The organism is Streptomyces sp. NPDC093600, from assembly GCF_044764755.1.
Classification (GTDB): Bacteria; Actinomycetota; Actinomycetes; order Streptomycetales; family Streptomycetaceae; genus Streptomyces.
The window spans coordinates 1-230686 of the sequence record NZ_JBIWIU010000007.1; the positions used below are offsets into that span (position 1 = coordinate 1).

Sequence of the window (230686 nt, forward strand, 5' to 3'; positions counted from 1 at the left end):
TTTGGCACGCTGTTGAGTTCTCAAGGAACGGACGCTTCCTTCGTACTCACCCTCTCGGGCTTTCCTCCGGGCTTTTCCCTTCGGTCTTTCGTGTTTCCAGCTTAGCAGATCCGTTTTCCGTTTCCGCCACCCGCTGGAGCGGGCTGCCGGTCCGTTCTTCGCTTTCGCGTTTCCCTTTCCGGCGGTTCCGACTCTATCAGATCCTTTCGGGCCTGATTCCCAGTCAGCGGGGTTTGTCTTCCCGGCTGTTGGGCCGTTCCGACGCTCAAACTCTAGCGGATTCCCCTTGCGACTCATAATCGAGTCTTTCGAAATGAATTCCGGCATGCCGAAATTCGTCCCGGTCGGGAGATCGTGCTGAGTTGAGGAGCCGCATGAGCGGCGGGAGTGGCTGTCGCAGAACCGTTCCGGCCCCGTGACAACTCGGAGAACACTACGGATACGGCCGGGGCGTGTCAACCCCGCCCCAGGCGTGCCACGGACGGCCTCCTCAGTCGAGGTCGGTCAGCCTGCCGCCCGCGTCCGGCTGGGTGTGCTCGACCCGCCTGAGCAGGCGGATCAGCATCTCGCCGAGGAGGCCGCGCTCCTCGCTCGACAGGTCCTGGAGCAGCTCCTCCTCGAAGTCCGTCGCCATCCGCATCGCCTCGAGCCACTTCGAACGGCCCTCGTCCGTGAGCTCCACGATCACCCGGACGCGGTTGTTCTCGTCGCGGTCGCGCGTGACCAGGCCCTCGCCCGCCATGCGGTCGATGCGGTGGGTCATCGCGGCCGGCGTGAGACCGAGGCGCTTGGCCAGCTCTCCGGGGCCCAGGCGGTAGGGGGCGCCGGAGAGGACGAGGGTCTTGAGGACCTCCCACTCGGCGTTGCTGATGCCGAGGTCGGCGACCTGGCGGCCGTACGCGACGTTCATCCGGCGGTTCAGCCGGCCCAGGGCGGAGACGACCTTCTCGACCTGGGGGTCGAGGTCGCGGTACTCGCGCTGGTAGGCGGCGATCTGCTCGTCGAGGCTCGGCTCCTGCAGGGGCTGCGGGCCGGACTGCTCGGGGGTGTCGGACATGCGGGGAGTATCCCACGGTCGACGTTGGCGTTGAAGTCCTTCGATGTGTACAGTTAAGTATCGAACTTTAGTATTGAAGTCTTCAGGGTTCAGGCGTACAGAGCTGAACTCGCGACCGAAGTGGGTGAGTGTGACCAAGGCGATGGGTGCAGCGATGCGCCGAATCCAGGCAGGCAGCGCGCTGAGCGCGTTCGGGCTCGGCTTCACCGTTCCGTACCTCTATGTGTACGTCGCTCAGGTGCGGGATCTGGGCGCGACCACGGCGGGCATCGTGCTCGCCGTCTTCGCCATGGCCGCACTTGTCGTCCTTCCCTTCAGCGGGCGCGCCATCGACCGGCGCGGTCCCGTCCCCGTCCTGCTGGTCGCCGCCGTGCTGGCCTCTCTCGGCTCCCTCGGCATGGGGCTGTCGGGGAGCGTGGCCGCGGTCGTGGGGTCGGCGGCGCTGCTGGGTGCCGGTACGGCCGTGATGCAGCCGGCGCTGGCGACGATGATCGTCTGGTGCTCGGAGCCGGCCGGCCGGACCCGGTCCTTCGCCACGCAGTTCTTTCTGCAGAACCTCGGACTCGGCGTCGGTGGTCTGATAGGCGGGCAGCTCGTCGACGAGAGCCGGCCCGGCAGCTTCCTTCTTCTCTTCTCGATCGAGGCGGTGATGTTCCTCGTCCTCGCGGGAATCGTGCTGACCGTGCGGATGCCGGGCTCCCCCGCCCTCCAGACCGACCGGCCGGCCCCCTCCAAGGGCGGGGGTGTGCGGGCGCTGCTGGGGCACAAGGCCATGGTGCGGCTGTGCGTCCTGGGCTTCGTGCTGTTCTTCGCCTGCTACGGGCAGTTCGAGTCGGGCCTCGCGGCGTACGGGACCGAGGCGGCCGGCATCGAGCCGTCGACGCTCGGGATGGCGCTCGCCGCCAACACGGCGGTCATCGTCCTCGCCCAGTTCGTGGTGCTGAGGTTCGTCGAGCACCGCAGGCGGACCCGGGTGATCGCGGCCGTCGGTCTGATCTGGGCCGTGGCGTGGCTCATCGCCGGGTACGCCGGCCTCGGGCACGGCAGCCGGACCATGGCGACCGCGGCGTTCATCTCCACGTACGCCCTCTTCGGGCTCGGGGAGGCGATGCTGTCGCCGACCGTGGCGCCCCTGGTGGCCGACCTGGCGCCGGAGTCGATGGTCGGGCAGTACAACTCGGCGTTCGCTCTGGTCAAGCAGCTGGCGCTGGCGGTCGGTCCGGCCGTGGGCGGGCCCATGGGGGCCGCGCTGCACGGGCCGTACATCGTGACCTTCGTGCTCTTCTCGCTCGGGATCACGTTCCTGGCGGTGCGCCTCGGCAAGCAGCTCACTCCGGTGCAGAACCAGCCGTCGCTCGCGGCCACGACCTCACGGATCGTCGCGCGGCACCAGCCGGAGAAGCAGACCGCCACCGCCTGAGCCCCGACCCGCCGGGCAGGGCCGTATCCGCCCTGCCGGGCCGGCTCAGTCCGGCAGGGCGAACTCGCACCAGACCGCCTTGCCGCCCCCTGGCGTACGGCGGCTTCCCCAGGACGAGGCGATCGTGGCGATGATCGAGATCCCGCGGCCCGCCTCGTCCTCCGACTCCGCCCTGCGGCGGCGCGGCAGATGGTCGTCGCCGTCGGTGACCTCGATGATGAGCCGGCGGTCGGTGCGGCGGAGCCTGAGGCGCATGGGCGGGGTGCCGTGCTTGAGGGAGTTCGCGACCAGCTCGCTGGTGGCGAGCACACCGAGATCGCGCAGTTCGACCGGGAAGCGCCAGCTGGCGAGAACCCCCGACGCGAAGGCACGCGCGCGTGGCGCGGCCTCCACACCGCCCAGGAGCTCCAGGGCGGCGTTGTGGAAGAGCTCGGCGTCGGCTCCCTTGCGGGCGGGATGCTGGACGACCAGCACCGCCACGTCGTCGTCGTGGTCGGCGGTGACGCCGAGCGAGCGCAGCAGCCGGTCGCAGACCACCTGCGGGGTGCCGGTGGCGCCGGACAGGGCGCGCTCCAGGGCGGCGACGCCCTCGTCGATGTCCTCGCGGCGGCGTTCGACCAGCCCATCGGTGTAGAGGACGGCCGTGGAGCCGGGGGGCAGGGCGATCGTGCCCGAGGTGTGCAGCCAGCCGCCGGTGCCGAGCGGGGGCCCGGTGGGGTCCTCGGCGCGGCGCACCGAGCCGTCCTCGTCCCTGACGAGAATCGGGAGGTGACCGGCGGAGGCGTAGACGAGCCGGCCCTCGTTGGGGTCGTGGACGGCGTAGACGCAGGTGGCGATCTGGCTGGCGTCGATCTCGGCGGCGAGGCCGTCGAGGAGCTGGAGCACTTCGTGCGGGGGCAGGTCGAGGCGGGCGTAGGCGCGTACGGCCGTGCGGAGCTGGCCCATGACGGCGGCGGCGCGCACCCCGCGTCCCATCACGTCGCCGATGACGAGGGCGGTCCTGCCGGCGCCGAGGGTGATGACGTCGTACCAGTCGCCGCCGACGGCCGCGTCGGTGCCGCCGGGCTGGTACGTGGCCGCGATCCGCAGGTCGTCGGGCTGCTCCAGCTCCTGCGGGAGCAGCGAGCGCTGGAGGGTGACGGCGGTTTCGCGGTGCCGGCGCTCGCTGGCGCGCAGCCGCTCGGCGGCCTCGGCGTGGTCGGTGACGTCGGCCGCGTGCACGAGGACGCCGCCGCCTTCGAGGCGCGAGGACCCTACGGGCAGGCAGGTGACCGTGTACGAGCCACCGTCCTTGGTCTTGCGGGACTTGACCGTACGGGGCTTGCCGCTGCGCAGGACCTGGTCCATCAGCGGCAGCAGCCCGAGTTCGTGCGCCTCGGGGCAGGCGTCGGCGACCGTGGCCCCGGCGGGACGGGGGCCGAAGGCGGCGGCGTAGGCGTCGTTGACGTACGCGATGCGGTGCTCGGGGCCGTGCGCGAGCGCGACCAGGCCGGGGAGCCGGCCGATCACCTCCCGTACGGAGAAGTCCTCCAGGGCGGGGACGCCGTCGGACTCGTCGGGGAGGTGCTCCAGCTGCGGCCCGTACTCACCGCGGGCCGCGGGCACGGAGCCCTCGGTCCCCCGCGCGGCCATGCGGCGCTGCGTGCCGGGGAGCCGGGCGCTCCAACGGGTGAAGTTCACGGATCTGTATGCCTCGTGGTGTCGTCGGCCGTGCTGAGTCACTCTGTGCAGGTGTGAGCCCACCTATGGTCACACGTCCAGTGTGACCGAGCGCACTGACATCGGTGTCAGCCCGGTTCGGGGCCTTCCTTGGGGGGCGGGGGTGCGGCGGCGAGTTCGAACTCGGCGCGGGGGTGTTCCAGCGAGCCGAGCGAGACGATCTCGCGTTTGAACAGGCCGGACAGGGTCCACTCGGCCAGGACGCGGGCCTTGCGGTTGAAGGTGGGGACGCGGCTGAGGTGGTACGCCCGGTGCATGAACCAGGCGGGATAGCCCTTGAGTTTACGGCCGTAGACGTGCGCGACGCCCTTGTGGAGGCCGAGGGAGGCGACGGAGCCCGCGTACTTGTGGGCGTACTCCTTGAGCGGCTGTCCGCGCAGGGAGGCGGTGATGTTCTCGGCGAGGACCTTGGTCTGGCGCACGGCGTGCTGGGCGTTGGGGGCGCATTCCCGGCCGGGCTCGTCCGCGGTGATGTCGGGCACGGCGGCGGCGTCACCGGCCGCCCAGGCGTGCTCGACGCCGTCGACGGTCAGCCTCGCCGTGCACTTGAGCCGGCCGCGTCCGTTGAGGGGCAGGTCGGTGGCGGCGAGGACCGGCGCCGGTTTGACACCGGCCGTCCACACGACGGTACGGGTGGGGATGCGGCTGCCGTCGCTGAGGACGGCCACGCGGTCCTCGCAGGACTCGAGCCGGGTGTCGAGCCGTACGTCGATGTTGCGGGCGCGCAGCTCGCGGACCGCGTACTTCCCCATCTCCTCGCCGACTTCGGGCAGGATCCGGTGGGTCGCCTCGACGAGGACCCATTTCAGGTCCTCGGGCTTGATGTTGTGGTAGTACCGCGCGGTGTAGCGGGCCATGTCCTCCAGCTCGGCGAGGGCCTCCACGCCCGCGTAGCCGCCCCCGACGAAGACGAAGGTGAGTGCGGCGTCGCGCAGGCCGGGGTCGCGGGTGGAGGAGGCGATGTCCATCTGCTCGATGACGTGGTTGCGCAGCCCGATGGCCTCCTCGACGGTCTTGAAGCCGATGGCGTACTCGGCGAGGCCGGGGACGGGCAGGGTGCGGGAGATCGAGCCGGGCGCGATGACGAGTTCGTCGTACGTGAGCTGGATGTTGCCGGTGCCCTCCTCCTCGGTGGCGAGGGTGGAGAGCGTCGCCGTCCGCTTGGCGTGGTCGACGGCGTGGACCTCGCCGATGAGGATCCGGCACCTGTCGAGGACGCGGCGCAGCGGGACGACCACGTGGCGCGGGGAGATCGAGCCGGCCGCCGCCTCGGGCAGGAACGGCTGGTACGTCATGTACGGATCGGGTGTGACCACGACGATCTCGACGGCACCGCTTCTGAGCTCGGCCTTGAGCTGCCGCTGCAGGCGCAGCGCGGTGTACATCCCGACGTAGCCACCGCCGACAACGAGAATGCGCACAGGTTCGGTCACTGTCCCATGACGCAACGCCGTCCGGGGTTTGTCCACAGGCCCGGCAAATTGTGTGACCGCGGAAGTGCGGGGGCGCGGGGTGGCGCGCGGGGTGGGTACAACGGAAAGCACCCAGGTCAGGGCGGGCGCGGGGGGTCGGGTCCGGGGTCGGAATCGGGAGAGTTCCGGTCCTTGCTCCGATCGGGGGGCGCACCGTGCGGAACTCCCCCTTCTGAATTGACCCGGACTCAACTATGTTCGTATGTCGTCGGGCATCGGACCGCCGCGCGTAGACCGAGTGCGGAGGCGTCCGATTCCCGTGTCAGGGCGGGGAGTCTCCGGGGGGAGACATCATGAGCGGGGGAACGCTTATGCACATGCAGGATTCGTACGGCCACGCCGTTGCCACGGCGGCGGCGGACGGCCGGAGCGACGGGCGTACGAGCGCGTCGACGGGATCGTCGGTGATCGGCCGGGCCGCTCCGCTGCGCGTGGACGCGCAGCGCAATCTGGAACACGTCCTGCGCGCCGCGCGCGAGGTGTTCGGGGAGCTCGGCTACGGAGCGCCGATGGAGGACGTGGCGCGTCGCGCCCGGGTCGGGGTGGGTACGGTCTACCGCCGCTTCCCGAGCAAGGACGTGCTGGTGCGCCGCATAGCCGAGGAGGAGACCGCCCGGCTGACCGAGCAGGCGCGGACGGCCCTGGGGCAGGAGGACGAGCCGTGGTCGGCGCTCTCCCGGTTCCTGCGGACCTCGGTGGCCTCGGGAGCGGGGCGGCTGTTGCCTCCGCAGGTGCTGCGGGTGGGCGTGGACGAGGGAGCGGCCGTCGACGCGCTGCCGTCGGCGCCGACGTCGGTGGACCGGTCGTCGGACGACGAGGCGCGGGTACCGCACCAGCGGGGCTTCGCGGAGCGGACGGCGGCCCGGGTGGTCGCGCGCGTAGTGCCGATGGACGAGCAGGACAACCCCGGTGCGGCGGAACTCCTTGAGGTCGTCGGGCGCCTGGTGGACCGGGCACGGGAAGCCGGTGAGCTGCGGGCGGACGTCACCGTGGCGGACGTCCTGCTCGTCATAGCCACGGCGGCGCCCGCTCTGCCGGACGCGGCGCAGCAGGCGGCGGCCTCGACCCGGCTCCTGGACATCCTGCTGGAGGGCCTGCGGTCGCGGTAGGGAGGGTGGCGGCGGGTCAGGGCCGGGCAGGCCCTGGGCCGCCCGGGGCGCCCCTGGGGTGACGGCCGCTCACGCCCGCCTGTTCGACGGTTCCGGAACCGTCGAGCATGGCACGAACGAGTGAGCGGTTACGCCCGGATACAGGAAGTCTCCCCGGACGAGTGGTAAGTGGACGCGTCGGTTCAGGGCGCCTCCGCGCTGTGGCACGCTTGCCCGGTGTTCGGGTCTGGGCGTGCGTACGGGGGCTTCCGCGATGAGCGGTGACGGACGGGGTGACGGACGGGACGAGCCGCTGGGTGAAGGCGGCGCCACGGAGACCGGCGACGCTCCGGGAGCCGTCGGCTCCGGATACGGCGGCCAGGGAAACAGCGGCCCGGAATACGGCGGCCCGGGGTACGGCAGCCCACCCTCCTGGCAGGTGCCGAGCCAGGGCGGACCGGGTGGCTCGTCGCTCACGTCTCCCGGTCCGGCCGGTCAGACGCCTGTGGGCGCCGAGCCGGGTGTGCCGCAACAGCGCGAGCGCGGGGCTGGCGGGGCCGAAGCGGACCGTGCGGACGAGGACGGCGCGGACGACGGCGTACTGCCGCCGCCGGTCGAACTCCCGCCGTCCGACGGCGACCTGATCCAGTGGATGCGGGACGGCGATGACAGCGCGTACGAAGAGCTGTTCCGCCGGCACTCCGAAGCCGTGCGGCGCTACGCCAGGACGTGCTGCCGGGACGCGCACACCGCCGACGACCTGACGGCGGAGGTGTTCGCCCGCACGCTCCAGGCGGTACGCCGCGGGGCCGGGCCGCAGCAGGCCGTACGCGCCTATCTGCTGACCACGGTCCGACGGGTGGCCGCGAACTGGACGAGGACGCAGAGGCGCGAGCACCTGGTCGAGGACTTCGCCGTGTTCGCGTCGCAGGCCGCACGCGGCGCCGAGGTCTCCGACCAGGACACGCTCGATCTCGGCGCCGACGTCCGGGCCATGCACGAGGCCGAGCAGTCCCTGGCCATGCAGGCGTTCCGTTCGCTGCCCGAACGCTGGCAGGCCGTGCTCTGGCACACCACCGTCGAGGAGGAGTCCCCGAGCGAGGTCGCGCCGCTCTTCGGGCTGACCGCCAACGCCACCGCCGTCCTGGCCAGCCGTGCCCGCGAGGGCCTGAAGCAGGCCTACCTCCAGGCCCATGTCAGCCAGTCCCTCACCTCCGGCGGGGACTGCGCCCGCTACGCCGACCGGCTCGGCGCCTATGCGCGCGGCGGGCTGCGGATGCGGGCCGAGCGGGGGCTGCGCAAGCACCTGGACGAGTGCGCCAAGTGCCGGCTCGCGGCCGGTGAGCTGGCGCACGTCAACGCCGGTATCCCCGCGCTGCTTCCGATCGCCGTCATCGGCTGGTTCGCCGCCGGGTACTCGCTCAAGGCCGCGGGCGTGGTGGCCGGCGGAGCGGCCGGGGCCGCCGGAGCCGGAGCGGCCGCCGCCGCCACGGGAGCCGGTTCGACGGGCACTGCAGGGGCGTCGTCCGCCGCCGTCGCCGAGGGACTCGGCGCACCCGCGAAGGCCGGGCTCGCGGCCGCGGTGGCCGTCGCCGCGGCCGCCGGCCTGGTGTGGGCGCTGTCCGGCGACCCCCAGCCGGTCGCGAAACCCGAACCGTCCCCGCCCGCCGTCGCCCCCGTCGTACCGCCGGAACCGACCCCTCCGCCGAAGCCGAGGCCCACGCCGCCTCCCGTCCCCACGGCCGAGCCCGCCCCGCCCCCGCGTCCGACGCCGAGCCGGACGGTGAAGCCCCGGCCCGAGCCGGCTCCGAAGGCGACGACGCCCTCGCCGAAGCCCAGCCCGTCGAGGACCGCGCCCAAGCCGACGCCCGCGCCTCCGGCCGTCTACCGGGTCAGCCGGCTCGACTACGGCATCGCCGGCGACGGCACCAAGCCCGAGGTGCGGCTGGAGGAGAGCAGCCCGATGTGGCAGCGCGACGGAATGTCGATGGGCGGCAAGCGGTACGGACACGGCGTGACGGTGCAGGCGCCGTCCTCCCTCACCATCGACCTCAACCGGCGGTGCACCAGCTACGACGCGCTCGTGGGCATCGACGACATGAGCGCGCCCCTCGGTGTCGGCGGCGTCCGCTTCTCCGTCTACGGGGACGGCGGACGGCTGTGGCGGTCCCCCGTGATCGAACCGGGCGATCCACCGGTACCGGTGCACGTCGGGATCGCCGGACACGAGACGCTCCGCCTTGTGGTCGAACCGCACACGCCGTTCGGCCGGGTCGCGGTCGCGGACTGGGCCCAGTCCCAGATCACCTGCACGTGAGGCCCGCCCCCGGATCGCCTGCGTGTGAGGCTCGCGCGCTGGGCCGGAGCCGCCAGCACACCGGTCACGTAGGTGTACGGGAAGGAGCCGAGCCCGCCACGTACGCCTCCACCTGCGTCAGGACGGCCTCGACGTCGAGCGCGGCGCCGGAGGCGTACGCCTCGGCGTAACCGTCCTCGCCCAGGGCCTCCCGCGCGCGAGCCGTGAGCGCCTCGGCCTCCCGAGCCTCCGGGACGGAGCGGACCAGCGCGCCCCGCCAGGTGTCGGCCGCCGCCAGGGCCCGGACGGCGAGGGCCGGTGCGCCGCAGCGGGAGAGCGTGATCGCCACGCACTCCGCCAGGGCGGCGATGACGAAGTCGGCGCACTGCGCCTCCCGTGCCGTGCGCAGCGCCGCCACCGCGTCCGCGACGGCCTCGGTGCCGCCGCCCTCGTCCGCCCGGATCCGGGCGTCGAGCCCGCTCAGTACCACCGCGAAATGGGGCGGCGGGGCGCCCGTCGTCACCGCCCGGCGCGCCTCGTCCAACCGGGCGCGAGCGCCCGGGACATCACCTCGGTGCAGGGCGATCAAGGCGCGCATGGTCCCGATGTACGTCCGGGCGTCGTTGACGTGGGAGCGCTCGGCCTCATGGCACGCCTCGTCCAGGCCCTTCTCGGCGGCCTCCATGTCGCCCGCGCGGAACGCGATCTCGGCGAGGCGCGCGATCAGGAAGGGCGCCTCGGCGTGGGCGCCGACCTCACGGGCGAGCTGCAGCGCCTCCTCGTACGCCTCGCCGGCCTCCGCGTGCCGGCCGCGCAGCATGTTCGCCTCCGCCGCGGCGCTCGCGACCTGTGCCCGCATCCAGCGGTCGCCGACCCGGCGGGAGAGGGCGCGCAGCTCGGCCAGGTCCTCGTCGATGCCGGTCATGCCGCCGGGCATGTCGACCGCCATGTGCGTACGGAACATCAGGCTGACACCGATCTCCCACTCGCCGCCGTGGCGGCGGCAGTGCGCGACGGAGGCGTCCAGCATCGCGCGGACGACGTCCGGCTTCTCGGTGAGATAGGCCGTGAACGGCCAGAGCAGACCGGGGAACCGGGCCGACTCGGGGCCGGGATGGTCGGCGAAGGCGGCGCGCACCCGCCGGACGAGGGCGGCGAGTTCGGGGTCGTCGCTGAATTCGCCGACCGTATGGCTCTCCACGGCGAGGAAGAAGCGCAGCATGTGCAGCCGCATGCGGGGCCAGTGGCGCGGGTCGGCGGGATCGTCCGGGTCGGTGCCGAGCCGGAGCGCGCGCTCGGCCCAGGCCAGGCCCTCGGGGCGGTAGTTGCGCAGCCACCAGAACCAGCCCATGGCGAGGACCAGGCGGTGGGCGGACGGCTCGTCGGCGGCGGTGAGGACCGTGCGGTGGAGGGCGGCGCGGATGTTGTCGAGGTCGGTCTCGATCCGCCGGATCCAGGGGAGCTGCTCGCCGGAGCGCAGCCGGGGTTCGGCCTCCTCGACGAGCGCGGTGTAGTGGGCGGTGTGAGCGGCCTCGGCGGCGGCGAGCAGGCCCGGGGTCTCGGCGGCGCGCTCGCTCGCGTACTCGTGGATGGTCTCCAGGAGGCGGTAGCGCATCTCGCCGTCGTCGGTGGGGGCGGCGACGACCAGGGACTTGTCGACCAGCGCGCCGAGGGCGTCGGCCGCGTGGGCGGCTCCGAGGGCCTCGGCGGCGGGGAGGTCCCAGCCGCCGGCGAAGACGGACACCTGGCGGAGCAGCGTGCGCTCGTCGGGTTCGAGGAGGTCCCAGGACCAGTCGACGACGGCGCGGAGGGTCTGCTGGCGGGGCAGGACGGTCCGGCTGCCGGAGGTGAGGAGAGCGAATCGGTCGTCGAGCCGGTCGGCGATCTGGCGCGGGGTGAGCAGCCGCAGGCGGGCGGCGGCCAGTTCGATGGCGAGAGGGAGGCCGTCCAGGCGGCGGCAGATCTCGTCGACGGCGTCCAGGTCGGCGTCGGGCCGGAAGTCCGGGCGTACGGCGCGGGCGCGTTCGGCGAAGAGGAGGTGGGCCGGGTGCGGTGGCAGGGGTTCGACGGGCCGGACGGTCTCGCCGGGGACTCCGAGGGGTTCGCGGCTGGTGGCGAGGATGCGCAGCCGGGGGCAGTGGGTGAGCAGGGTTTCGGCGAGTGCGGCGGCCGCGTCGATGACGTGCTCGCAGTTGTCGAGGACGAGGAGGAGGGGGCGGTGGGCGAGGTGCTCGACGAGACGGGCGGTGGGGTCGTCCTGGAGGGGCTGGCCGTCGCGGGTGATCAGGTTGGTCTCGCGGAGGCCGAGGGCGGAGAGGACCGCGCCGGGTACGGCGTCGGGGTCGTCGAGCGGGGCGAGCTCCGCGAGCCATGCGCCGGAGGCGGGGGTTCCGCCGGTACTGCCGAAGCCGCCGGTATCGCCGGTGCGGGTGGCGGCGGTGCGGGCGGTGCGGGCGATGTCGCTGGTGCCGCCGGTGCGGGTGGCGGCGGGGGCGGCCTCCGCCGCGAACCACGCGCCCGAGCCGCCGGTGCCGGATCCGCCGTTGCCACCGGTCCGCGTGGCCGCGAGGGCGGCCTCCTCCGCCAGGCGGGTCTTGCCGGAGCCGCCGGGGCCGGTGAGGGTGACGAGGCGCGAGCGGGTGAGGTCGGCGCGGATGGCGGCCAGTTCGGGTTCGCGGCCGACGAAGGAAGTGAGCCGGGGCCGGATGTTGCCCGGGTCCCGGGGTTCCGGGGGCGCCTGGAGCAGTTCCCGGTGGAGGGCGAGCAGTTCGGGACCCGGGTCGGCGCCGAGGCCGTCGGCGAGGGCGCGGCGGGCGTCCTCGAAGGCGGCGAGGGCGTCGGCCTGCCGGCCCTCGTCGCGCAGGGCGCGGACGAGTTGGGCGCGGAAGCCTTCGTCGTACGGGTGGGCTGTGGTGAGCGCGGACAGCTCCGGTACGAGTCCGTCCAGGGCGCCGCGCCTGAGGTCGGCCTCGACGCGCCGGCGCAGGGCGGCGAGCCGCTGTGCTTCGGGGCGCACGCGCGCGTGCTCGGGCAGATCGGCGAGCGCGGGGCCGCGGAAGAGGGCGAGGGCGCCGCGCAGGAGTTCGGCCGCGGCGTCGGGATCACCGGCGTCGAGGCGGGCGGCGGCCTCTCGGTCCCGCCGTTCGAAGACGTACAGGTCGATGTCGTCGGGGCGGGCGACGAGCCGGTAGCCGACGCCGGGCGCCGACGCGACGGCGTCCCGCCCGATCGCGCGACGGAGGCGTCCGACGAGGGCCTGGAGGGCGGCGGGGGCATCGTGCGGAGGTTCGTCCCCGTAGATGTCATCGACGAGTTCGGTGACGGAGGCGGGCCGTCCGGCGCGCAGAGCGAGCGCGGCGAGAAGCGCGCGCAGCCGCACTCCGCCGAGGGGGAGGGGGGTGCCGTGGGGGTCGAGGGCCTGGGTGGAGCCGAGGATGAGGTACCGCACCGGGTCATTGTCCCTGGCGGGTGCGGTCGGCGCCTGGGGGTTTACCCGCTCAGAATTCGGAGGTGTCGAGCTCGAAGTCGAGGGGATACGGGAGTCGAACCCTCGTCCCCAGCTTGTGGATGGCGGTGTGCGCGTATTCGTCGCCCTGGACCTCCGAGTGGACGACGGCCTCGCCGCTCGCGCGGTCGATCAGGAGGTAGAGGGGGATTCCGGCGCGGGCGTAGCCGCGGATCTTCTGGACCCGGTCACGGTCGGCGGTGGAGGCGGACGTGACCTCGGCCACGAGGAGGACGGGAGCGGGGGAGTGCCACTCCTGCTGGTCGTCGAAGCTGCCCTTGGGTGCGATGACCAGGTCGGGAATGGTGTAGCCCGTGTCCGAGGCGCCCGGCAGGTACAGGCCGATACCGGTGTAGCGGCCGGTGGCCTTGTCATGGTCCCGGAACTGTCCACTGAGTTCCGACACGATCTCCTCATGCTGCCCATTGGCCGGTGGCACCACGTAGATCTCCCCTTCGATCAGCTCCACGCGCCAGCCCTCGGGAGCCACCGCACTGAACAGCTGGAAGGTCTGCTCGACGCTCGCGCCCTCATGGTCGGGCTCGACGTCGTCGGGAGACTCATCTCCCGGGACCGGCAGCGGCATCGCCATGACGGACCTCCTTCGCTCGGTGCGACGCTCCCAGCCTAGGTCCGCCGCCTCAGAGGGATTCGGAAGACGTTCACTCGAACGAGCGTGCTGTCACGTTTCGCCGCCCCGGCCGGCCCTCACGCCGGCAGTGACCGGCGGGACGCCGGGATCAGGGGCCCCGGAACCGCCCGCTGCCGTGGTGCCGCCGTGCCCGTCCAGCAGGTGCCGCGGCGGGACAGGAGGCGGCGGAGCCAGAGTTCGGTGGAGACGAGGTCGGCGAGGCCGTCCAGCGGGACCGGTTCGCCGTCGGCGGCCGCGCGCAGGGCCTTGCGGACCACGCGGGCCTCGATCAGGCCCGCGTCCGCCAGGAGGGGGGCGTCGAAGAGGGCCAGCAGGTCCGGGAGCGCCGCGCGCAGGCCGGTGCGCGCGGCGGCGGCCGGGACCGCCGGGTTCGGGGCGCCCCAGCCGGGCGGCAGGTCGTGGATGCCCGCGCCGGCCAGGACGGTGCGCAGGACGGTGGCCCGGGCGCCCGGCTGGACCCGCAGCGACTCGGGGAGGTCGCGGCAGGCCCGTACCACCTGGTTGTCGAGGAAGGGGGCGTGGAGCCGCTGACCGCGGATCTCGGCCGCCTGTTCCAGGACCCGGTGGTCGGCCGCGGCCCGCGCGAGCGCCGCACGCGCGCGTGCCTCCCCCGGTCGCTGCACCGACGTCGGCAGCGTCGCCGCCCGGTTCAGGCGAACCGATACTTCAGCGAGGGCCTCGCCCGTCAGCCAGCGCGCCGCAGGGCCGGGGCGCGACCAGGCCAGGGCGGAGAGGGACGCCTCCAGCGGGCCGAACGCACCCGCCGCCGTGCGGTTCGCCTCCAGGAGCCCCGTCGCCGCCGCCTCGAGGCCGGTGCGGTAGGGGGTACGGGCCAGCCGGCGCGCCGCCCGGTACACCGTCAGCGGTACGAGGAGCGAGCCCGCCGACGTGCCCGTCGCCTTCGCGAGCGCCGCCACCGGACGCACAAGGGAGCGGCGCCGCCGGTCCATCAACAGGTCGGCCAGCCGGGCCGGATGGGCGTCCAGGACCTGCCGGGCGCCCAGGCCCGTGAAGTGGTCCGCGCTGCCGCCCGTGAGGCGTCGGCGGTGCCTGCCGGCGACGACGAGGGAGGGGCCGGGCTCGTCGGTCAGCGGACCCTCCAGCTCCGCGTACGGCAGCGCCTCCTCGCCCGCCGCGACGACCACATGGTGCAGCCGCGGATTCGCCGCGATCACCCGGGCCCGCTCCAGCTCCTCCTCGCGGTGGGCACCGGCCCGGGTCGCCAGATCGTTGAAGGTGACGGCGAGCAGCCGCTCCCCCGCGCCCGTGCCGTGGCCCAGGATCGTCCCCGGCACGCCCGGGAGCCCGGCGGCCAGCAGGGCGAGCGTCCCGGAAGCACTGCCTCCGGACAGATCCGCTCCGATGCCGGGCGCCGGTCCGCCGCCCCGGGCGGCCCGCCGCTCCGCGGGCCCCATGCCGGGGACGGGCCCGGGGTCCGGCAGCGGCGTCTCCGGCGCGTGGCGGGGCGCGGTGAGCCGGGCCCGTACGGCGTCGACCAGCGCGTCCCGTACCCCCTCCACCGCCCGCCCCGGCTCGACCTGCGGCGCCGCGACGGCGAGCGAGGCCACCGGTTCGTAGCCGGTGATCTCGCGCGACCCCTCGCGCAGGATCAGCGCGTGGCCGGGCGGCACCCGCTTCACGCCCTCGTACGGTGTGGAGTCGCGCAGCGCCTCCGGTGTCTCGGGGCAGGCCAGCAGCGCGGCGAGATGGCCGATGTCGAGCTGGGCCTCGATGAGGTCGGCCAGCGGCAGCGCGGCGGTCGCGTACGCGGTGCCGTTGGCCCATGGGGTGTGGAACACGGGCCGCGCGCCCGCCAGATCGCCGGTGACGGTGACACGGCGGCCGACCTGGACGACGACGGTGTAGCTGCCCGCCCACGCCGTGAGGTGGCGCAGGGCGCCACCGCGCGCGGCGAAGAGGCCGCTCCTCAGCTCCTCGTCGCTCGCGGCGCAACACCCCAGGACGGCGAGGCGGCTGTGCGTGTCAACGCCGACGACGCGGATCTCGTCGGGGCGCCAGTCACCGACCGCCCACAGCGGATCGGGGTCGCCCCACAGGAGTTGTGCGCCCACGGGATGCACCGTGCGCCCCTCGGACGCGCTGGCCCCCACCGCTCCCGCCGTACCGAAGCTCGCGGCGACACTGCTCCAGCCCACCAGCCATCGCATCGGCGCCTCCACGTCGGTTCAGTGGAGGAACATGCTGCCACGACAAGGGCGCACAGGACGGGCTCGGGAGCAAGGCACGCGAAAGGCGAATGGGCCGCTGGCATTGGCCAGTTGCGCACCGTCGTCATTCGGCCATTCTGTACGGGGCTTCGGGGCCTCGGGGGCGCCGGCAGTCCGGGAGGCGCCCTACGCCTCCCGGAGCCGTCCGCCGCCCGCGGGGAGGGGGCGACGGTATCCCCCAGCCCACCGGTCCACAGCCGGATGGGCCGACCCACGCAGCACTCATGGAAGCGCTCCCCCTCCGGCCGGGCGAGAGCGCACGGGCGGGCGCACGGCCACACCACCGGAGCACGCTCCCCGGCGCCGCCCCCGGCCCCGCCGTCCCCGACCGTTCCCGGCGGACCGCCCCTCCCCCGTCGATTCACACAACAATCCCGCCATAGGGAACACCGCCCCTTAACGGTAGGGATGCGGCGAACTACGCTGTGTTTACGAATGCCGCACGCCTATGCCCGGCGTCGTGGCGGCCGTCTGGGTGGTCGAGGGGTGGCGTCATGTCCAGGGAGCAACGCGGGCCGAACGAAAAGCTCGGCACGGTTCTCGCCCTCGCGGGAATCAGCAACGCCGGCCTCGCCCGGCGCGTCAACGACCTCGGGGCGCAGCGGGGGCTGACGCTCCGTTACGACAAGACGTCGGTGGCGCGGTGGGTGTCGAAGGGCATGGTGCCGCAGGGCGCCGCGCCGCATCTGATCGCGGCGGCGATCGGCCAGAAGCTCGGCCGGCCGGTGCCGCTGCACGAGATAGGCCTCGCCGACGCCGACCCGGCGCCCGAGGTGGGGCTCGCCTTCCCCCGTGACGTGGGCGAGGCGGTCCGCTCGGCCACCGAGCTGTACCGGCTGGATCTCGCCGGTCGACGGGCCGGAGGTGGCGGGATCTGGCAGTCGCTGGCCGGATCCTTCGCGGTCAGCGCCTACGCGACCCCCGCCTCCCGGTGGCTGATCACACCCGCCGACTCCTCCGTGGAGCGGCTGCCGCACCGTCCCGCCGCCGGGCCCGAGGGGCCGGCCGACGGGCCGGAGACCGGCCTCCACGCGCGCGTGGGCCACAGCGACGTCGCCAAGCTCCGCGAGGCCGCGGAGGACGCGCGCCGCTGGGACTCGAAGTACGGGGGCGGCGACTGGCGTTCCTCCATGGTCCCGGAGTGCTTACGCGTCGACGCCGCACCGCTGCTGCTCGGCTCGTACTCCGACGAGGTCGGACGGGCCCTGTTCGGCGCCACGGCGGAGCTGACCCGGCTGGCCGGCTGGATGGCCTTCGACACCGGTCAGCAGGAGGCCGCCCAGCGCTACTACATCCAGGCGCTGCGCCTCGCGCGCGCCGCCGCCGACGTGCCGCTCGGCGGCTATGTCCTCGCCTCGATGTCGCTGCAGGCCACCTACCGGGGCTTCGCCGACGAGGGCGTGGACCTCGCCCAGGCCGCCCTGGAGCGCAACCGCGGGCTCGCCACGGCCCGCACCATGTCCTTCTTCCGGCTCGTCGAGGCGCGGGCGCACGCCAAGGCGAACGACGGCGCGGCGGCCGCGGCCGCGCTCAAGGCGGCCGAGGGCTGGCTTGAGCGCTCGCGGGAGGGCGACGCCGACCCGTCCTGGCTCGGCTTCTACTCGTACGACCGGTTCTGCGCCGACGCCGCCGAGTGCTACCGCGACCTGAAGGCGCCGCGCCAGGTGCGCCGCTTCACCGAGCAGGCGCTCTCCCGGCCGACGGAGGAGTACGTCCGTTCGCACGGGCTGCGGCTCGTGGTGTCGGCGGTGGCCGAGCTGGAGTCGGGCAATCTGGACGCGGCCTGCGCGGCGGGCACGCGCGCGGTGGAGGTGGCGGGCCGGATCTCGTCCGCCCGGACCACCGAGTACGTACGCGATCTGCTGCACCGGCTCGAACCGTACGGGGACGAGCCCCGGGTCATGGAGCTGCGGGAGCGGGCCCGGCCGCTCCTGATGGCTCCGGCGTGAGCCTGGCGGAGTCCGGCGTGGGTCCGGCGTGAATCCGGCCTGAGCCCGGCCTGGGCCCGGCGTGACGCGTGTCCCACCGGGTTTAGCGGCTTTGTCAGTGGGCCAGTGCACTATCGGGGTGGGAGGTGGTGCGGGTGTCCGTGCGGGACGTGGACTGCGACGTGCTCGTCGTCGGCGGCGGAATCGTCGGCCTGGCGACGGCGTACGCCCTGACGCGCGCCGCGCCCGGCACCCGGGTCACCGTCCTGGAGAAGGAGCACGGCCCGGCCCGCCACCAGACGGGGCGCAACAGCGGTGTGATCCACAGCGGGATCTACTACCGCCCGGGGTCCCTGAAGGCACGGTTCGCGGTCGCGGGCGCAGCCGAGATGGTCAAGTTCTGCGCGGAGTACGACCTTCCGTACGAGGTCACGGGCAAGCTCATCGTCGCCACCGACCGCGAGGAGCTGCCGCGGCTGCACGCGCTCGTGCAGCGCGGCCGGGAGAACGGCATTCCGGTGCGGGAGCTCGGGCCGGCGCAGATCACCGAGTACGAGCCCCGAGTGCGGGGCCTCGCGGCGATCCACGTCGGCACCACGGGGATCTGTGACTACGGCGCGGTGGCGGCGCGGCTCGCCGAGGCGTCCGGGGCCCGGATCCTGTACGGCGCGGAGGTCACGGCGGTCGACCGGCGGCCGTGGGGTGTGGCCGTCCGCACGGCGGCCGGCGCCGTGCTGCGGGGCCGGGTCCTGGTGAACTGCGCGGGGCTCCACTGCGACCGGGTGGCCCGGCTCGCCGGCGACGACCCGGGCATGCGGATCGTCCCCTTCCGCGGTGAGTACTACGAACTGGCGGACGCGTCGCTCGTCCGCGGCCTGGTGTATCCGGTTCCCGACCCGGCGTTCCCCTTCCTCGGGGTGCACCTGACGCGGGGCATCGACGGTGGCGTGCATGTCGGGCCGAACGCGGTGCCCGCCCTGGCCCGGGAGGGATACGGCTGGTCGGTCGTCCGGCCGGGGGACCTCGCGGGGACGCTGGCGTGGCCGGGGTCATGGGCGATCGCCCGGGAGCACTGGCGGTACGGAGCCGGTGAGCTGCGGCGTTCCCTGTCGAAGCGGGCCTTCACGGAGGCGGTGCGCAGACTGTTGCCGATCGTGGAGGAGCGCGACCTGCGGCGTGCCGCGGCGGGCGTGCGCGCACAGGCGGTACTGCGGGACGGCACCCTGGTCGACGACTTCCTGATCAAGGAGGCCTCGCGGACGGTGCACGTCCTGAACGCGCCTTCGCCGGCCGCGACGGCGTCCCTCCCGATCGGCCGAGAGGTGGCGGCAAGGGCACTGTCGATGTTGTAGCCGCCCCCGGTCATGGGGGCATGCCTCTTCGCCGGACAGGGCCTCAGCCCCCGGCCCCGTAGAATTGCCGCATTGTGTCTGAGTCCCGTGAAAACGTTCCGCAGTCCCTCGCCGAGCCCGTCGTCGCGCGGCGGGGCAGCCGGATGTTCGCCGCCGGTGAGGGGCCCCTGCCCGATCCCGCCGGATCGCACCACGAGCGGCGTATCCGCAGCTTCCAGCCCCGGCGCAGCCGCGTCACCGCGGGGCAGGCCGAGGCGATGCTCAAGCGCTGGCCCGACTGGGGCCTGGACATCGACGGCAAGCGGGTCCTCGACCTGAAGGAGATGTTCGGCGGGCTTCCCGTCGTCCTGGAGATCGGCTTCGGAATGGGCGAGGCCACCGCGCAGATGGCCGCCGCCGACCCCGGCACCGGCATCCTCGCCGTGGACGTCCACACCCCCGGGCAGGGCAACCTCCTCGGTCTCGCCGACCGCAACGGGCTCGAGAACGTCCGGGTCGCCAACGGTGACGCGATCATCCTGCTGCGCGAGATGCTCGCCCCCGACGCCCTCGACGGGTGCCGCGTCTACTTCCCGGACCCCTGGCCCAAGAAGCGCCACCACAAGCGGCGCCTCATCCAGCCGGAGTTCCTCACGCTCCTCGCGACCCGGATGAAGCCCGGGGCCGTCCTGCACTGCGCCACGGACTGGGAGGAGTACGCCGAGCAGATGCTGGAGGTGCTCTCCGCGCATCCCGACTTCGCGAACACCCAGCCCGACGGCGGCTACGCCCCCCGCCCCGCGTTCCGCCCCCTCACCCGCTTCGAAGGACAGGGCTTGGACAAGGGCCACGTCGTGCACGACCTGCTTTTCCGCAGGAAGTAGGGCCGCTTTTCCACAGGCCTGGTTCTCCACAGGGAGCAGGACTGCTTCTCCGCAGGGCTGCTTTTCCACAGGGGCTGCTTTTCCACAGGAAGTAGAACTCCCGCGCAGGCTGTCGGTGGGTCTGGTTAGGGTCGCTTACGTGTCGAACCCCGCCCCCGCCCCCGTTCCCGCCCGGGAAACCGAGGAGCCGGCCTTCCCCGGCGTCCCCGGTCGTGCCCAGTGGCGCTACCGGCCCCGGCGCGCCTTCTGGCGCGGCAAGGCGGTCCGGGCCGTCGCCGTGATCACGGTGCTCGCGCTCTGCGCCCTGGTGATCCTGGCGCTGGTGCGGGACCAGACAGGCACCGAGGGGTTCCTGGTCGGACTCGGCCTGGCCGTGCTGCCCGTGCCGCTCCTCATGGCCGCGTTCCGCTGGCTCGACCGCGTGGAGCCCGGCCCCTGGAAGATCCTGCTCTTCTCCTTCGCCTGGGGCGCCTTCGCCGCCGCGCTCGTCGCGATCCTCGCCAACTCCTTCGCGGTCCGCTGGATCGCCACCGCGACCGCCGACCCGGCGTCCGCGGACACCCTCGGCGCCACCGCCGTCGCGCCCGTGGTCGAGGAGAGCGCGAAGGCCGCCGCCATCCTGCTGGTCTTCCTCTTCCGCAGACGGGACTTCACCGGCCTCCTCGACGGAGTCGTCGTCGCCGGCTTCACCGCCACCGGCTTCGCCTTCACCGAGAACATCCTCTATCTCGGCAACGCCTTCGGCGAGGACCAGGAGTTCGGCGGCTCGGGCCTCGGCTCCGTGACCGCCGGAACGTTCTTCGTACGGATCGTGATGTCGCCGTTCGCGCATCCGCTCTTCACCGTGCTCACCGGACTCGGCTTCGGCCTCGCCGCCCTCGCCGCCCGCCGCCGGCGCGTCCGCCGGATCCTGCTGCCGCTGACCGGCCTGGTCCTCGCCATGGGCACGCACGCCCTGTGGAACGGCTCGGCCGTCTTCGGACCGTGGGGCTTCTTCCTGGTGTACGGCATGTTCATGGTGCCGGTCTTCGGGCTGCTGACCTGGCTGGCGATATGGAGCCGGCAGAAGGAGCTGCGCACCATATCCGGGCAGCTCCCGGCGTACGCGGCGGCCGGCTGGCTGTCCCCCGCCGAACCGCTCGCGCTCTCCTCCATGCGGGCCCGCTCGGTGGCCCGCGACTTCGCCGCCCGTACGTACGGCAAGCCGGCGGCGCAGGCGGTCGGGGAGTACGAGGCGTTCGCGACCAGCCTCGCCTTTCTGCGCGCCCGGGCCGAGCGGGGGACGGCGGAGGAGGACTTCACCGCCCGCGAGCAGGAGCTGCTGCACCACCTCTGGCAGCGCAAGGCGGTCGCCTCTCCCGCGCTGACGTACGCGGCGCGGGCCACCGGCCGGGTGTGGGCGCCGCCGCAGTACCTCGACTACGGCGGCTACAACCCGTACCGGAGCTGACCGGCACCGGTCAGAGGTTCAGGCCCTTGCCGCGCAGCCAGGCCGACGGGTCCACGCCGGAGCCGCCCGCGGTGTGGACCTCCAGGTGGAGGTGGGGGCCGGTGACGTTGCCGGTCGCGCCCACGCGGCCGATGGTCTCGCCGGTGCCCACGGACTGCCCCGCGCCGACCGTCATGGACGACAGGTGGCAGTACCAGACCTCCGTACCGTCCGCCAGTTCCAGGACGATCCGGTAGCCGTACGAGCCCGACCAGCCGGCGGACTTGATGGTGCCGCCGTGGACGGCCTTGACCGGAGTGCCGGTGGGGGCCGCGAGGTCGAGGCCGGTGTGGTAGCCGGAGGACCACATCGAGCCGGACTCACCGAAGGTGGAGGTGATGGTGTACGAGGAGGTCGGCAGGGCGTAACTGGCGGCGAGCTTGGCCAGGCGCTCGGCCTCGGCCTTCGCCGCGGCCTCCTCCTCGGCCTTCTTCTTCGCCTCGGCGGCCGCCTTCTCGGCGGCGCTCGCCTTGGCGGCGGCCTCTTCGGCGGCCTTCTCGGCTGCCGCCTTCTCCGCCGCGGCCTTCTCGGCGGCGTCGGCGGACACCTGCTGCTGCTCGGCCTGCTGGAGGATGCGGGCGCGCAGCGCCTCGCCGGCGTCGGCGGTGGACGCGGTGGCCGAGGCGTCCGTGCCCCCGCTGCCCTCGGCGTCCAGGGCGAGGGTGGCGGTGAGCGGCAGGGGGTTGTTCGTACCGGAGCCCGAGCCGTCCCCACCGTCGGTCCCGCCGTTCGCGCCGTCCCCGTCGTTCGCGTCGGCGATCAGCTGGCCGACGCCGGGCAGCGCGGAGGCGTCCGGGAGGCCGAGGTCGGGAAGGGATATGGAGACGGCGGGCTTCTCCTGCGCGGTGGCCAGGCCGCCCGCGCCGACGGCGGCGATGACACCGACGCCCAGGACGGTGGAGGAACGGGCGAAGTTGGAGCGCTGCTTGACGACGCGATGACGGCCGCCGGCGCCGGATCGCGCCTGCTGACGGAGCGAGTCCTCGGTGGGATTCCACTCCTCCCACGCGCCTGTCCCGGGGTCCGCCCCGGGGGCACCCGAGGCACCGAACGCGTCGAAGGGGGCTTCGGGGGCAGGGGTGTTGGACGCCACGAAGGCGCGCTCCTTTCCTTCCTTCTCGCCTACCGGGTTAGCTGACGGGTTCGGAGCAGGAAGGTCTCCTACGGGCATCTCGCACGGATGCGAGGCTGCCCGATTCACCCCAATTGGTGGTTCCCCGGTTCCTTTTCAGGATTCGGCGCGTGCGCACGGTGCCGTCTCTTGCGACGGCTGGGACGACCGCGCTGCGTTATCGAACGTTAATAGACAGAGGGTCCTGATTCCAAGCCGTTCCGGTTGATCATTAGCGAGATTGCGGGAGAATGGCCCGACTTGACCCTGCTTCAGTAAACGCCCGGCGAACGACGCGAACCTGACGGTGTGTCAATTGTTATCGGAGTGGCACCTTGTGACTACGGATGGTCACGGCACCACGGGCATCGTCCGCCGCCGCTCCGGCTGCCCCCGCGTCGGGCGGCTCACGGCCAGCAGCGCCATGTCGTCCGTCGTCCCGCCCCCGGTGTAGCGCCGCACATCGTCGACGAGCGCGTCCAGGAGCGCCTCCGGCCCCGGGAAGATCCGCCCGGCGAGCCGCTCGGCGGGATCGTAGAAGGCTCCTGTGGCGTCACGCGCCTCGGAGAGCCCGTCGGTGTACAGCAGCAGCGTGGCGCCCGGCGGGTACGGCGCCTCGTCGGCCCGGTCCGGCCACGCGGCCAGCTCGCCCAGACCGAGCGGCAGCGCCGGCTCGCTCGGCGCCAGCAGGGTCAGCTTCCCGTCCGCGTGGAGCAGCAGCGGCTCGGGGTGCCCGCGGTTCACCACCCGTACGAGACCGCTGCCGCGCGGGATCTCGGCCAGTACGGCGGTGGTGAACCCCTCGGCGGCGTCCAGACCGGTCCGCCGGGTGCCCTCGCGGGCCAGCGCCCGCTCCAGCCGCTGGGCGACGCCCTCCAGCGTCGACTCCTGCTCGGCCGCCTCGCGGAAGGCGCCGATGACGACGGCGACGGCCTCGACCGCGTCGAGCCCCTTGCCCCGTACGTCGCCGACCACGAGCCGTACCCCGTAGGGCGTGTCCTGGACCGCGAACAGATCACCGCCGATGAACGCGTCCGCCTGCGCGGCCTCGTAGCGAGCGGCGACCTGCAGCCCGCCGATCCGCTCGGCGGGCGTCGGCAGCACCGCCTTCTGCGCCGTCTCCGCGATCACCCGGGCCGACGCCAGCCGCTCACCGCTGCGCCGCACGACGCGGTTGATCAGCAGGGCGAGGGCGGAGACCGTGATGACGGTCAGGGTCTCGGTGAGCGCCGGGACGTCGGTGAGGGTGTCGTTGTAGACGTGCAGCCCGACGCTGACGAGGACGGCGGCGATCCCGGTGAGCAGGGTCGTCAGCATCGAGAAGAACGGGGCCGCGATGAGCGGGGCGGCCGAGAACATCGGGGCGGCGGTGAAGGCGGGCGGGGTGGACAGGTCGAAGACGGCCCCTCCCGCGATGATCAGCGGGGGCAGGGCGCGGATGAACCGGCGCGCGCGCTCCCCGCGCGGGCGCGGCCGGGGGGAGGACCCGCTCCCCACCGCTTGCTGCCCCACCTGTGCTCTCCTGCCCGGTCCGTACACGGCGACGGACGGTACCGCGCCCTTCCCAGCGTGGCGGGAGCCGCGCCGGGCGGCGACCCCCGCTCCGCCGACCGGGGTACGGGCCCGTGCCTCCCTGCCCGTGCCCGCGGGCACGGAAGCACGAGCCCGCGGGGCCCGGGCGCGGCCCCCCGTAGTCAGGCCGTCGCCGCGAGCCGTCCTCCCTGGGCCAGCGCCCCCACCGCCACCGCGCAGACGAGACCGACCCCGCACAACACCAGCCAGGGCGTGGCCGACCGGCCCGTCAGGTCGAGCAGCGCCCCGGTCCCCAGGTTCCCGAGCGTGATGCCGACCCCGCAGACGGTGTTGTAGAGGCCGTAGTGCGTCGCCACCCACCGCCCGCCCGACAGGGCGACGACCGTGTCCATCTCGTACGGGTAGAGGATCGCGTTCGCGAGCGCCAGGACCGCCGCGCACAGCAGTAGCCCCACCACCCCGCGCGCCGCCACCGGCAGCAGGAAGGCCGCGCCCATCAGTCCGAGCCCGAGGACCAGGCACCGCTCGCGCGTCAGCCGGCGCTTGCACCAGGCGGTGATCCGCAACTGGCCCGCCAGGGCGACGAGCGCCGAGACGACGAACAGCGCGGTCGTGACCCCCGTACTGTCCGCGGCCAGCGGCAGCGCGAGATAGACCTGGAAGGACAGGACGTACGAGCCCGTCATCGCGAGCGAGAAGAGCCAGAAGGTCCGGTTGGCGAGCACCGTACGGAACTGGCCGCCCTCCCCGGCGACCGGCTCGGCCGCCGCCTCCCGTACGCGTACCGGCAGATGGCGCAGCTGCACCACCGTCAGCGCGGCGAACAGCACCGCCGCCACCACGCACGTCAGCCGGAAGGAGACGCCGGTCAGCGCCACCCCCACCAGCGGCCCGAGCAGGATCCCGGCCTGGTAGTACGTGTTGAACAGGGCGAACGCCTCCACGCGCCGCTCCCCCGCCTCGGCCGCCAGATAGGCCCGTACGGCCGGGTTGAACAACGCTCCCGCCAGGCCCGTCGCCACCGAGGCGGCGATCAGCACGGGCAGCGACTGGGCGAAGGCGAGCGCGCCGAAGCCGGCCGTCCGCAGGGCGCAGCCGGCGACGATCAGCGGCTTGAAACCGAGCCGGTCGGCGAGGGCGCCGCCGATCAGGAACATGCCCTGCTGGGAGAGGTTGCGGACGCCGAGGACGAGACCGACCGACCAGGCCGCCATGCCGAGCCCGTCCGCGAGATGCGCGGCGAGGTACGGCATCAGCATGTAGAAGCCGAGGTTGATGGTGAGCTGGTTGAGGAAGAGGAGGCGCGCGGCGGGCTCGAAGGTACGGCTCTGCTTCCAGATCCCGCCCTCGGCGGCGGCGGTCGTAATGGGTGTCGTACTCATCGGACCCGCCCCGAGGGCGTCGGCCGCTCCAGCACCCGGCGGGTCCAGCCGGTGACGGGCACGCCGCTCTCGTACGCCGCCGGCTCCTCCCGTACGGGGGCGTCGAACAGCCCGTGGGCCGCGCAGAACTCGTCGCTGAACACCGAGTCGAAGTACCGCTGCGGTCCGTCCGGGAAGACGGCCGCGATCCGGGTGCCGCGCGGCCGGGTCCGGGCCAGCCACCCCGCCACGAGCGCCACGGCGCCCACGCTCCAGCCGCCGGTGGCGAACTGACGGGCCGCGAGCCGGCGGGCCGCACGCACCGCGTCCTCGGGGCCCACCCAGTGGATCTCGTCGAAGGCGCCGTGGTCGACGTTGCCCGGGTGGATGGAGGACCCGAGCCCGCGCATCAGCCGCTCGCCCGCCGGAAGGCCGAAGACGGTGGAGTGGACGGAGTCCACGCCGACCAGTTCGAGGGCGGGGCTGCTGGTGGCGCGCAGCGCGCGCGAGATACCGGCCGAGTGGCCGCCCGTACCCACCGCGCAGACGAGGACGTCGATCCGGTCGAGCTGCTGGGAGAGTTCGGCGGCGAGTCCGGCGTACGCCTCGGGATTGTCGGGATTGCCGTACTGGTCGGGCCACCAGGCTCCGTCGAGCGTGGTGAGGAGCTCGGCGACGCGGTCCATCCGGGCCTGCTGCCAGCCGCCGTGCGCACGCGGCTCGGGGACGACATGGACCTGGGCGCCGTGCGCGACGAGCATCCGCTCGACGATCGGTTCCAGACCGGGGTCGGTGACGACGTGGACGGGGTGGCCGTGCAGCACACCCGCGAGGGCGAGGCCGAGGCCGAGGGTGCCCGAGGTGGACTCGACGATCGGCGCACCGGGCCGCAACGCGCCCCGGCGGCGGGCCTGCTCGACCATGTGGAGGGCGGCACGGTCCTTGATGCCGCCGAAGTTGAAGCCTTCGAGCTTGGCCCAGTAGCCGTCGTCCATCCACAGCACGGGGGTGTGGCCGACGGTCTGATCGGCTACGGAAGGTGCGACGCGGGCGATGGAGGCGCTGGGGAGGGAGGCGCTGGGCAGGGAGGCGCCGGGCAGCAGTTTGCTCATGATGGGTACGTCCTTGAGGTGGTACGCGGAGGGAACCTGGTCACGCGAGGGCGAGACCCGGCTCAGTTCCGGTCCACTCCGAGGGCGAGCAGCAGACTTCCCGGCTCGGGGCCGGGCCCCGCCCTGCCCCGGACACAGCGCGCGTGCGGGTCGGCGGGGACCGCGTCCCGTGAGAGGCGTACGGCTCCCCCGGCGTCCGGCACCGCGAGCTGCGAGGCGGCTGCGGTCTGCGCCGGCAGATGGACGTCGAAGGACCACGCCTCGCCGTTCCGCTCGCAGCCGTGCGGCAGGGCGGGCGCGGGGGCGGAAGCGACGGTTCCGGTGCCGGCGGCGGTGGCGGTTCGGTCGGCGAGGGGCAACACGTGACCGTGCGTCCCGTGACAGACACCGGCGATCAGCGCGACGAGGGCGAGGAGCAGCAGGACGGCGGGCACCCGCCGTCCCACCGCCGCTCGTACGTCCGTCACATCGCGATCACGCATGGTGCGCGCGACACTACGGCGGGTACTCGCGCCTGGGCAAAGGGACAGGCGCGGTTTTGGCCACCGTTTACTCCCGGAGCTTCCGTTACAGGTTGCGCTCCGCGTAGACCTCCATCGCGTCCCGGACGAGGATCGCCGTGCCCTCGCCGTGCTTGTCGTAGTTGGCGGTGAAGCGCGGGTCGTCGACGTACAGCCGGCCGAGGCCGATCACGTACTCCTTCGACGGTGTCGTGGTCGTCGACAGCCACTCGATGTGGCGGCGCGTGATCGCCTGGACCTCGTCGCTGTCGGCGGCCAGGCCGTCCCGCGCCGCCCGGGCGAAGTCACGGGCGATGCCGGCCTGCCGGTCCATGAACGCCCGCTTCTCCTCGGCGCCGAGCGAGCGCCACCAGCGGTCGCCCTTCTCGTACGCCTCCCGGCCCCAGCGCTCGGTGACCTCCGCCTCGTACCGCGCGTGGTCGAACCCGTCGAACACTTCCTCGGCCATCAGCTCTTCTCCCTTCTCGGTCTTGTGGAGAGTGGTCCGCACCGACTCGATCTGCCGGCCGATGCGCTCCCGCTCCTGCTCCAGCAGGGCGAGATGGGTCCGCAGGGCGGCGGACGTGTCGCGCTGGCCTTCGAGGACCTCGGCGATGGCGGACAGCGAGAGCCCGAGCTCGCGCAGCAGCAGGATGCGCTGCAGCCGCACGAGTGCCGCCTGGTCGTAGTACCGGTAACCGTTGGCGCCGATCCGGCTGGGCTCCAGCAGTCCGCGCTCGCCGTAGTGCCTGAGCGTGCGGCTGGTGGTGCCGGCCTTCCTGGCGATCTCCTGGATCGACCACTCCATGCCGAGAACGCTAAATCTTGACGTCGCGTAAAGGTCAAGCGGCGGAAAAGGGCCGCGCCGGAAACGCGCCGGAGGCACCCCGGGACACGACGAAAGCCCGGATCCATTCACTGGATCCGGGCCTTCGTTGCTACTGAGTAGCGGGGACAGGATTTGAACCTGCGACCTCTGGGTTATGAGCCCAGCGAGCTACCGAGCTGCTCCACCCCGCGTCGGTGAATATGACCTTACGGCATGGGCAGCGGATTCGGAAATCCGTTTCCTCAGCAGCCGCAGTCCTCGGCGTCGACGGGGGCCGTCAGCGGGTCCGCGTCCTTCTTCCCGGCGCCTTCCCACGTCTCGTACGCGAAGCCCTCGCGCACCCAGTACTCGAAGCCGCCGAGCATCTCCTTGACCTGGTAGCCGAGCTGGGCGAGGGCGAGCGCGGCGCGCGCGCCGCCGTTGCAGCCGGGGCCCCAGCAGTACGTGACCACGGGCACGGACTTGTCGAGCAGCCGCTCGGCCTGCTCGGGTATGAGGGCGGTCGGCAGATGGATCGCGCCGGGGATGTGGCCCTGGTCCCAGGAGGCCGTGGAGCGCGAGTCGAGAACGACGAAGCCGGGGTCCCCGCCGTCGGCGAGAGCGGCGGCGACGTCGGACACGTCGGCGTGGAAGGCGAGCCCCGCGGCGAAATAGGCGGCCGCCGCGGCGGGCGAGGCGGGCGGGGTGCGAAGTACCGAATTGACCTGCGTCGTTGTCGTCATGCCTGAAAATCTACGGTCGGAGATCGACGCGTTGAAGTGGCAATTCCCGGTGACCGCGCGGATCGGCAGGGGAAAACGGCGAGTTCACCGGGGCGCGGCGTGGATCTCACTCATCGGCCGACTCCGCGCCCCGGTCCGCCATGGAACGGTCGCGTGAGGCAGGTGGACTAGCCGTGCTTCTCCAAAAAGGCGAGCACCCGCTGGACGAGCAGCCCGGCCGCCGTCTCGTCGTACGACGGCAGGCCGCTGTCGGCGAACAGATGCCGATCGCCCGCGTAGAGGAAAAGCTCCGCGTCCTCCGCATCCGCCACAAGGGCGCGGGCGGCGTCGAGGTCGCCCTCACCGGCGAAGAACTCGTCCGCGTCCATTCCATGGATCTGTACGGGGACGTCGGCCGGCCATGCCGTACCGAACTCACCGACGGGCACACACGCGCTGACCAACACGGCTCCGGCCGCGCCGGGCCGCGTCTGGGCCAACTTCTGGGCGGGCAGCACCCCGAGCGAGAACCCCACGTACACCAGCCCCTTGGGCAGCCCCTCGGCAGCCCGCACCCCGCGCTCGACGATCGCCCCGAAACCGACCTCTTGGGCGTACCCGGCGCCGTCTTCAAGACTGTCGAACGTCCGTCCCTCGTACAGATCGGGCACATGCACCACATGCCCACCCCGCCGCACCTCTTCGGCGAAGCCACGCACACCGTCCGTCAGCCCCTGCGCGTGATGGAACACCAACACCTCGGCCATGACCACCCTCTCCGGCCCGACCACGCCGGCACGGACCACTGCGATCCTCGCGCAGCCCACTGACAACGGCCGCCGCGGCGCAGGCACATGGGCCGGTCAACTCACGCTCATGCCCCGGTCCGGCCACCGGTCGCGTTCCTCGCGCAGCGCGTTGATCTTCCGGGAAGCCTTGACGAACGAGTAGTCCGCCCGGCCGTCGTCGGCGGACGACGTGCGGGATTCCTTGTCCATGGTCAGGTGCCGTGTAAATCTGTCCGGATCATCCCCGAACTCGTAGCGGACCAGCTCCCCGTCCTCGGAGATCTTCCGGAAGTAGACGAGCGCGGCCACTACCACTCACCCTCAAAGCCTTCCCGCTTGTTCAGCGGTACGAGGAGGACATGATCCGCTCACGCGTCGCTCACGCACGCGCCCCGGAATGACGGAGCGCCCCGACCAGCCGAAACCGGTAGGGGCGCTCCGTAGCAGGCCAGGAGGCTTCTCCTGGCCCGCCTTCGGTAGGCCGTGTGGGACTCGAACCCACAACCAACGGATTAAAAGTCCGCTGCTCTGCCAATTGAGCTAACGGCCCTCGGCACAAGGGCACCCCCGCAGCATAGCCGGATCAGGCCCCGCAGCCGATCGGGTATCGGCAGTGGCGGGTCCTGGCGCACCGGGTGTGCGCCAGGACCCGGGGGTCAGCCGGTGTAGAAGCCCGCGATGTCCGCGATCAGGTCGACGGAGCCGGCGTGGTTGTAGAAGGTCACCTTGCCGTCGACGACCGGTACGACCACCAGGTTCGGCACCGTCTGGCCGGCGACGAAGTTCAGGTTCGACGCGCTCGTCCGCGACGTGCCCGACGGGTACACCGACACGAAGCTGGTCGCCGTCGCGTTCGTCGCCGTCACGTTCAGGACCACCGCCGAGACGCCGGACGCCGGCACCCCGCCCGCGCCCGCGACCTGGAGTGTCGTGGTCCGGCGGGCGTCCAGGCGGGACCGCGGTACGCCGAGGCCGCTGCGGGTGTCCATCAGCCGGGTCGGCGTCATCGGCTTGTACTCGGCCCCGGCGCCGCCCGTCACGTAGTACCCGGCGACATCGGCCAGCAGATCGACGGAGCCGGCGTGGTTGTAGAAGCTCACCTTGCCGTCGACGACCGGCACGACCACCAGGTTCGGCACCGTCTGACCGGCGACGAAGTTCAGGTTCGACGCGCTCGTCCGCCGCGTACCCGACGGGTACACCGACACGAAGCTCGCCGCCGTCGGGCTCGTCGCCGTCACGTTCAGGACGACGGCGCTGATCCCCGGCCTGCCGACCGGCAGGGTCACCGTCGCGCCCGGACCGACCTTCGCCTTCGGGACACCGAGACCGCTGCGGGTGTCCATCAGCCGGGCCGGTGTCACCGGTTCGTACGTGGAGCCGTCGCCGCCACCGGTGTAGTACCCGGCGACATCGGCCAGCAGGTCCACCGAGCCGGCGTGGTTGTAGAAGCTCACCTTGCCGTCGACGACCGGCACGACCACCAGGTTCGGCACCGTCTGACCGGCGACGAAGTTCAGGTTCGACGCGCTCGTCCGCGACGTGCCCGACGGGTACACCGACACGAAGCTCGCCGCCGTCGCGTTCGTCGCCGTCACGTTCAGGACGACGGCGCTGATGCCCGGCTCGCGGACCGGCAGGGTCACCGTCCGGCCCGGACCGACCTTCGCCTTCGGCACGCCCACACCGCTCCGGGTGTCCATCAGCCGGACCGGTGTGACCGGCTTGAAGGTGCCGTACGCCGAGGAGAGACCCCCGCTCAGCAGCAGCGCACCGCGCTGCTCGACCACCGTGCCCACGCCGTCGGCGGGCCGCGCCGTCAGCGACCAGGTGTAGGCGCCGTTCGTGACCGGCTTTCCGCTGTCGTCCTTGCCGTCCCAGGCGGCGGTGAGCAGACCGCGCGCCTCTCCGCCGGACAGGGTGCGGGCGACGGCGCCCGTGGCCTTGTGCGTCAGCGTGAGGGTCCAGGACGCGGCGGGCTTGGACAGCCACCAGCGCCCCGACCAGGAGGCGGCCGCGGCGTCGAACGCGGCCGGGGTGTCCGCGTCGATCACGGCGAGGGCGGAGGCGGGTACGCCGGACGGGACGACGTGGACGGCGCCCTCGGCGTCGGCGTACGCGAGCGGTCCGCCGAAGCGGTCGACGGTCCAGCCCCTGCCGGGCCCGGCCAGGCCGGGCGTGCCGATCTGCCGGGTGGTCGCGGCCCCGCGCACGTCGGTGGTGTAGAGCTCGCCGCCCTTCTGCCAGACGACATGGCCGTCGCCCAGGAGGGCACCCTGATGGGCGGGGAGCGGCGTGGACGTCCGGGTCTCCGTGTCGTACACGCCGGAGGACTCGGGGCCGCACTCCCAGTACAGCGAGGTGCCGGTCGCCTGGAGCGCGCCGATCGAACAGTCGGCGACCTTGGCCGACCCGAGGGCCCGGCCGGTGCGCACGTCCACGGCGCTGACCGTGTCCACCGCTCCGCCCAGGGGGCCCGAAGCGGTCCACAGGGTGCTGCCCGCGAGCGCGAACGGAGCGTTCACTGCTCCGGTACGGACGTTCCCGCCGTTGTCCAGGTCGAAGACCCGGACCCGGCCGTCCTCGGTCCGCGCGGCGGCGTAGCGGCCGGACACGCGCAGGGTGTCCGGGCCCGTGCTGATCCGCTGCTCGGTGACCGTCCTGGCCGGCAGCGAACCGCCGGCGTCCACGACGGCGAGGCCGTTGCCGTCCTTCTTACGGAAGACGACCCGGCCGTCCCCGGTCGCGAAGGTCTCGGGGCATTCGGCCGCCGTGAGGCAGCCGCCGGGGAACTGCGCGGGGTCGGCGCCCCGGTCCGTACGCTCTGCGGCCTCCAGGGCCCCGGCGACCGTCAGGTCGGTGGAACGCAGCCGGGCCTCGGGACCGTCGAGGGTGGGCACGCGGTCGACCGTGGTCAACCGGCCCTGTCCCAGTGCGAGTCCGGTGACGGCCGTCCGTACGGGCGGTGCGTCCGCGACCTTCGTGATGTCCAGCCCACCGGCCGCCCCCGGCCGGAGCGCGTAGACGCCCGGCCCCGTCCCCTCACCCGTCTCGGCGCGGCCGATGAGCAGGGAACCGTCGGCCTTGAAGCGGGGCATGGCGGTGGCCCGCTCGAAGACCACACGCTCGGGGCCGCCGGTGAACGGCACGGCGAGGACGCGCCACTCCAGCTCGGCGTAGCGGGGCTTCTCGGAGAGCGGCCTGGCGATCAGGACCTGGTCGCCGACGGTGCCGAGCAGCTGCCCGTCCTCCGCGCCGGCGACGGTGAGTTCGCGGGCCGGCTGCCGGAGGTCATCCGTCTGCCAGACCGTCAGGCGGCCGCTGTCGTGCCACTGGGTGACGTGGCCACCACCGGCCACGGTCCGGTACGGCACGTCGTCGAGCCGCGTGCCCGTCCGCGATCCGTCCCGGGCGAGCCGGTCCACGAACGTGAGGTCGCCGTACTGGACGGCGAGGTACAGCCCGTTCCTGTCGGAGGCCAGGACGTTGACGTAGTCCGCGCCGGACAGCGGAACCGTCCGGTCGGCGAGCTGCCCGTCCTTCCAGGTGAGCACGTGGAGGGCGGTCGTCTTCCCTCCCGCGCTCTCCTTGGTCACCACGGCGTCCCCGAAGACGCTGAAAAGGGTCTGATCGGCGGGAATCGTGACGGTCCGCTCCGAGCCGTCCCGCATGTCGCGCTGGAGGACGCTCCTCCAGTCGCCGACGAAGGCGACGATGTCGGAGTCCGTGCCGTAGACGGTCTTGTAGCCGGCCGGCACGGGGACGGGCTTCGTGGTCCCGTCGGCGTACGAGGTCCAGTGGAAGCCGCTGTTCATCCAGCCGGACAGATAGCCCGTCTCGCCGGCCTGTTGCAGGACGGACGCGTTCGGGTCCCCCACCGTCGGGGCGGGGATGGTCAGGGCGTCCCGCGGCGCCTCGGCCGCGACCGCGGTGACGGTGGTGAGTGGTGCGAGTCCGGCGGTGATGCCGACGGCCACGGCCGCGGCGATCGCGTTCCGGACCGGCGTAAGACGTCTCAAGATCAGCTTCTCCCCGAAGGCCGCTCGTCGGGCACGGAGGAAGCCTGACCGTCCCCCCGGCTCGACGCCCGCGGCCAACGCGCCCCCCGCGCAAGTGTGTTCGACACTAACAGGGGCGAACCATCTCCGCGCGCCATTTTCTAACGCGTTCAAAACGACGAAGGCCCGCATCACACCGGCGAGGTGTGATGCGGGCCTTCGGCCTTGGCTCAATCAGCCGTTGCGCTTCCAGCGCGGCTTGTCGTCACGGCGCCCGAAGGAGCCGGTGTTCGTGCCGGTGTTGGAGCCGGTGCCGCGGTGCTCGCCGCCGCGGTGGTCGTCACGACGGCCGTACGGGCGGTCGCCGCCCGAGCGGAAGCCGCCGGCGGGGCGGTCGTCGCGACGGTCGCGGTTGAACGGACGGTCGCTGCCGCGGTGGCCGCCCGAGGGACGGTCGTCACGACGGTCGAAGGAACGGCCGCCACGGTCGTCGCGGTTGAAGCCACCGGACGGGCGGTCGTCGCGGCGGAAGCCACCCGACGGGCGGTCGTTGTCCCGACGGAAGCCACCGGACGGACGGTCGTCGCGGCGGAAACCACCCGACGGACGGTCGTTGTCCCGACGGAAACCACCGCGGTCGCCACCACGGTCACCGCGGTCGTCGCGGTTGAAGCCGCCCGAGGGACGGTCGTCGCGGCGGAAGCCACCGGACGGACGGTCGTTGTCCCGACGGAAGCCACCGGACGGACGGTCGTCGCGGCGGAAACCACCCGACGGACGGTCGTTGTCACGACGGTCGTCACGACGGAAACCACCGGACGGACGGTCGTTGTCACGACGGAAGCCACCACGGTCGCCACCGCGGTCGCCGCCACGGTCACGGCGCTCGTAGTTGCCCCGCTCGTCGCGGAACGCCGGGCGCTCCTCACGACGGTCCTCGCGGCGCTCCTCGGCCACCTGAGCGGCCGTCACCGCCGCGATCTCGGCCTCGGCGGCCTCGGTCACCTCGGCGACCGCGGCCTCCGGGTCCTCGCCCCGCTCGCGCGCGGAACGGGCGACCAGACGGTCGGCCTCCTCGCGGAGCTCGGCGGCCCGGCGCGTCAGGCGCTCCAGCTGCTTGGTGAGCTCGGCGACCTCACGCTCGGCCTGCTTGGCCGCGTTGTTCGCGGAGTCGGCCTGGACCTCGGTGAGCGAACGCGCACCAGTGATCTCGGCGACCTCCGGGTCGAACGCGCCGACGCCCTGCACGATGTGGCGCGTGGCGTCGACGCCCGCGTCCTCCATCAGCCGGAAGATCTGGCGGCGCTGGTGCGGCAGCGACAGGGAGACCACGACACCGGACTTGCCGGCCCGCGCGGTACGGCCCGAGCGGTGCAGGTAGTCCTTGTGGTCACCGGCCGGGTCCACGTTCAGGACCAGGTCGATGCCGTCGACGTGGATGCCGCGGGCGGCGACGTCGGTCGCGACGAGCGCGTTGACGTAACCCTTCTTGAAGTCCTCGAGGACCCGGGTGCGTGCGCCCTGCGTCATGCCGCCGTGCAGCGCGTCCGCCTTCACGCCGGACTCGATGAGCTGCTCGGCGATGCGGTCGGCACCCAGCTGGGTACGGACGAAGATGATCGTGCGGCCCTTGCGGGCGGCGATCGCGGCCGTGACCGGCGCCTTGTCCTTCGGCTTCACGACGAGAACGTGGTGCGTCATGGTCGAGACGTTGCCCTGGGCGCTGTCGACCTCGTGGCTGACCGGGTTCTTCAGGTAGCGCTTGACCAGCGTGCCGATCTCGTTCTCCATGGTGGCGGAGAAGAGCATGCGCTGGCCGCCCTCGGGGATCTGGTCGAACAGCTCGGTGACCTCGGGCAGGAAGCCCAGGTCCGACATCTGGTCGGCCTCGTCGAGGACCGCGACCTGGACGTTCTCCAGGGAGCAGGCGCCGCGGTTGATGATGTCGCGCAGTCGGCCCGGGGTGGCGACGAGGACGTCGACGCCGCGCTCCAGGGCGTAGATCTGGTTGCCCATCGACGTACCGCCGCAGACGACCTTGATCTTCAGGCCGAGCACGTCACCGTACGGCTGGAGGGCGTCCGCGACCTGCATCGCGAGCTCGCGGGTCGGGGTGAGGATGACCGCGCGGGGCTTCTTCTTCTCGGTGTGGCCGCCGGCCAGCTGCGCCAGCGTCGGCAGACCGAAGGAGAGGGTCTTGCCGGAGCCGGTACGGCCACGGCCGAGGATGTCCTTGCCGGCCAGGGCGTCCGGGATGGTCGCGGCCTGGATCGGGAAGGGGCTGGTCACACCGTTCTGCGCGAGCTTGCGCACAACGCCCTCGGGCAGGCCCAGGTCGGCGAAGGTGATCGTCGGCTCGGAGGACTCAGCCGCCTCGGCAGCCTCGGCGGCCACCTCGACGACAGCCTCTACGGCGTCGACGATCTCGTCGTTCTCGGGCAGGACGGCGTGGTCAGGACTGAAAATGGACATGCGAAATGCGAAACCTTCCGGAGTCTCGGCACGCGCCCGTCAACTCCGTGAATTCGCAAATCGACCGCCTCAATGCGGTCAGCCACGGCTAGGGAGAGTACGCGCCACACGGCGCTCTTCTGTTTCGGCGCCGGGCAATGGGATCAAACGATCTATAACCATACGCACCCTCCCCGCCTCATTGCAAACCGGCCTCCGTCACACCGGCGCGACCTGCGGCGATGCCTCTGGTTCCGAGTGTCCGCCGGGCGCGTCGGCCGCCCTCATGGCGCCCATGTGCGTGTCCGCGCCGGGCGTCGAGGTCGGCTGGTCGGACGGCTCCGCGGTCGGCTCCTGAGTGGGGTCCGGGGTCGCGGACGGCTCCTGCGTCGGAGCCGACGACGGCTCCGCCGGGGGCGTGGTCTCCTCGGCCGGCGCACTCGGCTCTCCGGCCCCACCGGACCCGCCCGCCCCACCGGGCTCGGCCGGCGGCTTCGGCGCGCCGCCCGGCCCCGGCGGCGCGCCCGCCGGAGGCTTCCCGGAGGCCGAGGGCGATCCGCTCGGGACCGGCGACTCCTCACCGGCGCCGTCCGCGTCCGGTCCGCCCTCTCCGGCCCCCTCGCGCCCCGCACCGCCGGGCCCGCCCGGACCCCCGACACCGCGCTCGACCTCGGCCGCCACGCCCTGCTTCCCCGCGGACTTGCCGGGTGCGGGCTTCGCACCCTCGTCACTCACACTCATACAGCCGCTCAGACCGGCACAGGCGGCGACCGCCAGCGCGGTGGCGGCCCATCTCACACGGGTGGGCAAATGGCGCACGGAGGGCACCTCCAGGAGACATCGGGCGGAAACGGGAACGCGAAGGGGACGCGTCTCGCTGCCCAACTCCCTTGGCACCACAAGGGACACGCCCGCGGCCGCCCCGGCCGCTCCGCCCCTCAAGGAGCGGAGGCGTCAGCCGTCGGCCGCACCAGCGCCCGTTCGGCTTCGTCAGCCGTAGCCCAGCGCGTGCAGTCGCTCGTCGTCGATGCCGAAGTGGTGGGCGATCTCGTGCACGACCGTGATCTCGGTCTCCGCCACCACGTCCTCGCGCGACTCGCACATCCGCAGCGTCGGCCCCCGGTAGATCGTGATCCGGTCCGGCAGCACCCCGGCGTACCACTCGCCGCGGTCCGTCAGCGGTGTCCCCTCGTAGAGCCCGAGCAGCTCGGGGTCGTCCGGAGAGGGTTCCTCCTCCACGAACACCGCGACGTTGTCCATCAGCCGCGTCAGCTCCGGCGGGATCCGGTCCAGGGCCTCGGCGACAAGCTCCTCGAACTCCTCGCGCGTCATCTCCAGCACCCGCCCATTGTCGCCCCACACGAAACCGTTTTGGCGATAGCCGCCGGCATCCCATATGCTTCTCACGTCCCCGACGCGCTGCGAAGCGCGCAGGTGAGCCTCTAGCCCTCATCGTCTAGTGGCCCAGGACGCCGCCCTTTCAAGGCGGTAGCACGGGTTCGAATCCCGTTGGGGGCACGCTACATCCTGTGCGAGACTAGATCTCGCACATCGCAAGGTCCTGTGGAGCAGTTGGTTAGCTCGCCACCCTGTCAAGGTGGAGGTCGCGGGTTCAAGTCCCGTCAGGATCGCTGAGGTCAGAAATGATCTCGTGGCTGGGTAGCTCAGTTGGTACGAGCGATCGCCTGAAAAGCGATAGGTCGCCGGTTCGACCCCGGCCCCAGCCACAAAGAGAAGGCCCCGTTCGAAAGAGCGGGGCCTTTTTCGTATGCGTAGACCCCTCCGCTCGTACCCGAGCACCACCCCTGCGCCCGTACCCGAGCACCACCCGTACGCGCCGGGGCGCCCCGCCCCGCGGAGCCGGGCGCCCCCGCCCCTCACCCCTCCTGGCGCCGCCTCACGCGCCGTCCACGGACGGCGAGCACCAGCGCCACGACCGCGACCAGCGCCACCATCAGCGCCCAGTCCGGCACCGCGCGGCCCACCGCCGCCACCCGCTCCTCCACCGCGAACGAGTCGTCCACCGACAGCAGCCCCGGCAGGGCGGTCGTGCCGTCGAAGACCAGGAAGAGCGTGCCGAGCAGCACGAAGAAGAGGCCCGAAAGCAGCGAGGTCGAGTGCAGCTCGAAGCGGCCGACCCGGAGCGGCCGGCCGCGCAGCCAGCGCCGCCGGCCCAGCTCGTACCGCTCCCAGAGCAGCGCCAGCAGGAACAGCGGCACCGCCATGCCCAGCGCGTACACCGCGAGCAGCAGCCCGCCGTACGCCGGGCTGCCGCTCAGCGCCGCCACCGTCAGCACACTGCCGAGGATGGGGCCCGCGCAGAACCCGGCCAGCCCGTAGACCAGGCCCAGGGCGTAGACGGAGACCGCCGTCGTGGGGCGGATCCGGCCGCTGACCTCGGCGATACGGCGGGAGGCGAAGCCCATGCCGAGGATCTGGAGCACCCCGAGAACGATGATCAGCCAGCCGCCGAGGGCCACCAGGAGATCCCGGTGGCCGTAGAACAGCCGTCCGGCGAAGGATCCGGCCGCGCCGAGCGGGACGAGGGTGGTGGCCAGGCCCGCGTAGAAAACACCGGTACGGGCCAGCAGCCGGCTCGTCGAGTCGATCGAGTACGCGAAGAACGCCGGGAGCAGCAGGGCGCTGCACGGGCTCAGCAGGGCGAGGAGGCCGCCGAGGAGGGCGGCCAGATAGCCGATGTCCGAGCTCACCGCGGGCCGCCCGAAGCCGACGGACCCGTCTTCTCCGAGGGACCCGTCTTCTCCGGCTGACCCGGCCGCGCGCTCTTCGTCGGCTTGGCCGTCTTCGCCGTCTTCGCCGCCGCGTCGATCGCCTGCGTGAACGCCTCCATCGGCTGCGCGCCCGCGATCGGCCGGCCGTTGATCAGGAACGACGGCGTCGAGGTGGCGCCCAGGGAGTACGCCTGCTCCTGGTCCTTGCTCACCGCCGCGCGCGCGGCCTCGCTGTCCGCGTCCCGGGTGAACCTCGCCAGGTCCCCGACGCCCGCCTCCTCCGCGAGGGCGGCGAGCCGGTCCTTGCCGAAGCCCTTCTCCTTGGCCCCCTCGGCGTACGCGGCCCGGTGGAACTCCCAGAACCTGCCCTGCTGCCCCGCCGCCCACGAGGCGCGGGCCGCCGCCTCCGACTCCTCACCGAAGATCGGGAAGTTCCGCCACTCGATGCGAAGGGTGCCGTTGTCGACGTACCTCTTCACCAGCTCGGGCTCGGTGTCGCGGGCGAACTTCCCGCAGTAGCCGCACTTGAAGTCGGCGTACTCGATCAGGACGACGGGCGCGTCGGCCCGCCCGAGGGCCAGCTTGTCGGAGGCGTCGCGGCGGGCGTACGCCTCCAGCTCCGGGTAGACGCCGGCGGACGGGTCGGCGGAGACCTCGGCGGCGGAGGACGACCCGGCCGAACCCCCGGACGAGGGCTTGGTCGCGGTGTACGAGACCAGACCGAGCAGCGCGGCGGCGACCGCCACACCGGCCACGATCACCACCGGCTTGGACGCGGACCGGGATGAGGACGCGGCCTTGGACTTGGGCCGAACCTTGGACTTGGGCATGGAGAAACGCTCCTGAACTGGGAGAAAGAGGACGGACGGCGACAGCGGCCGGCCCTCTACACGCGCAGGATCGACAACTCCATCGGTGACGGCGGTACGAGCTCCGGCGGCTCCGGACCCGGCAGCAGGTCCCGTATGTCCTGGTCTCCGCCGAAGGCTCCCTCGGCCGGACGCTCGGCCGCGAGTACGGGCAGCAGCTCGCCGAACCCGTTCGGGCGCGGCGGGGTCGCGGGCCGGGCGGCTCCGTCGGACGTGTGCCCCTGATCGCACCCCGGGGACGGGGCCCCGGCGTCCACGACCACCGCCGTGCTCGGCGCCCCAGCGCTCGCCACCACGCTGCTCGCCACCGCCGGGGTCGTGCCGCAGACCAGCAGCCCGAGCAGCACGCCCACGACCGCGGCGAACGCCGCCGGCGCGCGAAGGGTGCGGGACATCGGGAAGCCTCTCGGGTGGACTGCCCGAAATGGTACGGGCGCGGGCGGGAGCCCCGGTAAATCGGTTCGCCGGTTCTCGGCCGCAGGTGCGATCCTGGATTCCGTATGTCTACTTCCTTCGCCGCCCTCCAGTCCGTCCTGGCCGAGGTCTCGCTGCGGGACGCCCACCGGCTCGGCCGCCGTCTCGAGGGCGCCCGCCGCATCCGCAAGCCCGAGGCCCGTGAGGCCGTCCTGGACGAGATCGCCGCCGAGGCCGGCAAGGCCAAGGAGCGCGTCGACGGGCGTGCCGCCCGCGTGCCCGCGGTCACGTACCCCGAGCAGCTGCCCGTCTCGCAGAAGAAGGACACGATCCTGGAGGCGATACGTGACCACCAGGTCGTGATCGTCGCCGGTGAGACGGGTTCCGGAAAGACGACCCAGATCCCCAAGATCTGTCTGGAACTGGGCCGGGGCGTCCGGGGCATGATCGGCCACACCCAGCCGCGCAGGATCGCCGCGCGCACCGTGGCCGAGCGGGTCGCGGAGGAGCTGAAGACCCCTCTCGGGGAGGCGGTCGGCTGGAAGGTCCGCTTCACCGACCAGGTGAACCCCGACGCGACCTTCGTGAAGCTGATGACGGACGGCATCCTGCTCGCCGAGATCCAGACGGACCGCGAGCTGCGCGCCTACGACACGATCATCATCGACGAGGCCCACGAGCGGTCCCTCAACATCGACTTCCTGCTCGGCTATCTTGCCCAGCTGCTGCCCAAGCGCCCCGACCTCAAGGTCGTGATCACCTCCGCGACCATCGACCCCGAGCGCTTCTCCCGCCACTTCGGCGACGCGCCGATCGTCGAGGTCAGCGGCCGGACGTACCCGGTCGAGGTCCGCTACCGCCCCCTGCTCGAAGAAGGCCCCGAGGACGCAGCGGAGTCCGACCGCGACCAGATCACCGCGATCTGCGACGCCGTCGACGAGCTCCAGGCCGAGGGACCGGGCGACATCCTCGTCTTCCTCTCCGGCGAGCGCGAGATCCGCGACACGGCGGACGCGCTGATCAAGAAGCAGCTACGGAACACCGAGGTCCTCCCCCTCTACGCCCGCCTCTCGCACGCCGAGCAGCACCGCGTCTTCCAGGCGCACACCGGCCGCCGGATCGTCCTCGCCACCAACGTCGCCGAGACGTCCCTGACCGTCCCCGGCATCAAGTACGTGATCGATCCGGGCACCGCCCGCATCTCCCGCTACTCCCACCGCACCAAGGTCCAGCGGCTGCCGATCGAGCCGGTCTCGCAGGCCAGCGCCAACCAGCGCAAGGGCCGCTGCGGCCGTACGTCCGACGGCATCTGCATCCGGCTCTACTCCGAGGACGACTTCCTCTCCCGGCCCGAGTTCACGGACGCGGAGATCCTCCGTACGAACCTGGCCTCCGTCATCCTCCAGATGACCGCGGCCGGACTCGGCGAGATCGAGAAGTTCCCCTTCATCGATCCGCCGGACCACCGCAACATCCGCGACGGCGTCCAGCTCCTCCAGGAGCTCGGGGCGATCGACCCGGCCGAGAAGGACCCGAAGAAGCGGCTGACCCAGCAGGGCCGGAAGCTCTCCCAGCTGCCCGTCGACCCGCGCCTGGCCCGGATGGTCCTTGAGGCGGAGCGGAACGGCTGCGTACGCGAGGTCATGGTGATCGCGGCCGCGCTCTCCATCCAGGACCCGCGCGAGCGCCCGGCCGAGAAGCAGGCCCAGGCCGACCAGCAGCACGCCCGCTTCAAGGACGAGACGAGCGACTTCCTCGCCTACCTCAACCTCTGGCGCTACATCCGCGAGCAGCAGAAGGAGCGCGGCTCGTCCTCCTTCCGCCGGATGTGCAAGCAGGAGTACCTCAACTTCCTGCGCATCCGTGAGTGGCAGGACATCTACGCACAGCTGCGCACGGTCGCCAAGCAGATGGGCATCCACGTCAACGACGAGGACGCGCCCGAGCAGTCCGTCCACGTCTCGCTCCTCGCGGGGCTCCTGTCCCACATCGGGATGAAGGACGTGAAGGAAGGCGCCAAGAACGAGTACCTGGGCGCCCGAGGCGCCAAGTTCGCGGTCTTCCCCGGCTCGGCGCTCTTCAAGAAGCCCCCGCGGTTCATCATGTCCGCCGAGCTGGTGGAGACCTCGCGGCTGTGGGCCCGGGTCAACGCGAAGATCGAGCCGGAGTGGATCGAGCCGCTCGCCCAGCACCTGATCAAGAAGACGTACAGCGAACCGCACTGGGAGAAGGACCAGGCGGCGGTCATGGCGATCGAGAAGGTCACGCTCTACGGCGTGCCGATCGTCACCGACCGCAAGGTGAACTACGGCAGGATCGACCCCGAGACCTCCCGCGACCTGTTCATCCGCAACGCGCTGGTCGAGGGCGACTGGCGCACGCACCACAAGTTCTTCGCCGACAACCGCAGACTCCTCACCGAGGTCGAGGAGTTGGAGCACCGTGCCCGGCGCCGGGACATCCTCGTCGACGACGAGACGCTGTTCGACTTCTACGACCGGCGGGTGCCCGAACACGTCGTGTCCGGCGCGCACTTCGACTCCTGGTGGAAGCAGAAGCGCCGCGAGGAACCGGAGTTCCTCGACTTCGAGCGCGAGATGCTCATCAACGAGAAGGCCGCCGGGGTCACCAAGGACGACTATCCGGACTCCTGGCGGCAGGGGCCGCTGAAGTTCCGGGTGACGTACCAGTTCGAGCCGGGCGCGGACGCGGACGGCGTCACGGTGCACATCCCGCTCCACGTCCTCAACCAGGTCACGGACGAGGGCTTCGACTGGCAGATCCCGGGTCTGCGGGAAGAGGTCGTCACGGAGCTGATCCGGTCCCTCCCCAAACCGATCCGCCGCAACTACGTCCCCGCGCCCAACTTCGCGGCCCGCTTCCTGGACAGCGCCGTGCCCCTCCAGGAGCCGCTGCCCGTCACCCTCGCGCGCGAGCTGCAGCGGATGGTGGGCGTCCCGGTCACGGCGGAGGACTTCGACCTCGGCCGCGTCCCCGACCACCTGAAGATCACCTTCCGGATCGTCGACGAGCGGCGCCGCAAGCTGGCCGAGAGCAAGGACCTGGAGGCCCTCAAGCTCCAGCTGCGCCCGAAGGCCCGCCAGGCCCTCTCCAAGGCCGCCGCGGCGGCCACGGCCGGTCCCGACGGCTCGGGGCAGTCCCTGGAGCGCACAGGGCTCACGGAGTGGACGATCGGCACGCTCACCAAGGTCTTCGAGACCCGACGGGCCGGCCAGCCGGTCAAGGCGTACCCGGCGCTCGTGGACGCGGGCGAGACCGTCTCCGTACGCCTCTTCGACACGGAGGCGGAGCAGGAGCAGGCGATGTGGCGGGGGACGCGGAAGCTGATCCTGCTGAACATTCCGGTGAACCCGGCGAAGTTCGCCTCCGACAAGCTCACCAACCAGCAGAAGCTGGCGCTGTCCCGGAACCCGCACGGCTCGATCCAGGCGCTCTTCGACGACTGCGCGACCGCGGCTGCGGACAAGCTGATCGCCGACCACGGCGGTCCGGTCTGGGACGAGGAGTCCTTCCGGAAGCTGTACGACAAGGTCCGCGCGGACCTCGTCGACACGACGGTACGGACGGTGGACCAGGTCCAGCAGATCCTGGCGGCCTGGCAGGCGTGCGAGCGGCGGCTGAAGTCCACGAACAGCCTGGCGCTGATCAACAACCTGGCGGACGTGCGCGAGCAGCTGGCGTGGCTGGTGCCGGCGGGCTTCGTCACGAAGACGGGCCTGCGGCGGCTGCCGGACCTGATGCGCTATCTGGTGGCGGTGGACCGGCGGCTGCAGCAGATGCCGACAGGGGTCCAGCGGGACACCACGCGCATGGAGAAGGTCCAGGAGATGCTGGACGAGTACGCGTGGCTGCTCGAACAGCTCCCGAAGGGGCGTCCGGTGCCCAAGGAGGTCACCGACATCCGCTGGATGATCGAGGAGCTCCGGGTCAGCTACTTCGCACACGCGCTGGGCACGGCGTACCCCGTCTCGGACAAGCGGATCGTGAAGGCGATCGACGCCGCGGCGCCGTAGCGGGGCCCCCGCCGGGCGCTGGTTCGACCTGACCCTCTGACCTGCTGTACAGTCTCTCTCGCAGCCCAAGCAGTACGGAGCTGCGAGCAAGGTCCTGTGGAGCAGTTTGGAGTGCTCGCCACCCTGTCAAGGTGGAGGCCGCGGGTTCAAATCCCGTCAGGACCGCGTGAACGAAGGCCCGCACCGCAAGGTGCGGGCCTTCGTCGTGCGCCCGGAGCACCCCGGAGGCCGCGCCCTGCGGCGGAGCCGCACATCGGACACAGCAAATCCCGTCAGGACCGCGTGAACGAAGGCCCGCACCGCAAGGTGCGGGCCTTCGTCGTGCGCCCGCATGCGGACGGTGAAACCGTGTCCCGCGTCTTGACGGAGTCACGTGCCCGCGGGTACCCCGGACATCAGGGAATCGGGGGCCCACACCGGAGGTGGCGCGCATGGCCGCGGCGTCCGCAGCACGTGAGTCGAGACACGAGACACGCGCGCTGCTGCGCGCCCATCTGGCGGCCGCGTCCCGCTACGGACACGTCACGCGCCACTGCCCCGTCTGCCATCGCCTCCTGCGGCTCGCCATGGCCGCCCCGGACGACCACGACGGCCAGGAGCCCGCGCCGGACGCCGAGGACGAAAGTCCCACCGGCCCAGGAACGAGGGCGGGTTGAGTGCCCCTCAGGGAGTGGCAGGCTATTCCTTGGCAAGACCTCGAACGTGTGACGGGTGTCACCGAACGAGTTTCATAAACCCCTTCGCTTACACCCTCCCTACACCCACCCGATTTAATATGTGCAATTGCACCACCCCAGAAGCTCCAGTCCCGGGCATAAAAAAGATCGCGCTGGACCCGGCGGAGTCCAGCGCGATCAGTGACCAAGAGCCTGTTGGGGCAGGCGGCGGTCGGCAGAGCTAGGGGTGGGCGATCCAGGTTGGGGGACCCGGAAATGCCCGGTGAAGCGGGGTGTTGCGCGTACCTCAGGCCTCGCTGCGCTGCTGCGGAATACCCGCCAGCAGAGCGCGGACCTCAGCCTCGCGGTACCGGCGGTGTCCACCCAGCGTGCGGATGGACGTGAGCTTGCCGGCCTTCGCCCAACGGGTCACCGTCTTCGGGTCGACACGGAACATCGTGGCAACCTCGGCGGGGGTCAGCAGCGGCTCGGCATCAGGGGTGCGAGCGGTCATGAGCGGCCTCCTCGGGAGAACCGAACCTTCTCGGTTCTTTCCTCTAAATTCTGCACCTTGACCCGCGTTGCCCGAAATGGCAGACGCGGGCCGAGTCGGTTATAGGACGAACGGCTTGTCCTCGGCACTACAACTACACCATCCGTCCAGCCACGTCGGCCAAACCGATGGAATTGCCCTCGCAGGTGTTCATCAGCGGCGGAAGTCGATGGACCATGCCATAACGGACAGTCACGCCACTGTGACGATCAGTCACAGAGCGATCAGGAGTCCTCAGACCCCCCATAGAGTGCAATGCTGAGCGTTCCGCCCAAACTTGGACGGAAGGAACCCTCCCCGGACTCCTTGTCCTATTTTGGCACGAGGGTGGGTGATGGGCGCAAGGGCGCGGTAAGTGCTGTCCGTCACGCTTGAGCCAAAGGCCCGGATCGGGACCTACGTCCCGACAACCCACCGTGCTTAAAGATCATTTACATCAGGCGGACGTGTCTTGTCGATGATCAATTGGCGAACCGCAGGTTCCGGATCACCCGCCACCGCTCCGCCAGCCGCCCGTACGCCCCGCTCACGCCCTCGTCGTCGCCGTCCCGCAGCGCCGCGATCCCCTCGGCCACATCGGCCGCCGACCGGTCGTCCGCGAGCCGCTCCGTCGGCACCAGATGCACCAGACCGCCGTAGTCCAGCTCCACCAGCGAGCGCGGATGGAACTCCTCCAGCCACCGGCCCACGTCGACCAGGCCCTCGGTCAGCGGCCCCTCGTCGGCCGACTCGCGCAGCGTCCGCAGCGCCCGCGCCAGCCGGCGCCGCGCCTGCACCATCGGCGTCCGGTACCGAAGGACCGGCGGCTTGGCCGCCCCGCTCGCCGGCCCCGGCTCCCCCGGCACGTACTCCCGCTCCTCGTCCGCGAAGAGCGTGAACCAGCGCACCGGCACCTGCCAGACCGCCGTGCGGATCCACGGCCGCGCGTCCGGGTTCCGCTCCAGCCAGCGCTCGTGGTCCGCCGCCGCCTGCCCGCGCACCACCGGCGGCACCATCGCGTCCAGCACCACTCCGGGCACCTCAGGCCCCCGCGCCAGCTCCTGGAGCGCCAGCCAGCCCCTCAGCCGGGTCTGCCAGGGACAGACCACGACCACCCCGTCCACGTACGCCACGAAGGCGTCCCGGCTCTCGTGGACCGGCACCGGGACCGGCGGGGTCGGCGCCAGGTCCGCGAGCGAGCGGCGCAGTTCGTCCTGCGCCGTGGGCGTCTCCACCCGGCGCGCGTACCGCGCCCAGTTGCTCCGCTCCGGCTCGGGGAACGCCGCCAGCGGCTCGTACACCCGCAGATAGGACGCGTACGGAACGAGGACCGAGGAAGCGACCGACATGTCGCAAATCCTTCCACGGAGGTACTCCGCGAGGGGGTGATCCTCAGCACTGGGGCCGATCTACGCGCGCGTAGGACTTACTCTCTTGCCGAACCGGTCCTCCCCACCCGCAGGAGGGCCCACCCATCGCCGCTTCTTACTTGGGAGTCACCACCGTGACCGATGTGACCGGCGTTCCTGTCGTCCCCGCTGACGTGCTGCACACCCTGTTCCACTCGGAGCAGGGGGGCCACGAGCAAGTCGTGCTCTGCCAGGACCGCGCCTCCGGCCTCAAGGCCGTCATCGCCATCCACTCCACCGCCCTGGGCCCCGCCCTCGGCGGCACCCGGTTCTACCCGTACGCCACCGAGGCGGAGGCCGTCGCCGACGCGCTCAACCTCTCCCGCGGGATGTCGTACAAGAACGCCATGGCCGGTCTCGACCACGGCGGCGGCAAGGCCGTGATCATCGGTGACCCCGAGAGGATCAAGACGGAGGAGCTGCTGCTCGCCTACGGGCGCATGGCGGCCTCCCTCGGCGGCCGGTACGTCACCGCCTGCGACGTCGGCACCTACGTGGCCGACATGGACGTCGTGGCCCGCACCAACCGGTGGACCACCGGCCGCTCCCCCGAGAACGGCGGCGCCGGCGACTCCTCGGTCCTCACCGCCTTCGGCGTCTTCCAGGGCATGCGCGCCTCCGCGCAGAGCCTGTGGGGCGACCCGACCCTGCGCGGCCGCAAGGTCGGCGTCGCGGGCGTCGGCAAGGTCGGCCACTACCTCGTCGAGCACCTCCTCGAGGACGGCGCCGAGGTCGTGATCACGGACGTCCGCGAGGCGTCGATCCGCCGGATCACCGACAAGTTCCCGCAGGTCACCGTCGTCCCGGACACCGACGCGCTGATCCGCGTCGAGGGCCTGGACGTCTACGCCCCCTGCGCGCTCGGCGGCGCCCTGAACGACGACACCGTGCCCGTCCTCACCGCGAAGATCGTCTGCGGCGCGGCCAACAACCAGCTCGCGCACCCCGGTGTCGAGAAGGACCTCTCGGACCGCGGGATCCTCTACGCGCCCGACTACGTCGTCAATGCCGGTGGCGTGATCCAGGTCGCCGACGAGCTGAACGGCTTCGACTTCGACCGCTGCAAGGCGAAGGCGTCGAAGATCTTCGACACCACGCTGGCGATATTCGCACGTGCGAAGGAGGACGGCATTCCGCCGGCCGCCGCCGCCGACCGGATCGCCGAGCAGCGCATGGCGGAGGCGCGCCGCGGCTGATTCTTGACAGGGCCGGCCCGCCGGGCGCTCTTTGGACTTTCATCCAGAGCGAGACATGACTCACGCCGGTCGGCGGGTCGGCCCTCGAGAAGAGGTTAAAATCGCGATTGACCAGCGAGGACAGGGCACCTCTATGGTTCTGTACCGGGGCATGTGATGCGGACGGCGTACCGTATGGCCACGGAAGCAGGTACCGTTGAAGCCCTACGGACCGGTCTCTCCCTGGAGAGTCCGTTCCGAACCATGAACGCGTGTCAAGACTCTGGGGCCGTCGAGCCCCGTCACCGAGGGGGTCGAGCCATGGGGCGCGGCCGGGCAAAGGCCAAGCAGACGAAGGTCGCCCGCCAGCTGAAGTACAGCAGCGGCGGGACTGACCTGTCGCGTCTGGCCAGCGAGCTGGGCGCTTCGACTTCGAGCCAGCCGCCGAATGGCGAGCCGTTCGAGGACGACGACGACGAAGACGACCCGTACGCGCAGTACGCGGATCTCTACAACACGGACGACGAGGACGAGGACGACGAGTCCGGTCCCGACGCGTCGTCCCGGCGTCGCGCTTGACCTCTTAAACAAGAGCGCTGCTCATACGGAAACCCGGTCCAGGGAAACCAGGACCGGGTTTCTGTGCTGCCCGGCTCACCGCGATTCTGTGCTGCCCCGCTCGGGGAAACGGTACGGGCGGCCCGGAGTCGCCTCCGGGCCGCCCGTGTCCGTACCGCTTCCGTGCGGGACGGTCCTACTTCGCGTAGTCGCCGACCAGCTCCGCGCCCGTCGTGTGGTCACCGCGCTCGGTGATCTCGCCCGCGACCCACGCCTCGACCCCGCGGTCCTCCAGGGTGGCCAGGGCCACCTCCACGGACTCGGCCGGGACGACGGCCATCATGCCGACGCCCATGTTCAGGGTCTTCTCCAGCTCCAGGCGCTCCACCTGACCGGCCTTGCCGACCAGGTCGAAGATCGCTCCGGGGGCCCAGGTCGAGCGGTCGACCGTGGCGCGCAGCCCGTCCGGGATGACCCGGGCCAGATTCGCGGCGAGGCCACCCCCGGTGATGTGGCTGAAGGCGTGCACCTCGGCCGTCCGGGTGAGAGCCAGGCAGTCCAGGGAGTAGATCTTGGTCGGCTCCAGCAGCTCCTCGCCCAGGGTCCGGCCCAGCTCGTCGACCCGCTGGTCCAGGGTCATGCCGGCGCGGTCGAAGAGCACGTGGCGAACGAGCGAGTACCCGTTGGAGTGAAGGCCGGACGATGCCATCGCGATGACGGCGTCACCCGTACGGATGCGGTCCGGGCCGAGCAGCCGGTCCGCCTCGACCACGCCCGTACCGGCGCCGGCGACATCGAAGTCGTCCGGGCCCAGCAGGCCGGGGTGCTCGGCGGTCTCGCCGCCGACCAGGGCGCAGCCGGCCAGGACGCAGCCCTCGGCGATGCCCTTGACGATGGCGGCGACCCGCTCGGGGTGGACCTTGCCGACGCAGATGTAGTCGGTCATGAAGAGCGGCTCGGCTCCGCAGACGACGATGTCGTCCATGACCATCGCGACCAGGTCGTGGCCGATCGTGTCGTACACGCCGAGCCGGCGGGCGATGTCCACCTTCGTGCCGACACCGTCGGTGGCGGAGGCGAGCAGCGGACGCTCGTAGCGCTTGAGGGCGGAGGCGTCGAAGAGGCCGGCGAAACCGCCGAGACCGCCCAGGCCCGCGACCTCGGCGCGCTGCGTCTTCTTCACCCACTCCTTCATCAGCTCGACGGCGCGGTCGCCCGCTTCGATGTCGACGCCCGCGGCTGCGTAGCTGGCACCAGTGGTCTCAGTCATGTGGCTGAAGAACTTTCGTGTCGTACTGCGGGTGTGCAGCGGGGTCTTACGGGCGACGCAGCGCGTCGGCGGCCGCGGTGGCGGCGGGGCCGGCGGCCAGCTCGGTCTCCAGGAGCTGCTTGCCGAGCAGCTCGGGGTCCGGAAGCTCCATCGGGTACTCGCCGTCGAAGCAGGCCCGGCAGAGGTTCGGCTTCTGGATGGTGGTCGCCTCGATCATCCCGTCAAGGGAGATGTACGAGAGGGAGTCCGCGCCGAGCGACGTGCCGATCTCCTCGACCGACATGCCGTTGGCGATCAGCTCCGCGCGGGTCGCGAAGTCGATGCCGAAGAAGCACGGCCACTTCACCGGCGGGGAGGAGATCCGGATGTGGACCTCGGCGGCGCCCGCCTCGCGGAGCATCCGGACGAGGGCGCGCTGGGTGTTGCCGCGGACGATCGAGTCGTCGACGACGACGAGCTTCTTCCCCTTGATGACTTCCTTCAGGGGGTTCAGCTTCAGCCGGATGCCCAGCTGGCGGATGGTCTGGGAGGGCTGGATGAAGGTGCGGCCCACATAGGCGTTCTTCACCAGGCCCGCGCCGAAGGGGATACCGCTGGCCTCCGCGTAACCGATGGCGGCCGGAGTACCGGATTCCGGCGTCGCTATGACGAGATCCGCCTCGACCGGCGCCTCCTTGGCGAGGCGGCGGCCCATCTCCACGCGGGAGAGGTAGACGTTCCGTCCGGCGATGTCGGTGTCGGGACGGGCCAGGTACACGTACTCGAAGACACAGCCCTTGGGCTTCGCTTCCGCGAATCGAGAGGTGCGGATGCCGTTCTCGTCGATCGCGATCATCTCGCCCGGCTCGACCTCGCGGACGTAGGCGGCGCCGCAGATGTCGAGGGCGGCGGACTCGGAGGCGACGACCCAGCCGCGCTCGAGGCGGCCGAGGACCAGCGGGCGGATGCCCTGCGGGTCACGGGCGGCGTAGAGCGTGTGCTCGTCCATGAAGACGAGGGAGAAGGCGCCCCGGACCTCGGGCAGGACCTTGGCGGCCGCCTGCTCGACGGTGAGGGGTTTGCCGTCCTCGTCCGCCTGGCCCGCGAGGAGCGCGGTGACCAGGTCGGTGTCGTTGGTGGCGGCGACCTGAGTGGCGCGGCCCTCCCGCTTGGGGAGGTCGGCGACCATCTCGGCGAGCTGCGCCGTGTTCACCAGGTTGCCGTTGTGGCCGAGCGCGATGGAGCCGTGGGCGGTCGCCCGGAACGTCGGCTGCGCGTTCTCCCACACGGAGGCACCGGTGGTCGAGTAGCGGGCGTGACCGACCGCGATATGACCTTGGAGGGAACCGAGAGAGGTCTCGTCGAAGACCTGGGACACAAGGCCCATGTCCTTGAAGACGAGGATCTGGGAGCCGTTGCTGACCGCGATTCCCGCGGATTCCTGGCCCCGATGCTGGAGGGCGTAGAGCCCGAAGTACGTGAGCTTTGCGACCTCTTCACCCGGGGCCCAGACACCGAAGACGCCGCAAGCGTCCTGGGGGCCCTTCTCGCCGGGAAGCAGATCGTGATTGAGTCGACCGTCACCACGTGGCACGTCTCCGAGTGTAGGCGAGTCCGGCCGCTGGTCCGAAGTGGGGAAATTCGGGACCCCTCGGAGTGGTGTGATCCTACGAGCTGATCCGCGGGCCCGCTCCGAAGCGGCCGCGAGGCCCCGGAGCCCAAGGGGGAGACGGGTCGAGGGGCCCGGCGGCAGGGGTGAGCGGAGGTCGCTACTCACCGGTAGGGACGGGCTCGGGGGCCTGGGGGTGTGACGGACCTCGCACGCGAAGACGCTCCCTAGGGCTTCGCGGTCGCCCCGAGGCCCGCGCCGTCCGGGGCGGAGAGGGTGAGGGCGCGGTGGCGCAGCTCGTACGTCGCCGTGCCGCCGAAGACCTTGTACAGCTCCGTCTCCAGCTTCATCTGCGGGCCCGTGCACATCATGCGGGTGGTGGCGATCTCGCCGAAGTCGATCGTCCTGCCGGTGATCTTCGCGGTGGTGGAGAAGTTGTTGCACCCGAGGTTGCCGCTGACCTTGCCGTTCTTGTCGATGGTGAAGTGGGCCTTGCCCTCGCTGCCCTTGGGCGGGGAGGCGGCGGTGTCGCCGGAGAGCAGAGAGGTGACGTTCCAGGTGGTGCCGTTCAGCGGGGCGGCCGGCTCGGAGGTCAGGGCGAGGACGGTCCTGCCGTCGGGCGCGGTGAGGGTGAGCCGGTCCCCGTCCAGCTTCGCCTTGAGGGTGCCGGAGAACGCCTTGTGCAGGGTGGTCTCGAAGGACTGCAGCTCGGCGGGGCAGCCCATCTCGGTGGTCTCCCCTGTCGAGACGGTGAGGGTGTCGCCCTTGACGGCGACGGCGGCCCCGAAGTGGTTGCAGCCGCTGTTGCCCTTGGCGCGGCCGTTCTTCTCGATCTCGACATGGGCTCCGGCGGGTGCCTGTGTCTTCTTCCCGGCGACGGTCACGCTCTCGAAGGCCCAGTGGACGCCGGTGACGGGCACGTCCGGGGCGACCGTGTCGGCTCCCGGGTCCGTCCCGGCCTTCTCGGTGCCGCACGCGGCGAGGGCGAGGAGCGAGGCCAGGGCGGCGACGGTGGTGGCTGCGGTGGTGCGCGGCTTCTGCATGGAGATGGGACGGGCGGACGGGAGGTCCGGTTCCGTCAGCCCAGGACCGGCAGGAGGCCCGAGAGATCGGCCCGCTCTCCGCTCGCGCTGACCTGGGCCGCCGCCAGGGCCTCGGCCCAGTCGACGCGACCGGTGGCCAGACGGATCCAGGTGAGGGGGTCCGTCTCCACGACGTTGGGCGGGGTGCCACGGGTGTGCCGCGGTCCCTGGACGCACTGGACCACGGCGAAGGGCGGGACCCGCACCTCGACCGCGCCGCCCGGGGCCTTCACGGCGAGCGCGTCGGCGAGCAGACGCGTACAGGCGGCCAGGGCCTGCCGGTCGTACGGGACAGCGAGTCCGGTCGCCGCGTTCAGGTCGTCGGTGTGCACGACGAGTTCGACGGTGCGGGTCACCAGGAAGTCGGCCAGCCGCATCGCCCCGAACCGGGTCGGGACGAGCCGGTCGTCCGAGGCGCCCGCGATCCGCTCCTCGTAGAGCGCCGCCGCCCGGTCGTAAAGGCCCGGCAGGTCGCCGGTCTCGATCGCCCGGGTGTCCTCGTCGATCGTCGCGGCCTGCGTCGCGGTCACCGCGGGCCAGTCGAGCAGCGCCAGTTCCTGTCGCGCCGGTTCGGGCTCGCCGAGCTTCCGGGCGAGCGAGCCGACGGCCATGGTCATGTGCGCGGCCAACTCCCGTACGGTCCACTCCCCCAGCCGGGTCGGCCCGTCCAGCTGCTCGGGCGTGAGGCCGGCCACCGCCTCCCGTACGTTCCGGAACTGCGCGAGGACGGCGGCCCGGGTCTTGGCGGAGTCGTAGCTGCGGGTGCGCTTCTTGGCCGGTGGCATGCGGGCGAGGGTAGTCGGAGACTTGGGAGGAGGGAGGGCCGGGAGGACACCCACACGTACGAGAGGGGTCGAGCAGCCATGGCCGAGCACCCTGACAGCGCGCTGGTCCGCAAGGGCTTCGAGGCGTGGAACCGGGGAGACATGGAGACCGTCGCCTCCCTGATGACGGCGGACTGCACCCACCACGCGCCCGGTGAGAGCCAGGTCTCCGGTCACTTCAAGGGCCGGGACAACATCATCGGCATGTACGGTCAGATGTTCGAGCTCACCGGCGGGAAGATGCGGGTCGAGCTGGACGGGATCTACGTCGACGGCCGCGGCCACGCCGTCGCCGCGAACAAGTTCTTCGCCGAGCGCGGCGACCGGGGCATCGAGATGAAGGGCGCCCTCGTCTTCACCATCGTCGGCGGGAAGATCAGCGACATCGACGAGTGCGTCGAGGACATCGACCAGTCGGACGCCTTCTGGGGCAAGGCGGAGTAGAGACCGCGAGCCGCCGGACCCGTGAGCGCGGACAGCCCCCGTCCGAGGAGGACGGGGGCTGCCTCACGTACGACGGCACGTACGAGCCTACGAGCGGGTCAGGCCAGCAGAGCCGGGATCGTCGCCTCGTGCGCCGTACGCAGCTCGCTCAGCGCGATGCTGAACTCACCCTGTACGTCGATCTCGTCGCCGTCCACGACACCGATCCGGGTCGCGGGCAGGCCCCGCGCCCCGCACATGTCGGTGAAGCGGAGCTCCTCGCTGCGCGGGACGGCCACGACCGCGCGGCCCGCCGACTCGCTGAAGAGGAAGGTGAAGGCGTCCAGGCCGTCCGGGACGACCAGCCGCGCGCCCGTCCCGCCACGCAGGCAGGACTCGACGACCGCCTGGATCAGGCCGCCGTCGGACAGGTCGTGCGCCGCGTCGATCATGCCGTCGCGGGAGGCCGAGATCAGGATCTCGCCGAGCAGCTTCTCCCGGTCGAGGTCCACGGCCGGCGGCAGACCGCCGAGGTGCTGGTGGATCACCTCGGACCAGGCCGAGCCACCGAACTCCTCACGCGTGTCGCCGAGCAGGTAGAGGAGCTGGCCCTCTTCCGCGAAGGCGATCGGCGTACGGCGGTTGACGTCGTCGATCACACCGAGCACGGCCACGACCGGCGTCGGGTGGATGGCGGTCTCACCGGTCTGGTTGTACAGCGACACATTGCCGCCGGTGACCGGGGTGCCCAGCTGGAGGCAGCCGTCCGCGAGACCACGGGTGGCCTCGGCGAACTGCCACATCACGGCCGGGTCCTCGGGCGAACCGAAGTTCAGGCAGTCCGAGATGGCGAGCGGCTTGGCGCCGGAGGCGGCGACGTTGCGGTACGCCTCCGCCAGCGCGAGCTGCGCGCCCGTGTACGGGTCGAGCTTGGCGTACCGGCCGTTGCCGTCGGTCGCCATGGCCACGCCGAGGTTGGTCTCGGCGTCGATCCGGACCATGCCCGCGTCCTCGGGCTGCGCGAGGACGGTGTTGCCCTGCACGAAGCGGTCGTACTGGTCCGTGATCCAGGACTTCGACGCCTGGTTCGGCGAGGAGACCAGCTTCAGGACCTGGTCCTTCAGCTCCGCACCGCTCTCCGGCCGGGGCAGCTTGTTCGCGTCGTCGGCCTGGAGCGCGTCCTGCCACTCCGGACGGGCGTACGGCCGGTGGTAGACCGGGCCCTCGTGCGCGACCGTGCGCGGCGGTACGTCGACGATCTGCTCGCCGTGCCAGAAGATCTCCAGCCGCTCGCCCTCGGTCACCTCACCGATGACGACGGCGATGACGTCCCACTTCTCGCAGATCTCCAGGAAGCGGTCGACGTGCTCGGGCTCGACGATCGCGCACATGCGCTCCTGCGACTCGCTCATGAGGATCTCCTCGGGCGAGAGGGTCGCGTCGCGCAGGTGGACCCGGTCGAGCTCGACGCGCATGCCACCGGAACCGGCGCTCGCGAGCTCGCTCGTCGCGCAGGAGAGTCCGGCGCCACCCAGGTCCTGGATGCCGGCGACCAGCTTCTCCTTGAAGATCTCCAGGGTGCACTCGATGAGGAGCTTCTCCTGGAAGGGGTCGCCGACCTGGACGGCGGGGCGCTTGGTCGGCTTCGTGTCGTCGAAGGTCTCCGAGGCGAGGACCGAGACACCGCCGATGCCGTCGCCGCCGGTACGGGCGCCGTAGAGGATCACCTTGTTGCCGGGCCCTGAGGCCTTGGCCAGGTGGATGTCCTCGTGCTTCATCACGCCGATGCAGCCGGCGTTGACCAGCGGGTTGCCCTGGTAGCACGCGTCGAAGACGACCTCGCCGCCGATGTTCGGCAGGCCCAGGCAGTTGCCGTAGCCGCCGATGCCGGCCACGACGCCGGGCAGCACGCGCTTGGTGTCGGGGTGGTCGGCCGCGCCGAAGCGCAGCGGGTCGACGACCGCGACCGGGCGGGCGCCCATGGCGAGGATGTCGCGGACGATGCCGCCGACGCCGGTCGCCGCGCCCTGGTAGGGCTCGATGTACGAGGGGTGGTTGTGCGACTCGACCTTGAAGGTGACGGCGTACCCCTGGCCGACGTCGACGACGCCCGCGTTCTCGCCGATGCCGACGAGCATGGCGTCGTTGTCCGGGGTCTTCTCGCCGAACTGCTTCAGATGGACCTTGCTGCTCTTGTACGAGCAGTGCTCGGACCACATGACGGAGTACATGGCGAGCTCGGCGCCGGTGGGACGGCGGCCGAGGATCTCGCGGATGCGCGCGTACTCGTCCTCCTTGAGGCCGAGCTCCTTCCAGGGCTGCTCGACGTCAGGCGTCTCGGTCGCGTGCTTGACGGTGTCCAGAGTCATGCGTTGACCAGCTTCTTCAGGATCGAGGTGAAGAATCCGAGCCCGTCGGTACGGCCCGTGCCCACCAGCGGCTCGACGGCGTGCTCCGGGTGCGGCATGAGGCCGACCACGTTGCCCGCGGCGTTGGTGATGCCCGCGATGTCGCGGAGCGAGCCGTTGGGGTTCATGTCCAGGTAGCGGAAGGCGACCCGCCCCTCGGCCTCCAGCTCGTCCAGCACGCGCTCGTCGGCGACGTACCGGCCGTCCATGTTCTTGAGCGGAACCTGGATCTCCTGGCCGTGTTCGTAGTCCGCGGTCCAGGCGGTGTCCGCGTTCTCCACCCGCAGCTTCTGGTCGCGGCAGATGAAGTGCAGGTGGTTGTTGCGCAGCATCGCGCCCGGCAGCAGATGGGCCTCGGTGAGGATCTGGAAGCCGTTGCAGATACCGAGGACGGGCATGCCCGCCTTCGCCTGGTCGATGATCGTCCCCATGACCGGCGAGAAGCGGGAGATGGCTCCGGCCCGCAGATAGTCGCCGTAGGAGAAGCCGCCGGCCAGGACCACGGCGTCGACCTGCTTGAGGTCCTTGTCGCGGTGCCAGAGCGAGACGGGCTCGGCGCCCGCCAGGCGGACGGCGCGCAGTGCGTCCTGATCGTCGAGCGTTCCGGGGAACGTGACGACGCCGATGCGTGTGGTCACGACCGAACCTCGGCGGGAACCTCGGACTCGGCCGTCTCGACCTTGACGACGAAGTCCTCGATCACGGTGTTGGCAAGGAAGGTTTCGGCCATCTCATGGATGCGGGCGAGGGCGGCGTCGTCGACCGGTCCCTCCACCTCCAACTCGAAGCGCTTCCCCTGGCGGACGTCGGCGATCCCGGCGAAACCGAGGCGGGGCAGTGCACGCTGCACCGCCTGTCCCTGCGGGTCGAGGATCTCCGGCTTGAGCATGACGTCGACTACGACGCGTGCCACTGGCACTCCCGGTGGTGTGTTGCGTGGGCGGTTCCCTCAGCGTACCTGCCTCCAAATTCTACGCGGGTAGAAGACTGGAGGACCCTACAAACGCCACCACGGATCCGCACGAAAAATTCAAGTGAAATATCGCGTCGCCCATTGCGGCGGGACACGCGGATGCAATTGGCTGGGCTTCACAATGCGACACCTACCGCTGTACAAAGGAATACAGAGGAAAGCAGCATTACCCCGGGATAGCCGTAAAGACGGTATCGCCCCACGTCAGAGGCGTCACGCACGCCGACACGACACGGCGGACCGCACGAAAGGACCGATATCCGTGGCTCAGCGTGTAGTGGTCACCCTCTTCGACGACATCGACGGCGGAGAAGCGGCGGAAACGGTTGCGTTCGGCCTGGACGGGAAGATGTACGAGATCGACCTGAATCCCGCCAATGCAGAGAAACTGCGCAAGGCCCTGGCTCCGTACCTCGCCGCGGGCCGGAAGCAGACCGGCAGGCCCGCGGCCGGCCGCGGTGGCGGACCCGGCACGCCTACCGGCGGTTCGTACAAGCACACCACGCTCGCCCCCGACCCCGCGGCGGTCCGCGCCTGGGCGCAGTCCAACAAGATGGACGTGCCCGCCCGCGGCCGGATCCCGAAGCGGGTCTACGAGGCGTTCCGCGAGGCCAGTTGACCCCCACCCCTGACGGGGCACCAGCTACCGAGTTGCACGACACCCCTGGTGATCGGCTAGAGTCTGGAGCACGCCGAGGGGCGAGGCCGCAGGGCCGGACCTCACGCAGCGTGCGGGTGTAGTTCAGTAGTAGAACATCCCCCTTCCAGGGGGAAGGCGCAGTGTGCAATTCCTGTCACCCGCTCTGCATCGCATTACCGTCCACTCAGGTGGATCAGGTAGAGTGGTGCTCGCACCGCCCAGTGAGAGCTGAGCGGCAGCAATGCGGACGTGGCTCAGTTGGTAGAGCATCACCTTGCCAAGGTGAGGGTCGCGAGTTCGAATCTCGTCGTCCGCTCCATACGAAGAAGCCCCCGGTCGAACAGACCGGGGGCTTCTTCGTGCTTACAGGCTCCGTGTCACCGACCTCGTGTCACCGGCTCCGCAGAGCGCCCCTGACATTTGTCACGTCCAGCGATGACACCGCGCACTGCCGACCGCCTCCGCCCGGCGGAAAGCTGAAGCCATGACCAACGTGATCGAGGCCGAGGACCTCCGCCGGACCTACTCCGGCGGCTTCGCGGCCGTCAACGGGATCTCCCTCGCCGTCCCCCAGGGTGAGATCTTCGCCCTCCTCGGGACCAACGGGGCGGGCAAGACCTCCACCGTCGAGCTCCTGGAGGGCCTCGCCGCCCCCAGCGGCGGGACCGTCCGCGTCCTCGGCCACGACCCCTACCGGCAGCGGGCCGCCGTCCGCCCCCGGATCGGGGTGATGCTCCAGGAGGGCGGCTTCCCCTCCGACCTCACGGTGACCGAAACCGTACGGATGTGGGCCGGCTGCACCAGCGGCGCACGGCCCACCGCCGAAGCTCTGGACATGGTCGGCCTCGGCGCTCGCGGAGAGGTGCGGATCAAGCAGCTCTCCGGCGGCGAACGGCGGCGTCTCGACCTGGCGCTCGCCCTCCTCGGCCGCCCCGAGGTCCTCTTCCTCGACGAACCGACCACCGGCCTGGACGCCGAGGGCCGGCGTGACACCTGGCGACTGGTGCGGGCGCTGCGGGACGGCGGGACGACCGTGCTCCTGACCACGCACTACCTGGAGGAGGCCGAGTCCCTGGCCGACCGGCTCGCGATCATGCACCAGGGCCGGATCGTCCTCTCCGGCACCCCGGCGGAGGTCACCGCCGCCCGCCCCGCCCGCATCCGCTTCGTCCTCCCCGAGGGCATCCCGGCCGCCAGGATGCCGCTCGGCCTGAAGGCCGCGGCCGAGGGCCGGCGGGTGGAGATCCGTACGTACGAACTCCAGGACGCGCTCGGCGAACTGCTGGCCTGGGCGCGCGAGGCCGGCGTACGGCTGGAAGGGCTCGACGCCCGCTCGGCCTCGCTGGAGGAGGCGTTCCTGGAGATCGCCTCCCGCGCCGACGGGTCCCGTACCGCTGATTCCCGTACCGCCGAACCCGTCACGACCAGCCCGGAAGGTGCCCGATGAACGCCACCGTCACCCGGCTCACCGCTCTCGGGCGGGCCGAGCTCACCCTCCTCGGACGGAACAAGAACAACCTCTTCATCGCCCTCCTGATGCCCCTGCTGATGATCTTCGTGCTGCGCTCCTCGGTCTCGCAGATGGGCACCGACGAGCTGCCCAGGGGAGTCGCCGGAGCCACCCTCGTCGGCGGCACCGGCATGGTCCTGATCCTCGTGGTCTACATGGGCCTGGTCTCCGCCTACGTCGCCCGCCGCGAGGAGCTGGTCCTCAAGCGGCTGCGCACCGGCGAGGCGAGCGACCCGGAGATCCTCGCCGGCGCCGCGCTCCCCTCCGCCGCCATCGCGCTCGCCCAGTGCGCCGTACTGGCCGTCGGCGGTGTCACCGTCCTCGACCTGCCCGCCCCCGAGCGGCCGGAGCTGCTGGCGCTCGGCCTCCTCGCCGGCATACCGCTGCTCGCCGTTCTGGCCGCCGCGACCACCGTCATCACCCGCAACGTCGAGAGCGCGGGGCTGACCACCCTGCCGTTCTTCCTCGTCTCGGCCCTGGGCTCCGGGATGATGGTGCCCCGCGAGGTGCTGCCCGAGGTCGTCGCCGACGTCTGCGAACTGCTGCCGCTCAGCGGGGTGATGGAGTTCGTCCGGGCCGGCTGGTTCGGCGCCGAGAGCACCGGTGACCTGGTCACCGCCGCCGTCACCACACTGGCCTGGGGCATGATCACCGTGTTCGCTGTCCAGCGGTGGTTCCGCTGGGAACCGCGACGCTAGAAGCACGCTGGAAGGACGGGGGGCGGGCGGGTGTCCAGACTGACCGGATGGTGGGTCGGCCGCAGCAACGCGGCCAAGGTCGAGCTGTACACACGGTGGTCCTTCCACTTCTTCGCCCTGATCGAGATCACCTCCATCGGCGGCGTACCGCTCGCTCAGGCCGACCGCGCCCCCCTCGGCCTGCCGCTCGGGCTCGGCCTCGTCCTGCTGGTCTGCGCCCACGCCGTCCTGACCGCCGTGCTCTCCTCCCGCGCCCTCGACTGGGCCCTCGACCGCCGCGAGCGGCCGGTCCGGCTCGCGGCGGCCCTCGTGGCCCTGACCTCGGTCGGTGCCCTGACCCTCATCGCGCTGCGCGCCACAGGGGTCCTCGCCGACGGGGCGATCGCCGCGAGCGTCGTCACCGGCACGGTCACCTTCAGCCTCGGCAGCCTCGTCCTCTGCATGAACCGGGTCCGGCACATGCTGTACGTGGCACCGCTCGCCGCCTTCGCGACGGGCGGCGCCGTCGCGGCGATGGGTGTCGGACTGGGGGAGGCGATCGGTTACGCGGTGGGCATCCTGCTCGCCGGCGGCGGGCTCGTCGCCGCTTGCGGGTTCTCCGGCTGGCTGATGAGGACGGTGTGGGAGCTGGAACGGTCGAAGGAGCTGAAGGCACGCCTCGCCGTCGCCGAGGAGCGGCTGCGCTTCGGGCGCGACCTGCACGACGTCATGGGCCGCAACCTGTCGGTGATCGCGCTCAAGAGCGAGCTCGCCGTCCAGCTCGCCCGGCGCGGACGCCCGGAGGCCGTGGACCAGATGATCGAGGTGCAGCGGATCGCCCAGGAGTCGCAGCGGGAGGTACGGGACGTGGTGCGCGGCTACCGGGAGGCGGACCTGCGGGTCGAGCTGGAAGGAGCGCGCGGTGTCCTGACCGCCGCCGGGATCACCTGCGCCATGGACTCGACCGACCTGGAACTGCCCTCCGAGGTGCGGTCGGCGCTCGGCTGGGTGGTCCGTGAGGCCACGACGAACGTACTGCGGCACGGCGACCCGTCGCGCTGCGTGATCTCCCTGCGGGGGAAGGACGGTGCGGTGCTGCTGACCGTGGAGAACGACGGCGTACGGGAGGTGCCGGGGGCCCGGGCCGGCGGCTCGGGTCTTGCGGGGCTGCGCGAACGGCTCTCGGCGGTGGCCGGGACCCTGGAGGCGGGCCCGGCCGGCGGAGGCACGTTCCGGGTGACGGCGCGGGTGCCTCTGCCCGTACAGCGTCGCGTTCGCGGGCCTGTACGTGTGCCGGTCGAGGGGGAGGCGCTGTGACCGTACGCGTGCTGCTCGCCGACGACGAGCATCTGATCCGGGGCGCGCTCGCCGCCCTGCTCGGTCTTGAGGACGACCTCGTGGTCGTCGCCCAGGCCGCCACCGGCCCCGAGGCCCTCGCCATGGCCCGCGCCCACCGGCCCGATGTCGCGGTCCTCGATCTGGAGATGCCCGGTGCCGACGGTGTGAAGGTCGCCACATCCCTGCGCGAGGAGCTGCCGGAGTGCCGGACCATGATCGTGACCGGTCACGGGCGCCCCGGACACCTCAAGCGGGCGCTCGCCGCCGGGGTGCGGGGCTTCGTGCCCAAGACCGTCAGCGCCCAGCGGCTGGCCGAGATCATCCGCACCGTCCACGCCGGAAGCCGTTATGTGGACCCGGAGTTGGCGGCCGACGCGATCTCCGCCGGGGACTCGCCGCTGACCGCGCGGGAGGCCGAGGTCCTGGAGTTGGCGGCGGACGGGGCCCCGGTCGCGGAGATCGCCGAGCGCGCCTCCCTCTCCCCCGGGACGGTCCGGAACTACCTCTCCTCGGCCGCGACGAAGCTCGGTGCCGAGAACCGGCACACGGCGGTACGTCTCGCGCGGGAGAAAGGTTGGGTATAGTTGGCTCCGCGCTACGGCGCATGCGGACGTGGCTCAGTTGGTAGAGCATCACCTTGCCAAGGTGAGGGTCGCGAGTTCGAATCTCGTCGTCCGCTCCACAGGAAGAAGCCCCCGGTCGATCCGACCGGGGGCTTCTTCGTGCTCCGGCGCCTGTGGCCTCAGTGCCAGGTGTGGCCGGTCAGCAGCTCGTACGCCTCCACGTACTTGGCGCGCGTGGCGTCCACGATCTCCTGCGGGAGCGCGGGCGGCGGCTGCTCGCTCTTGCGGTCCCAGCCGGAGGCCGGGGAGGTCAGCCAGTCGCGGACGAACTGCTTGTCGTACGAGGGCTGGGCGTGGCCCGGCTCCCAGTCGGCGGCCGGCCAGAAGCGCGAGGAGTCCGGGGTCAGCACCTCGTCGGCGATGACCAGCCTGTCGCCGTCCGGGGTGGACGCGAAGCCGAACTCGAACTTGGTGTCGGCGAGGATGATCCCGCGCTCGCGGGCGATGTCCCGGGCCCTGCTGTACACGGCGAGGGTCGCCTGGCGCAGCATGGCGGCGGTCTCCGCACCGACCTGGCGGGCCACCTCCTCGTAGCTCACGTTCTCGTCGTGCTCGCCGACGGCGGCCTTGGTGGCGGGGGTGAAGATCGGGGCGGGCAGCTCGGAGCCGTCGCTCAGGCCCTCGGGGAGGGCGAGGCCGCAGACCGTACGGGACTCGTTGTACTCGACGAGGCCGGAGCCGGTCAGATAGCCGCGCGCCACGCACTCGACCGGGACCATCCGGAGGGACTGGCAGACGAGGGTGCGGCCCTCCCAGTCGGCGGGGGCGCCGGCGGGCAGGTCGGTGGAGAGGACGTGGTTGGGGACCAGGTCGGTCAGCTGATCGAACCACCAGAGCGAGAGCTGGGTGAGGACCCGGCCCTTGTCGGGGATCTCGGTGGGCAGGACCCAGTCGTACGCGGACATGCGGTCGCTGGCCACCATGACGAGGTCGCCGGCCTCGTTCTGGTAGAGGTCACGCACCTTGCCCGTGTGGAGGTGGGTCAGGCCCGGGACCTGAACAGGCTCGGGCTTTTCTACGAATCCGGACACGGTTCCTCCGCGTAGGTTGATCCAGGAGCGATTCGATTCTCTCGCACCGGGACGCGGGGAGGGCGGGCGGGCCGCCCCTGAGTGTCCGGCCCCGTGGTCAGTCCCGCTTGCAGATGCGGTCGAGGAGGTTCGCGGTGGCGCGCTGGACGCGCGGGTCGACATGGCCGGGCCGGTCCAGGGCCGGCGACCAGGCGAACGTGCCGGAGGCGAAGACCCAGGCACCGGACGGGGCCCGGTAGAGGGAGGTCTCCTGGTGGCGCAGGGCGCCCTCGCTGTCCTGGTAGGGCGAGTGCGCCAGGAGGATCCGGCCCTCGTGCTCGGGCAGCGCGGTGCGCGGGAAGTAGCGGTCGGCCTCTCCGGCGACCAGGCCCGGGATCTCGTCGCCGTCGCCGGCGCCGGTCGCCTCCCAGAGCCAGTGGTCCGCGTTCCGTACGACCAGGGGGTGCGGCTCGGGAACCCTTCCCGCGTACTGGATGCCGAGCAGCTGCTGCTCCGGGCGGTCGATCTCGCGCCACAGCGCGGGCCGGCCGGGGCCGCGGCGCTTGCGGCAGGTAAGGAGCCGGTCGGGGACGCCGGACGGCGAGGGGCCCAGCTCCACCTGCCAGTACATGGTGTTGGCGGAGAGGAAGACCAGCGACGTGCCCTGCTCGCGGGCGAGCTCCACCGTCCTGCGCATGGGGACGGACCAGTACTCGTCGTGGCCGGGGAAGACCAGGCCGCGGTAGCGCGTGGGGTCGACGCGGCCGGCGTGCAGATCGCGGGTCTCGGCGTACGCGAGGTCGTAGCCGTACCGCTCGGCCCAGCGGATGAAGTCGTAGGCGTGGCCGACGTGCAGGGGGAGTCCGGCACCGGCGTAGGGGCGGTCGAAGGAGACGGTGATCGCCGCGTCCTCCTCGCCGAGGAGCCGGCCCTGCTCGTCCCACGCGTGGTAGAGGCTGGCCCCGGTGCGCCCGTCCTCCGGGTACAGGTTGTACGCCTGCCAGGTCACGTCCGGGAGGACGAGGAGGAGGTCGGCGGGGTGGTTGTCCCGGACGGTGAAGGGGATGTGCGAGCGGTAGCCGTCGGCCGTGGTCAGCACGGCGACATACGCGCCGATCGCCCAGAGGGACGGGATCTGCAGCCGCCAGGACTGCCACCAGTGGTGACAGGAGACGGTCCGGTCGGCGGTGAGCGGGGCCGGCTGGACGATCCCGGAGAGACGCGGGCTGGTGGTGACCTTGGTGGCGCCCTCGCCGGCGTAATGACCGATTCGGTAGATGTCGACCGAGAACTGTTGCGGCGGGTCCACCGTGATGTGGAAATCGATCGCCTCGCCGGGAGCGACCGCGCCACTGGACGTGAAGCCCTTGATCTGGCTGCTCACGTCGTCGGCCGTGCGAGGGCCGCCGCTGCCGCCGCGCGCCAGGGTGTCGTCGGCGTACCAGGGGACGACCTGGCCCGTGTCGTCGAAATAGTTCTCCGACCCGCGCAGCCAGGGCAGGGGGCCCTGTCCGAACGGGTCCGTGACGGCGTGGGCGAGCGCGCCCGATTCCCACCGCCTGATCTGCTCCGCCCCCATATCGCGCCCCTCCCTCGACTCCCCCGCGTCACGTCTGTCATGTGCTGCTGTCAGTGCCGGTCCCCAGCACATCACATAACGCACGCACTCCGTCACCGTTCGTCGCGAATTGACGTGAACGGAAGGCGGTCTTCCGGTCGTCGGCCGGGGGAGCAGGGCTCAGACGAGGCGGACGGGCTTCTCCGGACGGACGCCGGTCTCGGTGAGCCAGGCGCGCAGGGGTTCGGGGTCGCCGTCCTCGACGAGGGCCATGACGCGCGCCGGCAGGTCGGTGCTGCGCGCGCCGCCGACGAGGAGCGCGGGCCCGTCGAGCCAATCCAGGCCGGGGGTGGCACCCGCCGTGTCGACGGCGGCGCAGCAGACCATCGCGGTCACGTGGTCCGCCAGCAGGTCGCGCCCGGTCCGGGGCGGCTGCAGCGGGAAGAGCGGCAGCTGGTCGGCTCCGGCCGTCCCCAGAGCCGCGGCGGCGTGCGGCCCGGGCGCGGTGGCGGGGACGGGCCTGGCGGCCTCCTCGCGGGCGACATGGGCGGTCAGCGCGGCGGCGAGGGAGTCCGCGGCGGGGGTGGGCTCGGCCACGGCATCGGCGGCGGGGGCGTCGGGATCGGGTTCGGCCGGCGCCTCGGGCTCGGCGTCACCGGGCCTGGCCTCGGCGTCGGCGAGGTGGGGGTCGCTCGGGGGCGGGGCAGGGGCGGCCTGGGCCGGTGCGGGGTCCGGGAGGCGGTCTGCGGGCGCGGCGTCCGCCGCCTCGGGGCGCGGGGGCCTCGCGAGGTGGGACATCACGCGGGTGAGGGTGGGGCCGTCGGCCGTCGTCGGGTGGCCGGCCGAGCCCGAGGGCAGGACGCCCAGTTCGTCGAGGACCTCGTGGAGGCGGGCCGCGTCCATGCGCCATTTACGGTCCACCACCTCCTCCGGGTACTGGTTCCAGTCCACCGGGGACCAGTCCGGGCCGGCCTCCGCCGGGCCGCCGTGGAAGAGCCGGGCGGCGAGCAGCGAGGCCGCCTCGTCGACCGCGCCGGGCTCCTCCAGCAGGTCGCAGGCCGGGCGCTCACCGAGCCGGGTGGCGAAGCCCTCGGCGAGCCGGTCGCGGCGGGAGAGCTCCGTGAGGGCGGCGACCACGCCCACGTCGAGGCTGGACGGCCAGCGGCCCATCCGCCAGGCCGGCAGCGCCACGCGCGTGAGGAGCCGGTCCCAGCCCGCGTAGGCGAGGCCGACCTGCTCCTGGGCGACGATCCGGATGCCGTAGTCCACCGCCTGGGCCCGTTCGGAGCCCGCCGCGGCGACCCCGCGCTCCATCTCGGCGGCATGCCCCCGGCAGCTGCGCAGCAGGACCCGGGCGACCCGCCCGACCCCGTGGGCGCCGAGTCGGCGGACCGGGTCGAGACCGGGGCTGCGGGGCGAGGCGACGGCGGCGTCCAGGCCCTGCACGAAGCGGCGGGCCGCGGCTATGTCGGGGTGCGCGGCCGGGGCCGTACCGGCGACGACGGGGGCGAGGACCGCCCGCAGTTCGCCGACGCGCATCCACCACAGGAAGGGCGAGCCGATGACCAGGACGGGCGCGTCGGAGGAGCGTCGCAGCCCGGGCGTACGGCCGTGCGCCGGGTGCGTACGGTCCTCCAGCCAGCTGTCGCAGTCCGGGGTCAGGGCTATCGCGGAGGGTGCGGGGACGTCGAGCCGGTCGGCCAGGTCCCGGACCATCCGGTAGAGATCGGGGGCGGCGGACTCCGCGAGCTCCACGGTCGGGGTGACGGCGGGCCTGGCCCGCGCGACGACGAGCGCGACGGCCGCGGCGGCGAGGATGACGACCAGGGCGAGGACGGTCACCACCCAGCGGGCCGCGTCCCAGCCGGCGCCCGTGAGATGGCCGGTGACGCCCCCCGCGTACAGGATCACGGCCGCGGCGGCGGGGAGCAGCGCGACGGCGAGTGCCCTGCCGCGGACGCGGAGCACGGCGAGGGCCCGGATGCGCGCGGCGCGCGCACCCATCTCCTCGCCGACAACGGAACCGGTACCGGACACGCCGTACATCACCCCCTCCTGCCCTCGACGGGACTGCCTGTGGCGGTGTTGCTCACTCCCCCACTGTGGCACCCGCCACTGACATCGCAATGCCGGTGGGCCAAGTGCCGGAACGCCTCCGCCGCACCCTAGTTGGGGGTTCGGCGGGCGTCATCCGGATGGCTCAGCCGTCACTCGATGGAATGGCTTTGGGCAAAGGTGGTGACGCGCAGGCGTGCTTAGGGGTTCACTCCCCGGCCGCCACGCGCGCGATGTCCGTACGGTGCTGGGAGCCGTCCAGACGGACGCGGCCGACCGCCGTGTACGCCCGTCGGCGGGCCTCCGCCAGGTCCTTGCCGGTCGCCGTGACCGAGAGGACTCGGCCACCGTCGCTCACGATCGCGTCGCCGTCCCGCTTCGTCCCGGCGTGCAGGACGTACGCGTGCGGAGCGTCCTGTGCCGCGACCTCGTCGAGGCCCTCGATCGCGTCGCCCGTACGGGGGGTTCCGGGGTAGTTGCGCGAGGCGATGACCACCGTGACGGCGGCTTCGTCGCGCCAGGTGAGCGGGGGCTCGTTCTCGAGGGTGCCGTTGGCGGCGTTCAGCAGGACGCCCGCCAGCGGGGTCTTCAGACGGGCGAGGACCACCTGCGTCTCCGGGTCGCCGAAGCGGGCGTTGAACTCGATGACCCGTACGCCCCGGCCGGTGATGGCCAGACCCGCGTACAGCAGGCCCTGGAACGGCGTGCCGCGGCGGCGCAGCTCGTCCACCGTGGGCTGCAGGACGGTGGCCATGACCTCGTCGACCAGCTTGGGGTCCGCCCAGGGCAGCGGGGAGTACGCGCCCATGCCGCCGGTGTTCGGGCCCTCGTCGCCGTCGAGCGCGCGCTTGAAGTCCTGCGCGGGGGTGAGGGGGAGGACGGTGACGCCGTCGGTGATCGCGAAGAGGGAGACCTCGGGGCCGTCGAGGTACTCCTCGATGACCACGCGGTCGCAGGAGAGCGCGTGCGCGCGGGCCTGCTCGACGTCCTCGGTGACGACGACGCCCTTGCCGGCGGCCAGGCCGTCGTCCTTGACGACGTACGGAGCGCCGAAGGCGTCCAGCGCCGTGTCGATCTCCTCCGGGGTGGTGCAGACGTAGCTGCGGGCGGTGGGGACGTTGGCACCCGCCATGACGTCCTTGGCGAACGCCTTGGAGCCCTCAAGCAGCGCCGCCTCCTGGGACGGGCCGAAGCAGGGGACGCCGGCCGCGCGGACGGCGTCGGCGACACCGGCGACGAGCGGCGCCTCCGGGCCGACGACCACGAGATCGGCGCCGAGGCCGGTCGCGAGGCGGGCGACGGCTTCGCCGTCCAGCTGGTCGACGGGGTGCAGCTCGGCGACCTCCGCGATTCCGGCGTTGCCGGGCGCGCAGTGCAGAGCGGTGACGTCGGGATCGAGGGAGAGAGAGCGGCACAGGGCATGTTCGCGGGCGCCGCCGCCGATGACGAGGACCTTCACGCCAGCCAGGGTAGCCCGCGGGGCGGGATGCCCTTTGTGCGGGCCACCGAGCGAGACGGCCCTACTCGTTCGTGTATTCCTCCACAACCGTGGCTCCGAGCTCGCGCACGATCAGCTCGTGGCCGGAGAGCGCGGAGTCGACGAGGTCCGGATCGTCCTCCTCCGGGATGTCGTCCTCGGGCGCGACGGACCGGGGCGCGGAAGTCGCCTGCGGTGCCTGTGATGCGTGGGGCGTCTGCGGTGCGTGTGCCGCCTGTGACCCCTGCCGGCCTTGCGGTGCTTGGGGCGCCTGTACGGGGGCGGGGCCGGCGGACGGGGACGCGGAGCGGGCCTGGGGCGCGGATCCGGGACCAGGGCCCGCGGGCTGCTGGCCGGAGGCGGGGGCCGGGGCGTACTGCTGCTGCGTCGACGGGGCGGGGGGCTGCGGGGGCCGTCCGCCGCCGAAGTTGGGCGCGGCGGGCGGGGGCGAGACGCCGCCCGACGGGTCGATGATCGCCTCGATCTTCCACTGGACGTTGAACTGCTCGGCCAGCGCCTGCTTGAGCACGTCCTCGCTGCCGCTGCTCGCGAAGTTGTCACGGGCGCCGGCGTTGAGGAAGCCGAGCTGGAGGGTGGTTCCGTCGAACCCGGCGACCTGGGCGTTCTGGCTGAGCAGGATCCAGGTGAACCGGCGCCGGTTCTTGACCGCTTCGAGGATCGACGGCCACATGTTCCGCACCTGGGCGGCGCCTTGCGCCATGTCCCCGGCGGGGGCGGCCGGGGCGGCCGCCTGCGGGGTGGGCGCGGGAGCCTGGGCTGCGGGGGCGGCGGCCGGGCTGGAGGCTCCCGGCCAGGCGCCGGGGGCGGCACCCCCGGGCTTGGCGGCCCCGGGCCAGGCACCGGGACGCGGCGCGTCGACGGCGGGCTGCTCGGGGGCGGGGGCCGGGGCAGGAGCGGCCGGGGCGGGAGCGGGCTGGGCAGGAGCGGGCTGAGTGGGCGCGGGGGCCTGCGGTGGGGCGGGCGCCGGTGTCATGGCGTGGGCCTCGGGAGCGGGGACGTACCCCATCGCCGGCGCCGGCGAGCTGGTCGTGAAGACGGGCGCGGGCATCGCCGCACCACGCTCGAGCCTGTCGAGCCTGGCCTGGACCGACCTCTCGTCGTCGAAGGCGGCGGGCAGCAGCACGCGCGCGCAGATCAGCTCCAGCTGCAGCCGCGGAGACGTGGCACCGCGCATCTCGGTGAGCCCGGTGTTGACCAGGTCGGCCGCCCTGCTGAGCTCGGCGGCGCCGAAGACGGACGCCTGGGCCTGCATCCGCTCGACCACGTCCACGGGGGCGTCGATGAGCCCCTTCTCGGCGGCGTCGGGGACGGCGGCGAGGATCACCAGATCCCGCAGCCGCTCCAGCAGATCGGCGACGAAGCGCCGGGGATCGTTGCCGCCCTCGACGACCCGGTCGACGACCTCGAACGCGGCGGCCCCGTCACCGGACGCGAAGGCGTCGACGACGGAGTCGAGCAGCGACCCGTCCGTATAGCCGAGAAGAGACGTCGCCATGGCGTATGTCACACCGTCGTCCGCGGCGGCGGCCAGCAGCTGGTCCATGACGGACATCGAGTCACGCACGGACCCGGCACCGGCCCGCACGACGAGGGGCAGGACCCCGTCCTCGACGGGGATGCCCTCACGGCCGCAGACCTCGCCCAGATAGTCCCGCAGGGTGCCGGGCGGCACGAGCCGGAAGGGGTAGTGGTGCGTCCGCGACCGGATGGTCCCGATGACCTTCTCGGGCTCGGTGGTCGCGAAGATGAACTTGAGGTGCTCCGGCGGCTCCTCGACCACCTTCAGCAGGGCGTTGAAGCCCGCCGAGGTGACCATGTGCGCCTCGTCGATGATGTAGATCTTGTACCGGCTCGACGCCGGCCCGAAGAACGCCTTTTCCCGCAGGTCACGGGCGTCGTCGACGCCACCGTGGGAAGCCGCGTCGATCTCGATGACATCGATCGATCCGGGCCCGTTGCGCGCCAGGTCCCGGCAGGACTGGCACTCGCCGCAGGGGGTGGGCGTCGGCCCCTGCTCGCAGTTCAGACAGCGCGCGAGGATGCGCGCACTGGTCGTCTTGCCGCAGCCACGGGGTCCGCTGAACAGGTACGCGTGATTGACCCGGTTGTTCCGCAGGGCCTGCTGCAACGGGTCGGTGACATGCTCCTGCCCGATGACCTCGGCGAAGGACTCGGGGCGGTAGCGGCGGTACAGCGCGAGAGACGACACGTATACGAGGTTATAGGCGCCCACCGACAACCCGTCCCGTGAAGCCCGCCCCCGGCCCTCCCACCTCCGGGAACGCAAGCGCCCCCCACGCACCCGCCAGAGCCGACCTACCCTTGCTGCCTTCCGGCCCTGGGGGAGTTCAGTCAGATAGCGCCACGTGAGGGGCTGCGCCCAGGGTACCCGATTCCGGAGGCCGCTCGATCCCCCGGGACCGGTCTCGGGGGACCGTTGTGGATCACGTTCGCGAGCACCCCTCAACGTCTTGTATTGTTTGCGGCGGAGGATTCGCCTAGTGGCCTAGGGCGCACGCTTGGAAAGCGTGTTGGGGGCAACCCCTCACGAGTTCGAATCTCGTATCCTCCGCCAGTGCCTCACCGGGCACGAGAAGGCCCCGACCGGGAAACCGGCCGGGGCCTTCTGCATGCCCCCGTCTGTGTGGGGCCGATGGCCGGTGCCTTTGGATCGGCTGCTTCGGCCTTGGGGTCTACGGGTCCAGGAGGCGGGCCGATGCCTCGACGGGGGCCGGGAGGCGGCGGCGGGCGCGGAGGGCTGCGGGGAGGCGTTCGAGCATCTGGAGGAGCGCGTCGCGTGCCTCCGTGTCTCTGGGGGCGGCGGTGGCGAGGCTGCGGGTGTGGCGCAGTGCCACCGGCACCGGGCGGCGGAGCCAGGCCGTCAGGGCGGCGTTGCGGCGCTGGACCGCCGGGCGGCCGGGGCGTACGCCGCCGGTCGGTGCGTGGACGGCCATCACCTCGGGAGCGTGGCACACGTCCCACCCGTGGGCCCTCAGGTCGTAGGCCAGCAGGGTTTCCTCGCCGCCCAGGAACAGCAGCGGGCTGTAGCCGCCCGCCTCCAGGTACGCCTCACGGCGGGCCACGGCCGCGCAGGCCAGGAAGCCCAGGACCCGCGGCCCAGGCAGATCGGCGCCGTCGCCGAGCGGGGACGCCGCCAGCATGGCGTTCAGCGGGTCCGGCGCGCCGCCGGGGCCCACCCGGATCCCGGCGGCCAGCAGCCCGAGCCGCTCGTGGCGGTCCAGCAGGTCCGCGGCGCGCGTCAGCGATCCGGGCTCCCACCAGGAGTCGTCGTCGCTGAACGCCACATACGGCGTACGGGCGTGCCGTACCCCGACCGTGCGCCCCGGGGCGCCCAGATTGAGGCCGGGGGCCAGGACCGTGACCGCCGGCCACAGCCGCTCGACGGCTTCCCCGGTGCCGTCGGTCGACGCGTTGTCCACGACGATCACCGGCGGACGCTCGGGCATGCCGTCCAGGCGGTCGAGGGTCCGCAGCAGCTGGTCACGGCGGTTGTGGGTGATGACGACCACGGTGGTCCTCGGGTCGGCGGTCACGGCAGGGCTCCCTCCGTCGCTGAACGGGCCGGGGCCGACCCGATTGAGCCGCCGGGGCCGGAGGGTCCCAGAGCACGCCATCCGGCCCGGATCCCCACGACAGCCGTGGGGCTCCCCCCTTCACTCCTCGGTCGTCCTCCTCCTGGTTGTCCGGCGCTCGTCATCCTCCTTGTCGGCCTCGACCCCGGTCAGGGGCTCACCGCTGCCGGTGCCCGCCCGCTGGTACCCCTCCCGGGCGCCGGCGGTGCCCGGTACGACGCGTTCCTGTGCCTGGCGCTCCGAACCCGAGCCGGCTCCCGGTTGCTCCTCGTCGCGCGCCCGCGCGAACCGGTCCTTGCCCGGGCCGGCGTCGGCGGCGTCCGGCGTGTGCTCGCTCATGTCGTGTCCTTCCGCCTCACGTGTGCGTCCGGAGCGCGGCTGCCCGAGGAGAGGAGTCCGGAAACGGCCGGGCGGACCGCCGGGCGCATGGGCCGCGTGCGGCAGGGAAGGCGCCCGGTGGAATGCGATGACCGGAGGTGACCATGCCAGGACGAGAGGAGCTTCCCTCGACGCTGGAGCGCTCGCCCGAGGAGGCGCAGCGCACCTGGATCAAGGCCCATGACTCGGCCGTGGAGCAGTACGGGGAGGGCGAACGGGCCCACCGGGTCGCCTTCAGCGCGCTCAAGCACACGTACGAGAAGGTCGGCGACCACTGGGAGCGCAAGGAGCACGGGCGCAAGGGCCCGTCCGACCCGCGTGCCGCGACGCCCCGGGAGCGGCCGGCCCGCAGTGGTGAGGGCGTCGACGAGAGCGCCACCAAGCAGCATCTGTACGACCTGGCCCAGCGTCTGGACATCAGCGGCCGTTCCCGGATGAGCAGGTCCGAGCTGCTGGAGGCGATCCGTAAGGAGAACCGGTCACGGACGCGCGAGGCCCGCTCCCGGTAGACGGTAGACCAGACCCGCAGACCCGCAGACCCGTAGACCCGTAGACCCGTAGACCCGTAGACCCGTAGAGCGGGAGAGAGCGGGAGAGAGCGGGAGAGCGGTGATCCGCCCCTCCCGCCCCGGCCTCACTCCCCCGCGTCGTCCGCGAGCACCACCAGCGTCTGGTCCGCCGCCACCAGGTCGTCGAGCGCGCACCTGACCTCGGCCACCACTCCCGTGAACGGGGCCAGGATGCGGTTCTCCATCTTCATCGCCTCGACGATCGCCAGAACCGCCCCCTCCTCGACCCTGTCCCCCACCGCACACGTCACGCCGACGACCGAGCCCGGCATGGTCGTCTTCACCTCGTTGCCGGCGCTCTCCGCGTCCGCGTGGGCGTACGTCGGAAGGGAGAGCACCGTGCGGTAGCCGTCGACGTTGATCTCGAAACCGTCGGCCGTCCGCGTGCCCGACCAGACGCTGTCGCCCACCCTGCCGCGGAAGAGACCGTTCTGGCCGGTGACGTCGACGGTGAACGGCTGCCCCTCCACCCGGCAGCGCACCCCGGACAGGCCCAGACCGAGGAGCGTGGCCCGCAGCTCGCGCCGGCCGTCGCGCACCACCACCACGCCCAGGGGCGCGGCCGGGTCCAGGGCGCCCCGGTCGAGCGCACCGGCGGAGCCGTGCCAGGGCGAGGCCGGGGCCAGGGTCGGCGACGGCACCTCCATCGCCGCGGCGCACGCGGCGGCCCGGCAGCTCCGGTCGACCCGGCCGCGCTCGGCCACCATGCCGTTGACCAGGTGGGTGTCCAGTCGCCCGGCGACGACCCGCGGTTCGCTCAGCAGGTCACCGAGGAAGCCGAGATTGGTCGTCAGCCCCATCACGGCCGTGGCGCGGACCGCGTCCGTGAGGGTGCGCAGCGCGGCCCCCCGGTCCGGCCCGTGGGCCACCAGCTTGGCGATCATCGGGTCGTAGAAGGAGGAGACCTCGCCGGCCCGGTCGAAGGCCGCCTCGACCCGTACGCCGTCGGGCCACTCCACCCGGTCCGCACGGCCCGGCGCCGGGCGGAAGGACTCGTCCGGGTCCTCGGCGTACACCCGGCACTCGATCGCGTGGCCGGTCGCGGTGATCTCGTGCTGCGCCAGCGGCAGCCGCTCGCCCGCTGCGACACGCAGCTGCCACTCCACCAGGTCGACGCCGGTGATCTCCTCCGTGACCGGATGTTCCACCTGGAGGCGCGTGTTGGCCTCCAGGAAGTAGAAGCTCTCGTCGGAGTCGAGGATGTACTCGAAGGTCCCGGCGTTGACGTAGCCGAGCGCCTTCGCGCCGCGCAGGGCGGATTCCAGCAACGCGGCCCGCACATCGGCCGGGAGCCCCACGGCCGGGGCCTCCTCGACGACCTTCTGGTGCCTGCGCTGGAGCGAGCACTCCCGCTCGAAGAGGTGCACGACCTGGCCGTGGGTGTCGCCGAAGACCTGGACCTCGATGTGGCGCGGCCGGGAGACATAGCGCTCGGCGAGCAGGCGCCCGTCGCCGAAGCTGCTGCGGCCGAGCCTGACGGCCGCGGCCACCGCCTCGGCCAGGTCGTCCGGGTGGTGGACGACCTGCATGCCCTTGCCGCCGCCTCCGGCGACCGGCTTGAGGATGACCGGGTAGCCGATGCGTTCCGCGTCGGCGGCGAGCTCGTCCAGTACCTCACTGGCATGCTCGGACCCGGGCAGGACCGGGACGCCGGCGGCGGCCATCAGGGTCCGCGCCGTCGCCTTGTCCCCCATGGCCGCGATGGTCTCCGCGTCCGGACCGATCAGGACGAGGCCCGCCTCCGCGACGGCGGCCGCGAACGCGGGGCTCTCGGAGAGGAATCCGTAACCGGGGTGCACGGCGTCGCATCCCGTGCGCAGCGCCGCGTCGATGAGACCGTCGATCCGGAGGTAGCTGTCGGTGGCGGGCCCGGGGCCCAGCCGGACCTGCTCGAACGCCCCCTCCAGGTGGGCGGCGGACCGGTCCGCGTCGGAGTGGACGGCCACGTACTCCACGTCGAGGCGACGGCACGTACGGGCGATCCTGCGCGCGATCTCGCCACGGTTGGCGATCAGGACTCGTTTCAGCATCTCCATCACATCCTGAACACGCCGAAGCGCGTCTCCTGCTGAGGGCCGTCGGCGGCCATGGCCAGGCAGAGGGTCAGCCACTCACGGGTGTCGGTCGGGTCCACCACGGCGTCCACCCACATGCGCGCCGCGTAGTACAGCGGGTGGGACTGGCGCTCGTAGGTGTCGATGATCGGCTGCTTGATGGCCGCCTCCTCCTCGGCGGAGAGGGTCAGGCCCTCCTTGGCGAGCTGGTCGCCGCGGATCAGTGCCATCACGGTCGCGGTCTGCTCCCCGCCCACGGCGGTCGACTTGGCGCTCGGCCACATCGCCATCATTCGCGGCCCCATCGACCGGCCGCACATGGCGAAGTTCCCGGCCCCGAAGCTGCCGCCGATCACCAGGCTGAACTTGGGCACCTTGGCGCAGGAGACGGCGTTGACCAGCTTGGCGCCGTGCTTGGCGATCCCGGCCGCCTCGTACTCGGCGCCGACCATGAACCCGTTGATGTTGTGCAGGAACAGCAGCGGGATGTCGCGCTGGACGCAGAGCTCGATGAAGTTGGCGGCCTTCTGGGCGCTCTCGGGGAACAGGACGCCGTCGTTGATCACCACGCCGACCGGGTAGCCGCCGATGTGCCCGGTGCCGCACACGATGGTCGGGCCGTACCGGCTGCGGTACTCCACGAACTCGCTGCCGTCCAGCAGCCGTGCCAGCACCTCGCGCGCCGGGATGTGCTCACGCAGGCTGGCGCTGATGATGCCGGGCAGCTCCGCCGGGTCGTACAGCGGCGGGCGCGGTTCGCGCGGCGGCGCCGACACCGCCGTCCTGCTGTTGCGGACGGCGATCTCGCGCACCAGCTCGATCGCGTGCTCGTCGTTCTCGGCGAGGTGGTCGGCGACACCGGTGGTACGGGTGTGCAGGTCCGCGCCGCCCAGCGTCTCCGCGTCCACGATCTCACCGGTCGCGGCACGCACCAGCTGCGGTCCGCCGAGGAAGATGGTGCCGTTGCCGCGGACGATCACCGCCTCGTCGCACATGGCCGGGATGTAGGCGCCACCGGCTGTGCAGGAGCCCATCACCGCGGCGATCTGCGGCAGGCCGAGGGCGGACATCTCGGCGATGTTCCGGAACATCCGCCCCAGGTGGTACTCGTCCGGGAAGAGGTCCTCCTGCAGGGGCAGGTAGATGCCGCCGGAGTCGACCAGGTAGACGCACGGGAGCCCGTTCTGCCTGGCCACCTTCTGGGCCCGCAGCTGCTTCTGCACGGTGAGCGGGAAGTACGTACCTCCCTTCACGGTCGCGTCGTTGGCGAAGACCATGGTCGGCCGCCCGCCGACCGTACCCACGCCGGTGACCAGCGCGGCGGAGGGAACGGGTTCGTCGTACACGTCGTGCGCGGCGAGCTGTCCGATCTCCAGGAACGGCGTCCCCGGGTCGAGCAGCCGCATCACCCGCTGGCGGGCGGTGAGTTTGCCGCGCTCCGCGTGTCTCCGGTGGGCCTTGTCGTTGCCGCCGGCGAGAGCGGCGGCACGCGCCTCCGCGATGATGGCGCGCTTGTCGTCGAACGCGTCGGCATTGCGGCGGAACGTTTCGGACGAGGTGTCGATGTGGGAGCGAAGGATCGTCATCGGCAGGTGCTGACTGCTCTCGGTTCAGGTGGAAGGTTTCAGCGGTCCGGCGGCGGAGGTCGCGCCGCGCCAGCGCGCGGCGGACGAGAGGTGGCGGAGGCCAGGCGGCGGACGGAGAGGTGCGGGAGGTCAGGCGGCGGAGGTCAGGCGGCTGACGGAGAGGTGGCGCGCCGGCTCACCAGGAGCAGGGCCAGCGCGCTGATGCCGGTCGCCACGGCCGCCCACACGAGGTCGACGTGCAGCCACACGGCCGCCACGGAGATGACACCGGCGATCGACTGGGCGACGAAGCCGCACAGCGCCACCGCGTAGGCGCCCTGTGCGGGGACGGCGGTCACCGCGACCGCCATGCTGCTGGGGAACAGGGCCGCCTGGCCGAAGGTCGTGGCGCAGTAGAGCGCGACGAACACGACGAGGGCGGCCGTCGTGGGCACGCCGGGCACCAGCCACAGCGCGAACATCAGCACCCCGGAGCACGTCATCACCACGGCGCCGAGCCGCATCAGCCAGGCCGAACCGACGGTGGAGACCAGCCGGTTCACCAGCATCGCTCCGGCGAAGTAGGCCAGGCCGAACAGCAGGCCCAGGTTGCCGTAGGCGGCCGCGCTGAGACCGAAGCGTTCCTGGGTCACGAACGGCGCCACCTCCTGCAGCAGGACGATGGTGGCGAACCCGAGCCCGCCCGCGACGGTCGGCAGCAGGAACTGCCGTACGCCCAGGATCCCGAGGTAGGTCCGCAGCATGCCGGTGGAGTCCCGCTTGTCCCGGCCGGGCTCCAGCGGCAGGGTCATCACTCCGATCACCGCGACGGCGCCCACCGCGGCCAGGACCGCGAAGCCGGCCCGCCAGTCCGCGTACCGGTCGATCAGACCGCCCAGGAACTGGCCGCCGCCGAGCGCCGACACGAACGCGATCGACAGCACCGACAGCCGGCGGGCGAGCGCGTCGCCGCCGCCGAGGTCCCGTACGAAGATCCGGGCGATGATGGCCGCGCCGCCGGCGCCGACGCCCTGGACGGCGCGGAGCGCCAGGAGCACGGTGACGGATTCGGTCACCACGAGCAGCACGCTGGAGCCGACGAAGAGGACCAGCGAGGCGAGCACCGCCGCACGCCGCCCGTACCGGTCGGCCGCCCGGCCCCAGAAGACCACGGGGGCGGCCGCGCCGATGACGAACAGCGACACCGACAGCGCGGCGAGACCGCGGGAGGCGTGCAGGTCGTGGGCGACGGCGGGAAGGGCGGGGAGGTAGATGGTGGTGGCCATCTGGGCCATGAACACCAGCAGGCAGCCCACGAGGAGGGTGCGGCGTTCGGGCTTGGGCGGGGCGGGGGTGCTGGTGGGGGTGGGCGTGGTGGTCGGGGGGCCCGCTTGGGGCGCCTGGGGCGCCTTGGGCTGCTCAGACATGGAGGTCCCTCAGCTCCTTGAGCTGACGGCAGAAGTCCTCGATCTCCGCCGTGGTCATGTTGGCGCGCAGCATCAGCCGCAGGCCCGCCTTGCCGCGGGCGATGACGGGGAAGAAGATCGGCGAGGCGTAGTAGCCGCGTTCCAGCAGGGACTGACCCAACCGCACCGTGACGTCCTCGGAACCGATGTCCACGAAACGGATGGGCAGCCCGTCGCCGCTCAGCGCGGTCGGCACAAGGCTGTCGAAGAGGTCGACGTTGCTCCGCAACCGCTTCTGCAGCAGGTCGAGTTCGTCGGAGCGGTGCAGCTCCGCCGAGGCCAGTACGGCTCCGAGGCCGGCGGTGTTGATCCGCTGGGACCACATCAGGGGCCCGCCGTTGCGCAGGGCCACGTCCCGGCGCTCCCGCGACCCGCGGGGCCCGAGGAAGATGGCGCCTCCGGAAGCGCCGAAGCCCTTGTTCAGTGACGTGATGATCAGCGTACGGTCGTTGATCGCGCCCATGGTCTCCAGCACCACGCCACGGCCCCGGGTGCCGACGGTGGAGATGCCGTGGGCCTCGTCGAAGAAGAGGAACAGGCCGTACTTCTCCTGCAGTCGAAGCAGTTCGGCGACGGGCGCCTGGCCGCCGGTGCTGTAGACGCCGTCCGCGACGTAGGCGACCTGCGGGTGCTTGCGGCAGAGGTCTTCGAGGGCGTCGACGTCGTTGTGGGGGATCGTGACGACTTCGGTCTCGTCGGCGACGTTCGCCTTCATGGCGTTGAGGCAGAAGTGGGCGTGCTTGTCGAACACCATCAGCGGGGGCGTCCCGCCGGTCAGCAGGCCGGAGGCGAGCAGGGGCAGGGCGGCCCAGGCGGCGGCGGCACAGGAGGCGACCGTGACGGCCTCCACGTCGAACAGCTCGGAGAGCGCGTCCTCGGCGTCCTTGAGCGCGGCGAAGCGGATGCGCATCCGGGAGGTCGAGGTGTTGAGCGCTCCCTCGGCGAGCACGGCGTCCGCGGCGGCGCGGACGATCTTCGGGTGGGTGTCGAGCCCGAGATACGAGTACGAGGACATGTTGACGAACTCGTGGCCGTCGGCGAGCGAACGGTGGCGCCCGTCCCCGAGACCGGCGGCGACGATGTCGAACATGCCGGCCTCGGTGGTGACTTCCCAGAAGTCGTGGCTGATCTTCGCCGACTTCTTGATGTTCATGAAGGTGTGCACAGCAAGGCTCCAGGGGGATGTGGCAGGGGGCGGGCGCGGGGGCGGGCGGACGCCCTGGGGGAGCGGGCCCTAGGGGAGCGGGCCCTAGGGGAGCGGGCCCTAGGCGAGCGGGCCCTAGGGGGGGCGGGCCCTAGGGGTACTCGTAGAAGCCGCGGCCCGTCTTGCGGCCGAGCAGTCCGGACTCGACCATGCGCGACAGCAGCGGTGGCGGCGCGTACAGCGGCTCGCGGAACTCGCCGTAGAGGGCCTCGGCGGCCGCGGCGACCACGTCGAGTCCGACCATGTCGCACAGGCGCAGCGGGCCCATGGGGTGGCCGCAGCCGAGTTGCATGCCCTGGTCGACGACCTCGGCGGAGGCGAAGCCGGACTCGACCATGCGCACCGCCGCGACGAGGTAGGGCACGAGCAGGGCGTTCACCACGAAGCCGCTGCGGTCACCGGACGGGATGGGCTGCTTCCCCAGCTGCTCGGCGAGGAAGACCTCGACGCGTTCGCGTACCGACTCGTCCGTGAGCAGCGTCGGCACCACCTCGACCAGCGGCATCGAGCTGACCGGATTGAAGAAGTGGATGCCGACGACGCGCCGCGGGTACGTGGCGGCGCGGGCGAGGCGCGTGATGCTGATCGCCGAGGTGGTGGAGGCCAGCACGGCGTCCTCGTCGACCACCTTGTCGAGGGTGGCGAAGAGCTCGGTCTTGAGCGCCTCGTCCTCGGGGATCGCCTCGACGACCAACTGCCTGTCGGCGAGCTCCCCGAGGTCGGTGGTGACGGAGATCCGGGCCACCGCCGCGTCCCGCTCGGCCGGGGCCAGCTTCCCCTTGGCGACACGCCGGTCCAGGGCTGCCGCGATCCGTCGCGGCGCGGAGGTCAGCGAGGCCTCCCGGGACACGGCGAGGCGAACGTCCAGACCGCTGACGGCGCAGAGTTCGGCGATCCCGGCGCCCATCGTGCCCGACCCGACGACGCCGACCCGCTCGACAGGACGAGCGGCGGCGTGGGGGGCCGGGCGGGTGGACGCCTCGGGGGCGACCTGGTCGGCGGCGGTCTCCGTGAGCGTCCCGTTCACGGCCGTACCCCCTGCGGCACGGCGGCGGCGCGGGAAGCCGGGCGGACGGTTCGGGGACCGTCGTCGAAGCGGTTTCTTTTCGTGGCCCTGCTGAATGCGCGCACCGTCGTACTCCAGAGATTCTGCGAATGAGCTCCGCCGGGCGACCCATAGCCGCCCCGGCGGATTTCGAAGAATTCCCAAGCGTTGTGCACGCTGTCAATCGGCAATTAACTGCCGGTTCCGCAATCCGGACGAAGTCACCCAGAGCGGCGGTCCGGGAAAATTTGCCGGTCCATTCCCATTGAATCCTGCGACGACCCCTGTGTATTCAGTTCATGAGCACGACCACGAAGCGCAGTTGCTGGTGCCCCGCCGGGATCAGCACCTGGGTCACCACGTCGATCACTTCAGGAGACACATGCGGGAGCCGTAGCCGGAAGGCGTGCCCGTCCCGGTTGGCGACGACGCAGTTCCGACCGCGCCAGAACGCGGCGCAGTCCGGGTCCTGGAGGAGGTCCCGGAGCAGGGCCACCAGATCGGGGTCGTCGGGGTGCTGCGCCATGGCGAACCGGACCATCGCCAGGTAGATCTGGGCATGCCGCTCCCAGTCGAGCAGCTGCTCGCGCGCCTCGTCGGACAGCAGCACCCACCGGATGAGGTTGGCGCCGGGGGCGAGGACCCATGGGAACCACTCCGCCATCGCCTGGTTGTGCCCGACGATGTTCCAGCAGCTGTCGACGAGGTAGGCGGGCCTGGGCAGCTGCCGGTCAAGCTGTGCTTGCAGGGGTGACAGATCCGGAGGGCGCCGGGAGACCGGCGGGGCGACGTACGGGGTGCCGCCGAGGGCGTAGAGATAGAGCGTGGCCCGCTCGTCGGCGTCGAGCAGCAGCACGTCCGCCAACCCGGCGAGCACCCGCCGGTCCAGCCGGGGCAGGGCGCCTCGCTCCAGGTCGCGGTACCAGCGCTCGCTCATCCCGACGCGTCCGGCGACCTCGATCTGCGGCAACGCTTTTCCGAGACCGAGCCGCTCACCGGCCCGCTGACGCCAATGGCGCAGCAATGCGCCGATTGCTGGGGGCTCTTCAAAGCGCTCGGCAGTATCCCCCGTGAGCACCATCGCCGTGTTCTCCGTTCTGTTTTGCTTTTTCGATTCGCTGACCGATGCCAAGGCGCCGCGTGTGAATTGAATCACCGCTGTGCGGCGCGCCCGTCCGACTTGGCTACTGGTCAGTAAAAGATGCTATCCCGGCCACCGTCTCGCCCCACCGATCCACCGATCCACCGATCCGTCGATGCCTACGGCCCGCCCGCCAGGCGCCCATGACGGCGGGGCCGCACCGCGGCTTTCACCGGTTCGAGCGACGCGCGGAGGAAGTGACGTTCCGCCCGCCCAGCCGCTCTGTGATCGTCGGAATACTCACCGCTACGCCCCTCTGGGCGCTCTCACTATGGAGGAAAGATGCGGAAGTTGGCGACGGTCGTGGTGGCGGCGGGGTTGTTCGTCGGGGGGATGGGGGTCGCGGTGGCGGACGGTTGGCACAAGATCCCGCCGCTGACGACCGCCGGTGTCCACTTCGCGGAGGGGAAGTACAAGTGGGAGCCCAAGGGGCAGAACCACGGAGGCCTCCACTTCAGGGGCCGGCTGAAGGACACCGCGAAGAACGACGGTCACAACGTCTACCTGGACACAAAGGTCGAGGGCTATGGCTGGAAGCGGTTCAAGGGCGTGCAGAAGAAGAGCGTCCTCCTGGACGAGGTGATCTACGACGGCGCCGTGCTGCAGACGGGTGAGGCGTGGCTCCGCGCTTGCCGAGACCGGGGTTCCCTGCGCCCGGACAACTGCTCGGACACCGTGTACTACAAGCGCTGAGTCCACTGGTTCGACGGTCTCGGAGGCCGCCGTCGCGGCCTCCGTACGCAAGGAGTTCGCCTCACGATGGACGCCATTCTCCGCGCCGAGGGCGTGGACCTCTTCTACGGGACGCACCAGGCCGTCAGTGGTGCGGACTTCGCCCTCCGATCCGGTGAAGTGGCCGCCGTCATGGGAAGCAGCGGTTCGGGCAAGTCGTCGCTGCTGTACTGCCTGGCGGGCGTGCTGGCACCGACGCGCGGCACCGTGTCCTTCGACGGGACCGCCTTCTCGACGCTCGACGACGACGCACTGAGCACTCTGCGACGAGAGCGCTTCGGCTTCGTCTTCCAGTACGGGGAGCTGCTGCCGGAGCTGACCGCCGAGGAGAACGCGGCTTTGCCCCTGCGGCTCGCCGGCCGGCGCAAGGCCCCGGCGCACGCGGCGGCCGGTGAGGTGCTGGGACGGCTCGGAATGGCCGAGTTGTCGCAACGCCGGACCTCTCAGCTCTCCGGCGGCCAGAGTCAGCGGGTGGCGGTCGCGCGGGCGCTCGTCCACCGCCCAGCTGTGATCTTCGCCGACGAGCCGACCGGCGCCCTCGACAGCGTCAACGCCGCTGCCGTACTGGACGAGTTCCTGCGGCTCGCACGGGACCAGGGGACCGCCGTCGTGATCGTCACGCACGATGCGACCGTCGCCTCGCACGCCGACTCCCAGTACACGATGGCCGACGGGGTGCTGACGCGACGGGTGGCGGCATGAACCCGTTCCTCCTGGGGCTCCGCCTGCTGTGCGGCGGCGGCCGCCAGGGCCGCGCTCGCTTCCTCCTCATGACCCTCGGCTGCTCGCTCGGCGTGGCCTGCCTCGCCGCCGTCCTCACCATTCCGGCGATCCTCTCGGCCCATGACGCACGGACCGCCGTCCGTGAGCCACAAGCAGCTGTGCGGGAAGGCTCGAGTCCTCACTCCGGCATCGTCTTCCTCACCCACGAGGACGCCTACGGATCCCAGCGCCTGCGCCGGGTGTTCCTCGCCGGCCCGGTGTCCAGCTCCTCCCCAATCCCGCCGGGGCTCGGTCGGCTGCCCGCTGCCGGTGAGGTGATCGCCTCTCCCCGTCTCCAGGAGGCGTTGGCGGACCACCCCGGTCTGGCGACTGCTGCCAGGCCGAGTGACCGGCACCATCGGACCGGAGGGGCTGACCGGCCCCGACGAGCTGTACGCCTACATCGGCAGCACACCCGACCAGCTCGCCCAGGCCCAGCCCTTGCACCGTTTCGGCGGTCGGCACCCCCGGTTCAACGCCGTGGAGGAGTCCACCCTCGACATCCTGCGCTTCACACTCGCCTGCGTGGTGTTGCTGCCCCTCGCCGTCTTCCTCTCGGTCTGTGCCCGGCTGTCCGCCGAGTCGCGGGCACGCAGGCTCGCCTCTCTGCGGCTGGTGGGGTTGAGCATCAAGGGCACCCTCCGGGTCAATGCCGCGGAGACCGTCGCGGCAGCGTGCCTCGGGGCGCTCCTGGGCGTCGGCGGGTACTTCGCCGTCAACGCGATCGTGGCCCGGATCGGACTGCCGGGCCTCCACTGGTACCCGGCCGACGGCTACCCGACCGTCTCCACCCTCGCTGTCTGCCTGCTGGCCTGCCCCGCCCTCGCCTGGTTCGTGGGCCGGCACCACGCCCGCGAGGCCGCGCTCACCCCGCTCAACGTGCGCCGCACCGCCGAGCGGAAGCCGCCCAACAAGTACGGAACGCTGCTCCTCGTACCGGGCCTCGGCGTCATCGGCGGTTACTGCGTCCTCAGCGTCCTGGGCCGCGATCCGTCGGGCGGGTCCGCCAGCTCGTTCCTCGTCCCTGGCGCCGTTCTGCTGACCGGGGCCGGACTGGTCTTCGGACTCGCCCCTGTCACTTCGTGGCTCGCACGCCGCCTCGCTCACACCGCGCGTTCCCTTCCGCTGACTCTCGCCATGCGCCGGATGGAAGTCGAGCCGGGAAGTTCTCTGCGGGTGGTCACCGGCCTCGTCCTGCTCGTCTACGCCACCTCGCTCACCCAGGGCGTCCTGGTCGAACTCAGCCAGGTCAGCCGTAACTCCTCGCCCGTTCAGACGTACCGCCTCCCGCTGACGGACCTGGCGCCCCAACAGCGGGAGAGGATGACCGAGCTGGAGCGCGTACGGACGCACGCGATCACCATGAGCTCGTGGACGCCGGACGACGGTTCCGCCGAACCGGGTATCCACGCCGCCGTCGCCACCTGTGACCAGTTCTCCGCCTTCACGAAATCGCTGACCGGTTGCGTCGACGGCAAGGTGCTCAGAGTGAGGCACTCCAACCTCACGGAGGAGCAGGGCACGAAGCCCGGTTCCTCCTACCCGTTCCTCCTGGACGACGGCCGGAAGATCACGATCGCTGTTCCGCGGGAGACGACCGTCGTCCGGAACTTCGATCTGCCCGGCATCGCCCCGGACGTGCTCATCCCCCCGTCCCGTCTCCCAGCCGGAGCCCTCCCGGCCACGGGCGACCTCAACCTCCTGAGCGCCTCCGACCCCGAAACCGTCCGCACCGTCCTCGACGGCATCGGCACCATCGCCCCCACCGCCGACGTCGAACCCGTCGGCATCGTCGTCGAGTCCCTCCAGCAGCTCACCGTCATCCGCAGCCTCCTCGCCTCCGGCATGGTCCTCGGGCTCGTCATCAGCGTCGCCGCGTTCGTCGTGTCCGTCGCCGACCGGGCCATGGAGCGGCGGAGTCAGGTCACCGCCCTCGCGCTGCTCGGGGCGCGGGCCGGGACGTTGCGGGCCGCGCAAGTGGTGCAGGTGCTGGTGCCGTTGGCGGTCGGGCTGGGGGCCGCCGTGGTCACCGGGTGGCTCGCCGAGTCGAGTTACCTGATCACCGGAGGCGGGGCGGTGCACTGGGACTGGAGCGGGCTTCCGTTGCTGGTCGGGTGCACGCTGGGCGTGCTCGTCGCCGCCGGGGCAGCTTCGCTGCCGCTCGTGCGGCGCCATGTCGATCCGGAGCACATTCGGCGCGACTGAACCGGTGGAGTCAGCCCGGACCCTGGCTCGAAACCCGGCGCGGGCGGCGGTTGGGCCACGGCGACGCGGGCTCACGCCGCCAGCGCGTGGGCCGTGCGGAGGGCGACCCGGCCCGTGAGCGCGAGGGTCGCCGCCGCCGAGAGGAGGCCGATGGCGAGGGCCGTCCACCAGAGGGCGGCCGGGCCCAGGCCGGTGTAGACGGTGACCCCCAGGGTGAGGGCGGCGAAGCGGGCGACGCCCCAGGTCCAGCCGAAGGCGCCCTGGTAGCGGCCCCGGGCATGCTCAGGCGCGAGGTTGGCGACGACCGCCGCCGCGATGCCCGCGATGGCCACCTCGCCCAGGGACCAGACGACCACCGACACCGTGTAACCCACCACGCCGTCCGCGAGGCCGGTCAGCGCCACCCCGGCGGCGATCAGCACACTGCCCGCGCACTGCACCGGCAGTTGGGGCAGGCCGGCCAGCCGCGCGGTGACGAAGGGCTGGAGCACGACCACCAGGATCGCGTTGACCGCCGCCATCGCCCCGTACACCGCCGGGGAGAGACCGCTGTCCTGGATGGCGAGCGGCAGGGCGACCTCGGTGAGGGAGTAGACGAAGAGCTGGAGGCCGAGGAGCGGCAGCAGCACGAGGGCCAGCCGGTCGCGGAACACGACGCCGTAGCCGAGTCCGCCGCCGTCCCGAGCCCCATCCCCAGTGACGTCCCGAGCGACCTCCGAGGCGGCCTCCGCCGCCCCCGCCGCCCGCTTCCCGCGCGGCGGTTCGCTCAGGCGGGTGGCGACCACGGCCGCGTAGACCAGCATGGTGGCGACGTCGACCGCGAAGAGCAGCCAGTACCCCTGCGCGGCCAGGAAGCCGCCGAGGACGCCTGCCGCCGCCGTACCGATGTTGACGCCCCAGCCGAGCAGTGCGTACGCCCGCTGGCGGCGCTCGGCGTCGACCGCGTCGGCCATGAACGCGTACGAGGCCGGCCCCACCAGCGCACCCGCCGCGCTGATCAGGAGCGCCGCGGCCGCCATCGTCCACACCCCCGGCGCCACGAACAGCGCACCCTGCGCGAGCGACGCGCCGAGGAGTCCGATCAGCATGGTGGGACGGCGGCCGATCCGGTCGGCGAGGACTCCGCCCAGCGCCGGCCCGAGCAGATGGCCCGCGCCGAGCGCGCCGAGGACGTACGAGGTCTCGGTGCCCGTGACACCGCGCGAGGCGAGGAAGAAGACGAGGAAGGGGGTGACCAGATAGCCGAGACGGTTGACGATCGTGCCGGCGAACACGGTCCAGACGGAGGACGGCAGGTCGCGGAAGGTGGAGAGCATGCGAGGAGGGTGCGGGCCGGCCGACTCGCCGGGCCAATGATTAAGCTCAGACCGAATCCATTCGCGAAACGATGCGCGGATCGATTCGACAGCGGCGGACAGTGAGGCGGAGGCGGCAGGCCATGGAATCAGCACTCATTTTCTCCGCCGCGGACCTGGCGCAGACCCGGTTCGCCGTCTCTCCCATGTGGGAGGTCGTCACCGGTTTCCGGCTGCTCCGCGACGACGCCGAGCCGCCGCTGCACCGGCGCTGGGCCGAGCAGGTACGGCCCCGGTTCGCGCAGGCCGGGCTCGACCGCGGGTGGCTGGCCGAGCTGATCCCGGCCCACGGCTATCTCGCCGACTTCCTCAACCCCACCCCCACCAGCCCCTTCCCCACCCTGGCCGGTGAACTCGACGCGATCCGTCGCACCCCGCCCGCCCAGGTCCGCGACGAGATCGACAAGCTGGCCGCCGAGCGGCCCGCCGGCCACGGGCCCTCCCCCCGGCACGCCCTGTTCCGCGAAGCCCCCCAGGCGGCTCTGGAGAAGGTCGCCGCCGAGATCGAGACCTTCTGGGAACTCGCCCTCGCCCCCTACTGGTCCCGCATCCGCCAGCTCCTCGAAGCCGATGTCTTCCACCGCGCCCGGCAGGTCGCCGAGCACGGCTCGGCGCGCGTCCTGAGCGAGCTGCACGAGACCGTACGGTGGGACGACGGCACCCTGCGCCTGGTCCGACGCCACTGCGCGCTGACCCGCGACGAGGCCGGCTCGGGGCTGCTGCTCATCCCCTCCGTGTTCGCCTGGCCGCGTGTCATGACCCGTACGGTCTCCCCCGAGCCGCCCCAACTCGCCTATCCGGCACGCGGAGTCGGCAACCTGTGGGAGCCGCGCCCCGCCGCCGCCACCGACGCGGTCGCCGCCGTCCTCGGCCGCTCGCGCACGCTGCTCCTCACCGAGCTCGACACACCGGCATCGACCACTCAACTCGCCGCGTTCTCCGGCCTTTCGGCCGCCGGGGTCTCCCAGCACCTCGTCGCCCTGCGCAACGCCGGGCTCGTCACCGCCCACCGCAACGGCCGGTCCGTGCTCTACGCCCGTACGGCGGTGGCGGACGCGCTGCTCGCACCCGCCGGGGATTCGGCCCGACCCTGACCCGGCCCTGGACTCGATCACCACGTCCCGCACCGATCACCTCGTCGCGCACCCGCTCTTGCCTTGGAGCGCGCTCCAATTCGTAGGGTGCGCGCATGCGTTATCGAGTACTCGGCGGGACCGGGATCGAAGTCAGCACGTACTGCCTCGGCACCATGATGTTCGGTGCCGTGGGCAATCCGGAGCACGACGACTGTGTACGGATCATCCACGCCGCCCTCGACCAGGGCGTCAACTTCGTGGACACCGCCGACATGTACTCCGCCGGCGAGTCCGAGGAGATCGTGGGCAAGGCGCTGCGCGACCCGCGCCGGCGGGACGACGTCGTCCTCGCCACCAAGGTGCACTTCCCGATGGGCGAGGGCCGCAACCGCAGCGGCAACTCACGCCGCTGGATCACCCGGGCCGTCGAGGAGAGCCTGCGACGGCTCGGCACCGAGTGGATCGACCTCTACCAGGTCCACCGGCCCGACCACCGTACGGACATCGAGGAGACGCTCGGCGTCCTCGGCGACCTCGTCACGCAGGGCAAGATCCGGGCGTTCGGCTGCTCCACCTTCCCCGCCGAGGAGATCGCCGAGGCGCACCACGTCGCCGAGCGGCGCGGGCTGCGCCGGTTCCGTACCGAACAGCCGCCGTACTCCCTGCTCGCGCGGGGAGTCGAGGCGTCGGTGCTGCCGGTGGCCCAGCGGTACGGGATGGGCGTGATGACCTGGAGCCCGCTGGCGTCCGGGTTCCTCAGCGGCAAGTACCGCAAGGGCCGGCCGGTCGACCTGACCAGCGGACGGGCCGCGCTCACCCCGCACCGCTTCGACCCGGCGATCCCCGGCAACGACGCGAAGCTGGAGGCCGTGGAGCGGCTGGTGGCCCTGGCGGAGGAGATCGGCTGCTCGCTGCCCCAGCTGGCGATCGCCTTCGCGGCCGCGCACCCGGCCGTCACGTCCGTGATCGTCGGCCCGAGGACGATGGAGCAGCTGGAGGGGCTGCTCAAGGGCGCCCCGCTCGTCCTCGACGACGACGTCCTGGACCGCGTCGACGAGATCGTGCCGCCGGGGACCAACCTGTACCAGCCGGACGGCGTCTGGCGCCCGCCCGCCCTGACGGATGCCTCGCTGCGGCGCCGGCCGGTGGGGGACCGCGCGGCGGGCTGAAGTAAGTACCGTTGTCAGTCCCGTGGTTCATGCTTGCGGCATGGGGTTCACCGAGAAGGGCACGCGCCGGATCGAGGCGGACGAGCGCAGGGCACGCCTGGGGGTACGGCACCGGCTGGCAGGGTCGGCACGGGCCGCGACCGTCGAGGAGGTGGCCGGGTCGCTGGTGGCCCTGCACGCCACGGACCCGGCGAGCGTCTTCCTGGCGGTGGGCGCCCGGCTGAAGGGTGAGCCGGGGGACGGGGGTGCCCCGGGGAGCGGGGGCGGCGAGGGGCCGGCCGCCGAAGGGCCCGTCGCCGGGCTGGAGCGGGCGCTGTACGAGGACCGGTCGCTGTCCCGGATGCACGGCATGCGGCACACGATCTTCGTCTTCCCCACCGCCCTCGTACCCGCCGTGCACGCCTCCACCACGCGCGATGTCGCCACCCGCGAACGCTCCTCGCTGCTCAAGGACCTGACCGCCGGCAGCGCGTACGACGCGGACTGGCTCGCCGAGACCGAGCGCCTGCTGCTCGCCGAGCTGGCGGCCCGGGGCGAGGCCACGGGCGCCGACCTCGGCAGCGCCGTCCCGCGGCTGCGGGTGCAGTACACCTACGGCGTCGGCACCCGCCAGGAGGGCCCGCAGCCCCTCTCCAGCCGTCTGCTGCGCGTGCTCGGCATGGAGGGCCGGATCGCCCGCGGCCGCCCGCAGGGCGCGTGGACCTCCAGCCGCTTCCGCTGGGCCCTCGCCCCCGACCTGCCCGACCCGACGGACGCCGATGCCCACGCCGAGCTCGTACGGGTGTGGCTCGCGGCGTCCGGGCCGGCGACCGAGGCGGACCTGAAGTGGTGGACCGGCTGGAGGGTCACCGATGTCCGCAAGGCCCTCGCGGCGATCGGCGCGCGGCCCGTGAAGCTGGCGGAGGGCACCGGTTACGTCCTGCCGGACGACCTCGATCCCGTACCGGCGCCGGAGCCCTGGGCGGCGCTGCTTCCCGCGCTCGATCCGACGGCGATGGGGTGGCAGTTCCGCGACTGGTACCTGGACCCCGCGCTCCGGCCGGCCCTGTACGACCGCAGCGGGAACGTCGGCCCGACGGTCTGGTGGAACGGCCGCGTCGTCGGCGGCTGGGCCCAGCGCCCGGACGGCGAGATCGTCTGGCGCCTGCTCGACGAGACGGCGGCGGCCGGGGGGACCGGGGACGTGGGCGAGGAGGCGCGGGCCGCGATCGCGGCCGAGGCGGCACGGCTGGCGGCCTGGGTCGGCGGCGTCCGGGTCACGCCCCGCTTCCGTACACCGCTGGAGAAGGAGTTGGCGGCGGGAACCATGGTTCCCACGGGTGGTTTCCCCGGAAAATAGGGCGTGGCTTCCGCGCGGTGTCGAGAATCGGCGCCCGGCTCCGACGTCCCCTGTGAAGGGAACGAACACCTAAGGAGCACGTCATGAAGTACCTCGTCATGGTGCAGGGCGCCCAGGCCGACTACGAGGCCATGAAGGGCAAGGGCTCCGGGCACAGCCCTGCCTGGAGCAAGCAGGATCTGCAGGCCATGTTCGCCCACATGAACGCGATCAACGACGACCTCTCCGAGTCCGGCGAGATGATCGACGGGCAGGGCCTCGTCGAACCGGCGAAGACGCGCCACGTGAGCGTGGACAAGGACGGCCGGCCCGTGATCACGGACGGCCCGTACGGCGAGACGAAGGAGGTGCTCGCCGGGTACTGGGTGCTCGACTGCGAGAGCCTGGAGAGGGTCACCGAGATCGCGGTACGCGTGGCGAAGTGCCCGGTGCCGGCCGGGTCGACGGACTATCCGGTGGTGATCCGGCAGATCGACGAGAGCGGCGGAAGCGATCTCTGAGAGGAACGTGATCGTTCGGTGAGCGACGAGCACACCGTCGAGGACCTGCTGCGCCGTCACGCGCCGCAGGTCCTCGGCGCGCTCGTCCGCCGGTACGGCCACTTCGGCGCCGCCGAGGACGCCGTACAGGAGTCGCTGCTGGCCGCCGCCCGGCAGTGGCCGGAGACCGGAGTGCCCGCCAACCCGCGCGGCTGGCTGATCCGGGTGGCCTCGCGGCGGCTGACCGACCAGCTGCGGGCGGACGAGGCGCGGGCGCGGCGGGAGGAGACGGCGGTACGGCTGGAGCCCCGGGAGGTCCGGGCGGCGCCGTCCGAGGACGACACCCTGACGCTGCTGTTCCTCTGCTGCGACCCGGTGCTGGCGCCGGCGTCCCGGGTCGCGCTGACGCTGCGCGCGGTCGGCGGCCTCACCACGGCCGAGATCGCCCGGGCCCATCTCGTACCGGAGGCGACCATCGCCCAGCGGATCAGCCGGGCGAAGAAGCGGCTGAAGGAGCACCCGTTCCGACCGCCGGGGCCCGGCGACCGGGACGCGCGACTGGCCGCCGTGCTCCAGGTCCTGTACCTGATCTTCAACGAGGGGTACACCGCCACCTCGGGCCCCGCGCTCCACCGTGCCGACCTGGCACGCGAGGCGATCCGGCTGACGCGGGCGGTGCGCCGGCTGCTGCCCCGGGAGGGCGCGGTGACGGGTCTGCTGGCGCTGATGGTCCTGACGGAGGCCCGGAGTGCTGCCCGTACGGGACCGCACGGCGAGCTGATCCCCCTCGACGAGCAGGACCGCACCCGCTGGGACGCGGCGGCGATCGCCGAGGGCACCGCCCTGGTCGAGGAGGCCCTCACCGAGGGCCCGCCCGGGCCCTACCAGCTCCAGGCGGCCATCGCGGCCCTCCACGACGAGGCCCGGCGCCCCGAGGACACGGACTGGCCGCAGATCCTGGCCCTCTACGACCTCCTGGTGACCGGCTCGGCGGACACGCCGGACTCCGCCGACCCGATGGCGGAACTCGGCCGCGCGGTCGCCGTCGCCATGGTCCACGGCCCTCAGGCCGGCCTCGACGAACTGACCCGCCTGGAAGGCCGTCTGAGGGGCCATCACCGCCTTGAGGCCGTCCGCGCCCACCTACTGGAACGCACCGGCGCCATCGAAGCCGCCCGCGCCGCCTACCGTTCGGCGGCCCGCCACACTCTCAGCCTCCCGGAACGCCACTACCTGCGCACGAAGGCCGACCGCCTGGGCCGGTGAACGTGCGGCCCGCCCGTCGTGCGGCGGCGGACTGGGCCCCGCCGGGGCGCGCCGGGGGCGGCTCAGGAGGAGGCCTCCCGGAGGCGGGCCAGGGTGGTGTCGATATCGGACCCAGGGACCTTCGCGCGGTTGTACGGGAGTTTGCCGAGGGCCACCGCCATGCCGCAGGTGTTCGTCAGCGCCGAGAAGACGAGGCCGCCCGCGATGGCCGCCGACAGCAGCTGGAACGCCGGGTGCACCCACAGGCCGAGAGCCAGGCCGGTCAGGACGAGGGACCCCGCGCCGAACCGGACCTGGCGTTCCATGGCCCACACCTCGCGCGCCGGAGCGCCCTCGGGGCGGGCCAGCTCGTGGCCGCGCGCGGCCCAGTCGTCCGTGCCGCCACTGAGAGTGAGCGCGGGCACGCCGTGTGCGGCCAGCCGGGCGCAGGCGTTCACCGAGCGGCCGCCCGACTGGCACACCATCAGCAACTCGCCCCGGCCCGCCGCCTCCTGGAGCGCCGGAACGGCGCGGTCGAGCTCGTCGAGGGGGATGTTGAGCGCGCCGGGCAGATGGCCGGAGGCGTACTCGCCGGGCGTACGGACGTCGACGACGGTCAGTTCGCGCAGCCGGTCGCGGGCCTGGTCGGCGTCGAGTGACGGGGGAGTCTTCATGGCAGGCGGCATCCTCGCGCTTCGTGGGCGGCCTCGGCCGCCCGTTCGGAACCCCCGTCGGAGCAAAGTACCCTCCGGAGGCGCCGCCCGGAGATACGCGACGGGATGCCGGGAAGCGCCGCGGTCAGTCCGTGGCGAGACCCTTCAGGCGCTTGGCGATCTTGGTGAGGCGCTCACCCTGGTACCGGGCGGCCCGCAGGACGTCCTCCTCCGGGGTGCCGTTCGCACCCGGATGCGAGGTGCCGTAGGGGTTGCCACCGGCCGCGTAGATCGCCGGGTCGGTGTAGCCGGGCGAGACGATGACCGAACCCCAGTGGTGGAAGGTGTTGTAGAGCGCGAGCAGCGTCGACTCGTTGCCGCCGTGCATGTTGTGGGCGCTGGTGAAGGCGGTGGCCGGCTTGTCGGCCATGACGCCCCGCTGCCACAGGCCGCCCGCGGTGTCGATGAACTGCTTCAGCTGCGCGGCGACGTTGCCGAACCGGGTCGGCGAGCCGAGGGCGTAGGCGTCCGCCCACTCCAGGTCGTCCAGCGTGACGGTCTCGATGTCGCCCGTGGCGTCCAGGTGGGCCCGCCAGGCCGGATTGGAGTCGATGGCGGCGTCCGGGGCGAGCTCGGGCACCCGGCGCAGACGGACCTCGGCGCCTGCCTTCTCGGCGCCTTCGGCGACGGCCTGGGCGAGCCGGTGGACGTTCCCCGTGGCCGAGTAGTAGACGACAGCAACGTTGACGGACATGGAGCCCCTCGTTCCCTCAATCGGATGACGTTCCGTTTCGCTGGACCGAGAGTAAGCGGATAACGATCCGGTTCGCAAGGGGAGGCGGGAAGAACCGGATAGCGCTCCGTTATGCTCGAGTCAGGGACCGGACCGAGGGGGCGAGGGGCGAAGGGCAGGCGGACGACGATGAGCGCGAAGACACCGGAGGAGCGGCGGCAGGAGCCGGCGCGGGAGACCCCGCCCACGCCACCCGGCACGGAAAGCCGGACGCCCGGCACGGAGAACCAGACGCCCGGCACGGGAAACCAGACGCCCGGTGCCGGAGACCTGACGTCCGGCGGCCAGGCGCCCGCCGTCCCGCCGCTCGTCCTGCTCCCCACCGCCGACCGACCCACCCCCGAGCGCGCCGACGCCGCCCGCAATCGGCGCAAGATCCTCGACGCGGCCGCCCGCATCGTCGCCGAGGTCGGCCCCGAGGCCGTCACCATGAACCAGGTCGCGCACGCCAGCGGGATCGGTGTCGGCACCGTCTACCGCCGCTTCGGCGACGTCGCCCGGCTGCTCTGGGCCCTCCTCGACGACCGGGAACGCCAGTTCCAGGAGGCGTACATGGGCGGACCGCCTCCCCTCGGCCCCGGCGCCCCCGCCGCCGAGCGGCTGTCCGCGTTCTTCGACGCGCTCATCGACCGCGTCATCGAGCAGCGCGAACTCCTCCTCGCCGCCCAGGCCGCCGCGCCCAGCGCCCGCTACACCAGCGGCGCGTACCTGGCGATGCACACCCATGTGGCCCTGCTGGTCACCCGGCTCCGGCCGGAGGCGAACGGCGCTCTCCTCGCCCACCTGCTGCTGGCGCCGTTCTCGCCGAGCCTGATGCACCACCTCACGGTGGAGCGGAACCTCTCCGCCGAAGAACTCAAGGCCGGGGTCGCCGACCTGCTCACCCTGACCGGCCCGACCCCACACTGACCGGCCCGACCCCACACTGACCGGCCCGACCCCACACTGACCGGCCCGACCCCACACTGACCGGCCCGGTCCCACCCGTTCCGATCAGCCGGCGATCGCCCCTCCCCCTCACTCCGACCGGATCAGCGCCCCCAACCCGTCCAGCACCCGGCCGAGCCCGAAGGCGTACGCGTGGTCCGGGCTGTACATCCCCTGGTACGCCACCGCCGACGCCTCCCCCACCCGCGCCGCCAGCGGGAACCGCTCCCCGTCGAACACCCGGGCCAGCAGGGGCTCGTGCGCCGCCCACCACTCCCCGTCCGACATCGCGCTCTCCCGGTCCACCGCCCGCGCGTCCAGCTCCGCCCTGGCCGCGGACTGCACGAACCCCAGGACGTACGTCAGCGCCGAGTCCATGGCCACGTCGTCGAGGCCCAGGCCCTCGAAGGCGCCGAGCTCGTGCTCGTACTTCCTCATCACCCCGGGCCCGAGCGGCGGCCGGTGGACCCGCAGTTCGGCCAGCCAGGGGTGGCGCAGATACAGCGCCCGGTTCCCGTCGGCGACCGCCGTCACGCGCGCCCGCCACGGCTCGTCCGCCGCGAAGGAGGTGCGCGGCATCCGCAGGAAGACAGTGTCCAGCATCAGATCGAGCAGCTCGGCCTTGCCGGGGACGTAGGTGTAGAGCGTCATGGGCGTCACGCCCAGCCGCTGGGCCACCGCGCGCATGGTCAGCGCGTCGAGCCCGCCCTCGTCGGCGAGGCCGATCGCCGCGTCGACGACCGCGTCGACGCTCAGCCCCGGCCGGGGCCCGCGCCGGCCCCCGGGGACAGCCGCACCGTCCCGCCACAGCAGCTCCAGGGTCCGCGCCGGATCACCCGCGCCGCTGCTCCGCTCCTTCGTCGCCATGACACCCATTCTCGCAGGTCAGAACCCACATCACTTACCTTGTACATCGTATAGAGTACCCTGTACGGAAATTCGGAGCACACGGAGAACGGGCCACCTACGGGGCCACCACCTATCGGAGGGCGCACGCATGAACACCCCCGCTTCCACGAACCAGGCGGACAGCCACCACGTCATCCAGGTCCGCGGTGCCCGCGAGAACAACCTCAAGGACGTCTCCGTCGATCTGCCCAAGCGCCGTCTGACCGTCTTCACCGGCGTCTCGGGGTCCGGAAAGTCCTCGCTGGTCTTCGGCACCATCGCCGCCGAATCCCAGCGGCTGATCAACGAGACGTACAGCGCCTTCCTCCAGTCCTTCATGCCGTCGCTGGGCCGCCCCGACGTCGACGGACTGCACAACCTCAGCGCCGCGATCGTCGTCGACCAGGAGCGGATGGGCGCCAACTCCCGCTCCACGGTGGGGACGGCGACCGACGCGTACACGATGCTGCGGATCGTCTTCAGCCGCCTCGGCACCCCGCACATCGGCACGTCCGGCGCGTTCAGCTTCAACCTGCCCGAGGGCATGTGCCCGCGCTGCGAGGGCGCCGGCCAGATCTCCGACATCGACATCGACCAGCTCGTCGACCGCGAGAAGTCCCTCAACGAGGGTGCGATCACCGTGCCCAACTTCGCCGTGGACTCCTGGTACTGGCAGATCATGGCCCACTCCGGCTTCTACGACCCCGACAAGAAGCTGAAGGACTTCACCGAGGAGGAGTGGGCGGACTTCCTCCACAAGCCGCAGGTCAAGGTGAAGGTGGGCAGCAACAACTTCACGTACGAGGGTCTGGTGGTGAAGGTCCAGCGGACCATGCTCACCAAGGACCGGGACGCCATGCAGTCCCACATCCGGGCCTTCGTCGACCGGGCCGTCGTCTTCCGCGACTGCCCGGAGTGCGGCGGCACGCGGCTGACCCGGGCCGCCCTGTCGTCGAAGATCGACGGAGTGAACATCGCGGACTGCTCGGCGATGCAGATCAGCGACCTGGCGGCGTTCATACGCGGGATCGAGGACCCGTCGGTGGCCCCCCTCCTGGCCAACCTGCGCGATCTGCTCGACTCGCTCGTCGAGATCGGCCTCGGCTATCTGAGCCTGGACCGGGCCTCCGCCACGCTCTCCGGCGGCGAGGCGCAGCGCGTGAAGATGGTGCGGCACCTCGGGTCCTCGCTCACCGACGTCACGTACGTCTTCGACGAGCCGACCACCGGTCTGCACCCGCACGACATCCAGCGGATGAACGACCTGCTGCTGCGGCTGCGCGACAAGGGCAACACGGTCCTCGTCGTCGAGCACAAGCCGGAGGTCATCGAGATCGCCGACCATGTGGTGGACCTGGGGCCGCGGGCGGGGTCGGCCGGCGGGGAGGTCTGCTACAGCGGCGACGTGGCCGGTCTGCGGGCCTCCGGCACCCTGACCGGGAACCATCTCGCGCACCGGGCGAAGCTGCGCTCCGAGGTACGCGAGCCCACCGGCTTCCTGTCCATCGAGGGCGCCTCGCAGCACAACCTCCGGGACGTGAGCGTCCAGATCCCGACCGGCGTCCTCACGGTCGTGACGGGGGTGGCAGGCTCCGGGAAGTCCTCCCTGATCCACGGGAACCTGCCGGGCCGGGAGGGCGTCGTCGTCGCCGACCAGTCCCCGATCCGCGGCTCGCGCCGCTCGAACCCGGCGACGTACACGGGTCTGCTGAACCCGGTCCGGACCGCTTTCGCCAAGGCGAACGGCGTCAAAGCGGCCCTCTTCAGCGCCAATTCGGAGGGCGCCTGCCCGAAGTGCAACGGGCTCGGGCTCGTCTACACCGACCTCGCGATGATGGCCGGTGTCGCGTCCGTCTGCGAGGAGTGCGAGGGCAAGCGCTTCACGCCGGAGGTTCTGACCTACACCCTGAACGGCCGGAACATCCACGAGGTGCTGTCGATGTCGGTCGAGGAGGCGTACGACTTCTTCACGACGGGGCAGGCGCGGACGATCCTGGGCCGGCTGAAGGACGTCGGCCTCGGCTATCTGCGCCTCGGGCAGCCGCTGAACACGCTCTCGGGCGGCGAGCGCCAGCGTCTGAAGCTGGCGATCCACATGGCCGAGAAGGGCGCGACCTATGTCCTCGACGAGCCGACGACCGGCCTGCATCTGGCGGACGTCGACCAGCTCCTCGCGCTGCTCGACCGCCTGGTCGAGGCGGGCAACACGGTCGTCGTGATCGAGCACCACCAGGCGGTCATGGCCCACGCCGACTGGCTGATCGACCTGGGTCCGGGCGCGGGTCACGACGGCGGCCGGATCGTCTTCGAGGGCACACCCTCCGAACTGGTGGAGAAGGGCGACACCCTCACCGCCCGCCATCTGCGCGCGTACGTGAGCTGAGACGCGAGCTGGGACCTGAGCTGAGCCCGCCGGCCGGGGGGCGCGCGTTGGCCCAGCGCGCCCCCTCGCACGACGAGCAGCCGGCAGGGCGGCCGGCCACCACCTCACGTAACCCCGCCGACACGGAGAGGTGACCCCGGCTCGTCCGGAAGGCAGAGCCCGCACGCGCGCGCACGGCCGTCGCGCGGGATCATCGGATCATGAACACCGAGATCCACCTCGCCCAGCAGCCGGAGGCCGACGAGCTCCTCGGCCGCAGCCCGCTCGCCGCGCTCGTCGGCATGCTGCTGGACCAGCAGGTCCCCATGGAGTGGGCGTTCTCCGGGCCGTACACCATCGCCCAGCGGCTCGGCGGGGACGATCTCGACGCGCACGAGATCGCCGCCTACGACCCCGACGCCTTCGCCGCGCTGCTCTCCGCCAAACCGGCCGTGCACCGCTACCCCGGCTCCATGGCCAAGCGGATCCAGCAGCTGTGCCAGTTTCTCGTCGACGAGTACGGCGGTGAGGCCGAGGCCGTGTGGAGGGACGCCGGGACCGGCGCGGAGCTGCTCGGCCGGCTTGTCGACCTGCCCGGGTTCGGCAAGCAGAAGGCGCAGATCTTCCTGGCCCTGCTGGGGAAGCGGTACGGCGTACGGCCCGAGGGCTGGCGGGAGGCGGCCGGGGCCTACGGCGAGGAGGGTTCGTACCGTTCGGCGGCCGACATCACCGGACCGGAGTCCCTGGCGAAGGTGCGCGCCTTCAAGCAGCAGGCGAAGGCGGCCGCAAAGGCGGCTAAAGCGACGGGTAATTGACTATTTCGGGTGGCAATCATGCTCAATGTGACAGGAATTGCGGCCGATCTGTTCCCAGAACGCACCGGAGATCGCTAACTTCCCCTCAACCCTCGTTCGCACCGGGAAGGACCTCTGTGAACGCATCCCATCGCAGAGCCGCGGCCACCCTGGCCGCAGCCGCACTCGCCACCCCGCTCCTGCTGGCAGCCGCTTCCCCCACCACCGCCGCTCCGGACCCCGGTGCCGCACCGGCCAGGGACGCCGCGAAGCTGGCGAAGAAGCTCGTCCGCGAGACCTCCGCCGACGGTGCCTACAAGCACCTGGAGATGTTCCAGGCCATAGCGGACTCGGCCGGCGGCCACCGCGCGGCCGGCTCCCTCGGGCACGACGCCTCCGCCGCGTACGTGTACCAGCAGCTCAAGAAGGCCGGCTACAACGTCTCGTACCAGAAGTTCGACTTCGACTACACCGAGACGCTGGCCGAGAAGCTCTCCGTCCTCGCGCCCACCCCGCGCGACGTCGAGATCAAGGCCATGACCTACACCAAGTCGACGCCGGTCGGCGGCATCAAGGCCGACCTGGCCGCCGTCCCGGTCGACGCCGACGGCACCTCCGGCTGCGAGCCCGCCGACTTCGCCGCGGGCACCTTCACCGGCAAGGTGGCGCTGATCAAGCGCGGCGGCTGCGCGTTCGCCGTCAAGCAGGAGAACGCCGCCGCGGCGGGCGCGGCGGGCGCCATCGTCTACAACAACACCGAGGGCGTCCTCTCCGGCACCCTCGGCGACGCGGCGGCCGGCAAGATCCCGACCGGCGGCATCACCCAGGCGGAGGGCGAGAAGCTCGCGGCCGACCTCGCCAAGGGGCCGGTCAGCCTCTCCTTCGAGATCCGCCAGCTCCAGGAGAAGCGCACCACCAACAACGTCATCGCGGAGACGAAGGGCGGCAACGCCGCCAACACCGTGATGCTCGGCGCGCACCTCGACTCCGTCTCCGCCGGCCCCGGCATCAACGACAACGGCTCGGGCTCCGCCGGCCTGCTCCAGGCCGCCGTGGAGCTCGCCGAGTCGAAGGCGAAGGTCCGCAACAAGGTCCGCTTCGCCTGGTGGTCGGCCGAGGAGAACGGCCTGCTCGGCTCCGAGCACTACGTCTCGAAGATGAGCGAGCTGGACAAGAAGGAGGTCAAGCTCTACCTCAACTTCGACATGATCGCCTCGCCGAACTACGGCCTGTTCGTGTACGACGGCGACAACTCCGACGGCGTCGGCGCGGGCCCGGGCCCGGCGGGCTCGGCCCAGCTGGAGCGTGACATCAACGCGTTCCTGGACAAGCGGGGCACGCCGCACGAGGGCACCGACTTCACGGGCCGCTCTGACTACGGCCCGTTCATCGAGATCGGCATCCCGTCCGGCGGCACGTTCACGGGTGCCGAGGGCATCAAGACGGCGACGCAGGCGGCGAAGTTCGGCGGGACGGCGGGTGTCGCGTACGACGTGAACTACCACGCGGCCGGCGACACCATCGAGAACATCAACATGACGGCCTTCGACGTCAACATCGACATCATCGCCAACGCCGTGGGCACGTACGCCCACGACATCAGCTCTCTGAAGAAGCCGGTCGTCTCCGTCCCGACGGACGGCGACGCGGGCAGCGGCGGCGGTCTGCACGACGGTCACGACCACGAGGTCACGGAGTAACCGACCAGCGGTTCCGCGGAAGGCCCGGCCCATGAGGGCCGGGCCTTTCCCTCAGCGGCAGCCGCTACCGCCTGCGCCGTGCCGTACCGAAGAGCGACCGGCTGATCTCCCGCCCCAGCTGCGTCCCGATCGACCGGGCCAGGGACGTGAAGATCCCGCTGCCCACCACCTGCCCGGCGAGCGACTCATCCCGCCGAGGCGGCGACGCCGGCGACGCCTCCCTTTCCGCGCCCGCCTTCTCTTCCGCCGCCTTCAGCGCCGCCGCCTCCGCCGACCGCTGCTCGGCCGTCAGCTTCTCGTACGCCGACTCCCGGTCCACCGCCTCCGCGTACCGCCCGTACAGAGCCGATCCCTTCACCGCCGCCTCCAGCGCGCTCGCCTCGACCGGCCCCATACGGGACTGCGGCGCCCGCAGCCGGGTCACCGCCACCGGCGTCGGCGCGCCCGTCTCGCTCAGGACGGTGATCACCGCCTCGCCCGTGCCGAGCCCGGTCAGCACCTCCTCCAGGTCGTACGCCGAGTTGGGGAAGGTCCGCACCGTCGCCTTCAGCGCCTTGGCGTCGTCCGGCGTGAACGCCCGCAGCGCGTGCTGCACCCGGTTGCCCAGCTGCGCCAGCACATCCCCCGGTACGTCCTTCGGCGTCTGGGTCACGAAGAAGACCCCGACCCCCTTCGAGCGGATCAGCCGCACGGTCTGCGTGATCGACTCCAGGAACGCCTTCGATGCGCCGTCGAAGAGCAGATGCGCCTCGTCGAAGAAGAAGACCAGCTTCGGCTTCTCCAGGTCGCCGGCCTCCGGCAGATCGTGGAAGAGGTCCGCCAGCAGCCACATCAGGAACGTCGAGAACAGCTGCGGCTTGTCCTGGACGGCCGGCAGCTCCAGGACGGACACCAGCCCGCGCCCGTCCGGCGCCGTCCGCAGGAACTCGCTCGTGTCGAACTCCGGCTCCCCGAAGAAGCCGCCCGCCCCCGTCTGCTCGAAGGCCGTGATCGCCCGCAGGATCACCCCTGCCGTCGCCGTCGACAGGCCGCCGATCCCCTTCAGCTCCGCCTTCCCGGTGTCCGACACCAGGAACGCCACCACCGCCCGCAGGTCCTTCAGATCGACGAGCTCAAGACCCTTCTGATCCGCGTAGTGGAAGATCAGGGCCAGCGACTGCTCCTGCGTCCGGTTCAGCTGCAGCACCTTCGACAGCAGCACCGGCCCGAAGCTGGTCACCGTGGCCCGCACGGGGATGCCGGGGCCGGTCCCGCCGAGCCCGTAGAACTCGCAGGGGAAGCCCCTGGCCTCCCACTCCTGCCCCACCTGCTCCGCCCGCTGCCGGATGCGCTCGCTGTCCTCCCCGGGCGCCGAGACGCCGGAGACGTCGCCCTTGATGTCGGCGAGGAAGACCGGTACGCCGTTGGCCGACAGCTGCTCGGCGATGAGCTGGAGCGTCTTCGTCTTGCCGGTGCCGGTGGCGCCGGCGACCAGGCCGTGGCGGTTGAGCATGGCCAGCGGGATGCGGATCGGCGCGTCCGAATGGCAGGCACCGCCCCAGAGCAGCGCGCCGAGCTCGAGCGCGGGGCCGGCGAACCCGTATCCCGCCGCGATATCGGCGGCCGGAGACTCTTCGCTCACGCTCATGAGAGGACCCCATTTTCCGGATTGCTACGGTCTGCGGCGGTTTGCCCCAGCATCCCACCGGGTCCGCCTGGCTGCGCCGGGAGCCGCTCGCCCGGTAGGCTTTCCGTGTGATCTTCAAGCGCATCGGTAACGGGCGGCCGTATCCCGACCACGGCCGGGAAAGCACCCGCCAGTGGGCGGACGTGGCGCCGCGCCCGGTCCGCCTCGATCAGCTGGTGACCACCAAGGGCCAGCTGGACCTGGAGACGCTGCTCGCCGAGGACTCCACCTTCTACGGCGACCTCTTCGCGCACGTCGTGAAGTGGCGCGGCGATCTCTATCTGGAGGACGGGCTGCACCGCGCGGTCCGCGCCGCCCTCCAGCAGCGGCAGGTGCTGCACGCGCGCGTCCTGGAAATGGACTGACCGGCTGACCGGCTGACAAGAGCAACGCTCACGCCGTCACTGACCCTTTCGGGGCCACTTACCGCCCATCCGGACGCGATCACATGATCATCCAGTAGGCATCATCGGCGGGCGGCATTACGCTGCGCTCATGAGCATGCTCACTCCCCCCGGTATGGGCGGAAAGTACCGCATCACGGGGGACGCGTACCCCCGCATGCGCCGCCCTCGCCGCCGGCGCAGGATCGTCCTCGCGGCGGCCGCCGCCGTGATCGTGCTCGGCGCGGCCGGCTGGGGCACGCTGCAGCTCGTCGAGGTCTTCTCGGGCGGCGCCGGCACGAGGACGGCGGCCGCGCGCGGGAACGACTGCAAGCCCGCCCCCAAGCCCACGGCCGCGCCGGTGAGTGCTCTCCCGAAACCCGCGCAGATCACCGTCAACGTCTACAACGCGACCCCGCGCAGCGGCCTCGCCAAGGCGACGGCCGACGAGCTGAAGAAGCGGGGCTTCCGGATCGGCAAGATCGGCAACGCACCGGCCGCGTACGACAAGAAGGTCCCCGGTACGGGAATCCTCCTGGGCGCCCCCGGCGCCGCCAAGGGCGCCTTCCCGGTCCTGGGCACCCAGCTGAAGGGCGCCGCGTCCAAGACGGACACACGCGCGACGGCGGATGTGGACCTGATCCTGGGCACGGCCTTCAAGAACCTGGACCCGAAGCCGACGGCGGACGCGGCCCTGGTCGCTCTGAACAAGCCCAAGGCCGCGCCCGCCGGTAAGTGCTGAGTCGCTAGTCGGCGGTGCCGTACATGCGGTCGCCCGCGTCGCCCAGGCCCGGGACGATGTAGCCGCTCTCGTTGAGGCGCTCGTCCACCGAGGCCGTCACCACGGTCACCGGCGTGCCCGCCAGCTCGCGCTCCATGATCTCGACGCCCTCGGGGGCGGCGAGCAGCACCACGGCGGTCACGTCGTCCGCACCGCGCTTGATCAGCTCCTGGATCGCCGCGACGAGCGTGCCGCCGGTCGCCAGCATCGGGTCCAGGACGTACACCTGGCGGCCCGAGAGGTCCTCCGGCATCCGCGTCGCGTAGGTCGACGCCTCCAGCGTCTCCTCGTTGCGGATCATGCCCAGGAAGCCCACCTCGGCGGTCGGCAGCAGGCGCACCATGCCGTCCAGCATGCCGAGCCCGGCGCGCAGGATCGGGACCACCAGCGGACGCGGGTACGACAGCTTCACACCGGTCGTCGGCGTGACGGGGGTCTCGATGTCGACCTGCTCGGTGCGCACGTCCCGCGTGGCCTCGTAGGCGAGCAGGGTGACCAGCTCGTCCGCCAGCCGGCGGAAGGTCGGGGAGTCCGTGCGCTTGTCGCGCAGAGTGGTGAGCTTGTGGGCGACCAGCGGGTGATCGACGACGTGGAGACGCATGACCCCAACAGTAGCCCGCACTGGCATCAACCCACGCCCTGGAGGGAAGGTGGGGGTGCACAGGAGACCCAGTCGTGGGGTGGTGCGTGGCCATGCCGAAGCCGAAAGACCCGGACAACGCCGGCGCCCCGGACGGTGACGCGGCCGGCGCCCAGCCGCCCGAGACCGACGCCGAGCGCCGTCGGCGCCGCGCCCAGTTCCTGCGCGAGCTGCACGAGGCGAAGGCGCTGCGCGACCGCGTCCAGCCGCGTCGCGCCCGGGCGGCCAGGATGCGGCAGGCCATGCGTATGCGGACGTTCCGCTGGTGAGACGTGAGACCGCGATGCCATGAGGCCCCGGCCCGAAGGACCGGGGCCTCACGGCCGACCGTACGGCGGCCGCTTGCTACGGCTACAGCCCGCCCGTGTACAGCAGCTTGTTCGGGCTGGACGGGGTGACGTTCCGCAGAACGTTCTTCGTGGAGGTCTCGTCGAGCCAGAGGCTGACGCCCGCGACCGTCGCCTCCGGGTGCGCCTGCCGGTAGAGGGCGGCGGCTCCGGCCACGTGCGGGGCGGCCATCGAGGTGCCGTCCAGGGCCACGCTGCCGCCGCCGAGCTTCGCCGAGACGATCGCCTGGCCGGGAGCGTAGAGGGTGAGGCACTCGCCCCAGTTGGAGAAGCTCGTCTCCGCGTCCGTCCGGTCAGTCGCGCCGACCGTCACCACACCGTCCGCGCCGGCCGGGGAGACGTCGCAGGCGTCGGCCGCGGAGTTGCCCGCGGCCACGACCGGCAGCACTCCCGCCGCGGCCAGGGCCTCGGCGGCGTTGTCGACGGCGTCCGACTCGGGCCCGCCGAGGGAGGCGTTCAGGACGGCCGGCTGCTTGGCGTTCTTGGCCACCCAGTCCATCCCGGCCAGGATCCCCGACCACTGGCCCCGCCCGTCGCAGCCGAGCACGCGCACGCTGATCAGGTTGACGTTGCGCGCCACCCCGTACGTCTTGCCGCCGACCGTTCCTGCGACATGGGTGCCGTGCCCCTGGCAGTCCGCTCCCGCCCGCCCGTCGCCCATGGCGTCGAAGCCGAAGGCGGCGCGGCCGCCGAACTCCTCGTGGCCGTACTCGATGCCGGTGTCGAGGATGTACGCGTTGACCCCGGTGCCGTCACCGGCCGTGGTGAAGGTGTCGTCGAGGGGGAGCGCCCGCTGGTCGATCCGGTCCAGACCCCAGGTCGCGGCCGGTGCCCGGTGCGCCCCGAAGGGCCGCGCGGGCGTGACCGCCGACACGGCGGCGTCCTCCTCCACCGCCTTGACGCCGAGGGTGCTGCGCGCGGTCTTCACCTGGAGCGGGTCCATGGTCACGGCGAACCCGTTCAGCACCTCGCTGTAGACGAACGCCGGCTTCACGTTCATCTTCTCCGCGAGCGTCCGCGCGTTCGTCCCCTTCTCCACGGTGACGATGTACTGCCCGGGGACGGCGCGGGAAGAGGTGTACAGCGGCGCGGGCTCCGGCGCGGACGGCCCGGCGGGGGCGGCGGCGGCCGGCGGTCCGGCCAGGGCGAGCACGGCGGTGACGACGGTCGCCAGGGCGAAACCCGTACGAGTGCCAATGCGAGCGCGAGTGCGAGTGCGAGTGGTCATGCCGCGCACACCATCATGCAGAAACGATTAACCCCTAGGACATCGCCACGCGGTTCACCCGGTGCCGGAAGCACAATGGAGGAACGGCGGAACGCGCTCCTCCGAAGAGGTGGATCTCCGCCCGCCGGGCGCCCCCTCCGACGCTCCGCACGCGGTCCGCCGGGGAAGGCGCCCGGGGCGCGGATCAGACTGATGCACGACGCAAGAGCCGAAGACCTCTCCTGAGGCCGCCGTTTCTGCCACGATGCCGATTGGGCGGGGCACCAGGAGCGCACCGCCGGATCGTCACACCTCTGATCAGTGGGAGAGTCACGGTGTACTTCGCCGCACTGCTCGCGCGCACCGAAGACGGGTGGGAAGCGAGCGACACAGAGCTCGACGATGTGGAGACCCTGTCGGATCTGACCGAACTCGCCCGCGAGGCCTCGGTCGACGACGACACGGTCATCGTCTTCATCGAACAGGAGGACGCCTGGTTCGGCCTCCTCCGGATCGAGGGCGAGGACGACCCTCGCATCTACGTGTCGGACGGGGCGGCCGCCCGCCGCTCCTCGTACGGGGAGATCCTCATCAAGGAACTGCTCGGCGACGACCTGGACGGGGACGCCCCCGACCTGGACGCGCTGGACCTCGACGGCACGGAGGACGGAGAACCTCTGGACCAGGAGGAGGACGAGGAGGAGGTGCCGGGCGTGGCCGTCGAGACCGTACCGGCCGCCCCGATCGGCGACCGGCTGGTCCTGGCGGACCTCGGCCTGCCGGAGAAGGAACTGCTGGCGCTGGAGAGCGACGCGCTGGCCGAGATCGCGGACGCGCTGGGCGCCGCGGAGGTGCTGGAGACCGTTCGCTAGTGACCCACGCAGGACCCGGGCACAGCCCTGAGCACGACACCGGGCACGGCCCGCCGCACGACCCCGACCCTGTCCCCGACCCCGGCCCCGGTTCTGGGCTCGGCCCCGCCCACGATCCCGTACGGGACTCGGCTCCCGATCCCGTACGGGACCCCTGGCGGGATGCCATGCGGCTGGCGCTCGCGGAAGCCGACCGGGCCGCGTCGGCCGGTGACGTACCGGTCGGCGCGGTCGTGCTCTCCCCCGACGGCTCGCTCCTCGCCACCGGGCACAACGAACGGGAGGCGACCGGCGACCCGACCGCGCACGCCGAGGTCCTGGCCCTGCGCCGGGCCGCCGCGAGAACCGGCGAGTGGCGGCTGACCGGCTGCACCCTCGTCGTGACCCTGGAGCCCTGCGTGATGTGCGCGGGCGCCCTCGTCCAGTCCCGCGTCGAGCGGGTGGTGTTCGGCGCCTTCGACGAGAAGGCGGGCGCGGCCGGTTCGCTCTGGGACCTCGTACGCGACCGCCGACTGAACCACCGCCCCGAGGTGATCTCCGGCGTGCTCGGCGAGCAGTGCGCACGGCAGCTCACGGCCTTCTTCCGTACCCGCTGAACGCCCCTCCCACCTGCGCGGGGATACGGATTTCATCGCGGGGGCACCTTTGGGCTAAGCTCTCTCTCGGTAGCGTGTCCGAGCGGCCGAAGGAGCTCGCCTCGAAAGCGAGTGTGGCGCAAGTCACCGAGGGTTCAAATCCCTCCGCTACCGCTTCGATCGAAGGGCCCGGTGCATCGCACCGGGCCCTTCGGCGTGTTCGGGCGCGGGAACGCCGAAGCCCCGAAACGCCGAAGCCCCGGGCGCGTGGGGCACGGCCGGGGCATCGGCGTTCGTCGGACGGGGGGAGCGGATCGGGGGGACAAGCCGCTCCCCCCGATGAGAACCGGTCCCGCAAGTCCTGCGCCGCGGTCGGGGGGAAGCACGCGGCACGGACCCCGCAGTGGGGGCCGGCTCCTCGCCCCGCGGACTCCTGCCAGGATCCGCCGGGCTCGACATCCATGCTGCCGCGCCGTCACCCTTCCGGGGTCCGGCAAAAGGCCTCGGTCACCGGGTCCTTGGTCCATAAAGACGGGGTGAAGGGGCTCGGTTAGACTCACGCGACTCCGCAGGGCGCAGGGAGAGCGCGGGCGGGGTGGACAGGCGGCTTGGCGGACCGGGGAGGGCGCGGCAGATGGCGCAAGCGAAGAAGATCGCGCTGTACGCGGTCGTGGTCTTCGTGCTGTACACGATCATCAATTCCCCGGCCAGGGCGGCCGATCTCGTGCAGGTAGGGTTCGAGGGCATATCGTCCGCCGCACAGGGCGTCGGCGAGTTCATGACCGAGCTCGTCAACTAGATCATCGACGAGGAGTCCCGCTGTGATCCGCCATCTGGTCCTGTTCAAGCTCAACGACGGCATCGCGAAGGACGACCCCCGCGCGGTCGCCGCGGCGGACGCCCTGCGGCCGCTGGGCGGGATCATCCCCGAGCTGACGTTCTGGGAGTGCGCCTGGAACATCACCGACCGGCCGATCGCGTACGACTTCGCCATCAACTCAGCGGTCGAGGACACCGACGCGCTCCAGCGCTACCTCGACCACCCGGCCCACCAGGCGGGTGTGGCGCTGTGGCGCGAGATCGCCACGTGGGTGATCGCGGACTACGAGTTTTAACACGTTCGAGTCTCGGCTTCCGGGCCCCCCGCCGTACTGGCGGGGGGCCTTCCGGCTTCTTTACGTACCCATTCGTCCCAACTTGCCGTCAACACGTGGTTATACGGTGCTTGCACACAGTGGACATGTCTTGTGATGCTATGACCGCTTTTGACGGATGAGTTGACCGTAGTTGACCAGCAGGACCAGCCAGAGGGGTGGCGTGCACGTGCCGGCCAGTACAGCGCCTCAAGTCCCGCCCCAGAACGAGGCGGGCGGCTCGGACACCCCGCGCCCCCGGCCACAGAGCACCCGCGGCGCCGACACCCGCGCGCTCACCCAGGTGCTCTTCGGGCAGCTCAAGACCCTGGAACCGGGCACACCGGAGCACCACCGGGTGCGCGGGGCGCTGATCGAGGCCAACCTGCCGCTCGTGCGGTACGCGGCCGCCCGCTTCCGCTCCCGCAACGAACCGATGGAGGACGTCGTCCAGGTCGGCACCATCGGCCTGATCAACGCCATCGACCGCTTCGACCCCGACCGCGGCGTCCAGTTCCCCACCTTCGCGATGCCCACCGTCGTCGGCGAGATCAAGCGCTACTTCCGGGACAACGTACGGACCGTCCACGTACCGCGCCGGCTCCATGAGCTCTGGGTGCAGGTCAACGGCGCCACCGAGGACCTGACGACCGCCCACGGCCGCTCACCCACCACCGCCGAGATCGCCGAACGGCTGAAGATCGGCGAGGACGAGGTCCTCGCCTGCATCGAGGCGGGGCGCTCCTACCACGCCACCTCCCTGGAGGCGGCCCAGGAGGGCGACGGACTGCCCGGACTGCTCGACCGGCTCGGCTACGAGGACCCGGCGCTCGCCGGGGTCGAGCACCGGGATCTCGTACGGCATCTGCTCGTACAGCTGCCCGAACGCGAGCAGCGGATCCTGATGCTCCGCTACTACAGCAATCTGACGCAGTCCCAGATCAGCCAGGAGCTCGGGGTCTCGCAGATGCATGTGTCAAGACTCCTCGCCCGGAGCTTCGCCCGATTGAGGTCCGCAAACAGGATCGAGGCGTAACCGAAACGGGTAGACCGGTTCCGAGTGGTTCCGTGCGTACTTTCCGCGCCCCAAATGCCGTACACCCCTTGTTTCCTGCGGATATCCACCTCCTCCTTGTCGACAAGTCACTACAGCGTGTTGCCGACATGTGACATTCTGCTGGAACCGCGTTTGCCGCAGCCCCTCCTCCGGTATTCAGGTGGAGGCTGCGTTCCTCCGATGGTCGTGGCCGCCGCGACCGTCCGCGACCTCAAGGGGGTGGCATGTCCGCAGAACAGGGCAGCTCGAAGGTGCTCACGCTCACGCCCGCGCAGACGCCGGTACAGGTGCAGATTCCGGAGCAGACGCCCGCGCCGAGCCAGGAGCCCGCCCCGCCGCTTGCCGTCTCGCCGGAAGCCATCGACACCCGTACGCTCTCCCGCTCGCTGTTCCTCCGGCTGCGCGCCCTGGACACCGAAGGCGCCGCCGCCGACAGCCCCGAGCGGACCTACGTCCGCGACACCCTCATCGAGCTGAACCTGCCGCTCGTCCGGTACGCCGCGGCCCGCTTCCGCTCCCGGAACGAACCGATGGAGGACATCGTCCAGGTCGGCACCATCGGCCTGATCAAGGCGATCGACCGGTTCGACTGCGAACGGGGCGTCGAGTTCCCGACGTTCGCGATGCCGACGGTCGTCGGCGAGATCAAGCGCTTCTTCCGCGACACCTCGTGGTCGGTGCGCGTTCCGCGCCGGCTGCAGGAGCTGCGGCTCGCGCTGACCAAGGCGAGCGACGAGCTCGCACAGAAGCTGGACCGTTCCCCGACCGTTCCCGAACTGGCCGCCGTACTGGGCGTGTCGGAGGAGGACGTCGTCGACGGGCTCGCCGTCGGCAACGCCTACACCGCCTCCTCGCTCGACTCCCCCTCCCCGGAGGACGAGGGCGGCGAGGGCTCGCTGGCCGACCGCCTCGGGTACGAGGACACGGCCCTGGAGGGCGTCGAGTACCGCGAGTCGCTCAAGCCGCTGCTCGCCAAACTGCCGCCCAGGGAACGGCAGATCATCATGCTCCGGTTCTTCGCCAACATGACGCAGTCGCAGATCGGCGAGGAGGTCGGCATCTCGCAGATGCACGTCTCGCGGCTGCTCACGAGGACGCTGGCGCAGCTGCGGCAGGGTCTGATCGACGACTGAAATCAGCAGAATCGCTTCCCTGCTGACGGTACGTCAGACACACTGTGCGCCATGCGGCGACAGGGGTCACTTCTGACGGTGGTCGCGCTCTGCCTCGGCGGAGCGCTGACCGCGTGCGGCAGCGGAGACGACGGCGAGGGTTACGCGGCGGTGGGCGCGGGCTCCCCGCCGAAGGGAGCGGTCCCGCCCTCCGGGAAGGTCACCCTGGTACCCCTCGACGGCCCCTCGGCCAGCGGAACGACCTCCAGTACGTCAGCGGCGTCACCGCCTCCGGCCACACCGTCGGGCGGGGGCACGCCATCCGCCCCGGCCCCCGGCATCACGCCGTCCGGAGGCCGTACGACCCCGGGGGCACCGCCGCTCCCCCGGCCGCCCGGCCCGCCCGCGGTCCGGCCCGCCGTCCCGGGCGCCACGACCGCGCCGCCGCCGGCCCCGGGGACGACCTCTCCGGCACGTCCACCAACCCCCGCGCCGACGGCGCCGACCAGGCCCAGCGCGTCCCCCACCCCGGCCGCCCCGGCCACGCTCACCCTCTCCGCGCCCGTGCTCACGGACGCCGGCACCCGGTGGTGCGAGCGCGTGACGGTCACCTTCCGCAACACCGGCGGCTCACCGGCCCGCTCGGGCACGGTCACCTTCGCCACCCACGTCATCGGCGCGCTCGGCGTCGACTGGGCCACGATCGAATCCGCCCAGCCACTGCCGGCCCCGATCGCCCCCGGAACGGCCAGGACCCGGACGTACACGGTCTGCGTGGACAGCTGGCGCGTGCCGCTCGGCATGCACGTCGACACCCGGAAGGTCACGGCCACCTGGAAGTGAGCGGGCGGCCGGTTCCTCCTGTGCGGGGGACCGATGAGTTCTCGCGGTACGCGCGGTCTTACCTCTGACACGCGCGACACCCGAGGAGACATTCATGACCGAGGCAGTCACCCGCACGCTGGACGCGGCCGGGGCCACGCTCGCCTACGACATCCGCCCCGGCGGGACCGGCGGCGACGTCCTCTTCCTGGTGGGCTCGCCCATGGACGCCACGGGGTTCACCACGCTGGCGTCGCACTTCACCGACCGGACCGTCGTCACGTACGACCCGAGGGGAGCGGGCCGCAGCCGGCGCACCGACGGCGCGGCGGAGACGACACCCGAGGAGCACGCCGACGATCTGCGGCGGGTGATCGAGGCACTCGGCGAAGGGCCGGTGGACGTCTTCGCGAGCAGCGGCGGTGCCGTCAACGCGCTCGCGCTGGTGGAGCGGCACGGGGATCTGGTGCGCACCCTCGTCGCCCATGAGCCGCCGACGGCGCAGGTCCTCCCCGACCGGGAAGCGGCGCTGGCGGTCTGCGCGGACATCCACGCGACCTACCTGCGGGACGGGGTGGGCCCGGCCATGGCGAAGTTCCTGGCGCTGACGAGCCGGAAGGGCCTGATCCCGGCGAACTGGGCTGACGAGCCCGCGCCCTCCCCCGCGGATTTCGGGCTTCCGGTCGAGGACGACGGCTCGCGCGACGATCCGCTCCTCGGCCAGAACATGCGCGGCTGCACCAGCTACCAGCCCGACTTCGCCGCTCTGCGGGCCGCGTCGACGCGGCTCGTCATCGCCGTGGGCCAGGAGTCCGAGGGCGAGTTCGCCGCCCGCTCGGGGGTCGGCGTCGCCGCCGGGATCGGTGTCGAGCCGGTGGTGTTCCCCAGCCATCACGGTGGCTTCCTGGGAGGCGAGTACGGGCAGTACGGCGCCCCGGACGAGTTCGCGAAGGCCCTGCGTCACGTACTGGAGGGCACCGGCCGCTGACCCGGCGCCGCGCCCGAGCCGCTGGGCCGCTGAGTCACTGAGCCGCTGCCGCTTTCGGGAAGGGGCGCCCGCCGGGCGCCCCGCCCCGTCCGTTCGTCAGCCCAGCGCCAGCCAGGCCACCCCCGCCAGGACCGCGAGGACCACGACCACGCCCACGATCAGGCCGACGCGCGGGCCGGACGACTGGGGAGCGGCCTGCGGACGGCCCTGCGGAGCGCCCTCGTCGACGAAGGCGCGGAACATCTGCGTGCTGCCGGAGGGGTCGTAGTTGCCCTCGGGACCGGGGCCCTGACCGTGCGGTGCATGGGGGTTGTGTGCCATGGGTGAGGACCCTAGCGAACCGGGGGTTCCGGCCCCAACCTCCGGCCCCCGCCCCGCCCGTTCCGGGCACGGTTCCCCCGCACCGCTCCCACCTTTGCCGATTCTTTAGCGCCGTTTGACCGATTTAGTTTGCCTGGAGCAACCATCCATCTCTATGGTTGCCCTAAGCAACAAGATGTGCGGGGTGCCCATGGAGACGCGACAAGACGCGCGGAACCGCCGACAGGAAACGCGGAACCGCTACGAGAACCTGGCCCGCCAGGTCGGCGCCATCGGCGCCGTGAAGCGCGGACTCTCGCGGGCCCTGCCCGCCGAGTGCCCGAGCGGCTCGGCGATCGTGCTCGCCCTCCTCCACCACCACGGCGACATGCGGATCGGCCGCGTCTCGGAGCTGATGGCCGTCGACATGTCGGTGAGCAGCCGCCATGTGGCCCACACCGTGGACCGCGGCTGGGTCGAACGGCTGCCCGACCCCGCCGACAAGCGCTCCCGCATCCTGCACCTCACCACCGCGGGCGAGTCCACGCTCGCCGATCTCGACCGGCGGGTGACCGACATGCTCGCCCGCAACCTCGCGGAGTGGTCCGACACCGACGTCGAACTGCTCACCACGCTGCTCGCCCGCCTCCGCGACTCCTTCGGGGACTGCCGGGCCCACCACGCTTGAGAACAAAGGAACTTCATGGCTACGACCACACCAGATGCCGGTGTGCGGGGCGGCCTCGCCGAGCAGGGGGAGGCCACCACCCAGGGCGGTGCCCCGATGACGCACCGCCAGATCATGGAGGCGCTCTCCGGGCTGCTGCTCGGCATGTTCGTCGCCATTCTCTCCTCGACGATCGTCTCCAACGCACTGCCGCAGATCATCACCGACCTGGGCGGCGGCCAGTCCGCCTACACCTGGGTCGTCACCGCGGCCCTGCTGTCGATGACGGCGACCACCCCCCTGTGGGGCAAGCTCGCGGACCTCTTCTCCAAGAAGCTGCTCGTCCAGACAGCCCTGGTCATCTACGTCGCGGGCTCGGTCGTCGCCGGTCTCTCGCAGAACACCGGCATGCTCATCGCCTGCCGTGTCGTCCAGGGCATAGGCGTCGGCGGCCTGACGGCCCTCTCCCAGATCATCCTGGCCGCGATGATCTCCCCGCGTGAGCGCGGACGGTACAGCGGCTACCTCGGCGCCACCTTCGCCGTCGCCACCGTCGGCGGCCCGCTGCTCGGCGGCGTCATCACCGACACCGACTGGCTCGGCTGGCGCTGGTGCTTCTACGTCGGCGTGCCCTTCGCGATCATCGCGCTCCTCGTGCTGCAGAAGACCCTGAAGCTTCCCGTGGTGAAGCGCCAGGTCAAGGTCGACTGGGCCGGCGCCGTCCTCATCAGCGCGGCCGTCTCGCTGCTGCTCGTCTGGGTGACCTTCGCGGGCGACAAGTACGACTGGATGTCCTGGCAGACGGCCGCCATGGTCGGCGGCTCGATCGTCCTCGGCGGGCTCTTCACCCTCGTCGAGGCCAGGGCGAGCGAGCCGATCATCCCGCTGCGTCTGTTCCGCAACCGCACGATCACGCTGGCCTCGCTCGCGTCGCTCTTCGTCGGTGTCGCGATGTTCGCCGGCACGGTGTTCTTCAGCCAGTACTTCCAGCTGGCCCGCAACGAGTCGCCGACGATGTCCGGCGTCCTCACCATCCCGATGATCGCCGGTCTGTTCGTCTCCTCGACCGTCTCCGGCATGGTCATCACCAAGACCGGCCGGTGGAAGGCGTGGCTGGTCAGCGGCGGCGTCCTGGTCACCGGCGGACTCGGCCTGCTCGGCACGATCCGCTACGACACGGAGTACTGGCACATCGCCGTCTTCATGGCCGTCATGGGTCTCGGCCTCGGCATGATGATGCAGAACCTGGTGCTGTGCACGCAGAACCAGGTCGCCCCGGCCGACCTCGGCTCCGCCTCCTCCATGGTCACCTTCTTCCGCTCTCTCGGCGGTGCGGTCGGCGTCTCGGCGCTCGGCGCGGTCCTGGCCAACCGGGTCACGCACTACGCCCAGGACGGCATGGCGGCCCTCGGCCCCAAGGCCGCGGGAGCCGGCCAGGGCGGTACGGGCGGCGGCATCCCGGACATGGACAAGCTGCCCGCCCCCATCCGTACCGTGATGGAGAGCGCGTACGGACACGGAGTCGCGGACGTCTTCCTCTACTCGGCGCCGTTCGCCCTGCTCGCCTTCCTCGTGACGCTGTTCATCAAGGAGGTCGCGCTCCAGAGCGCCTCGACCGGTCCGGCCGCGCCGAAGACCGCGTCCGGCGAGCCGGCGGCCCCCGCCGCGCCCGCTCCCGAGTCCAGTCCCGAGCCCGAGGTGACCGCAACGGGCCTGACGATCAGCGGCACCATCCGTACCGCCGACGGCACGGGCGTGTCCGGCGCGACGGTCACCCTGATCTCGCTGGGCGGGCGGCAGCTCGGCCGTGCGGTCGTCCGGGGCGAGGGCGGTTACGCCTTCGACGCGCCGGGCGCCGGATCGTACGTCCTGATCGCCTCCGCCGACGGCTACCAGCCCCAGGCCTCCACGGTGGTCGTGCACGACGGCCCGCTCACCCACGACGTGCTCCTGACCGGTACCAGCGGTCTCGCCGGCTCGGTGACCGCCGCCGAGAGCGGCGCACCGGTCGACGGAGCGATGGTGGTGATCACGGACGTACGGGGTGAGGTGCTGGCCACCGGGAAGACCGGTGCCGACGGCGGCTTCTCCTTCGCCGAGCTGGTCCCGGGCGCGGTCACGGTCGCGGTCACCGCCTCCGGGTACCGCCCGCAGGCGATGCCGGTCGAGATCGGCGGCCAGGGCGTGACCCGGCTCGACGTGGCCCTGGCCGCCGGAGCGGTCGTCCAGGGCACGGTCCGCGCGGGGCGCGACCACCGGCCGCTGGCGGACGCGCGGGTGACCCTGGTCGACGCCGCCGGGAACGTGGCGGCGTCGGCGACGACGGACACGGACGGCGCGTACGCCTTCGCGGACCTGGACGCCGGCGAGTACACCCTCATCGCGACCGGCTACCCGCCGGTGGCGGGGCGCCTGTCCGTGACCGGTGCCGGAGTCGACGGCCACGACATCGAACTCGCCCACCCGGGCGAGTGATGGCCCGCCGCCCCGTTGTTTCTGGGAAGAGTTGAGGTACGGATGGGACTGCAGGCACAGGTACGGACCCGCGACGGGTGGCCGGTCCAGCACGCGGTGGTGACCGTGACGGACGGATCCGGCGCGCAGGTCCTGCGGGCGGCGGCGGACGCCGACGGGATCGTACGCTCGGAGCCCGCGCTGGCCCCGGGGGCGTACACGGTCGTGGTGACTGCCGTCGGCTACGCCCCGGACGCGCGCACGGCGCTCGTCGGCGGCTCGGGCCGGGCGGAGCTGGGCACGGTCGTCCTGGCCCGCGCGGGCGGGACGGAACTGCCCGAGCCGGGCGTATGGAGGCTGGACGCCGCCCACTCGTCGGTCGGGGCGGTGGCCCAGCACCTGGGGATCTCCAGCGTGCACGGCCGGTTCACGGAGTTCGGCGGCCTCATCGAGATCGCCCCGGACCCGCTCGCCTCGCGGGTGGAGGCGGTGATCGCGGCCGCGTCCGTCGACACGGGCAACGGCCTGCGGGACAAGCACCTGAGGTCCGCGGACTTCCTGGACGTCGACCGCTTCCCCGAGCTCACCTACCGCAGCACGGCTCTCCGCCCGGCCGGCCCCGACCGCTGGACCGTGGACGGCACGCTCACCCTGCGGGGCGTCACCCGCGAGGTGCCGTTGGACCTGTCCTACCTGGGTACGGGCCCGGATCCGTGGGGCGGCGTGCGGGCGGCGTTCCGCGCGGAGGCGGAGCTGCGGCGGGAGGACTTCGCGATGAACTACAACCAGGTGGTGGCGGCGGGCATCGCGGCGATCGGCACCACGCTGCGGGTGACGCTCGACATCCAGGCCGTCCGGGAGGCGTGAGCGGTCGCCGGCGGTTCGGTGTGAGTGACCGTCAGGAGGGGCGGGCCGCCATGACCTCGATGCCCGCGATCAGGATGTCGAGGGCGTAGGCGAAGTCCCGCTCCCAGATGTCGCTGACACTGCCGTGCGAGGCCCGCTCGTCGAGGAGCTCCGCCAGCGGTTCGAGCGCCTCCACGAAGTGGGGGTCGTCGCGGAAGGCCTTGATCGACTCACCGTAGAAGTCGTTCTGCGACATCCCGGCCTCCGCCGCCCGGCGCCCGAACTGCGCCTCGATCGTTCCGTAGCCGTACACGAACTGGAAGACCGCCGACATCGCGCTCGGCTGACGGCCCATCGGCAGGCCGGTGTCGCGGATCGCCTCCTGGATCTTGGAGCCGACGGCGATCGCGTTCGGGCCGATGTTCAGGTACTGGCCGGCGGACGGGGACATCCACACGTGGCGGACCAGCATCCGGCGGTAGTCCAGGGCGAGCACCCGGATACGGTCCCGCCAGTCCCCGGCGGCGTCGACCGCGTCCAGGTCGATCTCGCCGTAGACCGTGTCCACGGCGTACTCGATGATGTCGTCCTTCGTGTCCACGTACCAGTACAGGGACATGGCGGTGACGCCGAGCTCGGTCGCGAGTTTGCGCATCGAGAGCTTGGCCAGGCCCTCCTCGTCGAGCATCCGGATCGCGGCGGCGACGATCCGGTCCCGGTCGAGGCCGGCCGGGCCGCCCCCCGCGCGGGCGGCCCGCTTCTCCAGCCAGACGCTGGAACGCGCCGGGTTCTTCGCCCGGTCGGCTGCCTTCACCATCGCGTTCCTCCTCGGTCGGTGGTCGTGCCCATGCTATGCAGCGGCCGACTTCTTCTCGGACCGCTCGGCGCGGGTGAGCAGGGCCGCGGCCAGCAGACCGCCGGCGAAGACCGCGATGGCACCGACCAGCTGGCTGGTCTGCAGCCCGGAGGCGAAGGCGTCCGAGATCTGCCGCCGCTCGGCCTCGCCTCCGGCCGCCGCGAGGGCCGCCGGCAGCGAGGTCGCGGTGACGGCTACCAGCGCCGCGAACCGGGCGTTGAGCACGGCTCCGAGGACGGCGACACCGAGGCCGTTGCCCAGCTCGGCGAGGGTGCCGTTGACACCGGCGCCCACCCCCGCCTTCTCCGGCGGGATCGCGCTCATGATGGCGTTGGCCATGGCCGGGTTGGAGACGGCGAGGCCGATGCCCATCAGGACAAGGCCGAGGAGCATCCCCCAGTAGCTGCCGTCCGTGCCGCCGCCGATCAGGGCGATCGAAGCGAGCCCGCCCGCGACCAGGGTCATGCCGACCGCCACGGTGGGCGGGGTGCCGAGCTTCATGACGATCCGCGGGCCGACACCGGTGAGGTTGAGCGCGACGACGGTCAGGGCGAGCGGGGCCATCCGCAGACCCGCTTCGAGCGGCTCGTAACCGAGGACGAACTGCAGGTGCTGGGTGAGCAGGAAGAGCGAACCGCCCATGCCGAACATGACCAGGATCGCGCCGGCGACGGCGCCCACGAACTTCTGGTTGCGGAAGAAGTGCATGTCGAGCATGGGGTACGGGACGCGCAGCTCCCACACCGCGAAGGCGCCGAGGACGACGACACCGATCGCCGCGGGGATCAGCACCTCGGCGGAGGTCCAGCCGTGCTCCGGACCGGTGATGATCGCGTACACGGCGGCGGTCATGCCGATGGTGGAGAGCAGCGCGCCCATCAGGTCGGGGCGGTCGCCCTGCGGGTTCTTCGACTCCGGTACGAGCTTCAGGACGGCGATCAGGCCGACGAGCGCGACCGGGATGTTGATGAGGAAGATCATTCCCCACCAGAAGTGCTCGAGGATGACACCGCCGATCAGCGGTCCCGCGGCGAAGCCGAGCGAACCGACGGTGGCCCACAGCGCGATCGCCTTGACCCGCTCCGATTCGTCGAAGATCTGCATCACGACGGCGAGCGTGGTGGTCATGAGCAGCGCCCCGCCGACGCCCATGCCCGCGCGGGCGGCGATCAGCTGGGCGGTGGAGTCGGCCAGTCCGGCGGCGAGCGAGCCGAGGCCGAAGAGCGCGAGTCCGGCGGCGAGGAGCTTCTTGCGGCCGTAGCGGTCGGCGGCGTTGCCGGCGGTGAGCAGCAGGCCGGACTGGACGAGCGAGTACGCGTTGATCATCCACTGGATGTCGCTGGTCGAGGCGTGGAGCTCCGAGGTCAGCGACGGGATGGCGACGCTGAGCACGGTGTTGTCGAGCAGCACGGTGAGCTGGGCGAGGCAGATGACGCCCAGGATCAGCCAGCGCTGCGGGTGGCCGCCGGACGGTTTCCCGGCGGCGGGTCGGTTCTCGGCGGTCGTCGCCGTCATGGCTCCCCCTTGTACGGTGTACGGGACTCGGTCTCGTACACCGTACAAGAGCTCTCGTACGGTGTATAGGAGTTTTCTCGAACGGCCCTTCCGGCGGCTCCTCGTGAAACTTCGCCCGGTTACTTCTTCCGCGTCAGGTCGTAGAAGGTGGCGCCGTCGAGCGTGACCTCCTCGAAGGTGGCGGAGACCCAGGCGGCGATCGTGGAGTCGCCGCCCGGACCGCCCGCGCGCGTCCCGCCCTCGGCGGCTCCCGGCTCCGTGCCGCCGATGAAGTAGTGGATCTGCGCCTGGGCGACGTACTGCTTGAACCGCGCGAGGGTCGGTGACGGGTCGCTGCCGTTGAAGCCGCCGATCGCCATCACCGGCTTCCCGGTGGCGAGTTGGTAACTGGCCGCGTTCTGCGCGCCGACGGTCGCCGCCGCCCAGGTGTAGGCGTCGGCGCCCTCCAGAAGGGCGGCCTCGGCCTTCTCGCCGACTTTCGCGCCGTTGAGGAGGCCGCCCATGCCGCCGCCTCCGCGACCGCCACCGCCCGGGCCGCCGAAGCGTTCCGCACGGCCGGCGCCGTCCCCGGTACCGGTGCCGGTGGGCATGCCCTGGGCAGGAGTACCGCCGGGGCCGCCCGGAGGTCCGCCCTCGAAGGCGCGCATCCCGCCCGGCCTTCCGCCCAGGGCGCCGCCCGACGGGCCCGCCGTCACGATCGACCCCTGGTGGCCGCTGCCCAGCGTGGACAGCGTGTACGCGAACGGGCCCGCGAGCCCCGCCGCCAGGCCGAGCCCCGCGACCGCGAGACCGAGCCGCCGGTCCAGCCGCCCGGCGAGCAGCAGCCCGAGCGCCGCCACCGAGCCCCCGATCAGCACGGCCCAGCGCAGCCACGGCAGCCAGTCCGGCGTCCGGCCGAGGAGCGTCCAGCCCCACACCGCCGTCGCCCCGGCCGTCACCGCGAGGGCAGCCGAGGCGAGGAGACGCGTCCGCTCCTCCCAGAGGACGCTCGCCCCCATGCCGACGAGCGCCGCGATGTACGGAGCCAGGGCCACCGTGTAGTACTCGTGGAAGATCCCGGCCATGAAGCTGAACACGGCGACGGTCAGGAGCAGCGAACCGCCCCACACCAGGAACGCCGACCTGGCGGTGTCCGTCCGAGGCGCCTTCCAGGTGATCATCAGGCCGGCGAGGAGCAGGATCAGCGCGGCGGGCAGGAGCCAGGAGACCTGGCCGCCGACGGCGTCGTTGAACATCCGCCCGATGCCCGTCTCGCCCCAGCCGCCACCCTGACCGCCGCCGGGACCACCGCCGGGACCGCCACCGCCGCCGACACTGCCGGTCTCGTTGCCGTTGATCCGGCCGAGGCCGTTGTAGCCGAAGGTCAGCTCGAGGAAGCTGTTGCTCTGCGAGCCTCCGATGTACGGGCGGGAGGACGCGGGCCACAGTTCGACCAGGGCCACCCACCAGCCCGCCGATACCAACAACGCGACTCCGGAGAGGGCGAGTTGACCGATCCGGCGGCCGATCCCGGCCGGCGCGCACACCGCGTACACGAGCGCCAGCGGCGGCAGGATCAGGAACGCCTGGAGCGTCTTGGCGAGAAACGCGAGACCGAAGGCGGCCCCCGCCCACACCAGCCACTTCGTCCGCCCGTCCTCCAGGGCGCGGAGCACCAGATACACGGCGACCGTCATCAGCAGCGCGAGCAGCGCGTCCGGGTTGTTGAAGCGGAACATCAGCGCCGCGACGGGGGTGAGGGCCAGCACCGAGGCCGCGATCAGCCCTGCGCCCGCGCCGAACCGGCGCCGTACGGCCGCGTACAGGACGGCGACCGTCGTCACGCCCATCAGCACCTCGGGCACGAGGATCTGCCAGGAGCCGAGACCGAAGAGGCGGACGGAGAGCGCCATCGGCCAGAGCGCGGCCGGCGGCTTGTCGACGGTGATGGCGTTCGCCGCGTCGAGCGAGCCGAAGAAGAAGGCCTTCCAGCTCTCGCTGCCCGCCTGGACGGCGGCGGAGTAGAAGGAGTTGGCGTATCCGGAGGCGGACAGGTTCCAGAGATAGAGGACGCCGGTGAGGAGGAGGACCGCGAGGAACGCGGGCCGCACCCAGGGCTCGTCGTCGGCCCGCCCCCGACAGAAGCGGGCGGGGGGCGAGGCGTTCGCCTCGCCGTGGGGGACCGGTGGGGAGGGCACCTGTGCGGTGGTCATCGGAATGTCCTTGCGGAGGAGGCGGCGGTGGAGGAGGCGGTGCCGGCGTCGACGGAGTCGTTACGGCGGTCCGGGAAGACCCAGAGCCGGAAGAGCAGGAAGCGCAGGACGGTCGCGGCCAGGTTGGCCGTGATCAGCACGGCGAGCTCGGTGGAGTGGGCGGGGTCGCCGGTGGCCACGGCGAGCGCGGCCAGGGAGCCGCTGGTCAGCGCGAGGCCGATGCCGAAGACGACGAGCCCTTGGGCCTGGTGGCGTACGGCGCGGTCTCTCCCTCGTACCGCGAAGGTGAGACGCCGGTTCGCGGCCGTGTTGGCGACGGCCGACACCAGCAGGGCTCCGGCGTTGGCGAGTTGGGGGCCGGCGCCGAGCCGGAAGGCCGAGTACAGCGCCAGATAGCAGAGGGTGGACAGGACACCGACGACGCAGAAGCCGACGAGCTGCCGGGCCAGTCCCCCCGGCACACCGACGAGTTGCCTGTCCCGGGGGTCGTCCCCGAAGGGGCGGGCGAGCCGGTCGAGCGGCAGCGAGCCGGTGGCGAGGGCCCGGCCCACCCGCCATACGCCCTTCAGGTCGTCGGTCGCGGTCCGCACGATGTGGACGGTGGAGTCGGGGTCGTCGACCCAGTCCACCGGGACCTCGTGGATGCGCAGCCCGGCCCGCTCGGCGAGGACCAGCATCTCGGTGTCGAAGAACCAGCCCGTGTCCTCGACCATCGGCAGCAGACGCCGCGCGACCTCTCCCCGTATCGCCTTGAACCCGCACTGCGCGTCGGAGAACCGGGCGGCGAGCGAGCCGCGCAGGATCAGGTTGTAGGCCCGGGAGATGAACTCCCGCTTCGGCCCGCGCACCACCCGCGAGGAGCGGGCGAGCCGGGACCCGATCGCGAGGTCCGAGTGCCCGGAGATGAGGGGGGCGACGAGCGGCAGGAGCGCGTTGAGGTCGGTGGACAGGTCCGCGTCCATGTAGGCGAGGACGGGCGCGTCCGAGTGCGACCAGACGGTACGCAGCGCACGGCCGCGACCCTTCTCCTCCAGGCGTACGGATCGCACCTCGGGCAGTTCGGCGGCGAGGGCGCCCGCGACGGCCGGTGTGCTGTCGGTGGAGGCGTTGTCGGCGACGGTGATGCGGAAGCCGTAGGGGAAGGTGCGGGAGAGGTGCTCATGGAGCCGCAGCACGCACGGCTCCAGGTCCTTCTCCTCGTTGTGGACGGGAATCACCACGTCGAGGACGGGCCGCCCGGCCACACCGACGGGCAGGTGCTCCCGGGCGGGAAGGGCGCCGGACGCGGGCCCCGTTGTCGATTGGGTTCGCATGCCCCGACCCTCGCGGGGGCCGCTGTCACGGCTGTGTGATGAGCCTGTGCCCTGCCTGTGAGTCGCGGCGGGCGCCGGGGCCGTTGGAGCGGGGCCCGTGGTCGTCGCGGCCGGGCAGCCGGACGGTGAAGACGGTCCGGCCGGGAACGCTGTCGACCCTCACCTCGCCGCCGTGCGCGAGGACGACGGCCCGGACGATGGCCAGACCGAGCCCCGTGCTCCCCGCCTGGTCACCCGCCGGGCGGGAGCGTGAGGCGTCACCACGGGCGAACCGCTCGAAGACGTGGGGGAGGAGCGCGGCGGGGACTCCGGGCCCGTCGTCCTCGACCTCGACGAGGACGCCACCACCACCGCCGTCGTCACCGCGCACGCGTGCGGTGACGGTGGTGCCGGGCGGGGTATGGGTCCGGGCGTTGGCGAGGAGGTTGACCAGGACCTGGTGCAGACGTGCGCCGTCCGCCCGTATCTCGACCGCCTCCTCGGGCAGTTCGAGACGCCAGTGGTGGCCGGGCCCGGCGGCACGGGCGTCGCTGAGGGCGTCCACGACCAGCGGGGCGAGATCCGTTTCCTCGTACGAGAGCGGGCGTCCGGCGTCCAGCCGGGCGAGCAGCAGCAGATCCTCCACCAGGCCCGTCATCCGGGTCGCCTCGGACTCGATCCGCCCGAGCGCGTGCCGCGTGTCGGGCCCGCACTTCTCACCACCGCGCCGGGTCAGCTCCGCGTACCCCCGGATGGAGGCCAGCGGGGTGCGCAGCTCGTGGCTCGCGTCGGCGACGAACTGCCGTACCCGTGTCTCGCTCCGCTGGCGGGCGTGGAGCGCGGAGTGGACGTGGTCGAGCATGCGGTTGATGGCCGCGCCGACCTGTCCGACCTCGGTCCGCGGGTCGGCCTCGGCGTCCGGCACGCGCTGGGGCAGGGCCACCTCTCCGCTGTGCAGGGGCAGTTCGGAGACCTGGGTGGCGGTCGCGGCGACCCGCCGCAGCGGCCGCAGCGCGATCCCGACCATCGCCCCGCCGGCGAGCGAGGCGGCGACGAGCCCGGCGCCGGTGACGCTGACCTCGACGAGGATCAGCGTGGAGAGGGCGTCCTCGACCTCGCCGAGCGGAAGCCCGACGAGATAGTCCCCGCGTTCCCCGGTGGCGTACTGGACGCGATAGGCGTCGTCCAGGCCCGGCAGCTCCACGGTGTGCGGCTCGCCGTCGCGCGGGACGGCGGCGAGCGCGGCGCGCTGGGCACCGCCCAGGTCGCGGACGCTGTACATCGGCCCGTACGCGCCCTGCCGCGGCGGGTCGGAGACCCCGGCCTTCCCCAGCTCGCCGTCGACGACCACGGCGCCGAGCGTGCCGAGCGGGGAGCCGGGGCCGATGACGAAGCCGAGCGGATCGTGCGAGCCGCCACCGGGCAGGCCGCCGGGCCCACCGGCAGCGGTGATCGGCGGCCCGGCGGCCCGATTGGCGACGTTCCGCAGCTGGGCGTCGGCCTGGTCGTGGAGATAGGACCGGAACGCGACCGTCGTCACGGTCCCGATCACGGCGGCGACGACGGCGATCAGGGCGACGGCGGAGACGACCAGCCGCGTACGGAGGGACCACGGGACGACGAGTCGCGTACGGAACGACCACCGGACAGCCGGTCGGGTACGGCGGGACCGCGGGACGCCCGGCCGCGTACGAAGCGTCCGGGGGCCGCCCGGCCGCCGGGCACGAAGGGACGCCGGCCGCAGCCCACGGAATCCGTGCACCCGGGCTACTCCCCCGGCTTGATCAGATACCCGGCCCCGCGCCGCGTGTGGATCATCGGGCTGCGCCCGGCGTCGATCTTCCGCCGGAGGTAGGAGATGTACAGCTCGACGACGTTCGCCTGGCCGCCGAAGTCGTACGACCAGACCCGGTCGAGGATCTGCGCCTTGCTGAGGACGCGGCGCGGGTTGCGCATGAGGTAGCGCAGCAGCTCGAACTCGGTGGCGGTGAGATGGATCGACTCACCGCCGCGGGTGACCTCGTGGCTGTCCTCGTCGAGGGTGAGGTCACCGACCACGAGCATCGACTCGCTGCGCGCCTGCGCGGCCCCGGAGCGCCGGATGAGCCCGCGCAGCCGCGCCACGACCTCCTCCAGGCTGAACGGCTTGGTGACGTAGTCGTCGCCTCCCGCCGTGAGCCCGGCGATCCGGTCCTCGACGGCGTCCCTGGCGGTCAGGAAGAGCACCGGCACCTCGGGCAGCTCCCGCCGCAGACCGCCGAGGACGGTGAGCCCGTCCATGTCGGGCAGCATCATGTCCAGGATCACCACGTCGGGCCGGAACTCCCGCGCCGTGCGCAGGGCCCCGGCTCCGTCGGCGGCGCTGTGCACCTGCCAGCCCTCGTACCGCAGGGCCATGGAGAGGAGCTCGGCGAGCGACGCCTCGTCGTCGACGACGAGGACACGGACGGCGGAGCCGTCGGGCCGGAGCATGTCGGTGCGCCGTTGAGGCGTGGTCGCGGTCATGCTTCCACGCTGGCCGGAGGTGCTGAAAGCTCCCTTTCGCTTCCCTGTGAATTCCCTGAGAACGGGGGGAGAGCCGACAGGCGAACGGGCGACGGGCTACGCGAGGCCGAAGGCCCCCGCCGCGTTGTCGTGCACGACCCCGCGCAGCCAGTCGTCGCCGAGCCCGAGCCGTTCGAGGGCGTGGAGCTGGTGGACGTACGGATAGGGGATGTTCGGGAAGTCGGAACCGAGGAGGATCCGGTGGCCCAGGGCCCGCAGCCGCGGCAGCTCGTCGGCGGGGAAGGGCGCGAGGCGTTCGCTGAAGTCGGTGAAGGCCATGGTGGTGTCGAGGAGGACGTCCTCGTACCGCTCGGCGAGATCGAGGAAGTCGGCGTACTCCGGCATGCCCATGTGCGCGACGACCAGCCGCAGGCGGGGATGGCGGGCGAGCAGCCGCCCGACGGGCCCGGGGCCGGTGAACTTCCCGGGGGCGGGACCGGAGCCGCAGTGGATCACGACGGGTACGCGTGCGTCGGCGATCGCTCCCCAGCTGTCGTCGAGCAGGTCGTGGTTGGGGTCGAAGCCGCCGACCTGGAGGTGCACTTTGAGGACGCGGGCGCCGGACGCGAGGGCGTGATCCACGTAGCCGGTGGCCTCCGGCTCGGGGTAGAGGGTGGCGGTGTGCAGGCAGTCGGGGGTACGGGCGGCGAAGTCGGCGGCCCAGCCGTTGAGCCACCGGGCCATGCCGGCCTTGTGGGGGTAGAGCATCGAGGTGAAGGCGCGGACGCCGAAGCCGCGCAGGATGTCGACCCGGCGGTCCTCCTCCTCGCGGTAGGTGATCGGCCACTCCAGGCCGGTGAGGGGGCCGACGGCGTCGAAGTAGGCCCAGACCTTGTCGAGGACGTTCTGGGGCATGAAGTGGGTGTGGACGTCGACGAGCCCGGGAAGCCCGAGGGCCGCGGCGAACGCCCGGGGTCCGTCGTCGCCGAGCCCGTCGCGCGTGAGCCGGCCGTTCCCGAGGCCGCCCTGCCCGGCGCGGTCGTCACCGGGCCCGCCCTCCCCGAGGAGCCCCTCCCCGCAGCCGCCCTCCCCAGAGCCGTCCATGCCGAGGAGCCCCTCCCCCCGGTCATCCCCCCGGTCATCCCCTGTCAAAGCCGTAGCTCCGCTCCACCTTGGCGACATGGACGCTGTAGCTCTCGTACCAGTGCTCGCGCCCGTGGCGCTGGGCCGCCTGGTGCTCGGCGTTGCGGCGCCAGGCGTCGAGGCCTTCGGTGTCGCGGAAGTACGCGACGGTGATGCCGATGCCGCCGGGGCTGCGGGCGGAGTCGCTGCCGAGGAAGCCCGGTACGTCCTGGACGAGTTCGTTCATGCGGGCGGCGGTCTCGGCGTACCCCTCGGGGCTGCCGGGGAGCACGGACGTGAAGACGACGGTGTAGTAAGGCGGTTCGAGGCCCGCCACCAGGCGCTGGGTCATGTGGATCACCCTGGGCCGGGGGAGGCGGGTGTGTCCATACGGGCCGCCGGAAGGGATCCAAGTCTTTACGGAGGCGGGGCCACGGTCAGAACAGCTCGGGCTGGTCCGGCGGTACGGGTCCGGCCTCGGCGACCGGCACGGTGACGGGTGCGCCGGGGTCGGCCGAGACGATGCCCCAGCCGCTCATGAGCCGGGTGTCGAGGGCGAGGCAGCGCCCCTGGGAATCCAGAAGGTGCAGGTCGGGCCCGGCGGCGGCGAGGAGGCGGCCGGCGACGGCACCGCCCGCGACGAGTTCGGTGACGGTTCCGGAGAGGGGCGGTAGGCCATGGAGGTGGAAGGCGTCGGCGTGGTCGTGCACATGGAGCCCGAGCGGCTCCAGCGTCTCGGCCCAGCCGGGCAGGGCGACGGCCCGCCGGTACAGCTCCTCGATCTGCCGGGCGCGCTCAGGGGCGGGAGGCAGGTCGTGCCGTACGCCCCGCTTCCGCGCGTACGGGATCCGGTCCGGCACCTTCAGGGCGTGGCGAAGGAGCTCCTCGGTCCGCCGGGCGGCCATGAGCGGCCCGCGTCCGAGCCAGCTGAAGGCGACGGCCCCCTGCTCCAGGAGCCGGGCGTCGTCGCGGGCCTCGGCCGTGATGCCGACCTTGGTCATGCCGGGCCCGAACCAGGCGAGGTAGACGCGGTACGGCCGGGGATCGTCCGCGATCGTGTCCGCGGCCACCGAACGCAGCCGGTCGAGCCGCGCGCACTCGGCGCACTGGCCGCCGGTGGCGCGCCCGGGGACGGTCGCGCCGAGCGGGCAGGGGTTGCCGCGGGCGCCGGGGCAGAGCCGGCGGTCGACGGCCTGGAAGCCGATCAGCTGCCCGTACTCAAGGCCGGACACACGCCCGCCCACCCAGCGCAGCCCCGGTGCTCCCCCGCTCCACCGCATTCCGGCGCACCGCCACACCATGTGCGCCCTCCCCTGCCGTCGGCCGTCCGGCTGCCAGTGTGCACCGGGCGGGGCGGTCCGGGGGGACGGGCCCCTGCCGGTCTGCACTGGGCCGGAGGGTCCGGCGGGACGGGCCCTGCGTGCGTCTGGACCGCACCCGGCGGTCCGCCGCTCCCGCCGAACGGGCACGTCACCCCGTCCGGACGGGACCTCACTCCGGCAGCAGGTAGATCCGGGTCCCGTCCGGTGCGGTGCCGGTCTGCCGGATGCAGCCGCGCGCCACGAGCAAGGCCACGCAGTCCCGCACCCGCTCGATGTCGAGTCCGGTCCGCCGCGCGATCTCCTCCAGCCGGTACCGGGCCCCACCCCGTACGAGCGCGGGCGCGAGGTAGGCGGCGACGGCGTGCGCGTCCCCGGTGAGGGGGTGGTGGTCGGCCTGCCAGGAGGCGAGGAGTTCCTCCGGGGTCGGGGCGTGGCCGGTGCGCTGGGCGGGGACGGCGAGCCGTTCGAGGGAGTCGGCGATGCGGGAGAGGTTCCGGTTCGCGTCCCAGAGCAGCGCGTTCTGCTCGGCCTGCCGGGCGAACTCCGCTTCCAGCCGCAGGTTCCGCTTCTCGAGCCGGACGATGATGTCGACGACCTCTCGCGGCATGAGGTAGCCGGCGTGTACGGGGGAGGGTTCGAGCGCGTAGGCCCCATCGCGCTGGACGGTGGCGACGACGTCGGCGACCCAGGCCTTGAAGGGCGCGGAGTCGGGCTTGGTACAGGCGTTGACGAGCTGGATGAGCCCGTGCAGATCCACCACCTTCATGGACTTCTGGAGGCCGTGACCCGCGATCTTGCGGGCGACGTCCGGTCCGAGGACACCGCGTGCGAGTTCACCGAGCACCTGTTGGCGCTCTGCGGCCACATGCGCGATTACTGCCTGCCGGGTGTTGACGTACCCCAGCCGCTTCGCGGCGTCGACCGCCGGGAACCAGTGGGTCCCGTCCGGCATCGTCAGCCTCCGCAAGCGTGCGCCCGTCGCCGCGAAGACGAAGTCGTCGACATCGATCGCGTCCTTCTGCCCGAGCTGCTCGTCCATCGAGCCTCACCTCCAGAAGCGACGCTAGGCCGATGGCATATTCAACTGACATGGGATTCCAGGCGCGTTCACCCGAAAGAAGAAGGCCCCTCGGAAACCGGGGGCCTCGCTCCACACCGGGAGGCGCGGACTACCGCGCCACGAACTGGGTCAGGATCGCCTGCACCTCGTAGATGTCCACGCCCTTGGTGAAGGTCTTCTGGATCGGCATGGAGTTGCCCGAGATCCATATCTTCAGCTCGGCGTCGAGGTCGAAGGTGCCGGCGGTCTCGACGGAGAAGTGCGTGATGCTCCGGTACGGGATCGAGTGGTACTCCACCTTCTTACCGGTGATGCCCTGCTTGTCGACGAGCACGAGCCGCCGGTCGGTGAAGAAGATCGTGTCGCGGATCAACAAGTATGCGGCGTGGATCTGCTCCCCCTGCCCGAGCAGCCGCGCGTAGTCCTGCTGAGCCTGCGCCGGATTGATCGCGTGCGCGTTCCCGAACAGCGCCATGTGGAACCCCCCAAGAAAAGACGACAAAAGGATCTTCCGACTCTATCCCGCCCATGCGGCCACCCTCACGCCCCAGCCAGCCTTCGCACCGTCCGGCCACAACGCGAGAGGCCCCGGACTCTCGTCCGGGGCCTCTCGTCTGCTGTGCACTCGGCAGGATTCGAACCTGCAACCTTCTGATCCGTAGTCAGATGCTCTATCCGTTAAGCTACGAGTGCTTGTGCTTCCCGGCTTTTTTTCTTGCCGGTCGGCGTTGCGGGAACAACATTACATGACCTGCGCCGTAGCGCGAAATCCATTAGCCGGACCCCCTCTGACCTGCGGAAACGTCATTCCGGGGTCTCATCGTGTCCCCCAGGAGAGTGACCGGCGCCCGGCGCGAGGAGTGGGCGCGGGGCGGTCGAGCACGGCGCGCGGGAGGGGTCGGGACGGCGCCCGGAACGGGCGAAGCCCCGGCCGTGGGGCCGGGGCTTCGGGTGGGGCGGAGGCGGAGGGATTTGAACCCTCGATGGGCTTTAAGACCCAAACCGCATTAGCAGTGCGGCGCCATAGACCGGACTAGGCGACGCCTCCATGCACCCCGCGCGGGCGCGAGTGGTGCGTGCAGATGATGACACAGGCGGGCCTCGTGCCACCAATCGCTTCTCACCGTACTAGCCCCCCGGGGCCGAGAGCAAAGCCCGTCGGCTCCTCACATGGGCCACTCCCGCTTGCGCAACGAACGGCCGTACGGAGCGTTAGAGAAGACGGGCCACGAGTCCGTATCCCGTCCGCATCTCTCCACCCTCGCCGTCCTGGAGTTCGTATGCTGCGTCGCCTCGTCCTCGCGACCGTCACCACCGCCGTCGCGACCCTCGCCACCGCCACCACCGCGACCACCGCCGGCGCGATCGTCCCCCTCGGGCACGGGCCGCTGCCGCCCCTGTCCCTGCTCGCCCCGGCCGACACCCTCACCGTGACCGTCGAGAAGAGCGGTCACCGCCAGGCCGACGGTACGTTCCGGCTCGAGTGCGGCGCCAAGGCCGGCGGCGACCACCCCGCCGCGCAGAACGCCTGCCGGCGGCTCGACCAGCTCGCGCGGGAACGCAAGGACCCGTTCCGGCCGGTCGGCGGGGATCAGTTCTGCACCCAGATGTACGGCGGCGCCGCCGTCGCGCACATCAAGGGCACCTGGCAGGGCCGCAGCATCGACGCCCGCTTCTCCCGGGCCAACGGATGCGAGATCGACCGCTGGGAGAACCTGGAGCCCGTACTGCCCCGCGTGCGCGGATGACCTGGCGGATGTCGTGGCGGATGTCGTGAGGAAGACGTTCGGATCTTGCCGGGGGCACGAGACCTCGCCCCCCTCCCTCCGAGCCTGCCCTTAGACTCCTTCAGTGACAGGCTGCGGCCCTAGGGGCAAGATGGGGCCGGCCAGCCGCCGGGCAAGGTGCAGTGGGTCAGGGAGGAAGCGTCGTCGTGAGCAGCAGGCCATCCCGAGGCGCTGCTCGCCTCGCAGCCATACTTGACGCCCTCCCCGACGGCCTCGTGCTCGTCAACTGCAACGGCACGGTCGTCAACGCCAACACCATCGCCCTCGGCATGTTCGAGACCCCCGGCACCGCGCTCGTCGGGCGCGGGCTGCTCGATCTGCTGCCCGGTTTCGACTCCCGGCTGATCCCCGGCTCCATGCGGCGCCCCGAGGGCACCGACGAGCAGGGCCGCACCAAGCCGACCCGGATGATCGCCCGCCGCACCGACGGCAGCGAGTTCGCCGTCGAGGTGACCAGCGCCAGCCTGGAGGACGGCCGCGAGGCCTACGACTCGTACAGCGGCTACACCGGCGACGAGCTGCTCATGCTCGTCGTACGCGATCTCACCGGCACCCTCGACACCGAGGCCGAACTCGCCCGCTCACAGCGCCAGACCGAGATGATCCTGCGCGCCGCCGCCGAGGGTGTCGTCGGTACGGACACCGAGGGGCGGGTCGTCCTCGTCAACCCCGCCGCCGCGCAGATCCTCGGCTTCCGGGCCAGCGATCTCGGCGGCAAGGAGCTGCACCCGCTGATCCTGCACTCGCGGCCGGACGGCGAGCCGTTCCCGTACGAGGAGTCGCCGCTCGCGGACACGCTCAAGTCGGGCCGCAAGCACCGGGTGCGGGGGCAGGTGCTGTGGGCGAAGAACGGTTCGCAGGTGCCGGTCGACCTGACCACCGCACCCGTACGGGACGGGGACCAGCTCGTCGGCGCGGTGATGACCTTCACCGACCGCCGGCCGTACCAGCAGCTCCTCGACGAGCACGCCGCCGAGCTCGCCGAGCTCACGGAGCGGCACGCGTCCGAGCTCGCCGACCGCACCGAGCGGCACGCCGCCGAGGTGGAGCGGCAGAAGGAGCGGTACGAGGAGCTGGCCGCCCGGCACGAACAGCTGACGGCCGTCCTCGGGGAGTCGCTGCGCGGGCCCCTGGAGGAGCTGCGCACGGAGCTCTCCACGCTCGCCGCCGACGACGCCGGGCAGCTGTGGCCCGAGGCCAACCAGCTGCTGCACCATCTGGCCGCCGGGTACGCCCGGATGACCACCCTCGTCGACAACGTCCTGGGCTACCAGCGCCTGGACTCCGGGGTGGAGACCCTGGACAAGAGCGTGGTGCTGCTCGACTCGGCCGTGAGCGCCGGCGTCGACGGGGCCGTGGAGCTCATCGGGCCGGGCCGCGTCCAGTTCGCCGTGCACGCGCCGCCGATCGAGGCGGAGGTGGACGCGGGGCGCCTCGCGACCGCGCTCGCGCATCTCGTCGCGGACGTGGCCGGCGTCGACTCGACCGGCAAGGCCCGGGTGGTACCGGGGGCCGGATACGCCGACTCGACGATCGTGGTGGCGGCCGCGCAGCGCGGTGACGTCGTACGGATCGAGGTACGCGGGCCGTACGCCGGTGGCGACCCGGTCCACCAGCCCATCGTGCGCGGGATCGTGGCGGCGCACGGCGGTGTGGTGCAGACGCACGAGGTGCCCGGGATGAGCGGCAGCGCGTACGTCCTGGAGGTTCCGCTCGGCAGCGGGAGGGGGACGGTCGCTCCGCCGCCCGCCGCGGAACTGGAGCGGAGGCCCCGTCCCGAGGCCGGGCCGGGGCCCCAGGGAGCGCAACCAGGGGGACAGCTCGCGCTGCCCGCGCAGGCCTCGGAGACCCACGGAGGCGGCCGGCGGCGAGCCCGGCGGGCGTCGACCGACGCCTTCCTGGAGACCTCGGTGGCGGCGGAGGACGGTCTCGTTCCGGGATCCGGTTCCGTTCCGGGATCCGGTTCCGTTCCGGGCACCGGCGGTGCCGCTGGGGGTGCCGGGCCGACGGGTCGCCGGCGTGGTCGTACGGAGACGGCGGACGCACCGGCCGCCGCCGAGCTGATCCCGGCCCAGAGCGCGGGCACGGGTGCGGGTGCGGAGTCCGGGGCCACCGGGCGTCGTCGCGGCCGTCCCGCCGAGGGCTCGGTGGTGACCGCCGCCGAAGGCGCGCAGGGCCGTGCCGCGCTCGGGGACACCGTTCCCCCTCAGGGCGTCCCCGCCGATGCACCCGCCCTGGCGAGGGCTCTGCCCGCCGTCGCGAGCCCGGATGAGACCCCGCAGGGCCAGCCCAGCGGGCGCCGGCGGCGGGCGCTCGCGGCCGCGCAGGAGCGGGCGGCGGCGGCCGCCACCGGGCCGCGTACGCCGTTCGCGCTCCCCCCGGCGGACGCGGACCGCGACCCGGCACAGGCACCGGCACCCGCACCGGCCGCACCGGGCCCGCTCCCCGTGAGCGACGAGGGGCGGCACGACGCCGTTCCGTCCCGGCCGGGCACCGTTCAGCCGTCCCCGCAGCACCACCCGCAGACCCACCCGCAGCCCGAGCCGACCGGTCGGCGCCGGGGGGCCCAGGACACGTCGGCCGGGATTCCGGGCACCGCCCCGCAGGAGACCCGGGCCGCCACCGGCTCCGCGCCGCTGCCTCCGACCGCGCAGCCGCTGCCGTCCGAGGCGGCCGGGCAGCAGGAACGCGTGCAGCAGGAACGGGCGCAGCAGGGTCAGGCACCGAAGGACGGGACGCAGGGCGGGCGGGCGTTCAGTGTCCGGACGCTCGGTCAGGGTGTCCCGTTCGCCCAGCAGATCGCGGCCCAGCAGAGCCAACAGAACCAGCAAGGTCCGCAGAGCCAGCAAGGCCCGCAGAGCCAGCCGATCCCCCAGCCTCAGCCCCAGCCTCAGCCGATCCCGCAGCACCAGCCGGCCCCGCAGAGCGCTCACAGCCCGAGCGGCGGGACGCCCGTCAGCGGTGTGACCGGCACGAACGGCATCCCCGCGTCCAACGGCTCCGGGCGGCGGCGCAGGCTCGCCACCCCGCCCGAGGGCGACCGGCCGGTGGCCACCCCCTCGGAACCGGTGGCCAAGCCGCACCCGCAGCAGGCCACCCCCGCGCCCAAGCTCGCTCCCCCCGCCCCCGAGGGCCGCGCCTACGCCATAGGGGCACCTGCCGAGGGCGCCGCCGAGGGCCCGGAACCGCTCGACGGTCCCGGCGGTGCGGTGGAGGTCGCGAACAGGCCGCTTCCGCAGCCCGTGGACGACGAGCTGCCCCCGGAGCCGCTGGACAATCCCCGCCGGCTGCTCGTCTGGCCCGCGCCGGACGTCGCCACGCAGCAGGCCCTGAGCGACCGCGGCTACCGCCCCGTGATCGTGCACTCCCGCGAGGAGGTCGACGCCCAGATCGCCGCCTTCCCGGCCGCGCTCTTCGTCGACCCGCTGACCGGGCCGATCACCCGTACCGCGCTCCAGTCGCTGCGCCAGGCCGCCGTCGCCGCCGAGGTCCCGGTGCTGCTCGCGGCCGGTCTCGGGCAGGCCACCCGCGAGGCGGCGTACGGCGCCGACCCGGCCGTACTCCTGAAGGCGCTGGCGCCCCGCGACAGCGAGCAGCACCCGTCCCGCGTGCTGCTGATCGAGGAGCACGAGGAGATCGCGCAGGCGCTCGCCGCCACCCTGGAGCGGCGTGGGATGCAGGTGGCGCGGGCCGCGACCGACACGGAGGCGGTCGCGCTGGCCACCCAGACGCGGCCGAACCTCGTGGTGATGGACCTGATGCAGGTGCGCCGCCGCCGGGCCGGGATCATCGACTGGCTGCGTGCGAACGGGCAGTTGAACCACACCCCGCTCGTCGTCTACACCTCGGCCGGTCTCGACGAGGCCGAGCTGCCGAAGCTGTCGTCCGGCGAGACGGTCCTCTTCCTGGCCGAGCGCTCCACCAGCACCGAGGTGCAGGCACGGATCGTGGACCTGCTGGCGAAGATCGGAACGAACTAGGACCAGGCCAGGGCCTGTCCGGCGGATCAGCACCCACATCCGCCGGACAGGCCCGAGGACGAACAGCCGTACGTCCGCCCTACAGCTGGGTCACGTCCAGCTCGCCCTCCGCGTACTGCCTGCGGATCACCTTCTTGTCGAACTTCCCCACGCTCGTCTTCGGCACCGCCGGCACGATCGCCCAGCGCTCCGGCAGCTGCCACTTGGCGATGCCGCCCTCGGTGGCGAGGAAGGACTTCAGCGTCGCGTAGTCGGCCGTCGAACCCTCCTTGAGGACGACGGTCGCGAGCGGCCGCTCACCCCACCTCTCGTCCGGCACGGCGACGACGGCGGCCTCGGCGACCTCCGGGTGCGCCATGATCGCGTTCTCCAGCTCGACGCTCGAGATCCATTCGCCACCGGACTTGATGACGTCCTTGGCGCGGTCGGTGAGCGTGAGGTAGCCGTCCGGGCTGATGACGCCGACGTCTCCGGTCTTCAGCCAGCCGTCCTCGCTGAACTTGTCGGCCGGGCGGATCGGTTCGCCGTCGATCCCACCGAAGTACGAGCCCGCGATCCAGGTGCCACGGACCTCCAGCTCGCCGGCCGACTCGCCGTCCCAGGGCAGGTGTTCACCGCCGGGGCCGACGAGCCGGGCCTCGACGCCGGCCGGGAAACGGCCCTGGGTGACGCGGTACGGCCACTCCTCCTCCCCGGTGAGACCGGCCGGCGGGTGGGCCATGGTGCCGAGCGGGGAGGTCTCCGTCATGCCCCAGGCGTGACAGAGGCGGACGCCGAGCTTGTCGTACGCCTCCATGAGGGAGGGCGGGCAGGCCGCGCCGCCGATGGTGACCTGGCGCATGGAGGAGAGGTCGCGCGGGTTGGCGGTGACCTCGGCGAGGAGGCCCTGCCAGATGGTGGGGACGGCGGCGGCGTGGCTGGGCCTCTCCCGCTCGATCATGTCGGCGAGCGGGGCCGGCTGGAGGAAGCGGTCCGGCATGAGCATGTTGATGCCGGTCATGAAGGTGGCGTGCGGCAGGCCCCAGGCGTTGACGTGGAACTGCGGGACGACGACGAGGGTCGTGTCCCTGTCCGTCAGGCCCATCGACTCGGCCATGTTCACCTGCATGGAGTGCAGGTAGATCGAGCGGTGGGAGTAGACGACGCCCTTCGGGTCGCCGGTGGTGCCGGAGGTGTAGCACATGGCGGCCGCCGAACGCTCGTCCAGCTCGGGCCAGTCGAAGGTGGTCGGGCGGCCGGCGATCAGCTCCTCGTAGTCGTGCACGCGGGGCGCCACTCCGTCGAGGACGGAACGGTCGCCGGGGCCCGAGACCACGATGTGCTCGATGGTCGGCAGGTGCGGCAGCAGCGGCGCGAGGAGGGGCAGCAGCGAGCCGTTGACCAGCACGACGCGGTCGGCGGCGTGGTTGACGATCCAGACGAGCTGCTCGGGGGGAAGCCGCAGGTTGAGGGTGTGGAGCACCGCGCCCATCGACGGGATCGCGAAGTACGCCTCGACGTGCTCGGCGTTGTTCCACATGAGGGTCGCGACCCGCTGGTCGCCGGTGACTCCGAGCTCGTCGCGCAGGGCGTTGGCCAGCTGGGTCGCGCGTGCCCCCGTCTCCGCGAACGTGCGGCGCTGCGGCTCGGGCTCGCCGGTCCAGGTGGTGATCAGGGACTTCCCGTGGATCGTCATCCCGTGCTTCAGGATGCGGGTCACGGTCAGCTGTACGTCCTGCATGGTGCTCAGCACGGCGTCCTCCCGGTGGGCGCTACGTGGCAGTAAGGGTGTGCAGATTCTGCGCACGTACCGCGCGGTATGTCACTACCCGGGAGTACGGAAATGCCGTTGATCGCCGACGCCGGCGAGGCGGCGGCACACGTGGTCAGCGGACCGGGGCCAGCTCCGGGTCCTCGCGCAGCTTCCCGAGCGCCCTCGACACCGCGCTCTTCACCGTACCGATCGACACCCCGAGCACCTCGGCCGTCTGGGCCTCGCTGAGGTCTTCGTAGTATCGCAGGACGACCATCGCCCGCTGCCGCTCGGGGAGCTTCATCACCGCTCGCCACATGGCGTCGTGCAGGACCTGCCGCTCGGCGGGGTCGGACTCCGGCGGACCGGCCGGCTCCGGCAGCTCGTCGCAGCTGAACTCGTCGACCTTGCGCTTGCGCCACTGGGACGTACGGGTGTTCAGCAGCGCACGGCGTACGTAGCCGTCCAGGGCGCGGTGGTCCTCGATCCGCTCCCAGGCGACGAAGGTCTTGGCCAGCGCGGTCTGCAGCAGGTCCTCGGCGTCCGACGGGTTCGCGGTCAGCGAGCGCGCGGTGCGCAGCAGTACGGGCCCGCGAGCCCGTACGTACGACGAGAAGGACGGGTAGCCGATGGTCACGGCGGCCCCCAGGGCGGCCGTGGAGGCGCCGGCGCAGACGGGGCCAGAGGGTGGCGGAGTCATGACTACACGCTAGAAGCGGGGACGATCCCCGGGATCGGCCCCAGGTCCCGACCCGCACTCCGCCTCAGGTTGTAGGGGGGAGGACGGCTGGACCTCCTGAAGGTGGAGTCGGGGGTGGGGGACGGGCTCAGGGTCGGTGGCGGGGGCGGGGGGGCGTGTCAGGGGCGGCTGTCAGGAGGCGGGCAGGACGTGGGCGACCGGCGCGTCGGTCGAGTTGCGGTCGATCACCAGCCGGGCGCCGCCGTACGACTCCGCGACATTGCCCGCGTACTGGTGGATCCGCCCGTACTCCCGCCAGGCCGTGGACGGCAGCACCGGCTCCGTGTACAGCGCCGGCGCACCGGACCAGCGCGCGAACCACAGCACCGCCGGAAGGTCTTCGGCCCCGGCCTGCCGCGCCTGCTCCATATGGCGGACGCCGGAGTCGGCGCTGCTGTAGAAGCCGGGCAGGTAGCCCTGGCGGCGGACCTCCCGATTCCAGGCACGGACGAAGAGCAAGGTGGTCGCGGTACAGGAGGTGTCGGTGAGCCGATAGGCCTCCATGTCGAGATAGAGCGGACTCGACGGACCGATCCCCAGCGCCCGGGCCGCCTCCACGGCCTCACCGGCCTCCTGGGTGCCCTGGAGCCAGGGAGTGGAACCGATCGGGACGTCCTTCTTGTCCTCGGCGAAGACGCAGGGCGCCTGCGAGCCGACGAAGAGCGGGAGCAGCCGCCAGCCCATCGCGTGCACCGAGGAGACCCAGGACGGGGTGAGGTGCCGCTGGGTGAGGCAGCCTCGGCCCCGGCCTCCGAAGTAGATGCCGACGGCCTGGTACGGGGAGGCGCGCCAGGCCTCCATGACGGCGAGGGAGGGCGCCTCACAGGTGTCGAAGGCCCGGCCGAGGAAGCGCTGGTACGAAGGGTCGGCCGGGGGTGCGAGGGCCGGGGCGGGGGCCGGCGCGTCGGCGCGGGCGGGTGGGGCTGGGGGCGCTTCTGGGGGCGCGGGTGCCGTGGCCGGGGCAGCGAGCGCCGCGGCGGTGAGCGCGGCCGCCACGGCGGGGCCGAGGACCCGTGCCCGTACGGACCGGTGGTGAGGCCGGGTCACGTTCAGGGAGCTTTCCATGGGGCGAGTGAAGTGCCACTCGCCCGGCCCGGCCACCGCTCGGGCCGTCGCCTCAGCCGTCCGTGCCCAGGATCAACCCGGACGTGGGAACCCCGGTGCCCGCCGTGACCAGTGTCCTGGCCACGCCGGGCACCTGGTTCACGGACGTACCGCGCACCTGCCGTACCCCCTCGGCGATGCCGTTCATCCCGTGCAGATACGCCTCACCCAGCTGTCCTCCGTGCGTGTTCAGCGGCAGCGCGTCCGCCGCCACGAAGTCCGCCGCCTCCCCCCGCCCGCAGAACCCGAACTCCTCCAGCTGCATCAGTACGAAGGGAGTGAAGTGGTCGTAGAGGATGCCGACGTCGATGTCGCCCGGGCCGATCCCCGAGCTCCGCCACAGCTGCCGTGCCACCACGCCCATCTCCGGGAGCCCGGTCAGGTCGTCGCGGTAGAAGCTGGTCATCGCCTCCTGGGCGCGTCCGGCGCCCTGGGCGGCGGCGACGATCGACGCGGGCGGATGCCGCAGGTCGCGGGCCCGCTCGGCGGAGGTGACGACGATCGCCTGTCCGCCGTCGGTCTCCTGACAGCAGTCGAGCAGGCGGAGCGGCTCCACGATCCACCGCGAGGCGGCGTGGTCGGCGAGGGTGATCGGCTGCCCGTAGAAGTACGCGGCGGGGTTGCGGGCCGCGTGCCGGCGGTCGGTGACGGCGACATGGCCGAAGGCCTTCGGGGTCAGGCCGTAGGTGTGGAGATAGCGCTGGGCGGTCATGGCGACCCACGAGGCGGGGGTGAGCAGCCCGAAGGGAAGCTGCCAGCCCAGCGCGGCGCCCTCGGCCGAGGGCTCGCGCCGTTGGACACCGGAGCCGAAGCGGCGGCCCGACCGTTCGTTGAACGCGCGGTAGCAGACGACGACTTCGGCGACGCCGGTGGCGACGGCGAGGGCGGCCTGCTGGACGGTGGCGCAGGCGGCTCCGCCGCCGTAGTGGACGCGGGAGAAGAACGACAGCTCGCCGATACCGGCCGCTTGGGCGACGGTGATCTCGGGGCTGGTGTCCATCGTGAACGTGACGAGGCCGTCGACGTCGTCGGCGGTGAGACCGGCGTCGTCGAGGGCCGTGTGCACGGCCTCGACGGCGAGCTTCAGCTCGCTGCGGCCGGAGTCCTTGGAGAACTCGGTCGCACCGATCCCGGCGATGGCGGCGCGGCCGCCGAGCGTGTCGGCCCTGCGGATGCTCATGGCGCCCCCCTCCCGGCGCGCTCGGGCAGGGTCACGGTCACCGTGCCGGTGACGTGGTGGCCGAGACGGTTGGCGCCCACGACCCGTACCCGGACCGTGGGACCGTCGACCTCCGTGACCGTGCCGGTCAAGGTCATGGTGTCGCCGGGGTGGTTGGGGGCGCCGAGCCGTATCGCCACCTTGCGGAGGACGGCGCCGGGGCCGAAGTGGTCGGTGATGTACCGGCCCACCAGGCCGTTGGTCGTCAGGATGTTCATGAAGATGTCCGGGGAGCCCTTCTCCCTCGCGAGCTCCGCGTCGTGGTGCACGTCCTGGTAGTCGCGTGAGGCGACGGCTCCGGCGACGATCAGGGTGCGGGTGATGGGGATGTCGAGCGGCGGAAGCTCGTCACCGGCGTTCATGACAGGGCTCCGTCCGCGGGCTGGTCGGCGTGCGCGAGCGGACCCCGGTTCGCGAGCGCGTCTCGGTTCGGGGTCAGGCCCCGGTTCGCGATCACTTTCCCGAGTTCGGCGAGGAGTTCGGTGCCGCAGCCGAGGTACGCGTCGAGCTGCCTGCCCCAGAGGAAGTGCCGGTGGACGGGGTGGTCGAGATCGGCCCCCATGCCCCCGTGCAGATGCTGCCCGGTATGGACGACCCGCTTTCCGGCCTCCGAGGCCCACCAGGCGGCCGTGAGAGCCTGCTCCGCCGCCGGCAGGCCCTGGTCATGGCGCCAGGCCGCCTCGTACGCGGTGACCCGGATCGCCTCGGTGTCCATATGGGCGTCGGCGGCCCGGAGCTGCACCGCCTGGCGGGTGGCGAGGGGCCGCCCGAACTGCTCGCGTACGGAGGTGTGGGCGACGGCCCGGGCGAGCGACCCGGCGCAGACCCCGGCCTGGAGCCCGGCGAAGGCGATCCGGGCCATGGCCAGCACGTCCTCGTAGGCCCCGACGCCCTCCATCCGCCGCTCGCCTGGGGCACTGCCCTTGTGCTCGCCTCGGACACCACCGATCCGCTCGCCTCGGGCGCCGTCGAGGACGAGCCGCCCGGCGGCCCAGGGGGCGGTGAGTTCGACGGGCGTCACGGACGCCTCCGCCGTGGGCACCCACCAGAGCGCGTGCTCCTCGTCCGGTACGAGGACGTGGGTGGCGTCCCTGAGCCAGGGCACCCAGTCCACCGTTCCCGCGAGAAACCCGTCCCCGTCGACCCGTACCGCCCCCGCGCCCGCGCCCGTCCCGGGGAAGGCCCCGGTCACCACCGTCGTACCGTCCCGCAGCCCGGGCAGCAGCCGGGCCCGCTGTTCTTCCGTACCGTGCCGGGCGACGGTGAGGAGCCCGTACACACAGCTCGCCGTGAACGGCACCTGAGCGGTCGTCCGCCCCTGTTCCTCGGCCAGCAGGACCAGTCCGAGCAGTCCGGTCTCCTCGACGGCTCCCGGCAGCCCGGCCGCGCACAGGGCCTTCCAGAGTCCGGCGTCCGAATCCGTGCCGGCGTCCCTGAGCCGTTCGTGCGTGGCGAGATCGCCGAAGATCCACGCCGCGAGCTCCACGGCCGCGGTCTGCTCCTCCGTGGGAGTGAAGTCCATGTCAGAACTCGCCCCCCTCCGCCGCGGCCCGGAAGACGGGCAGCTCCAGCTCCTCGTCCACGCGGAGGAACTCCAACCGGACCGGCATCCCGATCCGGACCTTGTCGTGGGGCACCCCGACGACGTTGCTGACCATCCGGACGCCCTCGGCCAGTTCGACGAGACCGACGGCGTACGGGGGGTCGAAGGCGGGAAAGGGCGGGTGGTGCATCACCACGTACGAGAAGACGGTGCCGGACCCGCTCGCCTCGACGGCGTGCCACTCCTGCGAGCCGCAGGCGTTGCATCCGGGCAGCCAGGGAAAGCGCGGCCTCGCACAGGCCGCGCACCGCTGGATGAGCAGCCGATGGGCTGCGACGCCCTCCCAGAACCCGGCGTTGTCCCGGTTGATCACGGGTCGCGGCCGCTTTACAGGGGTTCTCTTCGCCGCCGGGGCGTACTTGAGGATGCGGAAGCGGTGGGTGCCGGCGAGTTCGCCGTCCGCCCGTACGTCCATGCGGGTCGTGACGAAGTGCCCGGTCCCGAGCTTGGTGGTCTTGCGCTCCGACACCGACTCGATCACGGCGTCGAAGGTGACCACGTGACCGGGCTTCAGGGGCCGGAGATACTCCTGCTCGCAGTCGGTGGCGACGACCGAGGTGTATCCGGCACCGTCGAGGAGGGCGAGCAGCTCGTCGTAGGCCTCGGAGCGGCCGGTGCGTCCGGGGCGGCCGGTGTGCCCGGAGAGGCCGCCCATCGTCCACGCCTGCAGCATGGTGGGTGGCGCGACGGCGTCCGGCCCTCTGTACGCCGGGTTGGTGTCGCCCATGGCCTCGCACCAGTGCCGGATCATGGGCGCGTTGACGGGGTCCTTGCCGACGCCCGAGGCGACGGCGACCCGCCCCTCGTACGCCTTCAACCGCTCCTGAAGGCCCTCGGCCTCCGCGACCCCCGCCGCCTCCTCGGCCTCCGCGATCTGGCTGACGTACGCGACCGACCCCACCGGCCCGGTCTTCTCCGTCCTGCTCACGGGCGCCCACCGCCCCTCGGCGCACGCCCCATGCCGAGTCGGGTCGTGGCCACGATCTCGCGCTGCACCTCGCTCACCCCTCCACCGAAGGTGTTGATCTGTGCGGCGCGGTTCATCCGCTCCAGCTCACCGCCGTCGAACTCGCCCGGCGACCCCGCCCTGACCAGTGCCGCTCCGCCGGCGATCTCCTGGCACATCCGGTACACCTCGACCGCCGATTCGGTTCCCGCGAACTTCACTCCGCTCGCGTCGCCCGGCGAGAGCCGACCGGCCCCGACGTCAGCCACGAGTCGCCAGTTGAGCAGGCGTGTCGCGGCCAGCCGGGCGTGGGCTTCGGCGGCCCGGATCCGTACCCACGGCTCGTCGATGCGGCGCCGGCCGGTCACCGGTTCGGGTGTACGCGCGCGGCGGAGGGCGGCCTCGTAGAAGTCCTCGGCCTGCATGCCGATGGCGGCGAGGGCGACCCGTTCGTGGTTGAGCTGGTTGGTGATCAGCCCCCAACCGGCGTTCTCGGCGCCGACCAGGTTTCCGGCGGGCACGCGGACGCCGTCGTAGTAGGTCGCGGTCGTCGTCAGCCCGCCGACGGTCTCGATCGGGGTCCAGGAGAAGCCGGGGGCGTGAGTGGGGACGAGGACGATGGAGATGCCCTGGTGCCTGGGGGCCTCGGGGTCGGTGCGGCAGGCGAGCCAGATCCAGTCGGCGTTCTGGGCGTTGGAGGTGAAGACCTTCTGCCCGTCGATCAGCCAGGAGCCCCCGTCCCGTACGGCCTTCGTACGCAGCGAGGCCAGATCGGTGCCGGCCTCGGGCTCGCTGTACCCGATGGCGAAGACGGTCTCCCCGCGCAGGATGCCGGGCAGGAGGGCGGCCTTCTGCTCCTCGGTGCCGTACTTCATGAGGGTCGGGCCGACGGTGTTGAGCGTGACCATGGAGACGGGCGCGCCGGCCCGATAGGCCTCGTCGAAGAAGACGAACTGCTCGTCGGGGCCCCGGCCCTGCCCCCCGTACTCCTCGGGCCAGCCGAGACCGAGCATGCCGTCACCGCCGATCCGGCGCAGGAGCCGCCGCTGGGCGACGGTGTCGGTGGAGGGCGGCGGACCGTCGGGCATCACATCGCGGAAGTACGCACGAAGCTCGGCGCGCAGCCGCAGCTGCCGCTCGGTCGGGGCGAGATGCACGGCGACGGCCTCCCGGATCGACGAGATTTCTGACTGTCCGTCAGATCCACGACTCCTGTCAAGGCCGCGAACGCCACCCCGGACGCCCGGGCTCGGCCGCCACCCGTAACGTGTACCGGCTCACCCCCGGCACAGCCGACCCCGCCCCACCGCTCTGCCTCCGCGCCCTCCTGATCCTGCTCGCGACCCCGCACCACCCCCTCCATACACGCGAAGGGCGGGCCCCGGAATCCGGAGCCCGCCCTTTGACCTGCTCATTCTCTGACCTGCTGCGGTGGGTGTGGGATTTGAACCCACGGTGACATCGCTGCCACGACGGTTTTCAAGACCGTTCCCTTAGGCCGCTCGGGCAACCCACCCCGCGCCAGACCCGTAAGGGTCGGCGCGGGGGACAGCCTAGCCGGTCAGTTGTCGCCCGTGCGTTCGCCGAGGGTGACCGTGGTCGTCGCCGTCTTGCCGTCGCGCTCGTAGGTGACCTTCACCGAGTCGCCCGGCTTGTGGGTCCAGATCTCGCTGATCAGCGTCGGGCCGCTGTCGATCTGGCGGTCGCCGAAGCCCGTGATCACGTCGCCCGCCTTCAGGCCCGCCTTCGCCGCCGGGCCGTTCGGGGTGATCGGCGGCGTGCCGCCCGCGCCCTGGTCCGCGATGGTCGCGCCCTCGCCCTCTTCGGTCATGTTCACCGTCGCGCCGATCACCGGGTAGACCGGCTTCCCCGTCTTGATCAGCTGCTCGGCCACGTTCTTGGCCTGGTTGACCGGGATCGCGAAGCCGAGGCCGATCGAGCCCGCCTGGGACTGGCCGAAGCCGTTGCCGGTCGACTGGATCGCCGAGTTGATGCCGATCACCGCGCCGCTCGCGTCGAGCAGCGGGCCGCCGGAGTTGCCCGGGTTGATCGAGGCGTCGGTCTGCAGGGCGCTCATGTACGAGTTCTTGCCGCTGGACCCGTCGCCCGAGGCGACCGGGCGGTTCTTGGCGCTGATGATGCCGGTGGTGACCGTGTTCGACAGCCCGAAGGGCGCGCCGATCGCGATCGTCGAGTCGCCGACCGCCACCGCGTCGGAGTTGCCGAGCGGCAGCGGAGTCAGGCCCTCCGGCGCCGACTTGAGCTTCAGGACGGCCACGTCGTAACCCTCGGCCCGGCCGACCACCTCGGCGTCGTACGTCTTCCCATTGGAGAAGGTGGCCGAGAGCGTGCCGCCACCCTCCGCCGCGGAGGCCACCACGTGGTTGTTGGTGACGATGTGGCCTTCCTTGTCGTAGACGAAGCCGGTGCCCGTGCCGCCCTCGCCCTCGCCGGCGCCCGACTTCGCCTGGATGGTCACGACGCTCGGCAGCGCCTTGCCGGCCACGGCCGCGACCGTGCCCGGGTCGCGCTTGAAGGAGGCCGGGGAGTCGCCCACGGACACCGTGGTCGAGCTCGTGCCGCTCTCCCCGCGCTCCGCCGCCCAGTAGCCGACGCCGCCGCCGACACCGCCGGCCACGAGGGCGGCCGCCAGGACCGCCGCGACGAGGCCGCCCGTCCGCTTGCGCGGGCTCGCCGGCGGCGGCGGGACGGGCGCGCCCCAGACCGGTGCGGCCGGCGGGGGCGGGGACCAGCCGCCCGCGTGCCCCGACGCCTGCTCGGCCGCCGGCGCGTGCGCGGCCGCCCCGGCCGGAACGTCGGCCGGGGGTGTCACAGGCAGCGGCGCCGCGGCGGGCTCGGACCGGGGGGAGTGTCCGGGCGCCGCCTCCGGCACCGCTGCCGGCTGGGGTGCGTCCACCGTCGACGCAGGCGGTACGGGAGGGGCAGGAGGCGTGGGAGGGGCGGGAGGGGCGGACGGGGCAGTCGGGTCCGCCGGAACCGCCGTGCCCTCGTTCTCGGTGCTCACAGCTCTCTCCTCGTGTACTGCGCGGGTGGATGAAATGCGGACTCTGTGTGCGAACAGCTTTTCCCACAGGGTGTCAGGCCACTGTAAGCCGGAGCTGTGCGTCCGCACGTCTTTCTTTATTTACGGACAGAACGGACTCGATCCCGTACGACCGCGCCGCCAATGGCACCATGTCGCGGTGACCCACGCACGGCAGCACACGAACCGCGGCCCCGTCCAGGTGGTCGCCCACCGCGGAGCCTCCGACGACGCCCCGGAACACACCCTCGCCGCTTATGTGAAAGCCATCGAGGACGGAGCCGACGCCCTCGAGTGCGATGTCCGCCTCACCGCCGACGGCCACCTCGTCTGCGTCCACGACCGGCGCGTCAACCGCACCTCCAACGGTCGCGGCGCCGTCTCCGCCCTGGAGCTCGCCGACCTCGCCGCCCTCGACTTCGGCGTCTGGAAGGGCCGCGAGGAGGCGGGCGAGAGCCCGGACTGGAAGGACCCGGGCCTCACCTCCGTACTCACCCTGGAACGGCTCCTCGAGCTGGTCTCCGACGCCGGGCGGCGCGTCGAGCTGGCCATCGAGACCAAGCACCCCACCCGCTGGGCGGGCCAGGTGGAGGAGCGGCTGATCCAGCTGCTGCAGCGGTTCGGCCTCGCCGCGCCGCCGGCCCCGGAGGAATCCCCCGTACGCGTCATGAGCTTCTCGGCCCGCTCACTGCTCCGGATCGCGGCCGCGGCACCCCACCTGCCCACCGTCTCCCTGACCCAGTTCCTCACTCCCCGGCTGCGCGACGGACGCCTGCCCGCGGGCGCCCGGATCGCCGGGCCGTCGATCCGGATCGTCCGCCACCACCCCACCGTGATCATGCGGCTCCAGAAGGCCGGACACCAGGTCCACGTCTGGACGGTCGACGATCCGGAGGACGTCGAGCTGTGCGAGCGGCTCGGTGTCGACGCGATCATCACCAACCGGCCGAAACAGGTCCTGTCCCAATTGGGACGCCTTTAATCCCTTATTGAGACGCCTTCAACCCCTTTCCCTCCCGTATCGCGGCTTACAGGGAGTGCACCGGCGCGTTCGGTCCGTACGCGATCGTCACGAGTGCGTCACCGCACGCGTATCGGCCGGTTTCCGGTCCAGTCCATTGGGGCATCCACACCGTGGCGTGGGGCAAAGGAGGTCTCGGGGGTGGCGTTGGTGGTGGCACAGGAGGTGCCCACGTCGTCGAGCATGGCCGTACCCCATGGCCCTGCGGGCGTGGGTGAGGCGCGACACCGTATGCGGGAGCAGTTGCACCGCAGCGGCATGTCCGAATCGGTCGTCGACGACGCGGTACTGATCCTTTCCGAACTGCTCAGCAACGCCTGCCGGCACGGCAGGCCGCTGGGCCGGGCAGAGATGGGCGACGGGGACGTCCGTGCGGCCTGGCACATCGACGCGACGGGCGGTCTGACGGTCGAGGTGACGGACGGCGGTGGTCCCACACGACCCGTTCCGTCGACGCCCTCGGTCACCGCGCGCGGCGGCCGTGGGCTGAACATCATCAGCGCGCTCGCCCGGGACTGGGGCGTACGGGACAGCGCGACGGGCGAGGTCACGGTCTGGGTGGTCGTCACCGAAGGCCACCGCCGCGAGGACTTCGCGGCGAGGGTGGGCGGCGGCTCCGGCTTCGACTTCCTGGACGCGTACGACGACCTGGACTGACCGCCGGGACGGTACGGGCGACGATCCCGGGTGATCGGGCAGCGGCACGGGCGGTACGGACGATCAGCCGGCCGGCCGCACGGGCGGCGCGTACGACGAGCCCGGGTGATCGGGCAGCCGCGCATACGCCCCGCCGGGCCCCCGCGGGAGCCCAGCGTGCGGACCGGACTTGCCGCCTGAGCCCCGTGGCACGTTCGGGCGGCTAGGCTCGCCCGACACAGAGCCGTGCAGCGCGCACCGCGCTGCACCACCGCCCTGCACCACCGCACTGCCGCTATCGGGAGAAAGCCACACCATGGCCAAGAAGCGCCCCCAGACGAAGGCCGCCACAGCACAGGTCACGAACGGGGAGATCCCGGTCGTCGGCGCACGCGAACCGTGCCCGTGCGGCTCGGGCCGCCGCTACAAGGCGTGTCACGGCCGGGCCGCCGCGCACGCCGTGACCGAGCTGGTCCAGCGCCCCTTCGAGGGCCTGCCCGGCGAGTGCGACTGGGTCGCGCTGCGCGAGCTGGTGCCCGCCGCCACCGTCCCGCTCACGCTGAAGGACGGGCTGCCCGACGGCGTACCGTCCGTGACGCTCGCGACCGTGCTGCCGATGGCGTGGCCGGCGCTGCGCCGCGACGACGGCTCCGTGCTCCTCGCGCTGCAGAACGACTCCGCCTCCGGCGACCTCGCCCGCGATCTCGCGGACACGCTCCAGCGCGCCCTGGAGGCGGAGCCCGGCACCCCGGTCACCCCCCGTCGCGTGCCGGCCGAGGGCCCCCGCCTGCAGGATCTGCTCGACCCGAACGGCGATTTTGCGCCGGTCGTGCACTCGGGCTTCGAATTCTGGATTCCGGAATCCGCGGAGAACTCCAACCCCGAGGTCGCGGCCTCCCTGGAGCGCGCCAACGCCGCCGCGATCCCCACGGTGAAGCTGACCGGTGTGGAATCCGCGTACTGGTGCGAGACCCCGGAGAAGAACCACCTGCGCTGGGTCATGCCGCACCCCGAGGAGAAGCTCCTCGACGCGCTCGCCAGGCTGCACGCGGCCGGTACGTCCTCGCTGGGCGACGACACCCGCCTGGTCGGCTCCTTCCGGGCCCACGGCCTGATGGTTCCCGTCTGGGACCTGCCGACGACGATGGGCGCCGAGGAGTGCGAGAAGCCGGCCGCCGAATTCGCCGAGCGGCTGGCCGCGGCGCTGGCCTCGGACGCCCCGCTCACGCCCGAGGAGCGTCGGGCCCGCGGTGGCCTGACCAACCGCCAGGTCACTCTCAGCTGACGCCCGGGGTGGCGGTGGTGACTGACAGACCGACCAGTCGGTGACTTCGGCCACAACTCTCCGCAGAGGCCGGGAAAAATACCTGTCCGAATTACCGAGATCGAATTTGCGAACAGCAGATCTCTTGTTACGGTTCTAGAAGCCCGGTCGCTGGTGCATCCCCCGTCGCCAGCGACCGGGCCTTCTCATGCCCGCATCGGGCTCCCGGCCCGGATCAACTCCCGCTCGGCCCGGCTCAACTCGCGGTCGACCCGGCTCAACCCCCGATCGGTCCGCCTCAACTCCCGGTCGAGCCAGCCGGGTTGCTCCCGGAGCGCAGAAGCAGCGGCGCACTCCCGCCCTCCCCCGCTCCCGCGAATTCCGCGACGGCCGAATAGGCCGAAGCCGCTCCCCGGCCACGCTCCTTCGGCGTCTCGCACGCCCCCGGTTCGTCCTGTGCCGTGATCGAGCAACGCACTTGTACGGTCCGTCCGCCGGGCCCCATCAGGGTGAGGATGGATTCGAGCTCCCGGCCGGTGGCATTGCGGTAGTACGTACGCCCCCAGATGTCGGGCCCCTCGGCCATGACACAGGTCTGCGCCTCGATCCCGTCCGGAGAGGTGAGTTCGGGGCCGCAGCGCGAGGCGCGCGCGGGCGGCTGAGCGGGCGCCGGTGACGAAGGTGACGCGGACGCGGGAACCGGTCCCCCGACTCCCAGGCCGGTGCCCCACAGCAGGCCGCCGTCGGCACCGCCGCCTTCGTGCGCCGCGTCCGCCGCCTTCGCGTCGTCGGAGGGGCCCGGACCGGCCGCGGGTCCCGCGAGGGCGCCCAGTGGCAGGAGCGTGGCGCACACCACGGCGGCCCCCAGCCCGATCATGCGGAGATTCATGGGACCCACCTGCCCGGCTGGCTGCGACTCGTGAACGGTGGGCCGAAGATATCGGCGGATGACGGGCGCACCGCACGCCGCGCGCCCGTTTGCGTGCAAGTAGGCCCGGCTCGCACCCGTACGGGTGACAGAAACGGCCCCGACAACCCGCGGTTGCCGAGGCCGGTGCCCGTACGGGCTCGGCCGACGCGCGCGTACGCCACGCACCCCGGCCCGAATCGGATCAATAGGCGAACCTGCTGCCGATCAGTAGGCGAGCCTGCTTCCGCCGCCCGGCGCTCCCGTGCTCGCCTCCACCAGGGCGTCGACCACCGCCTCCACATCCGGCAGCCAGGGCCGGGCGGAGCCGGCCAGCGGCGCGCGTTCCCAGCGCACCTGGCCCGTGCCCGCGACCGACGGCGGCAGCAGGAGATAGCCGCCCTCGCCGTGGAAACGCAGCGAACTGGGCACGCTGTCCTTCGCGTAGAGGAGTTCGCCCAGCCGCTCAAGGCTGTACGGGGCGACCATCAGCGACCATCGTGTCGGGGTGGCGAGCACCGGGCCGAGCCGCATGCCCATCGCGTCGAGCGCGACCAGGGCCCGCGCCCCCGCCACGGCCGGCAGGCTCACCGCGCACGGCGCGCCCCCGCCGGTCGCCAGGAGGATCGGCGCGTCCGGCCGCCGCGTCCACCACCAGCGGACCATGCGCTCGTCCGTGGTCGCCGCGAGCAGTCCCGGGTCGAAGGGGTGCGCGCCGGGCACCACGCACTCGGGGTCCGGGCAGGCGCAGCCCGCCCCTCCCGACCCACGGGCCGCGGCCCGCGTCGTCGCCTTCAGCCCCACGCCGGGCAGTACGGGCCAGTCCCACTCGAGAGCGCAGGTGAGCGCCGCGTCGAGCTGGGCGGTCCTCTCCTTGCGCCGGAACCGGAGCCTGCGTCGCCTTCCGAGGATCTCGCGCATGTGCGCTCGTTCCTTTCCGTTGAACGCCGAATCCACATCACACCACGTGCAGATCAGTTCACTGTGCGTATCAGCGCGTACAAGGTCGGCGGTTCGCCGCCCCGTGCCGATGGGGCGGGACGGACCGAGCCGCAGCTCGTCATCCACTCGGGCCACTCGAAACACGTTCCCCGCCACTCGGGGATCGGTGCGGCCTGCGGCGATGAAGACGCCCGGGCTCCGCGTCAGGTTCCGGAGCAGCGTCAACTGCCCCTGACTGTCACCGTTTACGTACCCAGCACGCTCGGGATGACGCGCTTTCAAACGTCGCCAGTCGACCGCGAAAGGTGCACACCGAGGGCAATTTTCGGCCAACTTCCCTCGCACTTCAACCCTTCTGCAGAACCCCATAGACACCACAAGTCCCGTGGGGACAATGCTGGACATCGCTCCTCTTGTGCGTGTACATGTGGATGCATGGATAGCGGCGCAGAATGACATGGGGGTTTGCGATGCTATTGCGCGAAACGCACCAGTCGGAAAGCCGACTGCAGTGAGCGCCCCTCACCTGCCGAAAGTGGCTGGAATCGATTCAGCGGTTCCCTCTCCCACGCACACTGCGACGCCCCTCCCGGGCGTGCCCGCCGCGCCCCTCCCGCCCGGCGCGCTGATCCAGGACCGGCTCGCCGGCTGGGTCTCCGACCTCACCACCCTCCATGAACTCACCGAGCGCCTGGTCAGGACCGGTTCGCTCGACGACGCGCTGCACGAACTGCTCAGCGCCGGAGCCAGCCTCGTCGGCGCGCGCCGCGGCATGGCGGTCCTCGAACCCGCCGACGGACTCGGCCCGGCCACCACCGTCGGCTTCGGCCTCGCCCACGCCGACCTCGGCACCATCGAGACCGTGCCGCGCAGCGCCACCTCCTTCGGACGCATCCTCGAAGGCCTCCCCGATCCGGTCGCGATCCCCGGCCCCGTCGCCGTCCCCGACCTGCTCGGCGAGGCCGAGCTCGACCCCCGCCACCGCGAGGTCGCCGCCCGCCTGGGCTACGCCGCCAGTTACGCCCTTCCGCTGGCCACCGAGGCCGCCGGAAGACTCGGTGCCGTCGTCTGGCTGTACGACGAACCCGCCGAACCCTCCGAACGCCGGCGCCATCTCGTCGGGCTCTACGGCCGGTACGCCACCGAACACCTCGCCCGCCTGCTGGAGCTGGAGCGCGCCCGGGTCCAGGTCGCCACCGTCGCCGAGGAGCTGCTCCCCAGCCGCCTCCCCCGCGTCCCCGGCGTCCAGCTCGCCGCCCGCCACCGCACCGGCCCCCAGGGCGGCGGCGACTGGTACGACGCGCTCCCGCTGCCCGAGGGCGCCCTCGGACTCGCCGTCGGCTCCGTCTCCGGAACCGGGCCCAGCGCGCTCGCCGCCATGGGACGACTGCGGGCCTCCCTGCGCGCGTACGCCGTCATGGAAGGGGAGGACCCCGTCGCCGTCCTCTCCGACCTGGAACTCCTCCTCCGGCTGACCGAACCGGCCCGCTCGGCGACCGCGCTCTTCGCCTACTGCGAGCCCAAGCAGCGCAAGATCGTGCTGGCGGGCGCCGGGCACACCCCGCCGCTGATCATCGGGGACCACCGCACCGAGTTCGTCGAGACCTCCCTGTCGGCGCCGCTCGGCATGCTCGCCTGCTGGGAGGCGCCCAGCGTCGAGCTCGTCCCCGCACCGGGAGAAACGGTGCTGCTCTACACCGACGGACTTCTCCGCCGCACCGGCGACCCCATCGACCGCGCCTTCGCCCGGCTGCACGCCGCCGCCGTGAGCGTCCCGAAGGCGGACCGGACCGACCCGGCCGCCGTCGCCGACCACGTCCTGCGCACGATGCTGCCCGACGGGCTCGGCGACACCGCCGACGGAGAGGACGTGGTCCTGCTCGCCGCCCGCTTCGAGTGAGCGGTACACGACACACCGGTCACCCCGCCGACCACCCCGCCGGCCACCTCGTCGGCCAGGGGACTTACGGCCCTGGGGCCCTCTTCCGTACGACCGTACGATGGTGAAGGTTCAGTGTCGTACCAAGAGGAGGCAGACCCGTGGCCGAGGAGCTCACCCCGGAGACCCCGGAAGCTGAGTTGGATCTCGCTGCTGACGACGCAGCGGACGAAGAGCCGATCAAGCAGCGCAAGAACGGCCTGTACCAGGGCGTCTCCGACGAGCTGGCCGAGAACATGAAGTCCGGCTGGGCCGACACCGAGCTGCACGGCCTGGAGCCGATCGCGCAGGCCGAGCACACCGCGGCCCGCCGCGCCGCGCTGTCCGCGCGCTTCCCCGGCGAGCGGCTGGTGATCCCCGCGGGCAACCTCAAGACCCGCTCGAACGACACCGAGTACAGCTTCCGCGCCTCCACCGAGTACGCCTACCTCACCGGTGACCAGACGCAGGACGGCGTTCTGGTGCTCGAGCCGACGAAGGACGGCCACCGGGCGACGATCTACCTGCTGCCGCGCTCGAACCGTGAGAACGGCGAGTTCTGGCTCGACGGCCAGGGCGAGCTGTGGGTCGGCCGCCGCCACTCCCTGACCGAGGCCGAGCAGCTGCTCGGCCTCCCCGCCAAGGACGTGCGCGAGCTGGCCGCCGCCCTCAAGGAGGCCACCGGTCCGGTCCGCGTGGTCCGCGGCCACGACGCCGCCATCGAGGCCGCCCTCACGGACAAGGTCACCGCCGAGCGCGACGAGGAGCTGCGGGTCTACCTCTCCGAGGCGCGGCTGGTCAAGGACGAGTTCGAGATCGCCGAGCTGCGGAAGGCCTGCGACGCCACCGCCCGCGGTTTCGAGGACGTCGTCAAGGTCCTCGACAAGGCCGAGGCGACCAGCGAGCGCTACATCGAAGGCACGTTCTTCCTCCGCGCCCGCGTCGAGGGCAACGACATCGGCTACGGCTCCATCTGCGCCGCCGGCCCGCACGCCACCACCCTGCACTGGGTCCGCAACGACGGCCCGGTCCGCTCCGGCGAGCTGCTGCTGCTCGACGCCGGCGTGGAGACCAACGAGCTCTACACCGCCGACGTGACCCGCACGCTGCCGATCAACGGCCGGTACACCGAGCTGCAGCGCAAGATCTACGACGCCGTGTACGAAGCGCAGGAGGCGGGCATCGCCGCGGTCAAGCCCGGCGCCGCCTACCGCGACTTCCACGACGCCGCCCAGCGGGTGCTCGCCGAGAAGCTCGTCGAGTGGGGTCTGATCGAGGGCCCGGTCGAGCGCGTCCTGGAGCTCGGCCTCCAGCGCCGCTGGACCCTGCACGGCACCGGTCACATGCTCGGCATGGACGTCCACGACTGCGCCGCCGCGCGCACCGAGGCGTACGTCGACACGACGCTGGAGCCGGGCATGTGCCTGACCGTCGAGCCGGGTCTGTACTTCCAGGCCGACGACCTGACCGTGCCGGAGGAGTACCGCGGCATCGGCGTCCGGATCGAGGACGACATCCTCGTCACGGAGGACGGCAACCGGAACCTCTCCGACTCGCTGCCGCGCCAGGCCGACGAGGTCGAGGCGTGGATGGCCGGCCTGAAGGGCTGACCCAGCGCCGCCTCGAGCATGAGAAAGCCCCCGCCGATCCGCGTGCCGATACCGGCGGGGGCTTTCTCGCGCCCGCGATCCCGCTCGTATGTACGCGGGTCAGCGCAGGTCGGTGCAGGTCAGCGCAGATCAGCGGGGGTCAGGTCGGCGCGGGTCAGGTCAGCGCCAGCGGGGCGTCCGCCCGCCACTTCACGATCTTGTCGAAGCTGACCACGGCCCCGCCCCGGCCCGTTCGGTTGCCGAAGTGGACATGGTCGGCCAGCTCCTCGATCAGCCGCAGCCCGCGGCCGTTCTCGCCGTCCGGGGCCGCCCGCTGGACCGTCGCGGGCCTGCCACCCGGAAACCCGGGACCCGAGTCGGCCACCTCGATACGGCAGGTCTCGCCGTCCAGATAGGCGGTGACCCGGTACGCCTCCGAAGCGTCGCCCGTGGCCTGGTCGCCCCCGTGCTCGACGGCGTTGGCGCAGGCCTCGGTCAGCGCGACCGACAGCTCGTAGGAGATGTCCGGGTCGACGCCCGCCGTCTCCATCGTGCCGAGGAGAAGCCGCCTGGCGAGCGGAACGCTCGCAGCCTCGCGCCGCAGATGGAGAGACCACCAGATGCTCATGCTCCAGCCTCCCGGCCGCGGCTCGACATTACCGATACGTATTGCCTCGCTCTGCCGTCCGTAAGCCCTCCGGGAGCACAACAGCCCTCATTCGGCGGATGCACTCAAACCACGCGCCGGTGTATGTCGGCGCGAAGTCGCCCCAAGTATGATCTTCCGGACCTGCCGCATGGAGGCAGGGGCCCTGGTGCGATGATGGGGCCGCCATGTCTGCCCCCACGCTCGGACCCCAGCTGCTGCGGGCCGCGGTGTTCGCCGCGGTCTGTGTCGTGCTGTCCGGCCTGGGCCACGCCCTCGCCGCCTGCGCGGGTATCGCCCTGTGGAGCGTGCTCGCCGGGTTCCTGGGGGTGTTCGCGAGCATTCTGCTCTTCGCGGGGCGGGAACGCTCGCTGCCGTTCATCGTCGGCGCGCTGACCGTCGGACAGCTCGGGCTGCACACCCTGTTCGGGCTCGGGCAGCGACCTCTCGCGCCCGGGGCGGGCGCCTCGCCCGGCCGCGGCCTCGGCCTCGGCCCGGAGGCGAACGACGCGCTCATCCGCATGGCCGCCAAGCTGGTCTGCGGCGCGGGTGCCGCCTCCCTCAGCCCGGCCGACGCGAGCCGGATCATCACCGACGCGGGCCTCGACCCGGCCGCCGCGGGCGGGCACCTCCACCCCGCCGGCCACTTGGCCGCCGGCGCTCCGCAGAGCGCCGAGCTGCTGCCGAACCCGCCCATGGTGATCGGTCACCTCCTGGCCGCGCTCGCCACCGGCTGGCTGCTGCGCCGAGGCGACCTCGCCCTGCGCCGGCTCGTGCTGCTCTCCGCGCAGGGCGCGACCGGGCTCGCCGAGGCCGCCCTCGTCCAGTCGCTGCGCGCCGCGCTCGCTCTCGTACGGGCGATGCTCGCCGGCCTTCCCGGGGTCCCGGCGGGCGTGCCGCGCCGCCCCGTCCGTACCGCGGCCGACGACCCGCCGCCGGTGGCGGAGGCACTCCAGCACACGGTGATCCGGCGCGGCCCGCCGGCCGCCGCCTGCGTCCTCGCAGCCTGACGCGGACCGCTCGAAGGGAGCGGGTCCGCGGTCGCCCACGCACGCACGACCGGTCGAGGCCGTCGGCGCGCCGGGCGGCGCTCACCTTCTCCTCAGAGCTGGAGTGTCCTCCCATGAACGTTTCCCGTCTCGCCGTCGCCGGCGGCATCGCCCTCTCCTCCGTCGCCCTGCTCTCCGGCACCGCCTTCGCGCACGTCAGCGTGCAGCCCCAGGGCGAGGCCGCGAAGGGCGGCTACGCGACCGTCAACGTCAAGGTCCCCAACGAGCGCGACAACGCCTCCACCGTCAAGGTCGAGATCAACTTCCCGACCGACCACCCCCTCGCCTCCGTCATGCCGCAGCCGGTGCCGGGCTGGAAGGCCGAGGTCACCAAGGCCAAGCTCGCCAAGCCGCTGGAGCTGCACGGCAAGAAGATCAACGAGGCCGTCTCGAAGGTCACCTGGACCGCCGACGGCTCGAAGATCGGGCCCGGCCAGTTCCAGCAGTTCCCGCTCTCCCTCGGACAGCTGCCGGAGACCACCGACCGGCTCGTCCTCAAGGCCATCCAGACCTACGACAACAACGAGGTCGTCCGCTGGATCGAGGAGCCCAAGGAGGGCGCGGCCGAACCGCAGAACCCGGCCCCCGTACTGAAGCTCTCCGCCGCGTCGGACGACCACCACGGCGGCGCGGCCACCGGCGACAAGGCCGAGGAGCAGACCGGCGAGAAGGCCGGTGACGAGGCCGAGGGCGGCTCGGCCGGTCACGGCGACAAGGCCGGCGCCACCGGCCACACCGAGACCGCCTCCGCCGGTTCCAGCGACAACGTCGCGCGGGTCCTCGGCGTCGTCGGCATCCTCATCGGCATCGCGGGAGTGGCCTTCGGCGTGCTCGCCGGACGCCGCCGCTCGGCCTGACGACCCGGCCCGAGCCCTTCCCGAGAGAGAACTCCATGTCTGTCCAGAAGAACGACGAACAAGCCCGGCCCAGCCGACGCGCCCCCCTGATCGTCGCCGTGGCCGCCGCCGTCGCGGCCCTCGGCGTGACGGCCGTCGTCAGCCTGTCCGGTGACAACACCACGAGCACCGGCGTCGGCCCCGTCGCCGACGTCTCCAGCGACACCGACACCACCAAGGCGGCCACCGTCCTCGACCGCCCGTTCGCCAAGCCCGACCTCGTCCTCACCGACACCCAGGGCAAGAAGTACGACCTGCGCGAGCGGACCAAGGGCAAGCCGACCCTGATCTACTTCGGCTACACCCACTGCCCCGACGTCTGTCCGCTGACGATGAGCAACATCGCCATCGCCAAGAAGCAGCTCCCCAAGGCCGACCAGGAGAAACTCCAGGTCGTCTTCGTCACCACCGACCCCGAGCGGGACACCGCGGCCGAGCTCGCCAAGTGGCTGCCGGCCGCCGGCGACCCCTCCTTCACCGGCCTCACCGGTGACTTCTCCACCATCCAGGCGGGCGCCCGCCAGATCGGCATCGGCATCGACCCGCCGAAGAAGGAGAAGGACGGCTCGGTCGTCTCCATGCACGGAGCCCAGGTGATCGCGTTCTCGCCCACGACCGACCAGGGCTACGTCCTGTACGGCGAGGACACCACCGTCGACGAATACGCCAAGGACCTGCCGAAGCTCATCAAGGGGGAGAACCCGTGAACCGCCGCACCACCCGCACTACCGGCACCACCCGCACCACCCGCACCACCGTCCTTCTCGCCGCCATAGCGCTCGCCTCCGGGGCGGCGCTGACCGGGTGTTCGTCCGACGGCTCCGCCGACGAGCCCCGGCTGAAGGTCAGCGGCGCCTTCATGCCCCAGCCCGTGATGGACATGGCCGGCGGCTTCCTGACCATCGAGAACGACAGCGACACCGCGGACAAGCTCACCTCCGTCACCAGCCCCCTCTCGGACGACGTCGAGATCCACGAGACGAAGGACCAGAAGATGCGGGAGGTGAAGTCCTTCGACATCCCCGCCAAGGGAGAGCTGAAGCTCGTACGCGGCGGCAACCACATCATGTTCATGAACATCAAGCAGAAGCCGAAGCAGGGCGAGAAGGTCAGCATCGAGCTGCACTTCGAGAAGTCGGGCCCCATCAAGGTCGACCTCCCCGTCGAGGCCGCCACCCACAACCCGAAGCAGCACTGAGCCAGTCGAGGGACTGACACACATGCCAGCCACCGCCCCGCGCCTCGGAACCGCCCTGACCCGGCTGCTGCTCGTCGTGGCCGCACTTCTGGGTGCCCTGCTCGCCGGTGCCGCCCCCGCGTCCGCGCACGCCGCGCTCACGGGCAGCGACCCGAGGGACGGGGCGGTGGTCGCCACCGCCCCCAAGGACGTCAACCTCACCTTCTCCGAACAGGTCGCCATGAGCGCCGACTCGATCCGGGTCCTCGACCCGTCGGGAAAGCGCGTCGACACCGGCGAGATCCGCGACCTGTGCAGCGGATCGATCGTCCGGTACGGCGTGGGGCTCCGCTCCGGCCTGCCCGAAGGCACCTACACCGTGGCCTGGCAGACCGTCTCCGCCGACAGCCACCCCATCGCCGGCGCCTTCACCTTCTCCATCGGCGCCCCGTCGCAGACCTCCGTCGCCCTCCCCGACCGGGAGGCCGGTGGCGGACTCGTCGGCGCGCTGTACGGCATCGCGCGCTACCTCGCGTACGCCGGTTTCACCGTCCTCGTCGGCGGCGGCGCCTTCGTCCTCGCCTGCTGGCCGCGCGGCGCGAGCGCCCGGCCGGTCCAACGGCTCGTGGTCCGGGGCTGGCTGACCCTCACCGCGGCCACCCTCGCCATGCTGCTGCTCCGCAACCCGTACACCGGATCGGGAGAGCTCGCCGACGCCTTCGACCTCGGCGGCCTCAAGGCGGTCCTGGAGACAAAGACGGGCGCGGCGCTGATCTCCCGGCTGATGCTCCTCGGCGCGGCGGCGCTCTTCGTGGCCGTGCTGTTCGGGGCGTACACGAAGCGGACCGACGAGAAGGAGAAGAAGGACCTCACCTTCGGACTCGCGATCGGCGGCACGGTGGTGGCGGCCGGCATCGCCGGTACGTGGGCACTCGCCGAACACGCCTCCACCGGTCTCCAGCCGGGTGTCGCCATGCCCGTCGACATCCTGCACCTGCTCGCGGTGGCGGCCTGGCTCGGCGGCCTCGTGACCCTGCTCGTCGCGCTGTACCGGGCCCCCGGGATCGAACGGGCCGCCGTGGAGCGCTTCTCCGCCATCGCCTTCGGCGCGGTGCTCGTCCTGGCGGCGACCGGGCTGTACCAGTCCTGGCGGCAGGTCGGCTCCTGGTCCGCGCTGACCGGCACCTCGTACGGAAAGCTCCTGCTGGTCAAGATCGGACTCGTCGCCGTGCTCGTCGGCATCGCCTGGGTCTCGCGCCGCTGGACCCGGCGACTCGGCGCACCGGCAGGGACCGAGGCGGTCACGGAGGGTGCGGAGGCTGAAGAAGCCGAGAAGGCCGAGGCGGTCGCGGAAGCCGAAGAAGCCGAGAAGGCCGTCGAGACCGAGGCGGTCGCGGAAGCCGAAGAAGCCGAGAAGGCCGTCGAGACCGAGGCGGTCGCGGAAGCCGAGGAAGCCGAGGAGACCGAGGCCGCCGGGGCTGCCGTGCGGGCGGAAGCCGTCGATCCCGAGCGCGCCGCGCAGCTCGCCCGGCAGCGAGCCGCCGTCGCCACCGCCCGCCGCAAGCGGGACCGGGACGCCGACCCCGAGCGCGCCGGACTCCGGCGCTCCGTACTGACCGAGGCCGCCGTCGCCGTGGTGCTTCTCGCCGTGACGACCGTACTGACCTCGACCGAGCCCGCACGTACGGAGGAAGAGGCCGGCCGGTCCTCCGCCACCGGCTCGACCGCCGTACCCGACCGGCCCGTCGACATCCGTCTCCCGTTCGACACCGGGGGCGTGGACGGCAAGGGCACCGTACGGCTGAGCCTCGACCCGGGCCGCACCGGAGCCAACGCCCTGCACATCTATGTGGACCGGCCCAACGGGCGCCCTCTCGACGTCCCCGAGATCAAGGTCGCCTTCACCCTCAAGGAGAAGGACGTCGGCCCGCTCCCCGTCGCACCGGACCGGATCCAGACCGGGCACTGGAGCGCCAGCGGCGTACAGATCCCGATGCCCGGCGAATGGCAGATCCAGGTGACCGTCCGCACCTCCGACATCGACCAGACCACCATCGACAAGAACGTGAAGATCGGCTGACCTCGTGAGCGACGACAACCTTGAGATCTCCCGGCGGCGGATGCTCGGCACGGTCGGTGCGGCGGGCGCGGCCGGTCTCGCGCTCGGTGCCGCCGGCGGCGCCGGGATGTACGCGGCCGTATCGGGCGGCGGCCCGGGCTCCGGGTCCGACGCCTCCCCCGCCCTGACCACGGTCGGATCGACGGAGGTGATGTTTCACGGGAAACATCAGGCGGGGATCACCACTCCGCTTCAGTCCCGGGGTCACCTCATCGCCTTCGACCTCGCCCCCGGCGCGGGCCGCAAGGAAGCCGCCGCCCTGCTGCGCCGCTGGTCGGCGACGGCGAAGGCGCTCATGGAGGGCAAGCCCTCGACCGACGACACGGGCATCGCGCTCGACGCCGGTCCCTCCTCCCTGACGGTCACCTTCGGCTTCGGCCACTCCTTCTTCGGCCGTACCGGGCTCACCGCGCGCCGACCGACGCAGCTCGACCCGCTGCCCGCCTTCTCCGCCGACGCCCTCGACCCGAAGCGGTCGGAGGGCGACCTGTGGGTGCAGATCGGTGCCGACGACGCGCTGGTCGCCTTCCACGCCCTGCGCGCGCTGCAGAAGGACGCGGGCGACGCGGCCAGGGTCCGCTGGCAGATGAACGGCTTCAACCGCTCGGCCGGCGCCACACCCCGCCCGATGACGGCCCGGAACCTCATGGGCCAGATCGACGGCACCGGCAACCCGAAGCCCACCGACCCCGACTTCGACCGCCGGATCTTCGTCGCGCAGGGGGCGGCCGGAACGCAGGCATGGATGGCCGGAGGTTCGTACGCCGTCGTCCGCCGGATCCGGATGCTGCTCGACGACTGGGAGAAGCTGTCCCAGGACAAGCAGGAGAAGGTCATCGGACGGCGCAAGTCGGACGGCGCCCCGCTCACCGGCGGCACCGAGACGACCGAGCCGGACCTGGAGAAGCTAGGCCCGGACGGGAAACCGGTCATCCCGGACAACGCCCATGCCCGTATCTCCGCCCCCGAACAGAACGGCGGAGCGGCCATGCTGCGCCGGCCCTTCTCCTTCCACGACGGGATCGGCCCGGACGGGACGCCCGACGCCGGTCTCCTCTTCATCTGCTGGCAGGCCGATCCGCTGCGCGGCTTCGTACCGGTCCAGCGCAAGCTCGACCGGGGCGACGCCCTCTCCCCCTTCGTCCGGCACGAGTCGAGCGGCCTCTTCGCCGTACCGGGCGGGCCCGCCGAAGGCGAGTACGTCGGCCAGCGGCTTCTGGAGTCATAACGCCTGGGAGTCCTGACCCCGCTCGGGCGAGGCGGACGCCGTCGGCGCCTATTAGGGTGACCGTATGTCAGCCACCCGGTATACGTATCTCGGCCCCGAAGGCACGTTCACGGAGGCCGCGCTGCGTACGCTGCCCGAGGCGGCGACCCGGGAACTCGTCCCGATGGTCTCCGTCCCGGCCGCGCTGGACGCCGTACGCAACGGAGAGGCCGCCGCCGCTCTCGTACCGATCGAGAACTCGGTGGAGGGCGGGGTCACCGCCACCCTGGACGAGCTGGCCTCCGGCGAACCGCTGATGATCTACCGCGAGGTCGTCCTCCCCATCGCCTTCGCCCTGCTCGTACGGCCGGGGACGAAAATCTCCGAGATCAAGACCGTCACCGGCCATCCGGTCGCCCAGCCGCAGGTACGGAACTGGCTGCGCGCCCATCTGCCCGACGCCCTGTGGGAGTCGGCCGCGTCCAACGCGGACGGTGCCCGGCTGGTGCAGGAGGGCCGTTTCGACGCGGCCTTCGCCGGTGAGTTCGCGGCCGCGACCTACGGTCTGGAGCCGCTGGTCACCGAGATCCACGACGCGGAGAACGCCGAGACCCGCTTCGTCCTCGTCGGCCGCCCGGCCCGGCCGGCGGCGCCCACCGGCGCGGACAAGACCTCCGTCGTGCTGTGGCTGCGCGAGGACCACCCCGGTGCCCTCCTCGAACTGCTCCAGGAGTTCGCGGTGCGCGGGGTCAACCTGATGCTGATCCAGTCCCGCCCCACCGGCGCCGGCATCGGCAACTACTGCTTCGCCGTGGACGCCGAGGGCCATATCTCGGACCGGCGCGTGGGCGAGGCGCTCATGGGGCTGAAGCGGATCTGCCCCCAGGTGCGGTTCCTCGGGTCGTACCCGCGAGCGGGCGTCGCGAAGAAGGACGTACGGGCGCTCCGGCTGGGGACGTCGGACGCGGAGTTCATGGCGGCCTCCGATTGGCTGGCGAGGGCCCAGGACGGCCGGGCCTGAGGAGATAGTCCCCGACCGCTCCCTTTCCCGGGAGCGGTCGTCCACAGGTTTGGACCATTAGTCCTACCTGCATACTTTTCACTTGCCCACAGAAGTTATCCACAGGCTCTCTCTCGACCTGGGGACAAGTCGATAATGCATGCAGACATGATCGACAAATCGCCCTAGCCACTCACATGCGTCCACAGCGCCGCACCTCTGCCCGTGTCAGCTCAATTCCCTTGATCAACTCTTTAGGGCGAGGAATTCCCACCGAATGAGTGGGCGAGGGCGGTTTGGGCGGAGAATTCTCAAGCCCCGGTGTCCGATTCGGAATGATCCCCTCCGTGATCCACAGAACTCCCGCACAGGCTGTGGATAACCTGCCGGATCCCCGCGCTCCTGTGGAGAAGTCACGTGATCGACTCGGCGGTTCGGTCAAGCCGCCCCAGGCGCTCCGCCCCTTTTCGGCAACTCACCGACTGTTTATTGACGAATGGGCAGAGCATTTCCCAATTGCGGCAATTAGGGCAAAGCGACACGCTCGGCTATATCGGGTGGGGGGCCGGGAGGCCGCACCGGTAGCCTGGTGGGGTGATTGACCTTCGCCTGCTCCGTGAGGACCCCGACCGTGTTCGCGCCTCCCAGCGCGCCCGTGGAGAGGACGTCGAGCTCGTCGACGCCCTGCTCTCCGCCGATGAGCGGCGCAGGTCGTCCGGCGTCCGCTTCGACGAGCTCCGTTCCGAGCAGAAGGCGCTCGGCAAGCTGATCCCCAAGGCCACCCCGGAGGAGCGCGCCGAGCTCCTGCGGAAGGCCGAGCAGCTGAAGGCCGACGTCAAGGCCGCCGAGGCCGAGCAGAACGAGGCCGACGAGACGGCGCGCGCCCTCCTCCTCCAGCTCGGCAACATCGTCCACGCGGACGTGCCGGTCGGCGGCGAGGAGGACTTCGTCGTCCTGGAGACGCACGGCACCATCCGCGACTTCGCGGCCGAGGGCTTCGAGCCCAAGGACCACCTGGAGCTGGGCGAGGCGCTGGGCGCCATCGACGTCGAGCGGGGCGCCAAGGTCTCCGGCTCGCGCTTCTACTACCTCACGGGCGTCGGCGCGCTGCTCGAACTCGCGCTCGTCAACGCGGCGATCGCGCAGGCCACGGAGGCCGGGTTCATCCCGATGCTGACGCCGGCGCTGGTCCGTCCGCGCGCCATGGAGGGCACGGGCTTCCTCGGCCAGGCCGCCGAGAACGTGTACCACCTGGAGAAGGACGACTACTACCTCGTCGGTACGTCCGAGGTGCCGCTCGCCGCGTACCACATGGACGAGATCATCGACGCCGACAAGCTGCCGCTGCGCTACGCCGGATTCTCGCCGTGCTTCCGCCGCGAGGCCGGCACGTACGGCAAGGACACCCGGGGCATCTTCCGGGTCCACCAGTTCGACAAGGTCGAGATGTTCTCGTACGTCGCTCCGGAGGACGCCGAGAACGAGCACAAGCGTCTCCTGGAGTGGGAGAAGCAGTGGCTGACCAGCCTGGAGCTGCCGTTCCAGGTCATCGACGTGGCCACCGGCGACCTGGGCGCCTCCGCCTCGCGGAAGTTCGACTGCGAGGCGTGGATCCCGACGCAGGGGAAGTACCGCGAGCTGACCTCGGCGTCGAACTGCGACGGCTTCCAGGCGCGCCGGCTGTCCGTGCGGATGCGTGACGACCGCGACGGCAAGAAGGTCGTCCAGCCGCTGGCGACGCTGAACGGCACGCTGTGCGCCGTACCGCGCACGATCGTGGCGCTCCTGGAGAACCACCAGCTGGCCGACGGCTCGGTGCGGGTGCCCGAGGTCCTGCGTCCGTACCTCGGTGGCCGTGAGGTCCTGGAGCCGATCTCCACGTGAGCCCCTTCCCCTACCGGCTCGTCGCGACGGACCTGGACGGCACGCTGCTGCGTGACGACGAGTCCGTCTCGGAGCGCACGCGTGACGCTCTCGCCGCCGTGGTGGCGGCGGGGGCGGCGCACATCGTCGTCACCGGCCGGTCCGTGCCCTGGACCCGGCACATCCTCGACGACCTCGGTTACGACGGGCTCGCGGTGTGCGGTCAGGGTGCGCAGGTGTACCACGCGGGTGAGCACCGCCTGCTGACCTCGCTCACGCTGGACCGGCAGCTCGCCGGACTCGCCCTGTCGAAGGTCGAGGCGGAGGTGGGCCCGCTGGCGCTGGCCGCGAGCCGTGACGGCCTGGACGGCGAGGTCCTGGTCGGTCCGGGCTACCGCGTCCTCGGGGGCCGGCTGCCCTCGGTCCCGTACGAGGACCCCTCCGAGCTGTGGTCGGCCCCGCTGAACAAGGTCTACATCCAGCACCCGACGCTGTCGTCCGACGAGCTGGCCCGGGTCACCCGCGCGACGGTCGGCGGTCTGGTGGACGTCGTCATGGCGGGGGAGGACATCGTGGAGATCCTCCCGCTCGGCCTGAGCAAGGCGACGGGCCTGTCGCTGGCGGCGCGCCGGCTCGGTGTGAAGGCGGCGGAGACGATCGCGTTCGGTGACATGCCGAACGACATCCCGATGTTCGCGTGGGCGGCGCGGGGCGTGGCGATGGCGAACGCGCACGACGAGCTGAAGGCCGTGGCGGACGAGGTGACGTCGTCGAACGAGGACGACGGCATCGCGGTCGTCCTGGAGCGTCTGCTGGGGCGGTAAGCCCCGGAGCCGACGGGAGGGCGGTCCGCGCGGTGGAACCGCGCGCTCGAAGCGACCGCCCCGGCGGCGCTCAGAAGGCGCCGCGCTGCGAGGAACTCGACGGACTCGGACTCCGGCTCGAACTGGTGCCGGTCATCGTCGCGCTCCTCCCCGGTCTCCGGCGAGGAAGGCGCCCCCGCCGAACTAGTCTGCGGGAGGCGCTCCTTGGGCGGCCACCGGTTTTCCGCACGCCGGCGGCCGGCACGCCAGGCCGATCACCAGCGAGGGCGCGATCAGCGGCCAGAGACGCGAACCGGGTGACGAACGCACCCACGACCTGATCGGCCGGGACGGTTCGCCACCCGGGAGGGGTTCGCTCGGCACGTCTCCGTGGCTACCACGGTGACGTGGGAGAACCCCGAGAAACCTCAGAAATTGATCATGTGGCCGGCCAGGCCGTGGATCGCTTCCTTCACCGCTTCACCCAGGGTCGGGTGTGCGTGCACGTTGCGCGCCACCTCGTGGACGGTCAGATCCCACTGCTGGGCCAGGGTCAGCTCGGGCAGCAGTTCGGTGACGTCAGGGCCGATCAGGTGGGCGCCGATGATCTCGCCGTACTTCGCGTCGCTGATGATCTTCACGAAGCCGGTGTAGTCGCCCAGGCCGTGCGCCTTGCCGTTCGCGGTGAACGGGAACTTGGCGACCTTGACGTCGAAGCCCTTCTCCCGCGCCTGCGCCTCGGTCCAGCCGAAGCTGGCGATCTGCGGCTGGCAGTAGGTGGCGCGCGGGATCATCGGGTAGTCGAGCTCCATCGTCTCGGCGTCCGCGATGGTCTCGGAGGCGATGACACCCATGGCCTCGGCGGTGTGCGCGAGCATCAGCTTGGCGGTGACGTCGCCGATGGCGTAGATGTGCGGCACGCTGGTGCGGCAGCGGCCGTCGACGTCGATCGCGCCCCGCTCGGTGAGGGCGACGCCGGTGTTCTCCAGGCCGTAGCCGGTGACGTTGGGCGCGAAGCCGATGGCCTGGAGGACCTTGTCGGCCTCCAGGACCTTCTGGGCGCCGTCCTTGCCGGTGACGGTTACACGGACCTGCGGGCCCGACTCGTCGATCGTCTCGACGCGGGTGGAGGTCAGGACGTCGATGCCGAGCTTGCGGTACTGCTTGGCCAGCTCCTTGGAGACGTCCTCGTCCTCCAGCGGGGCGATCCGGTCGAGGAACTCGACGATGGTGACCTTCACGCCGTAGTTGTGCAGGACGTACGCGAACTCGATGCCGATGGCTCCCGCGCCGGCGATGACGACCGACTGCGGCACGTCCTCGGCGAGGATCTGCTCCTCGTAGGTCACCACGCGCTCGCTGCGGGCGGTGCCGGGCAGCAGGCGGGGCGTGGCACCGGTGGCGATGATGCAGTTGTCGAAGGCGATCGTCTGCGTCGAGCCGTCGGACGTGGCCACCTGGAGCGTGTTCGCGTCGAGGAAGGTGCCCCGGCCGTCGAACTCGGTGATGCCGTTCTTCTTCATCAGGTAGTGGACGCCCTTGACCCGGCCGTCCGCGACCGTGCGGCTGCGGCGGAACGCCTCGCCGTAGTCGAAGGAGACCGTGCCGTCGACCTTGATGCCGAACGTCTTGGCGTCGTGGTTGAAGATGTGGGCCAGCTCGGCGTTGCGCAGCAGTGCCTTGGTGGGGATGCAGCCGACGTTCAGGCAGACACCACCCCAGTACTTCTCTTCGACGACCGCGACCCGCTTGCCCAGCTGAGCGGCGCGAATGGCGGCGACGTAGCCGCCGGGGCCAGCTCCGAGTACGACGACGTCGAAGCGGTCTGACATGGCTGACTCCCGAAGGTGGTGAGGATGGTCGTGTCCGCGTACGAGCCCACAGTAATCCCGGGTGCCGGAGCGACCCACTTGTAGGATGACTGGGCAACCGGGCGAATAGGGAGTGGTGATGGCGCTGAAGGCGGCGGGTCGGACCTCGCTGGTGGACTCCGTGGTGGAGCAGCTGCGGGCCCAGCTCGCGGAGGGCGAGTGGGCGGTCGGCGACCGCATCCCCACCGAGCACGAGCTCGCCGAGCAGTTGGGCGTCGGGCGCAACACCGTCCGCGAAGCGGTACGCGTGCTGGTCCACGCGGGTCTGCTGGAGTCGCGCCAGGGCAACGGCACATTCGTCAGGTCGACGGCCGATCCGGCCGCCGTCCTGCGCGGAATGCGCCACGCCGGTGCGCGGGACGTCCTGGAGCTGCGGGTTGCCTTGGAGACGGAGGCCGCGCGGCTCGCTGCGGTACGGCGGGACACCCACGACCTGCTGCGGCTGCGGGCGGCCCTGGCCACCCTGCGCGAGGAGGGCGACCGCGACGCGGACGCGGACATGGCCTTCCACCTCGCCGTCGTCGAGGCCACGCACAACGCCGCCTTCGTCGAGGTGTACCGCTTCTTCTCCGCCCAGGTGCACGAGGTGCTGGTCGAGGCGCTGGGCGACCGGGAGATGCCCCCGGTCGACATCGACGCGCACGAGGCGCTGGTCGGGGCGATCGAGGCGGGGGACGCGGCGGGCGCGGAGGCGGGTGCCCGGGAGCTGCTGCGTGTCCCGATGGAGACGGTCGCCCTGCTCGCCGGCGCGCCGTGACCCCGCCACCCGCCCGCTGAACTCCCGTACGCGGAAGAAACCCGTACACAGAACGAACCCGTACGCAGAAGAAAAAGGAACGATCTCTTGTCCCGCCCCGAAACACCCCTGCTCGTCGACGCCGAGGCCGATGTCCGGATCTCGCCACAAGGGGGCGGCGGGCAGCGGGCGCTGCTCGCCCACCCCGCCCTGCTGATGGTCGGGATCGTGCTGGCCTCCCTCAACATGCGAGCCGCGCTGGCGAGCGTCTCACCGCTGGTGAGCGAGATCTCGACGGCTTTCGGGCTGTCGTCGACGGCGAGTTCGCTGGTGACGTCCGTGCCGGTGCTCTTCCTCGGAGTCGGCGCGCTGGTGGCTCCGTGGCTCGGGCGGCGTTTCGGCGCCGAACCGGTGCTCCTCGCCGCGCTGGTACTGCTGGGGTCGGGCATCCTGGTGCGTGTCCTGCCGTCCGTCTACGCGCTGTACGGCGGCGGGGTCCTGGTCGGTACGGCGATCGCGCTGCTCAATGTGCTGATGCCGGGCCTGATCAAGCGGGACTTCCCAGACCGGGCGGCGTCCATGACCTCCGTCTACACGGGCGCGATGATCGCGGGTGCGACGGTGGTCGCGGCGGCCTCCGTTCCGCTTGAGCGCGCCCTCGGCGGGCGTTGGGAGGCCTCGCTCGCCTTCTGGTCGCTGCTCGCGGCGCTCGCGGCGGTGGCGTGGCTGCCGCAGGTGCTGATCGCGCGGGGCCGTACGGGCCAGGCGGTGGGTGCGGGCGTAAGCGCAGGGGGCCGGGGCGGTCCGGCGGCGCCCGCCCGGAGCGTCTGGCGCTCGGCCCTCGCGTGGCAGGTGACCCTCTTCATGGGCCTGCAGTCGCTGTGGTCGTACGTCCTGATCGCCTGGATGCCGACGATCTTCACGGACCACGGGATGAGCCGGGGGACGGCGGGTGTGGTCTTCGCCTTCAACAACCTGATCCAGGTGGCGGGCGCCTTCGCCGTGCCGCTCCTCGCGGGGCGGATGCGGAGCCAGCGTCCACTGGTCGTGCTGGTCACGACGCTGGTCGCGGCGGGGTACACGGGGCTGATGGTCGCCCCGGTCCAGGGGGCGTGGGTGTGGGCCGCCGTCCTCGGGGTCGGGCAGGGCGGGGCGGTGGGCCTGGCCCTCACGCTGATCGTGCTGCGCTCGGGCGACGCGGTGACCGCCTCCCGGCTCTCCGGGATGGCCCAGACCGTCGGCTATCTGCTCGCCGCTGCGGGCCCGCTGGCCGCCGGGGCGGTGCACCAGACGACCGGCTCCTGGTCCGTGCCGATCGCCCTGGTGCTGTGCGTCTGCGCGGCGGCCCTGTGCGTGGGGCTGCTCGCGGCGAGGGACCGGAAGGTCTGAGACCACCGGTCCCCCGCGAGCCGCGGGCGCGGGGCGCCGGCCCCGGGGGGCACCGGGCGCGGCGCTCGGCCTGCTCCAGAGGCCCTACTCCTCGCCCGCCAGCTTCAGCGTCCGCAGCTTCTGGCCGGCGTACCAGGTCGCCAGGACCGTCACGCCGACCAGGAGTGCGACGGCGGCCGGAAGGCCCACGTCCGAGGTGACCAGGCCCTCGCCGCTGACCTTCTGGGCCACCGCCAGCGCCCACTGCTGGACGCTGAGGGTCTTCGCCCCGGAGATGAGGGAGCCGAACAGGGCCTCCCAGACCAGGGCGTAGACCAGTCCGATGACCACCGCGTGGCGGCTGACCGTGCCGAGCAGCAGGAAGAGGGCGCTGTACGCGATGGAGGCGACCAGTGCGGCGACGGTGTAGGCCACCGCGACCTGCTGCCCGTTTCCGTTGAGGATCATCCCCGCGACGAAGGTGGGGACGGCCGAGAAGACCATCGTCACGGCGATCGCCACGATGAGCTTGGTGAAGATGATCGTGGGCCGCTTCACCGGCTTGGAGAGCAGGTAGACGATCGAACCGTCGTCGATCTCGGGCCCGATCGCGCCCGTTCCGGCGATGACGCCGATCAGCGGGACCATGGTGGCGAGGGCGAAGCCGCCCAGGACGTCGGCGGCGATCTGGTCGTCGGCGCCGTTGAAAACGCGTACCGCCGTGGCGATCAGGATCAGGAGCGCGGGCAGCGCGAAGAGGATCAGCGCCCGTCGGCGGCCGAGCAGGGCCCGGTAGGTGAGCCGGGCGACTGTGGGGTTGTACATCGGTCAGGCTCCTTTCAGGCCGCTACGAGGTACGAGAAGACCGATTCGAGGGACTCGTCCGACGGCGACACCGTCAGCAGCCGGATCCCCTTGCTCCGGGCGACGCGGGGCAGCAGCTCCGTGAAGCGGCCGAAGTCCACCGCCTGGACGCGCAGGGCGCCCTCCGCCAGGTCGACCTCGATACCGGCCGTGGACGGGTCGGCGATGAGCGCGGCGGCGAGCGCCCGGTCGTCGCTGGACCGTACGAGATAGCGGTGCGGCCGGTCGGTCATGAGCCGGCGGATCTTGCGGAAGTCGCCGGAGGCGGCGTGCCGTCCGGCCACGATCACCTCGATGTGCGAGGCGAGCTGTTCGACCTCCTCCAGGATGTGGGAGGAGAACAGCACCGTGCGGCCCTCGGCACCCATGCGCCGCAGCAGATCCATCAACTGCATGCGCTGGCGCGGGTCCATGCCGTTGAACGGCTCGTCGAGCAGGAGCACCGAGGGGTCGTGCACGAGGGCCGAGGCCATCTTCACGCGCTGCCGCATGCCCTTGCTGTACGTGGCGATCTTGCGGTCCTGCGCGTACTCCATCTCGACGGTGGCGAGCGCCCGTTGGGCTTCATCGGCGCCCAGGCCGTGCAACTCGGCGTTGGCGACGACGAATTCGCGGCCGGTGAGGAAGTCGTACATCGCCTCCCGCTCCGGCACGACGCCGATCTGCCGGTAGACGGACTCGTTGCGCCAGATCGGCTGCCCGTCGAGGGTGACGGTGCCGGTCGAGGGGGCGAGGAAGCCGCCCATCATGTTGATGAGGGTGGACTTCCCGGCGCCGTTGGGTCCGAGGAGACCGGTGACGCCCGGGCCGATCGTCATGGTGACGTCGTTGACGGCCACGACGTTGCCGAACCACCGCGAGGCGTGGTCGATGTTGATCGTGGTCACAGCCCGACCTTTCGGTAGCGGCGCATCAGGACGGCGTACGAGCCGGCGATCAGCGCGAGGACGACGAGCAGATAGACCGCGCCGGCTCCGGCGCCCGGTCCCGCTCCTTCCCCTCCGGGGAAGGAGGTGGTGGCACCGAGGAAGGCGGTCTGCACTCCGTCGATCAGGGTGATCGGGGAGAACAGGCCCATCCACTTGATGGCGTCGAGGTTGTCCGTGCCGTACGCGATGCCCTGCAGCGTGGAGACGGCGCCGTAGGAGATCACCAGGGTGGCGATGACGGCCGCCACTCCGAAGCCGCGGCGCGGCGTGAGCGCGGCCATGACCAGTCCGATGCCGCCGAACAGCAGCGACAGCAGCATCACGGACACCAGGCCCTGGCCGAATCCCTTGGTCTGCTCGGCGAAGTCCATCTTGGCGAGCAGCGAGCCGACGTAGAGGATCACCAGAGGGGAAGCGGTCAGGATGAAGAGCGCCGAGGCCATCGCGCCGTACTTGGCGAGGACGTAGTCGACGCGCTCGATGGGGCGCGAGAAGTACAGCGGAACGGTCCTGAACCGCAGGTCCCGGGAGACGGACTGGGGCGCCTGGGAGGCGAGGTACAGCCCGATGACGGCCTGGGTGAAGATCGCGTACCGCGTGTAGTCCAGCGGCAGGTCCTTCAGCTTGGTGGCGACGGCCACGGCCACGATGATCAGCGCGGGAACGCACATCACGGCGAAGAGGATCATCGGCAGCACCTTGGACTTGGCGCTGCGGCCGAGGCCGTACGCGCCGCGCAGCGACTGCGAGAACAGCGCCCGGCGCGCGTACGCGCGGCCGAGGCGCTCCCCGTCGTAGGTGCGGTAGCCGATGTTGTGGATCTGGGTGGTCTCGGGGGTCTGGGCCTGGGTGCTCATCGCGCCGGCACCTCCTGCTGCTGTTCCTGGGAGCGCTCGGGACGGAAGACCTCGGCGATGTGGTGCCGTCGCTGCTCCATGCGGACGAGACCGAGGCCGAGGTCGGCGACGGTGTCTCGGACCAGGTCGTACGTCTCCTCGCCCGCGGCCTCCACGAGGAGGATGTGGCCGGCGCCCGGCAGTCCGTCCTCCACCCCTTCGTGCAGGGTGACGCCCGCGCCGGCGAGCGCCGTGCGCAGGGCCGCCGTGCCGTCGGGGTGGGTGTCGGAGTCGGTGACCTCGACCGCGAGGGTCGTGGTGGTCTGGGTGAAGTCGCTGGTGGAGCTGGAACGCAGCAGCTGCCCGCCGTCGATGACGACGACGTGGTCGCAGGTGCGCTCCAGCTCTCCGAGGAGGTGGGAGGTGACGAGGACGGAGATGCCGAAGTCGGTCCAGACCCGTCGGATCAGGCCGAGCATCTCGTCGCGGCCGACGGGGTCGAGGCCGTTGGTCGGCTCGTCGAGGAGGACCAGCTGCGGGTCGTGGACCAGGGCCTGGGCCAGCTTCACCCGCTGCTTCATACCGGTCGAGTATCCGCCGATGGGGCGGTACCGCTCCTCGTACAGGCCGACGTGGCGCAGGGTGTCGGCCGTCCGCTCGCGGGCGGCCGTGGCGGGCAGGCCCGACATCCGCGCCATGTGGACGACGAACTCGGTGGCCGAGACGTCGGGGGGCAGGCAGTCGTGCTCCGGCATGTACCCCACACGCTCACGGATCTGGGCGCCGGAAGTGGCGACGTCCAGGCCGAGCACGGCGGCACGGCCCTCCGTGGCGGGGGACAGCCCGAGCAGAATTTTGATCATCGTGGACTTGCCGGCTCCGTTGGCACCCACCAGTCCGGTCACACCGGGCCCGATGTCCAGGGAGAGCCGGTCGAGAGCGGTCACCCGGGGGAACCGCTTGCTGAGGCTTTCGGTGGCGATCACAGTCACGCTTCGACGGTAGTGGCGCACACCACACCGGTCGTCAACCCAACGGCTCGATCTCTATCAGACTCCAGGTGTACGGACCCGTAGGGGAGTCGAGACCAAAGTCGTTCGCCGCGCTCTCACCCCGGAGTTTTCCACAGGCCGCGCGCAGGACCCTTGACGCAGCCGCCGGGCATTGTCACATTCATCAGTGTCAAGTTACGGCCGCGTAGCGCACGCATACGCTCACACGGGACGGGCGATCGGCATGAGCTCAGCAGTGACAGGTGAACCGGCCGCGGAACTGCGGGGGTTCAGGGAGGTGCAACGCCTCGCGTACGCATGCGCGGAGGCCGTCGCGGCGCAGCTCAAGCCGGGGGTGACCGAGCGCGAGGCCGCGAAGATGCAGCGGGACTGGCTGCACGAGCGGGGCGTGCGTGACTGGTTCCACCGGCCCTTCGCCTGGTTCGGCGACCGGACCGCCTTCGTCGACTTCAAGATCCCGCTCCAGTTCTTCCCCACCCACCGTCGCCTCGAAGCCGGCATGCCCTTCATCCTGGACATGGCTCCGGTGTACAAGGGCTACACCTCCGACATCGGCTATTCCGGCTGTCTGGGGCTCAACCCCGTGCACGACAAGCTGCTCGCCGATCTGCGGGCCCACCGCGAGCTGATCCTCACGGAGGTGCGCGAGCGGCGCTCGCTGCGGGAGATCTATGAGGACGTGGACCGGCTCATGGTCCGCCAGGGTTACGCCAACCGCCATCGCGCGTATCCGTTCGGCGTCATCGCCCACAAGATCGACCGGGTGAAGGAGCGCCGCTGGTCTCCCACGCTCTTCGGCTTCGGCACTCAGGCCCTCAAGGGCCTCGCGAGCGACGCGATCCACGGCCACCGGGACGGCTGGTCGCCGCTCTGGTCGCCCTACAGGTTCTCCGACCATCCGCCCCGTCCTGGGCTCTGGGCGGTCGAGCCGCACCTGGGGTTCCGGGGGACGGGCGCGAAGTTCGAGGAGATCCTCGTCGTCACCGACTCGAAGGATCCCGAGCAGAGCGCGTTCTGGCTGGACGACGACCTGCCGCATGTGCGGCGCTGGAACGAGAACGAGAACCAGAACGAGAGGGCGGCGGCGTGAACGTGGGTCTTGAGGGGGCGCGTGAGCGCTGGATCCGTACGGGCGGGATCGAGCTGTGTGTCGCCGAGCTGGGCGACGCGAGCCGGCCGACCGTCCTGCTGGTGCACGGCTACCCGGACTCCAAGGAGGTCTGGTCGGAGGTCGCGCACCGGCTCGCCGAGCGCTTCCACGTGGTGCTGTACGACGTCCGTGGACACGGCCGGTCCACGGCGCCGGCCCCGCTCCGCGGCGGGTTCACGCTGGAGAAGCTGACGGACGACTTCCTGGCCGTGGCCGACGCGGTCAGCCCGGACCGGCCCGTCCACCTGGTCGGGCACGACTGGGGGTCGGTGCAGTCCTGGGAGTTCGTGACCGTGGCGCGCACGGAGGGACGGATCGCCTCCTTCACGTCGATGTCGGGTCCGTCCCTGGACCACTTCGGGCACTGGATCAAGCAGCGGATCGCCCGGCCCACCCCACGCAGGGTCGGCCAGCTCCTCGGCCAGGGCGCCAAGTCCTGGTACGTGTACCTGCTGCACACGCCCGTGCTGCCGGAACTGGCCTGGCGGGGGCCGCTCGGCAAGCAGTGGCCCAAGATCCTCCAGCGGGTCGAGAAGGTACCGGCCGGGGACTATCCGACGTCCTCGCTGTCCAGCGACGCGGCGCACGGCGCCTGGCTCTACCGCGACAACGTCCGCGCACGGCTGCGCCGGCCGCGCGCCGACGCGTACGCCCACGCACCGGTGCAGCTGATCACGCCGACCGGTGACGCGTTCCTCTCGGAGCGCCTCTACGACGGACTGGGCTCCTGGGTGCCGGACCTCACCCGGCGCTCCCTGCCCGCCAAGCACTGGGTCCCCCGTACCCGGCCCGACCAGCTGGCCGCCTGGATCACCGAGTTCGTCGAGAGCAACGAGGACCCGGCCACCAAGGCGCCGAGGGCGGCGACGAGGAGCGCGGTGCGGCCGGAGTACGCCGAGCGGTTCGCCGGGCAACTGGTCCTGGTGACCGGAGCCGCCAGTGGTATCGGGCGGGCCACGGCCTTCGCGTTCGCCGAGGCCGGTGCCCGCGTCGTCGCCGTCGACCGGGACGGCGAGGGCGCGGCCCGGACGGCGGAGATGTCCCGGCTGATCGGCGCCCCGGAGGCATGGGGAGAGACCGTCGATGTGAGCGACGAGCAGGCCATGGAGAAACTGGCCGCGAAGGTGGCGAGCGACCACGGCGTCGTCGACGTCCTGGTCAACAACGCCGGCATAGGACTGACCGGTTCGTTCTTCGACACCACCAGCGAGGAGTGGAAGAAGGTCCTCGACGTCAACCTGTGGGGCGTCATTCACGGCTGCCGGATCTTCGGCGGACAGATGGCCGAGCGCGGCCAGGGCGGCCACATCGTCAACACCGCCTCCGCCGCCGCCTTCCAGCCGTCCCGGGCCCTGCCCGCGTACAGCACCTCCAAGGCGGCCGTGCTGATGCTGAGCCAGTGCCTGCGGGCCGAGCTGGCGGGGCAGGGCATCGGCGTCTCGGCGATATGCCCCGGCCTCGTGAACACCAACATCACCGCGACGGCCCGGTTCGCCGGCGCGGACGACGAGGAGCAGAAGCGCCGGCAGAAGCAGGTCTCCCGCCTGTACGGACTGCGCAACTATCCGCCGGAGAAGGTCGCGGACGCGATCCTGCGGGCGGTCCTGCGCAACGAGGCCGTCGTACCGGTCACCCCGGAGGCGCGCGGAGCCTATTTGATGTCCCGGTTCGCCCCCAGGGCCCTGCGGGCGATAGCCCGGGTGGAACCACCGGCATGAGCGTCCCGGGGTGGGGGGAGCGGCGCGCCGCTCCCCCCGGCGGTCGTACCATCCCTCGCAGAACGGGCAGGCGGAGCAAGCGGTGGGAGCGGGTGTGTCGGAGCAGTCAGCGCAGGCGGTCGGCGGCGGGCAGCCGTCCCCGTCCGAGTACCGGATCGAGGATCTGGCCCACCACAGCGGCGCCACGGTCCGGACGATACGCGCCTACCAGGACCGTGGTCTGCTGCCCCGTCCCGAGCGCCGGGGCCGGTCCAACGTGTACGGGAACACGCATCTGGCCCGGCTGCGGCAGATCGCGGACCTGCTGGAGCGGGGTTACACCCTGGCCTCCATCAAGGAGCTCCTGGAGGCCTGGGACGCGGGGCGGGGGCTCGGCGGGGTGCTGGGTCTCGTCGCGGAGGTCGACGGTCCCTGGACGGACGAGGAAGCCGACAGGATCTCCCGCGAGGAGCTGGACGCCACGTTCGGCGGTAAGCCCGACGAGGAGGCGATCCGCGAGGCGATCGAGCTCGGCGTCCTGGAGCGGATCCCGGACCGCGAGGACGAATTCCTCGTACCCAGCCCGCAAGAGCTGGCGGTGGCGGCCGAGTTGTACGCGGCGGGTGTTCCGCTCTCGGCAATCTCCGGCCACCTGAGGGAGCTTCGGGTCCAGGTCGAGCACATAGCGTCCCGTTTCCTGGAGTTCACGACCGAGCATGTCTTCGCACGCTATCTGGAGCACCGGCCGCCGACTGACGCGGACGCCGCCGAGGCGGCGGCGCTGGTGCGGAGGTTGCGGCCGCTCGCGCAGCAGACGGTGGATGCCGAACTCGCCCGGGCGATGCGGCTCTTCGCCACTCGCCACCTCCAGCATCACCTCTCGGCCAGCCCGGCTCCGCTGCGGGACGACGAGCCACGCCCGGTGGCGCTGCCCTCGGGGACGATCCGGGCCGTGCAGAGGCTTGTTGGGCCGGAGCATGTCGCCGCCTTCATCGCCGCGGCAGCGGAACGCGAGGTACAGACAAGGACATTGGATACCCTCGCCTCAAACCGCAAAGAAAACAGCTGAATCGCCCAATAAGCCTTAATCGCCCAAGCGTTGTCCACAGAACCGTCAATTCCCTTGTGGATAAGTCCTGTTGGTTGTGGACCAAACATCCGTGCCTCAGAAATCGAATGGTGGCCTGAAACGGTCTTCGGCATCCTGGCGCCATGGACAGTCCCATGGACGAGAGACGCACCGTGAAGGTGTCGAAGTACCTCAGCAAACACCTGCGTCACCAGCCGGAACGGATCGGACTGGTCCTCGACGCGAACGGCTGGACCGAGATCGACGCCCTGCTGCGGGCAGCCGCGGACCACGGCTTCCCGATCACACGTGCCGAACTGGACCACGTCGTCGCGAGCAACGACAAGAAACGCTTCGCGATCGAAGGAACGCGGATCCGCGCCAGCCAGGGCCACACGGTCGAGGTGGACCTCGACCTTCCGGCCGCCGAACCGCCCGCCTACCTCTACCACGGCACGGTCCCCGCCCGCCTGGACGCCATCCGGGCCGAGGGCCTGCGCCCCATGGACCGCCACCATGTCCATCTCTCCCCCGACCGGGAGACCGCGACCCGCGTCGGCGCCCGACGGGGCCGCCCCGTGGTGCTGAGCGTGGACGCCGGCGCGATGCACCGGGCCGGTCACGTCTTCCACGTCAGCGCCAACGGCGTCTGGCTCACCGACGCTGTCCCCCCGGAGTTCCTCCGCTTCCCGGGCGGAGGCCGCGACAGGTGAATCGCGGCGGTCGTAGGCTCGTGGGCATGACCTTGCGCCTGAGCACCGTGATCCTGCCCGTCCACCGCTGGCACGAGGGCGGCCGCGACCGCTGGCTGCGCGCCGAGGAGCTGGGCTTCCACGCCGCGTACACCTACGACCACCTGTCCTGGCGGACCTTCCGCGACGGCCCGTGGTTCGGCGCCCTGCCGACGCTGACAGCCGCCGCGACCGCCACGGAGCGCCTGCGCCTGGGGACGTTGGTCACGTCCCCGAACTTCCGTCATCCCGTGACGCTCGCCAAGGAGCTCATCTCCCTCGACGACATCTCGGGCAGCCGCTTCACCCTCGGCATCGGAGCCGGCGGCAACGGCTTCGACGCCACCGCCCTCGGCCAGGAGGCGTGGAGCCCGCGGGAGCGGGCGGATCGGTTCGGGGAGTTCCTGCCCCTCCTCGACCGACTGCTCACCGAGGACGCGGTCACCCAGCACGGCACCCACTACTCCGCCGTGGAGGCCCGCAACATCCCCGGCTGCCTCCAGCGCCCCCGGCTGCCCTTCGCGGTCGCCGCGACCGGGCCTCGCGGGCTGAAGCTCGCCGCGCGGTACGGGCAGGCGTGGGTGACGACCGGCGACCCCAAGCTCTTCGAGGACGGGACTCCGGAGCAGTCGGTGGACGCCCTGCGCGGCCAGATGGAGAAGCTCGGCAAGGCCTGCGCCGAGACCGGCCGGGACGTGGCCGAGCTCGACAAGATCATGCTCACCGGTTTCACTCCGGACCGCGGGCGCCCCCTGGAGTCGCTGGACGCCTTCGTGGACTTCGCCGGACGCCACCGGGAGCTGGGCTTCACCGAGCTGGTGATCCACTGGCCGATCCCGGACTCCGACTTCGCCGCCGACCAGGCCGTCTTCGAGCGGATCGCGACGGAGGCCGTGGCCCAGCTCGGCTGACCGCACGCACGGGAGGTCGCCGTTCCGTACTCAGATGTGCGCCCTCTCGCACGACCGTGCAGCTTGTACGGAAGAATGGATCGGTGACCTCACCTCACCCCGTGCGCCCCGCCGCCCCAGCCCCCCGGCTGATCGCCACCGACCTCGACGGCACCCTGCTGCGCGACGACAAATCCGTCTCGGAGCGTACGGTCGCGGCGCTCGCCGCCGCGGAGCGGGCAGGTGTCGAGGTCTTCTTCGTCACCGGCCGCCCGGCCCGCTGGATGGACGTGGTCAGCGACCACGTCCACGGTCACGGCCTGGCGATCTGCGCCAACGGCGCGGCCGTCGTCGATCTGCACGCCGGCGGCACGTTCCTCGAGGTGCGGCCGCTGGACCGGTCGGTCGCCCTGGAGGTGGTACGGACGCTGCGCGAGGCGGCCCCCGGCGCCTCCTTCGCGGTGGAGCTCACCACCGGCATCCACTACGAGCCGGAGTACCCGCCCTTCTTCCTCGACCCGGGCGCGACCGTGGCGACCGCGGAGAAGCTGCTGTTCGAGGAGGAGCCGGGCGCGGCCGCCCCCGTACTCAAGCTGCTCGCGCAGCACTCGGAGCTCGACCCGGACGGTTTCCTGACCGTGGCCCGCGCGGCCGCCGGCGACCTGGCCTCGTTCACCCGGTCCAGCCCGACCGCCCTGCTGGAGATCAGCGGGCTCGGCGTGTCCAAGGCCTCCACCCTCGCCCTGTGCTGCGCCGAGCGGGGCATCTCGGCGGACGAGGTCGTCGCCTTCGGTGACATGCCCAACGACATCGAGATGCTCAGCTGGGCCGGCCGCTCGTACGCGATGGGCAACGCCCACCCGGACGTGATCGCCGCCGCCTCCGGTCGTACCGTCGCCAACAACGACGACGGAGTGGCCGTGGTCATCGAACGCATCCTCGCGGGCACTCTCGACGACTGACCCGGTCCCGCCGGTCAGGGACGCCGTCAAGCGGGAGGCCCTCAGCCTCGGCCGCGGCCGAAACCGGGACCGGAGCGGGCCGGCGGAACCGAGGCGGCCGGCTACAACGGGGCCTCCCACACCACCGTCGTACCGCCGCCGTTCTCCCCGAGGCCCGGCCCGCACCAGCTCGATCCGCCCAGCGATTCGGCGCGCCGCGCCAGGTTGCGCAGACCGCTGCGCCGCCCGCCCTCGGGGATGCCGACGCCGTCGTCGGCGACCGAGAGCCGCACCCCGGCGCTGCCGTCGGGCAGCTCGGCGTCCGCGTCGACCACGACCTCGATGCGGGTGGCCTCCGCGTGCCGGAAGGCGTTGGAGAGTGCCTCGCGGAGAGCGGCGATGAGGTTCTTGCCGGTGAGATCGCCGACGGCGGAGTCGACCGGGCCGAGAAAGCAGTGCGCGGGCTTGAAGCCGAGCGGCACGGCGGCCATGTTGATCTCCCGCAGCACACGGGTCCGCAGACCCGAAGGAGCCTCGGCCGGGCCTTGCTGGAGCGCGAAGATGGCCGTACGGATCTCCTGGATCGTCACATCCAGTTCGTCCACGGCCTTGCCGACCCCCTCCCGCACGGCGGGCACGACCGACGTGCGCTGCGCGCTCTCCAGCATCATCCCGGTGGCGAACAGCCGCTGGATGACGAGGTCGTGCAGGTCACGGGCGATCCGGTCCCGGTCCTCGTAGACGGCGAGCCGCTCCCGGTCGCGCTGCGCGTCGGCCATCATCAGGGCAAGCGCCGCCTGGGAGGCGAACTGCGTGGCCAGCGTCCGCTCGGCCTCGGTGAAGGGCCGGGCGCCCCGCGCGCGGGGGATCGCGAGGGCGCCGAGCACCCTGCCTCCGCTGTGCAGCGGCAGCAGCATGCCGGGTCCGTACTCGGCCGACACCCGGCTGAGCATGCGCGGATCGGTCGAGACGTCGTCCACGAACACCGCCTCGCCGTCGAGAAGACGCTCCACCACCGCGCTCTCCCGCGGGATCACCACGCCCAGGGACTCGCTGGGCGTGGCGGAGGAGACGGCGACGATCTCCAGACCGCCCTCCTCGGCGGGCAGCAACACGATCCCGGCCGCCGCGTCGGCGAGCCGGCGGGCCTGTTCGGCCACGACCGTCAGGGCGTCGTCGGCGTCGCCGCCGGAGAGCAGGGCGGTGGTGACGGCCACCGAGCCGTCGATCCAGCGCTCCCGCTGCCGGGCGGCCTCGTACAGGCGGGCGTTGCCGATGGCGATCCCGGCCTCGGTCGCGAGGACCCGGACCATGTGGACGTCGTGGTCGTCGAACTCGCCCCCGCCGTTCTTCTCCGCGAGATAGAGGTTGCCGAAGGTCTCGCCCTGGACGCGCAGGGGAACGCCGAGGAAGCTCCTCATCGGTGGGTGGCCCGGTGGGAAGCCGGCCGAGCGGGCGTCGGAGGACAGATCGGTGAGCCGGATGGTCCCGGAGCTCCGGATCAGCGCGCCGAGGAGCCCGGTCCGGCCGTCGGGGAGCCGCCCGATCCGGCGGGCCACGTCCTCGCCGACGCCGTGGGTGACGAAGTCGGAGAGGCCCTCTCCCTCCTCGTCGACGACCCCGATGGCGGCGTAGCGGGCGTCGGCGAGTTCGGCGGCGGTCGCGCAGATGCGGTCGAGGGTCGAGTGCAGTTCGAGGCCCGTGCCGACCGAGCGCATGGCCTCCAAGAGCTGCGGCACCCGGGCGGTGAGTTCCGTGGACAAGCCCTCCAGGCCGCGGGTGGCCCGGGTCGCGGCTTCGAGGGGCCCGGGTTCCTTTGGCTCCGGTGCATCGGGCACGGCGGCGGTCATGACCTTGAGCCTAGTAAGTCCCCATTGGCGAGAAAAGTCGGTCTTGGGATGTACGGGCTCCGGCGGCGAGCGACAGGTCGCTCGCCCGTTCCCGCTCCAGCATCCGGCGCAGAGGACCGTCGACCCCGGCCAGCACCGCGTACGGACCGCGCTGCACAGTCCGGCCCTCGTCCAGGACCACCACCTCGTCCACGGCGTCAAGACCGCGCAACCGGTGGGTGATCAGAACGGTGGTACGACCCTCGGTGGCCCGCAGCAGATCGTCGGTGAGCGCGTCCGCCGTGGCGAGGTCGAGGTGCTCGGCCGGCTCGTCGAGGACGAGGACGGGGAAGTCGGCGAGGAGTGCCCGGGCCAGCGCGAGGCGCTGCCGCTGACCGCCGGAGAGCTTCGATCCGTGTTCGCCCACCATGGTGTCGAGGCCGTCGGGCAGCCCGTTCACCCAGTCGAGGAGCCGGGCCCGGCCGAGAGCGGCGCGCAGGTCGTCGTCGCTCGCGTCGGTACGGGCCAGGCGCAGGTTCTCGCGCAGGGAGCTGTCGAAGGTGTGCGCGTCCTGGGCGCAGAGCCCGACGAGGCGGCGGACGTCGTCACCGCCGAGCGCCGCAGCGTCCACCCCGCCGAGGCGGTAGGTTCCCGCGTCGGCGTCGAGGAAGCGCAGCAACACCTGGGCGAGCGTGGTCTTCCCGGACCCGGAGGTGCCGACGACGGCGACCCGCCTCCCGGCCTCCAGGGTGAGCGCGAAACCGGCGAGCGCGTCCCGCTCCTGCCCGGCGTGCCGGGCGGAGAGACCGGCGACCTCCAGCGGGAAGGGGCTCCGCGGCGGCGCGGCGGGGTGCTCCGGCTCGTGTACGGGAAGAGGCGCCTCGAGCACCTCGTACACCCGCTCGGCGCTCCGCTTGACGCGCTGGCGGTACTGGACGGCCAGCGGGAGGCCGATGACGGCCTCGAACGCGGCGAGCGGGATGAGGACGACGACCGCGAGACTCACACCGTCCAGGCGACCGTCGCGGACGGCCTGGACACCGACGAACGCGGCGGCGGCGACCGTCAGACCGCAGGCGAGCGCGGACAGACCGGCGCCGAGCGCGGTGGCGGCTGCCTGCCGGGAGGCGATGGCGGTGAGGGTGCGGTCGGCGGTACGGGCCTTGTCGACGCGGTGGCGCAGGGCGCCGGCGACCGTCAGTTCCGCGCAGCCCCGCAGGAGGTCGGCGACCGTGGTGGCGAGGGCGCCGCGGGCGGGGGCGAGCTGCCGCTCGGCCCGGCGGGCGAGGACACCGCTCAGCGCGGGGACCGCCACGGCCGCGGCCAGCAGACCGGCGGCGAGGACCGCCCCGGCCTCGGGCAGGAGCCAGGTGGTGAACCCGACGGAGCCGGCGCCCACGACGAGCGCGGCGCCCACGGGGAGCAGCCAGCGCAGCCAGTAGTCCTGGAGGGCGTCGACGTCCTGGACGAGCCGGGAGAGGAGGTCGCCGCGCCGGGTGCGGCGCAGTCCGGCGGGGGCGATGCGCTCCAGGCGCCGGTAGACGGAGACCCGCAGCTCCGCGAGCATCCGCAGCACGGCGTCGTGGGAGACGATGCGCTCGGCATAACGGAAGACGGCTCGACCGATGCCGAACGCGCGGGTGGCGGTGACGGCCATCATCAGATAGAGCACGGGCGGCTGTTCGGAGGCGCGGGAGATGAGCCACCCGGACACCGCCATCAGACCGACGGCCGACCCGAGCGTCAGGCTCCCGAGGAGCAGGGCGAGCCCCATCCGCCCCTTGAGCTCCCCGGCCATGGCCCGCACGCGACCGAAGAGACCGCGGCCTTCCTGACCTGCGGGCTCGACGCCCTCGGCGATGGTGCCCCCGTCGGTGATCGTGCCGCCGTTGCCGGACCGGGCGGCCGCCCCCCACGTCTCCCCGGCGAGGTCGTCGCGCTCGGCGGCATCGACACGACCGGCACCGTCGACGCGAGCCGGCCCCGCGGCCGCCGCAATCGCCGGGGTCAGCTCCACCACACGGTCGGCGACCGCGAGCAGCGCCGGACGGTGGACGACCAGGAGCACCGTGCGGCCCACCGCGAGGCGGCGTACCGCGTCGACGACGGCCGCTTCCGTCTCACCGTCGAGCGCGGCCGTCGGCTCGTCCAGGAGCAGCACGGGCCGGTCGGCCAGGAACGCCCGCGCGAGGGCGAGGCGTTGACGCTGCCCGGCCGAGAGCCCCCCTCCGTCCTCGCCCAGGACCGTCTCCACACCGTCCGGGAGTCCGGCGACGAAACCGTCCGCACCGGCGTCCCGCAGGGCCTGCCGTACCGCCGCGTCGGAGGCATCCGGCCGGGCCAGGCGGACGTTGTCCGCGATCGTGCCCGCGAAGAGATACGGCCGCTGCGGCACCCAGGCGATCCGCGACCGCCACTCCGCCAGGTCCAGCGACCCGAGCGCGCGGCCACCGACCCGAACCGTGCCGCCTTCCTCGGGCACCGCGAATCCCAGCACCACATCGAGCAGCGTCGACTTGCCGACGCCGCTCGGGCCCACCAGCGCCACCGTCTCGCCGGGCTCCACCACCAGCGAGGCCGCGTCGAGCGACGGCTCGGCACGCCCCGCATGACGGACGGTCACGTTCTCCAGCTCAAGGCGCGGGGACGACGGGGGCGCCGACACGGCGCCACCCTGCCGTACCGGCGTCTCCAGTACGTCGAAGATCTCCTCCGCGGCGGCGAGTCCCTCCGCCGCCGCGTGGTACTGCGCCCCGACCTGCCGGATCGGCAGATAGGCCTCGGGCGCCAGGATCAGGATGACCAGCCCCGTGTAGAGGTCGAGATCACCGTGGACCAGCCGCATGCCGATACCGACCGCGACCAGCGCCACCGAGAGGGTCGACAGCAGTTCCAGGGCGAAGGACGACAGGAACGCGATCCGCAGCGTCCTCATCGTCGCCCGCCGGTACTCGGTCGTGATGGCGCGGATCGATTCGGCCTGGGCCTTCGCCCGCCCGAAGACCTTGAGCGTCGGCAGCCCGGCCACCACATCGAGGAAGTGCCCCGAGAGCCGTGACAGCAGCTTCCACTGCCGGTCCATCCGGGCCTGGGTGTACCAGCCGATGAGGATCATGAAGAGGGGAATGAGGGGCAGGGTGACGACGATGACCGCCGCCGACACCCAGTCCTCCGTGACGATCCTCGCCAGGACCGCCACGGGGACCACGACCGCGAGCCCCAGCTGCGGCAGATACCGCGAGAAGTAGTCGTCGAGCGCGTCCACTCCCCGGGTCGCCAGCGCGACCAGCGAGCCGGCCTTCTGGCCGCTGAGCCACCCCGGTCCCAGCGCCGCCGCCTGCTGGAGCAGCCGCCCGCGCAGCTCAGACTTGACCGCCGCACCGGCCCGATGGGCGGCCAGCTCGGTCAGCCAGGAGACCAGCGCCCGTCCGCCCGCGACCCCGGCGAGCAGGAGCAGCGGGGTGGTCAGCACGGAGACCGACAGCCCCTTCTGGAAGGCCCCCACCACCACCTCGGCGATGAGCATCGCCTGGGCGACGACCAGCGCCGCCCCGACCAGGCCGAGAACCACGACCGCCGCGAGAAAGAGACGGGTGGCCCGGGCGTAGCGGAGCAGACGCGGATCGATCGGTTTCACGTGAAACATCCCCTACTCATGCACAGCACTCATGCACGGTGCTCATGAACGGTTCTGATGGGCGTTTCAATGGGCGGCGTCGGCGATGTGCTGCGTGCCGATCCGCTTGCGGAACACCCAGTAGGTCCACCCCTGGTAGAGCAGCACCAGCGGGGTCGCGATCGCCGCACACCAGGTCATGATCGTGAGCGTGTACGGGCTCGACGACGCGTTCGTGACGGTGAGGCTCCACGCCGGATCGAGCGAAGACGGCATCACGTTCGGGAAGAGCGTCAGGAACAGCATCGCGAACGCCGCCGCGATGGTGACACCCGACAGCGCGAACGACCAGCCCTCACGCCCCGCCTTGATCGCGCCGATCGCACCGACCAGCGCCGCCACGCTCACGACCAAGGCGACCAGGCTCCCGGTGTCGCCCTTGTCGGCCTGCGTCCAGAGCAGGAATCCGAGCGCCAGGACGGCGGTGGCGAGCCCCAGCTTCAGCGCGAGCGCCCGCGCCCGTACCCGGATGTCCCCGACCGTCTTGAGCGCGGCGAAGACGGCACCGTGGAAGGTGAAGAGGCCGAGCGTGACCAGGCCGCCGAGGATGGTGTACGGGTTGAGCAGGTCGAAGAGGGTGCCGACGTACTCCTTCCGCTCGTCGATCTTCACTCCGCGCACGATGTTGCCGAAGGCAACGCCCCAGAGCACGGCGGGGATGAGGGAGGTCCAGAAGATGGCCTGTTCCCAGTTGCGCTGCCAGTTCTCCTCGGGCCGCTTCGCCCGGTACTCGAAGGCCACACCGCGCACGATCAGGCAGACCAGGATGAGCAGCAGCGGCAGGTAGAACCCGGAGAAGAGCGTGGCGTACCACTCGGGGAACGCGGCGAAGGTCGCGCCGCCGGCGGTGAGCAGCCATACCTCGTTGCCGTCCCACACGGGGCCGATCGTGTTGATCAGCACCCGCTTCTCGGTGCGGTCGCGGGCGAGCAGCTTGGTCAGGACTCCGATGCCGAAGTCGAAGCCTTCGAGGAAGAAGTAGCCGATCCAGAGGACGGCGATGAGTACGAACCAGACGTTGTGAAGTTCCATGCCTCGGTCTCCTGAGCCTCAGTACGAGAAGGCCATGGGCCGGTCGGGGTCGCGGTCGTCCCCGCCGATCTTGGTGGGCGGGTTGAGGTCGGCCTCCGTGAGTTGGGGCGGTCCGGCCTTGACGTACTTCACCAGCAGCCTGACCTCGATCACGGCGAGCACGGCGTAGAGGAGGGTGAAGGCGATCATCGACGTGAGCACCTCGCCCTGCGAGACGCCGGGGGAGACGGCGTCCCTGGTGCGCAGTACGCCGTACACCACCCACGGCTGCCGGCCCATCTCGGTGAAGATCCAGCCCCAGGAGTTGGCGATCAGAGGGAAGGCCATGGTCCACAGGGCGACGATCCAGTACCAGTTGGTCAGGCGGGGGCTGAGCGCCTTCCCCTTGAACAGGACGAGGTTCGGCACCTCGTCCTCACCGGTCCGCATGCCCGGCGACAGCAGGAACTTCTTACGGGTCAGCCAGAGACCGATCATGCCGATGGTCAGCGAGGCCATGCCGAAGCCGATCATCCAGCGGAAGCCCCAGTAGGCGACCGGGATGTTCGGTCGGTAGTCGCCGGGGCCGTACTTCTCCTGCTCGGCCTTGTTGACGTCGTTGATGCCGGGGACATGCGAGGTCAGGTCGCCGTTGGCGAGGAAGGACAGCAGGCCCGGGACCTCGATGGCGACCTTGTTGTGGCCCTTCTCGACATCGCCGTAGGCGAAGATCGAGAAGGGTGCGGGTGCCTCGCCGTCCCAGAGCGCCTCGGCGGCGGCCATCTTCATGGGCTGCTGCTTGAACATGACCTTGGCGAGCAGGTCGCCGCTGATGGCCGTGCCGAGTCCGGCGATGATCAGGGTGATCAGACCGAGCCGGAGCGAGGTCCGCATCACCGGAACGTGCTTCCTGCGCGCCAGGTGGAAGGCGGCGATACCAACCATGAACCCGCCGCCGACCAGGAAGGCGGCCGTCATGGTGTGGAAGAACTGAGTGAGGGCGGTGTTCTGGGTGAGCACGAGCCAGAAGTCCGTGAGCTCGGCCCGGCCGCGCTCCTCGTTGATGCGGTAGCCGACCGGGTGCTGCATCCAGGAGTTGGCCGCCAGGATGAAGTACGCGGAGAGGATGGTGCCGATCGACACCATCCATATGCAGCCGAGGTGGATCTTCTTGGGCAGCTTGTCCCAGCCGAAGATCCACAGGCCGATGAAGGTCGACTCGAAGAAGAAGGCGATCAGCGCCTCGAAGGCGAGGGGCGCGCCGAAGACGTCACCGACGAAGCGCGAGTAGTCGGACCAGTTCATGCCGAACTGGAACTCCTGGACGATGCCGGTGACCACACCCATGGCGATGTTGATCAGGAACAGCTTGCCCCAGAACTTCGTCGCCCTGAGGTACTTCTCCTTCTCCGTCCGTACCCAGGCGGTCTGGAGACCGGCGGTGAGCGCGGCGAGGGAGATCGTCAGAGGGACGAAGAGAAAGTGGTAGACGGTGGTGATGCCGAACTGCCAGCGCGCCAGTGTCTCTGGCGCCAGAGCGAGGTCCACGTCGTCTTCTCCTTACATCGCCGTGGTCACAGGGAGCGGGCGCTCCTCAATCCCACCCATCCCGGGATGAACCCTCACGCTTGTGAAAGCGTTCACATTCACAAGCAATTATGACTCATGCGAAATCCGTACGTAAGACCGGGGCCCCCTACTCGATGGTCACCCCTTCCCCAGACCTTCAACATATTGTTGAATCGGGGCCATGGACCTTCAGATCCGTATTTCCTGGCCGGCCGGGCACACCACGGCCACTCTCGACGAAACCCCCACGAGCAAAGCGCTCGTGGGGGCTCTACCGATCTGCTCCACCGCCCGGACCTGGGGCGAGGAAGTGTATTTCGACACACCTGTCTCGGCGGCCGTCGAAGCCGACGCGCGACAGGTGGTCGAGCCGGGCACCGTCGCCTTCTGGACCGAGGGCGACGCGCTCGCGCTCCCCTACGGCCCCACCCCGATATCCCGGGGCGATGAGTGCCGGCTCGCCAGCCCGTGCAACCTCCTGGGCGCACTGGACGGCGACCCGCGCGTGCTGGCCACCGTCAGGGACGGTGACCCCATCCGCGTGGAGCTGGTGACGGACTAGCGTCTGTCGTTCGGATCCGCCGGATCAGGGCCTGCTACCGGCCATTCCGGAAGCTCTCCGCCGTCTTCAGGAACAGGTCGTTCGCCTCGCACTCACCGATCGTGACGCGCACGCCCTCACCCGCGAACGGCCGCACCACCACGCCGTGCCGCTCGCACTCCGCCGCGAAGTCCACCGTCCGCTCACCGAGCCGTAGCCAGACGAAGTTCGCCTGGGTGTCCGGAACGGTCCAGCCCTGGGCCACGAGCCCCGCGTGGACCCGCTCGCGCTCGGCCACCAGCGAGCCGACCCGCCCGAGCAGTTCGTCCTCCGCACGCAGCGACGCCACCGCCGCGTCCTGCGCCACCTGGCTCACCCCGAAGGGCACCGCCGTCTTGCGCAGCGCCGCGGCCACCGGCTCGTGCGCGATCGCGAAGCCCACGCGCAGCCCCGCCAGGCCGTACGCCTTGGAGAACGTCCGCAGCACGGCCACGTTCGGGCGGTCGCGGTAGAGCTCGATGCCGTCCGGGATGTCGGCGTCGCGGACGAACTCCCGGTACGCCTCGTCGATCACCACCAGGACGTCGGCGGGCACCCGGTCCAGGAAGCGCTCAAGCTCGGCCCGGCGCACCGCCGTGCCCGTGGGGTTGTTGGGGTTGCAGACGAAGATCAGCCGGGTCCGGTCGGTGATCGCCTCGGCCATCGCGTCGAGGTCGTGCACCTCGCCGTCGGTCAGCGGCACCTGCACCGGGGTGGCCCCGCTGATCAGCGTGATGATCGGGTACGCCTCGAAGGACCGCCAGGCGTAGATGACCTCGTCACCCGGGCCGGCCGTCGACTGGATCAGCGACTGGGCGATGCCCACCGAGCCGGTGCCGGTGGCCAGGTGCGAGATGGGGACGGCGAAGCGGTCAGCGAGCTCCTCCATCAGACCGGTGCAGGCCATGTCGGGGTAGCGGTTGAAGTTCGCGGCCGCGGCCAGCGCGCTCTCCATCACGCCCGGCAGCGGCGGATACGGGTTCTCGTTGGAGGACAGCTTGAAGGCGACCGGGCCACCCGCGGCGGCCGGCTTGCCCGGCTTGTAAGTGGGAATGCCGTCCAGCACGGCGCGCAGCTTCGGGCCGCCCGCGCTCGTCCCGCCGGCTCCGCCGGCCGCCTCGCCGGCCGCGCCGGTCTCGCTCACTGCGCTCACTGTGGTCCTCCTCGACCGTCCGTACCACCAATGCTCCTCACCTTATGAGGATTCGCCTCCGCTGCGAATGGGCTGTGGACAACGAACGCCGACGACCTGTGGAAAACAGAAGAGAGCGCGGAGACGGGTGGCGTGCGCCGGTGGCGCGCGCCGTGGCGCGCGTCCCCCGTAGAGGTGAGTTGAGACCTCTTCGAGACATGGCCCCCTGGGCAGGCTCATGCGCGCCGACAGTCAGAGATCAACCCAGCAGACCCCTAATAGCCTTGCTTTCCAAGGTAGTTGACGCCTATTGATCATGCAGAAACGTGTCTGTCAACGAGTGCATATGCGACCGGCCCAACCACCGGCCCTCGCCCTACTATCGGCTCGCCATGACAGCAGCAGGGAAGCACCAGGTGAGCCGGGCACAGACCCGGGGAAGCCGGCAGGGCAGAGCGGGCATCCGGGATGTGGCCGCCGCCGCCGGGGTCTCCATCACGACTGTCTCCGACGCACTCAATGGAAAGGGCCGGCTCCCGGACGCCACCCGCCGCCACGTTCGCGAGGTCGCAGACCGGCTGGGCTACCGCCCGTCCGCGGCTGCTCGCACCCTCCGTACCGGCAAGTCGGGCCTCATCGGCCTGACCGTGACGACGTACGGGGATGAACCTTTCACCTTCACCGAATTCGCGTACTTCGCGGAGATGGCCAGAGCCGCCACCTCGGCCGCGCTCGCCCGCGGCTATGCCCTGGTCATCCTGCCCGCCACCTCCCGCCACGACGTCTGGTCGAACGTCGCCCTCGACGGGACCATCGTCATCGACCCCTCCGACCACGACCCGGTCGTCGCCGAGCTCGTCCGCCAGGGCCTGCCCGTCGTCTCCGACGGGCGCCCCGCCGGCACCCTGCCGGTCACCGCCTGGGTCGACAACGACCACGAAGCCGCCGTCCTCGACCTCCTCGACCATCTCGCCGCCGCCGGCGCCCGCCGGATCGGCCTGCTCACCGGCACCAGCACCGACACCTACACCCGCCTGTCCACCACCGCGTACCTCAACTGGTGCCAGCGGGTCGGACAGGACCCCGTGTACGAGGCCTACCCGGCGCACGATCCGTGCGCGGGCGCCGTCGCGGCCGACCGGCTGCTCGCCCGCCCCGATCGGCCCGACGCCGTGTACGGACTCTTCGACCCCAACGGGACCGACCTCCTGGCGGCCGCCCGCCGCTACGGACTGCGCGTACCGGACGACCTCCTGCTGGTCTGCTGCAGCGAGTCGACCGTCTACGCCAACACCGACCCGCCCGTCACGACGCTCTCGCTCAAGCCCCGCCGGATCGGCACGGCCGTCGTCCAGCTCCTCATCGACGCCATCGAGGGGACCGAGACCGACCGACCGGTCGAACAGGTCATACCCACCGAACTCATCGTCCGTACGTCCTCCCAGAGGCGTCCACCGCGGACGACCGTCAGTCCGCCCCGCTCCCCCTCGACGGACTGAGAGAACCTGTACCTGCCGTGGTTCGGCCCAAACCATGGGTCGACCCGGCTCTCACCCTGGCCTGGACCTTCTCAATTCGGGCGAAACAACCGGTGAACCCGGAGTGGACCCGGATTCACCACCCCTGGTGCGTCACACAGGAGGACCCTCATTCCTATGATGGGCGCACGACACCGCGGACCACCCCGACCAGGCCGGTCCGCGATGTGCAGGGCATCGCGACGGTGGTGGAGGGGTCGATGACTCAGGGGGCCGGGCAGGAACCCGTGGTGCGCACGGCGACATTGCGGGACTTCCGCGTACCGCCGTACGCCCGGGTGCCCGTGCAGGGCCACGCCGTCGAACCGCCCACCGGAGCCCCGGGCTTCCCGGCAGCCGCCGAAGCCGCAGCACCGACCGGCTCCCACGCCGCGCCCGGAACTCACGCCGCACCAGGAACTCCCGGCGTGCCCGGCGTACCGCCCGACCCGACGCTCCACCTCGGCCATGCCCCGATGGGCCGGCCCCAGGGCGGCCACGAGGAGCCCGGCTCCTCCATCGTCGCCGTCGCCACCGGACACCCCGGCAACGCCTTCCCCGAGGACGACCTCCCCGAGGGCTACACCCCCACCGAGCGGGACCTCCCGATCATCAACCGCGGCGACACCGTCCAGGTCCGGGTCGACCAGGACCCTGTCCCCGCCCCCGCGCCGGTCCCGGCGGCGGGCGAGGGCCCCGGCCCGCTCTACGTCGTCGGCGACGTCCACGGCTATCTCGACGAACTCCTCGACGCCCTGCGCGCGCAGGGCCTCATCGACGAGAACGGCGCCTGGGCCGCCGGAAACGCCCGTCTGTGGTTCCTGGGCGACTTCACCGACCGCGGCCCCGACGGCATCGGCGTCATCGACCTCGTCATGCGCCTCTCGGCCGAGGCCGCCGCCGCCGGCGGCTACTGCAAGGCCCTGATGGGCAATCACGAGCTGCTGCTGATCGGCGCCAAACGCTTCGCCGACACCCCCGTGAACTCGGGCGCCGGCACGGCCACGTTCCAGGCCGCCTGGCTGCTCAACGGCGGCCAGAAGTACGACATGGACCGGCTCCAGGACGTCCATCTGCAGTGGATGTCCCGGCTGGACGCCGTGGTGGAGGAGGACGGGCACCTCCTCATGCACTCCGACACCACCGCGTACCTCGAGTACGGCAGCACCATCGAGGACGTCAACGAAACGGTCCACGAGATCATCAACCGGAACGACGCCGACGAGGTCTGGGACCTCTTCCGGAAGTTCACCAAACGCTTCGCGTTCCGTGACGACACGGGCCCCCAGGCGGTACGGGAGCTGCTCGCCACCTACGGCGGCCGCCGTGTCGTGCACGGTCACAGCCCCATCCCGTACCTCCTCGGCCAGGTCGGCACGGAGGACGGCGACGGCCCGTCGGAGCCGGTCGTCGACGGCCCGCACGTGTACGCCGACGGTCTGGCGATCGCCATGGACGGCGGTGTGACCATGGCCGGAAAGCTTCTGGTCGTCCAACTCCCCCTGGGCGGCTGAGGCATAACCCTGCGCATCCGGGAAGGGCGATTTCGGGAAACCCCCTGTCACCCTGTCCCGTAACCGCAATACCATCGGCTCATCCGTAGCAGGCTCTCCTCCGTTTCCGCCCAACTGCCCGTGAACCGCGGGTGGCCCGGCCCTACGGAGCATCGGGGGATGCACATGAACGTGGCTCCGCACCTGCTGACCGAGGACCGCGCCGAGTACGAGCGCATCCTCGACGACGCACTGCGTAACGCGCACACACGTCCGGAACTCGCCGAGGTCGGGAAACGGCTCACGGCCGAACAGCTGCGCACGATGGCGTTGAACGCGACGGCGCTGATCACCACCGCGGCGGCGACCGAGTACGACCACTACGTGAAAATCCGCGAAGAGGGACGCTCACCGAGCGGTACGAGTGTCATGGGCGCCGTCCTCGGCGCGGACGGCGACGGCGCGAGCGGTGGCCCCGGCGCCGGTGTCGTCGCGATCGTCACGGTCCTCGCACCCGTGCTCGCCGGCACGGCCGCGGTGATCTTCCTGCTGGTCGGAGCCGTACTGAAGACACTGGCCCCGACACTGGTGTTCGCCGAGACCCTGTGGACGGCGGGCTGGTTCTTCGGCGCCGTCGCGGCGGCCGGGCTGCTCTGCGCGGCCGCCGGACTCCTCATCACCGCGCTGCGCAACACCGCCACGGAGGTGGCTGCGGCGGGACCCGCCCCCGAAGGGGACGACGAGCTGTCACGGGCCAGGGAAGCCTGGCGCCACGCCCTGCTGGAACGGGGAATCCTGCCGTTCCTGCGCGACGCGCTGGCCCATCCCGGCGTGACCCGGCCCGCCTCGTCGCCGCGACCCCTGCCGACCTCCCGCATACCGAAGATCGGCTACAGCGGCCCGCAGTTCTCCAGCCCGGGCGAGGGCGCGTCGGGCACCCGTCCGACGTTCAGCAGCCCCGACTTCAGCAGCCCCGACTTCGGCCCGCCGGAGAACCGACCGGAGTGACGCCGCGGAACCAGCCGGAGTCAACGCCGGAAGGACGGCACTCCGACCGAACCCCGGAGGAACGGCGGGCGAGCGGAGGGCGGGACGGACGGACCGGGCGGACCCGCGACTCCCCCGGGGCCGCGGGTCCGCCCGGTGTTCTTCGGGTCAGTCCGCCAACGGGAGATAGACCCGGTTGCCGGAGGCGGCGAACTCCTTGGACTTCTCCGCCATACCGGCCTGGATCTCGTCCGACTTGAGGTCGCCGCCGTGCTCGCGCCGGATGTCCTGCGAGATCTTCATCGAGCAGAACTTCGGACCGCACATCGAGCAGAAGTGCGCGGTCTTGGCCGGCTCCGCGGGCAGCGTCTCGTCGTGGAACTCACGCGCCGTGTCCGGGTCGAGGGCCAGGTTGAACTGGTCCTCCCAGCGGAACTCGAACCGCGCGTCCGACAGCGCGTCGTCCCACTCCTGCGCCCCCGGGTGCCCCTTGGCCAGGTCGGCCGCGTGCGCCGCGATCTTGTACGTGATGACGCCGGTCTTCACGTCGTCGCGGTTGGGCAGACCCAGGTGCTCCTTGGGCGTGACGTAGCAGAGCATCGCCGTGCCCCACCAGGCGATCATCGCGGCGCCGATCCCGGACGTGATGTGGTCGTAGGCGGGCGCGACGTCGGTCGTGAGCGGGCCGAGGGTGTAGAACGGCGCCTCCTCGCAGATCTCCTGCTGGAGGTCGATGTTCTCCTTGATCTTGTGCATCGGGACATGGCCCGGGCCCTCGATCATCGTCTGCACGTTGTGGCGCTTGGCGATCGTGTTCAGCTCGCCGAGCGTCCGCAACTCCGCGAACTGCGCGTCGTCGTTGGCGTCCGCGATCGAGCCCGGGCGCAGACCGTCGCCCAGCGAGTACGTGACGTCGTACGTCGCCAGGATCTCGCAGAGCTCCTCGAAGTTCGTGTAGAGGAAGTTCTCCTTGTGGTGCGCCAGGCACCAGGCGGCCATGATCGAACCGCCACGCGAGACGATGCCGGTCTTGCGGCGCGCGGTCAGCGGCACGTACGGCAGCAGTACGCCGGCGTGGACGGTCATGTAGTCGACGCCCTGCTCGGCCTGCTCGATGACCGTGTCCTTGTAGATCTCCCAGGTCAGCTCCTCGGCCTTGCCGTCGACCTTCTCCAGGGCCTGGTAGAGCGGCACGGTGCCGATCGGCACGGGGGAGTTGCGCAGCACCCATTCGCGGGTGGTGTGGATGTTGCGGCCGGTGGACAGGTCCATGACCGTGTCCGCGCCCCACTTGGTCGCCCACGTCATCTTCTCCACCTCCTCCTCGATGGAGGAGGTGACGGCGGAGTTGCCGATGTTGGCGTTGACCTTCACCAGGAACCGCTTGCCGATGATCATCGGCTCGATCTCCGGGTGGTTGACGTTCGCCGGGAGCACCGCGCGGCCCGCGGCGATCTCCTCCCGTACGACCTCGGGCGAGACGTTCTCGCGGATGGCGACGTACTCCATCTCCGGGGTGATCTCACCCCGGCGGGCGTACGCGAGCTGGGTCACCGCCTGGCCCCCGCGGCCCCGGCGGGGCTGGCGCGGGCGGCCGGGGAAGACGGCGTCGAGGTTCTTGAGCCCCCCGCGCGGCGAGGTGTGCTTGATCCCGTCGTCCTCGGGGCGGACCGGGCGGCCCGCGTACTCCTCGGTGTCGCCGCGGCTGATGATCCAGTTATCGCGCAGCGGCGGGAGGCCCCGCCGTACGTCGGTGTCGATGGTGGGGTCGGTGTACGGACCGGACGTGTCGTACAGCGTCACGTCCTTGCCGTTGGTGAGGTGCACCTGGCGGACCGGCACACGGAGGTCGGGGCGGGAGCCCTCGATGTACCCCTTGTGCCAGCCCGGCGTGCGCTCGGCCTGGCCGTCCTGGCTGGTGGCAGGCGTGCGTGCATCCTGAATGGTCATGAGACCGATCTCCCTACGCCGGCATTACCCGGTAACAGGTTCGGCGGTCGGCGCAGCCTCTTCCCGTACGTGCGTCAGTACGCGCGCGTACGGTGATCAGCGCCCTCTCAGCCCGGTGCTCCGAGCTCCCGCGTGTGCAAAGGTGCCACCACGCTAGCGTCAACCCGGGCGTGCTGAACAGTGGGCCCCCGCCGTTCTTGCGATGATCGGTCGGTGACTTCCTCGCAGCAGACCCCCGAACCGTACGGCGAAGGCAATGGCGACGGGCACGGTGACGGCCATGGCGGCCATATGGCGCACGGCCATACGCACAGCCATGGGCCCGCCGCGCCTGTCTCCCTGCATCTGCGCAAGGTCATCGCCGCGGTCCTGATCCCGTTCGCCACCGCCGTCCTGGTCGGGCTCGCGGTCCTGTGGCCCGGCGGCGCCCCGGCGCACGAGCGCACCGGCGTCGGCTTCGACCGGCAGACCGAGCAGGGCAAGGTCGTCTCGGTCGAGTACGTCGACTGCAAGGACGTGAACGCCGCTCAGGTGCCGCCGACCGGTGACACGACCACGCCTCAGGGGCGTGAGGCGGTCAACGCCCAGCAGGGGGAGTGCGCCAAGGCGACGATCGAGGTCACCACGGGCGGCGACAAGGGCCGCACCTTCGTCGAGATCGTGCAGCCGGACGCTCCGCGGCAACTGAGCGAGGGACAGGGCGTGGTGGTGGCGTACGCCCCCGACGCCCCGCGTGACCTGCAGTATTCGGTGACCGATGTGAACCGCAAGCTGCCGATGGTGCTGCTCGCCGGGATCTTCGCGCTCGCGGTCGTGCTCGTCGGCCGGTTGCGCGGGCTGATGGCCCTGATCGCGCTCTGTGTGAGCTTCCTGGTGCTGACCTTCTTCATCCTGCCGGCGATTCTGCAGGGCTCGAATCCGCTGGTCGTCGCGGTGGTCGGGTCTAGCGCGATCATGCTGATCGCGCTCTACATGTGCCACGGCCTTTCAGCCCGTACCTCGGTCGCGGTGCTCGGCACCCTGATCTCGCTGCTGCTGATCGGACTGCTGGGCTCGCTCTTCATCGGCTGGGCCTCGCTCACAGGCAACACCGACGACAACACCGGCCTGATCCACGGCCTCTATCCGGACATCGACATGTCCGGTCTGCTGCTCGCGGGCGTCATCATCGGTTCGCTCGGCGTGCTCGACGATGTGACGGTGACCCAGACCTCGGCGGTGTGGGAGCTGCACCAGGCGGATCCGCGCATGGGGCCGCGCGCGCTGTACCGGGCGGGAATCCGGATCGGCCGCGACCACATCGCCTCGGTGGTGAACACCCTGGTGCTCGCGTACGCGGGTGCGGCCCTGCCCCTGCTGCTGCTCTTCTCCATCGCTCAGAGCAGCGTGGGAACGGTGGCCAACAGCGAGCTCGTCGCGGAGGAGATCGTCCGGACGCTGGTGGGGTCGATCGGCCTCGTCGCGTCGGTGCCGGTCACCACCGCTCTCGCGGCGCTGGTGGTCTCCGCCGACCGGCCGGGGTCCGCGGAGAGCCGACCGGCCAAGGGTGGGCGACGCCGCCGGGCGAAGTGACCGGATGACCGCTGGTCAGCCGGTGTTCCACTGCGATCAGCCGGTGTTCTCGTTGCTCAGCCGGCGTTCTCCTCCGCCAGGATCCGGCCGAGCGCTGCCTCCAAATTGTCTTCGAAGTCGCCGAATGTCCGTTCCTGACCGAGCGGAACCATTTTGTCCGTTCGGTCGAGGAAGGTGACCAACGGAGGAGCGCTGACCCGGAACAGGGCGCGGTCGCTGCCCACCTGAAGGCGGATGGAGACGTCCGAGAGCGTCTCGGAACCGGTCGGCGCGATGTGCACATCGCCGTCCCCGCTGGGCCGGTTGATCCCGTCGAGCAGCAGCTCCCGCCCGAAGGCCCAGGTCACGGGCGCGTCCCCGGGAAGATGAAAGGTCATCCGCACCGCATAGGGATCCCGGGTCTCGTAGCGCAGTTCCACGGGGATTCTGAAGGAGAGCTCCTCGGAGACGAGGAAGCTCATCAGGACTTCGGCCTGAACCGACTCTCGCATCATGTACCCCGCAGTAGATGAAGCAGTTGCGTAACGACAGCTGCTGAAAGCTGTGATCCAAACGGCCGGGAATGATCCCCCATGCCCTCTTGACGCCATCGTGCTGGAAGCGCTAGCAGATCACAAGGAGTGATTTTTCAGATACTGATAGAGAAAGCGAGCGAACTGAAGAGCTTTCCGATCTCACTACGTAGTCGATCGACCGCGGGGAGCAACCGCTCTTCCTGGTGGAGGGGGAGAGAAATGGCCATGGCGGCCGCAGTGGAACCCGCCGTGATGGGAACGGCGGCACACACCGTGCCGAGCGCGTACTCCTGACGCTCCACCAGGGGCTCCATGCGCCCCATACCGCCCAAACGTTCCAAGAGGGCACGGCGGTTACGCACCGTGTACGGAGTGATGGCCTCCACCGGATGGCGGTCGAGGTGGTCTTGACGGCTCCTCAGATCCAGTTGACTGAGCAGACACTGACCGATCGCATGGGCGTGACCGGTCTCGCGGAAGTCGGCCCACTCGTCCACAGCGGGGGCGGAGGGGGTGTCGGCCACGGCGACGAGCTCGATCTCACCCTCGCGGTAGATCGCGAAGTAGACGGGGACGCCGATATCGTCGCGCCAGCGGGCGAGGGAGTCCTCGATCTTGGTGCGACGATTCTGCAGAACTCCGCCACCGGCCAGACGGCCGGCGGCGTCGCCGAAGACGAACACACCCTTCTCGCGGCGGAGATAGCCCTCGTGCGTCAGGGTGCGGAGCAGGTGGTACGCGGTGGGAAGCGGGAGCCCCGCCTCACGCGCGAGTTGTTTGGCGGGAGCGCCGTCCTCGTGGGAGCCCACGGCTTCCAGAAGTCTCAGCGCCCGCTGCACGGAGCCGATCAGGGTAGGGACAGCGGATTGCGAAGCCGTGGCCAAAGGTCACCCCCAGGCGTTTCGACGGGCGCCCTGCACCCGCCCGCGGGGGCCGCCCCCGCGCGCCCGCCGCGGCCTGGGATTCCGTGGGGTCCATGGGTGGACCCGCCCGGGACAGAAAAGAACTCGCTGGTCAAGGTGAGATCAGCGCACTGATTCCCCGGGGCGGCAGAGCTTTGCCACTCTAATGGCACCCTGTGGGCACCCACGCGGTTTCTGCCATGGGGTTCCCCCGCCCGGGCTAATGCCCGGAAACCGGTTCATACCAGTGAGTAGCCGGGGCTACCAGTCTTCGCGCGAGGCCGAGGACGACATGAACTTCCGCACCACGTAGACGAGCCCGGCGACCAGAGCCACGAAGACCAGCACCTTGAAGAGCAGACCGATCACAAAGGTCGCGACGCTGGTGATCAGACCGCCGAAGACGAACAGAGCGATGACGGGTATGGCCACCCACTTCACCCACCAGGGCATGCCCGCGAGAATCTGCCGTACCGCCATTGTCCTTACCCCATCTCCGAAGAGTCCGTTCCGCGCGCTCTGCGCCGAACGCTTTCGATGCTAGGGCCCGCGGGGGTGCTCGCGGGGGCCTCGCAGCCCTTGCTCCCCCCTGATCCACCCCCTAGGGGAGCCCGGCCTCTTCGGGACTTCGACTCCGGGACGGCTCAGCTCTCCGGTGGTGAGAAGACCACCATGACCCGGAGATCCTCGGTGATGTGGTGGAACTTGTGGGCCACCCCGGCCGGCACGTAGACCACACTGCCCCGGGCCACCTGCGTCGTCTCCGTCCCCACCGTGATCGAGGCCCGGCCGCTGACGACGAAGTACACCTCGTCCTGCCCGTGCGGCTGCTGCGGGTCGAGCGCGCCCGCGTCCAGCGCGTACAGACCGACCGACATGTTCCGCTCGCGCAGGAACTGAAGGTAGGCGCCCTCGTTGGCAGCGCGCTCCGCCTCCAGTTCGTCCAACCGGAATGCCTTCATCATCCGTCCGCCCCTGCACTTGGCCCGATCATGTCTGCCACGATCAGACACATGATGAATTTCGTAGTCAAGACGCTCGCCAACGCGGGTGCCCTGGCGGTGGCCATCTGGCTCCTGCAGGACATCACGCTCACCGGTGAGAGCACCGGCAAGAAGGCCCTGACGCTCATCCTCGTCGCCCTGGTTTTCGGGCTGGTGAACTTCTTGGTGAAGCCCGTCGTGAAGCTGCTCACGCTTCCCCTGTTCATCCTCACGCTCGGGCTGATCACCCTGGTGGTCAACGCCCTGATGCTGCTGCTGACGTCCTGGCTGGCCGACCAGCTCGACCTCAGCTTCCATGTCGAGGGATTCTGGACCGCCGTCCTCGGCGGCCTGATCATCTCTGTCGTCTCGTGGGCGCTCAACGTCGTGCTGCCCGACGGCGACTGAGTGCGAACGATGACGTGCCGCCCGCGAGCGGTGCGCGAGAGTGTGGAGGAACCGGCGGCATGAACACGGACGCACGGGACGAGGAACTCGGTGAGGGAACGCGGGCGGTCCGGGCGGGGCTGCCCGAAGCGGTCAAGTACGAACCGACTCTGCCGGGACCGGTCTTCGCCGCCCACTTCCATCTGCCGGGTGATCCCACCGGCCCCTACACCTACGGCCGGGACGAGAACCCCACCTGGACCCATCTGGAACGCGCCATCGGCGAACTGGAGGCCCCGGGGGAGCCGGACATAGAGACGCTGGTCTTCGCCTCCGGCATGGCGGCGATCTCCGCCGTCCTCTTCTCCCAGCTCAGGTCCGGCGACGCGGTCGTCGTACCGGACGACGGCTATCAGGCGCTGCCGCTCCTCCACGAGCAGCTGAGGGCGTACGGGATCGAGGTCCGCACAGCGCCGACCGGCGGCGACGCCCAGCTCTCCGTACTGGACGGGGCGCGGCTGCTGTGGATCGAGACGCCCTCCAATCCGGGGCTCGATGTCTGCGACATCCGCCGCCTGGTGCGAGCGGCGCACCAGGCGGGAGCGCTGGTCGCCGTCGACAACACCCTGGCGACGCCGCTCGGGCAGCGCCCGTTGGAGCTGGGCGCTGACTTCTCCGTCGCCAGCGACACCAAGGGCATGACCGGGCACGGGGACATCCTGCTCGGCCATGTCAGCTGCCGCGATCCCCGGCGGGCCGCGGAGGTACGGCGCTGGCGGAAGGTCGTCGGGGCGATCCCCGGTCCCATGGAGGCCTGGCTCGCCCACCGTTCGCTGGCCACGCTCCAGCTGCGCGTCGACCGGCAGTGTTCCTCGGCGCTCTCCCTCGCGCGGACGCTGCGCACGCGCGGGGAGGTCACCGGGCTGCGCTATCCCGGGCTTCCCGACGACCCGTCGCACACGGTGGCGGCCTCGCAGATGCGGCGCTTCGGTCCCGTGGTGTCGTTCGTCCTGCCGGACCGGGAGTGGGCGGAGCGTTTCCTCGACGGACTCCGTCTCGTGGACGACGCCACCAGCTTCGGCGGTGTGCGCTCGACCGCGGAGCGGCGCGGCCGGTGGGGCGGCGACGCCGTCCCGGAGGGCTTCATCCGCTTCTCCGTCGGCGCCGAGGATCCCGAGGACCTGATCGCGGATGTGCTCCGCGCCCTCGACCTGGCCGAGCAGGCCGCCGACTGACACCTCGTCCATGGAACGGGGCGCTCCGAGCCTCCCCCCTCATGGCTCGGAACGCTCCGGTTCCACGCGCGGAGATACCGCTTTCCCAAGGCTAGTTGACTCTGCGTCAGTGTCCAATCACGTTAGCGACAGAGACCTATCGACTTATTTATAGTTGGACGGTCTTGAGGCGCATCAGCCGACGCCTGAGTCGAACGGCCGCACGGCCGGGAGGGGGCGGGCATGGACTTGGCCCTGCTGCGCACGTTCGTCACGGTGCACCGGGCCGGCTCCTTCACCCGCGCGGCGGCGCTTCTCGGGCTCTCTCAGCCGGCCGTCACCAGCCAGATCCGCACCCTGGAGCGGCAGCTGGGCCGCCCCCTCTTCCTCAGACAGGCCCGTGGGGTCACCCCCACCACCATCGGGGACGAGCTCGCCCACCGCGCCGCCCCTCATCTGGACGCCCTGGTGGAGATCGCCGCGAGCGACCTGGGCGAGGAGAACGGCGTCCGCACCCTCCATCTCGCCGGGCCCCCGGAGTTCATCTCAGCGCGTGCCCTGCCGGCCCTCACGCCTCTGGTCTCCCAGGGCCTCGCCGTCCGGGCCTCCTTTCTCGGCAGCGCCGAGGAGGTACTCGACGGGCTCGCCGCCGGGCATCACGATCTGGCCATCGCCACCGCTCGTCCGCGGGGCGGTCTGTTCACCTCCACGCCGCTCTGCGACGAGGAGCACGTCCTGGTCGCCGCCCCGCACTGGGCCGCCCGGCTGGACTCCGAGACGCTGCTGCGCAAGGGAGCGGTGGTCCTGGAGCAGCTGCCGGTGGTGGAAGTGCACGAGTCGCTGCCGTTCGTCTCCCGCTATTGGGCCGCCGTCTTCGAGACCAAGCCGACGGCCACCGGCACCGTCATCGCGCCCGACCTGCGGGCCGTCCTGGAGTCCGCGGCCTCCGGCGCCGGCCTCGCGGTGCTGCCCCGGTACCTGTGCGAGGACGCCCTGGAGCAGGGTCGGCTGGTGGCGCTGCTCGATCCACCGGTGCCCCCTCTGCGGACGTACTTCCTGATCGTGCGCACCGGCACCCTCGCGCTGCCCCCGATCGCGCGGGCGCACGAGTGGCTGCTGAGAGCTGCCGGGGACTGGTGAGTTTCAGGACACCTGTGGCGGGCCATTTTCTTCCCATGACCGAACGTCCAGTGGTCAAGCGCACCGCACGCGCCATCCTGCTCGATGGAAACGACCTCATCCTCATCAAGCGCACGAAGCCGGGGATGGATCCCTACTGGCTCACGCCCGGGGGCGGGGTCGAACCTTCGGACAGCACCGTCGTCGAGGCCCTCCACCGTGAGGTGCACGAGGAACTTGGCGCCAAGATCACCGATGTGGTCCCCTGCTTCGTCGACACCGTCGAGCACATCGTCGACGGCGGCGTCTCCGGCGTGAAGGTCCAGCACTTCTTCGTCTGTCGGCTGGAATCGATGGACACCTCCCTGCGCCACGGCCCCGAGGTCGAGGAGCCGTCCGGCGAGTACGAGATCGTCCGGGTGCCGTTCAGCCGGGTCGGAATCGCCGCCGTCCACCTCGTCCCGCTGTCTCTCCGGCATTACCTGGACGGCAACATCGAGGGCGTCCGCGCGATGCACGCGCCTGACCTGGGCTGACCCAGGCCACGACTTAAGCGCCGCCGATCGCCACCAGGTCCTCGAGGGAGTCGTGGCGGATTCGCTCGGCGGGAATGCCGGCGCCCCGGAGGGCGTCCACCCCGCTGCGGATCATGCCGAGCGGTCCTGAGAGATAGGCGTCGTACTCGTGCCAGGGGCCGTATCGGCGCACGGCGTCCGGCAGGCGCCCCTGGTCGTCGGTGACCGGCCGCACGGACAGCCAGGGAAAGGTCTGCTGGAGCCGCATCATCGTGTCGATGTCATAGAGGTCGTGGTCGCTGCGCGCTCCGTAGAACACCTCGACGGGGCGGCGGTCCCCGTGCTCGGCGACGTCCTCCACCAGCGCCTTGATGGGCGCGATCCCGGTCCCTCCGCCCAGGCACAGCATGCCGTTGTCCGTGGAGTGGTCGACGGTCATGGACCCCGACGGCGGCCCGAGCCGCAGCACGTCACCTGGGCGCGCGCGGTGGACCAGCGCCTGCGACACCCACCCGGCCGGAACCGCCTTGACGTGCAGCGAGAGAAGACCGTCCCGCCTGGGCGCCGAGGCGAAGGAGAAGTGCCGCCACACACACGGCCACCAGGGCGTCTCCAGCGTCGTGTACTGACCGGCGAGGAAGGGGTACGGCTGGTCGGGCCGCAAGGTGATCACCGCGACGTCCGGAGTCCGCAGGTCGTGTGAGACGACCTCGGCGTGCCACCAGGCCGGCGCATGCTGCTCGTCCTCGGCTGCCGCACCGATCATGATCTGCGAGATCGTGGCGTACGTACGGACCCACGCGGATTCGGTCTCCTCGTCCCACGTCGTGGTGGCGTACCGGATGAGCGCCCCGATGAGGGCTTCACCGACCGCCGGGTAATGGGAGGGGTGAGTGCCGTACTTGCGATGCCCGCGCCCCAGGTTCTGGAGGTATGACGTGAGCACGGAGGTGTTGTCCATGTGCTCGGCGGCCGTCAGCAGTGCTCTGAGGAGGCGGTCGCGCTGGGTGTCCATCGCCACGGGGAACATCGAGCGCAGTTCGGGCCGGCGGATGAAGAGCAGCGCGTAGAAGTACGAGGTCACCCTGTCGGCGACAGGTGCGATCTCCGCCAGGGTGCGGCGGACGAGAAGGGCATCGGGCGAGGGCCCCGAAGGTATTCGGGGCGGCGCGTCGTCCGCAGCAGCCTTCTCAGCGGCCGACGTGGTGGTCGGAGCGTTCATCGTGTGCCTCGCCCTCGCGCAACCGGCTGTTGTCGCCGCAGCATGGCAGTGTCGACCACCGGTTCGGACAGAGAGTGGAGTTCTCGGGCATTCGCACACGGATTCCGGTTAAGCTGCGCTTTTTCGTACCAGTTCGTACGCCTCGCGCAGATCGGCTCCCGTGTAGCTGTGGCGGGAGAGCCCGGCCAGATGACGGTCCGCGTTCACTGCCACGGTCTCCGGAACCGCCGCGAAGAGCGCCGCGTCGGACATCGAATCGCCATAGGCGACGCACTCCTCGAAGCTCACGCCGAACTCCGCGCACAACTCCCGCGCGATGCTCACCTTCGCCGCCGCGTTGAGAATCCCCGGGCGATGGATCGGCGCGGTGAACGGAACCGACGGCCAGCGGGACCCATGGGCGGCATCAGCCCCCCAGTCCAGCAGGCGCTCGACGAAGAAGTCCGGCGAGAGCGAGATGACGGCGCAGCGCCCTCCGTGGGCCCGGATGTCGGCCCAGACCTCTCGGATGCCGGCCAGCCAGGGCGCCCCCTCGAAAGCGGCGGTGACGTGCTCCGTCGTGAGTTCGGACCACAGCTCACGGGCCTGGACCGCGAACTCGTCGGGTGTCAGCCCCCGCAACAGGAAACCCGCCTCCAGCGCGGCGATCTCGTCGGCCAGTCCGAGCTGGCGCGAGATCTCCACGGCAGCGGCCGACCCACGGATCAGAGTGCCGTCGAGGTCGAAGAGGTGAAGCCTGCGTCCACTGCCCGAAGGAGTCGTCATGTGCGCCGAGATTAGTACGCACGGTCACTCCCTCCGCCAGGCCCGAACGCGGGCAGGTCGAGGCACGGTGTTTCACGTGAAACATCTGCAGCGTCCGCTCGACGGAGGGCGGCGTCACCTGCCCGTATCGGCCAGTTCCCCTAAAGGGGTGGACGGATGATCAGTGCGTCCGACAGCCTGATCGCCATGCCGACATCGCTCACCCCGCTCGACCAGCTCCCCATCCGACGTCTCACCCCCGGTGACCTCCTTGCGTGCGCCGACCTCTCGGAAGACCGGGGATGGCCGCGCGAGGAGCACAAGTGGAGTCTGCTGCTCACCGCGGGGACCGGTTACGGCATCGACGACCCCGGCGGCAAGGGACTGGTCGCGGTGTCCGTCGTGACGTCGTACGGCCCGGAGCTTGCGGCCATCGGGATGGTTCTTGTCGCCGAGCGGCACGCCCGCCGAGGCATTGGGCGCCGACTGATGCGGCATGTCATGGCCGAGACGGGCGACACGCCGCTCACGCTCCATGCCACTCCGAACGGACAGCCGCTCTACGAAGAGCTGGGTTTCACCGTCACCGGCCGCGCGGAGATGGTCCGAGGCCACTTCACGCCCGTGGAACCGGCTCCTGGCATTCCGACTCGTCCGGCCACCGCGGAGGATCTCCAGGCCATTCTGCGCTTGGACGCCGAGATCTTCGGGCTCGACCGCACGCATATGATCACGCGCCTTCCGGCCTTCGCCGATCACCTCCGCGTCGCCGAGGAGGACGGGCGGATCATCGGCTTCGCCACGGCCTGGCCGAATATGGAGACCCATGTCATCGGGCCTCTGATCGCTCGGGACTCCGCGACCGCCCAGTCCCTCATCGCCTCTCTGGCCGCCGTCACGGACCGTCCGCTCCGTACGGACATCGACGTTCGGCACGAGTCCCTCCTGCGCTGGGTGAAGGCGAACGGTCTCGCCCCGATCACCTTCAACGCGGTCATGACGCGGTCCCTGCCCCACCTTCCGGGCGACTGGAGCCGCAGGTTCGCCCCCTTGACCTTGGCGGCTGGATAGCGGCCAGGTAATTGCATACGCGGGTATTGCGCTCATCGTCTACTCTGGGAGAAGCCGCTCCGGGACCGAGGAGAGACCATGACCGCGACCGACCCCGCACTCACCGCCCTCTCCCAGGGCTGGTGCGCCCTCTCCCTGCTGCACGGCAGGATCGAGTCGCACATCGAGCGGGAGCTGGAGGCCAAGCACGGCCTGAGCATGCGCGAGTACTCGCTCCTCGACGTGCTCAGCCGCCAGCACAGCGGCCCCGGGGGCCATCTCCAGATGAAGCAGGTCGCGGACGCCGTCGTACTCAGCCAGAGCGCCACCACGCGGCTGGTGACCCGGCTGGAGGACCGAGGCCTGCTGACCCGGTATCTCTGCGCCACCGACCGCCGCGGCATCTACACCGATGTCACCGAAGCCGGCCTGAAGCTCCTTGAGGAGGCCCGGCCCACCAACGACCGCGCCCTGCGGGAAGCGCTCGACCAGGCTGCGGAGAATCCGGAGCTGGCTCCCCTGGTCCGGGTCGTCGAAGGGCTGCGCGTTCCCGCCTGACCGGCCTGCCCCGGGCGTAGCCTGCCCTCCATGAGCGATCTTGAGATACGGCCCGCCACGGCCGAAGACCTTCCCGACATCGTCGCGATGCTCGCCGACGATCCCCTGGGCGCCCAGCGGGAGTCCCCGAGCGACCTCACTCCGTACACCGCCGCCTTCGAGCGGCTGGCCCGCGACCCGAACCAGCACCTGATCGTGGCCGTGAGCAGCGGACGAATTGTCGGCACGCTCCAGCTCACGGTCATCCCCGGGCTCTCCCGCCGCGGGGCGACCAGGTCGATCATCGAGGGTGTCCGCATCCACTCGGAGGAGCGCGGCAGCGGGCTCGGATCCCAGCTCATCGAGTGGGCCGTCGAAGAATCCCGGCGCCAGGGCTGCCAACTGGTCCAGCTGACCTCGGACGCCACACGTACGGACGCCCACCGGTTCTACGAGCGGCTCGGCTTCGAAGCCTCCCATCTGGGTTTCAAGATGAGCCTCTGAGTCCTGGAACGGCACAGGATGCCGAGGCGAGCCCTCGGCATCCTGTTTCACGTGAAACATCGAGGCTGTGGCATGACCTCAGAGGCCCCGCCAACCCGCCTCGTCCACACCACCCGGGACCGCGTCGCCCTGCTCGTACGGCTCCCGCGTGAAGACGAAGGACGCCAGATCGAGATGGCTCACCGAGCCGTCCGCCCGCCGTACCGCCCGCAGGGTCTCCCCCGCGTAATAGCCGTCCAGCCCGATCCATCCGCCGTCCGGCAGCGAACGGAAGGTCGCTCGCCGCCCCACCCCGCGCAGTGGCTCCAGAACCACGTTCCGCTCCGGGGCCAGCCGCAGCGTGTACGCGTATGTTCCCCAGTACCAGGGACCGGTCAGCTCCAGCAGCTCCCGGTCGACCTCGGCCTCGGGAAGCGGCCGCCAGGGCTCGGGGAACCTCGGCTCGGCCTCCGCCACGATCCGTACGAGATCGGCGGCGACCACCGCGGTCAGCGGCCCTGAGGTGGCGTTGGCGAGCGCGACCGCCGCCACATCGTCGTCCACACTCGCCCAGAGACAGGCGACGAAGCCGGGCAGCGATCCGGTGTGACCGATCAGGGTCCGGCCGTCCTTGCGAAGCAGCTGCACGCCGAGACCGTAACCGCCTTCCCATTCCTCGGCGCCGGGCGGCGCCGCCGGTGCACGCATCTCCGCGACCGAGGCCGCGCTCAGGACCCGGTCATCCCCGTGAGCGAGGAACACCGCGAAGCGACAGAGGTCTTCCGCCGTCGACCAGAGCTGTCCGGCAGGTGCCATCACGCCCAGGTCCTCGGCCGGCTCCGGGAGCATCACATCGGCCCACGGGTGCACCGCCCAGCCGCCGGCATGGGGAGCGACCGGCTGGGTGCTCGTCCGGGTCAGCCCCAGCGGCCGCAGGATCTCCGTACGCAGCGCCTCTTCCCAGGACACGCCCCGGACCGCCTCGATCAGCGCACCCAGCAGCGTGTAGCCGGGGTTGGAGTAGTGATGGCGCCGCCCCACGGGATGAAGGAGCGGTTCGTCGCCGAGGACGTCGGCCAGTTCCGGCCGCACCGTCCCGGGCGTGCGCTCCCACCACGGCGCGGGAGTCTCCGCACCGAGACCCGCACTGTGTCCGAGGAGTTGGGCGATGGTCACAGTGCCGACACCGTCGACCAGGTCGGTGTGGACCAGGTGCTTGTCGAGGGGATCGTTCAGATCCACGAGCCCCTCGTCCCGCAGCCGCATCACCAGGACGGCAGTGAAGATCTTGGTGAGCGAGCCGATCCGGTACTGCGTGTCGGCGTCCGGGGCATGGCCGTCGACGCAACTGCGCGATCCGCTCCAGACCATGCCCCCACCCCTGGCCACCGCGCCGACGAAGGAGGGGGAGCGGCCCTCCGCCTGAGCGACGGCCACACGGTGCGACAGGGCCCGCTCGGTGCTGGGAAGCAAAGCTTCGAAAGATGACGTCATGAGGAGATCAAACGCCGCCGGCTCCCGTCGGTCGACCCCATTCCCTCCGGCACGGCTGGGTCCGCGCCGCTGCTGAAGCCTTTGAGGGCGTCAGCCGACAGCCGGACGGCGATCGGCCCAGGGGTGTGCGAGCTCGAGAGTGCGGGACACCTGGAGCAGGAGGTCTTCCCGCCATGGCGCGGCGACGAGCTGGACGCCGACGGGCAGGCCGGTGGCCTCGTCGTGGTGGAGGGGAACGGAGATCGCCGGTTGGCCGGTCACGTTGAACAGAGACGTGAAGACGGCCAGTGGGTAGCTCTTGAGCAGTGGCGTCAGGGGATCGTCGTCGATGCCGGTTCGCCAGAAGCCGACGGGTGGAGGCAGGCACGCCATCGTGGGCGTGACGAGAAGATCGAAGCTGGTGACGAAGGCCTCCACGATGCGCCGCGACAGGCGTTCGGTCCTCTTCACGGCCTCTGCGTAGGCCCAGGAGTCGATCGCTCGCGCCGCTTCACGCAAGGCCCGGTTATGCGGCTCGACGCGATCAGGGTGCGCGAGCGGCACTCCGGCGCCCCCGACGTTCCAGATGGTCGTGAACGCCGCGATCAACTCGTCGGTCGGGGGCAGCGGGAGGGGAGCGTCGACGATGTGGTGGCCGGCCGATTCAAGGGTCCGGAGGGTCATGTCGACCGCCGCCACGCACGCCGGGTCGACGCTGATCCCGTCGACGGGAGGAGCGAGGAGCACACCGATCCGCAGACCGTTCGGCGAGACCGTCGTCATCGTGTCGGCGAAGGACCGCCGCGGGGCCGGGGGCGACCACCACGCGGCAGGATCATGCCGGGCGAGCACGTCCAGGGCGGCCGCGGTATCGGCCACCGAGCGGGTGAGGACGCCGTTGGTCGCCAGACCCTCGCTGTCGACGGTCGCGTTGGTGACCAGGCCGCGGGTGGGCTTGAGTCCGACGAGGCCGGTGCAGGACGCCGGGACGCGGATCGATCCTCCCCCGTCGGCGGCATGGGCTATGGGCGCCATCCCGGCGGCGACGGCGACGCCCGCGCCGCTCGACGAACCGCCCGGGGTGCGGCCCGGGTCCCACGGGTTGCGGGAGATGCCCAGCGCCTCGCTCTCGGTGAAGGACACGGTGCCGAATTCGGAGGTAGTGGTCTTCCCGAGCAGTACGAACCCCGCGTCCACGAACCGTCGCACCACCGGGTCCGACGTTGCGGCCGGCTCCCGGCCGGCGCCGGCCGACCCGTGGGTCGTGGGCCAACCGGCCACATCCAGGAAGTCCTTGATGGGTAGCGGGACACCGTGGAACGGCGGGAGGTCCTCGGTCGAGGAGGCCTTCACCACCGCGTCGGCTGCCGCGGACGCGGCTTTGCGGACATCGTGGTCGGCCCGGTGGCAGAAGGCGTTGAGCCCGGGGTCGAGCTCGTCCATCCGTTCCAGGTAGCTGTCGGCCACCTCGACGGGGCTGACCTCCTTACGGCGGATGGCATCGGCGAGTTCGACGGCCGGCATGAACGGATCGATCGGATGGCGCATCAGGAAGTGTCCTCTCCGGTGCGGTTGCTGGGCCGTCAGTTTTGTCGCCCTCCGGGGGACGCGTCTTGGACAAATGTCGCGACGGCGGCACTGGCACCGGCGGTGACTCGTAGCCTGAAGCCATGCGAAAAGCCGAGTGGACGCGTGCCGCAGCGGCGAGATGGGACATCACCACCCCGTCGCGGCCCGGTCGGCTTCCGGGGGTCGGCATGGCCGGATTCCGGGACCGGAGCACAGACCTCCTCGACCTTCAGGTGGTCCCGTACCCGGCCGTCACGGTGGTCGTCGACTTCGGCGACGGGCTGCTCCTCGACGAGGCCAGTCGCCGGCAGCAGCGGGGCAGCGCCGTTCTCGGCCTCGCGCCCGGCAGTGTTCGCGTGCGCGGCCGGGATATCGAGTGCCTGCAGATACGGCTCTCACCGGTCGTCGCACACGCGGTGCTGGGTGCCTCCCTGGAGACGGGTGGGACGGTGGTCGCACTCGACGTCCTCTGGGGCCGCGATGCCATGCGAACCCAGGAGCGACTACGCGACGCCACGTCGTGGGAGGACCGGTTCGCGATCGCGGAAGCCGCGCTCGCTCGAAGGCAGGAGGCAAGCCGGGCGGTCGATCCCGAAGTCGGCTACGCCTGGCAGCAGATGGTGATCAGCCGGGGTCAGACCCGGGTCGAGCCGCTGGCCACCGAGATCGGCTGGAGCCGCAAGCGCCTGTGGGCCCGGTTCCGGTCCCAGATCGGCCTCACCCCCAAGCGCGCAGCGCAGCTGATCCGCTTCGACCATGCCGCCCACCGCCTCGCCGCGGGTCACAACGCTGCCCTGGTGGCGGCGGAGAGCGGCTACGTCGACCAGTCCCACCTCCATCGGGAGGCCATGGCCTTCGCCGGGGTGACACCCACGGCCGTCGCGGCCGCGCCCTGGCTCGCGGTCGACGACGTGGCATGGGCCGCCTCCGATCAAGCGCGGTGGGCGAGCTCGGCGAGGGTCCCGGGGGCCTCGGGGGCATAGTCCCCGGCCTCGGCGGAGAAGTCGTCCGCCATGACCGGGCCGCGCTCAGCTACCGGCAAGCCCAGACCGCGCACCGATGAGTTTCCCGCGACACGCTGGTCTATACGCCGGACACCCACGGACGGAAGGCTGGGCCATGCGGAAACTGATCTACGGCATGAACCTGACCCTGGACGGATACATCGCCGCAGCCGGCGACGACATCGGCTGGAGCGGACCGCCGAGCCCCGAGCTGTTCCAGTTCTGGCTCGACCACGAGCAGGCGAGTGGCCTGTCGCTGTATGGGCGCAAGCTATGGGAGACGATGAGCTCCTACTGGCCGACCGGCGACCAGCAGCCCGACGCCACCCCGGCGGAGATCGAGTTCGCGCGGAACTGGCGGGACACGCCGAAGGTGGTGTTCTCCTCGACGATCCACAAGGTCGACTGGAACACCCGACTGGTCACCGGCGACGCGATCGCCGAGATCACCAGGCTCAAGGCCGAGGACGGCGGCCCCATGAACATCGGCGGCGCGACGCTCGCCGGGGCGGCCATGCGCGCCGGGCTGATCGACGAGTACGTGATCGCCACCCATCCGGTCCTTGTGGGCGGCGGAACGCCGTACTTCACCGCGCTGAACAGCTGGGTGAACCTCGACCTGGTGGAGACGCGGACGTTCCCCGGCGGCGTGGTCCTGACCAGGTACGAGACGAGGCGCTGAGCAGCTTCCCGCTGTCTCACGGCCTGGGTGGGTATTTCCCACCTGCACGGAAAAGATCAGGTCTGTGCCATGTCCACGAAGCGGGAGTAGTGGCCCTGAAAGGCGACGGTGATCGTCGCCGTCGGGCCGTTACGGTGCTTGCCGACGATGATGTCCGCCTCGCCGGCGCGCGGCGACTCCTTCTCGTACGCGTCCTCGCGGTGCAGCAGGATCACCATGTCCGCGTCCTGCTCGATGGAGCCGGACTCACGGAGGTCCGAGACCATCGGCTTCTTGTCCGTGCGCTGCTCGGGGCCACGGTTCAGCTGCGAGAGCGCGATCACCGGCAGCTCCAGCTCCTTGGCCAGCAGCTTGAGGTTTCGCGACATGTCGGAGACTTCCTGCTGACGGCTCTCCGCCCGCTTGGAGCCACCCGACTGCATCAGCTGCAGATAGTCGATGACGACGAGCTTGAGCCCGGCGCGCTGCTTGAGCCGGCGGCACTTGGCGCGGATCTCCATCATCGACAGGTTCGGGGAGTCGTCGATGTACAGCGGGGCCTGCGAGACGTCCGGCATCCGTCGGGCCAGCCGGGTCCAGTCCTCGTCGGTCATGGTGCCGGAGCGCATGTGGTGCAGCGCGACACGGGCCTCCGCCGAGAGCAAACGCATCGCGATCTCGTTGCGCCCCATTTCGAGGGAGAAGATCACGCTGGGCAGGTTGTGCTTGATGGAACAGGCCCGGGCAAAATCGAGGGCGAGCGTCGACTTACCCATGGCCGGGCGGGCCGCGATGATGATCATCTGGCCGGGGTGCAGCCCGTTGGTGAGCTGGTCGAGGTCGGTGAATCCGGTGGGGACACCCGTCATCTCACCGCTGCGGGAGCCGATCGCCTCGATCTCGTCGAGCGCGCCCTCCATGATGTCGCCGAGCGGCAGATAGTCCTCGGTGGTGCGCTGCTCGGTGACGGCGTAGATCTCGGCCTGGGCCGAGTTCACGATCTCGTCGACATCGCCGTCGGCGGCGTATCCCATCTGGGTGATCTTGGTGCCGGCCTCGACCAGGCGCCGCAGCACGGCCCGCTCATGGACGATCTCGGCGTAGTACGCGGCGTTCGCCGCGGTCGGCACCGACTGCACGAGGGTGTGCAGGTACGAGGCACCGCCCACGCGAGTGATCTCGCCGCGCTTGGTGAGCTCGGCGCCGACGGTGATCGGGTCGGCCGGCTCGCCCTTGGCGTACAGGTCGAGGATCGCGGCGTACACCGTCTCGTGGGCCGGCTTGTAGAAGTCATGGCCCTTGATGATCTCCACGACATCCGCGATGGCGTCCTTGGACAGGAGCATGCCGCCGAGGACGGACTGCTCCGCGTCGAGGTCCTGCGGGGGAACCCGCTCGAAGCCCGAGAGGCCGCTGTCCCAGGGACCGCTGTCGCTGCCACGGTCATGCTGGTCCTCACGGCCACGCCCGCGGCCGCGCCCCTCGCCGCGAGGGCGGGCGACGGGCAACCGGTCACTGGGTCCGGTGTCGGCCCAGGGGTCGTCCAAGGGCTCGGGAATAGTCACCAAGCCACCTCCTCCCGTCCGCTCCGCGGACCTCACCGTGCCACTCTGTCTTACGCCACGGCTCGGACAAACAAGAGGCTTTGACTCCGCTTCTGGCGCGTCGTGCGCCGGTCCACGGTAGGCCCGACGGCAGCGTCAGCCAATCTGGTTATCCACAGGGCCTGTGGGCGAACGACGAGATGCTGTGGAGAACTCGCCGGAACCTGTGCACGGACCGGGGGACAGTCATGTGGACAAACTCATAGCCACCCCCGAGACACGGCTCTGACCTGGCCTTTTTCCATCCACGGGCTGTGGGGGAGAAAAACTTTTCCCAGCCGTCCAAGATCAGAACAAACGGCGCACACCCGAAGCCCTGAACCCTACAGAGGTAAGGACTCCGACGGCATTGCGTCTCTTACCTGTGGAAGATTAGATTGGAGCCCATGACCCAGGCCCCCTCGACGACCAAGGCCGCCCGACGACGGCACGACCGAGAGATCATCTCGCTCGCCCTCCCGGCCTTCGGCGCCCTCGTCGCCGAGCCGCTCTTCCTCATGGTCGACAGCGCCATCGTCGGCCACCTCGGCACCCCCCAGCTCGCCGGTCTCGCCATCGCGGCGGCCCTGCTGTCCACAGCCGTGAGCGTCTTCGTCTTCCTCGCCTACGCCACCACGGCAGCCGTCGCCCGCCGGGTCGGGGCCGGTGATCTCCCGGCGGCGATCCGCCAGGGCATGGACGGCATCTGGCTCGCACTCCTGCTGGGCGCCGCCGTCGTCGCCGTCGCGCTCCCCACCGCTCCGTGGCTGGTCGACCTCTTCGGGGCCTCCGACACCGCCTCTCCCTACGCGGTCACCTATCTCCGCGTCTCCAGCCTCGGCATCCCGGCGATGCTGGTCGTCCTGGCCGCCACCGGAGTCCTGCGAGGACTCCAGGACACCCGCACTCCGCTGTACGTCGCCATCGCCGGCTTCGCTGCCAACGCCCTGCTGAACGTAGGACTGGTCTACGGCGCCGGCATGGGCATCGCCGGATCCGCCTGGGGCACCGTGATCGCGCAGTGCGGCATGGCCGCCGCCTACCTCGTCGTGGTCGTCCGGGGCGCCCGACGCCACGGCGCCTCCCTGCGCCCGGACGCGGCGGGCATCCGCTCCAGCGCCCAGGCGGGCGTCCCCCTTCTCGTCCGTACGCTCTCCCTGCGCGCGGTACTGATGATCGCCACCGTCGTCGCGGCCCGGCTCGGCGACGCCGATGTGGCCGCCCATCAGATCATCCTGTCCCTGTGGAGCCTGATGGCCTTCGCGCTCGACGCCATCGCCATCGCCGGTCAGGCCATCATCGGCCGCTATCTGGGCGCCGAGGACCCCGAGGGCGCCCGCCAGGTCTGCCGCCGGATGGCCCAGTGGGGTGTCGTCTCCGGCCTGGTCCTCGGCGCGCTCATCGTGGTCTCCCGCCCCCTGTTCATCCCGCTCTTCACCAGTGACACCACCGTCCAGGACACCCTGCTGCCGGCCTTGCTGGTCGTCGCGCTCTCCCAGCCGATCTCCGGAGTGGTGTTCGTTCTCGACGGCGTTCTGATGGGCGCCGGCGACGGCCCGTACCTCGCCTGGGCCATGCTGCTGACCCTCGCGGTGTTCGCCCCGGTCGCGCTTCTCGTCCCCGTCCTCGGCGGCGGACTGACCGCACTCTGGTGCGCGATGACGCTGATGATGACCGTCCGGCTGCTGACGCTCTGGCTGCGCTCCCGATCCGGCCGCTGGATCGTCACAGGCGCCACCCGCTGACCAGAGCGCCACCCCGCGCAAAGCGCGATGTTTCACGTGAAACGCGATGTTTCACGTGAAACGCGATGTTTCACGTGAAACGGCAGAAGGGCCGCACCCAGGGGTGCGGCCCTTCCGTACTGCTGAGAGCAGCGTTACGCGGCGACGACCTCGACGCCGAGCTTCGCGGCAACCTCGGGGTGCAGACGCACGGACACCTGGTGCGAGCCCAGGGTCTTGATCGGCGAGCCGAGCTCGACGCGACGCTTGTCGACGTCGGGGCCACCCGCGGACTTGATCGCCGAGGCGATGTCGGCCGGGGTCACGGAGCCGAAGAGGCGGCCGGCGTCGCCGGAGCGAACGGCCAGACGCACCTTCACGCCCTCGAGCTGGGCCTTGATCTCGTTGGCCTGCTCGATGGTCGCGATCTCGTGGATCTTGCGGGCGCGGCGGATCTGCGCCACGTCCTTCTCGCCACCCTTGGTCCAGCGGATCGCGAAACCACGCGGGACCAGGTAGTTGCGAGCGTAACCGTCCTTGACGTCGACGACATCGCCGGCGGCACCGAGGCCAGAGACCTCGTGGGTGAGGATGATCTTCATTTTTCGGTCACCCTTCCCTTATCGCGCGGTGGACGTGTAGGGCAGCAGCGCCATCTCACGGCTGTTCTTGACGGCCGTGGCGACGTCACGCTGGTGCTGCGTGCAGTTGCCGGTCACGCGGCGGGCACGGATCTTGCCGCGGTCGGAAATGAACTTCCGCAGCATGTTCGTGTCCTTGTAGTCCACGTACGCGGTCTTGTCCTTGCAGAACGCGCAGACCTTCTTCTTAGGCTTGCGCACAGGCGGCTTCGCCATGGTGTTTCTCCTGTGTGATCAAGAAGTGGGGGTACGAGCTGCCCTAGAAGGGAGGCTCGTCCGAGTAGCCGCCGCCGCTGGAGTTTCCACCCCAGCCGCCTCCGCCGCCCTGCTGCTGGCCGCCGGCCGGCGCGCTGGTCGCCCACGGGTCGCCGGCGGGAGCACCGCCACCCTGCTGGGCGCCACCGGAGCTTCCGCCCCAGTCGCCGCCGCCCTGCGGCTGTCCCCCGCCGTAGCCACCCTGGCCACCACGACCGGTGGTCTTGGTGACCTTGGCCGTGGCGTTCTTGAGGCTGGGGCCGACTTCCTCGACGTCCAGCTCGTAGACCGTGCGCTTGACGCCCTCACGGTCCTCATAGGACCGCTGCTTCAGCCGGCCCTGCACGACGACGCGCATGCCTCGCTGAAGCGACTCGGCGACGTTCTCCGCCGCCTGACGCCAGACCGAGCAGGTGAGGAAGAGGCTCTCGCCGTCCTTCCACTCGTTGGTCTGACGGTCGAAGGTGCGGGGAGTGGACGCGATACGGAACTTCGCGACCGCCGCACCGGACGGGGTGAAGCGCAGCTCGGGGTCGTCGACAAGATTGCCGACGACCGTGATGACGGTCTCGCCTGCCATGGGTGAACCTCTCGGCGGGATTGCTTCTGGCTGCTTACTGCTACTCGGACCCGATGACCTCTGAGCTAGAAGCTCAGTGGATCTCGGGACGGAGGACCTTGGTCCGGAGGACCGACTCGTTCAGGTTCATCTGTCGGTCGAGCTCCTTGACGACCGCAGGCTCGGCCTGCAGGTCGATGACCGAGTAGATGCCCTCGGGCTTCTTCTTGATCTCGTAGGCGAGACGACGACGGCCCCAGGTGTCGACCTTCTCGACCTTTCCGTTGCCCTCACGGACGACGGAGAGGAAGTTCTCGATCAGCGGGGAGACAGCGCGCTCCTCGAGATCGGGGTCGAGGATGACCATCACCTCGTAGTGACGCATGTGGAACCCACCTCCTTTGGACTCAGCGGCCACGGTCGTTCCGTGGCAGGAGGGTCGTGATGCGTGAGCGACGGTATCGGCCACCACTGACAATCCCCCTCAGCGAGTGAGGAGTGCTGTCGGGACCCGGACGGGCCTGGGCAGACACCGGCGCAGACCGTACAGAGTACCCGCACACCGGCTTCCGGTTGAAATCCGGTGACGGGGGGACGCAATCTGTACACAACGGATGTCGGCGGCGCCACGGATGCGCCGCCTTCCGGCAGCCACGCCAGGAGGTGCCCCATGGCACAGGCAATGCGACCCGACCCCGGACATTCCCTTCTCGCCACCGACGGCAAGCCGCACCCGCTCCAGGACACCCTGGTCGGGGTGACGCTCGTCCTGGGCGCACTGGCCTTCGTCACCGCGATGTTCCATGACCTGCACCTGATCAGCTCCTGGGCAGGACTGATCGGGATCATCACGGGCGCGTACGGACAGTTCATCTCCGTCACGACGAGGGAACGCTTCGCGCTGATCGTCGGGCTCGGCGCCGCGGGCGTGGGCTTCTTCCTCGGCATGGCCCACGGCGGTCTCTTCGGCGGCGTCCTGGGCTGACCACCGGGCTGCCCACCAGGCGGACCACCACAACAATCGGGGTGCTCCCCGGCCGCAGTAGGCTTCGGCGCGAGAGCCGGAGCCCCTGTACCGATGGGGACACACCTGCCGAGGAGCGCCCCGCATGAGCCTGACCCTTCGGACCATCAGCCGTGAGCAGCATCTGGCATTCATCCAGAGCCAGCCCTCGGCGAGCCACTGCCAGGTTCCGGCATGGGCTGATGTGAAGACCGAGTGGCGCTCGGAGAACCTGGGTTGGTTCGACAAGTCCGGCGAACTCGTCGGCGCGGGCCTGGTGCTCTACCGCCAGCTCCCCAAGATCAAGCGCTACCTCGCATACCTGCCCGAGGGCCCGGTCATCAACTGGTACGCCCCCAACCTCGACGACTGGCTGCAGCCGATGCTCGCGCATCTCAAGCAGCAGGGCGCCTTCTCCGTGAAGATGGGGCCGCCCGTCGTCATCCGCCGGTGGGACTCGGCCGCCATCAAGTCCGGCATCCAGGACCCGGACGTGAAGCGCCTGAAGGACGTCGAGGCCACGCACATCGAGCCGCGCGCCTTCGAAGTGGCCGACCGGCTGCGGAAGATGGGCTGGCAGCAGGGCGAGGACGGCGGCGCCGGCTTCGGTGACGTGCAGCCCCGCTACGTCTTCCAGGTACCGCTGGCCAACCGCTCGCTCGACGATGTCCTCAAGGGCTTCAACCAGCTGTGGCGCCGCAACATCAAGAAGGCCGAGAAGGCCGGTGTCGAGGTCGTCCAGGGCGGCTACGAGGACCTCGCCGAGTGGCAGCGGCTGTACGAGATCACGGCCGTCCGCGACCACTTCCGGCCGCGCCCGCTCTCGTACTTCCAGCGCATGTGGACCGTCCTCAACAACGAGGACCCCAACCGCATGCGGCTGTACTTCGCCCGCCACAACGGAGTGAACCTCTCCGCCGCCACCATGCTCGTGGTCGGCGGACACGTCTGGTACTCCTACGGAGCCTCCGACAACATCGGCCGCGAGGTCCGGCCCTCGAACGCGATGCAGTGGCGGATGCTGCGCGACGCCTACGCGATGGGCGCGACCGTCTACGACCTGCGCGGCATCTCGGACTCGCTCGACGAGACCGACCACCTCTTCGGTCTGATCCAGTTCAAGGTGGGCACGGGCGGCGAGGCCGTGGAGTACGTCGGTGAGTGGGACTTCCCGCTCAACAAGCTCCTGCACAAGGCGCTCGACATCTACATGTCGCGCCGCTGACGCCCGTGCCGACGGTTGCGTAGTCTCGTACGTAATCTCGTCGGTGTCGTACAAACCTCTGATACACCGCAGCCACCAGAAAGGTTCCGGGCCGGCCATGGCGCTCTCCCTCTACGTCGACACCGCTCGCTGGCGGGCGCACCAGAAGACCGTGATCGACCAGTTCCCCGGACTGGTCCCGGTCTGCAAGGGCAATGGCTACGGTTTCGGCCATGAGCGGCTGGCCGACGAGGCCGCCCGCTTCGGCTCGGACATGCTCGCCGTCGGCACCACGTACGAGGCGGCGAGGATCAAGGACTGGTTCGGCGGTGATCTGCTGGTCCTCACCCCGTTCCGGCGGGGCGAGGAGCCGGTGCCGCTGCCCGACCGGGTGATCCGCTCCGTGTCCTCCGTCGACGGTGTGCACGCCCTGGTGGGCGCCCGGGTCGTCATCGAGTGCATGAGCTCGATGAAGCGCCACGGCGTGCGCGAGGAGGACCTCGGCAAGCTGCACGCCGCCATCGAGGACGTACGGCTCGAAGGTTTCGCCCTGCACCTCCCGCTGGACCGCACGGACGGCACCGACGCGGTCGAGGAGGTCATCGGCTGGATGGACCGACTGCGGGCCGCCCGGCTGCCCCTGCACACCATGTTCGTGAGCCATCTGCGGGCCGAGGAGCAGGCGCGGCTCCAGCAGCAGTTCCCGCAGACCCGGTTCCGGGCGCGGATCGGTACGCGGCTGTGGCTGGGCGACCACGAGGCGACGGAGTACCGCGGCTCCGTCCTCGACGTCACCCGCGTCGCCAAGGGTGACCGGTTCGGCTACCGCCAGCAGAAGGCGGCCTCCGACGGCTGGCTGGTGGTCGTCGCGGGCGGCACGTCGCACGGCGTGGGCCTGGAGGCCCCCAAGGCGATGCACGGCGTGATGCCCCGCGCGAAGGGCGTGGCCCGTGCCGGCCTGGCGACCGTCAACCGGAACCTTTCGCCGTTCGTCTGGGCAGGCAAGCAGCGCTGGTTCGCCGAGCCGCCGCACATGCAGGTCTCGATCCTGTTCGTCCCGTCCGACGCCCAGGAGCCGAAGGTCGGTGACGAGCTGGTGGCCCATCTGCGGCACACGACGACCCAGTTCGACCGACTCGTCGAGCGCTGAGGCGCCGAGCTGCTGACGCCGCACGGGGTGGCGCGCCCCTGGGACCCCGGGGGCGGCTAGTCCCTCACCGCGCCCCACTCCACCCGCGGCCCCTCCACGGCCGACGCCGCGTGCCGGGCCGGGTGGGCGGCCCTGCCCATGACGAAGACGTCCTCTGCGCCGTCCAGGACACCCCCGGAGGGGTCGTCGGAGCCGTCCTGCCGCACGACGTCCCGCTCGGGCGCCAGGATGTCGCGGACGACGACCGCGCACAGGTAGAGCGTGCCGAGCAGATGCAGGACGACGGCGAAGTGGTAGCCGTCCGTCGGCAGGCCCTGCTTGCTGCCGCTGGTGGTGAAGGCCAGGTACATCCAGATGCCCAGGAAGTACATCACCTCGCACGCCTGCCAGATCAGGAAGTCGCGCCAGCGCGGCCGGGCCAGCGCGGCGAGGGGGATGAGCCACAGGACGTACTGCGGTGAGTAGACCTTGTTGACCAGGACGAACGCGGCCACGACGAGGAAGGCGAGCTGCGCGAAGCGGGGCCGGCGGGGAGCCGTGAGCGCCAGGGCGGCGATGCCGCCGCACGCCAGCAGCATCAGCACCGCGGCGAGGACGTTGGCCGTCTCTGGTGTGATCGGCTCACCGGTGCGCTGGCTGACCAGCAGCCACAGGGAGCCGAAGTCGATGTTCCGTTCACTGCTGAAGGTGTAGAACTGCTTCCACCCCTCGGGCGCGAGCAGCATCACCGGCAGGTTCACCACCAGCCAGGCGCCGGCCGCGCCGAGCAGGGAGGCGCTGAACTCGCGCCATTTCCCGGCCCGGCAGCAGAGCAGCAGAAGCGCGCCGAGCAGGAAGACGGGGTACAGCTTCGCCGCCGTGGCCAGGCCGATGAGGATGCCGAACGCGAGAGGCCGGCCGCGTGACCACATCAGGACGGCGACGGCCGTCAGGGCCACGGCCAGCAGATCCCAGTTGATGGTGGCGGTGAGCGCGAACGCGGGCGCCAGGGCGACGAGCAGGCCGTCCCAGGGGCGGCGGCGGTGGGTCCGGGCCACGCAGACCGCCATGACGGCGGCGCAGACCATCAGCATGGCCGAGTTGATCATCCAGTACGTCTGCTCGCGCTGCATCATGTCGCCGCCGTCCGGCGTCAGCCAGGCCGCGACCTCCATGAACAACCCGGTGAGCACCGGATACTCCAGGAACTCTATGTCGCCGCTCAGCCGGTCGAAGTACGGAACCAGGCCCTCGGCGAAGCCCCGGCCGACGAAGAGATGCGGGATGTCCGAGTAGCAGGCGTGGGTGTACTGCGAGGTGGAGCCGCGGAACCAGGCCCAGTTGTAACACGGGATCTTCTGCACCATGCCGAGCGCAAACATCCCGATGGCGACCAGTGCGATCACCCGCACCGGCGTGAGGGAGCTGGTGCCGAGCAGAGCCCGGCGGCCGACCGGCCCCCCGATCAGTTCGCTGCCCGCCGCGGCCACGTCGTCCCGTTGCGTGGGGCGCACCACCGCTCGGTCCCGCTGCGGACTCGTCTTCTGGAGGCTCGGCATGGGGGACATCCTGCCGTACGCACCTTGGGAAACGGCGAGGGCCGCCACACCCGAACGCGTACGAAGGTACGGATCGGGTGCGGCGGCCCTCAGGGCGCTGCCGGTGCTCGCGGGGACGTATCAGCCGCCGAGCCAGCCGGTGCCGCCATTGGGTCTGCCGGTGCCGCCGCCTGTGTCGTCGGTGGCCGTGGGCGTGGGTGCCGTGGGCGTCCCGGTCGTGCCGCCCTCGGTGGTCCCGCCGTTCTCGTTGCCCTCGGTGGTGCCGCCGTTCTGGCCGCCGTCGGTGTTGCACGGCCAGTCCCACACGTCACAGGTCTTCTCCGGGTCCGGCGTCTTGCTCGGAGTGGAGGACGGTGTCGACGAGGGAGTGGACGACGGGGTCTGGGACGGGGTGACAGACGGCGTCGGCGTCGGGCTGGTGAGGCCGCCGCCGTAGACCGGCTTGGCATCCTCCAGGTCCTCAGGCGCCGGGAAGGACTCCGGCTCCATTCCCTGCAGGGCATCGGTCATGTAGTCGTTCCAGATCCGCGAGGGGAACGACGAACCGTGGATCTTGGGCTGGGCACCGGTGCCGAACATGGACTCGAACTTCCGGCCTGCCTTGGTCTCGTCGTCGTCGAAGCGGTACATGTCGATCGCCGTCGACAGCTGCGGGGTGTACCCCACGAACCAGGCGGAGTTGTTGCCGTCGGTGGTACCCGTCTTGCCGGCCACCTGGCGGCCCGGGATGGCGGCCTTGCGGCCGGTGCCCTTGGGGTGCTCGACCACGTCGCGCAGGACGTCGGTGACATTGCTCGCGATGGCCGTGGAGAAGGCCCGCTCGGGCTTCGCCTTGTGCTCGTAGATGACCTCCCCCTTCCGCTTGACCTTGGTGACGGAGAAGACGTCGTTGCGCTCGCCGTTGTTCGCGAAAGTCGCGTAGGCGCCGGCCATACGGATCGCGCTCGGGTCGGAGATACCGAGCGAGAACGACGGCACATCGGCCCTCACCAGCGAGCTCTCGCGCAGACCGGCCTTGATCGCCGTCTCACGGACCTTGTCGATGCCGATGTCCATGCCGAGCTGGACGTACGGCGAGTTGGCCGAGCGGATCATCGCCTCGCGGAGGTTCATCTCCGGGTAGCTCGCGTCGTCGTCATTGACCTGGAGCCACTCCTCGCCGTTCTCGTCGCGCCAGATCGTGCCGTCGTAGTTCCTGATCAGCAGCTTGTTCTTGCCGGAGTAACGGCTCTTGTCGGGGTCGACGATCGTGCGGATGGAGGGATCCCGCGGGTTCCGTACGCCGTGCTCCATCGCCGCGGCCAGCACGAACGGCTTGAACGTCGATCCGACCTGCGCACCGGTCTGGTCGGCGTTGTTGGTGAAGTGCTTGGTGGCGTCGGTGCCGCCGTAGATGGCGACGATCGCCCCCGTCTTCGGGTCGACCGAGGCGCCGCCGAACTGGACATGGGTGTCCGTCTTCGGCCGCCTCTCCGGGTCGATGTACTCGGCGTAGATCTTCTTGACGGACTCTTCGAGAGCGTTGACCTTCTTCTTGTCGAAGGTCGTGTGAATCTCGTAGCCGCCCTCGGCGAGGGCCTTCTCGCCGATCTCACCGTCGTAGCTGTTGATGAAGTTGGCCTTGGCCGTACTCACCAGGTAGCCGATCTGACCGGTCAGCGCCGCGTCCTTCTTGGGCGGCTTCACCCTCGGGAATTCCGGGTACTTCGCGCGCTCCTCGGAGGAGAGATGGCCGTCGTTGACCATTTCGTCGAGAATCCACCGCCACCGCTTTTCGGCGCGTTCGCGGTTGGCCTCCGGGCTCGCCTTCGGGTCGATCTCCAGCGCACCGGCCGGGTCGTAGTAGGTCGCGCCCTTCAGCAGGGAGGCGAGGAAGGCGCACTCGCTGGGGTTGAGGTACTTGGCGTCCTTCTCGAAGTACGTACGGGCCGCAGCCTGGATGCCGTAGGCACCGCGGCCGTAGTACGCGGTGTTCAGATACCCCGCCATGATCTGGGGCTTCTCCATATCGGTACCGACCTTTATGGAGATGAAGAGCTCCTTCACCTTTCGGCTCAGGGTCTGCGACTGGTCGGCCAGCAGATTGTTCTTCACGTACTGCTGGGTGATGGTCGAACCGCCCTGGGTCTCCCCGCCCTTGGCCATGTTCCACACGGCGCGGCCGATGCCCATCGGGTCGATACCCGAGTCATCCCGGAACGTCTTGTTCTCGGCCGAGATAACCGCGTTCTGCATATGCATGGGGATCTGTTCGATGCCGATGATCTGGCGGTTGACCTCACCACCGGTCGCGGCCATCTGGCTGCCGTCGGCCCAGTAGTAGACGTTGTTCTGCGCCTTGGCGGCCAGGTCCTCGTTGGGGACGCCCACCACGGCGTAGCCGATCGTCGCCGCACCCATCAGGCTGCCCATGAACGCGAGGAACAGGCCCGTCACGAGCTTCCAGGAGGGCACCCAGCGGCGCCAGCCGTACTTGCCGTACCGGGGGTAGTCGATCAGCTTCTTCCGGCCCGGGGGCCTGCCACCACGACCCCGGCCCGGTCCGCTCTCGTGGCCGCCGCCCCCACCGCCGCGCCGGCCGCCGCCGTGTCCACCCGCGCCGCCGCCGTCAGGGGCGCGTCGGCGGCCGCCCCCTCTCTGCGCGGCGCGACGGGCCTCGGCCCGTCCACCGTAGGGGCGCTCCTCCTCGTACCCGGACGAAGGGGATCCCATATCGACATCCCGCGCCTGGGCCGACCTGCGGCCCATGGGCTGCTGGGCAGCGCGTCGGGCCGCCGCGCGGCCGCCACTCGGCGGCTGCGACTGCGGCATCTTGCGACGGTGCTCGCTCATCGAACGACTACTCCTCGGGCAGGCGCGTACGCCTGGAAGCGGCAGTTGAGTTCCGGTCCCCCCGAAATACGCACGGACGAGCCCCATGGGAGGCCTCCCCGTGCGGCAGCCGGTCACCCGCAGCACTGACGCCCCGCGGCGTCGCTTGGTTCCCGGTGGTCTGCATGCCGCACAGACTACGCACGGCCAAAACCCTCCTAGGGCCGAAGTTCACCCCAAATCAGGCAAGTCGATTGCTATGAATTGACGATGTGACGCCGGTCACCACACCCCCCCTTGTCGCATCCGGGACACCGTTCTATCGTCGGGATGTATCGAGTCGATACATCAGCGCGGCATAAGAGTCCTGACGGCGGAGGAGGCGACGGATGAGCAGGCGCTCAGGAATCCTTGAGTTCGCCGTCCTCGGCCTGCTCCGCGAGGCACCCATGCACGGGTACGAGCTGCGGAAACGGCTCAATACCTCGCTGGGGATCTTCCGGGCCTTCAGCTACGGGACCCTCTACCCCTGCCTCAAGACGCTGGTCGCCAACGGCTGGTTGATCGAGGAGCCGGGCAGCGCCCCCGAGGACGCGCTCGCCGCCTCACTCGCAGGGCGCCGCGCCAAGATCGTCTACCGGTTGACGGCGGAAGGTAAGGAGCACTTCGAGGAGCTCCTCTCCCACACCGGCCCGGACACCTGGGAGGACGAGCACTTCGCCGCCCGCTTCGCCTTCTTCGGGCAGACCGAGCGCGAGGTACGGATGCGGGTGCTGGAAGGCCGCCGCAGTCGGCTGGAGGAGCGCTTGGAGAAGATGCGCGCCTCTCTGGCCCGTACGCGCGAGCGCCTCGACGACTACACCCTTGAGCTGCAGCGCCACGGAATGGAGTCCGTGGAGCGCGAGGTGCGCTGGCTGAACGAGCTCATCGAGAGCGAGCGGGCGGGGCGGGATCAGCGATCCGGCCCCGACGCCCCCGAGGGCGCCGCTCAGCAGGACAACGATTCTGGAGAAACGGGCGGCCTGCCCCGGCACGGGGGCAGTACCCGGCCGGATCCGTCCGACGACACCACCAAGTGAAGCCCTGCGGCATGCAGGGCTTCCACGATCACACAGGGAGCAACCGGAAATGGGTTCGGTTCGCGTAGCCATCGTCGGCGTGGGCAACTGCGCCGCCTCACTGGTGCAGGGCGTCGAGTACTACAAGGACGCCGACCCGGCGGCCAAGGTACCCGGCCTGATGCACGTCCAGTTCGGCGACTACCACGTCGGTGACGTCGAGTTCGTCGCCGCCTTCGACGTCGACGCCAAGAAGGTCGGCCTCGACCTCTCCGACGCCATCGGCGCCAGCGAGAACAACACCATCAAGATCTGCGACGTTCCGAACAAGGGCGTCACGGTCCAGCGCGGACACACCCTCGACGGTCTCGGCAAGTACTACCGCATGACCATCGAGGAGTCCGCCGAGGAGCCGGTCGACGTCGTCCAGGTCCTCAAGGACAAGCAGGTCGACGTCCTCGTCTGCTACCTGCCCGTGGGCTCCGAGGACGCGGCGAAGTTCTACGCCCAGTGCGCCATCGACGCCAAGGTCGCCTTCGTCAACGCTCTTCCGGTCTTCATCGCCGGCACCAAGGAGTGGGCGGACAAGTTCACCGAGGCCGGCGTCCCGATCGTCGGTGACGACATCAAGTCCCAGGTCGGCGCCACCATCACGCACCGCGTCATGGCGAAGCTGTTCGAGGACCGTGGTGTCCGTCTTGAGCGCACCATGCAGCTCAACGTCGGCGGCAACATGGACTTCAAGAACATGCTGGAGCGCGACCGCCTGGAGTCCAAGAAGATCTCCAAGACCCAGGCCGTCACCTCGCAGATCCCCGACCGTGAGATGGGCGAGAAGAACGTCCACATCGGTCCGTCGGACTACGTGGCCTGGCTGGACGACCGCAAGTGGGCGTACGTCCGCCTTGAGGGCCGTGCCTTCGGCGACGTTCCGCTGAACCTGGAGTACAAGCTCGAGGTGTGGGACTCCCCGAACTCGGCGGGTGTCATCATCGACGCCCTGCGCGCCGCGAAGATCGCCAAGGACCGCGGCATCGGCGGCCCGATCCTCTCCGCGTCCTCGTACTTCATGAAGTCCCCGCCGGTCCAGTACTTCGACGACGAGGCCTACGCCAACGTCGAGAAGTTCATCAAGGGCGAGGTCGAGCGCTAAGCACCGCGCGCACGACGATCGAGGGTCCCCGGGGGCATGCGCCCGGGGGCCCTCTTCATATGTGAGTCTTGCTGCCATGTCCGTCGTACGTGATCTGCGCGTACTCCTGCGCCTGACGAACTTCCGCCGCCTGCTGGCCGTCCGCCTGCTCTCCCAGTGCGCCGACGGCGTCTACCAAGTGGCGCTGGCCACGTACGTCGTCTTCTCCCCGGAGAAGCAGACCTCCCCCGCCGCCATCGCCTCGGCCATGGCCGTCCTCCTGCTCCCGTACTCGCTGATCGGCCCGTTCGCCGGGGTCCTCCTCGACCGCTGGCAACGCCGGCAGGTCTTCCTCTACGGCAATCTGCTGCGGACGGCGCTCGCCTGCATGACGGCGGTACTCATGCTGGCCTCCGTGCCGGACTGGCTCTTCTACGCCTCGGCCCTCTCGGTGACGGCTGTCAACCGTTTCGTCCTGGCGGGCCTCTCCGCCTCGCTGCCGAGAGTCGTCGACGACGAGCGGCTTGTGGTGGCCAACTCCCTCTCACCGACGGCCGGCACTCTGGCGGCCACTGCGGGTGGCGGGCTCGCCTTCGCGGTGCGTTTCGTCTCCGCCGACTCGGACGCCGCTGTGGTCGCGCTGGGCGCCTTCCTCTATCTCTGCGCCGCCCTCGCCTCCCTGCGGATGTCCCGTGAACTTCTCGGTCCCGATCCGGAGCTGGTGCAGCCACGCCTCCCGGCCGCGCTCGCTTCGACGGCCCGTGGCCTGAAGAGCGGGCTGCGGCATCTGTCCGAGCGTCGACCGGCAGCCCATGCGCTGGCCGCCATGACGCTGATGCGCTTCTGCTACGGCGCGCTGACGGTGACCGTGCTGATGCTCTGCCGGTACGCCTGGAGCTCCACGGAGCAGGAAGGACTCGCCCTGCTCGGCCTGGCCCTCGCGATCTCGGGGGCGGGCTTCTTCGCGGCGGCGGTCATCTCACCGTGGACCGTAGGACGGCTCGGCCCGTTCGGCTGGATGGCAGTCTGCGCGGGCTCGGCCGCACTGCTGGAGCCGGCGCTGGGACTACCCTTCGAGCCGGTCCCGCTCCTGGTCGCCGCCTTCGTTCTCGGACTCATCACCCAGGGAACCAAGATCGCGACGGACACCGTGGTCCAGACGTCGGTGGACGATGGTTTCCGGGGGCGCGTCTTCTCGCTCTATGACGTGCTGTTCAACGTCGCCTTCGTCGGTGCCGCCGGAGCCGCCGCCCTGATGCTGCCGCCGGACGGCCGGTCCGTTCCCCTGGTGGTCATGGTCGCGGTGCTCTATGCCACGACCGCGGTCCTCCTGCTGAGGCGGCGCTCGCGACAGAGCGAGGGGTGATGTTTCACGTGAAACATCACCCCTCGGCGTCCCGGCGTAGTCGATGTTTCACGTGAAACATCGACTGCTCTCGACTCAGCTCTGAGCCGCCCACCACTCCTTGAGGGCGGCAACAGCCGCCTCATGCTCCATGGGCCCGTTCTCCAGCCGCAGCTCCAGCAGGAACTTGTACGCCTGGCCGACGGCCGGGCCCGGACGAATGCCCAGCAGCTCCTGAATCTGGTTGCCGTCCAGGTCGGGCCGGATGGCTTCCAGCTCCTCCTGCTCCTGGAGCTGCGCGATGCGGTCCTCCAGCCCGTCGTAGGCGCGAGAGAGGGCACCGGCCTTCTTCTTGTTCCGGGTGGTGCAGTCGGAACGCGTCAGTTTGTGGAGCCGCGAGAGCAGGGGACCCGCATCACGCACATAGCGACGCACCGCTGAGTCGGTCCACTCGCCCGTTCCGTAGCCGTGGAAGCGCAGATGCAGCTCCACCAGGCGCGAGACGTCCTTGATCATGTCGTTGGAGTACTTGAGCGCGGTCATGCGCTTCTTGGTCATCTTCGCGCCGACCACCTCGTGGTGGTGGAAGGAGACGCGACCGTCCTTCTCGAAGCGCCGGGTACGCGGCTTGCCGATGTCGTGGAGCAGGGCCGCCAGCCGCAGCACCAGGTCCGGCCCGTCCTCCTCCAGGTCGATCGCCTGGTCGAGAACCGTCAGGGAGTGCTCGTAGACGTCCTTGTGCCGGTGGTGCTCGTCACTCTCCAGCCGCAGCGCCGGCAGCTCGGGCAGCACATGATCGGCGAGCCCTGTGTCGACGAGCAGCCCGAGCCCCTTACGGGGGTGGGCGGAGAGCAGCAGCTTGTTGAGCTCGTCACGGACGCGCTCGGCGGAGACGATCTCGATACGGCCGGCCATCTCGGTCATCGCCGTGACGACCTCGGGCGCCACCTCGAAGTCCAGCTGCGCGGCGAAGCGCGCCGCGCGCATCATGCGCAGAGGGTCGTCGGAAAAGGACTCCTCCGGCGTTCCCGGGGTCCGCAGCACTCGCTCGGAGAGGTCCTCGAGCCCACCGTGCGGGTCGATGAAGTCCTTCGCCGGGAGAGCCACGGCCATGGCGTTGACCGTGAAATCACGCCGGACGAGGTCCTCCTCGATGGAGTCGCCGTAGGAGACCTCGGGCTTGCGCGAGGTACGGTCGTACGCCTCCGAGCGGTACGTCGTCACCTCGATCTGGTAGCCACTCTTCTGGCAGCCGACCGTTCCGAAGGCGATCCCGACCTCCCAGACCGCGTCGGCCCAGGGGCGGACGATCTTCAGGACCTCCTCCGGGCGGGCGTCGGTCGTGAAGTCGAGGTCATTGCCCAGCCTGCCGAGCAACGCATCCCGTACCGAGCCGCCGACCAGCGCGAGGCTGAACCCGGCCTCCTGGAAACGGAGCGCGAGGTCGTCGGCGACAGGGGACACACGCAGCAGTTCACTGACCGCGCGGCGTTGCACCTGGCTCAGTGCAGTCGGGGTGTCTTCGTTGGCGTTCGGCACAACAGAAAAGGGTACGTGCCCCGGCCCCCGGCAGCGTCCTGGATTTCCCCCGCCCTCGACCGCTTCCCCCCGATCAGCTGGAGCAGTCCCCGGCACTTGGCCACAGCGTGCCTCGTTACCATGCGTGGACACAGCAACCGGGAACCACCGACACCACTGATACGACGAGGACGGGCGAACGCGTGGCCGAGGCGGCAGACAACCAGGGGACCGTTCCCTCACCTGCCCGTCGCTGGCTGCGGCGCGCGGCCTCTCTGGTCGTCGGAGCGCCGCTTCTGGCCGGACTGCTGCTGGGTCCCGCCGCCCCGCCGGCGACGGCTGCCGACGAGGCGGCCGGGTCAAGGACGGTCAGTGTGTCCCTCGACACGCTCACTCCCACCGCTCCTCTGGAGAGCGACACCCTCACGATCTCCGGCACGGTGACGAACCAGAGCAAGCAGGCCGTCACCGATGCCACGGTGGAGCTCCGAGTCGGTCCCCGCATGACCAGCCGAAGCGAGATCGACCAAGTCTCCGGCCGGACCGGCTTCCGGCCGGGCAGCGATCCAGCGGCGCTCGGCGGCGCCCCTACCGTCAAGATCCCGCTGTTGGCGGCCGGGCTCAGCAAGGAGTTCAGGCTCTCCGTCCCGGTCTCCAAGCTGGGACTGGAGGACGCGGGCGTCTACCAGCTGGGCGTCTCTCTCTCGGGGCGGACGGTCACGCAGCCCGGCGGGCGGATCCTCGGCATCGAGCGGACCTTCCTGCCCTACCAGCCCGAAGCCACGGAGAAGAAGACACAGCTCACCGCTCTCTGGCCCCTCGTCTCCTCCGCCCATGTATCGGCGGAGACCGGCTCCGACGATCAGCAGACGCCGGTCTTCGAGAACGATGAGCTGGCCGCCGAGCTCGCCCCGGGCGGACGTCTGGAGCAGATGGTCGCGCTGGGCAAGGACCTTCCGGTCACCTGGGTGATCGATCCGGACCTGCTCGCCACCGTCGACGCCATGACCGGCAGCTACCGCGTCAAGGCGGGCACCGACACCGTGCCGGGGCGGAACCAGGCGATCGCCGAGCGATGGCTGGACTCCCTGGAGAAGGCGGTGGCGGACAGCAAGGTCGTCGCCCTGCCGTTCGCCGACCCCGACATCGCCTCGCTGGCGCACCGCGGGAAGGACGTCCCCGGATCGCTGAGCCATCTCCAGCTGGCGACGGAGCTGGCCGCGAGGACCGTGGAAACCACTCTCCATGTGACACCTTCCACCGACTTCTCCTGGCCGGTCGACGGAGCCGTCGACCCCTCGATCATGGATGTGGCGACCTCGGCCGGCGCCCACAAGGTGATCGCCCGCAGCGACAGCTTCCAGGACGATCTGCCGTACACCCCCACGGCCGCGCGGCCCATCGGCGGCGGCACCACCGCCATCGTCAGCGACGCCTATCTCTCGACGGCGTTCGAGGGAGACATGGTCCGTACGGGGAGCTCCACGCTCGCCGTCCAGGAGTTCCTTGCTCAGTCGCTCGCCGTCACCCTGGAGCAGCCCGACCAGCAGCGCAGCGTCGTGGTCGCCCCGCAGCGGATGTTGACGACCGCCCAGGCTCAGAGCATGGCGACCGCGCTGCACGGACTGGCCGCCCAGCGCTGGACGCAGCCGCTCGATCTGATCGCGGCCGCCGCGGCGAAGCCGGACCCGGACGCCACGACCAAGGTGCCCAGCGCCTCCCGCTATCCGCAGGAACTGCGCAAGCAGGAGCTGCCGGCCGTGGCCTTCCGTGACATGAAGGCCACCCGTGATGAGCTGGACGATTTCAAGGTCATCCTGACCCAGCCGGACCGGGTGGTGACCCCCTTCGGCAACGCGATCAGCCGTGAGATGTCCACGTCCTGGCGAGGCGAGGGCCCCTCGGCCTCGCTGTACCGGATCGGCGTACTCAACTATCTGCGAGGCCTCACCAAAGAGGTCGAGCTGATCGACAAGTCCGATCTCATGCTCTCCGGGCGCAGCGCCACCATCCCGGTGACCGTCCAGAACAGGCTGCTCCAGGGCGTGGACCACCTGGTGCTGCGGCTGACCCCCGCCAACAAGACCCGTCTGCAGCTCGACGACGGTGCACCCGTCGCCGAACGTCCTGTCAAGATCAACGGCGGGCACAGCCAGTCGGTGAAGTTCACGGCCTCGGCCAACGCCAACGGACCCGTCCCCATGACGGCCCAGCTCTTCACCGAGGACGGCAAGCCTTACGGTGAGCCGATGACCTTCACCGTGAAGGTCTCCGAGATCACCTCGACCGTGATGCTCGTCCTCGCCGGCGGTGTGCTTCTGCTCGTCCTCGCCGGCGTACGGATGTACACCCAGCGCAAGCGCGCGGCGGCCAGGAACGCCGAAGTGGAGGCCGCGGAGGACGACGATCCCGAGCAGCCGAGTGACCCGACACCGGACACCGGTCCCGAAAGCGGCAACCCGTCGGGCGCGAGTGAGAAAGTGGACCGTTGAGCGATGTCGTGGCCGGTCGGCCGGGGACGATGAGGTGGGGTAACCATGAACGCGCCGTACGACGGTGACCGCGGCCAGGGCGCGGGCGGCACCGAGCCGTCCGGTGGAACGCCCCCGGCGTCCACGGGCCACGGCAAGGCGCCGGTTCCGCCGCCGCAAGCCGCTCCTGACCCCTACGCGATGAACCAGCCCGCCCGGGATCAGCAGAGACAGGAAGCGCACGGACAGGACCAGCTCCCCCAGGACCCCTACGTCCAGGAGGCCTATGCCCACGATCCCTACCGGGCACAGGACCTCTCCGCGCAGGACCCGGTGACCGAAGCGCTCTACGACCGCGCGGCGCACCCACCGCCGCCGCCGGGCACCTACCCGGAGCCTCAGCCGCTCTACCAGCAGCCGGCCCCACCCCAGCACGCCCCGGACCCGAGGGTCTGGGCGCAGACCCCCGCGCCCGAGCCCGACGGCCCTTCGCGCCATCTGCCCTACGGCGACGACGCCCGCACGGTCCAGTTCACCGGCGTGGACGACCTGGTGACCCGGGCCGCCGACGAGCAGCCCGAGCCGGACGCCTTCGCGCACCTCTTCCGGGACCAGCAGACCCCCGGACAGGTGCCCCCGCCCGCTCCGGAGCCGAATCCGATGCCCGCGCCCGCCCCGAAGAAGACCGGCCGCGCCTCCGGGCTGCTGAAGTCGAGCGCGGTGATGGCGGCCGGCACCCTGGTGTCCCGTCTCACCGGCTTCGTCCGCAGCCTGGTGATCACCGGCGCCCTCGGCGCCGCCCTGCTCGGCGACACCTTCACCGTCGCGTACACCCTGCCGACGATGATCTACATCCTCACCATCGGCGGCGGCCTCAACTCGGTCTTCGTGCCGCAGCTGGTCCGGTCGATGAAGAACGACAAGGACGGCGGCGAGGCTTACGCCAACCGCCTGCTGACCCTGGTCATGGTCGCCCTCGGCGCGATCGTCGCGATCGCCGTCTTCGCGGCCCCCCTGCTGATCCGGCTGATGTCCAACACCATCGCCGACGACGCCGCGGCCAACAGCGTCGCCGTGACCTTCGCCCGCTACTGCCTGCCCACCATCTTCTTCATGGGTGTGCACGTGGTGATGGGTCAGATCCTCAACGCACGGGGCAAGTTCGGCGCGATGATGTGGACCCCGGTCCTCAACAACATCGTCATGATCGTCACGTTCGGCCTGTTCATCTGGGTCTACGGCACCTCGGCCGAGTCCCAGATGGGTGTCCAGACCATTCCCGACGACGGCGTCCGCCTGCTCGGCATCGGCACCCTGCTCGGCCTGGTCGTCCAAGCCCTGGCGATGATTCCCTACCTCCGCGAAGCGGGCTTCCGATTCCGGCCCCGCTTCGACTGGAAGGGCCACGGCCTCGGCAAGACGGTCAAACTCGCCAAGTGGACCGTGCTGTTCGTCCTCGCCAACCAGGCAGGCGTGCTGGTCGTCACTCAGCTCGCCACCGCGGCCGGTGAGGAATCCGGCAGGAGCGGCGCCGGCTTCCTCGCGTACTCCAACGCCCAGCTGATCTGGGGCATGCCGCAGGCCATCATCACCGTCTCCGTCATGGCCGCCCTCCTGCCCCGGATCTCCCGCGCGGCCCACGACGACGACCCCGGCGCCGTCCGTGACGACATCTCGCAGGGTCTGCGCAACTCCGCCGTCGCGATCGTCCCGGTCTCCTTCGCCTTCCTGGCCCTCGGCGTCCCGATGTGCACCCTGCTGTACGCCTCCAGCGGCCTCCAGGCCGCCCAGGGCATGGGCTTCATCCTGATGGCCTTCGGCCTCGGACTCATCCCGTACTCGGTGCAGTACGTTGTGCTCCGCGGCTTCTACGCCTACGAGGACACCCGGACGCCGTTCTACAACACGGTCATCGTCGCCGCCGTCAACGCGGCGGCCTCGGCCGCCTGTTACTTCGTGCTGCCGGCCCAGTGGGCCGTCGTCGGCATGGCCGCCTCGTACGGTCTCGCCTACGCCGTCGGTGTCGGCGTCGCCTGGCGCCGACTGCGCAACCGGCTGGGCGGTGACCTGGACGGCGCCCATGTGATGCGGACCTACGCCCGGCTCTGTCTGGCCTCCCTGCCCGCCGCGATCGTGGCCGGGGCGGTCGGCTTCGGCCTTCTGAAGACCCTGGGCGAAGGGGCTCTCGGCTCCCTCGTGGCCCTCCTCGTCGGCGGTGTCGTCCTGCTCGGCGTCTTCTTCGTAGCGGCCAAGCGCATGCGGATCGAGGAGCTGAACTCCATGGTCGGTATGGTCCGTGGGCGCCTCGGACGGTAGGACACCGTCCCGCACAACCATCGTCGGCCGCCGTGTGTCGTGCATAGCGGCCGACTGTGGGCACAATTGGCTTGGCTGTTGGATGTGGCGCAACGGATGGGGAGGCAGGAACGACGGTGGCGGAACGTAGCACGGCTGCCGTCGACGTGGCCGACAACAGCGGTGACGACCCGCTGACCGCCAAGGCGGGCAAGGCCGCGACCGACGGGGTGGCGAAAGCGCAGGACAAGGCGGAGAAGTCCGCCGACGACGCGGACAACGAGGCCGACAACCGGCAGAACGGCGAACACCCCTCCATCGAGACACCCGAGCTGCACAGCGGGCACAAACTGGCCAGGCGCTACCGCCTTGAGGAGTGCGTCACCCGTCTGGACGGTTTCAGCAGTTGGCGAGCCGTCGACGAGAAACTGCGCCGGGCGGTCGGCGTCCATCTCCTGCCCGCAGACCACCCCCGGGCCCGTTCGGTGCTCGCCGCCGCCCGCTCCGCGGCGCTGCTCGGCGACCCCCGCTTCGTCCAGGTCCTCGACGCGGTCGAGGAGAACGACCTCGTGTACGTGGTGCACGAATGGCTCCCCGACTCCACGGAACTCACCACGCTGCTGGCGGCGGGGCCGTTGGAGCCGCACGACGCCTACCAGCTCGTCAGCCAGGTCTCGCAGGCCATGGCAGCCGCCCACCGCGAGGGACTGGCCCACCTCCGCCTCACCCCGAGCGCCGTACTGCGCAGCTCCACCGGCCAGTACCGGATCCGTGGCCTCGCCGTGAACGCCGCACTCCGCGGCATCAGCGCCGAGCGCCCCCAGCGCACCGACACCGAGGCGATCGGGGCCCTGCTGTACGCGGCCCTGACCCAGCGCTGGCCGTACGACAGTGACGCCTACGGCCTCTCCGGCCTTCCCAAGG

The 230686-nt window shown here is 71.2% G+C and carries 195 protein-coding genes, 14 tRNA genes, 1 other RNA gene and 2 riboswitches (1 of these 212 cut by a window edge); of the genes, 101 read left to right on the top strand and 109 right to left on the bottom strand.

Annotation, left to right across the window (positions count from 1 at the left end; genetic code table 11):
- Positions 1-490: 490 nt before the first annotated feature.
- Positions 491-1057, bottom strand: a complete 567-nt coding sequence (locus ACIRB4_RS18355; RefSeq protein ID WP_403292428.1) for a MarR family winged helix-turn-helix transcriptional regulator — start codon at positions 1055-1057, stop codon at positions 491-493.
- Positions 1058-1187: 130 nt separating this feature from the next.
- Here ACIRB4_RS18355 and ACIRB4_RS18360 point away from each other — a divergent pair, with 130 nt between their 5' ends.
- Positions 1188-2477, top strand: coding sequence for an MFS transporter (locus tag ACIRB4_RS18360; RefSeq protein ID WP_403292429.1), 1290 nt, complete (start codon positions 1188-1190; stop codon positions 2475-2477).
- Between the two features lie 45 nt (positions 2478-2522).
- Here the strand turns inward: ACIRB4_RS18360 and ACIRB4_RS18365 are convergent, their stop codons facing one another.
- Both ACIRB4_RS18365 and ACIRB4_RS18370 read right to left on the bottom strand, forming a co-directional pair.
- Positions 2523-4157 (bottom strand): SpoIIE family protein phosphatase, encoded by a 1635-nt coding sequence (locus ACIRB4_RS18365; protein WP_403292431.1) that lies wholly within the window; start codon positions 4155-4157, stop codon positions 2523-2525.
- A 107-nt stretch (positions 4158-4264) separates the two neighbouring features.
- Positions 4265-5629, bottom strand: coding sequence for an NAD(P)/FAD-dependent oxidoreductase (locus tag ACIRB4_RS18370; RefSeq protein ID WP_403292433.1), 1365 nt, complete (start codon positions 5627-5629; stop codon positions 4265-4267).
- Between the two features lie 350 nt (positions 5630-5979).
- Between ACIRB4_RS18370 and ACIRB4_RS18375 the strand changes: the two genes are divergently transcribed.
- Positions 5980-6777 carry a TetR/AcrR family transcriptional regulator gene (locus ACIRB4_RS18375; RefSeq protein ID WP_403292434.1) on the top strand — a complete coding sequence of 266 codons (798 nt, stop codon included), beginning with the start codon at positions 5980-5982 and terminating at the stop codon, positions 6775-6777.
- 253 nt (positions 6778-7030) lie between these two features.
- Complete coding sequence (locus tag ACIRB4_RS18380; RefSeq protein ID WP_403292435.1) at positions 7031-9073, top strand: sigma-70 family RNA polymerase sigma factor; 2043 nt, start codon at positions 7031-7033, stop codon at positions 9071-9073.
- Between the two features lie 64 nt (positions 9074-9137).
- Here ACIRB4_RS18380 and ACIRB4_RS18385 read toward each other — a convergent pair whose 3' ends face one another.
- The 3 genes from ACIRB4_RS18385 to ACIRB4_RS18395 all read right to left on the bottom strand — a co-directional run bounded on the left by ACIRB4_RS18385 (position 9138) and on the right by ACIRB4_RS18395 (position 15377).
- Positions 9138-12500 carry a BTAD domain-containing putative transcriptional regulator gene (locus tag ACIRB4_RS18385; protein ID WP_403292437.1) on the bottom strand — a complete coding sequence of 1121 codons (3363 nt, stop codon included), beginning with the start codon at positions 12498-12500 and terminating at the stop codon, positions 9138-9140.
- A gap of 49 nt (positions 12501-12549) precedes the next feature.
- Positions 12550-13143 carry a Uma2 family endonuclease gene (locus ACIRB4_RS18390; protein ID WP_403292928.1) on the bottom strand — a complete coding sequence of 198 codons (594 nt, stop codon included), beginning with the start codon at positions 13141-13143 and terminating at the stop codon, positions 12550-12552.
- A gap of 122 nt (positions 13144-13265) precedes the next feature.
- Entirely contained in the window at positions 13266-15377 is a 2112-nt protein-coding gene (locus tag ACIRB4_RS18395) for an asparagine synthase-related protein (RefSeq protein ID WP_403292438.1), read from the bottom strand.
- Positions 15378-15931: 554 nt separating this feature from the next.
- Here ACIRB4_RS18395 and ACIRB4_RS18400 point away from each other — a divergent pair.
- The 4 genes from ACIRB4_RS18400 (at position 15932) to ACIRB4_RS18415 (ending at position 21030) form a co-directional block, all read left to right on the top strand.
- Entirely contained in the window at positions 15932-17386 is a 1455-nt protein-coding gene (locus ACIRB4_RS18400) for an MFS transporter (RefSeq protein ID WP_403292440.1), read from the top strand.
- A gap of 134 nt (positions 17387-17520) precedes the next feature.
- Positions 17521-18717, top strand: coding sequence for an L-2-hydroxyglutarate oxidase (lhgO, locus tag ACIRB4_RS18405; RefSeq protein WP_403292441.1), 1197 nt, complete (start codon positions 17521-17523; stop codon positions 18715-18717).
- A 74-nt stretch (positions 18718-18791) separates the two neighbouring features.
- Positions 18792-19580, top strand: coding sequence for a tRNA (guanosine(46)-N7)-methyltransferase TrmB (gene trmB, locus ACIRB4_RS18410; protein WP_403292443.1), 789 nt, complete (start codon positions 18792-18794; stop codon positions 19578-19580).
- Between the two features lie 139 nt (positions 19581-19719).
- Entirely contained in the window at positions 19720-21030 is a 1311-nt protein-coding gene (locus tag ACIRB4_RS18415) for a PrsW family intramembrane metalloprotease (protein ID WP_403292445.1), read from the top strand.
- A 10-nt stretch (positions 21031-21040) separates the two neighbouring features.
- Here the strand turns inward: ACIRB4_RS18415 and ACIRB4_RS18420 are convergent, their stop codons facing one another.
- The 15 genes from ACIRB4_RS18420 to ACIRB4_RS18490 form a co-directional block, all read right to left on the bottom strand.
- A complete protein-coding gene (locus tag ACIRB4_RS18420) occupies positions 21041-22162 on the bottom strand; it encodes a M23 family metallopeptidase (protein WP_403292446.1) in 1122 nt (373 codons plus the stop codon).
- 11 nt (positions 22163-22173) lie between these two features.
- Positions 22174-22320, bottom strand: a riboswitch (cyclic di-AMP (ydaO/yuaA leader).
- 211 nt (positions 22321-22531) lie between these two features.
- Entirely contained in the window at positions 22532-23692 is a 1161-nt protein-coding gene (locus tag ACIRB4_RS18425; RefSeq protein WP_403292448.1) for a PP2C family protein-serine/threonine phosphatase, read from the bottom strand.
- Positions 23693-23874: 182 nt separating this feature from the next.
- Entirely contained in the window at positions 23875-25095 is a 1221-nt protein-coding gene (locus tag ACIRB4_RS18430; protein WP_403292449.1) for an MFS transporter, read from the bottom strand.
- Positions 25092-26186 (bottom strand): PLP-dependent cysteine synthase family protein, encoded by a 1095-nt coding sequence (locus ACIRB4_RS18435; RefSeq protein WP_403292450.1) that lies wholly within the window; start codon positions 26184-26186, stop codon positions 25092-25094. The genes ACIRB4_RS18430 and ACIRB4_RS18435 overlap by 4 nt, the downstream gene beginning before the upstream one ends.
- Before the next feature lie 62 nt (positions 26187-26248).
- Positions 26249-26668 (bottom strand): hypothetical protein, encoded by a 420-nt coding sequence (locus tag ACIRB4_RS18440; protein WP_403292452.1) that lies wholly within the window; start codon positions 26666-26668, stop codon positions 26249-26251.
- An 85-nt stretch (positions 26669-26753) separates the two neighbouring features.
- The gene (locus tag ACIRB4_RS18445; protein WP_403292454.1) at positions 26754-27494 is read right to left on the bottom strand and encodes a MerR family transcriptional regulator; all 741 of its coding nucleotides are present in this window, start codon (positions 27492-27494) and stop codon (positions 26754-26756) included.
- A 138-nt stretch (positions 27495-27632) separates the two neighbouring features.
- Positions 27633-27706 (bottom strand) — tRNA-Met (locus ACIRB4_RS18450).
- 51 nt (positions 27707-27757) lie between these two features.
- The gene (locus tag ACIRB4_RS18455) at positions 27758-28237 is read right to left on the bottom strand and encodes a rhodanese-like domain-containing protein (protein WP_403292456.1); all 480 of its coding nucleotides are present in this window, start codon (positions 28235-28237) and stop codon (positions 27758-27760) included.
- A gap of 167 nt (positions 28238-28404) precedes the next feature.
- Positions 28405-29007, bottom strand: coding sequence for a dienelactone hydrolase family protein (locus ACIRB4_RS18460; RefSeq protein ID WP_403292929.1), 603 nt, complete (start codon positions 29005-29007; stop codon positions 28405-28407).
- Positions 29008-29079: 72 nt separating this feature from the next.
- Positions 29080-29313: a hypothetical protein gene (locus ACIRB4_RS18465; protein WP_403292458.1), complete on the bottom strand. Its 234-nt coding sequence runs from the start codon at positions 29311-29313 to the stop codon at positions 29080-29082.
- Positions 29314-29481: 168 nt separating this feature from the next.
- Positions 29482-29554 (bottom strand) — tRNA-Lys (locus ACIRB4_RS18470).
- A 106-nt stretch (positions 29555-29660) separates the two neighbouring features.
- Positions 29661-33023, bottom strand: a complete 3363-nt coding sequence (locus tag ACIRB4_RS18475) for a FlgD immunoglobulin-like domain containing protein (RefSeq protein WP_403292459.1) — start codon at positions 33021-33023, stop codon at positions 29661-29663.
- 213 nt (positions 33024-33236) lie between these two features.
- Complete coding sequence (locus tag ACIRB4_RS18480) at positions 33237-35474, bottom strand: DEAD/DEAH box helicase (RefSeq protein WP_403292461.1); 2238 nt, start codon at positions 35472-35474, stop codon at positions 33237-33239.
- Between the two features lie 198 nt (positions 35475-35672).
- Complete coding sequence (locus ACIRB4_RS18485) at positions 35673-36272, bottom strand: hypothetical protein (protein ID WP_403292462.1); 600 nt, start codon at positions 36270-36272, stop codon at positions 35673-35675.
- 171 nt (positions 36273-36443) lie between these two features.
- Positions 36444-36794: a metallopeptidase family protein gene (locus ACIRB4_RS18490; RefSeq protein ID WP_403292464.1), complete on the bottom strand. Its 351-nt coding sequence runs from the start codon at positions 36792-36794 to the stop codon at positions 36444-36446.
- A 104-nt stretch (positions 36795-36898) separates the two neighbouring features.
- Between ACIRB4_RS18490 and ACIRB4_RS18495 the strand changes: the two genes are divergently transcribed.
- The 3 genes from ACIRB4_RS18495 to ACIRB4_RS18505 all read left to right on the top strand — a co-directional run bounded on the left by ACIRB4_RS18495 (position 36899) and on the right by ACIRB4_RS18505 (position 37180).
- Positions 36899-36971 (top strand) — tRNA-Glu (locus ACIRB4_RS18495).
- Between the two features lie 39 nt (positions 36972-37010).
- Positions 37011-37084, top strand: a tRNA-Asp gene (locus ACIRB4_RS18500).
- A 22-nt stretch (positions 37085-37106) separates the two neighbouring features.
- Positions 37107-37180: transfer RNA gene (locus ACIRB4_RS18505), tRNA-Phe, on the top strand.
- Positions 37181-37330: 150 nt separating this feature from the next.
- Here ACIRB4_RS18505 and ACIRB4_RS18510 read toward each other — a convergent pair.
- The 3 genes from ACIRB4_RS18510 to ACIRB4_RS18520 are packed head-to-tail and all read right to left on the bottom strand — an operon-like array spanning position 37331 to position 39449.
- Entirely contained in the window at positions 37331-38164 is an 834-nt protein-coding gene (locus ACIRB4_RS18510) for a cytochrome c biogenesis CcdA family protein (protein WP_403292465.1), read from the bottom strand.
- Complete coding sequence (locus ACIRB4_RS18515) at positions 38161-39015, bottom strand: DsbA family protein (protein ID WP_403292467.1); 855 nt, start codon at positions 39013-39015, stop codon at positions 38161-38163. Before ACIRB4_RS18515 ends, ACIRB4_RS18510 begins: the two co-directional genes overlap by 4 nt.
- A gap of 56 nt (positions 39016-39071) precedes the next feature.
- Complete coding sequence (locus tag ACIRB4_RS18520) at positions 39072-39449, bottom strand: hypothetical protein (protein ID WP_403292468.1); 378 nt, start codon at positions 39447-39449, stop codon at positions 39072-39074.
- A gap of 105 nt (positions 39450-39554) precedes the next feature.
- Between ACIRB4_RS18520 and hrpA the strand changes: the two genes are divergently transcribed.
- The 3 genes from hrpA (at position 39555) to ACIRB4_RS18535 (ending at position 44158) form a co-directional block, all read left to right on the top strand.
- Positions 39555-43502 carry an ATP-dependent RNA helicase HrpA gene (hrpA, locus tag ACIRB4_RS18525; RefSeq protein ID WP_403292470.1) on the top strand — a complete coding sequence of 1316 codons (3948 nt, stop codon included), beginning with the start codon at positions 39555-39557 and terminating at the stop codon, positions 43500-43502.
- A gap of 90 nt (positions 43503-43592) precedes the next feature.
- Positions 43593-43667: transfer RNA gene (locus ACIRB4_RS18530), tRNA-Asp, on the top strand.
- 266 nt (positions 43668-43933) lie between these two features.
- Positions 43934-44158 carry a DUF6274 family protein gene (locus ACIRB4_RS18535; RefSeq protein WP_403292472.1) on the top strand — a complete coding sequence of 75 codons (225 nt, stop codon included), beginning with the start codon at positions 43934-43936 and terminating at the stop codon, positions 44156-44158.
- 307 nt (positions 44159-44465) lie between these two features.
- Here ACIRB4_RS18535 and bldC read toward each other — a convergent pair whose 3' ends face one another.
- Both bldC and ACIRB4_RS18545 read right to left on the bottom strand, forming a co-directional pair.
- Positions 44466-44672 carry a developmental transcriptional regulator BldC gene (gene bldC, locus ACIRB4_RS18540; RefSeq protein ID WP_003949541.1) on the bottom strand — a complete coding sequence of 69 codons (207 nt, stop codon included), beginning with the start codon at positions 44670-44672 and terminating at the stop codon, positions 44466-44468.
- Between the two features lie 500 nt (positions 44673-45172).
- Entirely contained in the window at positions 45173-46039 is an 867-nt protein-coding gene (locus ACIRB4_RS18545; protein ID WP_403292474.1) for a hypothetical protein, read from the bottom strand.
- A 155-nt stretch (positions 46040-46194) separates the two neighbouring features.
- Between ACIRB4_RS18545 and ACIRB4_RS18550 the strand changes: the two genes are divergently transcribed.
- Together ACIRB4_RS18550 and ACIRB4_RS18555 are read left to right on the top strand one after the other, a co-directional pair.
- Complete coding sequence (locus ACIRB4_RS18550; RefSeq protein ID WP_403292475.1) at positions 46195-47295, top strand: Leu/Phe/Val dehydrogenase; 1101 nt, start codon at positions 46195-46197, stop codon at positions 47293-47295.
- Positions 47296-47595: 300 nt separating this feature from the next.
- Complete coding sequence (locus ACIRB4_RS18555; protein ID WP_403292477.1) at positions 47596-47853, top strand: DUF3073 domain-containing protein; 258 nt, start codon at positions 47596-47598, stop codon at positions 47851-47853.
- A gap of 175 nt (positions 47854-48028) precedes the next feature.
- Here ACIRB4_RS18555 and purM read toward each other — a convergent pair whose 3' ends face one another.
- The 4 genes from purM to ACIRB4_RS18575 all read right to left on the bottom strand — a co-directional run bounded on the left by purM (position 48029) and on the right by ACIRB4_RS18575 (position 52557).
- Positions 48029-49102: a phosphoribosylformylglycinamidine cyclo-ligase gene (purM, locus tag ACIRB4_RS18560; RefSeq protein WP_403292478.1), complete on the bottom strand. Its 1074-nt coding sequence runs from the start codon at positions 49100-49102 to the stop codon at positions 48029-48031.
- A 46-nt stretch (positions 49103-49148) separates the two neighbouring features.
- Positions 49149-50675, bottom strand: coding sequence for an amidophosphoribosyltransferase (gene purF, locus ACIRB4_RS18565; RefSeq protein WP_403292481.1), 1527 nt, complete (start codon positions 50673-50675; stop codon positions 49149-49151).
- A 242-nt stretch (positions 50676-50917) separates the two neighbouring features.
- Complete coding sequence (locus ACIRB4_RS18570) at positions 50918-51733, bottom strand: META domain-containing protein (RefSeq protein WP_403292483.1); 816 nt, start codon at positions 51731-51733, stop codon at positions 50918-50920.
- A 35-nt stretch (positions 51734-51768) separates the two neighbouring features.
- Positions 51769-52557: a sterol carrier family protein gene (locus tag ACIRB4_RS18575; protein ID WP_403292485.1), complete on the bottom strand. Its 789-nt coding sequence runs from the start codon at positions 52555-52557 to the stop codon at positions 51769-51771.
- A gap of 78 nt (positions 52558-52635) precedes the next feature.
- On the opposite strand from ACIRB4_RS18575, the gene ACIRB4_RS18580 reads away from it, so the two are divergent.
- The gene (locus tag ACIRB4_RS18580; RefSeq protein ID WP_403292486.1) at positions 52636-53040 is read left to right on the top strand and encodes a nuclear transport factor 2 family protein; all 405 of its coding nucleotides are present in this window, start codon (positions 52636-52638) and stop codon (positions 53038-53040) included.
- 98 nt (positions 53041-53138) lie between these two features.
- Here the strand turns inward: ACIRB4_RS18580 and purL are convergent, their stop codons facing one another.
- The 3 genes from purL to purS are packed head-to-tail and all read right to left on the bottom strand — an operon-like array spanning position 53139 to position 56340.
- Complete coding sequence (gene purL / locus ACIRB4_RS18585; RefSeq protein WP_403292488.1) at positions 53139-55388, bottom strand: phosphoribosylformylglycinamidine synthase subunit PurL; 2250 nt, start codon at positions 55386-55388, stop codon at positions 53139-53141.
- The gene (purQ, locus tag ACIRB4_RS18590) at positions 55385-56065 is read right to left on the bottom strand and encodes a phosphoribosylformylglycinamidine synthase subunit PurQ (protein WP_403292489.1); all 681 of its coding nucleotides are present in this window, start codon (positions 56063-56065) and stop codon (positions 55385-55387) included. Before purQ ends, purL begins: the two co-directional genes overlap by 4 nt.
- A complete protein-coding gene (gene purS, locus ACIRB4_RS18595) occupies positions 56062-56340 on the bottom strand; it encodes a phosphoribosylformylglycinamidine synthase subunit PurS (protein ID WP_403292490.1) in 279 nt (92 codons plus the stop codon). The genes purQ and purS overlap by 4 nt, the downstream gene beginning before the upstream one ends.
- A 322-nt stretch (positions 56341-56662) precedes the next feature.
- Between purS and ACIRB4_RS18600 the strand changes: the two genes are divergently transcribed.
- The 8 genes from ACIRB4_RS18600 to ACIRB4_RS18635 all read left to right on the top strand — a co-directional run bounded on the left by ACIRB4_RS18600 (position 56663) and on the right by ACIRB4_RS18635 (position 61247).
- Complete coding sequence (locus ACIRB4_RS18600; RefSeq protein ID WP_403292492.1) at positions 56663-57019, top strand: Lsr2 family protein; 357 nt, start codon at positions 56663-56665, stop codon at positions 57017-57019.
- A 112-nt stretch (positions 57020-57131) separates the two neighbouring features.
- Positions 57132-57203, top strand: a tRNA-Gly gene (locus tag ACIRB4_RS18605).
- Positions 57204-57283: 80 nt separating this feature from the next.
- Positions 57284-57359: transfer RNA gene (locus tag ACIRB4_RS18610), tRNA-Gly, on the top strand.
- A 165-nt stretch (positions 57360-57524) separates the two neighbouring features.
- The gene (locus tag ACIRB4_RS18615) at positions 57525-58487 is read left to right on the top strand and encodes an ABC transporter ATP-binding protein (RefSeq protein ID WP_403292493.1); all 963 of its coding nucleotides are present in this window, start codon (positions 57525-57527) and stop codon (positions 58485-58487) included.
- Positions 58484-59248 carry an ABC transporter permease gene (locus ACIRB4_RS18620; RefSeq protein WP_403292495.1) on the top strand — a complete coding sequence of 255 codons (765 nt, stop codon included), beginning with the start codon at positions 58484-58486 and terminating at the stop codon, positions 59246-59248. The genes ACIRB4_RS18615 and ACIRB4_RS18620 overlap by 4 nt, the downstream gene beginning before the upstream one ends.
- Before the next feature lie 30 nt (positions 59249-59278).
- Positions 59279-60544: a sensor histidine kinase gene (locus tag ACIRB4_RS18625; protein WP_403292497.1), complete on the top strand. Its 1266-nt coding sequence runs from the start codon at positions 59279-59281 to the stop codon at positions 60542-60544.
- A complete protein-coding gene (locus ACIRB4_RS18630) occupies positions 60541-61149 on the top strand; it encodes a response regulator (protein ID WP_403292500.1) in 609 nt (202 codons plus the stop codon). Before ACIRB4_RS18625 ends, ACIRB4_RS18630 begins: the two co-directional genes overlap by 4 nt.
- Positions 61150-61171: 22 nt before the next feature.
- Positions 61172-61247: transfer RNA gene (locus tag ACIRB4_RS18635), tRNA-Gly, on the top strand.
- Positions 61248-61307: 60 nt separating this feature from the next.
- Here ACIRB4_RS18635 and ACIRB4_RS18640 read toward each other — a convergent pair.
- From ACIRB4_RS18640 to ffs, 6 genes are all read right to left on the bottom strand, one after another.
- On the bottom strand, positions 61308-62219 hold the full coding sequence (locus ACIRB4_RS18640; protein WP_403292502.1) for a phosphoribosylaminoimidazolesuccinocarboxamide synthase: 912 nt from the start codon (positions 62217-62219) through the stop codon (positions 61308-61310).
- 97 nt (positions 62220-62316) lie between these two features.
- Positions 62317-63777 (bottom strand): N,N-dimethylformamidase beta subunit family domain-containing protein, encoded by a 1461-nt coding sequence (locus ACIRB4_RS18645; protein WP_403292503.1) that lies wholly within the window; start codon positions 63775-63777, stop codon positions 62317-62319.
- A 159-nt stretch (positions 63778-63936) separates the two neighbouring features.
- Positions 63937-65802 carry a hypothetical protein gene (locus tag ACIRB4_RS18650; protein ID WP_403292505.1) on the bottom strand — a complete coding sequence of 622 codons (1866 nt, stop codon included), beginning with the start codon at positions 65800-65802 and terminating at the stop codon, positions 63937-63939.
- Positions 65803-66019: 217 nt separating this feature from the next.
- Entirely contained in the window at positions 66020-67270 is a 1251-nt protein-coding gene (gene purD / locus ACIRB4_RS18655) for a phosphoribosylamine--glycine ligase (RefSeq protein WP_403292507.1), read from the bottom strand.
- A gap of 61 nt (positions 67271-67331) precedes the next feature.
- On the bottom strand, positions 67332-69518 hold the full coding sequence (locus ACIRB4_RS18660; protein ID WP_403292509.1) for a DNA polymerase III subunit gamma and tau: 2187 nt from the start codon (positions 69516-69518) through the stop codon (positions 67332-67334).
- 71 nt (positions 69519-69589) lie between these two features.
- Positions 69590-69688, bottom strand: an RNA gene (gene ffs / locus ACIRB4_RS18665) — signal recognition particle sRNA small type.
- Between the two features lie 108 nt (positions 69689-69796).
- Here ffs and ACIRB4_RS18670 point away from each other — a divergent pair.
- A tRNA-Ser gene (locus tag ACIRB4_RS18670) sits at positions 69797-69884 on the top strand.
- A gap of 118 nt (positions 69885-70002) precedes the next feature.
- Here the strand turns inward: ACIRB4_RS18670 and ACIRB4_RS18675 are convergent.
- Positions 70003-70863, bottom strand: a complete 861-nt coding sequence (locus ACIRB4_RS18675) for a glycosyltransferase family 2 protein (RefSeq protein WP_403292511.1) — start codon at positions 70861-70863, stop codon at positions 70003-70005.
- Positions 70864-70983: 120 nt separating this feature from the next.
- Positions 70984-71241, bottom strand: coding sequence for a hypothetical protein (locus ACIRB4_RS18680; protein ID WP_403292513.1), 258 nt, complete (start codon positions 71239-71241; stop codon positions 70984-70986).
- A gap of 143 nt (positions 71242-71384) precedes the next feature.
- Between ACIRB4_RS18680 and ACIRB4_RS18685 the strand changes: the two genes are divergently transcribed.
- Positions 71385-71789 (top strand): ChaB family protein, encoded by a 405-nt coding sequence (locus ACIRB4_RS18685; RefSeq protein WP_403292515.1) that lies wholly within the window; start codon positions 71385-71387, stop codon positions 71787-71789.
- 125 nt (positions 71790-71914) lie between these two features.
- Here the strand turns inward: ACIRB4_RS18685 and ACIRB4_RS18690 are convergent, their stop codons facing one another.
- The 6 genes from ACIRB4_RS18690 to ACIRB4_RS18715 all read right to left on the bottom strand — a co-directional run bounded on the left by ACIRB4_RS18690 (position 71915) and on the right by ACIRB4_RS18715 (position 80264).
- Positions 71915-73879 (bottom strand): acetyl/propionyl/methylcrotonyl-CoA carboxylase subunit alpha, encoded by a 1965-nt coding sequence (locus ACIRB4_RS18690; RefSeq protein WP_403292517.1) that lies wholly within the window; start codon positions 73877-73879, stop codon positions 71915-71917.
- A gap of 5 nt (positions 73880-73884) precedes the next feature.
- Positions 73885-75489: a carboxyl transferase domain-containing protein gene (locus ACIRB4_RS18695; RefSeq protein ID WP_403292518.1), complete on the bottom strand. Its 1605-nt coding sequence runs from the start codon at positions 75487-75489 to the stop codon at positions 73885-73887.
- A gap of 143 nt (positions 75490-75632) precedes the next feature.
- Positions 75633-76895: an MFS transporter gene (locus ACIRB4_RS18700; RefSeq protein ID WP_403292520.1), complete on the bottom strand. Its 1263-nt coding sequence runs from the start codon at positions 76893-76895 to the stop codon at positions 75633-75635.
- Entirely contained in the window at positions 76888-78099 is a 1212-nt protein-coding gene (locus ACIRB4_RS18705; RefSeq protein WP_403292522.1) for an aminotransferase class I/II-fold pyridoxal phosphate-dependent enzyme, read from the bottom strand. Before ACIRB4_RS18705 ends, ACIRB4_RS18700 begins: the two co-directional genes overlap by 8 nt.
- Positions 78100-78229: 130 nt before the next feature.
- The gene (locus tag ACIRB4_RS18710; protein WP_403292524.1) at positions 78230-79165 is read right to left on the bottom strand and encodes a 3-hydroxybutyryl-CoA dehydrogenase; all 936 of its coding nucleotides are present in this window, start codon (positions 79163-79165) and stop codon (positions 78230-78232) included.
- Between the two features lie 310 nt (positions 79166-79475).
- On the bottom strand, positions 79476-80264 hold the full coding sequence (locus tag ACIRB4_RS18715) for a helix-turn-helix transcriptional regulator (protein ID WP_403292527.1): 789 nt from the start codon (positions 80262-80264) through the stop codon (positions 79476-79478).
- Positions 80265-80606: 342 nt separating this feature from the next.
- Here ACIRB4_RS18715 and ACIRB4_RS18720 point away from each other — a divergent pair, with 342 nt between their 5' ends.
- The 3 genes from ACIRB4_RS18720 to ACIRB4_RS18730 all read left to right on the top strand — a co-directional run bounded on the left by ACIRB4_RS18720 (position 80607) and on the right by ACIRB4_RS18730 (position 84023).
- A complete protein-coding gene (locus ACIRB4_RS18720; protein ID WP_403292529.1) occupies positions 80607-81017 on the top strand; it encodes a hypothetical protein in 411 nt (136 codons plus the stop codon).
- 66 nt (positions 81018-81083) lie between these two features.
- Positions 81084-81758 (top strand): ABC transporter ATP-binding protein, encoded by a 675-nt coding sequence (locus ACIRB4_RS18725; RefSeq protein ID WP_403292531.1) that lies wholly within the window; start codon positions 81084-81086, stop codon positions 81756-81758.
- 405 nt (positions 81759-82163) lie between these two features.
- Entirely contained in the window at positions 82164-84023 is a 1860-nt protein-coding gene (locus ACIRB4_RS18730) for an FtsX-like permease family protein (protein WP_403292532.1), read from the top strand.
- Between the two features lie 71 nt (positions 84024-84094).
- On the opposite strand, the gene ACIRB4_RS18735 is transcribed toward ACIRB4_RS18730, so the two are convergent.
- The gene (locus tag ACIRB4_RS18735) at positions 84095-85339 is read right to left on the bottom strand and encodes an MFS transporter (protein WP_403292533.1); all 1245 of its coding nucleotides are present in this window, start codon (positions 85337-85339) and stop codon (positions 84095-84097) included.
- 122 nt (positions 85340-85461) lie between these two features.
- On the opposite strand from ACIRB4_RS18735, the gene ACIRB4_RS18740 reads away from it, so the two are divergent.
- From ACIRB4_RS18740 to ACIRB4_RS18760, 5 genes are all read left to right on the top strand, one after another.
- Entirely contained in the window at positions 85462-86472 is a 1011-nt protein-coding gene (locus tag ACIRB4_RS18740) for a DUF5937 family protein (RefSeq protein WP_403292535.1), read from the top strand.
- Between the two features lie 95 nt (positions 86473-86567).
- Entirely contained in the window at positions 86568-87623 is a 1056-nt protein-coding gene (locus ACIRB4_RS18745) for an aldo/keto reductase (RefSeq protein ID WP_403292536.1), read from the top strand.
- Positions 87624-87663: 40 nt separating this feature from the next.
- Entirely contained in the window at positions 87664-88962 is a 1299-nt protein-coding gene (locus ACIRB4_RS18750; RefSeq protein WP_403292537.1) for a winged helix DNA-binding domain-containing protein, read from the top strand.
- 83 nt (positions 88963-89045) lie between these two features.
- Complete coding sequence (locus tag ACIRB4_RS18755; protein WP_403292538.1) at positions 89046-89462, top strand: YciI family protein; 417 nt, start codon at positions 89046-89048, stop codon at positions 89460-89462.
- 18 nt (positions 89463-89480) lie between these two features.
- Positions 89481-90707 (top strand): RNA polymerase sigma factor, encoded by a 1227-nt coding sequence (locus ACIRB4_RS18760; RefSeq protein ID WP_403292540.1) that lies wholly within the window; start codon positions 89481-89483, stop codon positions 90705-90707.
- A gap of 62 nt (positions 90708-90769) precedes the next feature.
- On the opposite strand, the gene ACIRB4_RS18765 is transcribed toward ACIRB4_RS18760, so the two are convergent.
- Both ACIRB4_RS18765 and wrbA read right to left on the bottom strand, forming a co-directional pair.
- The gene (locus ACIRB4_RS18765) at positions 90770-91360 is read right to left on the bottom strand and encodes a rhodanese-like domain-containing protein (protein ID WP_403292542.1); all 591 of its coding nucleotides are present in this window, start codon (positions 91358-91360) and stop codon (positions 90770-90772) included.
- 124 nt (positions 91361-91484) lie between these two features.
- On the bottom strand, positions 91485-92093 hold the full coding sequence (gene wrbA / locus ACIRB4_RS18770) for an NAD(P)H:quinone oxidoreductase (RefSeq protein ID WP_403292544.1): 609 nt from the start codon (positions 92091-92093) through the stop codon (positions 91485-91487).
- Positions 92094-92261: 168 nt separating this feature from the next.
- On the opposite strand from wrbA, the gene ACIRB4_RS18775 reads away from it, so the two are divergent.
- Positions 92262-93041, top strand: a complete 780-nt coding sequence (locus ACIRB4_RS18775) for a TetR/AcrR family transcriptional regulator (protein ID WP_403292547.1) — start codon at positions 92262-92264, stop codon at positions 93039-93041.
- A gap of 108 nt (positions 93042-93149) precedes the next feature.
- Here ACIRB4_RS18775 and ACIRB4_RS18780 read toward each other — a convergent pair whose 3' ends face one another.
- On the bottom strand, positions 93150-93935 hold the full coding sequence (locus ACIRB4_RS18780) for a TetR/AcrR family transcriptional regulator (protein WP_403292548.1): 786 nt from the start codon (positions 93933-93935) through the stop codon (positions 93150-93152).
- A 121-nt stretch (positions 93936-94056) separates the two neighbouring features.
- Between ACIRB4_RS18780 and ACIRB4_RS18785 the strand changes: the two genes are divergently transcribed.
- The 3 genes from ACIRB4_RS18785 to ACIRB4_RS18795 all read left to right on the top strand — a co-directional run bounded on the left by ACIRB4_RS18785 (position 94057) and on the right by ACIRB4_RS18795 (position 98803).
- Positions 94057-96330, top strand: a complete 2274-nt coding sequence (locus ACIRB4_RS18785; protein WP_403292550.1) for an ATP-binding cassette domain-containing protein — start codon at positions 94057-94059, stop codon at positions 96328-96330.
- A 200-nt stretch (positions 96331-96530) separates the two neighbouring features.
- Positions 96531-97124 carry an HhH-GPD-type base excision DNA repair protein gene (locus ACIRB4_RS18790; protein WP_403292552.1) on the top strand — a complete coding sequence of 198 codons (594 nt, stop codon included), beginning with the start codon at positions 96531-96533 and terminating at the stop codon, positions 97122-97124.
- A 116-nt stretch (positions 97125-97240) separates the two neighbouring features.
- Positions 97241-98803, top strand: coding sequence for a M28 family metallopeptidase (locus ACIRB4_RS18795; RefSeq protein WP_403292554.1), 1563 nt, complete (start codon positions 97241-97243; stop codon positions 98801-98803).
- A gap of 64 nt (positions 98804-98867) precedes the next feature.
- Here ACIRB4_RS18795 and ACIRB4_RS18800 read toward each other — a convergent pair whose 3' ends face one another.
- On the bottom strand, positions 98868-100430 hold the full coding sequence (locus tag ACIRB4_RS18800; protein WP_403292556.1) for a helicase HerA-like domain-containing protein: 1563 nt from the start codon (positions 100428-100430) through the stop codon (positions 98868-98870).
- Positions 100431-100537: 107 nt separating this feature from the next.
- Between ACIRB4_RS18800 and ACIRB4_RS18805 the strand changes: the two genes are divergently transcribed.
- Together ACIRB4_RS18805 and ACIRB4_RS18810 are read left to right on the top strand one after the other, a co-directional pair.
- Complete coding sequence (locus tag ACIRB4_RS18805) at positions 100538-100834, top strand: type II toxin-antitoxin system VapB family antitoxin (RefSeq protein WP_009067182.1); 297 nt, start codon at positions 100538-100540, stop codon at positions 100832-100834.
- 130 nt (positions 100835-100964) lie between these two features.
- A complete protein-coding gene (locus ACIRB4_RS18810) occupies positions 100965-101594 on the top strand; it encodes a LytR C-terminal domain-containing protein (protein ID WP_403292557.1) in 630 nt (209 codons plus the stop codon).
- Between the two features lie 4 nt (positions 101595-101598).
- Here ACIRB4_RS18810 and upp read toward each other — a convergent pair whose 3' ends face one another.
- Positions 101599-102234: a uracil phosphoribosyltransferase gene (gene upp / locus ACIRB4_RS18815; protein WP_355110873.1), complete on the bottom strand. Its 636-nt coding sequence runs from the start codon at positions 102232-102234 to the stop codon at positions 101599-101601.
- 92 nt (positions 102235-102326) lie between these two features.
- Between upp and ACIRB4_RS18820 the strand changes: the two genes are divergently transcribed.
- Positions 102327-102542 carry a hypothetical protein gene (locus ACIRB4_RS18820; RefSeq protein ID WP_403292559.1) on the top strand — a complete coding sequence of 72 codons (216 nt, stop codon included), beginning with the start codon at positions 102327-102329 and terminating at the stop codon, positions 102540-102542.
- An 82-nt stretch (positions 102543-102624) separates the two neighbouring features.
- On the opposite strand, the gene ACIRB4_RS18825 is transcribed toward ACIRB4_RS18820, so the two are convergent.
- Positions 102625-103848: a S8 family serine peptidase gene (locus ACIRB4_RS18825; protein WP_403292561.1), complete on the bottom strand. Its 1224-nt coding sequence runs from the start codon at positions 103846-103848 to the stop codon at positions 102625-102627.
- Positions 103849-104162: 314 nt separating this feature from the next.
- On the opposite strand from ACIRB4_RS18825, the gene ACIRB4_RS18830 reads away from it, so the two are divergent.
- From ACIRB4_RS18830 to ACIRB4_RS18860, 7 genes are all read left to right on the top strand, one after another.
- Positions 104163-104699, top strand: coding sequence for a hypothetical protein (locus ACIRB4_RS18830; RefSeq protein ID WP_403292563.1), 537 nt, complete (start codon positions 104163-104165; stop codon positions 104697-104699).
- A 167-nt stretch (positions 104700-104866) separates the two neighbouring features.
- Positions 104867-105295 carry a tRNA adenosine(34) deaminase TadA gene (gene tadA, locus ACIRB4_RS18835; protein WP_403292930.1) on the top strand — a complete coding sequence of 143 codons (429 nt, stop codon included), beginning with the start codon at positions 104867-104869 and terminating at the stop codon, positions 105293-105295.
- A gap of 68 nt (positions 105296-105363) precedes the next feature.
- Positions 105364-105448, top strand: a tRNA-Ser gene (locus tag ACIRB4_RS18840).
- Positions 105449-105908: 460 nt separating this feature from the next.
- Positions 105909-106073: a hypothetical protein gene (locus ACIRB4_RS18845; protein ID WP_356887494.1), complete on the top strand. Its 165-nt coding sequence runs from the start codon at positions 105909-105911 to the stop codon at positions 106071-106073.
- A gap of 22 nt (positions 106074-106095) precedes the next feature.
- Entirely contained in the window at positions 106096-106389 is a 294-nt protein-coding gene (locus tag ACIRB4_RS18850) for a Dabb family protein (RefSeq protein ID WP_403292565.1), read from the top strand.
- Between the two features lie 208 nt (positions 106390-106597).
- The gene (locus ACIRB4_RS18855; protein WP_403292566.1) at positions 106598-107443 is read left to right on the top strand and encodes an RNA polymerase sigma factor SigF; all 846 of its coding nucleotides are present in this window, start codon (positions 106598-106600) and stop codon (positions 107441-107443) included.
- A gap of 245 nt (positions 107444-107688) precedes the next feature.
- On the top strand, positions 107689-108597 hold the full coding sequence (locus ACIRB4_RS18860; RefSeq protein WP_403292569.1) for an RNA polymerase sigma factor SigF: 909 nt from the start codon (positions 107689-107691) through the stop codon (positions 108595-108597).
- A gap of 140 nt (positions 108598-108737) precedes the next feature.
- On the opposite strand, the gene ACIRB4_RS18865 is transcribed toward ACIRB4_RS18860, so the two are convergent.
- On the bottom strand, positions 108738-109148 hold the full coding sequence (locus tag ACIRB4_RS18865; RefSeq protein ID WP_403292571.1) for a hypothetical protein: 411 nt from the start codon (positions 109146-109148) through the stop codon (positions 108738-108740).
- On the opposite strand from ACIRB4_RS18865, the gene ACIRB4_RS18870 reads away from it, so the two are divergent.
- Both ACIRB4_RS18870 and ACIRB4_RS18875 read left to right on the top strand, forming a co-directional pair.
- On the top strand, positions 109141-109419 hold the full coding sequence (locus ACIRB4_RS18870; RefSeq protein WP_403292573.1) for a hypothetical protein: 279 nt from the start codon (positions 109141-109143) through the stop codon (positions 109417-109419). The two genes, ACIRB4_RS18865 and ACIRB4_RS18870, sit on opposite strands and share 8 nt — an antisense overlap.
- Positions 109420-109513: 94 nt before the next feature.
- A complete protein-coding gene (locus tag ACIRB4_RS18875; protein WP_403292575.1) occupies positions 109514-110386 on the top strand; it encodes an alpha/beta fold hydrolase in 873 nt (290 codons plus the stop codon).
- Positions 110387-110482: 96 nt separating this feature from the next.
- Here ACIRB4_RS18875 and ACIRB4_RS18880 read toward each other — a convergent pair whose 3' ends face one another.
- Complete coding sequence (locus ACIRB4_RS18880; RefSeq protein ID WP_356887480.1) at positions 110483-110707, bottom strand: hypothetical protein; 225 nt, start codon at positions 110705-110707, stop codon at positions 110483-110485.
- A 190-nt stretch (positions 110708-110897) separates the two neighbouring features.
- Here ACIRB4_RS18880 and ACIRB4_RS18885 point away from each other — a divergent pair, with 190 nt between their 5' ends.
- Genes ACIRB4_RS18885 through ACIRB4_RS18895 form a run of 3 tightly spaced genes read left to right on the top strand, consistent with a single transcriptional unit; the run spans position 110898 to position 114674 of the window.
- Complete coding sequence (locus tag ACIRB4_RS18885; protein WP_403292577.1) at positions 110898-111374, top strand: MarR family winged helix-turn-helix transcriptional regulator; 477 nt, start codon at positions 110898-110900, stop codon at positions 111372-111374.
- A 15-nt stretch (positions 111375-111389) separates the two neighbouring features.
- Positions 111390-113828: a DHA2 family efflux MFS transporter permease subunit gene (locus ACIRB4_RS18890; protein ID WP_403292579.1), complete on the top strand. Its 2439-nt coding sequence runs from the start codon at positions 111390-111392 to the stop codon at positions 113826-113828.
- A gap of 42 nt (positions 113829-113870) precedes the next feature.
- Complete coding sequence (locus ACIRB4_RS18895) at positions 113871-114674, top strand: YceI family protein (protein WP_403292581.1); 804 nt, start codon at positions 113871-113873, stop codon at positions 114672-114674.
- Between the two features lie 31 nt (positions 114675-114705).
- Here ACIRB4_RS18895 and ACIRB4_RS18900 read toward each other — a convergent pair whose 3' ends face one another.
- From ACIRB4_RS18900 to ACIRB4_RS18960, 13 genes are all read right to left on the bottom strand, one after another.
- Positions 114706-115470: a TetR/AcrR family transcriptional regulator gene (locus ACIRB4_RS18900; RefSeq protein WP_403292582.1), complete on the bottom strand. Its 765-nt coding sequence runs from the start codon at positions 115468-115470 to the stop codon at positions 114706-114708.
- 33 nt (positions 115471-115503) lie between these two features.
- On the bottom strand, positions 115504-117024 hold the full coding sequence (locus tag ACIRB4_RS18905; protein WP_403292583.1) for a DHA2 family efflux MFS transporter permease subunit: 1521 nt from the start codon (positions 117022-117024) through the stop codon (positions 115504-115506).
- A 119-nt stretch (positions 117025-117143) separates the two neighbouring features.
- The gene (locus ACIRB4_RS18910; protein ID WP_403292585.1) at positions 117144-119216 is read right to left on the bottom strand and encodes an ArnT family glycosyltransferase; all 2073 of its coding nucleotides are present in this window, start codon (positions 119214-119216) and stop codon (positions 117144-117146) included.
- Positions 119213-120529 carry a glycosyltransferase gene (locus ACIRB4_RS18915; protein WP_403292586.1) on the bottom strand — a complete coding sequence of 439 codons (1317 nt, stop codon included), beginning with the start codon at positions 120527-120529 and terminating at the stop codon, positions 119213-119215. The genes ACIRB4_RS18910 and ACIRB4_RS18915 overlap by 4 nt, the downstream gene beginning before the upstream one ends.
- 25 nt (positions 120530-120554) lie before the next feature.
- On the bottom strand, positions 120555-122102 hold the full coding sequence (locus ACIRB4_RS18920; RefSeq protein ID WP_403292932.1) for a sensor histidine kinase: 1548 nt from the start codon (positions 122100-122102) through the stop codon (positions 120555-120557).
- 173 nt (positions 122103-122275) lie between these two features.
- Entirely contained in the window at positions 122276-123013 is a 738-nt protein-coding gene (locus ACIRB4_RS18925; RefSeq protein ID WP_403292588.1) for a response regulator transcription factor, read from the bottom strand.
- A 96-nt stretch (positions 123014-123109) separates the two neighbouring features.
- The gene (locus ACIRB4_RS18930; RefSeq protein ID WP_403292590.1) at positions 123110-124096 is read right to left on the bottom strand and encodes an amidohydrolase family protein; all 987 of its coding nucleotides are present in this window, start codon (positions 124094-124096) and stop codon (positions 123110-123112) included.
- A gap of 34 nt (positions 124097-124130) precedes the next feature.
- Positions 124131-124466 carry an antibiotic biosynthesis monooxygenase family protein gene (locus ACIRB4_RS18935; protein WP_403292591.1) on the bottom strand — a complete coding sequence of 112 codons (336 nt, stop codon included), beginning with the start codon at positions 124464-124466 and terminating at the stop codon, positions 124131-124133.
- Positions 124467-124551: 85 nt separating this feature from the next.
- Positions 124552-125415, bottom strand: coding sequence for a DUF2797 domain-containing protein (locus ACIRB4_RS18940; RefSeq protein WP_403292593.1), 864 nt, complete (start codon positions 125413-125415; stop codon positions 124552-124554).
- Positions 125416-125605: 190 nt separating this feature from the next.
- Positions 125606-126475, bottom strand: a complete 870-nt coding sequence (locus tag ACIRB4_RS18945) for a Bro-N domain-containing protein (RefSeq protein ID WP_403292595.1) — start codon at positions 126473-126475, stop codon at positions 125606-125608.
- Between the two features lie 130 nt (positions 126476-126605).
- On the bottom strand, positions 126606-126971 hold the full coding sequence (locus ACIRB4_RS18950; RefSeq protein WP_403292597.1) for a PH domain-containing protein: 366 nt from the start codon (positions 126969-126971) through the stop codon (positions 126606-126608).
- 145 nt (positions 126972-127116) lie between these two features.
- Positions 127117-127189: transfer RNA gene (locus ACIRB4_RS18955), tRNA-Arg, on the bottom strand.
- 264 nt (positions 127190-127453) lie between these two features.
- Positions 127454-127544: transfer RNA gene (locus ACIRB4_RS18960), tRNA-Ser, on the bottom strand.
- A gap of 232 nt (positions 127545-127776) precedes the next feature.
- Between ACIRB4_RS18960 and ACIRB4_RS18965 the strand changes: the two genes are divergently transcribed.
- Both ACIRB4_RS18965 and ACIRB4_RS18970 read left to right on the top strand, forming a co-directional pair.
- Positions 127777-128244, top strand: coding sequence for an SSI family serine proteinase inhibitor (locus tag ACIRB4_RS18965; RefSeq protein ID WP_403292599.1), 468 nt, complete (start codon positions 127777-127779; stop codon positions 128242-128244).
- A gap of 185 nt (positions 128245-128429) precedes the next feature.
- Positions 128430-132263 carry a PAS domain-containing protein gene (locus ACIRB4_RS18970; RefSeq protein ID WP_403292601.1) on the top strand — a complete coding sequence of 1278 codons (3834 nt, stop codon included), beginning with the start codon at positions 128430-128432 and terminating at the stop codon, positions 132261-132263.
- Between the two features lie 79 nt (positions 132264-132342).
- Here ACIRB4_RS18970 and ACIRB4_RS18975 read toward each other — a convergent pair whose 3' ends face one another.
- The 10 genes from ACIRB4_RS18975 to ACIRB4_RS19020 all read right to left on the bottom strand — a co-directional run bounded on the left by ACIRB4_RS18975 (position 132343) and on the right by ACIRB4_RS19020 (position 142631).
- Complete coding sequence (locus ACIRB4_RS18975; protein ID WP_403292603.1) at positions 132343-133995, bottom strand: long-chain fatty acid--CoA ligase; 1653 nt, start codon at positions 133993-133995, stop codon at positions 132343-132345.
- 133 nt (positions 133996-134128) lie between these two features.
- The gene (locus ACIRB4_RS18980; protein ID WP_403292605.1) at positions 134129-134695 is read right to left on the bottom strand and encodes a SigE family RNA polymerase sigma factor; all 567 of its coding nucleotides are present in this window, start codon (positions 134693-134695) and stop codon (positions 134129-134131) included.
- Positions 134696-134866: 171 nt separating this feature from the next.
- Entirely contained in the window at positions 134867-135799 is a 933-nt protein-coding gene (locus ACIRB4_RS18985; protein WP_403292607.1) for a DUF1906 domain-containing protein, read from the bottom strand.
- 52 nt (positions 135800-135851) lie between these two features.
- Positions 135852-137018 carry a lipid-transfer protein gene (locus ACIRB4_RS18990; RefSeq protein ID WP_403292609.1) on the bottom strand — a complete coding sequence of 389 codons (1167 nt, stop codon included), beginning with the start codon at positions 137016-137018 and terminating at the stop codon, positions 135852-135854.
- The gene (locus tag ACIRB4_RS18995) at positions 137015-137419 is read right to left on the bottom strand and encodes a MaoC family dehydratase (RefSeq protein ID WP_403292610.1); all 405 of its coding nucleotides are present in this window, start codon (positions 137417-137419) and stop codon (positions 137015-137017) included. Before ACIRB4_RS18995 ends, ACIRB4_RS18990 begins: the two co-directional genes overlap by 4 nt.
- On the bottom strand, positions 137416-138579 hold the full coding sequence (locus ACIRB4_RS19000; RefSeq protein ID WP_403292611.1) for an acyl-CoA dehydrogenase family protein: 1164 nt from the start codon (positions 138577-138579) through the stop codon (positions 137416-137418). Before ACIRB4_RS19000 ends, ACIRB4_RS18995 begins: the two co-directional genes overlap by 4 nt.
- 1 nt (position 138580) lies before the next feature.
- Positions 138581-139534, bottom strand: coding sequence for a bifunctional MaoC family dehydratase N-terminal/OB-fold nucleic acid binding domain-containing protein (locus ACIRB4_RS19005; RefSeq protein ID WP_403292934.1), 954 nt, complete (start codon positions 139532-139534; stop codon positions 138581-138583).
- A gap of 50 nt (positions 139535-139584) precedes the next feature.
- Positions 139585-140763 carry an acyl-CoA dehydrogenase family protein gene (locus ACIRB4_RS19010; protein WP_403292614.1) on the bottom strand — a complete coding sequence of 393 codons (1179 nt, stop codon included), beginning with the start codon at positions 140761-140763 and terminating at the stop codon, positions 139585-139587.
- A 272-nt stretch (positions 140764-141035) separates the two neighbouring features.
- Positions 141036-141122: transfer RNA gene (locus ACIRB4_RS19015), tRNA-Ser, on the bottom strand.
- Positions 141123-141167: 45 nt separating this feature from the next.
- Positions 141168-142631 (bottom strand): S1C family serine protease, encoded by a 1464-nt coding sequence (locus ACIRB4_RS19020; RefSeq protein WP_403292616.1) that lies wholly within the window; start codon positions 142629-142631, stop codon positions 141168-141170.
- A 178-nt stretch (positions 142632-142809) separates the two neighbouring features.
- Here ACIRB4_RS19020 and ACIRB4_RS19025 point away from each other — a divergent pair, with 178 nt between their 5' ends.
- The 3 genes from ACIRB4_RS19025 (at position 142810) to ACIRB4_RS19035 (ending at position 145591) form a co-directional block, all read left to right on the top strand.
- Positions 142810-143631 carry a glycerophosphodiester phosphodiesterase gene (locus ACIRB4_RS19025; protein ID WP_403292618.1) on the top strand — a complete coding sequence of 274 codons (822 nt, stop codon included), beginning with the start codon at positions 142810-142812 and terminating at the stop codon, positions 143629-143631.
- A 93-nt stretch (positions 143632-143724) separates the two neighbouring features.
- Complete coding sequence (locus ACIRB4_RS19030; RefSeq protein ID WP_403292621.1) at positions 143725-144327, top strand: ATP-binding protein; 603 nt, start codon at positions 143725-143727, stop codon at positions 144325-144327.
- A gap of 295 nt (positions 144328-144622) precedes the next feature.
- Positions 144623-145591 carry a DUF5926 family protein gene (locus ACIRB4_RS19035; RefSeq protein ID WP_403292623.1) on the top strand — a complete coding sequence of 323 codons (969 nt, stop codon included), beginning with the start codon at positions 144623-144625 and terminating at the stop codon, positions 145589-145591.
- Positions 145592-145868: 277 nt separating this feature from the next.
- On the opposite strand, the gene ACIRB4_RS19040 is transcribed toward ACIRB4_RS19035, so the two are convergent.
- Positions 145869-146459, bottom strand: a complete 591-nt coding sequence (locus ACIRB4_RS19040; protein WP_403292624.1) for a hypothetical protein — start codon at positions 146457-146459, stop codon at positions 145869-145871.
- Between the two features lie 246 nt (positions 146460-146705).
- On the bottom strand, positions 146706-147398 hold the full coding sequence (locus ACIRB4_RS19045; protein WP_403292625.1) for a bifunctional DNA primase/polymerase: 693 nt from the start codon (positions 147396-147398) through the stop codon (positions 146706-146708).
- Positions 147399-147813: 415 nt separating this feature from the next.
- Here ACIRB4_RS19045 and ACIRB4_RS19050 point away from each other — a divergent pair, with 415 nt between their 5' ends.
- On the top strand, positions 147814-149319 hold the full coding sequence (locus ACIRB4_RS19050) for a PP2C family protein-serine/threonine phosphatase (RefSeq protein ID WP_403292937.1): 1506 nt from the start codon (positions 147814-147816) through the stop codon (positions 149317-149319).
- Between the two features lie 140 nt (positions 149320-149459).
- Positions 149460-150947, top strand: a complete 1488-nt coding sequence (locus ACIRB4_RS19055) for an aminopeptidase P family protein (protein WP_403292627.1) — start codon at positions 149460-149462, stop codon at positions 150945-150947.
- Positions 150948-151101: 154 nt separating this feature from the next.
- On the opposite strand, the gene ACIRB4_RS19060 is transcribed toward ACIRB4_RS19055, so the two are convergent.
- Complete coding sequence (locus ACIRB4_RS19060) at positions 151102-151554, bottom strand: ATP-binding protein (protein WP_403292629.1); 453 nt, start codon at positions 151552-151554, stop codon at positions 151102-151104.
- Positions 151555-151760: 206 nt separating this feature from the next.
- Here ACIRB4_RS19060 and ACIRB4_RS19065 point away from each other — a divergent pair, with 206 nt between their 5' ends.
- The 9 genes from ACIRB4_RS19065 to ACIRB4_RS19105 all read left to right on the top strand — a co-directional run bounded on the left by ACIRB4_RS19065 (position 151761) and on the right by ACIRB4_RS19105 (position 161707).
- Entirely contained in the window at positions 151761-152582 is an 822-nt protein-coding gene (locus ACIRB4_RS19065) for a hypothetical protein (protein WP_403292631.1), read from the top strand.
- A 113-nt stretch (positions 152583-152695) separates the two neighbouring features.
- The gene (locus ACIRB4_RS19070; protein WP_403292632.1) at positions 152696-153478 is read left to right on the top strand and encodes a YcnI family protein; all 783 of its coding nucleotides are present in this window, start codon (positions 152696-152698) and stop codon (positions 153476-153478) included.
- 35 nt (positions 153479-153513) lie between these two features.
- The gene (locus tag ACIRB4_RS19075; protein WP_403292634.1) at positions 153514-154224 is read left to right on the top strand and encodes an SCO family protein; all 711 of its coding nucleotides are present in this window, start codon (positions 153514-153516) and stop codon (positions 154222-154224) included.
- A complete protein-coding gene (locus ACIRB4_RS19080; RefSeq protein ID WP_403292636.1) occupies positions 154221-154715 on the top strand; it encodes a copper chaperone PCu(A)C in 495 nt (164 codons plus the stop codon). Before ACIRB4_RS19075 ends, ACIRB4_RS19080 begins: the two co-directional genes overlap by 4 nt.
- A 22-nt stretch (positions 154716-154737) precedes the next feature.
- Positions 154738-156774, top strand: coding sequence for a copper resistance protein CopC (locus tag ACIRB4_RS19085; protein ID WP_403292637.1), 2037 nt, complete (start codon positions 154738-154740; stop codon positions 156772-156774).
- 40 nt (positions 156775-156814) lie between these two features.
- Entirely contained in the window at positions 156815-158041 is a 1227-nt protein-coding gene (gene efeB / locus ACIRB4_RS19090; RefSeq protein WP_403292939.1) for an iron uptake transporter deferrochelatase/peroxidase subunit, read from the top strand.
- A gap of 64 nt (positions 158042-158105) precedes the next feature.
- Positions 158106-159041 (top strand): prephenate dehydratase, encoded by a 936-nt coding sequence (gene pheA, locus ACIRB4_RS19095; protein WP_403292638.1) that lies wholly within the window; start codon positions 158106-158108, stop codon positions 159039-159041.
- Positions 159042-159614: 573 nt separating this feature from the next.
- Positions 159615-160904 (top strand): serine--tRNA ligase, encoded by a 1290-nt coding sequence (gene serS / locus ACIRB4_RS19100; protein WP_403292639.1) that lies wholly within the window; start codon positions 159615-159617, stop codon positions 160902-160904.
- Entirely contained in the window at positions 160901-161707 is an 807-nt protein-coding gene (locus ACIRB4_RS19105) for an HAD family hydrolase (protein ID WP_403292641.1), read from the top strand. The genes serS and ACIRB4_RS19105 overlap by 4 nt, the downstream gene beginning before the upstream one ends.
- Positions 161708-162114: 407 nt before the next feature.
- Here the strand turns inward: ACIRB4_RS19105 and lpdA are convergent, their stop codons facing one another.
- Positions 162115-163518 carry a dihydrolipoyl dehydrogenase gene (gene lpdA / locus ACIRB4_RS19110; protein WP_403292642.1) on the bottom strand — a complete coding sequence of 468 codons (1404 nt, stop codon included), beginning with the start codon at positions 163516-163518 and terminating at the stop codon, positions 162115-162117.
- A 118-nt stretch (positions 163519-163636) separates the two neighbouring features.
- On the opposite strand from lpdA, the gene ACIRB4_RS19115 reads away from it, so the two are divergent.
- Complete coding sequence (locus tag ACIRB4_RS19115; RefSeq protein ID WP_403292643.1) at positions 163637-164314, top strand: FadR/GntR family transcriptional regulator; 678 nt, start codon at positions 163637-163639, stop codon at positions 164312-164314.
- An 87-nt stretch (positions 164315-164401) separates the two neighbouring features.
- Positions 164402-165682: a CynX/NimT family MFS transporter gene (locus ACIRB4_RS19120; RefSeq protein ID WP_403292645.1), complete on the top strand. Its 1281-nt coding sequence runs from the start codon at positions 164402-164404 to the stop codon at positions 165680-165682.
- A gap of 84 nt (positions 165683-165766) precedes the next feature.
- Here the strand turns inward: ACIRB4_RS19120 and ACIRB4_RS19125 are convergent, their stop codons facing one another.
- The 4 genes from ACIRB4_RS19125 to ACIRB4_RS19140 are packed head-to-tail and all read right to left on the bottom strand — an operon-like array spanning position 165767 to position 169276.
- A complete protein-coding gene (locus tag ACIRB4_RS19125; protein ID WP_403292647.1) occupies positions 165767-166486 on the bottom strand; it encodes an ABC transporter permease in 720 nt (239 codons plus the stop codon).
- A gap of 14 nt (positions 166487-166500) precedes the next feature.
- Positions 166501-167412: an ABC transporter ATP-binding protein gene (locus ACIRB4_RS19130; protein ID WP_403292648.1), complete on the bottom strand. Its 912-nt coding sequence runs from the start codon at positions 167410-167412 to the stop codon at positions 166501-166503.
- Positions 167409-168311, bottom strand: coding sequence for an ABC transporter permease (locus tag ACIRB4_RS19135; protein WP_403292650.1), 903 nt, complete (start codon positions 168309-168311; stop codon positions 167409-167411). Before ACIRB4_RS19135 ends, ACIRB4_RS19130 begins: the two co-directional genes overlap by 4 nt.
- On the bottom strand, positions 168308-169276 hold the full coding sequence (locus tag ACIRB4_RS19140; protein WP_403292941.1) for an ABC transporter ATP-binding protein: 969 nt from the start codon (positions 169274-169276) through the stop codon (positions 168308-168310). Before ACIRB4_RS19140 ends, ACIRB4_RS19135 begins: the two co-directional genes overlap by 4 nt.
- Positions 169277-169526: 250 nt before the next feature.
- Between ACIRB4_RS19140 and ACIRB4_RS19145 the strand changes: the two genes are divergently transcribed.
- From ACIRB4_RS19145 to ACIRB4_RS19170, 6 genes are all read left to right on the top strand, one after another.
- Positions 169527-170393 carry a M24 family metallopeptidase gene (locus ACIRB4_RS19145; protein ID WP_403292653.1) on the top strand — a complete coding sequence of 289 codons (867 nt, stop codon included), beginning with the start codon at positions 169527-169529 and terminating at the stop codon, positions 170391-170393.
- 2 nt (positions 170394-170395) lie between these two features.
- On the top strand, positions 170396-172171 hold the full coding sequence (locus ACIRB4_RS19150; protein WP_403292943.1) for an SDR family oxidoreductase: 1776 nt from the start codon (positions 170396-170398) through the stop codon (positions 172169-172171).
- 94 nt (positions 172172-172265) lie between these two features.
- Entirely contained in the window at positions 172266-173219 is a 954-nt protein-coding gene (locus ACIRB4_RS19155) for a MerR family transcriptional regulator (RefSeq protein WP_403292654.1), read from the top strand.
- A gap of 155 nt (positions 173220-173374) precedes the next feature.
- Entirely contained in the window at positions 173375-173932 is a 558-nt protein-coding gene (locus ACIRB4_RS19160; RefSeq protein WP_403292655.1) for an RNA 2'-phosphotransferase, read from the top strand.
- A gap of 26 nt (positions 173933-173958) precedes the next feature.
- Entirely contained in the window at positions 173959-174861 is a 903-nt protein-coding gene (locus ACIRB4_RS19165) for an LLM class flavin-dependent oxidoreductase (protein ID WP_403292656.1), read from the top strand.
- 83 nt (positions 174862-174944) lie between these two features.
- Positions 174945-175802, top strand: coding sequence for a Cof-type HAD-IIB family hydrolase (locus tag ACIRB4_RS19170; RefSeq protein ID WP_403292658.1), 858 nt, complete (start codon positions 174945-174947; stop codon positions 175800-175802).
- Between the two features lie 101 nt (positions 175803-175903).
- Here the strand turns inward: ACIRB4_RS19170 and ACIRB4_RS19175 are convergent, their stop codons facing one another.
- From ACIRB4_RS19175 to ACIRB4_RS19190, 4 genes are all read right to left on the bottom strand, one after another.
- Positions 175904-177631, bottom strand: a complete 1728-nt coding sequence (locus tag ACIRB4_RS19175) for a GAF domain-containing protein (protein ID WP_403292659.1) — start codon at positions 177629-177631, stop codon at positions 175904-175906.
- 10 nt (positions 177632-177641) lie between these two features.
- Positions 177642-181247: a thiol reductant ABC exporter subunit CydD gene (cydD, locus tag ACIRB4_RS19180; protein ID WP_403292661.1), complete on the bottom strand. Its 3606-nt coding sequence runs from the start codon at positions 181245-181247 to the stop codon at positions 177642-177644.
- A gap of 66 nt (positions 181248-181313) precedes the next feature.
- Complete coding sequence (gene cydB, locus ACIRB4_RS19185; RefSeq protein ID WP_403292662.1) at positions 181314-182318, bottom strand: cytochrome d ubiquinol oxidase subunit II; 1005 nt, start codon at positions 182316-182318, stop codon at positions 181314-181316.
- 18 nt (positions 182319-182336) lie between these two features.
- Positions 182337-183845 (bottom strand): cytochrome ubiquinol oxidase subunit I, encoded by a 1509-nt coding sequence (locus tag ACIRB4_RS19190; protein ID WP_403292664.1) that lies wholly within the window; start codon positions 183843-183845, stop codon positions 182337-182339.
- Positions 183846-184047: 202 nt separating this feature from the next.
- Between ACIRB4_RS19190 and ACIRB4_RS19195 the strand changes: the two genes are divergently transcribed.
- Positions 184048-184428: a cyclophilin-like fold protein gene (locus ACIRB4_RS19195; RefSeq protein WP_403292665.1), complete on the top strand. Its 381-nt coding sequence runs from the start codon at positions 184048-184050 to the stop codon at positions 184426-184428.
- A 34-nt stretch (positions 184429-184462) separates the two neighbouring features.
- On the opposite strand, the gene hisC is transcribed toward ACIRB4_RS19195, so the two are convergent.
- Complete coding sequence (gene hisC / locus ACIRB4_RS19200; protein ID WP_403292945.1) at positions 184463-185590, bottom strand: histidinol-phosphate transaminase; 1128 nt, start codon at positions 185588-185590, stop codon at positions 184463-184465.
- A 380-nt stretch (positions 185591-185970) separates the two neighbouring features.
- Between hisC and ACIRB4_RS19205 the strand changes: the two genes are divergently transcribed.
- The 3 genes from ACIRB4_RS19205 (at position 185971) to ACIRB4_RS19215 (ending at position 189596) form a co-directional block, all read left to right on the top strand.
- The gene (locus ACIRB4_RS19205; RefSeq protein ID WP_403292666.1) at positions 185971-187077 is read left to right on the top strand and encodes a LacI family DNA-binding transcriptional regulator; all 1107 of its coding nucleotides are present in this window, start codon (positions 185971-185973) and stop codon (positions 187075-187077) included.
- 224 nt (positions 187078-187301) lie between these two features.
- Positions 187302-188609 (top strand): metallophosphoesterase, encoded by a 1308-nt coding sequence (locus tag ACIRB4_RS19210; RefSeq protein ID WP_403292947.1) that lies wholly within the window; start codon positions 187302-187304, stop codon positions 188607-188609.
- A gap of 159 nt (positions 188610-188768) precedes the next feature.
- Positions 188769-189596, top strand: coding sequence for a hypothetical protein (locus tag ACIRB4_RS19215; RefSeq protein ID WP_403292668.1), 828 nt, complete (start codon positions 188769-188771; stop codon positions 189594-189596).
- 147 nt (positions 189597-189743) lie between these two features.
- Here ACIRB4_RS19215 and thiC read toward each other — a convergent pair whose 3' ends face one another.
- Entirely contained in the window at positions 189744-191525 is a 1782-nt protein-coding gene (gene thiC / locus ACIRB4_RS19220) for a phosphomethylpyrimidine synthase ThiC (protein ID WP_403292670.1), read from the bottom strand.
- A riboswitch (TPP riboswitch) is annotated at positions 191519-191667 on the bottom strand. (Overlaps the previous gene by 7 nt.)
- A 71-nt stretch (positions 191668-191738) precedes the next feature.
- On the opposite strand from thiC, the gene ACIRB4_RS19225 reads away from it, so the two are divergent.
- Entirely contained in the window at positions 191739-193097 is a 1359-nt protein-coding gene (locus ACIRB4_RS19225; RefSeq protein ID WP_403292671.1) for a YibE/F family protein, read from the top strand.
- 56 nt (positions 193098-193153) lie between these two features.
- Here ACIRB4_RS19225 and ACIRB4_RS19230 read toward each other — a convergent pair whose 3' ends face one another.
- The 4 genes from ACIRB4_RS19230 to ACIRB4_RS19245 form a co-directional block, all read right to left on the bottom strand.
- On the bottom strand, positions 193154-193588 hold the full coding sequence (locus ACIRB4_RS19230) for an SsgA family sporulation/cell division regulator (RefSeq protein ID WP_403292948.1): 435 nt from the start codon (positions 193586-193588) through the stop codon (positions 193154-193156).
- Positions 193589-193725: 137 nt separating this feature from the next.
- Entirely contained in the window at positions 193726-194496 is a 771-nt protein-coding gene (locus ACIRB4_RS19235) for an IclR family transcriptional regulator (RefSeq protein ID WP_403292672.1), read from the bottom strand.
- A 279-nt stretch (positions 194497-194775) separates the two neighbouring features.
- Positions 194776-194994, bottom strand: coding sequence for a DUF5326 family protein (locus tag ACIRB4_RS19240; protein WP_403292673.1), 219 nt, complete (start codon positions 194992-194994; stop codon positions 194776-194778).
- A 164-nt stretch (positions 194995-195158) separates the two neighbouring features.
- Complete coding sequence (locus tag ACIRB4_RS19245) at positions 195159-195476, bottom strand: cupin domain-containing protein (protein ID WP_403292950.1); 318 nt, start codon at positions 195474-195476, stop codon at positions 195159-195161.
- A gap of 51 nt (positions 195477-195527) precedes the next feature.
- On the opposite strand from ACIRB4_RS19245, the gene ACIRB4_RS19250 reads away from it, so the two are divergent.
- The 4 genes from ACIRB4_RS19250 to ACIRB4_RS19265 all read left to right on the top strand — a co-directional run bounded on the left by ACIRB4_RS19250 (position 195528) and on the right by ACIRB4_RS19265 (position 198753).
- Entirely contained in the window at positions 195528-195905 is a 378-nt protein-coding gene (locus ACIRB4_RS19250) for a phage holin family protein (protein WP_403292675.1), read from the top strand.
- Positions 195906-195964: 59 nt separating this feature from the next.
- Positions 195965-197119 carry a cystathionine gamma-lyase gene (locus tag ACIRB4_RS19255; protein WP_403292677.1) on the top strand — a complete coding sequence of 385 codons (1155 nt, stop codon included), beginning with the start codon at positions 195965-195967 and terminating at the stop codon, positions 197117-197119.
- Positions 197120-197341: 222 nt separating this feature from the next.
- Entirely contained in the window at positions 197342-198238 is an 897-nt protein-coding gene (locus ACIRB4_RS19260) for a LysR family transcriptional regulator (protein WP_403292679.1), read from the top strand.
- Positions 198239-198273: 35 nt separating this feature from the next.
- Entirely contained in the window at positions 198274-198753 is a 480-nt protein-coding gene (locus tag ACIRB4_RS19265; protein WP_403292680.1) for an NUDIX domain-containing protein, read from the top strand.
- Positions 198754-198766: 13 nt separating this feature from the next.
- Here the strand turns inward: ACIRB4_RS19265 and ACIRB4_RS19270 are convergent, their stop codons facing one another.
- On the bottom strand, positions 198767-199954 hold the full coding sequence (locus ACIRB4_RS19270; RefSeq protein ID WP_403292682.1) for a globin domain-containing protein: 1188 nt from the start codon (positions 199952-199954) through the stop codon (positions 198767-198769).
- Between the two features lie 108 nt (positions 199955-200062).
- Positions 200063-200719: an HAD family hydrolase gene (locus tag ACIRB4_RS19275; RefSeq protein ID WP_403292684.1), complete on the bottom strand. Its 657-nt coding sequence runs from the start codon at positions 200717-200719 to the stop codon at positions 200063-200065.
- A gap of 156 nt (positions 200720-200875) precedes the next feature.
- Here ACIRB4_RS19275 and ACIRB4_RS19280 point away from each other — a divergent pair, with 156 nt between their 5' ends.
- The 3 genes from ACIRB4_RS19280 (at position 200876) to ACIRB4_RS19290 (ending at position 202789) form a co-directional block, all read left to right on the top strand.
- Complete coding sequence (locus ACIRB4_RS19280) at positions 200876-201769, top strand: GNAT family N-acetyltransferase (protein ID WP_403292686.1); 894 nt, start codon at positions 200876-200878, stop codon at positions 201767-201769.
- Between the two features lie 78 nt (positions 201770-201847).
- Complete coding sequence (locus tag ACIRB4_RS19285) at positions 201848-202306, top strand: MarR family transcriptional regulator (RefSeq protein ID WP_356887320.1); 459 nt, start codon at positions 201848-201850, stop codon at positions 202304-202306.
- 30 nt (positions 202307-202336) lie between these two features.
- A complete protein-coding gene (locus tag ACIRB4_RS19290; protein ID WP_403292687.1) occupies positions 202337-202789 on the top strand; it encodes a GNAT family N-acetyltransferase in 453 nt (150 codons plus the stop codon).
- A 78-nt stretch (positions 202790-202867) separates the two neighbouring features.
- Here ACIRB4_RS19290 and ACIRB4_RS19295 read toward each other — a convergent pair whose 3' ends face one another.
- Together ACIRB4_RS19295 and ACIRB4_RS19300 are read right to left on the bottom strand one after the other, a co-directional pair.
- Positions 202868-204262, bottom strand: coding sequence for a serine hydrolase domain-containing protein (locus tag ACIRB4_RS19295; RefSeq protein ID WP_403292689.1), 1395 nt, complete (start codon positions 204260-204262; stop codon positions 202868-202870).
- A gap of 90 nt (positions 204263-204352) precedes the next feature.
- Positions 204353-205789, bottom strand: a complete 1437-nt coding sequence (locus ACIRB4_RS19300) for an amidase (RefSeq protein WP_403292691.1) — start codon at positions 205787-205789, stop codon at positions 204353-204355.
- Positions 205790-205911: 122 nt separating this feature from the next.
- On the opposite strand from ACIRB4_RS19300, the gene ACIRB4_RS19305 reads away from it, so the two are divergent.
- Both ACIRB4_RS19305 and ACIRB4_RS19310 read left to right on the top strand, forming a co-directional pair.
- Complete coding sequence (locus tag ACIRB4_RS19305) at positions 205912-206793, top strand: helix-turn-helix domain-containing protein (RefSeq protein ID WP_403292693.1); 882 nt, start codon at positions 205912-205914, stop codon at positions 206791-206793.
- Positions 206794-206929: 136 nt separating this feature from the next.
- Entirely contained in the window at positions 206930-207496 is a 567-nt protein-coding gene (locus tag ACIRB4_RS19310; RefSeq protein ID WP_403292695.1) for a dihydrofolate reductase family protein, read from the top strand.
- A 56-nt stretch (positions 207497-207552) separates the two neighbouring features.
- Here the strand turns inward: ACIRB4_RS19310 and dnaB are convergent, their stop codons facing one another.
- Positions 207553-209040, bottom strand: coding sequence for a replicative DNA helicase (gene dnaB / locus ACIRB4_RS19315; RefSeq protein WP_403292698.1), 1488 nt, complete (start codon positions 209038-209040; stop codon positions 207553-207555).
- 425 nt (positions 209041-209465) lie between these two features.
- On the opposite strand from dnaB, the gene ACIRB4_RS19320 reads away from it, so the two are divergent.
- Complete coding sequence (locus tag ACIRB4_RS19320) at positions 209466-210803, top strand: MATE family efflux transporter (protein WP_403292700.1); 1338 nt, start codon at positions 209466-209468, stop codon at positions 210801-210803.
- A 134-nt stretch (positions 210804-210937) separates the two neighbouring features.
- Here the strand turns inward: ACIRB4_RS19320 and rplI are convergent, their stop codons facing one another.
- The 4 genes from rplI to rpsF form a co-directional block, all read right to left on the bottom strand.
- The gene (rplI, locus tag ACIRB4_RS19325; RefSeq protein ID WP_137994544.1) at positions 210938-211384 is read right to left on the bottom strand and encodes a 50S ribosomal protein L9; all 447 of its coding nucleotides are present in this window, start codon (positions 211382-211384) and stop codon (positions 210938-210940) included.
- Between the two features lie 18 nt (positions 211385-211402).
- Positions 211403-211639 (bottom strand): 30S ribosomal protein S18, encoded by a 237-nt coding sequence (rpsR, locus tag ACIRB4_RS19330; RefSeq protein WP_005315025.1) that lies wholly within the window; start codon positions 211637-211639, stop codon positions 211403-211405.
- A gap of 43 nt (positions 211640-211682) precedes the next feature.
- Positions 211683-212258, bottom strand: a complete 576-nt coding sequence (locus ACIRB4_RS19335) for a single-stranded DNA-binding protein (RefSeq protein ID WP_403292703.1) — start codon at positions 212256-212258, stop codon at positions 211683-211685.
- 73 nt (positions 212259-212331) lie between these two features.
- Entirely contained in the window at positions 212332-212622 is a 291-nt protein-coding gene (gene rpsF / locus ACIRB4_RS19340; protein ID WP_015609864.1) for a 30S ribosomal protein S6, read from the bottom strand.
- Between the two features lie 285 nt (positions 212623-212907).
- On the opposite strand from rpsF, the gene ACIRB4_RS19345 reads away from it, so the two are divergent.
- The 3 genes from ACIRB4_RS19345 (at position 212908) to ACIRB4_RS19355 (ending at position 215594) form a co-directional block, all read left to right on the top strand.
- On the top strand, positions 212908-213222 hold the full coding sequence (locus tag ACIRB4_RS19345; protein ID WP_403292706.1) for a hypothetical protein: 315 nt from the start codon (positions 212908-212910) through the stop codon (positions 213220-213222).
- Between the two features lie 124 nt (positions 213223-213346).
- Entirely contained in the window at positions 213347-214465 is a 1119-nt protein-coding gene (locus ACIRB4_RS19350; protein ID WP_403292708.1) for a lipid II:glycine glycyltransferase FemX, read from the top strand.
- A 97-nt stretch (positions 214466-214562) separates the two neighbouring features.
- The gene (locus ACIRB4_RS19355) at positions 214563-215594 is read left to right on the top strand and encodes an alanine racemase (protein ID WP_403292710.1); all 1032 of its coding nucleotides are present in this window, start codon (positions 214563-214565) and stop codon (positions 215592-215594) included.
- A gap of 56 nt (positions 215595-215650) precedes the next feature.
- Here ACIRB4_RS19355 and ACIRB4_RS19360 read toward each other — a convergent pair whose 3' ends face one another.
- Both ACIRB4_RS19360 and ACIRB4_RS19365 read right to left on the bottom strand, forming a co-directional pair.
- Positions 215651-217132, bottom strand: coding sequence for a glycosyltransferase family 87 protein (locus ACIRB4_RS19360; RefSeq protein ID WP_403292712.1), 1482 nt, complete (start codon positions 217130-217132; stop codon positions 215651-215653).
- A 120-nt stretch (positions 217133-217252) separates the two neighbouring features.
- On the bottom strand, positions 217253-219964 hold the full coding sequence (locus ACIRB4_RS19365; RefSeq protein WP_403292714.1) for a transglycosylase domain-containing protein: 2712 nt from the start codon (positions 219962-219964) through the stop codon (positions 217253-217255).
- A 368-nt stretch (positions 219965-220332) separates the two neighbouring features.
- Between ACIRB4_RS19365 and ACIRB4_RS19370 the strand changes: the two genes are divergently transcribed.
- From ACIRB4_RS19370 to ACIRB4_RS19380, 3 genes are all read left to right on the top strand, one after another.
- Complete coding sequence (locus ACIRB4_RS19370) at positions 220333-221022, top strand: helix-turn-helix transcriptional regulator (RefSeq protein WP_403292717.1); 690 nt, start codon at positions 220333-220335, stop codon at positions 221020-221022.
- Between the two features lie 49 nt (positions 221023-221071).
- Positions 221072-222154, top strand: coding sequence for an inositol-3-phosphate synthase (locus ACIRB4_RS19375; protein WP_403292719.1), 1083 nt, complete (start codon positions 221072-221074; stop codon positions 222152-222154).
- 76 nt (positions 222155-222230) lie between these two features.
- Entirely contained in the window at positions 222231-223499 is a 1269-nt protein-coding gene (locus ACIRB4_RS19380; RefSeq protein ID WP_403292721.1) for an MFS transporter, read from the top strand.
- A 75-nt stretch (positions 223500-223574) separates the two neighbouring features.
- Here the strand turns inward: ACIRB4_RS19380 and ACIRB4_RS19385 are convergent, their stop codons facing one another.
- A complete protein-coding gene (locus tag ACIRB4_RS19385) occupies positions 223575-225017 on the bottom strand; it encodes a CCA tRNA nucleotidyltransferase (protein ID WP_403292722.1) in 1443 nt (480 codons plus the stop codon).
- Between the two features lie 182 nt (positions 225018-225199).
- Here ACIRB4_RS19385 and ACIRB4_RS19390 point away from each other — a divergent pair, with 182 nt between their 5' ends.
- From ACIRB4_RS19390 to ACIRB4_RS19400, 3 genes are all read left to right on the top strand, one after another.
- Entirely contained in the window at positions 225200-227488 is a 2289-nt protein-coding gene (locus ACIRB4_RS19390) for a DUF6049 family protein (protein ID WP_403292724.1), read from the top strand.
- A gap of 45 nt (positions 227489-227533) precedes the next feature.
- Positions 227534-229783, top strand: coding sequence for a murein biosynthesis integral membrane protein MurJ (gene murJ, locus ACIRB4_RS19395; RefSeq protein ID WP_403292726.1), 2250 nt, complete (start codon positions 227534-227536; stop codon positions 229781-229783).
- 116 nt (positions 229784-229899) lie between these two features.
- On the top strand, positions 229900-230686 hold the 5' end (the start) of the coding sequence (locus ACIRB4_RS19400; RefSeq protein ID WP_403292728.1) for a protein kinase family protein. The gene runs 926 nt beyond the window's last position; only the first 787 of its 1713 coding nucleotides appear in the window; it begins with the start codon at positions 229900-229902; the stop codon falls past the right edge of the window.

Coding starts and splice junctions, on each gene's coding strand:
- ACIRB4_RS18580 (WP_403292486.1), top strand. CDS start 52,636: ATGGCCGAGCACCCTGACAGCGCGCTGGTCCGCAAGGGCTTCGAGGCG.
- ACIRB4_RS19240 (WP_403292673.1), bottom strand. CDS start 194,994: ATGGCGGTACGGCAGATTCTCGCGGGCATGCCCTGGTGGGTGAAGTGG.
- ACIRB4_RS19230 (WP_403292948.1), bottom strand. CDS start 193,588: ATGCGAGAGTCGGTTCAGGCCGAAGTCCTGATGAGCTTCCTCGTCTCC.
- rpsR (WP_005315025.1), bottom strand. CDS start 211,639: ATGGCGAAGCCGCCTGTGCGCAAGCCTAAGAAGAAGGTCTGCGCGTTC.
- ACIRB4_RS18620 (WP_403292495.1), top strand. CDS start 58,484: ATGAACGCCACCGTCACCCGGCTCACCGCTCTCGGGCGGGCCGAGCTC.
- ACIRB4_RS18390 (WP_403292928.1), bottom strand. CDS start 13,143: ATGCCGCTGCCGGTCCCGGGAGATGAGTCTCCCGACGACGTCGAGCCC.
- ACIRB4_RS19295 (WP_403292689.1), bottom strand. CDS start 204,262: ATGACGTCATCTTTCGAAGCTTTGCTTCCCAGCACCGAGCGGGCCCTG.
- ACIRB4_RS18445 (WP_403292454.1), bottom strand. CDS start 27,494: ATGGAGTGGTCGATCCAGGAGATCGCCAGGAAGGCCGGCACCACCAGC.
- bldC (WP_003949541.1), bottom strand. CDS start 44,672: ATGACCGCTCGCACCCCTGATGCCGAGCCGCTGCTGACCCCCGCCGAG.
- ACIRB4_RS19070 (WP_403292632.1), top strand. CDS start 152,696: ATGAACGTTTCCCGTCTCGCCGTCGCCGGCGGCATCGCCCTCTCCTCC.
- ACIRB4_RS18875 (WP_403292575.1), top strand. CDS start 109,514: ATGACCGAGGCAGTCACCCGCACGCTGGACGCGGCCGGGGCCACGCTC.
- ACIRB4_RS18690 (WP_403292517.1), bottom strand. CDS start 73,879: ATGCTGAAACGAGTCCTGATCGCCAACCGTGGCGAGATCGCGCGCAGG.
- ACIRB4_RS18905 (WP_403292583.1), bottom strand. CDS start 117,024: ATGACGGCGACGACCGCCGAGAACCGACCCGCCGCCGGGAAACCGTCC.
- ACIRB4_RS18775 (WP_403292547.1), top strand. CDS start 92,262: ATGAGCGCGAAGACACCGGAGGAGCGGCGGCAGGAGCCGGCGCGGGAG.
- ACIRB4_RS19165 (WP_403292656.1), top strand. CDS start 173,959: ATGACCTTGCGCCTGAGCACCGTGATCCTGCCCGTCCACCGCTGGCAC.
- ACIRB4_RS19135 (WP_403292650.1), bottom strand. CDS start 168,311: ATGAGCACCCAGGCCCAGACCCCCGAGACCACCCAGATCCACAACATC.
- ACIRB4_RS19045 (WP_403292625.1), bottom strand. CDS start 147,398: ATGCGCGAGATCCTCGGAAGGCGACGCAGGCTCCGGTTCCGGCGCAAG.
- purL (WP_403292488.1), bottom strand. CDS start 55,388: ATGACTCTGGACACCGTCAAGCACGCGACCGAGACGCCTGACGTCGAG.
- ACIRB4_RS18520 (WP_403292468.1), bottom strand. CDS start 39,449: ATGTCCCGCACCCTTCGCGCGCCGGCGGCGTTCGCCGCGGTCGTGGGC.
- ACIRB4_RS19260 (WP_403292679.1), top strand. CDS start 197,342: ATGGACTTGGCCCTGCTGCGCACGTTCGTCACGGTGCACCGGGCCGGC.
- ACIRB4_RS18720 (WP_403292529.1), top strand. CDS start 80,607: ATGCGGAAGTTGGCGACGGTCGTGGTGGCGGCGGGGTTGTTCGTCGGG.
- ACIRB4_RS18820 (WP_403292559.1), top strand. CDS start 102,327: ATGCCGAAGCCGAAAGACCCGGACAACGCCGGCGCCCCGGACGGTGAC.
- ACIRB4_RS19215 (WP_403292668.1), top strand. CDS start 188,769: ATGCACATGAACGTGGCTCCGCACCTGCTGACCGAGGACCGCGCCGAG.
- ACIRB4_RS18890 (WP_403292579.1), top strand. CDS start 111,390: ATGGCTACGACCACACCAGATGCCGGTGTGCGGGGCGGCCTCGCCGAG.
- ACIRB4_RS19060 (WP_403292629.1), bottom strand. CDS start 151,554: ATGAGCATCTGGTGGTCTCTCCATCTGCGGCGCGAGGCTGCGAGCGTT.
- ACIRB4_RS18930 (WP_403292590.1), bottom strand. CDS start 124,096: ATGGACGGCTCTGGGGAGGGCGGCTGCGGGGAGGGGCTCCTCGGGGAG.
- ACIRB4_RS19320 (WP_403292700.1), top strand. CDS start 209,466: ATGACCCAGGCCCCCTCGACGACCAAGGCCGCCCGACGACGGCACGAC.
- ACIRB4_RS18700 (WP_403292520.1), bottom strand. CDS start 76,895: ATGTCTGAGCAGCCCAAGGCGCCCCAGGCGCCCCAAGCGGGCCCCCCG.
- ACIRB4_RS18935 (WP_403292591.1), bottom strand. CDS start 124,466: ATGACCCAGCGCCTGGTGGCGGGCCTCGAACCGCCTTACTACACCGTC.
- ACIRB4_RS18355 (WP_403292428.1), bottom strand. CDS start 1,057: ATGTCCGACACCCCCGAGCAGTCCGGCCCGCAGCCCCTGCAGGAGCCG.
- ACIRB4_RS18575 (WP_403292485.1), bottom strand. CDS start 52,557: ATGCCACCGGCCAAGAAGCGCACCCGCAGCTACGACTCCGCCAAGACC.
- tadA (WP_403292930.1), top strand. CDS start 104,867: ATGCGGCTGGCGCTCGCGGAAGCCGACCGGGCCGCGTCGGCCGGTGAC.
- cydB (WP_403292662.1), bottom strand. CDS start 182,318: ATGGAACTTCACAACGTCTGGTTCGTACTCATCGCCGTCCTCTGGATC.
- ACIRB4_RS18750 (WP_403292537.1), top strand. CDS start 87,664: ATGGGGTTCACCGAGAAGGGCACGCGCCGGATCGAGGCGGACGAGCGC.
- ACIRB4_RS18545 (WP_403292474.1), bottom strand. CDS start 46,039: ATGTCGGTCGCTTCCTCGGTCCTCGTTCCGTACGCGTCCTATCTGCGG.
- ACIRB4_RS19350 (WP_403292708.1), top strand. CDS start 213,347: ATGAGCCTGACCCTTCGGACCATCAGCCGTGAGCAGCATCTGGCATTC.
- ACIRB4_RS18440 (WP_403292452.1), bottom strand. CDS start 26,668: ATGCGTGATCGCGATGTGACGGACGTACGAGCGGCGGTGGGACGGCGG.
- ACIRB4_RS18645 (WP_403292503.1), bottom strand. CDS start 63,777: ATGGGGGCGGAGCAGATCAGGCGGTGGGAATCGGGCGCGCTCGCCCAC.
- ACIRB4_RS18985 (WP_403292607.1), bottom strand. CDS start 135,799: ATGGAAAGCTCCCTGAACGTGACCCGGCCTCACCACCGGTCCGTACGG.
- ACIRB4_RS19125 (WP_403292647.1), bottom strand. CDS start 166,486: ATGTACAACCCCACAGTCGCCCGGCTCACCTACCGGGCCCTGCTCGGC.
- ACIRB4_RS18810 (WP_403292557.1), top strand. CDS start 100,965: ATGAGCATGCTCACTCCCCCCGGTATGGGCGGAAAGTACCGCATCACG.
- lpdA (WP_403292642.1), bottom strand. CDS start 163,518: ATGTCAGACCGCTTCGACGTCGTCGTACTCGGAGCTGGCCCCGGCGGC.
- ACIRB4_RS18650 (WP_403292505.1), bottom strand. CDS start 65,802: ATGTACGGCGTGTCCGGTACCGGTTCCGTTGTCGGCGAGGAGATGGGT.
- ACIRB4_RS19040 (WP_403292624.1), bottom strand. CDS start 146,459: ATGAATCTCCGCATGATCGGGCTGGGGGCCGCCGTGGTGTGCGCCACG.
- ACIRB4_RS18860 (WP_403292569.1), top strand. CDS start 107,689: ATGTCCGCAGAACAGGGCAGCTCGAAGGTGCTCACGCTCACGCCCGCG.
- ACIRB4_RS18735 (WP_403292533.1), bottom strand. CDS start 85,339: ATGCTCTCCACCTTCCGCGACCTGCCGTCCTCCGTCTGGACCGTGTTC.
- ACIRB4_RS18535 (WP_403292472.1), top strand. CDS start 43,934: ATGGCCGCGGCGTCCGCAGCACGTGAGTCGAGACACGAGACACGCGCG.
- ACIRB4_RS19065 (WP_403292631.1), top strand. CDS start 151,761: ATGTCTGCCCCCACGCTCGGACCCCAGCTGCTGCGGGCCGCGGTGTTC.
- efeB (WP_403292939.1), top strand. CDS start 156,815: ATGCTCGGCACGGTCGGTGCGGCGGGCGCGGCCGGTCTCGCGCTCGGT.
- ACIRB4_RS18765 (WP_403292542.1), bottom strand. CDS start 91,360: ATGAAGACTCCCCCGTCACTCGACGCCGACCAGGCCCGCGACCGGCTG.
- ACIRB4_RS19205 (WP_403292666.1), top strand. CDS start 185,971: ATGACAGCAGCAGGGAAGCACCAGGTGAGCCGGGCACAGACCCGGGGA.
- ACIRB4_RS18430 (WP_403292449.1), bottom strand. CDS start 25,095: ATGAGTACGACACCCATTACGACCGCCGCCGCCGAGGGCGGGATCTGG.
- upp (WP_355110873.1), bottom strand. CDS start 102,234: ATGCGTCTCCACGTCGTCGATCACCCGCTGGTCGCCCACAAGCTCACC.
- ACIRB4_RS19275 (WP_403292684.1), bottom strand. CDS start 200,719: ATGACGACTCCTTCGGGCAGTGGACGCAGGCTTCACCTCTTCGACCTC.
- ACIRB4_RS18990 (WP_403292609.1), bottom strand. CDS start 137,018: ATGAGCATCCGCAGGGCCGACACGCTCGGCGGCCGCGCCGCCATCGCC.
- ACIRB4_RS18740 (WP_403292535.1), top strand. CDS start 85,462: ATGGAATCAGCACTCATTTTCTCCGCCGCGGACCTGGCGCAGACCCGG.
- ACIRB4_RS19245 (WP_403292950.1), bottom strand. CDS start 195,476: ATGAAGGCATTCCGGTTGGACGAACTGGAGGCGGAGCGCGCTGCCAAC.
- ACIRB4_RS18380 (WP_403292435.1), top strand. CDS start 7,031: ATGAGCGGTGACGGACGGGGTGACGGACGGGACGAGCCGCTGGGTGAA.
- ACIRB4_RS19085 (WP_403292637.1), top strand. CDS start 154,738: ATGCCAGCCACCGCCCCGCGCCTCGGAACCGCCCTGACCCGGCTGCTG.
- ACIRB4_RS18680 (WP_403292513.1), bottom strand. CDS start 71,241: ATGAGCGAGCACACGCCGGACGCCGCCGACGCCGGCCCGGGCAAGGAC.
- ACIRB4_RS19145 (WP_403292653.1), top strand. CDS start 169,527: ATGAGCTCAGCAGTGACAGGTGAACCGGCCGCGGAACTGCGGGGGTTC.
- ACIRB4_RS19355 (WP_403292710.1), top strand. CDS start 214,563: ATGGCGCTCTCCCTCTACGTCGACACCGCTCGCTGGCGGGCGCACCAG.
- ACIRB4_RS18940 (WP_403292593.1), bottom strand. CDS start 125,415: ATGGTGTGGCGGTGCGCCGGAATGCGGTGGAGCGGGGGAGCACCGGGG.
- ACIRB4_RS19335 (WP_403292703.1), bottom strand. CDS start 212,258: ATGGCAGGCGAGACCGTCATCACGGTCGTCGGCAATCTTGTCGACGAC.
- pheA (WP_403292638.1), top strand. CDS start 158,106: ATGTCAGCCACCCGGTATACGTATCTCGGCCCCGAAGGCACGTTCACG.
- ACIRB4_RS18715 (WP_403292527.1), bottom strand. CDS start 80,264: ATGGTGCTCACGGGGGATACTGCCGAGCGCTTTGAAGAGCCCCCAGCA.
- ACIRB4_RS18395 (WP_403292438.1), bottom strand. CDS start 15,377: ATGCGATGGCTGGTGGGCTGGAGCAGTGTCGCCGCGAGCTTCGGTACG.
- ACIRB4_RS18570 (WP_403292483.1), bottom strand. CDS start 51,733: ATGCAGAAGCCGCGCACCACCGCAGCCACCACCGTCGCCGCCCTGGCC.
- ACIRB4_RS18515 (WP_403292467.1), bottom strand. CDS start 39,015: ATGCCCAAGTCCAAGGTTCGGCCCAAGTCCAAGGCCGCGTCCTCATCC.
- ACIRB4_RS19290 (WP_403292687.1), top strand. CDS start 202,337: ATGAGCGATCTTGAGATACGGCCCGCCACGGCCGAAGACCTTCCCGAC.
- ACIRB4_RS19345 (WP_403292706.1), top strand. CDS start 212,908: ATGGCACAGGCAATGCGACCCGACCCCGGACATTCCCTTCTCGCCACC.
- ACIRB4_RS18825 (WP_403292561.1), bottom strand. CDS start 103,848: ATGACCACTCGCACTCGCACTCGCGCTCGCATTGGCACTCGTACGGGT.
- ACIRB4_RS18980 (WP_403292605.1), bottom strand. CDS start 134,695: ATGACTCCGCCACCCTCTGGCCCCGTCTGCGCCGGCGCCTCCACGGCC.
- ACIRB4_RS18455 (WP_403292456.1), bottom strand. CDS start 28,237: ATGACGACAACGACGCAGGTCAATTCGGTACTTCGCACCCCGCCCGCC.
- ACIRB4_RS18995 (WP_403292610.1), bottom strand. CDS start 137,419: ATGAACGCCGGTGACGAGCTTCCGCCGCTCGACATCCCCATCACCCGC.
- ACIRB4_RS18745 (WP_403292536.1), top strand. CDS start 86,568: ATGCGTTATCGAGTACTCGGCGGGACCGGGATCGAAGTCAGCACGTAC.
- ACIRB4_RS19300 (WP_403292691.1), bottom strand. CDS start 205,789: ATGCGCCATCCGATCGATCCGTTCATGCCGGCCGTCGAACTCGCCGAT.
- ACIRB4_RS18375 (WP_403292434.1), top strand. CDS start 5,980: ATGCACATGCAGGATTCGTACGGCCACGCCGTTGCCACGGCGGCGGCG.
- ACIRB4_RS18895 (WP_403292581.1), top strand. CDS start 113,871: ATGGGACTGCAGGCACAGGTACGGACCCGCGACGGGTGGCCGGTCCAG.
- ACIRB4_RS19270 (WP_403292682.1), bottom strand. CDS start 199,954: ATGAACGCTCCGACCACCACGTCGGCCGCTGAGAAGGCTGCTGCGGAC.
- ACIRB4_RS18725 (WP_403292531.1), top strand. CDS start 81,084: ATGGACGCCATTCTCCGCGCCGAGGGCGTGGACCTCTTCTACGGGACG.
- ACIRB4_RS19305 (WP_403292693.1), top strand. CDS start 205,912: ATGCGAAAAGCCGAGTGGACGCGTGCCGCAGCGGCGAGATGGGACATC.
- ACIRB4_RS19000 (WP_403292611.1), bottom strand. CDS start 138,579: ATGGACTTCACTCCCACGGAGGAGCAGACCGCGGCCGTGGAGCTCGCG.
- thiC (WP_403292670.1), bottom strand. CDS start 191,525: ATGACCATTCAGGATGCACGCACGCCTGCCACCAGCCAGGACGGCCAG.
- ACIRB4_RS19310 (WP_403292695.1), top strand. CDS start 206,930: ATGCGGAAACTGATCTACGGCATGAACCTGACCCTGGACGGATACATC.
- ACIRB4_RS18780 (WP_403292548.1), bottom strand. CDS start 93,935: ATGGGTGTCATGGCGACGAAGGAGCGGAGCAGCGGCGCGGGTGATCCG.
- ACIRB4_RS18945 (WP_403292595.1), bottom strand. CDS start 126,475: ATGGACGAGCAGCTCGGGCAGAAGGACGCGATCGATGTCGACGACTTC.
- ACIRB4_RS19050 (WP_403292937.1), top strand. CDS start 147,814: ATGCTGGACATCGCTCCTCTTGTGCGTGTACATGTGGATGCATGGATA.
- ACIRB4_RS18925 (WP_403292588.1), bottom strand. CDS start 123,013: ATGACCGCGACCACGCCTCAACGGCGCACCGACATGCTCCGGCCCGAC.
- wrbA (WP_403292544.1), bottom strand. CDS start 92,093: ATGTCCGTCAACGTTGCTGTCGTCTACTACTCGGCCACGGGGAACGTC.
- ACIRB4_RS19285 (WP_356887320.1), top strand. CDS start 201,848: ATGACCGCGACCGACCCCGCACTCACCGCCCTCTCCCAGGGCTGGTGC.
- ACIRB4_RS19255 (WP_403292677.1), top strand. CDS start 195,965: ATGAACACGGACGCACGGGACGAGGAACTCGGTGAGGGAACGCGGGCG.
- ACIRB4_RS19375 (WP_403292719.1), top strand. CDS start 221,072: ATGGGTTCGGTTCGCGTAGCCATCGTCGGCGTGGGCAACTGCGCCGCC.
- ACIRB4_RS19160 (WP_403292655.1), top strand. CDS start 173,375: ATGGACGAGAGACGCACCGTGAAGGTGTCGAAGTACCTCAGCAAACAC.
- hrpA (WP_403292470.1), top strand. CDS start 39,555: ATGTCTACTTCCTTCGCCGCCCTCCAGTCCGTCCTGGCCGAGGTCTCG.
- ACIRB4_RS18685 (WP_403292515.1), top strand. CDS start 71,385: ATGCCAGGACGAGAGGAGCTTCCCTCGACGCTGGAGCGCTCGCCCGAG.
- ACIRB4_RS19175 (WP_403292659.1), bottom strand. CDS start 177,631: ATGACCGCCGCCGTGCCCGATGCACCGGAGCCAAAGGAACCCGGGCCC.
- ACIRB4_RS18915 (WP_403292586.1), bottom strand. CDS start 120,529: ATGCGAACCCAATCGACAACGGGGCCCGCGTCCGGCGCCCTTCCCGCC.
- ACIRB4_RS18845 (WP_356887494.1), top strand. CDS start 105,909: ATGGCGCAAGCGAAGAAGATCGCGCTGTACGCGGTCGTGGTCTTCGTG.
- ACIRB4_RS18555 (WP_403292477.1), top strand. CDS start 47,596: ATGGGGCGCGGCCGGGCAAAGGCCAAGCAGACGAAGGTCGCCCGCCAG.
- rpsF (WP_015609864.1), bottom strand. CDS start 212,622: ATGCGTCACTACGAGGTGATGGTCATCCTCGACCCCGATCTCGAGGAG.
- ACIRB4_RS19360 (WP_403292712.1), bottom strand. CDS start 217,132: ATGCCGAGCCTCCAGAAGACGAGTCCGCAGCGGGACCGAGCGGTGGTG.
- ACIRB4_RS19195 (WP_403292665.1), top strand. CDS start 184,048: ATGGACCTTCAGATCCGTATTTCCTGGCCGGCCGGGCACACCACGGCC.
- ACIRB4_RS18755 (WP_403292538.1), top strand. CDS start 89,046: ATGAAGTACCTCGTCATGGTGCAGGGCGCCCAGGCCGACTACGAGGCC.
- ACIRB4_RS19380 (WP_403292721.1), top strand. CDS start 222,231: ATGTCCGTCGTACGTGATCTGCGCGTACTCCTGCGCCTGACGAACTTC.
- ACIRB4_RS18785 (WP_403292550.1), top strand. CDS start 94,057: ATGAACACCCCCGCTTCCACGAACCAGGCGGACAGCCACCACGTCATC.
- ACIRB4_RS18965 (WP_403292599.1), top strand. CDS start 127,777: ATGCTGCGTCGCCTCGTCCTCGCGACCGTCACCACCGCCGTCGCGACC.
- ACIRB4_RS19280 (WP_403292686.1), top strand. CDS start 200,876: ATGATCAGTGCGTCCGACAGCCTGATCGCCATGCCGACATCGCTCACC.
- ACIRB4_RS18435 (WP_403292450.1), bottom strand. CDS start 26,186: ATGAGCAAACTGCTGCCCGGCGCCTCCCTGCCCAGCGCCTCCCTCCCC.
- ACIRB4_RS18910 (WP_403292585.1), bottom strand. CDS start 119,216: ATGACCACCGCACAGGTGCCCTCCCCACCGGTCCCCCACGGCGAGGCG.
- ACIRB4_RS19075 (WP_403292634.1), top strand. CDS start 153,514: ATGTCTGTCCAGAAGAACGACGAACAAGCCCGGCCCAGCCGACGCGCC.
- ACIRB4_RS18480 (WP_403292461.1), bottom strand. CDS start 35,474: ATGTCCATTTTCAGTCCTGACCACGCCGTCCTGCCCGAGAACGACGAG.
- ACIRB4_RS18695 (WP_403292518.1), bottom strand. CDS start 75,489: ATGACGATCCTTCGCTCCCACATCGACACCTCGTCCGAAACGTTCCGC.
- rplI (WP_137994544.1), bottom strand. CDS start 211,384: ATGAAGATCATCCTCACCCACGAGGTCTCTGGCCTCGGTGCCGCCGGC.
- purM (WP_403292478.1), bottom strand. CDS start 49,102: ATGACTGAGACCACTGGTGCCAGCTACGCAGCCGCGGGCGTCGACATC.
- ACIRB4_RS18400 (WP_403292440.1), top strand. CDS start 15,932: ATGTCCAGGGAGCAACGCGGGCCGAACGAAAAGCTCGGCACGGTTCTC.
- ACIRB4_RS19265 (WP_403292680.1), top strand. CDS start 198,274: ATGACCGAACGTCCAGTGGTCAAGCGCACCGCACGCGCCATCCTGCTC.
- ACIRB4_RS18615 (WP_403292493.1), top strand. CDS start 57,525: ATGACCAACGTGATCGAGGCCGAGGACCTCCGCCGGACCTACTCCGGC.
- ACIRB4_RS19035 (WP_403292623.1), top strand. CDS start 144,623: ATGGCCAAGAAGCGCCCCCAGACGAAGGCCGCCACAGCACAGGTCACG.
- ACIRB4_RS19365 (WP_403292714.1), bottom strand. CDS start 219,964: ATGAGCGAGCACCGTCGCAAGATGCCGCAGTCGCAGCCGCCGAGTGGC.
- ACIRB4_RS19115 (WP_403292643.1), top strand. CDS start 163,637: ATGGCGCTGAAGGCGGCGGGTCGGACCTCGCTGGTGGACTCCGTGGTG.
- murJ (WP_403292726.1), top strand. CDS start 227,534: ATGAACGCGCCGTACGACGGTGACCGCGGCCAGGGCGCGGGCGGCACC.
- ACIRB4_RS18790 (WP_403292552.1), top strand. CDS start 96,531: ATGAACACCGAGATCCACCTCGCCCAGCAGCCGGAGGCCGACGAGCTC.
- ACIRB4_RS18950 (WP_403292597.1), bottom strand. CDS start 126,971: ATGGCGCTGTTCGGGAACGCGCACGCGATCAATCCGGCGCAGGCTCAG.
- ACIRB4_RS18880 (WP_356887480.1), bottom strand. CDS start 110,707: ATGGCACACAACCCCCATGCACCGCACGGTCAGGGCCCCGGTCCCGAG.
- ACIRB4_RS18885 (WP_403292577.1), top strand. CDS start 110,898: ATGGAGACGCGACAAGACGCGCGGAACCGCCGACAGGAAACGCGGAAC.
- ACIRB4_RS19250 (WP_403292675.1), top strand. CDS start 195,528: ATGATGAATTTCGTAGTCAAGACGCTCGCCAACGCGGGTGCCCTGGCG.
- ACIRB4_RS19370 (WP_403292717.1), top strand. CDS start 220,333: ATGAGCAGGCGCTCAGGAATCCTTGAGTTCGCCGTCCTCGGCCTGCTC.
- ACIRB4_RS18800 (WP_403292556.1), bottom strand. CDS start 100,430: ATGAGCGTGAGCGAAGAGTCTCCGGCCGCCGATATCGCGGCGGGATAC.
- ACIRB4_RS18900 (WP_403292582.1), bottom strand. CDS start 115,470: ATGGTGAAGGCAGCCGACCGGGCGAAGAACCCGGCGCGTTCCAGCGTC.